The 229,855-nt window shown below is 60.2% G+C and carries 218 protein-coding genes and 3 pseudogenes (1 of these 221 cut by a window edge); 113 read left to right on the top strand and 108 right to left on the bottom strand.

Annotated features, from left to right (window positions below; genetic code table 11):
* Positions 1–726, top strand: partial view of a branched-chain amino acid aminotransferase gene (locus tag AD663_RS10225; RefSeq protein ID WP_003180442.1) — the 3' portion only. The gene continues 294 nt to the left of window position 1, outside the view; 726 of the gene's 1,020 nt are visible here — the last part of the coding sequence; its start codon lies beyond the left edge, outside the window; the stop codon is at positions 724–726.
* A 57-nt stretch (positions 727–783) separates the two neighbouring features.
* Here AD663_RS10225 and AD663_RS10220 read toward each other — a convergent pair whose 3' ends face one another.
* From AD663_RS10220 to AD663_RS10145, 16 genes are all read right to left on the bottom strand, one after another.
* Positions 784–1,062 (bottom strand): hypothetical protein, encoded by a 279-nt coding sequence (locus AD663_RS10220; RefSeq protein ID WP_003180440.1) that lies wholly within the window; start codon positions 1,060–1,062, stop codon positions 784–786.
* Positions 1,063–1,157: 95 nt separating this feature from the next.
* Positions 1,158–3,269, bottom strand: a complete 2,112-nt coding sequence (locus tag AD663_RS10215; RefSeq protein WP_003180438.1) for a PAS domain-containing sensor histidine kinase — start codon at positions 3,267–3,269, stop codon at positions 1,158–1,160.
* A gap of 174 nt (positions 3,270–3,443) precedes the next feature.
* Positions 3,444–6,521: an error-prone DNA polymerase gene (locus tag AD663_RS10210; RefSeq protein WP_053213661.1), complete on the bottom strand. Its 3,078-nt coding sequence runs from the start codon at positions 6,519–6,521 to the stop codon at positions 3,444–3,446.
* Entirely contained in the window at positions 6,518–7,939 is a 1,422-nt protein-coding gene (locus tag AD663_RS10205; protein WP_003180434.1) for a DNA polymerase Y family protein, read from the bottom strand. The genes AD663_RS10210 and AD663_RS10205 overlap by 4 nt, the downstream gene beginning before the upstream one ends.
* A 7-nt stretch (positions 7,940–7,946) precedes the next feature.
* Entirely contained in the window at positions 7,947–8,579 is a 633-nt protein-coding gene (imuA, locus tag AD663_RS10200; protein ID WP_053213660.1) for a translesion DNA synthesis-associated protein ImuA, read from the bottom strand.
* Entirely contained in the window at positions 8,579–9,196 is a 618-nt protein-coding gene (gene lexA / locus AD663_RS10195; protein ID WP_033045973.1) for a transcriptional repressor LexA, read from the bottom strand. Before lexA ends, imuA begins: the two co-directional genes overlap by 1 nt.
* Before the next feature lie 231 nt (positions 9,197–9,427).
* Positions 9,428–10,729 (bottom strand): IS4 family transposase, encoded by a 1,302-nt coding sequence (locus AD663_RS10190; RefSeq protein WP_083455125.1) that lies wholly within the window; start codon positions 10,727–10,729, stop codon positions 9,428–9,430.
* Between the two features lie 434 nt (positions 10,730–11,163).
* A complete protein-coding gene (locus tag AD663_RS10185; protein WP_003180428.1) occupies positions 11,164–11,442 on the bottom strand; it encodes a gamma-butyrobetaine hydroxylase-like domain-containing protein in 279 nt (92 codons plus the stop codon).
* Complete coding sequence (locus AD663_RS10180) at positions 11,439–12,401, bottom strand: HEAT repeat domain-containing protein (protein ID WP_053213658.1); 963 nt, start codon at positions 12,399–12,401, stop codon at positions 11,439–11,441. Before AD663_RS10180 ends, AD663_RS10185 begins: the two co-directional genes overlap by 4 nt.
* Positions 12,398–13,246, bottom strand: a complete 849-nt coding sequence (locus AD663_RS10175) for an ABC transporter ATP-binding protein (RefSeq protein WP_003180423.1) — start codon at positions 13,244–13,246, stop codon at positions 12,398–12,400. The genes AD663_RS10180 and AD663_RS10175 overlap by 4 nt, the downstream gene beginning before the upstream one ends.
* The gene (locus tag AD663_RS10170) at positions 13,246–14,028 is read right to left on the bottom strand and encodes an ABC transporter permease (RefSeq protein WP_003180421.1); all 783 of its coding nucleotides are present in this window, start codon (positions 14,026–14,028) and stop codon (positions 13,246–13,248) included. The genes AD663_RS10175 and AD663_RS10170 overlap by 1 nt, the downstream gene beginning before the upstream one ends.
* Before the next feature lie 129 nt (positions 14,029–14,157).
* Positions 14,158–15,564 carry an ABC transporter substrate-binding protein gene (locus AD663_RS10165; protein WP_053213657.1) on the bottom strand — a complete coding sequence of 469 codons (1,407 nt, stop codon included), beginning with the start codon at positions 15,562–15,564 and terminating at the stop codon, positions 14,158–14,160.
* Between the two features lie 238 nt (positions 15,565–15,802).
* Positions 15,803–16,048, bottom strand: a complete 246-nt coding sequence (locus AD663_RS10160) for a ferredoxin family protein (RefSeq protein ID WP_053213656.1) — start codon at positions 16,046–16,048, stop codon at positions 15,803–15,805.
* A 24-nt stretch (positions 16,049–16,072) separates the two neighbouring features.
* Positions 16,073–17,818, bottom strand: coding sequence for a fumarate reductase/succinate dehydrogenase flavoprotein subunit (locus AD663_RS10155; RefSeq protein WP_053213655.1), 1,746 nt, complete (start codon positions 17,816–17,818; stop codon positions 16,073–16,075).
* Positions 17,815–18,567 (bottom strand): GntR family transcriptional regulator, encoded by a 753-nt coding sequence (locus AD663_RS10150; protein WP_003180411.1) that lies wholly within the window; start codon positions 18,565–18,567, stop codon positions 17,815–17,817. Before AD663_RS10150 ends, AD663_RS10155 begins: the two co-directional genes overlap by 4 nt.
* 84 nt (positions 18,568–18,651) lie before the next feature.
* Complete coding sequence (locus AD663_RS10145) at positions 18,652–19,695, bottom strand: AraC family transcriptional regulator (protein WP_003180409.1); 1,044 nt, start codon at positions 19,693–19,695, stop codon at positions 18,652–18,654.
* Between the two features lie 205 nt (positions 19,696–19,900).
* Here AD663_RS10145 and AD663_RS10140 point away from each other — a divergent pair, with 205 nt between their 5' ends.
* Complete coding sequence (locus AD663_RS10140) at positions 19,901–20,845, top strand: transporter (protein ID WP_003180407.1); 945 nt, start codon at positions 19,901–19,903, stop codon at positions 20,843–20,845.
* A 53-nt stretch (positions 20,846–20,898) separates the two neighbouring features.
* Here AD663_RS10140 and AD663_RS10135 read toward each other — a convergent pair whose 3' ends face one another.
* The 4 genes from AD663_RS10135 to AD663_RS10120 all read right to left on the bottom strand — a co-directional run bounded on the left by AD663_RS10135 (position 20,899) and on the right by AD663_RS10120 (position 24,999).
* Positions 20,899–22,182 (bottom strand): DSD1 family PLP-dependent enzyme, encoded by a 1,284-nt coding sequence (locus AD663_RS10135; RefSeq protein WP_053213654.1) that lies wholly within the window; start codon positions 22,180–22,182, stop codon positions 20,899–20,901.
* Positions 22,182–23,531 carry a D-arabinono-1,4-lactone oxidase gene (locus AD663_RS10130; RefSeq protein ID WP_172680596.1) on the bottom strand — a complete coding sequence of 450 codons (1,350 nt, stop codon included), beginning with the start codon at positions 23,529–23,531 and terminating at the stop codon, positions 22,182–22,184. Before AD663_RS10130 ends, AD663_RS10135 begins: the two co-directional genes overlap by 1 nt.
* 62 nt (positions 23,532–23,593) lie before the next feature.
* On the bottom strand, positions 23,594–23,965 hold the full coding sequence (locus AD663_RS10125) for a cytochrome c5 family protein (RefSeq protein ID WP_053213652.1): 372 nt from the start codon (positions 23,963–23,965) through the stop codon (positions 23,594–23,596).
* A gap of 149 nt (positions 23,966–24,114) precedes the next feature.
* A complete protein-coding gene (locus AD663_RS10120) occupies positions 24,115–24,999 on the bottom strand; it encodes a LysR family transcriptional regulator (RefSeq protein ID WP_003180400.1) in 885 nt (294 codons plus the stop codon).
* Between the two features lie 128 nt (positions 25,000–25,127).
* Between AD663_RS10120 and AD663_RS10115 the strand changes: the two genes are divergently transcribed.
* Together AD663_RS10115 and AD663_RS10110 are read left to right on the top strand one after the other, a co-directional pair.
* The gene (locus tag AD663_RS10115; RefSeq protein WP_053213651.1) at positions 25,128–26,771 is read left to right on the top strand and encodes a GMC family oxidoreductase; all 1,644 of its coding nucleotides are present in this window, start codon (positions 25,128–25,130) and stop codon (positions 26,769–26,771) included.
* 207 nt (positions 26,772–26,978) lie between these two features.
* Entirely contained in the window at positions 26,979–28,601 is a 1,623-nt protein-coding gene (locus AD663_RS10110; protein ID WP_003180397.1) for an MFS transporter, read from the top strand.
* Positions 28,602–28,741: 140 nt separating this feature from the next.
* Here AD663_RS10110 and AD663_RS10105 read toward each other — a convergent pair whose 3' ends face one another.
* Entirely contained in the window at positions 28,742–29,149 is a 408-nt protein-coding gene (locus AD663_RS10105) for a response regulator (RefSeq protein WP_003180394.1), read from the bottom strand.
* A 242-nt stretch (positions 29,150–29,391) separates the two neighbouring features.
* Here AD663_RS10105 and AD663_RS10100 point away from each other — a divergent pair, with 242 nt between their 5' ends.
* Both AD663_RS10100 and AD663_RS10095 read left to right on the top strand, forming a co-directional pair.
* A complete protein-coding gene (locus AD663_RS10100) occupies positions 29,392–31,338 on the top strand; it encodes a DNA topoisomerase III (protein ID WP_053213650.1) in 1,947 nt (648 codons plus the stop codon).
* A 547-nt stretch (positions 31,339–31,885) separates the two neighbouring features.
* Positions 31,886–32,215 (top strand): hypothetical protein, encoded by a 330-nt coding sequence (locus AD663_RS10095; protein WP_053213649.1) that lies wholly within the window; start codon positions 31,886–31,888, stop codon positions 32,213–32,215.
* Between the two features lie 58 nt (positions 32,216–32,273).
* Here AD663_RS10095 and glsB read toward each other — a convergent pair whose 3' ends face one another.
* Positions 32,274–33,182 carry a glutaminase B gene (gene glsB / locus AD663_RS10090; RefSeq protein ID WP_003180388.1) on the bottom strand — a complete coding sequence of 303 codons (909 nt, stop codon included), beginning with the start codon at positions 33,180–33,182 and terminating at the stop codon, positions 32,274–32,276.
* A 136-nt stretch (positions 33,183–33,318) separates the two neighbouring features.
* Here glsB and AD663_RS10085 point away from each other — a divergent pair, with 136 nt between their 5' ends.
* Positions 33,319–33,513 carry a hypothetical protein gene (locus tag AD663_RS10085; protein ID WP_003180386.1) on the top strand — a complete coding sequence of 65 codons (195 nt, stop codon included), beginning with the start codon at positions 33,319–33,321 and terminating at the stop codon, positions 33,511–33,513.
* Positions 33,514–33,523: 10 nt separating this feature from the next.
* On the opposite strand, the gene AD663_RS10080 is transcribed toward AD663_RS10085, so the two are convergent.
* The 11 genes from AD663_RS10080 to AD663_RS10030 all read right to left on the bottom strand — a co-directional run bounded on the left by AD663_RS10080 (position 33,524) and on the right by AD663_RS10030 (position 42,351).
* Entirely contained in the window at positions 33,524–34,543 is a 1,020-nt protein-coding gene (locus AD663_RS10080) for a hypothetical protein (RefSeq protein WP_053213648.1), read from the bottom strand.
* 157 nt (positions 34,544–34,700) lie between these two features.
* Positions 34,701–36,107, bottom strand: a complete 1,407-nt coding sequence (locus tag AD663_RS10075; protein ID WP_053213647.1) for a saccharopine dehydrogenase C-terminal domain-containing protein — start codon at positions 36,105–36,107, stop codon at positions 34,701–34,703.
* Positions 36,108–36,198: 91 nt separating this feature from the next.
* A complete protein-coding gene (locus tag AD663_RS10070; RefSeq protein ID WP_003180380.1) occupies positions 36,199–37,008 on the bottom strand; it encodes a DUF3618 domain-containing protein in 810 nt (269 codons plus the stop codon).
* On the bottom strand, positions 37,005–37,436 hold the full coding sequence (locus AD663_RS10065) for a phage holin family protein (protein ID WP_003180379.1): 432 nt from the start codon (positions 37,434–37,436) through the stop codon (positions 37,005–37,007). The genes AD663_RS10070 and AD663_RS10065 overlap by 4 nt, the downstream gene beginning before the upstream one ends.
* Complete coding sequence (locus AD663_RS10060; RefSeq protein ID WP_053213646.1) at positions 37,436–38,089, bottom strand: hypothetical protein; 654 nt, start codon at positions 38,087–38,089, stop codon at positions 37,436–37,438. The genes AD663_RS10065 and AD663_RS10060 overlap by 1 nt, the downstream gene beginning before the upstream one ends.
* 215 nt (positions 38,090–38,304) lie before the next feature.
* On the bottom strand, positions 38,305–39,234 hold the full coding sequence (locus tag AD663_RS10055) for a ZIP family metal transporter (RefSeq protein ID WP_003180375.1): 930 nt from the start codon (positions 39,232–39,234) through the stop codon (positions 38,305–38,307).
* A 102-nt stretch (positions 39,235–39,336) separates the two neighbouring features.
* A complete protein-coding gene (locus AD663_RS10050) occupies positions 39,337–40,218 on the bottom strand; it encodes a manganese catalase family protein (RefSeq protein WP_003180373.1) in 882 nt (293 codons plus the stop codon).
* A 248-nt stretch (positions 40,219–40,466) separates the two neighbouring features.
* Positions 40,467–40,844: a general stress protein gene (locus AD663_RS10045; RefSeq protein WP_033045972.1), complete on the bottom strand. Its 378-nt coding sequence runs from the start codon at positions 40,842–40,844 to the stop codon at positions 40,467–40,469.
* A 391-nt stretch (positions 40,845–41,235) separates the two neighbouring features.
* Positions 41,236–41,484, bottom strand: coding sequence for a metallothionein (locus AD663_RS10040; RefSeq protein WP_003180368.1), 249 nt, complete (start codon positions 41,482–41,484; stop codon positions 41,236–41,238).
* Between the two features lie 30 nt (positions 41,485–41,514).
* Positions 41,515–41,784 (bottom strand): hypothetical protein, encoded by a 270-nt coding sequence (locus tag AD663_RS10035; protein WP_003180366.1) that lies wholly within the window; start codon positions 41,782–41,784, stop codon positions 41,515–41,517.
* A 57-nt stretch (positions 41,785–41,841) separates the two neighbouring features.
* Positions 41,842–42,351, bottom strand: a complete 510-nt coding sequence (locus tag AD663_RS10030; protein WP_003180364.1) for a ferritin-like domain-containing protein — start codon at positions 42,349–42,351, stop codon at positions 41,842–41,844.
* A gap of 194 nt (positions 42,352–42,545) precedes the next feature.
* Here AD663_RS10030 and AD663_RS10025 point away from each other — a divergent pair, with 194 nt between their 5' ends.
* Positions 42,546–43,385: an NAD-dependent protein deacetylase gene (locus AD663_RS10025; protein WP_053213645.1), complete on the top strand. Its 840-nt coding sequence runs from the start codon at positions 42,546–42,548 to the stop codon at positions 43,383–43,385.
* Positions 43,386–43,501: 116 nt separating this feature from the next.
* Here the strand turns inward: AD663_RS10025 and AD663_RS10020 are convergent, their stop codons facing one another.
* Positions 43,502–44,404, bottom strand: coding sequence for a LysR family transcriptional regulator (locus AD663_RS10020; protein WP_053213644.1), 903 nt, complete (start codon positions 44,402–44,404; stop codon positions 43,502–43,504).
* Between the two features lie 166 nt (positions 44,405–44,570).
* Here AD663_RS10020 and AD663_RS10015 point away from each other — a divergent pair, with 166 nt between their 5' ends.
* The 3 genes from AD663_RS10015 to AD663_RS10005 are packed head-to-tail and all read left to right on the top strand — an operon-like array spanning position 44,571 to position 47,163.
* Positions 44,571–45,269: a CoA transferase subunit A gene (locus AD663_RS10015; RefSeq protein ID WP_003180356.1), complete on the top strand. Its 699-nt coding sequence runs from the start codon at positions 44,571–44,573 to the stop codon at positions 45,267–45,269.
* Positions 45,270–45,304: 35 nt separating this feature from the next.
* The gene (locus AD663_RS10010) at positions 45,305–45,970 is read left to right on the top strand and encodes a CoA transferase subunit B (RefSeq protein ID WP_003180355.1); all 666 of its coding nucleotides are present in this window, start codon (positions 45,305–45,307) and stop codon (positions 45,968–45,970) included.
* An 11-nt stretch (positions 45,971–45,981) separates the two neighbouring features.
* The gene (locus tag AD663_RS10005; protein WP_053213643.1) at positions 45,982–47,163 is read left to right on the top strand and encodes an acetyl-CoA C-acetyltransferase; all 1,182 of its coding nucleotides are present in this window, start codon (positions 45,982–45,984) and stop codon (positions 47,161–47,163) included.
* Positions 47,164–47,312: 149 nt separating this feature from the next.
* Here AD663_RS10005 and AD663_RS10000 read toward each other — a convergent pair whose 3' ends face one another.
* Both AD663_RS10000 and AD663_RS09995 read right to left on the bottom strand, forming a co-directional pair.
* On the bottom strand, positions 47,313–47,981 hold the full coding sequence (locus AD663_RS10000) for an HAD family hydrolase (protein ID WP_003180348.1): 669 nt from the start codon (positions 47,979–47,981) through the stop codon (positions 47,313–47,315).
* A 1,083-nt stretch (positions 47,982–49,064) separates the two neighbouring features.
* Positions 49,065–50,411, bottom strand: a complete 1,347-nt coding sequence (locus AD663_RS09995; RefSeq protein WP_053213642.1) for an MATE family efflux transporter — start codon at positions 50,409–50,411, stop codon at positions 49,065–49,067.
* A 557-nt stretch (positions 50,412–50,968) separates the two neighbouring features.
* Between AD663_RS09995 and AD663_RS09990 the strand changes: the two are divergent.
* From AD663_RS09990 to AD663_RS09925, 14 genes and pseudogenes are all read left to right on the top strand, one after another.
* A pseudogene (locus AD663_RS09990) lies at positions 50,969–51,913 on the top strand (methyl-accepting chemotaxis protein); the annotation flags it as partial.
* An 11-nt stretch (positions 51,914–51,924) separates the two neighbouring features.
* Positions 51,925–52,293, top strand: coding sequence for a response regulator (locus AD663_RS09985; RefSeq protein ID WP_003180343.1), 369 nt, complete (start codon positions 51,925–51,927; stop codon positions 52,291–52,293).
* Positions 52,294–52,308: 15 nt separating this feature from the next.
* Positions 52,309–52,593, top strand: coding sequence for a lipid asymmetry maintenance protein MlaB (locus AD663_RS09980; RefSeq protein ID WP_003180340.1), 285 nt, complete (start codon positions 52,309–52,311; stop codon positions 52,591–52,593).
* A 30-nt stretch (positions 52,594–52,623) separates the two neighbouring features.
* Positions 52,624–54,723, top strand: a complete 2,100-nt coding sequence (locus AD663_RS09975) for a chemotaxis protein CheA (RefSeq protein ID WP_003180339.1) — start codon at positions 52,624–52,626, stop codon at positions 54,721–54,723.
* A 33-nt stretch (positions 54,724–54,756) separates the two neighbouring features.
* A complete protein-coding gene (locus tag AD663_RS09970) occupies positions 54,757–56,415 on the top strand; it encodes a methyl-accepting chemotaxis protein (RefSeq protein ID WP_003180336.1) in 1,659 nt (552 codons plus the stop codon).
* Between the two features lie 39 nt (positions 56,416–56,454).
* Complete coding sequence (locus AD663_RS09965; RefSeq protein WP_003180335.1) at positions 56,455–56,991, top strand: chemotaxis protein CheW; 537 nt, start codon at positions 56,455–56,457, stop codon at positions 56,989–56,991.
* On the top strand, positions 56,988–57,824 hold the full coding sequence (locus AD663_RS09960) for a protein-glutamate O-methyltransferase CheR (RefSeq protein ID WP_003180334.1): 837 nt from the start codon (positions 56,988–56,990) through the stop codon (positions 57,822–57,824). Before AD663_RS09965 ends, AD663_RS09960 begins: the two co-directional genes overlap by 4 nt.
* Entirely contained in the window at positions 57,821–58,318 is a 498-nt protein-coding gene (gene cheD, locus AD663_RS09955; RefSeq protein WP_003180333.1) for a chemoreceptor glutamine deamidase CheD, read from the top strand. The genes AD663_RS09960 and cheD overlap by 4 nt, the downstream gene beginning before the upstream one ends.
* 2 nt (positions 58,319–58,320) lie before the next feature.
* The gene (locus AD663_RS09950; protein ID WP_003180332.1) at positions 58,321–59,397 is read left to right on the top strand and encodes a chemotaxis response regulator protein-glutamate methylesterase; all 1,077 of its coding nucleotides are present in this window, start codon (positions 58,321–58,323) and stop codon (positions 59,395–59,397) included.
* Between the two features lie 445 nt (positions 59,398–59,842).
* Positions 59,843–61,588, top strand: a complete 1,746-nt coding sequence (locus AD663_RS09945) for an ABC transporter permease subunit (protein ID WP_083455123.1) — start codon at positions 59,843–59,845, stop codon at positions 61,586–61,588.
* Positions 61,589–61,598: 10 nt separating this feature from the next.
* Complete coding sequence (locus AD663_RS09940) at positions 61,599–62,903, top strand: AAA-associated domain-containing protein (protein ID WP_053213641.1); 1,305 nt, start codon at positions 61,599–61,601, stop codon at positions 62,901–62,903.
* 73 nt (positions 62,904–62,976) lie between these two features.
* A complete protein-coding gene (locus tag AD663_RS09935) occupies positions 62,977–64,029 on the top strand; it encodes a sensor histidine kinase (protein ID WP_053213640.1) in 1,053 nt (350 codons plus the stop codon).
* A complete protein-coding gene (locus AD663_RS09930) occupies positions 64,022–64,663 on the top strand; it encodes a response regulator transcription factor (RefSeq protein WP_003180326.1) in 642 nt (213 codons plus the stop codon). The genes AD663_RS09935 and AD663_RS09930 overlap by 8 nt, the downstream gene beginning before the upstream one ends.
* Positions 64,664–64,743: 80 nt before the next feature.
* On the top strand, positions 64,744–65,286 hold the full coding sequence (locus AD663_RS09925; protein ID WP_003180325.1) for a hypothetical protein: 543 nt from the start codon (positions 64,744–64,746) through the stop codon (positions 65,284–65,286).
* A gap of 17 nt (positions 65,287–65,303) precedes the next feature.
* Here AD663_RS09925 and AD663_RS09920 read toward each other — a convergent pair whose 3' ends face one another.
* Positions 65,304–66,227 (bottom strand): DMT family transporter, encoded by a 924-nt coding sequence (locus tag AD663_RS09920; RefSeq protein ID WP_003180324.1) that lies wholly within the window; start codon positions 66,225–66,227, stop codon positions 65,304–65,306.
* A 105-nt stretch (positions 66,228–66,332) separates the two neighbouring features.
* Here AD663_RS09920 and AD663_RS09915 point away from each other — a divergent pair, with 105 nt between their 5' ends.
* Both AD663_RS09915 and arsN2 read left to right on the top strand, forming a co-directional pair.
* Complete coding sequence (locus AD663_RS09915; protein ID WP_053213639.1) at positions 66,333–67,199, top strand: LysR family transcriptional regulator; 867 nt, start codon at positions 66,333–66,335, stop codon at positions 67,197–67,199.
* Positions 67,200–67,402: 203 nt separating this feature from the next.
* Positions 67,403–67,846, top strand: a complete 444-nt coding sequence (arsN2, locus tag AD663_RS09910; protein WP_003180322.1) for an arsenic resistance N-acetyltransferase ArsN2 — start codon at positions 67,403–67,405, stop codon at positions 67,844–67,846.
* Here arsN2 and arsH read toward each other — a convergent pair.
* The 3 genes from arsH to AD663_RS09895 form a co-directional block, all read right to left on the bottom strand.
* A complete protein-coding gene (gene arsH / locus AD663_RS09905) occupies positions 67,843–68,577 on the bottom strand; it encodes an arsenical resistance protein ArsH (RefSeq protein ID WP_003180321.1) in 735 nt (244 codons plus the stop codon). The two genes, arsN2 and arsH, sit on opposite strands and share 4 nt — an antisense overlap.
* Positions 68,577–69,047: an arsenate reductase ArsC gene (locus AD663_RS09900; protein WP_003180320.1), complete on the bottom strand. Its 471-nt coding sequence runs from the start codon at positions 69,045–69,047 to the stop codon at positions 68,577–68,579. Before AD663_RS09900 ends, arsH begins: the two co-directional genes overlap by 1 nt.
* Before the next feature lie 196 nt (positions 69,048–69,243).
* Positions 69,244–70,296, bottom strand: coding sequence for a LacI family DNA-binding transcriptional regulator (locus AD663_RS09895; RefSeq protein WP_053213638.1), 1,053 nt, complete (start codon positions 70,294–70,296; stop codon positions 69,244–69,246).
* A gap of 137 nt (positions 70,297–70,433) precedes the next feature.
* Between AD663_RS09895 and AD663_RS09890 the strand changes: the two genes are divergently transcribed.
* The 3 genes from AD663_RS09890 to AD663_RS09880 all read left to right on the top strand — a co-directional run bounded on the left by AD663_RS09890 (position 70,434) and on the right by AD663_RS09880 (position 73,509).
* Complete coding sequence (locus AD663_RS09890; protein ID WP_053213637.1) at positions 70,434–71,357, top strand: TIM barrel protein; 924 nt, start codon at positions 70,434–70,436, stop codon at positions 71,355–71,357.
* Between the two features lie 18 nt (positions 71,358–71,375).
* Complete coding sequence (locus AD663_RS09885) at positions 71,376–72,545, top strand: Gfo/Idh/MocA family protein (RefSeq protein WP_053213636.1); 1,170 nt, start codon at positions 71,376–71,378, stop codon at positions 72,543–72,545.
* Between the two features lie 61 nt (positions 72,546–72,606).
* Entirely contained in the window at positions 72,607–73,509 is a 903-nt protein-coding gene (locus AD663_RS09880) for a sugar phosphate isomerase/epimerase family protein (RefSeq protein WP_053213635.1), read from the top strand.
* Between the two features lie 275 nt (positions 73,510–73,784).
* On the opposite strand, the gene AD663_RS09875 is transcribed toward AD663_RS09880, so the two are convergent.
* Positions 73,785–74,654 carry an NmrA/HSCARG family protein gene (locus AD663_RS09875; RefSeq protein ID WP_053213634.1) on the bottom strand — a complete coding sequence of 290 codons (870 nt, stop codon included), beginning with the start codon at positions 74,652–74,654 and terminating at the stop codon, positions 73,785–73,787.
* Between the two features lie 171 nt (positions 74,655–74,825).
* On the opposite strand from AD663_RS09875, the gene AD663_RS09870 reads away from it, so the two are divergent.
* A complete protein-coding gene (locus AD663_RS09870; RefSeq protein ID WP_053213633.1) occupies positions 74,826–75,701 on the top strand; it encodes a LysR family transcriptional regulator in 876 nt (291 codons plus the stop codon).
* A 44-nt stretch (positions 75,702–75,745) separates the two neighbouring features.
* Here AD663_RS09870 and AD663_RS09865 read toward each other — a convergent pair whose 3' ends face one another.
* Positions 75,746–76,432, bottom strand: coding sequence for a hydrolase (locus AD663_RS09865; protein ID WP_053213632.1), 687 nt, complete (start codon positions 76,430–76,432; stop codon positions 75,746–75,748).
* Positions 76,433–76,704: 272 nt separating this feature from the next.
* On the opposite strand from AD663_RS09865, the gene AD663_RS09860 reads away from it, so the two are divergent.
* On the top strand, positions 76,705–77,166 hold the full coding sequence (locus tag AD663_RS09860) for a RidA family protein (protein WP_003180304.1): 462 nt from the start codon (positions 76,705–76,707) through the stop codon (positions 77,164–77,166).
* Here the strand turns inward: AD663_RS09860 and AD663_RS09855 are convergent.
* Entirely contained in the window at positions 77,163–78,164 is a 1,002-nt protein-coding gene (locus AD663_RS09855) for a LysR family transcriptional regulator (RefSeq protein ID WP_003180301.1), read from the bottom strand. The genes AD663_RS09860 and AD663_RS09855 overlap by 4 nt on opposite strands.
* A gap of 492 nt (positions 78,165–78,656) precedes the next feature.
* Here AD663_RS09855 and AD663_RS09850 point away from each other — a divergent pair, with 492 nt between their 5' ends.
* Positions 78,657–78,929 (top strand): hypothetical protein, encoded by a 273-nt coding sequence (locus tag AD663_RS09850; protein WP_003180299.1) that lies wholly within the window; start codon positions 78,657–78,659, stop codon positions 78,927–78,929.
* Between the two features lie 635 nt (positions 78,930–79,564).
* Here AD663_RS09850 and AD663_RS09845 read toward each other — a convergent pair.
* The 9 genes from AD663_RS09845 to AD663_RS09805 form a co-directional block, all read right to left on the bottom strand.
* A complete protein-coding gene (locus tag AD663_RS09845; protein WP_172680594.1) occupies positions 79,565–80,914 on the bottom strand; it encodes a KamA family radical SAM protein in 1,350 nt (449 codons plus the stop codon).
* Between the two features lie 225 nt (positions 80,915–81,139).
* Positions 81,140–82,246 (bottom strand): pyridoxal phosphate-dependent aminotransferase, encoded by a 1,107-nt coding sequence (locus AD663_RS09840; protein ID WP_160167766.1) that lies wholly within the window; start codon positions 82,244–82,246, stop codon positions 81,140–81,142.
* 39 nt (positions 82,247–82,285) lie between these two features.
* On the bottom strand, positions 82,286–83,074 hold the full coding sequence (locus AD663_RS29065) for an aspartyl/asparaginyl beta-hydroxylase domain-containing protein (protein ID WP_160167765.1): 789 nt from the start codon (positions 83,072–83,074) through the stop codon (positions 82,286–82,288).
* A 437-nt stretch (positions 83,075–83,511) separates the two neighbouring features.
* Complete coding sequence (locus tag AD663_RS09830) at positions 83,512–84,912, bottom strand: MATE family efflux transporter (protein ID WP_003180292.1); 1,401 nt, start codon at positions 84,910–84,912, stop codon at positions 83,512–83,514.
* A complete protein-coding gene (locus AD663_RS28895) occupies positions 84,890–85,702 on the bottom strand; it encodes a hypothetical protein (RefSeq protein ID WP_003180290.1) in 813 nt (270 codons plus the stop codon). The genes AD663_RS09830 and AD663_RS28895 overlap by 23 nt, the downstream gene beginning before the upstream one ends.
* Before the next feature lie 104 nt (positions 85,703–85,806).
* Positions 85,807–86,919: an arginine 2,3-aminomutase gene (gene blsG, locus AD663_RS09820; protein ID WP_003180288.1), complete on the bottom strand. Its 1,113-nt coding sequence runs from the start codon at positions 86,917–86,919 to the stop codon at positions 85,807–85,809.
* Between the two features lie 4 nt (positions 86,920–86,923).
* The gene (locus AD663_RS09815; RefSeq protein WP_003180286.1) at positions 86,924–88,486 is read right to left on the bottom strand and encodes an asparagine synthetase B; all 1,563 of its coding nucleotides are present in this window, start codon (positions 88,484–88,486) and stop codon (positions 86,924–86,926) included.
* Positions 88,487–89,878, bottom strand: coding sequence for an acetyl-CoA carboxylase biotin carboxylase subunit family protein (locus tag AD663_RS09810; RefSeq protein ID WP_003180284.1), 1,392 nt, complete (start codon positions 89,876–89,878; stop codon positions 88,487–88,489).
* Between the two features lie 356 nt (positions 89,879–90,234).
* Positions 90,235–90,996: a hypothetical protein gene (locus AD663_RS09805; RefSeq protein ID WP_033045969.1), complete on the bottom strand. Its 762-nt coding sequence runs from the start codon at positions 90,994–90,996 to the stop codon at positions 90,235–90,237.
* Positions 90,997–91,337: 341 nt separating this feature from the next.
* Between AD663_RS09805 and AD663_RS28300 the strand changes: the two are divergent.
* From AD663_RS28300 to AD663_RS09785, 3 genes and pseudogenes are all read left to right on the top strand, one after another.
* Positions 91,338–92,182, top strand: a pseudogene (locus tag AD663_RS28300) (IS3 family transposase); the annotation flags it as partial.
* Positions 92,183–92,628: 446 nt separating this feature from the next.
* Positions 92,629–92,868: pseudogene (locus AD663_RS28295) on the top strand (helix-turn-helix domain-containing protein); the annotation flags it as partial.
* 617 nt (positions 92,869–93,485) lie between these two features.
* The gene (locus tag AD663_RS09785) at positions 93,486–94,124 is read left to right on the top strand and encodes a hypothetical protein (RefSeq protein WP_003180273.1); all 639 of its coding nucleotides are present in this window, start codon (positions 93,486–93,488) and stop codon (positions 94,122–94,124) included.
* A 44-nt stretch (positions 94,125–94,168) separates the two neighbouring features.
* Here the strand turns inward: AD663_RS09785 and AD663_RS09780 are convergent, their stop codons facing one another.
* From AD663_RS09780 to AD663_RS09765, 4 genes are all read right to left on the bottom strand, one after another.
* Positions 94,169–94,918, bottom strand: a complete 750-nt coding sequence (locus tag AD663_RS09780; RefSeq protein WP_053213629.1) for a gamma-glutamyl-gamma-aminobutyrate hydrolase family protein — start codon at positions 94,916–94,918, stop codon at positions 94,169–94,171.
* A gap of 66 nt (positions 94,919–94,984) precedes the next feature.
* Positions 94,985–95,635 carry an NADPH-dependent F420 reductase gene (locus tag AD663_RS09775; RefSeq protein ID WP_003180269.1) on the bottom strand — a complete coding sequence of 217 codons (651 nt, stop codon included), beginning with the start codon at positions 95,633–95,635 and terminating at the stop codon, positions 94,985–94,987.
* A 138-nt stretch (positions 95,636–95,773) separates the two neighbouring features.
* Complete coding sequence (locus AD663_RS09770; protein WP_003180267.1) at positions 95,774–96,736, bottom strand: SDR family NAD(P)-dependent oxidoreductase; 963 nt, start codon at positions 96,734–96,736, stop codon at positions 95,774–95,776.
* Positions 96,737–96,807: 71 nt separating this feature from the next.
* A complete protein-coding gene (locus AD663_RS09765; RefSeq protein WP_003180265.1) occupies positions 96,808–97,566 on the bottom strand; it encodes an SDR family NAD(P)-dependent oxidoreductase in 759 nt (252 codons plus the stop codon).
* Positions 97,567–97,718: 152 nt separating this feature from the next.
* On the opposite strand from AD663_RS09765, the gene AD663_RS09760 reads away from it, so the two are divergent.
* Both AD663_RS09760 and AD663_RS09755 read left to right on the top strand, forming a co-directional pair.
* Positions 97,719–98,342, top strand: a complete 624-nt coding sequence (locus AD663_RS09760; RefSeq protein ID WP_003180264.1) for a TetR/AcrR family transcriptional regulator — start codon at positions 97,719–97,721, stop codon at positions 98,340–98,342.
* 298 nt (positions 98,343–98,640) lie between these two features.
* A complete protein-coding gene (locus AD663_RS09755; RefSeq protein WP_003180261.1) occupies positions 98,641–100,626 on the top strand; it encodes a M10 family metallopeptidase C-terminal domain-containing protein in 1,986 nt (661 codons plus the stop codon).
* 583 nt (positions 100,627–101,209) lie between these two features.
* Here the strand turns inward: AD663_RS09755 and AD663_RS09750 are convergent.
* The 4 genes from AD663_RS09750 to AD663_RS09735 form a co-directional block, all read right to left on the bottom strand.
* The gene (locus AD663_RS09750; protein ID WP_003180259.1) at positions 101,210–101,515 is read right to left on the bottom strand and encodes an NIPSNAP family protein; all 306 of its coding nucleotides are present in this window, start codon (positions 101,513–101,515) and stop codon (positions 101,210–101,212) included.
* 4 nt (positions 101,516–101,519) lie between these two features.
* Entirely contained in the window at positions 101,520–102,152 is a 633-nt protein-coding gene (locus AD663_RS09745) for a hypothetical protein (RefSeq protein ID WP_003180257.1), read from the bottom strand.
* A 67-nt stretch (positions 102,153–102,219) separates the two neighbouring features.
* Positions 102,220–102,960 (bottom strand): NAD(P)-dependent oxidoreductase, encoded by a 741-nt coding sequence (locus AD663_RS09740; protein WP_003180255.1) that lies wholly within the window; start codon positions 102,958–102,960, stop codon positions 102,220–102,222.
* An 87-nt stretch (positions 102,961–103,047) separates the two neighbouring features.
* On the bottom strand, positions 103,048–103,833 hold the full coding sequence (locus AD663_RS09735) for an SDR family NAD(P)-dependent oxidoreductase (protein ID WP_003180253.1): 786 nt from the start codon (positions 103,831–103,833) through the stop codon (positions 103,048–103,050).
* Positions 103,834–104,117: 284 nt separating this feature from the next.
* Here AD663_RS09735 and AD663_RS09730 point away from each other — a divergent pair, with 284 nt between their 5' ends.
* The 3 genes from AD663_RS09730 (at position 104,118) to AD663_RS09720 (ending at position 106,297) form a co-directional block, all read left to right on the top strand.
* Entirely contained in the window at positions 104,118–104,795 is a 678-nt protein-coding gene (locus AD663_RS09730; RefSeq protein ID WP_003180251.1) for a phytanoyl-CoA dioxygenase family protein, read from the top strand.
* A 100-nt stretch (positions 104,796–104,895) separates the two neighbouring features.
* Positions 104,896–105,261: a hypothetical protein gene (locus AD663_RS09725; RefSeq protein ID WP_003180248.1), complete on the top strand. Its 366-nt coding sequence runs from the start codon at positions 104,896–104,898 to the stop codon at positions 105,259–105,261.
* Between the two features lie 55 nt (positions 105,262–105,316).
* The gene (locus AD663_RS09720) at positions 105,317–106,297 is read left to right on the top strand and encodes a hypothetical protein (protein ID WP_053213628.1); all 981 of its coding nucleotides are present in this window, start codon (positions 105,317–105,319) and stop codon (positions 106,295–106,297) included.
* 53 nt (positions 106,298–106,350) lie between these two features.
* Here AD663_RS09720 and AD663_RS09715 read toward each other — a convergent pair whose 3' ends face one another.
* Positions 106,351–106,791, bottom strand: a complete 441-nt coding sequence (locus AD663_RS09715) for a GNAT family N-acetyltransferase (RefSeq protein WP_003180244.1) — start codon at positions 106,789–106,791, stop codon at positions 106,351–106,353.
* Positions 106,792–106,836: 45 nt separating this feature from the next.
* Between AD663_RS09715 and AD663_RS09710 the strand changes: the two genes are divergently transcribed.
* Positions 106,837–107,637, top strand: coding sequence for a hypothetical protein (locus tag AD663_RS09710; protein WP_003180241.1), 801 nt, complete (start codon positions 106,837–106,839; stop codon positions 107,635–107,637).
* Between the two features lie 947 nt (positions 107,638–108,584).
* A complete protein-coding gene (locus AD663_RS09705; protein ID WP_003180240.1) occupies positions 108,585–109,538 on the top strand; it encodes an alpha/beta fold hydrolase in 954 nt (317 codons plus the stop codon).
* Positions 109,539–109,669: 131 nt separating this feature from the next.
* Here the strand turns inward: AD663_RS09705 and AD663_RS09700 are convergent, their stop codons facing one another.
* From AD663_RS09700 to gabT, 3 genes are all read right to left on the bottom strand, one after another.
* A complete protein-coding gene (locus tag AD663_RS09700; protein ID WP_003180238.1) occupies positions 109,670–110,158 on the bottom strand; it encodes an Lrp/AsnC family transcriptional regulator in 489 nt (162 codons plus the stop codon).
* Positions 110,159–110,203: 45 nt separating this feature from the next.
* On the bottom strand, positions 110,204–110,860 hold the full coding sequence (locus AD663_RS09695; protein ID WP_053213627.1) for a 2-haloalkanoic acid dehalogenase: 657 nt from the start codon (positions 110,858–110,860) through the stop codon (positions 110,204–110,206).
* Positions 110,861–110,937: 77 nt separating this feature from the next.
* Entirely contained in the window at positions 110,938–112,230 is a 1,293-nt protein-coding gene (gene gabT, locus AD663_RS09690; protein WP_053213626.1) for a 4-aminobutyrate--2-oxoglutarate transaminase, read from the bottom strand.
* A gap of 285 nt (positions 112,231–112,515) precedes the next feature.
* Between gabT and AD663_RS09685 the strand changes: the two genes are divergently transcribed.
* The 3 genes from AD663_RS09685 (at position 112,516) to AD663_RS09675 (ending at position 115,294) form a co-directional block, all read left to right on the top strand.
* The gene (locus AD663_RS09685) at positions 112,516–113,442 is read left to right on the top strand and encodes a glyoxylate/hydroxypyruvate reductase A (protein WP_003180233.1); all 927 of its coding nucleotides are present in this window, start codon (positions 112,516–112,518) and stop codon (positions 113,440–113,442) included.
* A gap of 245 nt (positions 113,443–113,687) precedes the next feature.
* Positions 113,688–114,545 carry a GNAT family N-acetyltransferase gene (locus AD663_RS09680; protein ID WP_053213625.1) on the top strand — a complete coding sequence of 286 codons (858 nt, stop codon included), beginning with the start codon at positions 113,688–113,690 and terminating at the stop codon, positions 114,543–114,545.
* A 41-nt stretch (positions 114,546–114,586) separates the two neighbouring features.
* Positions 114,587–115,294 (top strand): cupin domain-containing protein, encoded by a 708-nt coding sequence (locus AD663_RS09675; RefSeq protein WP_053213624.1) that lies wholly within the window; start codon positions 114,587–114,589, stop codon positions 115,292–115,294.
* A gap of 295 nt (positions 115,295–115,589) precedes the next feature.
* Here the strand turns inward: AD663_RS09675 and AD663_RS09670 are convergent, their stop codons facing one another.
* The 12 genes from AD663_RS09670 to AD663_RS09615 all read right to left on the bottom strand — a co-directional run bounded on the left by AD663_RS09670 (position 115,590) and on the right by AD663_RS09615 (position 129,814).
* Positions 115,590–116,669, bottom strand: a complete 1,080-nt coding sequence (locus AD663_RS09670) for a tartrate dehydrogenase (RefSeq protein ID WP_053213623.1) — start codon at positions 116,667–116,669, stop codon at positions 115,590–115,592.
* Positions 116,670–116,709: 40 nt separating this feature from the next.
* On the bottom strand, positions 116,710–118,167 hold the full coding sequence (locus tag AD663_RS09665; protein WP_003180225.1) for an NAD-dependent succinate-semialdehyde dehydrogenase: 1,458 nt from the start codon (positions 118,165–118,167) through the stop codon (positions 116,710–116,712).
* Between the two features lie 253 nt (positions 118,168–118,420).
* Positions 118,421–119,578, bottom strand: coding sequence for an acetylornithine deacetylase (gene argE / locus AD663_RS09660; RefSeq protein ID WP_053213622.1), 1,158 nt, complete (start codon positions 119,576–119,578; stop codon positions 118,421–118,423).
* Positions 119,575–120,729: an FAD-binding oxidoreductase gene (locus AD663_RS09655; protein WP_053213621.1), complete on the bottom strand. Its 1,155-nt coding sequence runs from the start codon at positions 120,727–120,729 to the stop codon at positions 119,575–119,577. Before AD663_RS09655 ends, argE begins: the two co-directional genes overlap by 4 nt.
* The gene (locus AD663_RS09650) at positions 120,726–122,102 is read right to left on the bottom strand and encodes an NAD(P)/FAD-dependent oxidoreductase (protein ID WP_053213620.1); all 1,377 of its coding nucleotides are present in this window, start codon (positions 122,100–122,102) and stop codon (positions 120,726–120,728) included. The genes AD663_RS09655 and AD663_RS09650 overlap by 4 nt, the downstream gene beginning before the upstream one ends.
* Positions 122,084–122,392: a (2Fe-2S)-binding protein gene (locus AD663_RS09645; RefSeq protein ID WP_003180217.1), complete on the bottom strand. Its 309-nt coding sequence runs from the start codon at positions 122,390–122,392 to the stop codon at positions 122,084–122,086. Before AD663_RS09645 ends, AD663_RS09650 begins: the two co-directional genes overlap by 19 nt.
* The gene (locus tag AD663_RS09640) at positions 122,389–124,233 is read right to left on the bottom strand and encodes an ABC transporter ATP-binding protein (protein ID WP_003180215.1); all 1,845 of its coding nucleotides are present in this window, start codon (positions 124,231–124,233) and stop codon (positions 122,389–122,391) included. The genes AD663_RS09645 and AD663_RS09640 overlap by 4 nt, the downstream gene beginning before the upstream one ends.
* 1 nt (position 124,234) lies before the next feature.
* Positions 124,235–125,110, bottom strand: a complete 876-nt coding sequence (locus tag AD663_RS09635; protein ID WP_003180212.1) for an ABC transporter permease — start codon at positions 125,108–125,110, stop codon at positions 124,235–124,237.
* Positions 125,107–126,063: an ABC transporter permease gene (locus AD663_RS09630; protein ID WP_053213619.1), complete on the bottom strand. Its 957-nt coding sequence runs from the start codon at positions 126,061–126,063 to the stop codon at positions 125,107–125,109. Before AD663_RS09630 ends, AD663_RS09635 begins: the two co-directional genes overlap by 4 nt.
* A gap of 43 nt (positions 126,064–126,106) precedes the next feature.
* A complete protein-coding gene (locus AD663_RS09625; protein WP_053213618.1) occupies positions 126,107–127,750 on the bottom strand; it encodes an ABC transporter substrate-binding protein in 1,644 nt (547 codons plus the stop codon).
* An 86-nt stretch (positions 127,751–127,836) separates the two neighbouring features.
* A complete protein-coding gene (locus AD663_RS09620) occupies positions 127,837–129,111 on the bottom strand; it encodes an FAD-binding oxidoreductase (RefSeq protein ID WP_003180206.1) in 1,275 nt (424 codons plus the stop codon).
* A 34-nt stretch (positions 129,112–129,145) separates the two neighbouring features.
* Positions 129,146–129,814, bottom strand: coding sequence for a haloacid dehalogenase type II (locus AD663_RS09615; protein ID WP_003180204.1), 669 nt, complete (start codon positions 129,812–129,814; stop codon positions 129,146–129,148).
* A 525-nt stretch (positions 129,815–130,339) separates the two neighbouring features.
* Between AD663_RS09615 and AD663_RS09610 the strand changes: the two genes are divergently transcribed.
* Entirely contained in the window at positions 130,340–131,800 is a 1,461-nt protein-coding gene (locus AD663_RS09610) for an aldehyde dehydrogenase family protein (protein ID WP_053213617.1), read from the top strand.
* A gap of 3 nt (positions 131,801–131,803) precedes the next feature.
* On the opposite strand, the gene AD663_RS09605 is transcribed toward AD663_RS09610, so the two are convergent.
* Together AD663_RS09605 and AD663_RS09600 are read right to left on the bottom strand one after the other, a co-directional pair.
* The gene (locus AD663_RS09605) at positions 131,804–132,196 is read right to left on the bottom strand and encodes a GFA family protein (RefSeq protein ID WP_003180201.1); all 393 of its coding nucleotides are present in this window, start codon (positions 132,194–132,196) and stop codon (positions 131,804–131,806) included.
* A 114-nt stretch (positions 132,197–132,310) separates the two neighbouring features.
* Positions 132,311–133,240 (bottom strand): LysR family transcriptional regulator, encoded by a 930-nt coding sequence (locus AD663_RS09600; protein WP_003180199.1) that lies wholly within the window; start codon positions 133,238–133,240, stop codon positions 132,311–132,313.
* A gap of 125 nt (positions 133,241–133,365) precedes the next feature.
* Between AD663_RS09600 and AD663_RS09595 the strand changes: the two genes are divergently transcribed.
* Positions 133,366–133,767: a RidA family protein gene (locus tag AD663_RS09595; protein WP_003180195.1), complete on the top strand. Its 402-nt coding sequence runs from the start codon at positions 133,366–133,368 to the stop codon at positions 133,765–133,767.
* Positions 133,768–134,007: 240 nt separating this feature from the next.
* On the opposite strand, the gene AD663_RS09590 is transcribed toward AD663_RS09595, so the two are convergent.
* The 4 genes from AD663_RS09590 to AD663_RS09575 form a co-directional block, all read right to left on the bottom strand.
* The gene (locus AD663_RS09590; RefSeq protein WP_003180194.1) at positions 134,008–134,487 is read right to left on the bottom strand and encodes a VOC family protein; all 480 of its coding nucleotides are present in this window, start codon (positions 134,485–134,487) and stop codon (positions 134,008–134,010) included.
* A gap of 67 nt (positions 134,488–134,554) precedes the next feature.
* Positions 134,555–135,856: an Nramp family divalent metal transporter gene (locus AD663_RS09585; RefSeq protein WP_003180192.1), complete on the bottom strand. Its 1,302-nt coding sequence runs from the start codon at positions 135,854–135,856 to the stop codon at positions 134,555–134,557.
* 133 nt (positions 135,857–135,989) lie between these two features.
* Positions 135,990–136,244: a hypothetical protein gene (locus AD663_RS09580; protein WP_003180190.1), complete on the bottom strand. Its 255-nt coding sequence runs from the start codon at positions 136,242–136,244 to the stop codon at positions 135,990–135,992.
* Positions 136,237–137,019: a VacJ family lipoprotein gene (locus tag AD663_RS09575; RefSeq protein ID WP_003180188.1), complete on the bottom strand. Its 783-nt coding sequence runs from the start codon at positions 137,017–137,019 to the stop codon at positions 136,237–136,239. The genes AD663_RS09580 and AD663_RS09575 overlap by 8 nt, the downstream gene beginning before the upstream one ends.
* A gap of 340 nt (positions 137,020–137,359) precedes the next feature.
* On the opposite strand from AD663_RS09575, the gene AD663_RS09570 reads away from it, so the two are divergent.
* The 4 genes from AD663_RS09570 (at position 137,360) to kefC (ending at position 141,940) form a co-directional block, all read left to right on the top strand.
* Positions 137,360–138,070: a response regulator gene (locus AD663_RS09570; RefSeq protein ID WP_003180186.1), complete on the top strand. Its 711-nt coding sequence runs from the start codon at positions 137,360–137,362 to the stop codon at positions 138,068–138,070.
* A complete protein-coding gene (locus tag AD663_RS09565) occupies positions 138,067–139,413 on the top strand; it encodes an ATP-binding protein (protein WP_003180185.1) in 1,347 nt (448 codons plus the stop codon). Before AD663_RS09570 ends, AD663_RS09565 begins: the two co-directional genes overlap by 4 nt.
* 177 nt (positions 139,414–139,590) lie before the next feature.
* A complete protein-coding gene (gene kefF / locus AD663_RS09560; RefSeq protein WP_003180183.1) occupies positions 139,591–140,112 on the top strand; it encodes a glutathione-regulated potassium-efflux system oxidoreductase KefF in 522 nt (173 codons plus the stop codon).
* Between the two features lies 1 nt (position 140,113).
* The gene (gene kefC / locus AD663_RS09555) at positions 140,114–141,940 is read left to right on the top strand and encodes a glutathione-regulated potassium-efflux system protein KefC (protein ID WP_053213616.1); all 1,827 of its coding nucleotides are present in this window, start codon (positions 140,114–140,116) and stop codon (positions 141,938–141,940) included.
* Between the two features lie 157 nt (positions 141,941–142,097).
* On the opposite strand, the gene AD663_RS09550 is transcribed toward kefC, so the two are convergent.
* Positions 142,098–142,961: an aldo/keto reductase family oxidoreductase gene (locus AD663_RS09550; protein ID WP_053213615.1), complete on the bottom strand. Its 864-nt coding sequence runs from the start codon at positions 142,959–142,961 to the stop codon at positions 142,098–142,100.
* A 100-nt stretch (positions 142,962–143,061) separates the two neighbouring features.
* Between AD663_RS09550 and AD663_RS09545 the strand changes: the two genes are divergently transcribed.
* The 7 genes from AD663_RS09545 (at position 143,062) to AD663_RS09510 (ending at position 150,254) form a co-directional block, all read left to right on the top strand.
* Positions 143,062–143,991: a LysR family transcriptional regulator gene (locus AD663_RS09545; RefSeq protein ID WP_003180178.1), complete on the top strand. Its 930-nt coding sequence runs from the start codon at positions 143,062–143,064 to the stop codon at positions 143,989–143,991.
* A gap of 176 nt (positions 143,992–144,167) precedes the next feature.
* A complete protein-coding gene (locus tag AD663_RS09540) occupies positions 144,168–144,851 on the top strand; it encodes an SOS response-associated peptidase family protein (RefSeq protein ID WP_053213614.1) in 684 nt (227 codons plus the stop codon).
* 17 nt (positions 144,852–144,868) lie between these two features.
* On the top strand, positions 144,869–145,747 hold the full coding sequence (locus tag AD663_RS09535) for an NmrA family NAD(P)-binding protein (RefSeq protein ID WP_053213613.1): 879 nt from the start codon (positions 144,869–144,871) through the stop codon (positions 145,745–145,747).
* Between the two features lie 74 nt (positions 145,748–145,821).
* Positions 145,822–146,202 carry a RidA family protein gene (locus AD663_RS09530; RefSeq protein WP_003180173.1) on the top strand — a complete coding sequence of 127 codons (381 nt, stop codon included), beginning with the start codon at positions 145,822–145,824 and terminating at the stop codon, positions 146,200–146,202.
* A 554-nt stretch (positions 146,203–146,756) separates the two neighbouring features.
* Entirely contained in the window at positions 146,757–147,125 is a 369-nt protein-coding gene (locus tag AD663_RS09520; protein WP_053213611.1) for a DUF6124 family protein, read from the top strand.
* Between the two features lie 529 nt (positions 147,126–147,654).
* The gene (locus AD663_RS09515) at positions 147,655–148,206 is read left to right on the top strand and encodes a thioesterase family protein (RefSeq protein WP_053213610.1); all 552 of its coding nucleotides are present in this window, start codon (positions 147,655–147,657) and stop codon (positions 148,204–148,206) included.
* A gap of 284 nt (positions 148,207–148,490) precedes the next feature.
* Positions 148,491–150,254 (top strand): L-lactate permease, encoded by a 1,764-nt coding sequence (locus tag AD663_RS09510; RefSeq protein ID WP_053213609.1) that lies wholly within the window; start codon positions 148,491–148,493, stop codon positions 150,252–150,254.
* 135 nt (positions 150,255–150,389) lie between these two features.
* On the opposite strand, the gene AD663_RS09505 is transcribed toward AD663_RS09510, so the two are convergent.
* Complete coding sequence (locus tag AD663_RS09505) at positions 150,390–150,725, bottom strand: hypothetical protein (protein ID WP_003180164.1); 336 nt, start codon at positions 150,723–150,725, stop codon at positions 150,390–150,392.
* Between the two features lie 247 nt (positions 150,726–150,972).
* On the opposite strand from AD663_RS09505, the gene AD663_RS09500 reads away from it, so the two are divergent.
* A complete protein-coding gene (locus tag AD663_RS09500; protein ID WP_003180162.1) occupies positions 150,973–151,629 on the top strand; it encodes a polysaccharide lyase family 7 protein in 657 nt (218 codons plus the stop codon).
* Between the two features lie 18 nt (positions 151,630–151,647).
* Here AD663_RS09500 and AD663_RS09495 read toward each other — a convergent pair whose 3' ends face one another.
* The 3 genes from AD663_RS09495 to AD663_RS09485 all read right to left on the bottom strand — a co-directional run bounded on the left by AD663_RS09495 (position 151,648) and on the right by AD663_RS09485 (position 155,204).
* The gene (locus AD663_RS09495; RefSeq protein ID WP_033045968.1) at positions 151,648–152,880 is read right to left on the bottom strand and encodes a nucleoside permease; all 1,233 of its coding nucleotides are present in this window, start codon (positions 152,878–152,880) and stop codon (positions 151,648–151,650) included.
* Positions 152,881–152,943: 63 nt separating this feature from the next.
* A complete protein-coding gene (locus tag AD663_RS09490) occupies positions 152,944–154,020 on the bottom strand; it encodes a sugar phosphate isomerase/epimerase (protein ID WP_053213608.1) in 1,077 nt (358 codons plus the stop codon).
* Between the two features lie 17 nt (positions 154,021–154,037).
* Positions 154,038–155,204, bottom strand: coding sequence for a Gfo/Idh/MocA family protein (locus AD663_RS09485; RefSeq protein ID WP_053213607.1), 1,167 nt, complete (start codon positions 155,202–155,204; stop codon positions 154,038–154,040).
* Positions 155,205–155,370: 166 nt separating this feature from the next.
* On the opposite strand from AD663_RS09485, the gene AD663_RS09480 reads away from it, so the two are divergent.
* Positions 155,371–156,372: a LacI family DNA-binding transcriptional regulator gene (locus AD663_RS09480; protein ID WP_003180154.1), complete on the top strand. Its 1,002-nt coding sequence runs from the start codon at positions 155,371–155,373 to the stop codon at positions 156,370–156,372.
* 56 nt (positions 156,373–156,428) lie between these two features.
* Here the strand turns inward: AD663_RS09480 and AD663_RS09475 are convergent, their stop codons facing one another.
* Positions 156,429–157,520: an SMP-30/gluconolactonase/LRE family protein gene (locus tag AD663_RS09475; RefSeq protein ID WP_003180152.1), complete on the bottom strand. Its 1,092-nt coding sequence runs from the start codon at positions 157,518–157,520 to the stop codon at positions 156,429–156,431.
* 96 nt (positions 157,521–157,616) lie between these two features.
* Entirely contained in the window at positions 157,617–158,747 is a 1,131-nt protein-coding gene (locus AD663_RS09470; RefSeq protein WP_003180150.1) for a sensor histidine kinase, read from the bottom strand.
* Positions 158,748–158,966: 219 nt separating this feature from the next.
* Between AD663_RS09470 and AD663_RS09465 the strand changes: the two genes are divergently transcribed.
* Both AD663_RS09465 and AD663_RS09460 read left to right on the top strand, forming a co-directional pair.
* Positions 158,967–159,932 carry a DMT family transporter gene (locus AD663_RS09465; RefSeq protein ID WP_033045967.1) on the top strand — a complete coding sequence of 322 codons (966 nt, stop codon included), beginning with the start codon at positions 158,967–158,969 and terminating at the stop codon, positions 159,930–159,932.
* A gap of 386 nt (positions 159,933–160,318) precedes the next feature.
* Positions 160,319–161,179, top strand: coding sequence for a CAP domain-containing protein (locus AD663_RS09460; RefSeq protein ID WP_053213606.1), 861 nt, complete (start codon positions 160,319–160,321; stop codon positions 161,177–161,179).
* Between the two features lie 149 nt (positions 161,180–161,328).
* On the opposite strand, the gene AD663_RS09455 is transcribed toward AD663_RS09460, so the two are convergent.
* Both AD663_RS09455 and ggt read right to left on the bottom strand, forming a co-directional pair.
* Positions 161,329–161,862, bottom strand: a complete 534-nt coding sequence (locus AD663_RS09455) for a cysteine hydrolase family protein (protein WP_003180144.1) — start codon at positions 161,860–161,862, stop codon at positions 161,329–161,331.
* Positions 161,863–161,899: 37 nt separating this feature from the next.
* A complete protein-coding gene (ggt, locus tag AD663_RS09450) occupies positions 161,900–163,627 on the bottom strand; it encodes a gamma-glutamyltransferase (protein ID WP_053213605.1) in 1,728 nt (575 codons plus the stop codon).
* Between the two features lie 163 nt (positions 163,628–163,790).
* Here ggt and AD663_RS09445 point away from each other — a divergent pair, with 163 nt between their 5' ends.
* Positions 163,791–164,225, top strand: coding sequence for a GNAT family N-acetyltransferase (locus AD663_RS09445; protein WP_053213604.1), 435 nt, complete (start codon positions 163,791–163,793; stop codon positions 164,223–164,225).
* Between the two features lie 190 nt (positions 164,226–164,415).
* On the opposite strand, the gene AD663_RS09440 is transcribed toward AD663_RS09445, so the two are convergent.
* Positions 164,416–164,766: a hypothetical protein gene (locus AD663_RS09440; protein WP_003180138.1), complete on the bottom strand. Its 351-nt coding sequence runs from the start codon at positions 164,764–164,766 to the stop codon at positions 164,416–164,418.
* Between the two features lie 142 nt (positions 164,767–164,908).
* Between AD663_RS09440 and AD663_RS09435 the strand changes: the two genes are divergently transcribed.
* From AD663_RS09435 to AD663_RS09400, 8 genes are all read left to right on the top strand, one after another.
* On the top strand, positions 164,909–165,169 hold the full coding sequence (locus AD663_RS09435; RefSeq protein ID WP_003180137.1) for a hypothetical protein: 261 nt from the start codon (positions 164,909–164,911) through the stop codon (positions 165,167–165,169).
* A 2-nt stretch (positions 165,170–165,171) separates the two neighbouring features.
* Positions 165,172–165,501: a DUF6388 family protein gene (locus tag AD663_RS09430; protein WP_053213603.1), complete on the top strand. Its 330-nt coding sequence runs from the start codon at positions 165,172–165,174 to the stop codon at positions 165,499–165,501.
* Positions 165,502–165,600: 99 nt separating this feature from the next.
* A complete protein-coding gene (tusD, locus tag AD663_RS09425; RefSeq protein WP_003180133.1) occupies positions 165,601–165,993 on the top strand; it encodes a sulfurtransferase complex subunit TusD in 393 nt (130 codons plus the stop codon).
* On the top strand, positions 165,993–166,355 hold the full coding sequence (gene tusC / locus AD663_RS09420) for a sulfurtransferase complex subunit TusC (RefSeq protein ID WP_053213602.1): 363 nt from the start codon (positions 165,993–165,995) through the stop codon (positions 166,353–166,355). Before tusD ends, tusC begins: the two co-directional genes overlap by 1 nt.
* Positions 166,355–166,648: a sulfurtransferase complex subunit TusB gene (gene tusB, locus AD663_RS09415; RefSeq protein WP_053213601.1), complete on the top strand. Its 294-nt coding sequence runs from the start codon at positions 166,355–166,357 to the stop codon at positions 166,646–166,648. The genes tusC and tusB overlap by 1 nt, the downstream gene beginning before the upstream one ends.
* Positions 166,645–166,980, top strand: a complete 336-nt coding sequence (locus tag AD663_RS09410; RefSeq protein ID WP_003180126.1) for a TusE/DsrC/DsvC family sulfur relay protein — start codon at positions 166,645–166,647, stop codon at positions 166,978–166,980. The genes tusB and AD663_RS09410 overlap by 4 nt, the downstream gene beginning before the upstream one ends.
* On the top strand, positions 166,977–167,978 hold the full coding sequence (locus tag AD663_RS09405; RefSeq protein WP_053213600.1) for a glycosyl transferase family protein: 1,002 nt from the start codon (positions 166,977–166,979) through the stop codon (positions 167,976–167,978). The genes AD663_RS09410 and AD663_RS09405 overlap by 4 nt, the downstream gene beginning before the upstream one ends.
* Before the next feature lie 88 nt (positions 167,979–168,066).
* On the top strand, positions 168,067–169,071 hold the full coding sequence (locus tag AD663_RS09400; protein WP_003180121.1) for a glutathione S-transferase family protein: 1,005 nt from the start codon (positions 168,067–168,069) through the stop codon (positions 169,069–169,071).
* Between the two features lie 123 nt (positions 169,072–169,194).
* Here the strand turns inward: AD663_RS09400 and cysG are convergent, their stop codons facing one another.
* The 6 genes from cysG to AD663_RS09370 all read right to left on the bottom strand — a co-directional run bounded on the left by cysG (position 169,195) and on the right by AD663_RS09370 (position 176,804).
* Positions 169,195–170,589, bottom strand: coding sequence for a siroheme synthase CysG (gene cysG / locus AD663_RS09395; RefSeq protein WP_003180114.1), 1,395 nt, complete (start codon positions 170,587–170,589; stop codon positions 169,195–169,197).
* The gene (serS, locus tag AD663_RS09390; protein WP_003180110.1) at positions 170,590–171,870 is read right to left on the bottom strand and encodes a serine--tRNA ligase; all 1,281 of its coding nucleotides are present in this window, start codon (positions 171,868–171,870) and stop codon (positions 170,590–170,592) included. It lies immediately after the preceding gene.
* A 15-nt stretch (positions 171,871–171,885) separates the two neighbouring features.
* Positions 171,886–172,260: a fluoride efflux transporter CrcB gene (gene crcB / locus AD663_RS09385; RefSeq protein WP_003180108.1), complete on the bottom strand. Its 375-nt coding sequence runs from the start codon at positions 172,258–172,260 to the stop codon at positions 171,886–171,888.
* The gene (locus AD663_RS09380; protein ID WP_003180107.1) at positions 172,257–173,582 is read right to left on the bottom strand and encodes a replication-associated recombination protein A; all 1,326 of its coding nucleotides are present in this window, start codon (positions 173,580–173,582) and stop codon (positions 172,257–172,259) included. The genes crcB and AD663_RS09380 overlap by 4 nt, the downstream gene beginning before the upstream one ends.
* A gap of 135 nt (positions 173,583–173,717) precedes the next feature.
* Positions 173,718–174,341, bottom strand: a complete 624-nt coding sequence (gene lolA / locus AD663_RS09375) for an outer membrane lipoprotein chaperone LolA (protein WP_003180104.1) — start codon at positions 174,339–174,341, stop codon at positions 173,718–173,720.
* A 57-nt stretch (positions 174,342–174,398) separates the two neighbouring features.
* Entirely contained in the window at positions 174,399–176,804 is a 2,406-nt protein-coding gene (locus AD663_RS09370) for a DNA translocase FtsK (RefSeq protein WP_003180100.1), read from the bottom strand.
* 318 nt (positions 176,805–177,122) lie between these two features.
* On the opposite strand from AD663_RS09370, the gene trxB reads away from it, so the two are divergent.
* The 4 genes from trxB (at position 177,123) to infA (ending at position 179,918) form a co-directional block, all read left to right on the top strand.
* Positions 177,123–178,082 (top strand): thioredoxin-disulfide reductase, encoded by a 960-nt coding sequence (gene trxB, locus AD663_RS09365; protein WP_003180098.1) that lies wholly within the window; start codon positions 177,123–177,125, stop codon positions 178,080–178,082.
* Between the two features lie 72 nt (positions 178,083–178,154).
* A complete protein-coding gene (gene aat, locus AD663_RS09360) occupies positions 178,155–178,835 on the top strand; it encodes a leucyl/phenylalanyl-tRNA--protein transferase (RefSeq protein WP_003180096.1) in 681 nt (226 codons plus the stop codon).
* 56 nt (positions 178,836–178,891) lie between these two features.
* A complete protein-coding gene (locus AD663_RS09355; RefSeq protein WP_003180093.1) occupies positions 178,892–179,599 on the top strand; it encodes an arginyltransferase in 708 nt (235 codons plus the stop codon).
* 100 nt (positions 179,600–179,699) lie between these two features.
* Positions 179,700–179,918: a translation initiation factor IF-1 gene (gene infA / locus AD663_RS09350; protein ID WP_002553999.1), complete on the top strand. Its 219-nt coding sequence runs from the start codon at positions 179,700–179,702 to the stop codon at positions 179,916–179,918.
* A gap of 236 nt (positions 179,919–180,154) precedes the next feature.
* On the opposite strand, the gene clpA is transcribed toward infA, so the two are convergent.
* Both clpA and clpS read right to left on the bottom strand, forming a co-directional pair.
* A complete protein-coding gene (clpA, locus tag AD663_RS09345; RefSeq protein ID WP_003180090.1) occupies positions 180,155–182,425 on the bottom strand; it encodes an ATP-dependent Clp protease ATP-binding subunit ClpA in 2,271 nt (756 codons plus the stop codon).
* A 29-nt stretch (positions 182,426–182,454) separates the two neighbouring features.
* Positions 182,455–182,817, bottom strand: coding sequence for an ATP-dependent Clp protease adapter ClpS (gene clpS, locus AD663_RS09340; RefSeq protein WP_003180089.1), 363 nt, complete (start codon positions 182,815–182,817; stop codon positions 182,455–182,457).
* A gap of 226 nt (positions 182,818–183,043) precedes the next feature.
* Between clpS and cspD the strand changes: the two genes are divergently transcribed.
* Positions 183,044–183,313, top strand: coding sequence for a cold shock domain-containing protein CspD (gene cspD / locus AD663_RS09335; RefSeq protein WP_003180087.1), 270 nt, complete (start codon positions 183,044–183,046; stop codon positions 183,311–183,313).
* A 78-nt stretch (positions 183,314–183,391) separates the two neighbouring features.
* Here cspD and icd read toward each other — a convergent pair whose 3' ends face one another.
* Positions 183,392–184,648, bottom strand: coding sequence for an NADP-dependent isocitrate dehydrogenase (gene icd, locus AD663_RS09330; protein ID WP_003180085.1), 1,257 nt, complete (start codon positions 184,646–184,648; stop codon positions 183,392–183,394).
* Positions 184,649–185,130: 482 nt separating this feature from the next.
* Between icd and AD663_RS09325 the strand changes: the two genes are divergently transcribed.
* From AD663_RS09325 to nuoN, 23 genes are all read left to right on the top strand, one after another.
* Positions 185,131–187,356, top strand: a complete 2,226-nt coding sequence (locus AD663_RS09325) for an NADP-dependent isocitrate dehydrogenase (RefSeq protein WP_003180083.1) — start codon at positions 185,131–185,133, stop codon at positions 187,354–187,356.
* Between the two features lie 481 nt (positions 187,357–187,837).
* Entirely contained in the window at positions 187,838–188,716 is an 879-nt protein-coding gene (locus AD663_RS09320) for a hypothetical protein (RefSeq protein ID WP_033045966.1), read from the top strand.
* A gap of 199 nt (positions 188,717–188,915) precedes the next feature.
* Positions 188,916–189,362 carry an NUDIX hydrolase gene (locus AD663_RS09315; RefSeq protein WP_003180081.1) on the top strand — a complete coding sequence of 149 codons (447 nt, stop codon included), beginning with the start codon at positions 188,916–188,918 and terminating at the stop codon, positions 189,360–189,362.
* 58 nt (positions 189,363–189,420) lie between these two features.
* Positions 189,421–190,545, top strand: a complete 1,125-nt coding sequence (mnmA, locus tag AD663_RS09310; protein WP_003180079.1) for a tRNA 2-thiouridine(34) synthase MnmA — start codon at positions 189,421–189,423, stop codon at positions 190,543–190,545.
* Positions 190,542–191,165: a high frequency lysogenization protein HflD gene (hflD, locus tag AD663_RS09305; RefSeq protein ID WP_003180077.1), complete on the top strand. Its 624-nt coding sequence runs from the start codon at positions 190,542–190,544 to the stop codon at positions 191,163–191,165. The genes mnmA and hflD overlap by 4 nt, the downstream gene beginning before the upstream one ends.
* 188 nt (positions 191,166–191,353) lie before the next feature.
* A complete protein-coding gene (gene purB, locus AD663_RS09300) occupies positions 191,354–192,724 on the top strand; it encodes an adenylosuccinate lyase (protein WP_003180075.1) in 1,371 nt (456 codons plus the stop codon).
* 85 nt (positions 192,725–192,809) lie between these two features.
* Entirely contained in the window at positions 192,810–193,976 is a 1,167-nt protein-coding gene (locus AD663_RS09295) for a cupin domain-containing protein (protein ID WP_003180074.1), read from the top strand.
* Positions 193,969–194,394 (top strand): GNAT family N-acetyltransferase, encoded by a 426-nt coding sequence (locus tag AD663_RS09290; protein WP_003180072.1) that lies wholly within the window; start codon positions 193,969–193,971, stop codon positions 194,392–194,394. Before AD663_RS09295 ends, AD663_RS09290 begins: the two co-directional genes overlap by 8 nt.
* Positions 194,395–194,646: 252 nt before the next feature.
* The gene (locus AD663_RS09285) at positions 194,647–195,408 is read left to right on the top strand and encodes a secretin N-terminal domain-containing protein (protein WP_053213599.1); all 762 of its coding nucleotides are present in this window, start codon (positions 194,647–194,649) and stop codon (positions 195,406–195,408) included.
* A 492-nt stretch (positions 195,409–195,900) separates the two neighbouring features.
* Positions 195,901–197,226 (top strand): isocitrate lyase, encoded by a 1,326-nt coding sequence (gene aceA / locus AD663_RS09280; RefSeq protein WP_053213598.1) that lies wholly within the window; start codon positions 195,901–195,903, stop codon positions 197,224–197,226.
* Positions 197,227–198,062: 836 nt separating this feature from the next.
* Positions 198,063–198,476 carry an NADH-quinone oxidoreductase subunit A gene (locus AD663_RS09275; protein WP_003180067.1) on the top strand — a complete coding sequence of 138 codons (414 nt, stop codon included), beginning with the start codon at positions 198,063–198,065 and terminating at the stop codon, positions 198,474–198,476.
* A 10-nt stretch (positions 198,477–198,486) separates the two neighbouring features.
* A complete protein-coding gene (locus AD663_RS09270) occupies positions 198,487–199,161 on the top strand; it encodes an NADH-quinone oxidoreductase subunit B family protein (protein WP_003180065.1) in 675 nt (224 codons plus the stop codon).
* 73 nt (positions 199,162–199,234) lie between these two features.
* Positions 199,235–201,019, top strand: coding sequence for an NADH-quinone oxidoreductase subunit C/D (gene nuoC, locus AD663_RS09265; protein ID WP_053213597.1), 1,785 nt, complete (start codon positions 199,235–199,237; stop codon positions 201,017–201,019).
* 2 nt (positions 201,020–201,021) lie between these two features.
* Positions 201,022–201,519, top strand: coding sequence for an NADH-quinone oxidoreductase subunit NuoE (nuoE, locus tag AD663_RS09260; protein WP_024779316.1), 498 nt, complete (start codon positions 201,022–201,024; stop codon positions 201,517–201,519).
* Positions 201,516–202,874: an NADH-quinone oxidoreductase subunit NuoF gene (gene nuoF / locus AD663_RS09255; protein ID WP_003180058.1), complete on the top strand. Its 1,359-nt coding sequence runs from the start codon at positions 201,516–201,518 to the stop codon at positions 202,872–202,874. Before nuoE ends, nuoF begins: the two co-directional genes overlap by 4 nt.
* A gap of 142 nt (positions 202,875–203,016) precedes the next feature.
* Positions 203,017–205,731, top strand: a complete 2,715-nt coding sequence (nuoG, locus tag AD663_RS09250; protein ID WP_053213596.1) for an NADH-quinone oxidoreductase subunit NuoG — start codon at positions 203,017–203,019, stop codon at positions 205,729–205,731.
* A complete protein-coding gene (gene nuoH / locus AD663_RS09245) occupies positions 205,728–206,735 on the top strand; it encodes an NADH-quinone oxidoreductase subunit NuoH (RefSeq protein WP_003180054.1) in 1,008 nt (335 codons plus the stop codon). Before nuoG ends, nuoH begins: the two co-directional genes overlap by 4 nt.
* Before the next feature lie 11 nt (positions 206,736–206,746).
* A complete protein-coding gene (gene nuoI, locus AD663_RS09240; RefSeq protein WP_003180051.1) occupies positions 206,747–207,295 on the top strand; it encodes an NADH-quinone oxidoreductase subunit NuoI in 549 nt (182 codons plus the stop codon).
* A 9-nt stretch (positions 207,296–207,304) separates the two neighbouring features.
* A complete protein-coding gene (gene nuoJ, locus AD663_RS09235) occupies positions 207,305–207,805 on the top strand; it encodes an NADH-quinone oxidoreductase subunit J (protein ID WP_003180049.1) in 501 nt (166 codons plus the stop codon).
* A 4-nt stretch (positions 207,806–207,809) separates the two neighbouring features.
* A complete protein-coding gene (gene nuoK / locus AD663_RS09230; RefSeq protein WP_003180046.1) occupies positions 207,810–208,118 on the top strand; it encodes an NADH-quinone oxidoreductase subunit NuoK in 309 nt (102 codons plus the stop codon).
* Entirely contained in the window at positions 208,115–209,968 is a 1,854-nt protein-coding gene (gene nuoL / locus AD663_RS09225) for an NADH-quinone oxidoreductase subunit L (protein ID WP_003180044.1), read from the top strand. The genes nuoK and nuoL overlap by 4 nt, the downstream gene beginning before the upstream one ends.
* A 39-nt stretch (positions 209,969–210,007) precedes the next feature.
* Positions 210,008–211,540, top strand: a complete 1,533-nt coding sequence (nuoM, locus tag AD663_RS09220) for an NADH-quinone oxidoreductase subunit M (RefSeq protein ID WP_003180042.1) — start codon at positions 210,008–210,010, stop codon at positions 211,538–211,540.
* A 7-nt stretch (positions 211,541–211,547) separates the two neighbouring features.
* A complete protein-coding gene (gene nuoN, locus AD663_RS09215; protein WP_003180040.1) occupies positions 211,548–213,011 on the top strand; it encodes an NADH-quinone oxidoreductase subunit NuoN in 1,464 nt (487 codons plus the stop codon).
* Between the two features lie 454 nt (positions 213,012–213,465).
* On the opposite strand, the gene otnI is transcribed toward nuoN, so the two are convergent.
* Positions 213,466–214,248 carry a 2-oxo-tetronate isomerase gene (gene otnI / locus AD663_RS09210; RefSeq protein ID WP_053213595.1) on the bottom strand — a complete coding sequence of 261 codons (783 nt, stop codon included), beginning with the start codon at positions 214,246–214,248 and terminating at the stop codon, positions 213,466–213,468.
* Between the two features lie 159 nt (positions 214,249–214,407).
* On the opposite strand from otnI, the gene AD663_RS09205 reads away from it, so the two are divergent.
* The gene (locus AD663_RS09205; protein WP_003180036.1) at positions 214,408–215,517 is read left to right on the top strand and encodes an NAD(P)/FAD-dependent oxidoreductase; all 1,110 of its coding nucleotides are present in this window, start codon (positions 214,408–214,410) and stop codon (positions 215,515–215,517) included.
* Between the two features lie 220 nt (positions 215,518–215,737).
* A complete protein-coding gene (locus tag AD663_RS09200; protein ID WP_003180035.1) occupies positions 215,738–216,214 on the top strand; it encodes a hemerythrin domain-containing protein in 477 nt (158 codons plus the stop codon).
* Between the two features lie 54 nt (positions 216,215–216,268).
* Here AD663_RS09200 and AD663_RS09195 read toward each other — a convergent pair whose 3' ends face one another.
* The 3 genes from AD663_RS09195 to galU all read right to left on the bottom strand — a co-directional run bounded on the left by AD663_RS09195 (position 216,269) and on the right by galU (position 220,128).
* The gene (locus AD663_RS09195) at positions 216,269–217,147 is read right to left on the bottom strand and encodes a LysR family transcriptional regulator (RefSeq protein ID WP_003180027.1); all 879 of its coding nucleotides are present in this window, start codon (positions 217,145–217,147) and stop codon (positions 216,269–216,271) included.
* Positions 217,148–217,485: 338 nt separating this feature from the next.
* Positions 217,486–218,778, bottom strand: coding sequence for a group II intron reverse transcriptase/maturase (ltrA, locus tag AD663_RS09190; RefSeq protein WP_053213594.1), 1,293 nt, complete (start codon positions 218,776–218,778; stop codon positions 217,486–217,488).
* A gap of 510 nt (positions 218,779–219,288) precedes the next feature.
* On the bottom strand, positions 219,289–220,128 hold the full coding sequence (gene galU, locus AD663_RS09185; protein ID WP_003182953.1) for a UTP--glucose-1-phosphate uridylyltransferase GalU: 840 nt from the start codon (positions 220,126–220,128) through the stop codon (positions 219,289–219,291).
* Positions 220,129–220,363: 235 nt separating this feature from the next.
* Here galU and AD663_RS09180 point away from each other — a divergent pair, with 235 nt between their 5' ends.
* A complete protein-coding gene (locus AD663_RS09180) occupies positions 220,364–220,579 on the top strand; it encodes a hypothetical protein (protein ID WP_003182955.1) in 216 nt (71 codons plus the stop codon).
* A gap of 115 nt (positions 220,580–220,694) precedes the next feature.
* Positions 220,695–220,976, top strand: coding sequence for a hypothetical protein (locus AD663_RS09175; protein WP_003182957.1), 282 nt, complete (start codon positions 220,695–220,697; stop codon positions 220,974–220,976).
* Positions 220,977–220,983: 7 nt separating this feature from the next.
* On the opposite strand, the gene AD663_RS09170 is transcribed toward AD663_RS09175, so the two are convergent.
* Entirely contained in the window at positions 220,984–221,214 is a 231-nt protein-coding gene (locus tag AD663_RS09170; RefSeq protein WP_003182959.1) for a hypothetical protein, read from the bottom strand.
* Between the two features lie 108 nt (positions 221,215–221,322).
* Positions 221,323–221,673 carry a hypothetical protein gene (locus AD663_RS09165; RefSeq protein WP_003182960.1) on the bottom strand — a complete coding sequence of 117 codons (351 nt, stop codon included), beginning with the start codon at positions 221,671–221,673 and terminating at the stop codon, positions 221,323–221,325.
* A gap of 198 nt (positions 221,674–221,871) precedes the next feature.
* Here AD663_RS09165 and AD663_RS09160 point away from each other — a divergent pair, with 198 nt between their 5' ends.
* The 5 genes from AD663_RS09160 (at position 221,872) to ada (ending at position 225,170) form a co-directional block, all read left to right on the top strand.
* Positions 221,872–222,174, top strand: coding sequence for a DUF1883 domain-containing protein (locus tag AD663_RS09160; protein WP_003182962.1), 303 nt, complete (start codon positions 221,872–221,874; stop codon positions 222,172–222,174).
* Positions 222,175–222,206: 32 nt separating this feature from the next.
* Positions 222,207–222,377, top strand: a complete 171-nt coding sequence (locus AD663_RS29060; RefSeq protein WP_003182963.1) for a hypothetical protein — start codon at positions 222,207–222,209, stop codon at positions 222,375–222,377.
* A gap of 241 nt (positions 222,378–222,618) precedes the next feature.
* On the top strand, positions 222,619–223,341 hold the full coding sequence (locus AD663_RS09155) for a 2OG-Fe(II) oxygenase (RefSeq protein WP_053213664.1): 723 nt from the start codon (positions 222,619–222,621) through the stop codon (positions 223,339–223,341).
* On the top strand, positions 223,328–224,008 hold the full coding sequence (alkB, locus tag AD663_RS09150) for a DNA oxidative demethylase AlkB (RefSeq protein ID WP_033046123.1): 681 nt from the start codon (positions 223,328–223,330) through the stop codon (positions 224,006–224,008). The genes AD663_RS09155 and alkB overlap by 14 nt, the downstream gene beginning before the upstream one ends.
* Positions 224,009–224,096: 88 nt before the next feature.
* Entirely contained in the window at positions 224,097–225,170 is a 1,074-nt protein-coding gene (gene ada, locus AD663_RS09145; RefSeq protein WP_003182967.1) for a bifunctional DNA-binding transcriptional regulator/O6-methylguanine-DNA methyltransferase Ada, read from the top strand.
* Here ada and AD663_RS09140 read toward each other — a convergent pair.
* Entirely contained in the window at positions 225,134–225,622 is a 489-nt protein-coding gene (locus AD663_RS09140) for a GyrI-like domain-containing protein (protein WP_053213593.1), read from the bottom strand. The genes ada and AD663_RS09140 overlap by 37 nt on opposite strands.
* 148 nt (positions 225,623–225,770) lie before the next feature.
* Here AD663_RS09140 and AD663_RS09135 point away from each other — a divergent pair, with 148 nt between their 5' ends.
* The 4 genes from AD663_RS09135 (at position 225,771) to modC (ending at position 229,438) form a co-directional block, all read left to right on the top strand.
* Positions 225,771–226,835 (top strand): nitronate monooxygenase family protein, encoded by a 1,065-nt coding sequence (locus tag AD663_RS09135; protein WP_053213592.1) that lies wholly within the window; start codon positions 225,771–225,773, stop codon positions 226,833–226,835.
* A gap of 86 nt (positions 226,836–226,921) precedes the next feature.
* The gene (gene modA, locus AD663_RS09130; protein WP_053213591.1) at positions 226,922–227,674 is read left to right on the top strand and encodes a molybdate ABC transporter substrate-binding protein; all 753 of its coding nucleotides are present in this window, start codon (positions 226,922–226,924) and stop codon (positions 227,672–227,674) included.
* Entirely contained in the window at positions 227,675–228,355 is a 681-nt protein-coding gene (gene modB / locus AD663_RS09125) for a molybdate ABC transporter permease subunit (protein ID WP_003182975.1), read from the top strand.
* A 3-nt stretch (positions 228,356–228,358) separates the two neighbouring features.
* Positions 228,359–229,438, top strand: a complete 1,080-nt coding sequence (gene modC, locus AD663_RS09120) for a molybdenum ABC transporter ATP-binding protein (RefSeq protein WP_033046124.1) — start codon at positions 228,359–228,361, stop codon at positions 229,436–229,438.
* Positions 229,439–229,855: the final 417 nt, after the last annotated feature.

Here is a 229,855-nt window from a genome sequence, read left to right as displayed (position 1 = left end):
CAGTTCGTCGAAGCCTGCAAGCAAGTGGTCCGCGCCAACGAGCGCTTCATCCCGCCTTACGGCACCGGCGGCGCGCTGTACCTGCGTCCGTTCGTGATCGGCGTGGGTGACAACATCGGCGTGCGCACCGCGCCGGAGTTCATCTTCTCGATCTTCTGCATCCCGGTCGGCGCCTACTTCAAGGGCGGCCTGACCCCGCATAACTTCCTGATTTCCAGCTTCGACCGTGCCGCCCCACAAGGCACCGGCGCGGCCAAGGTCGGTGGCAACTACGCCGCCAGCCTGATGCCCGGCTCCCAGGCCAAGAAAGCCAGCTTCGCCGACTGCATCTACCTCGATCCGCTGACCCATTCGAAAATCGAAGAAGTCGGCTCGGCGAACTTCTTCGGCATCACCCACGACAACAAATTCGTCACCCCCAACTCCCCTTCGGTCCTGCCGGGCATCACCCGCCTGTCGCTGATCGAACTGGCCAAATCGCGCCTGGGCCTGGAAGTGATCGAAGGCGACGTGCTTATCGACAAGCTGTCGGACTTCAAGGAAGCCGGTGCCTGCGGTACCGCTGCGGTCATCACTCCGATTGGCGGCATCAGCTACAAGGACAAGCTGCACGTGTTCCACAGCGAAACCGAAGTCGGCCCGATCACCCAGAAGCTCTACAAGGAGCTGACCGGCGTGCAGACCGGCGACGTGGAAGCGCCGGCGGGTTGGATCGTCAAGGTGTGATCCACGCCTGAGCGTGTCAAAAAAAAGCCCGGCTGTGAAGTCGGGCTTTTTCGTTGGCTAGCCACCATCGGTATCAATATCGGCATCAGTGTTGTCATCGGATTTCGGCCGGTCCGGGTCAGGCTTGAAGCCGGGGCTGAAGGTGTTGTCATTGTCCTGATGGTGTTTTTTCTGATCGACCTCCGGGGTCGCGCTCTGGGCCTGGCCTCCCTCGGTGGGGCTGACGGGGGTATTGGGTGAGCCGGCCGGAACCTGTGGGTCGATGGCCGGATCGTTGCGCGGGGACGACGTTTGCGTCTGTCCTTGTTGCTGCGTGGTTGCAGGTTCGTCGTTCATAGGCACCTCGTTCATGACAGGGCCGCATGTGAATCGGCCATAGCCATTCGAAGGGGACACAATGGCTTCGGTTCCATTTGTTTAGGTCGCCGCGATCAACTGCCCAGGACGCTGCGCACCATTCGGGTCAGGGCATCCGGACCGTAGGGCTTGCTCAGCAAATGAGTGTCGGGGCTCAACTGGTGGTTCCGGGAAATGATGTCGCGGGTGTGCCCTGAGGTGAACAATACCGGGACCGGCGGGTTCTGCACCTTGGCCCAGGCGGCCAGGTCGGAACTCTTGATCAGGCCGGGCATGACCACGTCGGTGAAGATCAGGTCCACCGAGGCGCCTTCAAGCAGCAGCTTCATCGCCGCATCGGCATTGACGGCGGTCAGGGTCCGATATCCGGCCTGCTCCAGCAATTCCACCGACGCGCTGCGCACCTCGTCATTGTCTTCCACCACCAGGATCGTCTCTTGCCCCCCAGGCTCGAGCGAGTCGTGTGGTACCTGTTCTGTGGTTTCAGGTTGCAAGCTGCGGGGAAAATACATCTGCGCCCGGGTTCCCTCGCCCAGGGTGCTGGCAATCTCGATATGACCGCCGCTCTGCTTGACGAACCCGAACACCATGCTCAAGCCAAGCCCAGTGCCCTGGCCGTCGGTCTTGGTGGTGAAGAATGGCTCGAACACTTGGTTCAAGACGTCCGGCGGCATGCCTGCGCCGCGATCGATTACCGACAATCGCACGTAGTCGCCCGCCGGGATGCCTTTGCCGGCACAGGCGGCCTCATCGAGCGCGATGTTCTCGCCGATCATGTCGATGTTGCCCTCGCCGCCCATGGCATCGCGGGCATTGATCGCCAGGTTCAGCAGGGCGTTTTCCAGCTGATTGCGATCGACGTGGATGCACCAGGGTTCCTCAGGCAAAGTCACGTCAATCCGGATGGTTTCGCCCAGGGCCCGCTGTAACAACTCACCCATGCCATCGTAAATGCGCCGCGGGTTGTAGATCGCCGGAGACAACGGCTGGCGCCGGGCAAAAGCCAGCAGTTGCGATGACAATCTAGCGCCCCGCTCCACGGCTTCGATGGAAGCGCTTACCCGTCGCTGCACGTTAGCGTTGTCCGACTCATGGCGGGCCAGCAGGTGCAGGTTGCCGGCGATGACTTGCAGCAGGTTGTTGAAGTCGTGGGCCACGCCGCCGGTCAGGCCACCAATGGCTTCGAGTTTTTGCGACTGGCGCAACTGTTCTTCTGCCGTCAACCGCGCCTGCACTTCTTCGGCGACGCGCTGCTCCAGATCCCGCGTGAACTTGAGCAGCGAGGCTTCGGCGGTCTTGCGCTCGTTGATGTCGATCAGCACGCCCGGGAAACGCAGGGGCCTGCCGGTCGCGTCGAATTCGCATCGACCGCTGGCCTGCACCCACAGGTAATCACCATCGGAGCGACGCACCCGATACTCGACGCTGTAAGGCGTGCCCGTGCGCAACGTCAGTTCGGTCTTCTGGCTAACCTCCTCAAGGTCGTCCGGATGAATGCTCTGGCGTGCGATCTCGATGGGTAAAGCGTCCAGCGGGCAACTGGGCGGGTAGTTGAAAGTACGGGCGAAACGCTCGTCGCCAGACAGCGTGTCGGCTTGGACATCCCAGACGAAAGACCCCAGCAGCGGCCCGGCCGAAAGCGCCAGCTGGATGCGCTCATTGACCGCGCGGTAACTGCGCTCGGCCTGCTGCCGCGCCCGCTCGGTCAATACATGTTCGGTGGTTTCCACTACGATCGCCAACACGCCCGCCGGGGTTTGGTCATCGTCCGGTACCGGGCTGTAGTAAAGGTCCATCCAGACATTTTCCGGCTTGCCATCACGCAGCAGGACCAGTTCTTTACTGCGATAGGACAAGGTGCCGCCGGCCAGGCAGACGTCGAGCACGTGGCGATTGAATTCGGCGACTTCCGGCCAGCCCAGCTCCACCGCTCGCCCCAGCAGATAGGGATGACGGCCACCGGCGAACTCGGCGTAGGCATCGTTATAGATCATGAAGCCCTGGCGGCCCCATAACATCACCATCGGCAAGGGCGAAGCCAACAACACCTGCACGGCGCTGCGCAGGCTGGCGGTCCAATGCTCGATAGGGCCCAGTTCGGTCTGGCTCCAATCGAACGCCCGGATACGCCCGGCCATTTCTGCACCCCACCCGGAGCACCCGTGATTCTGGGATAGAAACTGCATGGCTAGATTCTGAACCTCAAATACCTGCTGGGAGTTGACACATCACAAGTCCCTTGCGCCCAGAGCTTCGAGCGCGGGGTTGGCGTTTGGTTTCATGGCGGTCGATCCGGGCACTGTCCCAGCAAGGGATTCTTCCCTGCCCAGGTCCAAAAGTCCGCAGCACAACAACAGGCTTCAACGGAAATCGCGGCTATGCACCTGGATACCCGCCAGCAACTCCGTCAGGTCGCTCAAGCGTCCGGCGATCAGATGGCGGACCTCGCCGACGCTTTCCCAGCGTCCGTCGACCCGCAGCAATTGCGAGCCCACCAGGATCTTTCGCTGACGTTCGGCCAGGTCGCGCCAAACCACCACGTTGAGGTTGCCGAATTCATCTTCCAGGGTGACGAAGGTCACGCCGCTGGCTGTGCCTGGGCGCTGGCGTCCGGTGACCAGCCCGGCGACGCTGACGTTGCGGCCATGTTCCACAGCCTGCAATTCCCTTGAGCTGCGGCAGCGTCGCGCGCGCAGCTCGGGACGCAGCAAGGCCAGCGGATGAGGCCCCAATGTCGTGCCAAGCGTGGCGTAATCGGCAAACAGGTTCTCCCCTACCGTCGGTGTCGGCAGCTCCACGGGCGGTTCTTCCTGGCTAGGCAATCCGGCGAACAGGCCCAGCTGCTTCTGCACCCCGGCCACTTCCCAGCGCGCACGATGGCGATCACCGGCCAGGCCGCGCAGGGCTCCAGCATCGGCCAGTTGCGCCTGCGCCCGGGCATCGAGTTGCGCGCGTTCGCCCAGGTCGGCCACGTCACAGAATGCCCGCTGCCGACGGGCTGTTTCGATACGGCGGGCATCCTCTTGGCGAAAGCCCTTGACCAGGCGCAGCCCCATTCGGATCGCCGGCTGCTGGCCTTCCATGGGTTCAAGGCTGCAATCCCAGTCACTGGCGCGCACGTCCACCGGGCGGATCTGCAGTTGATGCCGGCGGGCATCCTGGAGAATCTGGTCCGGGCTGTAGAACCCCATCGGCCAGCTGTTGATCAGGGCACAGGCGAATGCCGCCGGTTCGTGGCATTTAAGCCAGCTGCTGGCGTAGGTCAGCAAGGCGAAACTGGCAGCGTGAGACTCGGGAAAGCCGTAATTGCCGAAGCCCTTGATCTGTTCGAAGATCTGCGCGGCGAATTCGGGGGTGTAGCCGTTTTTCTTCATCCCCGCTGCCAGGCGTTCTCGATGGGGCTCCAACCCGCCATGGCGTTTCCAGGCGGCCATGGAGCGGCGCAGTTGGTCGGCTTCACCGGGAGTGTAATCGGCGGCGACGATGGCGATCTGCATGACTTGTTCCTGGAACAACGGAATGCCCAAGGTGCGTCCCAGGACCTCTTTCAATTCCGGCGAAGGAAAAGTGATGGCCTCCTCGCCATTTCGTCGACGCAAGTAGGGATGCACCATCCCACCCTGAATCGGGCCTGGCCGCACGATCGCCACTTCGATCACCAGGTCGTAATAATCCTTGGGCTTGAGCCGGGGCAACATCGCCATCTGCGCCCGGGACTCGATCTGGAAGACGCCGATGGTGTCGGCGCGACTGATCATCTGGAATGTGGCCTGATCGTCCTTGGCCAGCGACGCCAGGGTATGGCGCTCGCCCCGGTATTGCGCGATCAGGTCGAAACAACGACGAATCGCGCTGAGCATGCCCAGGGCCAGAATGTCCACCTTGAGCAGGCCGACCGCGTCCAGATCGTCCTTGTCCCACTGGATGATGGTGCGCTCGGCCATCGCCGCGTTTTCCACCGGTACCAAGGTGTCCAGGGGTTGTTCGGATATCACGAAGCCGCCAGGGTGCTGGGACAAGTGCCGAGGGAAGCCGATCAGTTGCCCAGTCAGGCCCAGCACCCGACGCAACACCGGGCTGTCCGGGTCGAAGCCTCCCTCACGCAAGCGGTCTACCGGCGGAGCTTCATCGCTCCAGCGTCCACAGCAATCGGCCAGCGCATTGACCTGGTCCGGCGGCAGGCCCAGGGCCTTGGCGACGTCGCGCACCGCCCCGGCGCCGTGGTAGCTGCTGACCACCGCCGTGAGCGCCGCACGATGACGGCCGTAGCGCTGGAACACGTACTGCAAGACTTCTTCACGACGCTCATGTTCGAAATCGACATCGATGTCCGGCGGCTCGTTGCGCTCCCGGGACAGGAATCGTTCGAACAGCATCTTGGTATGACTGGGGTCGATTTCGGTGATGCCCAAGGCGTAGCACACCGCCGAATTAGCCGCCGAACCGCGCCCCTGGCAGAGAATATGCCGCTCGCGAGCGAAGCTGACGATGTCCTGCACGGTGAGGAAATAACTGTCGTAGCCCAGCTCGGCGATCAATTTCAACTCAGTGTCGATCTGTGTGCGGACCTTGTCTTCCACCCCCGCTTCCCACCGCCTACGCATTCCGCGCTCAGTCAATTCCCGCAGCCAGGACGTCGAGTCATGGCCTTCCGGCACCAGCTCGCGGGGGTATTGATAGCGCAGTTGGCTGAGATCGAAGGTGCAACGCCGGGCGATGTCCAGCGTCTCGTCGAGCAAGGCGCGGGGGTAGAGATCGGCCAGATCCTTGCGGCTGCGCAAATGGCGTTCGCCGTTGGGGTGCAGGCGTTGCCCGGCCTCGGCGACCGTGACGTGGTGCCGGATGGCGGTCATGGTGTCCTGCAAGGCACGACGACCGCGCACGTGCATGTGCACATCACCACTGGCCACGGCAGGAAGATTCAGGCGTTCAGCCAGGGCCAGCAAATCCGCCAACCGACGGCGGTCGTCCTGCCCGCAATGCAACTGGACCGCCAGCCACAGGCGCCCGGCGAAGATCGACTGGAGCCAATGGCCCTGCACCTCGCCATCCTTGTCATCAGGCACCCACAGCGCCAGTAATCCTGGCAGGGGCTCATCGAAATCCTCGCGCACAATGCGATAGCGGCCCTTCTCGCTGCGGCGCCGGGCACGGGTGATCAACCGGCACAAGGCTTGATAGCCTTCCAGGTTTTCCACCAGCAACACCAGTTTCGGACCGTTTTCGACCTGGATCTCGCTGCCGACGATCAGGTGCAGGTCCAGTTCCTTGGCCGCCTGCCAGGCCCGGACGATCCCGGCCAGGGTGCATTCGTCGGTAATCGCCAGGGCCTGATAGCCCTGCTCCTTGGCCCGACGGCAGAGTTCCAGGGCACTGGAGGCGCCGCGCTGGAAGCTGAAGTTCGACAAGCAATGCAGCTCGGCATACTCAACGCTCATGCGAACCACCCTTGCAGCCACAGCGGCCCGTCTTCGCCCACCGTGCGATAGGCCCAGCCACGTTGCCCAGTGCGGGTTTCGATCAGGTAATAATCGCGACGCACATCGGCGCCATCCCACCAGCCGGTCTCGATGCGCTCCGGGCCCATGAAGATATGCGCCTGGCCTGGCGGCAATGCCTGGGGTTCGTCGAGCAGCCAGCCGGGACGCTGTACGCCCTCGCGCACCGGACAGACTTGGGGGCGAAGCTGAGGGATCATTTGCCAAGCGCATTCAGGCCGATGATCGTCACGAAACCCCAGCCCCTGCACCGCTTCGTCCCCCAGCCGGGCCCGCAACCGTTCGCGCAGTTGTTCCCAGGGCAAGGATTGTTGGGGACGTTCGTCGAACAGTTCCAGGCGCTGGGGCACGAAACTCGGCAGGTCTTCGGCACACAAGCGAAAGCCGCGCACCGGGGCTTCGACCTGGACTTGCTCCAATCGGCCGCGGGCCAGTTCGAAGAGCATCGAAGGATCCCGCTCCGCGCTGAGCAGGCCGACCTTGATCAGCGTATCCGGCAAGCCGGCGTGCTCCAGATGCAAGTCAAAACGCTGCACGCCGCTGTCGCGGCCGCATAGAAAGGCCGCCAGGTCACCGGTCAATCGCCGCAACGGGAACAGCAGCGCCTGGTGGGACTGGACGTCGTAGTTGAGTTCGATGCGCACATCGAAACGGTCCGGCGGTAAATAGAACGACAGCGCCAGGGTGCGGCTGCCCACCAGCGCATCGAGGTGCTTGAGTACCTGGGCTTCGAAGCGTCGTGCCAAGGTGTTTCGGGGCAAGGCCTGGACTTGGTCCAGGCGGCGCAGGCCCATGCGCGACAAAGCCAGGGCGGCGTCGGGTTCCAGGCCGATGCGGTCCACCGGCATCTGTCCCAGGCACGCCTGCAAGGCCTCGCTGTCGGGCACCACCAAGGCGTCATAGGCATTGGCCAACACCCGCGCCGCCACCGGGTTCGGTGCGGCGACGATGCGGTGCCGAAATCCCAGTTCAGTCAGCTCGGCCCGCAACCGCGCTTCGAACACCGGCCAGGGCCCGAACAGGCCCAGGCTCGACTCGATCTCGAACAGCACCGTGCGCGGATAATGCACGCTGACCTGGGAGCTGAAACGGTAGGCCCAGGCCGCCAGGAATTGTTGCCAGTGCTCGATCTGCGTCGCGTCGTATTCGGCCGTGGCGAACCCCTTGCTCAGGGCCTGGGCAGCCGTCATGGTCTGGCCGGGACGCAAGCCCAGGGCCCTTGCCTGCGCATTCACCGCTTGCAATACCCGACGCTGGGCCGGGCCGGTCAGCAGCGCCAGGGGTTCGTCTGGATCGGGGCGCTGGCGCAGCGCGGCGTCCAGCGCCAATTGCGGGAAGAGAATACAGACCCAGCGCATCGCAACCTCAATGCCCTGTCTGTGTGATGAGCGAGGCAAAGGCAATCGGCGCCGAACGGGCCAGCCCGCCCCGGCACTTGAGCACGCGCAATTGCGCCGGTCGCGTATCGATGGCGATGCGCAGGGCCGCCGGCGACGGGTTGATGGCCTCCTGGATCGAGCGCCAGGCGAACGCCAGGGTCTGGCCGGTTTCAGCCGCCACTTGCAGCCGGCGCATGGCCCGGTCATCGGCCTGACGGGGCCAGCACAGCACCACACCGCAACTGCCCGAACGCAGGCATTGCTCGGTGGCCCACAGGGCATCGCGCTCATCGGCGTGGATCACTGACAACTGACGCAAATCGATGCCGGCGTTCTGCCAGGCCTGGGGATAGGGCACGAACGGCGGTGCCACCAGCACGATCCGCTCCCCTGCTGCCGACAGTCGCGCCAGGGTCGGCCATACCAATTGCAACTCGCCCACGCCCGGCGCGGCGATGAGCAACTCCGTCAGGGCCGCTTCCGGCCAGCCGCCGCTGGGCAGCGCCGCGTCCAGTGCAGCATGACCGGTGGGTTGCGGGCTGGCGGCCGGCGGCGCAGGCCGGCCCTTCCAGACCTGACCGCCGTTGAACAGCGTGTCCAATGCAACGACAGCGCCCATCAGCCTTGCCTCAACAAGCCACAGAACACGCCTTCAATGGCCAGGTCCTGGTCGGCTTCGACGATGATCGGCTGGTAGGCCGGGTTGCGCGGCAGCAGACGCACCCGCTCGCCGATGCGTTCGAAGCGCTTGATGGTGACTTCGCCGTCCAGGCGCGCCACGACAATCTGGCCGTTGGAGGCTTGCGGTGTGCGCTGCACGCCCACCAGGTCCCCGTCGAGAATGCCATCTTCGATCATCGAGTCGCCTTGCACGCGCAACAGGTAATCCGGCGCCCTGGTGAACATCGCCGGGTCCAGCATCAGGCGGCTGTGGACCTCGGCATCGGCGCTGATCGGCCGTCCGGCGGCCACTCGCCCCAGCACCGGCACGTCCAGAAGCTCGGGACGCGGCGGTTGGTTCAGCAAGCGGATACCCCGGGCCTGGTGCGGGTTGACCTCGATGAAACCGGCTTCGGTGAGTGCCAGCACGTGTTTGCGCGCCACGCTACGGGAGGCGAAACCGAACGCCTCGCTGATTTCAGCGAGGCTGGGAGACTGGCCCTGCTCGGCGATGCGTTCGCGGATGAAGGTCAGGATGGCGGTGCGGCGGGGGGTGAGAGTCGTCATGGAGTACATTTGTACTCTTTCGGGGTTTCTCTGACAAGCGCCGCCAGTCAGTTCGACAGGTCGCCTGGATTGCCGCCATCGCGAGCAAGCTCGCTTCCACATTTCTTCCTGTGCTCACAAATTCACGTGTTCGCTTGCTCGCCATGGAGGGCTGGCATCTGGCTAGGTTATTTAGGACTGAGTACATATCCATTTTTGCGGTAACGGCAACTTAGGGTTTCGCCCTTACGGCCAGCCCTTTCAAGGTCTTTTGATTTTAGCTGCCTTGAGCACCCGATCCGTTGACACGTGGGCATTCGCGGCTTTGCCTTCCAGCCACTCCTTTGACTTGGGCACTTTCGGGCCTCGTTTGCTCTTGGCGACCGCTTTGGGCTGGATATTTCGAGCGAGTGCAAGCAGGTACTGAGTCAGTCCTGCAGCGGGGATCGGGATGCATAGATATTCTGGCAAGGCTATTTGCATCCCCTCGTAACCGCTGCGTACCTGTACCGTTAGGTGATAAATCGATGCTTCCCAATCGTCGGGCAGGGTCTGGCGATGAGCCTGCTCGACGCTGCGTTTGAGCACGGCCAGAACGTTGTAAGCCAACACGGCCGACGCAAATCCCAGCAGGGCTGCTTTAGGGTTGCCCAAGGTTTCGATTTCACTGTCCAACACCGCTTCCAGGCGCTGGAACATCCCTTCGATGCTCCAGCGACGGCGGTACAAATCGGCGATTTGCTCAGCACTGATAGAGTCGGGCAAGTTGCTCCAGAACAGCAGCGTGGTATCGCCGGATTCGGTGGGTTTTTGCAGGTTCAGTTCGACTCGTCGCCACTGGCGTCCACCTTTTACTTCGATGATTTGCTCGCGCACGCTGCCTGCCGCGACCGCGACAGGCACCTGCCAGACGCTTTCCTTAAGCAGGCGTGGATGTTTGCTCTGTTCGCGAATGATGAACGAGGCCCCGGTATCTTCGCAGGCCTCCATGACCGGGAGCGTGCAGTAGAGTCGGTCAGCCATCCACAGTTGTCCCGTACAGGCCTTTTCCAGCAAGGGCAGCACGCTGACGCGCTCGCTGGCATAGGCATCTTCACAAGGCTGAAGATCAACGACCTGATCCAGGTCGGGGTCGTAAACCACAACGGAAAAACCAGGCCGGGCGGCGCCGCGTTCACGGCGCAAAGCGCCCAGACGCTTTTCGCTGGAAGGCAGGTGGTTACCGTCAACGACCCGTAGTTGCCAGCCAGGCAAAATGGCTGAGTGCCCCAGTTCTTTTACCGTCGGTGCCAAACGCTCTGCGCTGCCGGTGACTAGGGCGCGCAGTAGCGCAGGCTCTGTGCGGCTGACCTTGTCATATAGCGCCGCCAAGCTGACAGGAAGGTCTTCCATCTGCCGCGCGGCGGCATGCAGCGAGGGTCGCAAGCCCAATGAAACAAGGGACATCAGTTCAACGATGGTTGAAAACAAAAGCTCACGTGGGTACTGCCGCTGACGGTGTTCTTCGAACACCTGATCGACCCATTCAGCAGGAACAGCCTGCTCCAATATCACTCTGGTCATGACACTGGCCGGTGCTTTTTTCTCAAACCGTGCTAGAACCTCTGCCCACATCGCTTTCGTCCACCCTGACTGGAGTTTTGCGGGATTTTATCAAAGACCTTGAAAGGGCTGGCCCTTACGGCGACTCACTTTTTTTCAGACGCCAAAAAAAGTAAGCAAAAAAGGCTTGCCCCACCACTAGGCACCTCGCCTAGGCTCGGTGTGCCCTCTCTCCGGCATTGCTCCGTGGGCCCGCCGCGAAGGGTCATCCATGACCCAGCGCGGCTATCCCGGCATCCATGCCGGGATGCCCACTGCGCAATGCCTGCGTTCGGCCAGCGTGGTCAACGGGGCCCCCAGGTCAAAAGCCGGCGAGGCGGCCTTATAGCCGGCCTGTCTCTCCGGCCGTACCCCGATTCAATTATGAGAGCGAGCTTGCTCGCGATAACGGTGTGTCAGTTTTCAAGCTCCGCCAGGTACGCCCATGGATAAATCCCGCGCTCGTGCCCGTCACTGAAGACCAATTGCACTCCATATCCCTGGGCATTGACCTCAACCACTCGGATCCGTGGGTCGACCTGGACCGTCAGCCCTTTCAGGCGAAACGCCCGGCATTGTGAGCATGGGCAGTGGCGGCGCAGTGCCGCGTGGTCCAGGTGTTGTTCGCGGCCGTCGGGCCAGTCGAGCTTCAATTGCCCTTTGCCCTTGGAATTGCCAATCGCCAGGGGATTCATTGCAGTTGGCCCAAGGCAATGCGCACGGCTTTGCGCACTTCGGGGTCGCCGTCGTCCTGGGCTGCCTGCAAGGCCGGGATCGCGTTGCGATCAGCCAACTCGCCCAAGGCCAGGGCCGCTTCTTTGCGCAAGTTGCTGATGCGATGGTCCAGGGTTTCGATCAGGGCCGGCAACGCCGGGGCGTAGCGCAAGCGGCCGAGGCTGCGGGTGGCACGCAGGCGCACTTGCCAATAATCGTCGCCCAGCGCGTCGATCAGCGCCGGGCCGGCATCGGCGTGGCCGACCTTGCCCAAGGTCGTGGCGGCTTCTTCGCGCACCGCCCAGGCCGGGTCCTGCAACGCCTGGCGCAGGGCCGGCAAGACTTGCGCATCCGAGGCCAGGCCGAGGGCGCCGGTGGCGGCGCGGCGCACGTCGCTGTCCGGGTCGTCACTGGCAAGCCGGGCCAGGGCCGGCAAGGCGTCGAGGTGCTTGAGCCAGCCCAGTACGCCGACCGCTTCGCGGCGTACGCTGGCATCGCCATCGGCCAGGGCGGCGATGGCTGCCGGCGCGGCGTCGGCCAGACGCAACTCGCGCAAAGCCCTGAACGCCGCGACGCGCACACTGACATCCCCATGGACGGCCCAAGGCAGGATCACCCTCCCCGCCGCTTCGCTCTTGAGCAGGCTCAGGCTCTGGGCGGCGGCGGCCTGCACGGTCGCGCACGGATCGGTCAGGGCCTGGCACAGCGCCGCGACCACCGGGGCGTCTTCCCAGGCTTCCAATAATCGCGCGGCTTCGGCCCGCACTTCGGCGCTGGGGTCCTGGGCCAGGCGATCGACCAACCACAGCAGGCCTTCGGGCTCTTCAAGGTCGGCCAGTTCGATCAGGGCGATGCGGCGCACGCCCGGGTCCTCGTCGGTGAGACGCGGTTGCAGGGTGAGGATGTCGTCGTTGTCGGTGTCTTCGAATAGAGAGGTCATAGGGCAAATCGCGGCAAGGAGGTTTCAGAGGGAAGCCCGAGAGGATTGAGGCGCGGCAGTTGCCGGCCTTCTTCATGGCGCAGCAGCTCGAGGCAGTGGCGCTTCAAACGGGCGAATTCAGGGCGGGTGACCAGCTCGGTCGTGCGTGGTCGGGGGAAATCCAGGCGCAGGTCCTCGATGATTCGTCCGGGGCGCGGGCTCATCACCAGCAAGCGATCGGCCAGGAACAGCGCCTCATCGATATCGTGGGTCACGAACACCACGGTGGTGCGGATGCGCGTCCAGATATCCAGCAGCAGTTCCTGCATGTTCAACCGGGTCAACGCATCCAGCGCGCCGAAGGGTTCATCCATCAACAACAGCCGTGGCCGATTGACCAACACCCGGGCGATTTCCACCCGTTGCTGCATGCCCCCCGAGAGCTGATCCGGCCAGTGCCCGGCAAACCCTTCAAGGCCCACCAGGGCAAGGATTTCATCGGCGGCCCGGTGCCGCTCGGCCTTGCCCAGGCCACGCATCTTCAGGCCGAAGGCGACGTTGTCGCGCACGCTACGCCAGGGAAACAACGTGTGTTGCTGGAACACCATGCCCCGCTGGGGCGAAGGTCCGGACACTGGCAGGCCGTCGACATTCAGGGCGCCGGTGCGCGGTTGCAGATGCCCGGCCAGGGCGCCGAGCAACGTGGACTTCCCGCAGCCGGACGGCCCCAGGACGCAGACGAACTGGCCCGCCTCGATCTGGCAATCGAGGCCCTGGACGGCTTCGAAGGCTTGGGTACCTTGGCCGAGAACAATGGACAACTGACGGATATCGATCCGCCCCTCCGACGTTTGCATTGCACTCATCAGGCTTTTCCTCGCGGTCGATGCCAAGGCGTGGCCAGCCCGCCCAGGCGTTTGATCAACAAACTGCTGCCCATGCCCAGCACGCCGATCAGCAGCATGCCGACGACGATGTCGGGGTAGTTCTGTACGGTGTAGGACGCCCAGGTGTAGTAGCCGATGCCGTATTGGCCGGCGATCATTTCTGCCGTCACCAGACAGAACCACGACGTGCCCATGCCGATGGCCAGGCCGGTAATGATGCTCGGCGCGGCACCCGGCAGGATCACTTCCAGCAGGATCGCCCGGCGTCCGGCACCGAGGCTTTTCGCCGAGGCGATCAGCCGTCGGTCCACGCCTTCGACGCCGTGCACGGTATTGAGCAGGATCGGAAACAACGCCCCGGTAAAGGTGATGAACACCATCGACAGTTCCGAGGAGGGAAACATCAGGATCGCCAGGGGAATCCAGGCCACTGCTGGGATCGGTCGCAGGACTTCCAACGGCGGCAACAGCAAATCTTCGGCCCATTTCGAACGACCAATGGCGACGCCCAGCGCCACGCCAAGTACCAGCGCCGCGCCATAGCCGGCAAACACTCGCCCCAGACTGCTGCCCAAGTGCCGAGCGAGATTGCCGGACTCCCCCAGGCCGAGCGCAGCCTGGATCACCGCCAGCGGCGTCGGTACGTTGGCGAAGGTCACCAGGCCGAGGTCCCAGTGGCCGTTGGCGGCGAGCTGCCAGAACAGCAGGCAAAGCAGCAATGAAGCGGCTCGCAGGAGCCAGCGTTTGGATGTTGAGAACACTGATTTATCCTCTGGTGTGGAGTCCCTGTGGGAGCGGGCTTGCTCGCGAAAGCGGTGGGTCAGCCTGCAAAGATGTCGAATGTGCTGACGCCTTCGCGAGCAAGCCCGCTCCCACAGGTTATTTGCAAGTCAGCGGGCGGCGACCGCCTGGGTGGTGGCCTCGGTAAAGTCCAAGACCTTGCCGCCCTGGGCGCTAGCAAACTGCTGGGCCTGGCCCTTGAGCAGGAACGCGCTGAGCTGGCCCTTGGCATCACTGGCGAACCACGCTTGTTCGGCCAACAGCTTGATCCCGCTGTCGCTGGCCTGGGCATAGACAGCGCGGATGCCCTTGCCTTCCTGCTTGAGGCTGGCCAGCGCGGCGAAGGCTGATTGGGCCGAGGCGTAATGGCGCACCTTCGGTTCACCGCGCACCCAGATCTCGGCCACACGGCTGAAATCGCTGATGGCTTTGCCAGTCAGGGCGTCGGCCGTGTTGAGGGGCGTCTGGGCGTAGTTGCCCAGTTGCGCCGCGTAATCCAGGTTCGACGCCTTGAAGGCGGCGCGGATGTACTGGTCATCGATGAAGGTGTTGAGATCCAGGCCACGATCAGCCTTTTTCAGCAGCTTGAGGGTGTCGATGGCGGTGCCGACGGCTTGGCGATATTCCGGCTTCCAGGTCAGGTCTCGGGTCTGCACGCCCAGCGGTCCGTGGAACAGGTAATTGACCTCGGCATCCACTCCGGTGACCTTGGCGATCAGCTCGCTGTACTTCTCAGGTTCGGCGGCCAGCAATTGATTGGCCTCGATAGACGCGCGCAGGTACGCCACGACGATCTCCGGGTACTTTTTCGCATAGGCCTGGTCCACCAGCGCGCCATGGAACGTCGGCGTGCTGGCCTGGGCACCGTCGTAGATCTTGCGGGCGAAGCCCCGGCTGGGGAACAGTTCGGCGAACGGCACGAAGTCGGCGTGGGCATCGATCTTGCCCGCCTGCAACGCCGAGCCGGCCACCTCCGGCGGCTGGGCAATGATGTTCACGTCCTTGAGCGGGTCCCAGCCCTGGGCCGCGACGGCGCGCAACAACATGCCGTGGGCGGTGGACGCAAACGGCACGGAAATGGTCTTGCCCTTGAGCTCGGCCAGCGACTGCACGCCCGACGCACTGGGCACTACGATGCCGTTGCCGCTGCCCTGGGTGCTGCCCGACAGTACGCTGATGAACAGGCTGTGCTTGCCGGCGGTTTCAAACGCCACGCCGTTGAACGCCCCGGGGAAATCGGCCATGGCGCCAAAGTCGAGTTTGCCGGCGACCATCTCGTTGGTCAGCGGCGCACCGCTGGTGAAGTTCTTCCATTGGACGTCGTACTGGGCGTCCTTGTAGGCGCCGTCGTGGGGCAAATATTTGTCCAACAGGCCCAGCTCACGGATCAGCAACCCGCCGGCGGCGCAGTTGATGGTGGTGTCCTGGGTGCCGATGGCGATACGGATGGTTTCTGCCTGGGCAGGCAGGGTCAATGAAGCCAGTACCAGACCGGCCAGTGCTGCACGCAATAACATGGGTGTGTCCCCTCGAATCATTTATTGGATATTCGTCTCCGCCGTGATCAGGGCACGGTGGGAAACGAGGGGTGTTCTGAATAGAGCGTCCGGGTGCGGCCGGATGGCTTTTTGGGTGTCAGGACTGGCCGCATTCGCGGGCAAGCCCGGCTCCCACAGGTTTATCGGTGTACATAAGATTTGCGACTGGCTTCGATCCCTTGTGGGAGCGGGCTTGCTCGCGAATGCGGTGTCGCGGTCAGCGCAACAGGTACGGAATCTCGACTTTTACCGCCCCGGTCGGGCAGTCCTTTTCACAGGGCATGCAATACCAGCATTCATCGAACGCCATGTAGGCCTTCTGGGTGGCCGGGTTGATCGCCAGCAGGTCCATGGGGCAGATGTCGACGCAGACGGTGCAGCCTTTGTGGGCGATGCATTTGTCCTCGTCCACGGTGACGGGGGCATTGGAGCGGAAAAAAATTTCCTGGGGTTGATAGGCCATGGGCGGTCTCTCTGGGTGGAAGGCTCACGCCGCGTCGGCACCGACCCGCAGCCGGTCGTAGGCCTGCAGTTCGTCGGCATCGAGGGCGATGATGTAGGGCTCGACAGCTTTCTTGAACGAGGTCATCACGCCGTCGTCGCCCTTCTTCAGGTGGCAATGGCAGAACCAGTCGCTGTCGTTGCGTTGTGGGTGATCGACCCGATAGTGGTACAGGCCCCAACGGCTTTCAGCGCGGAACAGCGAGGCCCGCGCGGCCATTTCGGCGCAATCGCGAATCATGCTGACCTCCATGGCGCGCATCAATTCGTGAGCGTTGTGGGCCTTGATCTGGTCCAGGTCGCGCTGGATATCGCTGAAGCGTTGCAGGCCGATCTGCATTTTCTTGGTGACCTTCGGCGGTTGCAGGTAATCGTTGACGAAGCGCCGCAGCTTGTATTCCACCTGGGCTGGCGGCAGGCCGTGCTCGCGGTCCAACGGCGCATAGACCCGGGCCTTTTCCCGTTCGATCTGCCCGGCATCCAGCGTTGAAAAATCTTTCCCGGCCACGAAGTCCGCGGCATTGTTGCCGGCGAACCAGCCGTAGGTGAACGCCCCGAGCATGTAGTTGTGCGGTACCGCTGCCATGTCGCCGGCCGAGTAAAGCCCCTTGACCGATGTCTCGGCCCGCTCGTTGACCCACACGCCCGATGCCGAATGACCGCTGCAAAAACCGATTTCGGAGATGTGCATTTCCACCATTTGCGTGCGGTAGTCGGTGCCACGGTTGGCGTGGAATTGGCCGCGACTGGGCCGCTCGTTGCTGTGCAGGATCTCTTCGATGTTCTGGATGGTTTCTTCGGCCAGGTGATCGAGCTTGAGAAAGACCGGACCATTGCCGCCTTCGAGTTCCTGATGGAACTCCCACATCATCTGCCCGCTCCAGTAGTCGCACTCGATGAAGCGTTCACCTTTGTTGTTGGCGGTATAGCCGCCCAGTGGTCCGGTGACATAGGCGCATGCCGGGCCGTTGTAATCCTTGATCAACGGATTGATCTGGAAGCACTCCAGGTTCGCCAGTTCGGCACCAGCGTGGTAGGCCATGGCATAGCCGTCGCCGGCGTTGGTCGGGTTTTCGTAAGTGCCCATCAGGTAGCCAGAGGCCGGCAAGCCCAGGCGCCCCGCCGCGCCGCAGCAGAGGATGACAGCCTTGGCCTTGATCACATGAAAGTCGGCGGTGCGGCAATCGAAGCCCATCACGCCGTTCACTGCGCCTTCGTCGTCGGTCAGCAAGCGGGTGCAGACCAGTCGATTGGTGATGCTCACCCGTGCCCGCTTCAACTGGCGGTACAGGACTTTCTTGATGTCATGCCCTTCCGGCATCGGCAGCACGTAGGCGCCCATGTGGTGAACTTTCTTCACCGCGTAGTCGCCGGTTTCGTCCTTCTCGAACTTCACGCCCCACCGGTCCAACTGCTCGATCGTCTCGAAGCTATGGGTCGCATAGGCGTACACCGTCGCCTGGTTGACGATGCCGTCATTGGCGATAGTGATTTCCTTGGTGTACTGCTCGGCCGTGGAATGGCCGGGGATGATCGCGTTGTTCAAGCCGTCCATGCCCATGCTGATTGCGCCGCTGCGCTTGACGTTGGCCTTGTCCACCAGCAGCACGCGCAAGTCGCGGTTGCGCTCCTTGGCCTTGATTGCCGCCATGGGCCCGGCGGTGCCGCCACCGATGACCACAATGTCGTATTCCTGTTCGAGGGTACTTCGAGTCGTGGAGCTGTGGGTCATGCCTGCGTCCCCTTTTGTCGGTCGATCCGCAAGCGGTACTGGAAGGCATCGCCGCGGTAATAGAGGTGTTCGAAGTCCAACGGCTGGCCGTCGGCATCATGGGTCAAGCGCTCGATGCGCATGATGGGCGAACCGGCTTCGACCTCCAGCGCCTGGGTCAGGTCGCTGTCGGCCAGCACCGCATCGATGGCCAGGTCCGCGTGCCCCAAGGTCAAGGCGCAGTCGTTTTCCAGGATCAGGAAAATGTCACGGGTCACCAGGTCAGCTTTTTCCAGTCGCTCACCGAGGGCCTTGGGCAGGTAGGTGACCTCCAGGGAAATCGGTTCTCGGTTGATCAGCCGCACCCGCTTGATCTGCGCCACCGTGTCCCCTTCGGTGATCTTCAAGCGCTCGGCCACCAGCTTGTCGGCAGCGATGAACTTGAAACTGTGCAGGCGGTTGATCACCTCGAAGCCACGGCCGGTCATGGACTCCGCCAGGCCCTGGAGCGTGCTGACGTTCTGGAAGGTCTTGGGCTTGGCCACGAACGTGCCCTTGCCGTGGATCTTGAAGATCAACCCTTCTTTTTGCAGATCCCCCAGGGCCTGGCGCACAGTGATGCGGCTGACGCGAAACAGCGCGCCAAGCTCGCTTTCGGAGGGCATCTGGCTGCCCTGGGGGTACTGGCCGTCGAGAATGCGCGAGCGCAACACGTCGCGTAGCTGGGTGTGCAGCGGCACGCTGCTGAGGGAAAGAACGTTGTCGGACATGGACCCTTTCACTTGTCATAACGAGTTATGACGTGATCTTAGGGAAACGGCCCGGGGCTTGAGAAATACCGTTTGGACATAACCTTAGAGCTGAGCCTCAGTGCCCTCGCTGCGAAAGGCGCTGGGGCTCTTTCCGGTCCAGCGCCGGAATGCCCGGCGGAAACTGCGCACGTCGCTGTAGCCGACTTCCTCGGTGATGCGCTCGATGGACAGTTCGGGATTGGCCAGCAGGTTCAGGGTCCGGCTGCGGCGTACTTGTTCGAGCAAGGCTTCGAAGGTCAGGCTGTGTTCGGTCAGGCGCCGGCGCAGGGTGCGGCTGCTCATGTTGAGATCGCCGGCGATTTTTTCGATGTGGCTGCCACGGGTCAGGTCCCGGGCGATCGCCCGCTCCACGGCCTGGATCAGATCGATCTTCTGGTGGACCTCGGTGGCCTCCTGCTCCAGCAACGCCAATGCCTGGCGCAAAGCCAGCGGGTGGTGATTGGGCAAGCGCACGCCCAGCCAGTGCGCGTCAATCAGCATGCGGTTGTGCCGGCAACCAAAACGCACATCCGGTCCCAATATCCGCAGGTATTCCTGGGCATAGGACGGCGCGGCGTGCATGAACTCCACGGCCTGGGGCTTGAAGTCGGGCCCGGCCAGCGCGCGGCCATAAACCATGAGGCTGGCGAAAAACTCCTCCACCGCAAATATCTGGATCTCGGCAAAAGGCAGGCGGCAGGTCGCCTCGACCATGATTCGGTCAGTGGTTTCTCCGACGCTGGTCACCGCAATGCCGCCGGTGGTGTGCTGGTAACGCACGCCCAAGGCGAAGGCATCGCGCAGGGTCTCGCATAACGACACAACGTGGCCCAGCAGGCCCAGGGTGCCGAGCACGTTACGGTCGCCGACCCACAACCCCAGTCCCTGATCGGGCAACAGCCTGAGCGCCCGCTGTATCATGGCCACCGCCTGGCGGTAGGAAATGCGCTGGGCAGGATCCTGCAAATCGTCGAGGCCAAACCCCACGCCACGACACAAGCTGGCGGCATCGAAGCCCTTGTCCGTCACCACCTCGGCCAGGGTTTGCAGCAGAAACGGCGACACCAGCGCCAGTTCATAGGTGGGATCGACGACTTTCATCGGCATGGGCGGGTTCCGGAGCACGTTAGGAGGCGTTTTTGTAACCGGTTGTTTCATCAACGTTAGCATGGCCCGGCAGATCAGGGGGTACAAAAATCTGGCCGCGCAAGTCCCCTGCGTGGCCGCCATTACCCTGCCCCGGCAGCGGCGAACGGCTTATTTGTATGGCTCGGACTTTCGGTGCCTCTCCAACAATAATAATGAGCCCTCCATGAACCCGATCCGCAGCAGATATGTCTTGCAACTGACCCTCGCCCTGGCCAGCGCCGGTACCCTGCCCGCATTGGCTAGCGAATCGGGGGTCGACAACATCGGCCCCGGCACCGATGGCTTTTTTGTGTTGCCGCTGGAAGTCGACAGCCTTCCGGACCACATGGTCGCGTTCAACCTCTACTACAACCATTACAAAGCCCGGAAATTCAATATCAGCTCGTTGGGCGGTGAACTGCCGGACGTGGAAATCGAATCCACGGCAGTGGTCCCACGTATCGATTACCTCAGCCCGTTGCGGGTGGCCGGCGGGCGGGCGGGGATCTACATCGCCCAACCCTGGATCAAGCAGGAAGTCTCGGTGTTCGGCCTGCACGACACCCGCGAGGGCATGGGCGATACCACCATTTCGCCCATTGTGCTCTGGGACATGGGCAAGAACCTGACCCTGGCCGCAGCAGTGGAAATCACCGTGCCAACCGGCGAATACAGCACCGATCGATTGGCCAACACGAGCAATAATTTCTATACCTACAAGCCGCTGTTTTCCTTCACCTGGTTGCCCTCGGAAGACACCGAGGTGTCGATGAAAACCACCTACAGTTTCAACCGCAAGAACAAGGACACCGACTACCGTTCTGGGCAGATTTTCCACTTCGACTATTCCGCCAGCTATCGCGTGACCGACAACCTGAGGCTGGGGCTAAACGGCTATTACCTCAAGCAGACCACCGACGACAAACAGTACGGCCGCACCGTGCAATTCGCCGGGCAGGATGTGGACGACGGCGTGCGCGGCCAGGTCTTCGCCATCGGCCCGGCGTTGCACCTGACCTTCCTCAAGTACGCCAGCGCCGAAATCCGCTGGGCCAAGGAATTCGCCGTGGAAAACCGCACCGAGGGCGAGATGCTGTGGGCCAAGATCAGTATTCCGTTTGCGTTCTAGAAATGTTTCACAGGCATTCGTTTCACCGCAGGTTTTGTCTTGGCAGGACTGAATCAGCTATAAACCGGCCAGCTCTCGACAATCCTGCCGCCCCGCACCGCCAGCAGGTCGCCAAATTGCAGCAGCACCGACTCGGTCTGGGTCGGTCGCAGGAACACCTGGTCTTCCACCGCCAGCCCCACCGCTTCGGAACCGTTGACCATTTCCTGGTTGGAGCTGCGGCCGTAAAGACCGTTGCTCTTCAAGCCGCGCGGTGATTCGAAGTCGGCCATCCAGTTGCCGCCATAGATGAAGAACGTGGCGCGTTGGTTCACATCCCACCAGGAAAAAATCCGCGACCGCTCATCCAGCGCCGGGATGTTCACCGCGCCGGTGCTTTTCAGCACTGGGGTGGCGATAAAGGCCGCCGGCACGTGCTCGCTCAATGACGGCAGGTCATAGTGGCTGGGCTTGAGCATGGCCGTGCCCACCGACACTTCGGTGCTGAGATTTTCCCGTTCATGCAGGCGATAGCTGGGGCTGCCGGCGGTGTTGAAGGTCAGGCTCGGATGCCATAAATCGGGGTAGCGCAAACGGACGAAGTCCACCCTGGTTTTGTAGATCGCCATGACCCGGGCCAGCAGCGTCTCGGGACTGGCCAGCAGTTCGGGCACGCCCATGCCCACGAACGGGTCGTAGCCCATGAACCCGGCGAATTCCAGCTGCGCCGGATGGGCGCGGATCTGCTTGAGCATCGCGTCCAGCGCCGCGTCGTCGGCCACGCCACCGCGATGCAGGCCGACATCCAACTCAATATTGACTCGCAAACGCGTCCCCAGGCTCTGGGCCAGCGCCCGGTATTGCTCAAGCCGTTCGGGCGTGTCCAGCAGCCACTGCAATTGCCGCGACGGATCGAACGGCCCCTTGTGGCGTTGATAGAACAACTCGGCAGAGCGCACCGGCAAGGGCTTGCCCAACAGGATATCGGCCTCGGGAAACTGCACCGCGTCGTGATTGAGAAACGGCTGGTGGAACGACATCAACCGTCGGGTCTCGGCCCGCTGGGCGATGTAGTGCAGCAGCCCGGGCGACGGCAATGATTTTTCCACCAGGCGCAGTTGCTTGCCGGTGCGCCGGACCGAGGCCGTCACCACGTCGATGTTGTGGTCCAGACGATCCAGGTCCACCACCATCACCGGACGCATGGGGCCGTTGGCCTTGAGTTCGCGGTTCAACTGGCGGAAATAATCGCTGTACGGCCCTCCCAGGTCATCAGGCCGAAACCAGGCGCCGGCGCCAGCAAGCAAGACCCCCGCGCCCAGCGTACCCCTCAGGAAACCACGACGATTGAAGCCCATCAGCTCACCCCCAGAATCGATGAAAGATGCCCGTTGAGGAACTTGCCCGCAGGGTCCAATGCCTGGCGCACCTGGGTAAATTCAGCCCAGCGCGGATAGAGCGTCTGTAGCGCCTTGGCGTTGAGGGAATGCAACTTTCCCCAATGTGGACGGCCCTGGTATTTCCAGAAAATCGGCTCGATGGCCGCGAAGAAATTGTGATGATCCATCTGATAGTGCTGGTGCACGGAGATCGAGCAACTGTCCCGGCCTTCAAACATGCTCAGGGCAATATCGTCGGCCTTCACATAGCGGTATTCGATGGGAAACCAGGTGCGCAGATCCTTGTCGCGAATCAACGCGAGGATCTCACGCAGGCACGCGGGCCCCCATTCGGCTGGCACCGAATATTCCATCTCGTTGAAGCGCACGGTGCGGGAGTTGGCGTAGATGTCATGGGAATCACCGACCCGATCATCGAAACTGGCCAGCAGCCGCAAGCTGTTGAGCAGTGCTCGGCGGGCGGCGGGAAAATCGCTGCCGTACTTGTCGAGATTCTCGATCAAGCTGACGAATTCGTTGCCGCCCTCCTCTTCGGGGCTGATCGGCGGCGTGGCCGGATCCGTGGTTTCGTTCAGGGCTATCGACAGCGCATAGTCGGAATGGGTAACGACCTGCATCTCCCAGTGCTGATTGTCACGGGTGTTGCTTTCGACGTCCTCGAGCAGCTCTTCGGTTTTGGCCACCCATTGGCGTTCACGCAGCCGATAAGCCGGACGGTTCTGCAAGCGGACGCGCGTCACCAGGCCCAGCGCGCCGAGGGACACCCGACCGGCCAGGAATACTTCGGGGTGGCGCTTGGCATCGCAATCGAGCACCTCGCCACTGGCCGTTACCAACTGCAGGCCGACCACTTGCGAGGCATACGAGCCGAACGCCTTGCCGGTACCGTGGGTCGAGGTGGCGATGGCGCCGGCCAGGGTCTGGTAATCCACGTCGGCCATGTTCGGCAGCGCCTGGCCGATGGCCTTGAGCGCCGGGCCCATGCGCGACATGGGCGTGCCGCCGCCGAACTCGGCCTGCAGGCTGGCCGCGTCGTGGTCCAGCAGGCCGCTGAAAAAACTCAGCGACAGCAACGTCCCGTCAGTGGGCACCAACGCGCTGAAGGAATGCCCGGAACCCACCGGACGAATCCGCCCCTCGGCCCGCATCACCACTTGCACCAGTTCGTCGAGATCCTTGGGTGCCAGGCGAGCGGCTGGCAAGCAACTCTGTGCCCCCGACCAGTTGCGCCAGGGAATCAGTCGCGGCGCGCGCATCAACTCGGCCAGGGCGCCCTGGCTGCCCAGCGCGGTAAAAGCTGCGAGCATGCCGGCCCCTTGCAGCAGCCGGCGCCGTGAGAAATCCATCGTCATGCTGTAGTCCCCGCTGGTCACTGGATCGGTTGGCCGGACATGAAGGCGATCAGCGCCACGAACTGCTCCTCGGAACAGTGCATGCACAGCCCCATCGGAGGCATGCCGTTGTAGCCATTGATTGCGTGGTCCAACAGGGTGTCGGCGCCCTGGGCCACGCGCGGCGCCCAGGCATTTGTATCGCCGGTCAACGGCGCCCCGGCGCCGGGGTTGGCGTGGCAGAGCTTGCAACTGCTGTCGTAGACCTGGGCCAACGCTGCGTCCGCGGGCATGGCCGTGAATACCGTGGCCGCGGGAGGCTTGGCTTCCTCGCCGCAACCAGCGAGCAGCGAACCGAGCAGCACAAAGGTGGCGCAGTGAAGCAGGATGGAAGACGTGGTTGCCGACATAAAGCCCTCTTGGCAGCGCGATGGTTGCGCCTTTTTTGTTGTGGGTCTGGCAGTTCCCACACTAAGGCACGTCAGGGCATCGGCTTGAGGGCATTGGGGGCCATAAAAGGGGGCTTGGGCGGCCAGGCCTTGTACCCAATTTACCGAGATCAGGGGATCAGCAGCCCCTGCTCCCGCTCACACAACTGCACCACGTAATCCCACAGCACCCGCAACCGTACGGATTTATGCAGTTCGCGGCGGGTGCTGATCCAATAGCTGCGGCGGATGGTTTCGTCTGGCAACAAAGGCACCAGCGCCGGATCGCCGCTGGCCATGAAGCAAGGCAATACGGCGATCCCCAAACCTGAGCGCGCGGCTTGTTGCTGGGCGATGACGCTGGTGCTGTGGAACACCACCCGGGGGTTGCGGCAAAAGCTGTTGAGGAACATCAGTTCCTGGCTGAACAGCAGGTCATCGACGTAGCCGATCCAGGCGTGACGGGCCAGGTCTTCCCGGTTCCGCAAGGGTGGCGAGCGGTCCAGGTAGGCCTGGCTGGTGTACAGCGCCAGGCTGTAGTCGGTGAGCTTGCGGGTCACCAGCAGGTCGGCCGACGGGCGTTCGAGGTGAATGCTGATTTCCGCCTCACGGTTGAGGATACTGACAAAGCGTGGCACCGCCACCAGCTCCACTTCCAACCCCGGATAACGCTGGAACAGCCCATCCATGCGGCTGGCGAGGAACATGATGCCCAGCCCTTCGGTCACCCCCAGGCGGATCTTGCCCAGGGGCGCGCTGGACTGGGTGATGTCCTCCTGGGCCAGCAATGCCACGTTTTCCATGGCCTCGGCGTGCTTGAGCAACGCCTCGCCGGCAGGGGTCAATTCATAGCCTTGGGCATGCTGGACGAACAGCGCCGTACCCAGGCTTTTCTCGATGGCTTCGATGTGCCTGGCCACCGTAGCGTGAGTGGTGTTCAGCCGCCGCGCCGCCGTTAGCAGACGGCCGCTGCGTTGCAGCTCCAGGAAATAGCGCAGGTCATTCCAGTCAAACATGGGCCATCCTTGCATTCCTCTTGGGCGGGACTGTTTATAAACGCACAGCGGCTGCGCAAAAACTAACATTCTTTTAACGAAAACTAACAACTAGGATGGACCCACAAGAACAATAAATGAGGTCGCGAATGCAACCTGTCGTCGATGAATACGATTACGTGATCGTGGGTGCCGGCCCGGCCGGGTGCCTGCTGGCCAACCGGCTTTCGGCCAACCCACAGCATCGAGTGCTGCTGCTCGAAGCCGGCGGGCGCGATAACTATCCGTGGATTCATATCCCGGTCGGCTACCTGTTCTGCATCGGCAACCCGCGCACCGACTGGTGCTTCAAGACCGAGGCGCAACCCGGCCTGCAAGGGCGCGCCCTGAGCTACCCTCGCGGCAAGGTGTTGGGCGGTTGCTCGTCCATCAACGGCATGATCTACATGCGCGGCCAGGCCGCGGACTACGATGGCTGGGCCGCCGAAGGCAACCCCGGCTGGGCCTGGAATGACGTGCTGCCACTGTTCCGGCAGAGCGAGAACCACTTCGCCGGAGACTCCGAACTCCATGGTGCCGCCGGCGAATGGCGGGTCGAACGCCAGCGCCTGTCATGGCCGATCCTCGATGCGTTCCGTACCGCCGCCGAACAGAGCGGTCTTCCCAACGTCGACGATTTCAACGGCGGTGACAATGAAGGCTGCGGCTACTTCCAGGTCAACCAGAAGGCCGGCGTGCGCTGGAACGCGGCCAAGGCCTTTCTCAAACCGATTCGCAACCGCGCCAACCTGACCGTATTGACCGACGTCGAAGTGGATCGCGTGCTGTTGCGTGACGACCGGGCCCACGCCGTCAGCGCTCGCTGGCAAGGCAAAGGCATGACCTTCAAGGCCCGCAAGGAAATCGTCCTGTGCGCTGGCGCCGTTGGCTCGCCGACAATCCTGCAGCGCTCCGGGATTGGCCCGCGCAACCTGCTCCAGCGCCTGGGTATCGGCGTGGTTCATGAGCTGCCCGGCGTCGGCGGCAACCTGCAGGATCACTTGCAACTGCGGTTGATCTATCAATTGGAAAACGCCCGGACCCTGAACCAGATCGCCGGCACCTTGTGGGGCAAGATGGGCATGGGCCTGCGCTACTTGTACGACCGCAGCGGCCCATTGTCGATGGCGCCAAGCCAACTCGGTGCGTTCGCCCGCTCGGGCCCGGAACAGACCCGCGCCAACCTGGAGTACCACGTCCAACCATTGTCCCTGGAGCGTTTTGGCGAACCACTGCACAGCTTTCCAGCGTTCACCGCATCGGTGTGCGACCTGCGTCCGCAAAGTCGAGGCCGGGTAGACATCCGCTCCGCCGATCCGCACGAAGCACCACTGATCCAACCCAACTACCTGAGCCACCCCGAAGACTTGCGGGTCGCCGCCGACGCCATCCGCCTGACCCGGCGCATCGTCGCGGCCCCGGCCCTGGGCAGCTTCAACCCAGTGGAATACCTGCCGGGCCCCAGCCTGCAGACCGAAGAGGAACTGCACCAGGCCGCCGCCCGCATCGGCACGACGATTTTCCACCCGGTCGGCACCTGCCGCATGGGCCAGGACCGCGACGCGGTGGTGGATGCGCAATTGCGCGTCCATGGCATCAGGGGCCTGCGCATCGCCGACGCCTCGATCATGCCGCGCATCACCTCGGGCAACACTTGCTCGCCGACATTGATGATTGCCGAGAAAGCGGCGCAGATGATCCTCAACCCAGCCACGAGGAACACCAGCATCGAAAAAGTACCTGCCGCGGTCTGAAGAACAAGTCAGCCTCCTGTGGGAGCGGGCTTGCTCGCGAATGCAATCATACGGCCACCTTTTATGGTGGATGACACACCGCCTTCGCGAGCAAGCCCGCTCCCACAGGGAAAAAACGTGTCGATTCAAGGAACGCATCAAAGCAGAAGACGCCCTACCGGCGTCGGCAGTGGAACAACAAAAACAATCACTGTGAGGGATAGTGCTATGTCTGAACACGTTCAGCCCCTGGAAGCCACGCGTAGCGCAGGCACCAGCCAGGAAACCCAGAAAGTCATCTTCGCCTCCTCCCTGGGGACGGTGTTCGAGTGGTACGACTTTTTTCTCTACGGCGCTCTGGCGGCGGTCATCAGCAAACAGTTCTTTGCCGGGGTCAATGACACCACGGCGTTTATCTTCGCCCTGATGGCATTCGCCGCCGGCTTCATCGTGCGACCGTTCGGTGCACTGGTGTTCGGACGGTTGGGCGACATGATCGGGCGCAAATACACGTTCCTGGCCACCATCGTGTTGATGGGCCTGGCGACGTTCTGCGTCGGCCTGCTGCCCAACTACGCCAGCATCGGCATCGCCGCGCCGATCATCCTCGTGCTGCTGCGCATGCTCCAGGGCCTGGCCCTGGGCGGTGAGTATGGCGGTGCCGCCACTTATGTCGCCGAACATGCCCCGATAGGCAAGCGCGGCTTTCATACCAGCTGGATTCAATCCACGGCCACCCTCGGGTTATTGCTCTCGCTGCTGGTGGTGCTGGGCTGCCGCTACTTCACCGGCGATCAATTCGAAGTCTGGGGCTGGCGCATTCCGTTCCTGCTGTCGATCCTGCTCCTGGGCATCTCCACCTGGATCCGCCTGAGCCTGCATGAATCGCCGTCCTTCGTGAAAATGAAAGAAGAAGGCAAGTGCTGCAAGGCACCGATCCGCGAGTCCTTCGGCAAATGGGAAAACCTGAAAGTGGTGTTGATCGCCCTGTTCAGCATCAACGCAGGCCAAGCGGTGACGTTCTACGCTGCGCAGTTCTATGTGCTGTTTTTCCTGACCCAGTTCCTGAAGATGGACCCGGCCCTGGCCAACAGTTTGCTGATCGTCAGCGTGGTGATCGGCGCACCGTTTTTCATCTTCTTTGGCTGGCTCTCGGACAAGGTCGGACGCAAACCCGTGCTGATGATCGGCCTGCTGCTGGCGACGGCGCTCTACTTTCCGATCTTCAAGACCCTGGCCCACTATGCCAACCCGGCCATCGACCTGGCGAGCCGTCAGGCGCCTATCACTGTGGTTGCCGACCCGGCCACCTGCACCTTCCAGTTCGACCCGGTGGGCAAGGCACGTTTCGACAGCCCTTGCGACAAGGTCAAGACGTTCCTGGTCAAGCAAGGCCTGCCCTACAGCAGCGTCGCAGCCCCGACCGGCAGCACAGTGCAGGTCAGCGTCGGTGACGTGAAACTCGAAGGCTATGACGAAGCGGCCCTGCGCGGCGCCGTGACCCTGGCCGGCTATCCGCAGAAGGCCGACGCCCAGCAGATCAATCGGCCGATGATCGTCGCCTTGATCGTGGCGCTGATCATCATTTCGGCCATGTGCTACGGCCCACTGGCAGCGCTCATGGTTGAACTGTTCCCGACGCGGATCCGCTACACCTCCATGTCCCTGCCCTACCACATCGGCAACGGCTGGTTCGGCGGTTTCCTGCCCACCGTGTCGTTCGCTCTGGTGGTCTACACCGGCGATATTTTCTATGGGCTTTGGTACCCGGTGGTGATTACCGGCGTGAGCCTCGTAGTGGGCATGTTCTGCCTGCGGGAAACGCGGAATGTGGACTTGGATAAGAACTGAGGGTAATTAACCCTGCGGAACCTGATCCTCCCGTGGCGAGGGAGCTTGCTCCCGCTGGACTGCGAAGCAGGCCCCTCTGGCGGTCGCAGCGCAACCGAGCGGGAGCGAGCTCCCTCGCCACAGGCTGTCTGCCAAGTCTCTCAATGAACCGAGTGATCCTTCACCGTGCTCTCCACCAGATCCAGCATCTGCCCCAACGCCCAAGGCTTGGCGATGAACGAAGCGTGATGCTTGATCCCGGCGCTTTCCGGCGTTTCGAAACCGGACATGATCAATAAGGGTATCTGCGGCCAGCGGTCGCCGGTCAGGTTGGCCAGGTCCGCACCATTTATCAGGCCCGGCATGGTGATATCGGTCAGCAACAGGTCGACGTAATCGGCGCTTTCTTCGAGAAACGTCAGCGCCGCATCTGCGCTTTCCCGTGGCTCGACGACAAATCCCTCGTCTTCCAGGATTTCACAGAGGAATTCCAGGATCGTTGGATCATCTTCAACGACGAGGATCAAACGTGTGGTCGCCTGTCCGTTGCCGTTTGGCATCGAATTCATTAAGTGACTCTCCTTGGCCCCATTAACTTCTCTTGCGGTTTGTACCGCTCTGCAAGTTATGAGCGATCCCCTTGCGAGAAATTCATTCTGCTTGCCTACGGATCGCCTGAATGCGGCCCCGGAGATATCCGCCGCAACGCAGGGCAACGTTTTCATCTGTATATCCATACAGATAAAACTTGCTCCGGCGCGCAACCATGACCATGCTAGGCCCCAAGAAAACCGCTGAGAGAAACGGCGCTATGCAGCTGTACCTGTGTGAAAAACCGTCCCAGGCCAAGGACATCGCAGCCGTGCTCGGCGCCACGCGTCGTGGCGATGGTTGCTGGCTGGGCCCGAACGTCACGGTTACCTGGTGCATCGGCCATCTGCTGGAAACCGCGCCGCCCGACGCCTACGACCCGCGCTACAAGCGCTGGGTGCTGGCTGACCTGCCTATCGTGCCGGCGCAATGGAAAATGACCGTCAAGCCAAAAACCGCCAGCCAATACAAGGCGGTCAAGCGTTTGCTGGGGGAAGCGAAGGCATTGGTGATCGCCACCGACGCCGACCGTGAAGGCGAAATGATCGCCCGGGAACTGGTGGAGCATTGCCGCTATCGCGGGCCGATCCAGCGACTCTGGTTGTCGGCACTGGACGAAGCGTCGATCCGCAAGGCCCTGGCCGCCCTCAAGCCGGGGGCGGAGACGTTCAACCTCTATCACTCCGCCCTGGGTCGCTCCCGGGCCGACTGGCTGATCGGCATGAACATGAGTCGCCTGTTCACCTTGCTGGGGCGCCAGTCCGGTTATCAGGGCGTGTTGCCGGTTGGCCGGGTGCAGACGCCCACGTTGCGGCTGGTGGTGGATCGCGACCGCAGCATTGCCGACTTCGTGCCGGTCGCCTACTGGGCCATCGACGTGCAACTGAGCCATGACGGCACGGCGTTCATGGCCCAGTGGCGCGCCGACCCGGATGCCTGCGACGACCAGGAACGCTGCCTGAACCAGGCCCTCGCCCGGGACGCTGCCCAGGCCATGGGCAACGCTGCCACCGCCCGGGCGTTGAAAGTGCGCACCGAGCGCCTGCGCGAAGCGGCGCCACTGCCGTTCGACCTGGGCACGCTGCAGGAGGTCTGCTCGAAGAAGCTCGGCCTCGGCGCCCAGGAGACGCTGGACATTGCCCAGTCGCTCTACGAAACCTACAAGTTGATCACCTATCCACGCAGCGATTGCGGTTTCCTGCCGTTGAGCCAGCACAGCGAAGCCCCGGCCATCCTCGCCGCCCTCGCCCAGGCTGACCCAAGCCTTGCACCGCTGCGCGAACATTTGCAGCCGCAGCGCAAATCCCGGGCCTGGAACGACGCCAAGGTCAGTGCCCACCACGGCATCATTCCCACCGCTGCCGCGAAGAACCTCGACAAACTCGCGGGCAAGCAGCGCGCCGTGTATACGCTGATTCGTGCGCGCTACCTGGCGCAATTCCTGCCCAATCATGAATACGACCGGACCCAGGCCGACTTCGACTGTGCCGGCCAGGCGCTGCGTGCCGTGGGCAAGCAGATCGTCGAGCCGGGCTGGAAACGCGCATTGCCCGAAGCGTTGGCGCCGACAAAAGGCCGCGAGGCGCCCGTGCCGCAAACCCTTCCGGCGCTGACCGAGGGGCGTGATTGTGCCGTGGACGAGGTGAAACCCAAGGACCTGTGGACCCAGCCCCCGAAACCCTTCACCGAAGGCGACCTGATCAAGGCAATGAAGAACGTCGCCAAGTTGGTGGACGATCCGCTGCTCAAGCAAAAGCTCAAGGACACCACCGGCATCGGCACCGAAGCGACCCGGGCCTCGATTATCCAGGGGCTGCTCGACCGGGGTTACCTGGTGAAAAACGGCAAGGCGTTGTCAGCCACCCCGGCGGCCTTCAGCCTGATCGATGCCGTGCCCCGCGCCATCGCCGACCCGGGCACCACCGCCATTTGGGAACAGGCGCTGGACATGGTGCAAAGCGGTGAAATGAGCCTGGAAGAATTCGTGACCCGGCAAGCGGCCTGGATGAGCAAGCACATCGCCCGCTGCCAAGGCATGAGCCTGACCATCAGCGGCCCCGCCAGCCCCGCCGGTCGCGGCGCTACACCGTGGAAGAACAAACGCAAACCGGCCAAGCGCAAGGCTGCCGGTACACCGCGTAAAGCAAGCAAGGCCAAGGCGACCTGAGCAAAATCAGTCCTAGCATGAACGCCATATCAATGGGGCTTGACCGGAATCCTCATACCCAAACCATTTTGTCCGACAATATGTAGTGACCAAAAATAATCACTACAAAACCGTTGACGCCTCCGGTTTGCCCTTGCATGATGAAGACGTCTCCCCGATCGGGAGTACAGGCAACTGTTTGAGCAAGCTCGTCTGACCGCCGAGCTGTTTTTTTGGATAAGGGACTGCCCACAAGGCAGATTGAAGGTGCTGACCTGGCCTGACCGTCCGGTAACAAGGACGAGAAACGCTGGCGATCAATCCTCATGACGCACGTGGTCGACCCCTCGAGAGTTGACACTGGTAGAAGATTCTTCGCTGTTTCTCTTCGTTGTAGCGCATTTGCGTAGCAGCCCTTCGATAACACTACACAACCGATGCATGACCCTGTCTAAGTTCGACAGACGAACGCTGACGGCCTGGTTTCGGTAGCAGGCAGGCACTTACCGAGAAGCGAAGTTTTTGCGAACCACCAGACAGATCAACCAAATGGTCAAGGGGCTTACACATGAATCTGAATAATCAACCATCTATTGATGAACTGGCTCGCATGTTCGCAGCACACAAGGACACCCTCGACAGCCATATCCTGTGGATCAGCAAGACTGGCCAGGTGCATATGGACTGCTTGTCGCCGTACACCCAGGAAGAAGAGTTCGAAAGGAACACGCAAGCCCTGTGTGCCCGGCTGAAGATGTACCGTCGCGGCCAAGGCTACGTTGGCAAGAAGGCCGCCGCGGACAAGGACTTCATGGGACGCGTCCTGCAAACGCTGACCCAGGCGTGGGAGTCGATGCAGGCCACCTCGCCAGTGCGGGTCATCGACCGCCTCTGCTGATTCCACTTGAATAAAAAGGGCCCGTTCCTCAACAGGAACGGGCCCTTTTTCGTGGAATCTAGAACACCGACCAGCCGATCCGCTGGCTGAGCAGTTCCAGCGCCGCCATGCCGGCCAGGGAGTTGCCGGCCACGTTGAGCTCCGGCGACCAGACGCACACCGTGAAGCGCCCCGGCACCACGGCGACAATCCCGCCGCCCACGCCGCTCTTGCCGGGCAGGCCCACGCGATAGGCAAAATTGCCCGCCTCGTCATAGAGCCCGCTGGTGGCCATGATGGAGTTGACCTGCTGGGTCTGGCGGGCGCTCAGGATTTGTTCGCCACTGTGCTTGCAGAATCCGTCGTTGGCCAGGAAGCAGAACGCCCGGGCCAGGTCGATGCAGCTCATCCTCAGGGCACAATGGCTGAAATAGCTGCGCAGTACCGCTTCGACGTCGTTATGAAAGTTGCCGAACGACTGCATCAGGTAAGCCATCGCAGCGTTGCGGGCGCGGTGCTGGTATTCCGACTCGGCGACCTTGCCGTCCACCATCACCTGGGGATTACCCGACAGGCGGCGTACGAAATCGCGCATCGACAACGCCGGAGCGGCGAAACGCGACTGGTTGATGTCGCAAATCACCAACGCGCCGGCGTTGATGAACGGGTTGCGTGGTCGCCCCCGCTCGAATTCCAGCTGTACCAGGGAATTGAAGGGCTGGCCAGACGGCTCATGACCCAGACGCTCCCAAATCGCTTCGCCGGAATGCCCGATGGCCTGCACCAGGCTGAACACTTTGGAAATACTCTGCACCGAAAACGCCGTATCGGCGTCGCCTGCGCAATACATCTCGCCGTCGTTGCCGTACACGGCAATGCCCAGCTGATTGGGCGCCACGGTGCCCAGGGCAGGAATGTAATCGGCCACCTTGCCCTGACCTATCAGGGGGCGAACCGCATCGAGGATCTCATTCAACAGTGCTTGCATATGCGCAGGGGTCCAGTCATTCCCCGTTCGAGTGCGGGGATACAGACGCTAGACGCTGATGGACGGGATCAGAGCACACTGAGTCTTTAAATCGAGCGGGCTATAGTGAAAAGGATCAAACCGCAGGAGGAACACCATGCGTCAAATCGTGCAAAAAGAACCCTGGTGGGCCTCGCCGCCCAGGCCGGGACAGGATGAAAGTGAGCTGGAATGGGGATGGCTGGTGGTCTACAGCGAAGGCGAGCCGCGTTTTGAATTCGTCAGGGAACGCCCTACCGACGAACAGATCCGCCGCCGCAAGGGCTGCCGCGTCACCCTCGGGTCGGAATGAGCCAGCACCGTCACGGCTCGATCTGTGGCAACACCACTGCCCGATTCGCCAGCTCCGTTTCCACCAGGTTGCCCTCGATTTCCTCGTCCAGGTAGTACACCGGCGCCATCACCCCGCTGAGGGGATGCTTGAGCGATTTGAACCAGGCCTCGTCGAACGCGGCGCTCAGGCTTTTGCGGATCTGTGCCTCCATTTCCGGGCGCTCGCCTTCGTGGATGATCGCGCGAACGCCTGCCACGCCCACAGAAATCAGCGCTCCCGCCGCCTTCCCGGCCACGGCCGCCGCTGCACCTGCCGCCCCTCGCGTGGCGAACTGCCCTTCGATCTTCTCGCTGGTGCGCTGGGCCACTGTGGCAATCACCGCGTCCGATGGCCCCGAACCGGTGGCGGCGGCCTTGTTGACGTGGTCAATCAGCGCGGCGTACGCCGGCAACGTGTTCAATGGTTCGGTATGGACCACCTCGTACAACGAAGCATTGCGCGTCGCCGGCGGACCCAGGTTGATGGCCGGAATGGCGTGCAGGCGCCGATTGATCCATTCAATGGGGATTCGATGCCGCTGGGCGATGACCTGGACCTGCTGATTGACCAGGCGCACGTAATAATCCGTCGCACTGGCCCTGATTGCCTCGGGGTCGATCTCCACCGCCACGGGCTCCAGCACCTGGTCGCGATATTGCTCCTGGAGGTAAACCGCCAGTCGCCGGGCCGAAGAGTCCTCCGCGCCCTTGGCACTGGCGGAATACCAGCCGACCTTCATCGCCAGCCACTCCTGCGTCCAGTAGCTGCTGAACCAGGGAATGAACTCAGCCTCGGTGCGCTCGTACACCAGCACCCGCCAATGCTCCATCGAACCGCGAGCATAGACGCCGGTCTGCTCCAGGGCGCTTTTCGAAGCGGCGATGATCTGCCGGTCGACCTGTCGCCAGGTGTCCTGGGAAACCGCCACCGTCGCTGCCTGTTGACCGCGCTGTGGCGTGGCGCACCCCGCCAGAACGAGCAAGACAGCCAACATCAGCGAACGCAGCACAATCGCGCCACCCCGGATTCATGTCACCCCTTGGTTGAGTATAGGCCGCGAAAAACCGCAACCGGCCTAAACACAAAACCCTGTGGGAGCAAGCTCGCTCACACAAGGGGCTTCATCGCTGGGTGCCTTCGTGTCAGCCGGTAATACCGCGACGCCTTCAGAACAGGGTGAAATGCTCGAATTGCCAGGCATCTGCCGCACCGTCCCGGGATGGCTCATGCAAGGCCCCCACCGGCGTCCAATCGGTTTGCTGGCCTATCAAGGTGCCAAGGTAAGGCCTGGCCACTTCCAGCACCCGTTCGTAATCCATCTGCTCCGGTTCGACGATGCCGCGATCCGGATGCTCCACCGCCCACACGATTCCCGACAACACCCCCGCCGCCACCTGCAGGCTGGTGGCGTTGTTGAATGGCACCAGGGCCCGGGCCTCGTCGATGCTCAGCACCGATCCATACCAAAAGGCATTCAGGCCATGGCCCATCAACAACACACCCAGCGCATCGATGCCGCCACTGTCGATTTCGTCGTTGAGGATGCGTTGCTGGCCTTGGGGCTGCCAGCCGCGGCCGATCAGTTCGTGAATCGATAGCAGCGCGTCGTTGCACGGATGGTAGGCGTAGTGCAGCGTGGGTCGATAGATCAGCTTCTGCCGCTCTTTCACCGTCAGCAGATCGGCGGTCGAAGCCGTTTCATGATGGGTGATCATCAGTCCCAGGCACGGTCCGCCTATTGGCGTCCACGTCTTGATCCGCACGCTGGCGCTTGGGCGTTCCAGATAGATGGCGTTGCGTGTGCCGAAGCGATGCCGCTGGGCAGACGATGGCCAACGGCGTTCGTGAGTGCCCCAGCCCAGTTCCGCTGGTTGGCTCCCCTCGCTGATGAACCCTTCCACCGACCAGGTGTTGACGAACTCATCGTCCTGCTTGAGGCGCAGGGAACGCTGGGTATCACGCTCGGCAAAATGAATCACCTTGATGCCTGTCTGCATGCACAGGCGGGCCCAATCCACGCCTGCGCGCTGTTGTGGCAACGGATGATCCAGTTGCATCGCCAGTTCCACCAGGCCGGCCTTGAGCAGGTGCGTTATCAGGCCTGGATTTGCCCCGTGGGCCACGACGGCGGTGGGGCCTCTGCCGAGTTTTTTGCGCAGGTCCAGGACTTGGTAGCGCAACGCGTAATTGGTGCGGCGCGACAAGCTCAGTTGTGGGTCGCTGTAGCCGCCCGCCCAAGGTTCCACGCACGTGTCGAGGTACAGCGCGCCCTTGTCGCAGGCATACGCCATCAACGCCAGCGAGCTGACCTCCACCGAGAGGTTGACGATGAAATCTCCAGGCTTGACGAAGCGGTCCAGGATTTTGGCAAAGGTAGGCTCGGTCAATGCCTTGCGCACGAAGCGAATGCCCCGATCCTTGAACCAGATCTGCTGTTCGATCACCGGTGCGATCACGGTGATCTGCCTGACCGGGATGTGATCCTGGCCCAACAGTAATGGCAAGGTGGCCCGGGCGATGGAGCCAAAGCCGATGACAATCAGATGGCCGGTGAACGGTATTCGCTGTGCCATGTGTTCTCTCCTTGGAGAGACGGATTGATCACGCTGTAAAACCGACCGGCGCAGGTGTTGGTCACACTGCGCCGGCCCGTCGGGCCCTCGCCTATGAGGTGCCGAGCCCCTCCGACAGGTCAGTGCCGGAGCGCGCCTGGCCATTGGGTGCCGTGGGCGCCGTGTCATCACGGTGGCTGGTGGTCCGGCTCACCGTATCGCGCGCCGCCTCGTACCCCTCACGCGCCGTCCGTTTGGCTTTGTCAGCCATGCCGGCACTGGTCTTGCCCATCACCCGCTGCTCCGTGGACGTGCTGGGCAGTGCGGCGCCGAGCATGGCGCCCAGGGCGATCCCGGCAGCCGCCATCATCAAGGGTTGCTCCTTGAGCAGACGGCTCAATTGCGCGCCCGACTCTTGGGAGTAATGGGACATGCGCTCGCGCCTTTCGTGAGCGCTGTGCCGGGCATGACGAGCCCCTGCCCCCAGGTCATCGGCCAAGTGCGATGCCTTGTCCTTGAGATGGTGAAAACCTTCTCGCAACGAATCGCTGGTGCTGTGCAGATGTTCCTTGGCGCTGTCCAGGCCACCTGAAAGCCCCTCGCTCCAACCGCTGGACGCCTGGTCCGGACCGACACGGTAGCCGACGCGTGGGGGATGGTTCTGGCCCAGCATCAACCAGCAAAGGCCCACGGTAGTGAGCACCGTGGGCACCGGGTTGTTGCGCACGCTGGTGCCCAGGTTGCTGAAGAAAGCCGCGCCGTTACCCTGCATCAGGCTCATGGCCTGATCGAGCATCTGCCCCGGCGTGAACTTGCTGCCCAGGGCATCGACGATATGGCTAATGTGATCCCGTTGCTCGTCGATTTCACGCTCGATGGTTTCCGGGCTCTTCTGGGATTCGGTTTTGAATTCATCCTTCATGAGGCTTTCCTCCGCAGGGCTTCCTGGTCTTTGTTCAACGCATCGAGGGTTCGGTCAGGCTTGAAGTGCGAGGGTTCGAATTGTTTTTTGCCCGACTGCACCATGACGAACCCGATGATCATCGTCACCGCGCCGACGATCAGCGCCGCCAGCCAGGGTTGCATCATGGTGCTCAAGCCGTAGACCACCGCCATCAACAGGATGACAAAACCCGCCAATAGAACGATCGCTCCGCCCGCGACACCGGCGACGCCCGCCTTGAGGGTATTGACGCTTGCCTGGATCTCGGCCTTGGCCAGCGCCAGTTCCTTGGTAAACAGCGAAGGGACTTCGCGGCTCAACTGCTTCAACAGCCCCGCCACCGACGCATCGTTGTCGGTCACGGAAGTTGCGGCGGGACGCTGGAAATCAGGGTCTTGTCGGTTCATTACAACGCTCCTTTGCTATTGGCCGAACCGGGCAACGAGCCGGTGGCGGCGTCACTGGGATGGTCCTGGACATTGGGTGACGTGGGGGTAATGCCGGTGGCAAGCCCACTGGCGGTACCGGCGCCTGGGCCGATGGGATCGGGAATGGGGTCGAACGGCCGGTCCGCGGCGAAACCACCCTGGGGTGGTGTCGAATGCCCTTGCGCAGGGTCTTCACCATCGCTGGCAACCGGCGAACTGCCGGCCTTGAGGAACCGCGACAAGCCGAAGCCTACCGCCACGCTGCCTGCCAGGAACAGCGCTGGGTTGTCCCGGGCCAGGCGCGAACCTTCGTGCAGCAGCTGTTCGGCGCTCTTGTTGCGCAAGGTGCTGGCCAGGCCTGTCATGCGATCGGCCATGTCCGCCAGGTAATGCGACAGGCCAAGGGTGTCGTTGTCTTCGAGCTCCGACATCGCCGATTTGGCGCCACGGGCCAGTGCGTCGATCTGATCCGCCGCCGTGTCGCGGTACTGACTAAATTGCGCGTCGGCTTTTTCGCGGGCGCTGCCAATGGCCTCGTTCACATCTTCCTTGATAGCGTCCACGTGTTCTTCGGGTCGCGCCTGGTTCGATGTACCGCTTTGCCGTTCGGGGTTGTTGTCCGGGATAGTCATGTCTGTCCATCGCCTCCGTGATGAAAACTCAATAACGAGCAACCACCGCAGTGATGCCCAATACGTGTCTCTCAGAACAGATGACGGAGGGTGACAGGGGGGAGTTCAAACGAGTTTTGCGGTGGGACGCTGTGCGGTATCGAGCGCCGCTTGGGCACGCAAAAGCCTGCCCGAGGGGCGCATATAAGCAGGTTCCGAAACGGTCGAGGCCTTCCTCAACCCAACGCCGTATCGAGGAACATCATGACGGCAAACCCCATCATCAGCCCCAGCGTGGCCGGGGTTTCGTGGCCGTTGCGGTGGGTCTCGGGAATCACTTCGTGGGACACCACGAAGATCATCGCCCCCGCCGCCAGCCCCAGGCTGATGGGGTACGCGACGGCCACGCCCGACGACATGCCCAGGCCGATCACCGAGCCCAGCGGTTCCATCAGGCCCGAGCCCACCGCAATCAGCGCGGCACGCAAGGTGCTGATGCCGGTGACCCGCAACGCCATGGCAATGGCGAGGCCTTCGGGAATGTCCTGGATGGCAATGGCGGTGGTCAGGGGCAAGCCCACCTTGAAATCGCCGTCGGCGAAACTCACACCGATGGCCATGCCCTCCGGCAGGTTGTGCAAGGTGATCGCAAGCACGAACAACCAGACGCGATTGATGCGCTCGGCCTGGGGGCCTCGTCGGCCGCTCAGCTCATGTTCGTGCGGCACGAAACGGTCGAGGCCGATCATCAGGGCCACGCCCAACCCCAGGCCGACCACCACGACAAACGCGGCGAGCAGTTGGTTACCACAGATGATCTGCGCCGCTTCGATGCCTGGCAGGATCAGCGAGAAGGAACTGGCGGCCAGCATCATCCCGGCGGCGAAACCCAGCATGATGTCCTGGGTCCGCGACGAGATATCCCGCAACACCACTGCCATGACCGCACCCAGGGCAGTGGCGACGAAACCGGACGTGCCGCCCAGGATCGCGTAGCCCAAGTTGTGCCGGTCAGCACCGACCAATGCGTTGTAGCCGCTATACAGCAGCAGCGCCGCGACCACTGCCAAGCCCAGCCAGAAGCTCACCCCCAGCAACAGATTGTTTTGCACGGGGCCCAGCCAGGTGCGCCAGGGCGAGCGGATTCGGGAGGTGGGCTGGTCCATCGAATGTCCTTACTGTCTAACCATGGCTTATCCGATCGTTACCATGAAAATGGGAACGACCCGACGAAAATTCAGGCGAGGAGTCGCCCCCCTCGCCTTTCTTTACAGTTTGTCAATTTGCATCCCCGAACCCAAGTCGGCGCCCGTGGTGGGATCGCTTTCAGGGTTGGACATCGTCCGCGCCTTCATGTCCATCAGCAACGCTTCATCTGCTTCACTCAACTGTACGCTGGCCATTCCGTCGCCGCCATCCACCGCAGGGGTTGGGTTCTCGACGAACTCCCAATCGTCGCCCTGGTTCCACGGACCGCGAACGGTCGGCTCGCCCTGGGACATATTGAAGTACACATGGGTGAACTCCGGCATGCCTGGCAATTTACCTTGAGGGAAATTCGGCTGGATCGCATGCAAAGCTTTTTCAAAGGACAGTTGGTGGGCGATTTCGCGGGTCATCAGAAAGCCCAGTGCCTCCTTGACGCCTGGATCATCGGTCACGTTCATCAGCCGCTCATACACGATTTTCGCCCGAGCCTCGGCGGCGATGTTTGAGCGCATGTCCGCTGTGGGTTCACCGATGGTGTCGATGTACGCGGCGGTCCAGGGCACACCGGCCGAGTTAGTCAGCGGCGAACCGGCACCGTACAAAACGCTGGTGATGTGCGAGTCGTTTCCGGCCCCATTGATGTCCCGGTACAGCTGGCCTTCCTGCTCGACGCCCTCGGCCATCTTGCCCTTGGCGCCTTTGTTCAGCATGACGATGATCGAACCGATCACCTCCAAGTGGCTGAGCTCTTCGGTGGCAATGTCCATCAGTAAATCCTTGCGGCCTGGATCGTCCTCGGACAGCGCCTGCGTAAAGTAACGTGACGCCGCCGCCAATTCACCTTGGGCGCCCCCGAATTGTTCGAGCAACAGGTTGGCAAGCCCAGGATTGGGTTCAGCGACACGCACGGTGTATTGCAGTCGTTTATTATGTAGAAACATGATTGAACTCCTCGATCAGCAATAAGACACGCGGACACTGCCAACGACAGGCCCACAAGACTCTGAAGAAGTTATACGGTTGATAATTTGGTTTTTATTCAACAAACAAGACGAACGGCAAACTGCAATTAAGTCGCCGTCTATATCGCCGCGTCATTGAATACGCAACAAGCGAAAACCTGTTGTGTTTGAAAAGGAATACAGTACAGGTCCCGCGCTATTAACGCGGGACCTGCAGCCTCGGGACGTTACGACTTGCGACCGCCACCGTGGCTGTTTTCACCACCTTTCTTGCCTGCTTCGGAGGCCTTTTCCCGGTCATTGGCGAAATTGCCACCCGACGCCTGGCCGCCCTTCTTGCCAGCTTCCGAGGCGCGTTCAGGGTCATTGGCAAAGTTGCCGCCCGAGGCTTGGCCGCCTTTGCGGCCGGCTTCTGCGGCACGTTCCGGGTCGTTGGCAAAATTACCACCCGAGACGTGACCGCCCTTGCGTCCTGCTTCGGCTGCGCGTTCTGGATCGTTGGCGAAGTTGCCGCCCGAAGCCTGGCCGCCTTTCTTGCCCGCTTCCGATGCTTTCTCACGATCGTTAGCGAAATTGCCAGGGTTGTTATTGCCTGTGTTAGCCATTTCATTCACCTCGTTAGTTGCTGTTAGCGAACCGCATTGGCTCGTCTTATTGAGAAAACCTGTCCCGCCCAAGGTTTGAAAAAAGGCGCGCATACCACGACGAACGGTCGTAACGATGAAGTTCACTTTCAAATGCACTAGTTGGATCTATTACAACCCGCTATCGCCCAAGCGGCGCGCCATTAATTATTTGAACAGTGCGTGTCTTTCCACGCCGTCCGCCAAAGACCGGATGGCGCCGGCACCCCTTTGCACCGGTCTCGTCACCCTGGCCTCGCGCCGTTCCAGGAAGCCAAAACTCGCGGGCTGCCGGTGTTGTCTTGCACCACCGCACTGACCGGCTTGCGGTGTCCGGGCACGCTGCTGCCAATGCCCGGATTCAAGCGAAAAATCAGGGAGAAATCGGGTCACTGGCTGGAAAGGTTTCTTCCAGGGCCTCGTCCAGTTGATTGTTGGTAATGTCCCGCCCACCGACCTTGCCGCTGCGCTCACAATGGCAATCCGGCGCCGGACAGGGCTCGCCGTTGGGGTGCTGCTCGGCACAGGCCTGGCTGCAATAGGCTTCGCCGTCGTGATTGAATACGCGCTCCGGATCTACCTTGCAGTGGCAATCCGGGCAGCCGCAACGTAACTCGTTCATGCTCGTCCTCCTGCGTTGTCCGGTGTCTCTTCAAGACCCCACCAGTAATTGAACTTCCAGATTCGCCGCCGCGACGCCATGGTTTTCGACATAAACATCGGCGGCCCAGCCCTTGGTCAGGTTGCGGTAGACCTGTGTGCCGAGCGCTGTCCCGCAGTCCCACTCCATGACGTCCCCGACGCTGATGTCATTGACCGAACGCAATTCGAAAACGGTATGGCCGCCCGCATCTGCCACGAGCACGCCGACCAGGCCGCTCTGGCGATTGATGGCGCGTACTTCACCGGTGGTTTTATTCATGCCTCTCCTCGTGAAGGCTGCTGGCCGGCTACAGGCGTAACCGGCCACACGGGCCCTTTAGCGCTTGGCTTCGGTATGCGGGTTGGCGGAACGTTCCAGGAAGGCCTGGGTGATTTCCGGCAAGTGTTCGCGCAACCAATCAGCCATGGCGATTTCCTGCGGCAGGATCTGTTCGCAGGCCCGTTGCGTTTCCACGTCACCGGCCACTTTGGCGGCCTCGATCAGCACCGTATAAGAAGCGATTTCCAGGTTCTCGAACACGTAGCCGCTCATCGCGCCCTTGACCACTTCGTCGGTCATCATCATGCCGCCCATGGCTTGGCCGAAAGCCATGAGTTTTCCGGCCATGTCCTTGATCATCGAGGTGCTGCCACCCAAGCGCTGGATGCACTGGTCCACCAGCTTCTGCTGCCCGAGTGTTTCCTCGATATGCTGCTCGATCCGGGCCTTGAGTACGGGGTAGTGCTCCAGGCGTTCGGCCTGGGCCTTGAGCATTTTCTCCGCTTGCTGCTCCATGGCATGGGCGTCGTTGAGCCAGTCCAAGAGGTTCTCTTTAGGCGTTGCCATTTCGTTCTCCTTGCGAGAGGTCGCCACCGCACCGCAGCGCGACAATGATGGAAATACCGCACATAAAAATGGATATCGCGGCGCTGAGGAAAGTTTGGCGGAACCACCTTCCAGGGCGACGAAAGGCGCCGCCATCGTTTCACTGGTCGATGGGAATGCTAACCTCAACGGCTCCAGGCCAACGGAGACATGCCATGCCCGACGACCTTCACTTCGAACCGCTCGATCGGCTGCTGGAGCATATGGCCGGGCGCCGATTCCTGGTGCTCACCGGCGCCGGCATCAGCACCCCCTCGGGCATTCCCGACTACCGCGACAGTGAGGGCGTGCGTCGGGGGCGCCAGCCGATGATGTACCAGGAATTCCTCGCCCAGACCGAGTCCCGTCGACGCTATTGGGCGCGGGCGATGCTGGGCTGGCCACGGGTGAGGCAGGCCCGGCCAAACGTGGCCCATGAAGCCTTGGCCGAGTTGCAGGCACAGCAGCGCATCAGCGGGTTGATTACCCAGAATGTCGACACGCTGCACGACCAGGCCGGCAGCCAGGACGTCATTGAACTCCACGGCAGCCTGCACCGCGTGCTGTGCCTGGATTGCGAGCAGCGCAGCGAGCGGCAGCAGATCCAGTTGTTGATGGAAGCGCAGAATCCTTACCTGGCCGGTGTCGACGCCGTGCAGGCGCCCGACGGCGACACCCTGCTGGACTCGGCGTTCGAGGCGCGCTTCCAGGTACCCCGCTGCCCCCATTGCGACGGTGAGCGCTTGAAACCCGACGTGGTGTTCTTTGGTGAAAATGTCGCTCCCGCCACTGCGACCCGCGCCACTGAAGCCGTCCGGCAAGCAGATGGCCTGCTGGTGGTGGGCTCGTCGCTGATGGCTTATTCGGCGTTTCGGCTCTGCAAGGCGATCAAGGACCAGGGCAAGCCACTGTTGGCGATCAACCGGGGCAAGACCCGGGCCGACGAGTTGCTGGACTTGAAACTGGAAGAGCCTTGCGAGTGGTTGTTGCCGTTGCTGACACAGCACCCGTTTTAGCAACGCCCGGACCCTTTGTGGGAGCGGGCTTGCTCGCGAAGACGATGGAAGATTCAATACTGCTGTCGACTGATACACCGCTTTCGCGAGCAAGCCCGCTCCCACAGTGGCCGGGGTCAACTCGCGGCCAGCTGCGCACCCAACTCCTGCCCCTTGATCGTATCGAACAACGCCTGCGCGGCCGCCGACAATTCATACCCGGGCTTGGTCAGCACGCCAATGGCCCGTTCGATCACCGGGTCGCTCAAGGTGATGCAACGCGCGCCCAGCTCATGCATTTGCCCGACACACAGCGCCGGCACCGCGCTCACGCCCAGCCCACTGGCGACCATTCGCCCGACCGTCGCCAACTGGTGGCTTTCGAATTCCACCGGCAGTTTCATGCCCCGTGCCTGCAAATGCTCTTCCAGCATCACCCGGACGGTGGACGGCCGTTGCAGGGTGATGAACGGCTGCTCCAGCAAGGCCTGCCATTTGATCTCGCTGACCCGGGCCAACGGTGAATCCAGCGGCACCACCGCGACGAAGCGATCCAGATACAGCGGGGTGAAGGCCAGTGAAGAACTCTGCATCGGCTCGAACGCTACGCCCAACTCGACATGCCGGTCACGCACCATCTCCAGCACCTGCTCGTTGATCACGTCGTTCACCGTGACGTTGACATTCGGATAGCGGGCGCGGAAGGTCTTGAGGATGGGTGGCAGCAGGTTGCCGGCGAACGAAGGCATCGCCGCCAACGTCACGCGACCACGCTGCAAGGTGAAGCGCTGGCGCATTTCATCCTCGGCGTTGTCCCAATCGGCAATCAGTCGGCGGGCCAGCGGCAGCAAGGATTCGCCTTCGGGTGTCAGCGCCACGTTGCGGGTGTTGCGGCTGAACAAGCGCCCGCCCAGGCCTTCTTCCAGCGCCTTGATCGTCAAGCTCAGGGCCGACTGGGACAAATGCAGTCGCTCGCACGCGACGGCAAAGCTCAGGCTCTGGGCCACGGCGAGGAAGGCACGGATTTGCTTGAGGGTCATGGTCGCTGTGCTCCCAGCGGCAAGCGGTAAATTTTGAGCGGCAAGTGGCTGTCACTCATTAATGAGATTAATCAATCAATCCAACCTAAAAATCAACTTAACAAATATATGACTTGGCGCAACACTGCATTTCATTGCGACCCCATCAAGAATAAAAGAGGTGTCTATGGCAGGTTTCGACAAACGCGTGAGTTCTTATGAAGAAGCGCTCGAAGGCTTGAAGGACGGCATGACCGTCATCGCCGGCGGCTTCGGCCTTTGCGGCATCCCGGAAAACCTGATCGCCGAGATCAAGCGCAAGGGCATCCGCGACCTCACCGTGGTGTCCAACAACTGCGGCGTCGACGGTTTCGGCCTCGGCGTGTTGCTGGAAGACCGGCAGATTCGCAAGGTGGTGGCCTCCTATGTCGGTGAAAACGCCCTCTTCGAGAAGCAACTGCTCAGCGGCGAAATCGAAGTCGTGCTCACCCCCCAAGGCACCCTCGCTGAAAAAATGCGCGCCGGTGGCGCAGGCATCCCGGCATTCTTCACCGCCACGGGCGTCGGCACGCCGGTGGCCGAGGGCAAGGAAGTGCGTGAATTCCATGGCCGCCAGTACCTGATGGAAGAATCCATCACCGGCGACTTCGCCATCGTCAAGGGCTGGAAAGCCGACCATTTCGGCAACGTGGTCTACCGCCATACCGCGCAAAACTTCAATCCGCTGGCCGCTACGGCGGGCAAGATCACCGTGGTGGAAGTCGAAGAAATCGTCGAACCCGGCGAGCTGGACCCGACGCAGATCCACACCCCCGGCATCTACGTCGACCGGGTCATTTGCGGCACGTTCGAAAAGCGCATCGAACAGCGCACCGTGCGTAAGTGATCCCCTGCCCCCGGCCCGAATGAAGGAATAACACCATGGCACTTTCCCGCGAACAAATGGCTCAACGCGTCGCCCGCGAAATGCAGGACGGCTATTACGTGAACCTGGGCATCGGCATTCCGACCCTGGTCGCCAACTACATCCCCGAAGGCATGGAAGTTATGCTGCAATCGGAGAACGGCTTGCTCGGCATGGGCGCGTTCCCCACCGAAGCCGAAGTCGACGCCGACATGATCAACGCCGGCAAGCAGACCGTCACCGCGCGCATCGGCGCCTCGATCTTCTCTTCGGCCGAATCGTTTGCCATGATCCGCGGCGGCCACATCGACCTGACCGTGCTCGGCGCGTTCGAAGTGGACGTCGAAGGCAACATTGCCTCGTGGATGATCCCCGGCAAACTGGTCAAAGGCATGGGCGGCGCGATGGACCTGGTGGCCGGCGCCGAGAACATCATCGTCACCATGACCCATGCGTCCAAGGACGGCGAGTCGAAACTGCTGCCCCGCTGCAGCCTGCCGCTGACCGGTGCCGGTTGCATCAAGCGCGTGCTGACCGACCTTGCGTACCTGGAAATCCAGGACGGCGCCTTCATCCTGAAAGAACGGGCCCCGGGCGTCAGCGTCGAGGAAATCGTCGCCAAGACCGCTGGCAAGTTGATCGTGCCGGACCACGTCCCTGAAATGCAGTTCGCTGCCCAGTGAGGAGAGATTCGATGCAAGAAGTCGTGATTGTCGCCGCCACCCGTACCGCCATCGGCAGTTTCCAGGGTGCGCTGGCTTCCATTCCCGCCCCGGAACTCGGTGCAGCGGTGATTCGTCGCCTGCTGGAACAGACCGGCCTTGCCGGCGAGCAAGTCGACGAAGTGATTCTTGGCCAGGTGCTGACCGCAGGCTCCGGGCAAAACCCGGCACGCCAGGCGTCGATCCTGGCGGGCCTGCCGCACGCAGTGCCAGCGCTGACCCTGAACAAGGTCTGCGGTTCGGGCCTCAAGGCCCTGCACCTCGGCGCCCAGGCGATTCGCTGTGGCGATGCTGACGTCATCATTGCCGGTGGCATGGAAAACATGAGTCTGGCGCCCTACGTGCTGCCGGCCGCCCGCACCGGCCTGCGCATGGGCCACGCGAAGGTGATCGACAGCATGATCACCGACGGCCTGTGGGATGCCTTCAACGATTACCACATGGGCATCACCGCCGAGAACCTGGTGGACAAGTACGGCATCAGCCGCGAAGAACAGGATGCCTTTGCCGCCTCGTCCCAGCAGAAAGCCGTCGCCGCCATCGAGGGCGGTCGGTTCGCCGACGAGATCACGCCGATCCTGATTCCCCAGCGCAAAGGCGATCCCGTCGCCTTCGCCACTGACGAACAGCCACGCGCCGGCACCACCGCCGAATCCCTGGGCAAGCTCAAACCGGCGTTCAAGAAGGACGGCAGCGTCACTGCCGGCAATGCTTCGTCGCTCAACGACGGTGCTGCCGCCGTTGTGCTGATGAGCGCCGAAAAAGCCAAGGCCCTGGGCCTGCCGGTGCTGGCCAAGATCAGCGCCTATGCCAATGCTGGCGTCGATCCGGCGATCATGGGCATCGGCCCGGTCTCGGCGACCCGGCGTTGCCTGGACAAGGCCGGCTGGTCATTGGATCAACTGGACCTGATCGAAGCCAACGAAGCCTTCGCCGCCCAGTCCCTGGCCGTGACCCGGGAGCTGCAATGGGACATGGCCAAGGTCAACGTCAACGGCGGCGCCATCGCCCTGGGGCACCCTATTGGCGCGTCGGGCTGTCGCGTACTGGTGTCGTTGCTGCATGAAATGATCAAGCGCGATGCCAAGAAAGGCCTCGCGACCTTGTGCATTGGCGGCGGTCAAGGCGTCGCACTGGCGCTGGAACGGGCCTAGTCGCAGAGGGTTCTACGGTGGCGGTGCGGCCCCACGAATGTCCGCACCGCCACTGGCAACACCACCGGCGCAACCTCGGTTTCGCCGGTTTTTTTTGCCGGGCGCCTGGCGTGCGTTTGTCACGGGCAGCCTCGTGAAGCGCGTAGGGGTTATCGAGCCATGCCCAGGCGCATCAGTCCACCTTCGACCATGTCCACCGCCAGGCCTCGGTAATCCTCGATCAGCGGATGGATGCTGGCCAGCGGATGGGTATGTGTCGCCGTCACCACGATCACGTCCGCTTCCGCCGCCTCGCCAGCCTGGATGCCCGCGTGAGCGTCTTCGAAGACCAGGCATGTTTGCGGTGGCACTTGCAACCGCTCGGCGGCCAGGCGATAGCACGCGGGATCAGGCTTGCCTTCGCTGACATCTTCGGCGGTGATCATCACGTGCGGACGCGCAATGCCGGCCGCTTCCATACGGCGCAAGGCCAATGCCAAGGGAGCCGAGGTGACGATTGCCCAGCGATCCGGCGGCAGGCTTTTCAGGAACTGTGAGGCGCCGGGCACCTGCACCACACCTTCGACGTCTTCGATTTCCTCCCGGGTAATCTGCTCGGCCTCGGCCCTGGCATCGACGCCCGGCAAGCGCTGGCGGGCGATGGTGTCGATGGCCCGCACGCCATGGATCGTCGGCAGGAACGTCGCCACATCCACGCCGTGGCGCAGGGCCCAGCGAGTCCAGATCCGCTCGGCAGCGGCGATGGAATTGAGCAATGTGCCGTCCATGTCGAAGAGGAAGGCGCGGTAACCAGTGTCGGAGGGGATTGTGGCAGGCATCGGATCCTCGTGAAGGCGTGGCGAATGACGGCCACTGTATCACCGCCATGCGCCTCCACGGGTTTGCATGCCAGCCACCATACCTCGGCATACTCAGATCTCATGTGGGACCGAGCTTGCTCGCGAATGCGCTGGGTCAGCTTGAAGTGATGGTGGATGTGCCGCCGTCTTCGCGGGCAAGCCCGCTCCCACAGGGTCCGGTGCCTTACGCAAATGCCGCGTATACCCGCGATCCACTGTGGGAGTGAGCTTGCTCGCGAATGCGCTGGGTCAGCTTGAAGTGATGGTGAATGTGCCGCCGTCTTCGCGGGCAAGCCCGCTCCCACAGGGTCCGGTGCCTTGCGCAAATGCCGCGTATACCCGCGATCCACTGTGGGAGTGAGCTTGCTCGCGAATGCGCTGGGTCAGCTTGAAGTGATGGTGAATGTGCCGCCGTCTTCGCGGGCAAGCCCGCTCCCACAGGGTCCGGTGCCTTACGCAAATGCCGCGTATACCCGCGATCCACTGTGGGAGTGAGCTTGCTCGCGAATGCGCTGGGTCAGCTTGAAGTGATGGTGAATGTGCCGCCGTCTTCGCGGGCAAGCCCGCTCCCACAGGGTCCGGTGCCTTACGCAAATGCCGCGTATACCCGCGATCCACTGTGGGAGTGAGCTTGCTCGCGAATGCGCTGGGTCAGCTTGAAGTGATGGTGGATGTGCCGCCGTCTTCGCGGGCAAGCCCGCTCCCACAGGGTCCAGTGCCTTACTCAAATGCCGCGTATACCCGCGATCCACTGTGGGAGTGAGCTTGCTCGCGAATGCGCTGGGTCAGCTTGAAGTGATGGTGGATGTGCTGCCGTCTTCGCGGGCAAGCCCGCTCCCACAGGGTCCGGTGCCTTGCGCAAATGCCGTGTACACCCGCGATCCACTGTGGGAGCGAGCTTGCTCGCGAATGCGGTGGGTCAGCTTGAAGTGATGGTGGATGTGCTGCCGTCTTCGCGGGCAAGCCCGCTCCCACAGGGTCCGGTGCCTTGCGCAAATGCCGCGTACACCCACAGGTTTTTATGCCAGGCCCAAAATACCCCGGCTACTTAACATGGGTCATCTACACCAGTCGCTCGATCGCCTGGTGCTGCCAGACCCGTTTGTAATACAGGGTCTGCAACAACAGCATGCTCAGGTACGCCACGGGAAACGCCATCCACACCCCTTGCAGACCGAAATGCGCATCCAGCAGGTACGCCGCCGGCACTTCCACAGCGACAATGCAAAAGATCGAGATCGCCACCGGCACCAGCACTGTGCCGCTGGCGCGCATGATGCCGCCGACGATTGCCTGGAAGCCGAACACCAGCAGGCTCCAGAGCATGATATGCAGCAGGTGTTCGGCCTGGACCCGCGCCACCGGGTCGGTGATGAATAGCCCCAACAGCCAGTGAGACAACAAGTACCCCAGCACCACCAGCCCACCCGTGAGCCAGACATTGATCAGCAGCCCCGTACGCAGAATCGGCCCCAGGCGCTCCAGGCGTCCGGCACCAATTGCCTGGGCGCCGAGGATCGAGGCGGTGATGGCGATCGACAGCGCCGGAAATTGCACGTAATTGACGATCTGCGTCACCGCGCCATAGGCCGCCGTGGCTTGGGAGCCGTGGCGGTTGACCAGTGCCAGGATCACCAGCTCCGACAGGGAGATCACCACCATCTGCAACCCCGTGGGCAGGCCGATGCGCAGCACCTTGCCGAGGATGACCCGGTCCAGGCGCATCGCTGCGAACAGGGCGCGGTCCGGCGCCAAGGCATGCTCGCGACGGTTCAAGCGCCACGCGAGCAAGAGCATGGCCGACGAAGTCCCCACCAACCCTGCGAATGCCGCGCTCTGGATGCCCATTTGCGGCAACCCCAGCCAGCCACGAATCAACGCAGGCGTGAGCATCAATCCGATGCTGGTGGACACCAGCAACGCGAGCAGCGGCGACAGCGTATCGCTCACGCCGCGCAACAATTGGGTAAACACCACGAACACCAAGAGGATCGGCAAGATCCACATCATGACCCGGGCATACGAAACGGCGTCCTCCAGCACATCGGCCGGCGTGCCCAGCCCTTGCAACGCCTGGCGCGCAAAGACGCTGCCGAGCACCGCCGCCACCAGCCCGATGATCGCCCCCAGCAACAGTGTCGAACCGGCAACAGCCTTCACCGTACCGGTTTCCCCCGCGCCATAGGCCTGCCCGATCAACACCCCGGCTCCCGCGCCCAGCCCGATCACCAGGGCGAGGAAGAAAAACACGATGGGAAACATCCCCGACACCGCCGCCAGCGCCTGGGTACCGAGCATTTGGCCGATATAGATGCTGTTGAACGTACCGGACATGGACTGCAGGAAGTTGGACAGGACCATGGGTGTCAGGAACAGGAGGTAGGTTTTCCAAAGAGGCTGGGTGGGCATGTGGGCTCTGATGGCAGGTTCAAAATTCGGCTGCCGTTAATCTAGCTCAAACCCTCCCTGTGGCGAGTGATTTAATCCCTTCGCCACGCATTTGCTCATCCGATTTCATTTTCTTGGACTAGTCTCGACAATTTACCAGTGGCATCATAGGATAATGGCACATGGCCAGCGACAAGCCGCTGGCGCCGGGGAACTGACAGCCGGTCATAAAGTCCGGGTAGCTACAGCAGATAACTTGGCATTAGCAAATAACTCTTCAGCAATACCTGTTCAGGGACCGAACCATGACGCCGTATTCCCCCGGTCATTCTTTTACCGCAAAAACCTCGCCACTCCTTTGGCACCCCGTAGCTGTGGCGATTGTCGCCAGCATTGGCACGCTGACGCTGAACGGCACGAGCGGGCAAAACATCGGTTTGAGTGTGCTGCTGGTGATCCTTGGTTTAGCTGTCGGCGTTATCGGCGCGCGGTCTCAAGGCCGCCAACTTGAAGGTATCATTGCAGCGACCGATGCCCAGCACGCTCTGCAAGCCGCCAACAGCATTCAGCAACAAGCCAGTGCTCAGCTCAACGAAGTGATCCTCGGCGCCATGCCGATCTGGGCCAAGCAAGTGGAGAGCTCACGCCAGCAGACTGAAACCGCGATCGTCTCGCTGACCAGCCGTTTCACTGGTATTTCCTCTCGCCTTGAAGAGACGGTGCAAGCCTCGCAACTGGCCGCTGGAGAGTTGGCGGGCAGCAGCAGCGGCGGAGCCGTTCAAGTGCTGGCGCAAAGCGAAGGCGAACTGGTGAAGGTCATCGACTCCTTGAAGTCCACCCAAGCCAGCCGCGACGAAACCCTGGCCCAAGTGCGCAACCTCACCGCCTACACCGGCGAATTGCGGACCATGGCTGCCGATGTCGCAGCGATTGCCGCGCAGACCAACCTGTTGGCCCTTAACGCCGCCATCGAAGCCGCCCGGGCGGGCGAAGCGGGGCGCGGTTTCGCGGTGGTGGCCGATGCGGTGCGCGCGCTGTCGAGCAAGTCCAGCGAGACTGGCCAACAGATGTCAGCCAAGGTCGACGTCATCAACACCTCTATCACCCAGTTGGTCCAGGCCGCCTCCAGCGGCGCCGACCAGGACAGCCAATCAGTGGTCGTGTCCGAGGGCAGCATCCAGCGCGTGCTCGAACGTTTCAAGAGCGTCACCGGGCGCTTGGCCGACTCGGCCGACCTGCTGCAGCGGGAAAGCTTCGGCATTCGCGACGAACTCACCGAAGTGCTGGTCAGTCTTCAATTCCAGGATCGGGTCAGCCAGATCCTCAGCCATGTGCGCGACAACATCGAAGACCTGCATGTGCATGTGCAGCAGGCCAGCCAGTCGCCCGAACAGGCGCCCTCCATCGACGCCCGCCAATGGCTGGCGCGCATGGAAACCACCTACGCCACCGACGAGCAACGCCGTAATCACCACGGCAGCTCGGCCGCGCAACAGGATTCACAGGAAATAACCTTCTTTTAGGAGCGCCATTCATGGCTAAAAATGTATTGGTTGTCGACGACTCCGCGAGCGTTCGGCAGGTCGTCGGCATCGCGTTGAAAAGTGCCGGCTATGACGTGATCGAGGCCAGCGATGGCAAGGACGCCTTGGGCAAGCTCAACGGCCAGAAAGTGCACCTGATCATCAGTGACGTGAACATGCCGAACATGGACGGCATCACCTTCGTCAAGGAGGTCAAGAAACTGGCCAGCTACAAGTTCACGCCGATCATCATGCTGACCACCGAATCCCAGGAATCGAAGAAGCAGGAAGGCCAGGCCGCAGGCGCCAAGGCCTGGGTGGTCAAGCCATTCCAACCGGCGCAGATGCTGGCGGCGGTATCCAAGCTGATTCTTCCTTGATGGCCGGAGGCTTCAATGCCACTGCTGTACGAAACAAACGGCGACATGGCCCAAGTGCAGATCGACGGTGAACTGACGATCTACACCGCTGCCGATCTGTCCGCGCAATGGCTGCCACGACTGGGCGCGACGCCACATATGGCGCTGGATCTGTCGCAGGTCACCGAGATGGATGGCGCCGGCTTGCAATTGCTGCTGATGATTCAGCGCGAGGCCCCCAAGGCCGGCACCCAACTGACAGTGACCGGCCAAAGCAAAGCCGTTACGGAAACACTCGCTCTGTGCAACCTGGTTGCCTAGAGACACGTCGGATACGACAAGGATATGAGCGTGAGCATCAATCTCGATCAGGCACAACAAACCTTCATCGTCGAGGCACGGGAACAGCTGCAAGCGATGGAGGAATCGCTGCTGCAACTGGAAACCGACCCGAGCGACGATGACGCCATCGGCGCGATCTTCCGGGCGGCCCATACGATCAAGGGCTCGGCCGGGCTGTTTGGCCTGGAACCGATCGTCAGCTTCACCCACATCGTCGAAGACGTGCTCGATCGCCTGCGCGAAGGCAGCGTTGCGGTGGACCCGGGCCTGATCGCGGTACTGCTCAAGTCCGGCGACCACATGCTTGAGCTGATCGACGTCGTCGCCAATAAAGGCGCGACGTTGCAGCCCCCTGCCCTGGCCCGGGAAAAAGAGCTGTGCCAGATTCTCCAGGAATACCAGGCGCCCCCAGCCGCAACCGAACCAGAACCGGTGCAGGAAACCGAAACGGACGCACCCGGCGAAGCGAGCCTTTGGCACATTTCCCTGCGTTTTGGCCTGGACGTGTTCCGCAACGGCATGGACCCGTTGTCGTTCCTGCGTTATCTGCAGACGCTGGGTGAGATCGTCCGCATCGACACCAACACCGAAGCGATGCCGACCATCGACGCTTGGGACGCCGAGTCCTGCTACCTGGGCTTCGACATCGAGTTTCGCTCGAATGCCAGCCATGGGGCGATCAACGAGGTCTTCGATTTTGTCCGCGAGGATTGCGTGATCGACATCGTTGCCGCACAAGACGCCGAGCCCCAAGCGAGCACCGACCTGGTCGCGACGGCGCAGGCACAGGCTGACGAAAGCACCGCCCTGGTCACCACCGGCGAACTGTTGCCGGACCAGCGCAAGACCCCTCGCCTGCCGGCCCAGGTCACGTCTGACAAACAGGCAGTGGCCAGCGAAGGCAAAGCCAGGGACGGAGCGTATGTACGGGTCAACGCCGACAAGCTCGACGAACTGATCAATCTGGTCGGCGAACTGGTGATCGCCAGCGCCGGTGCCAGCTTGCTCGCACGCACCTGCCAGAACGACCCACTGCAAGAAGCGGCCTCGTCGGTGTCCGGCCTGGTGGAGGAAATCCTCGATGGCGCCCTGCGCCTGCGCATGATCCCCATTGGTGAAACCTTCAACCGCTTCCGTCGGGTGGTGCGCGATGTCAGCCAGGAATTGGGCAAGGACATCGACCTGATCATCAGCGGTGCGGAAACCGAGCTGGACAAAACCGTGGTGGAAAAAATCGGCGACCCGCTCATGCATTTGCTGCGCAACGCCATGGACCACGGCATCGAAACCGCCGAGGCGCGGCTGGCGGCAGGCAAACCGGCCAAGGGACACCTGCACCTCAATGCCTACCACGACTCGGGCAGTATCGTGCTGGAAATCGCCGATGACGGCGCCGGCCTCAATCGCGACCGCATTGTCGAAAAAGCCCAGGAACGCGGGCTGATCGCACCGGGTGCGAACCTGACCGACCAGGAGATCTACAACCTGATCTTCGAAGCCGGTTTTTCTACCGCCCAGGCCGTCACCAACCTTTCTGGCCGTGGCGTGGGCATGGACGTGGTCAAGCGCAATATCACGCTGCTGCGCGGCACCGTCGACCTGGACAGCCAACCGGGCAAAGGGACCGTGGTGCGCATCCGCTTGCCCCTGACCTTGGCCATCATCAATGGGTTCTTGGTCGGCATCGGCCAATCCACCTATGTGATTCCACTGGACATGGTCCAGGAGTGCATCGAACTGAGCGAAGACGATGGCGTCGCCAGCCGCGAACAAGGCTACCTCGACTTGCGCGGCGAAGTGCTGCCGCTGGTGTACCTGCGCGATCACTTCCACCACGAAGGCCCGGCTTCGCGCCGGCAAAACGTGGTGGTAGTGCGCTACGCCGAACTCAAGGCCGGCCTGGTCGTCGATGACCTGCTCGGTGAATTCCAAACCGTAATCAAGCCCTTGGGCAAGCTGTTCGGCGCACTGCGCGGCATCAGCGGCTCGACCATCTTGGGCAGCGGCGCCGTGGCATTGATCCTCGACGTGCCGGCACTGCTGACCCAAATCGCACAGATAGAAAACCGCTACACCTCAAACCCATCACAACACGCCACTGCTCGCTGACGCTTTAGCAACTCCATGGAGAGGTATTCCCCAATGAAATGGTTCTACGATCTTAGAATCGCCACCAAACTGATCACCTCGTTCCTGGTGGTGCTGGCGCTCACTGCCGTCATGGGCGTGTTCTCGATCATCCAGCTGGGCCAGGTGAACGGCACCACTGTTGAAATTCGCGAAAACTGGATGCCTTCCATGCGTGCGGCGTCGGGCATGCGTTTCTTCGGGGCGAGCTATCGCCTGAAAGAAAACCGCCACATCGCCGCCGACTCAGACCAGGAGCGCAGCACGCTCGAACAGGAAGCCGCAGAGGCCAGGAAAGCCTTCGAAACACGTCTGGACACCTATGAAAAACTGCTCTCCAACGCAGAAGATCGCCAGTTGTTCGAAGCTGCCCGAAAGGACTGGGTCGCTTACCTGGCGATCAGTAAGGACCTGCTTGCGCTGTCCCGGCAGAACCTGACCGAGCAGGCCCATGCGCTACTCAAGGGCGAGTCCAAGCGTCAATTCGATCTGGTGACCGCCGACTTGCAGAAGCTGGTAGAGCTCAACGATACCGGGGCCGCCGCGGCCAGCGAGCGCGGCGCAACGCTGTTCGAAAACGCGCGCCTGTCGATCATCGCCGCGCTGGTGGTCGCGCTGTTGGTGGGGCTGGCCCTGGCACTGTTCATCTCGCGAATTATTTCGCGCCCATTGAAACAAGCCGCCGCCGTGGCCGAGCAACTGGCCGAAGGCAACCTGAACGCGAAGATCGAAGCCGGCTCCAAGGATGAAACCGGCATGGTGCTCAACGCCATGCAAAACATGGTGGGCAAGCTGTCGCACATCATCGGTGAAGTGCGTAACGCGGCGGATAACCTGGCCAGCGCCTCCGAAGAAGTCAGCGCCACCGCACAATCGATGAGCCAGGCCACCAGCGAACAAGCTGCCAGTGTCGAGGAAACCAGCGCGTCCATCGAGCAGATGAGCGCCAGCATCAACCAGAACACCGAGAACGCCAAGGTCACCGATGGCATGGCGAGCAAGGCGGCCAAGGAAGCCACCGACGGCGGCGAATCGGTGCAGCAGACCGTGGTGGCGATGAAGAAAATCGCCCAGCGCATCAGCATCATCGACGACATCGCCTACCAGACCAACCTGCTGGCGCTCAACGCGGCCATCGAAGCGGCCCGCGCCGGAGAACATGGCAAAGGCTTCGCGGTGGTCGCCGCCGAGGTGCGCAAACTGGCCGAACGCAGCCAGGTGGCGGCCCAGGAAATTGGCGAACTGTCCTCCAGCAGTGTCGACATGGCCGAAAAGGCCGGACATCTGCTCAATGAGATGGTCCCATCGATCAACAAGACTTCGGACCTGGTGCAGGAAATCAGTGCCGCTTCCGAGGAACAGGCCGCCGGTGTGGCGCAGATCAACACGGCGATGACCCAGCTCAACCAGGTGACCCAGCAAAACGCCTCCAGCAGCGAGGAGCTCGCCGCCACCGCCGAGGAGATGAGCAGCCAGGCCGAACAGCTGCAGCAGGCCATGAGCTTCTTCACCCTGGACTCGCCGTCGAAATCCGCCGTTCAGGTTTCCAGGGCGGATAACACGCCCGGTCCGTCCAGCCGCAAAACGGCCCGGGCACCTGCACCGGTGATGCCCAAGGCGTTCGCCTACAACATGGCTAGCGCGCCGGACGAGTCGGAATTCACCCGGTTCTGATAGCCCGGTTCCACAGGCTTGCTTAAAGGAGAAAAGGCAATGGGCGCCATCGCGACCACACGTCAAACGGCCAGCGCGGTCGAGGAAGAAGCGCAGTACCTGACGTTCATGCTCGGCACGGAGATGTTTGCCATCGGCATCCTGTGCATCAAGGAAATCATCGAATACGGCAACCTAACCGTCGTGCCGATGATGCCGGCCTTCGTGCGCGGGGTCATCAATCTGCGCGGCGCGGTGGTGCCGGTGGTGGATTTGTCGGCCCGTTTTGGCCGGCCAAATTCCGCCATCAGCCGCCGCAGTTGCGTGGTAATCATCGAAGCCGCCAGCGTTGACGGACAGGCCCAGGACATTGGCCTGCTGGTGGATACGGTGTCGGCAGTGCTGGAAATTCCGGCTTCGCAGATTGAGCCGCCACCAAGTTTCGGAGCGAAGATCCGCGCCGATTTCATCAGCGGCATGGCCAAGGTCGACGGCAAGTTCGTCATTGTCCTGGAGGTGGATCGCGTGCTGTCCATCGACGAGATGTCCGAACTCGCCCAGGCCAGCCCCGCCGCGCTGGAAGCGCCCGGATCATGAGCACAGACATTTGCAGGGAACGCACGGTGAACTCAATGGCCCTCACCGACCGGGAGTTCAACCAGTTTCAATCCTGGCTGTACCAGGCCGCCGGTATCAACCTGTCGCCGGCCAAGAAAGCCCTGGTGGCCGGGCGCCTGTTCAAGCGCCTCAAGCACTATGAGCTGGACAGCTACGGCGATTATTTCAAGCTGATCATGAACGGCCAGCGCACCGATGAGTTGCAGGTGGCGCTGGACCTGCTCACCACTAACGAGACCTATTTTTTCCGCGAGCCCAAGCACTTCGATTTTTTGCGCGAACATGTGCTGCCCCACGCGACGCCGGGCAAGACCTTTCGCCTGTGGAGCGCGGCCAGTTCGTCTGGAGAGGAGCCCTACAGCCTTGCCATGACCCTGGCCGAAAGCCTCGGCACTACGCCTTGGGAAGTCATCGGCTCGGACATCAGCACCCAGGTCCTGGCCAAGGCCCGTTCCGGGCATTATCCGATGGAACGCGCCCGCAACCTGCCCCATCAGTTGCTGGTGAAATATTGCCTCAAGGGCACCGGAAGCCAACAAGGCACACTCTTGATCGACCGGGCGCTGCGCAACCGGGTCAACTTCATCCAGGTCAACCTCAACGAAACCCTGCCTGAGTTGGGCGAGTTCGATGTGATTTTCCTGCGCAACGTGATGATCTATTTCGACCAGCCGACCAAAAGCAAAGTGGTCGCCCGGCTGATCCCGCGGCTCAAGTCCGGCGGGTATTTCATCGTCAGCCATTCGGAAAGCCTCAACGGGGTGTCCGATGCGTTGAAACTGGTCGCCCCGTCGATCTACCGCAAGCCATGAACGCCGCGATAAAAGAAGTGCCCGAGGCGTATCTGAAGCCGGGGGAGTTTCGCTTCGCGACCTCCCCGACCCGCATGCGCACGATTCTCGGTTCCTGCGTCGCAATCACTCTCTGGCACCCGCAGCGCAGGATTGGCGGCATGTGCCATTTCATGTTGCCCAGCCGGGTGCGCTGTTCCACCGCATTGAACGGTTTGTACGCCGACGAGGCCATCGAACTGTTCATCCGCCAGGCACACGCCCACGACACCGAGCCCGAGGACTACCAGCTCAAGTTGTTCGGCGGCGGTGAGATGTTCCCTGAGCTGCAGCGCCATGTGCCCTTCGGCGACGTGGCGCGCTTGAACGTCAACGCGGCGCTGGAAATGGCCGCTCTCTATCACCTGGACCTGATCGCCCATGACATGGGCAGCACTGGCCACCGGACTATTGTTTTCGACCTTTGCACTGGCGATGTATGGGTCAGGCATCAACCGATAAGGACTCGCCATTAACCATGCCAGGGAAAAAGATAAACGTATTGCTGGTGGACGACTCCGCCGTGGTCCGCCAAGTATTGCTGGCGATCCTCAGTGACACGCCGGACATCCATGTCATCGGCGCAGCCTCCGACCCGATCTTCGCGATGGATAAATTGGCGAAGGAATGGCCCGATGTCATCGTGCTGGACGTGGAGATGCCGCGCATGGATGGCATCACCTTCCTGAAAAAAATCATGAGCGAGCGTCCGACGCCGGTGGTGATCTGTTCGTCCCTGACGCCCAAGGGCGCGGAAACCACCTTGCAGGCGATGGCCGCCGGGGCGGTGGAAATCATCACCAAGCCAACCACCGGGCTGAAGAATTTCTTATTGGAATCGGCACCGGAACTGGTCTCGGCAATCCGGGCGGCGGCCCAGGTCAACGTCCGCAACCTCGGCAAGCGCCCCGCCCCGCCGCCGCTGATGCCAGCCACCAAACTGACTGCCGACGCGATGCTGCCGGCCGCCAACGGCCACGCCATGGCGCAAACCACCGAGCGCATCGTCGCCCTGGGCACATCCACCGGCGGCACCCAGGCCTTGGAAGCGGTACTCACCGCCCTGCCACGGGTATGCCCAGGCATCGTCATCGTCCAGCACATGCCGGAAAAATTCACCGCATCGTTCGCTGCGCGCCTCAACAGCCTCTGCCAGATCGAAGTGCGCGAGGCCCGCAACAACGATCGCATCCACCCGGGCCTGGCGCTCATCGCACCGGGCGGCAAACACATGATGGTGACCCGCAGCGGCGCGTTTTATCACGTGCAAGTGGTGGACGGCCCCTTGGTCAATCGCCATCGCCCTTCGGTGGATGTGTTGTTTCGCTCAGTCGCCAAATTCGCCGGCCGCAACGCCACCGGCATCATCATGACCGGCATGGGCGACGACGGCGCCCGCGGCCTGAAGGAAATGCTCGACGCCGGCGGCAGCACCGTGGCCCAGGACGAAGCCAGCTGCGTGGTCTTCGGCATGCCCAAGGAAGCCATCAAACTCAACGCGGCCCAACGGGTCATGGGGTTGCAAGACATTGCCCAGGTGATTTTGCACAAATAACCAGCACATCCTTCCCTCAAACCAACCCAATCCCCCGTGCCTATGTGGGTGAGATCGTCGCCAGCACGCCAATCAGCAGGGTCAGGGCCAAAAAACCACCTAGAAAAATCGCCATCTTCGCCATAAGCACTCCTGGGACAAAAAATTGCAGTACACGGGTCGTCTGCCAGGCGAACCGCGTGTTTATTCTGGGCTGGAGATGGCGTTCATTACAGATGCACCTGGCGCAGGAAAATACGGATCAGACAAATACCTCGTGTCCGACGCAACGGATATACCAACGTATATTTTCATGTGCCAACGCAGCGTGGCCATCAACCGGAACACCGCTTAACCTTGCCCGGCATCCAACGCCGCAGACCAGATGCGCTTCGAATCAATGAATCCCGATGGCCGCCGGCGAGGTCGCAGTCCTGGTTTTTGAACAGGTAGACAGAGGTGACCCATGCGTCCTTCATTCCCGACACCGGCATTGGCTCGCGTAAAGGACAGGACAGTCCCCATCCATTGCGGCTGGGCCGATATCGTGCTGTTGAGCCTGCTGGTGTGCCTGGCTACGTTCATATTCCATGGCCTGGATCAGATGAGCCAGCCGCTCGCCGCCCTTGAGGCATCGCCTCTGTCGCTTGATCTGGCCCACCTGCCGGAATATACGCTGCGCACCACATTGCGGATGTTCATCGCCCTGTTCGCATCGTTTTTTTTCTCTCTGGTCGTCGCGACGCTGGCTGCAAAAAGCCGCAAGGCAGCCATCGTGATCCTGCCCGCGCTGGATATTCTCCAGTCCGTGCCGGTACTGGGATTTCTCACCTTCACCGTTGTGTTTTTCATGGCTTTGTTCCCCGGCAAGGAAACCGGCGTGGAATGCGCGGCCATCTTCGCCATTTTCACCAGCCAGGTCTGGAACATGACCTTCAGCGTCTATCAATCGCTGCGCACCGTGCCCCACGATCTCTATGAAGTCAGCCGGCAGTTCGCGTTTTCGCCATGGCAGCGCTTCGTCAGGCTCGAGTTGCCTTTCGCCACGCCGGGCCTGGTGTGGAACATGATGATGTCGATGTCGGGCGGCTGGTTCTTCGTGGTCGCCGCCGAGGCCATCACGGTGGGCGACACCACCGTGAGCCTGCCGGGCATCGGTTCATGGCTGGCCCTGGCGATCGAACGCAAGGACATCGCCGCCATCGCGTGGGCCGTGCTGGCCATGGCTGGGGTGATCGTCATTTATGACCTGTTGTTTTTCCGGCCAATCGTCGCCTGGGCGGACAAATTCCGCTTCGAACAAACCGCCTCCCAGAAACGCCCACGGTCCAGGGTCTATGACCTGCTGCGCTCAGCTCGGCTGGTGCCCTTGGCATTACTCGCGCTGGACAACCTCAAGGCCGCGTTATTCCTGGAGAAACTCCCCCGATTACCGTCAATCCGCTTCAAGACCAACGCCCGCATCAGTCGTGCAGCCGACGTGGCCTGGATCGCCCTGGTCGTCGCCGCGTGCATGGCCGGCATCCTGCAATTGTCGCGTTTCATCGGCAGCACTTTGGGCCTGGAAGAGGTAGCCAGCACGTTGGGGCTGGGCCTTGCCACTTTGCTGCGAGTCGCCGTGCTGACGGTCCTTGCCAGCGTGCTGTGGGTGCCCATCGGCGTCTGGATCGGTTTGAACCCGCGTTGGGCCGAGCGCTTGCAGCCCGTTGCGCAGCTGCTGGCAGCCTTCCCCGCCAACGTCCTGTTCCCGTTTGCGGTGATCGCCATCGTGGCGCTGAAGCTCGACCCCGATATCTGGTTGTCGCCACTGATGGTGCTGGGCACCCAGTGGTACATCCTGTTCAACGTCATCGCCGGCGCCAGCGCACTGCCCACCGATCTGCGCGAAGCCGCACGCTGTTTCCACGTGCGCGGTTGGCAATGGTGGCGCCAGGTCGCGCTGCCGGGCGTATTCCCCTACTACGTCACCGGCGCTCTCACAGCAGCCGGCGGCTCGTGGAACGCCAGCATCGTCGCCGAGGCGGTTTCCTGGGGAAATGACCATCTGTACGCGTCCGGCCTGGGCTCCTATATCGCCCAGGCCACCTCGGCCGGGGATCTGCAACGCGTGGCACTGGGCGTCTCGGTCATGTCGATTTTCGTGGTGGGCTTCAACCGGCTGCTGTGGCGCCCGCTTTACAGGTTTGCCGAACGCCGGCTTCGAATAGATTGAGGGTGATCCGATGCAAGTAATCGATAAACGTTGCCTGGTGGATGTTCAGCAACTTGGGCATGTCTATGGCACCGCAGGGGTCGCCGAGCGCGTGGTGCTGGACGATGTCTGCATGCGCTTGAACGAAGGGGAAATCGTCGGTCTGCTGGGACGCTCCGGTTCCGGCAAGTCGACCTTGCTGCGCTCCATCGCCGGCCTGATTTCGCCCACGACCGGGGCGGTTGAGTTTCCGGCCGACGCCCAAGGGGTTTCGAGTTCAGTGCGCATGGTCTTCCAAAGCTTCGCCCTGTTCCCCTGGCTGACCGTGTTGAAGAACGTCGAAATTGGCCTCGAAGCCTTGAATGTGGCGGCCCCCGAGCGACGGCGCCGGGCCTTGGCTGCCATCGACATGATCGGCCTCGACGGCTTCGAGAGCGCGTTCCCGAAGGAATTGTCGGGCGGCATGCGCCAGCGCGTCGGCCTGGCAAGGGCACTGGTCGTCGCTCCAGATATCATCTTGATGGACGAGCCGTTTTCAGCGCTGGACGTCTTGACCGCCGAAACGCTGCGCACCGATCTGCTGGAGTTGTGGTGCGAAGGACGGATGCCGATCAAATCCATGTTGATGGTCACCCACAACATTGAAGAAGCCGTGTTGATGTGCGACCGGATCCTGATTTTTTCCTCCAATCCCGGGCGGGTCATGAAGGAAATCGCCGTTGAGCTCAATCAACCACGCCATCGCTCGGACCCGGCCTTCCAGGCCCTGGTCGAACATATCTACGTGCAGATGGCCGGCGGAGCGCAAGAAGGGGCGCCGCGCCAGGGCATGTTTGCAGGCAGCGGCAAGGGCATGGTCCTGCCGTCGATCTCCACCAATGCCCTGGCGGGGCTGATCGAGGCGGTGCAGGACCAGCCGTTCGCTGGCCAGGCGGATTTGCGCGAGCTCGCGACGGCATTGCGATTTTCCGCCAGCGACCTCTTGCCTGTCGCCGAAGTGCTGCAACTCATGCGCCTGGCCGACATGCAGGACGGCCACATAACGCTGCTGCCCGCCGGGCAACGCTACGCGCACTCAACGGTTGACGAGCGCAAGCAATTGTTTGCCCAGCATCTGCTCAGGTACGTTCCGTTGGTAAGCCACGTTCGCAAGGTGCTCGACGACCGTCCGACACGCACGGCACCGGCCAGGCGCTTTCGCGATCAATTGGAGGACTTCATGTCCGAACACGACGCGGCCAATACGCTGGACTGTGTCATCCAGTGGGGCCGTTATGCCGAGCTGTTCGCCTACGACGAAGTGGCCGACCAGTTCAGCCTGGACAATCCTTCCTGAGGCGATTCACCTGCCCCGGTATAGACTGCTTGGATCGAGGGCCTGGCGTTGGAGCGATGCGGATGAAGATTCGATGAGGAGCACCCCGTTGGCGCTCCGTGTAGCGCTTTTGCTGGGGCTTGCCCTTGGCATCGCCGCGATAGACACCGTTACCGATCTGGAAATCGCGGTGGGGGTGTTCCAGATCGTGGTGGTGCTGATCGCCGTGAGGATCCTGCCCGCACGGGCGGTGGCCGGCGTCTCGGCCATCTGCATGCTCTTGACGATCCTGAGCTATCGATTCACGCGTTTCGGCGACACCGAAGCCGGGCTGATCAACGTGTTGATCAGCCTCGCGGCCATCGCTGGAACGACTTATCTGGCACTGCGTCTGTCGACCGCCATCCGCACCGTGCATCAAACCCGCGCGCACCTGGCCCACATCACCCGGATCAACATGCTGGGCGAGCTCGCCGCTTCCATTGCCCACGAAGTCAACCAGCCACTGGCTGCGGTGGCCACCAGCGGCGGAGCCTGCCTGCGCTGGATGGCCACCGAACCACCGAACCTGCCCAAGGCCCGCCAAGCGGTGGAGCGGATCGTTGCCGACACCCACCGCGCCAGCGAAATCATCGCCCGATTGCGCGGCATGGCCAAGCATCAGGCCCCCACCAAGCAATGGCTGAACGTGGCTGACACGGTCAATGCCGCACTGCGATTGCTGGCGGGGGAACTGAACGAGCAGGACATCACATTGCACGTTCAGGTCGAGGACGGGTTGCCGCCGGTGCTGGCGGATGAAGTGCAGATCCAGCAGGTGCTGCTCAACCTGGCGATGAACTCGGTCGACGCCATGCGCCAGGTCGATATCGAGCGCCGCGTACTGACGGTGCAAGTCGCGCTCGAATCACCTGATCGATTGCTGTTTTCAGTGTCGGACCAGGGCGGCGGTTTGTCCGCCGGCGACCGTGAGCGGGTGTTCGATGCTTTCTACAGCACCAAACAGGACGGCATGGGCATGGGCCTGGCGATCAGCCGCTCCATCATCGAAGCCCACGACGGGCGTATCTGGGCCTCAAGCGATACGCGATCCGGCTCGACCTTCCACTTCACCCTGCCGGCCGTTACACGGGAGCCCGATGAATAAAACCGAGGTTCAGAGCCCTGCCGAAGCGATGATCTACATCGTCGACGATGACAGCTCGGTGCGCGCATCGCTGCAAGACCTCCTGGCTTCTGTGGGCCTGGCGAGCATGGCGTTCGGTTCGGCCCGCGAGTTCATGGACGCTACGCGCCCGGACGCCCCCGCGTGCCTGATCCTTGATGTGCGCATGCCGGGCCTCAGCGGCCTGGATTTCCAGCAGAAAATGACCCACCTGGACATCCAGATTCCCGTTGTATTCATCACTGCCCATGGCGACATTCCCATGTCGGTCAAAGCCATGAAGGCCGGGGCACTGGAGTTCTTGACCAAGCCGTTCCGCGAACAGGACCTGCTCGATGCCATCGGCCAGGGCCTGAACCATGACCGGGAAAGACGCAAGGCGGCGGCGCTGATGGACGAATTGAAATGCCGTCATGACGCGCTCACTGACGGCGAGCGCGAGGTGATGGCCCTGGTCGTCTCGGGCCTGTTGAACAAACAGGTTGCCGCCCAGCTGGGTTTGAGCGAGGTGACCGTGAAAGTGCGGCGCGGGTCGCTGATGCGCAAGATGAATGCCGATTCGCTGGCGGCGCTGGTCAAGATGTCGGAAAAACTCAAGGATGCCGGCGGCTCATAGCAAGTGGTCGCCGATCACGGCTATGATGCCGTTCGCCCTGCTGATGGGCGATATTGCAGGCCACCCTCAAGGATCCAGGTATGACCTTTCTGCCGTCACGCTCCACCCTATTCGTCTCCAGCCTCCTGCTCAGCTCGCTGTGCCTGGCCGAAGGTGAGCCAACGGACGGCAGCCTCATCAAGGATTCCACCAAGGCCGCCGTCTCGACGTTCATCACCGCCGGCAAGAACCTGCTGGGCGGCGTCAGTGAAGGCGTGCTCGACGGCCGCGAGTCGGTCCAGGGCACCGATGGCGCCGCGATCATTTCCTCCAACGAGCAACTGAAAGACCACGTCGCCATTGAAGTACTGAAGCTGGAGCCGGTTGACGACACCTTCAGCGTCACCCTCGGCTTCAAGAACAGCACCGACACGCAACTGCGCCTGATCAACCTCGGCCAGACGGGCGCCCTGCTCGCCATCGACCAGGCGGGTTACGCCAACCGGCTGGCAGGGTTTGAAAACCCTGATGAAATCACCATCCCGCCGAAGACGGCAGTGCGGCAGAAGTTCGTGTTCGAAGGGTTGAACGAGAAAATCAATACTGTGCGCGTCTGGGGGCAGGATTATCAGGTCAAGAAATAAAGCTGGGCCTCACAGAATCAGCCGGCTTTTGTCCTGCTCGCCGGTTCAAGATTCAACGCAAGCACGCTCATCAACACCACCACTGCCCCAACCATGACCATCCTCGACGGACGTTCCTCAAGGACCCATGAGGCCATCACCATCGCGGTGGGCGGTATCAGGTAAAGCGCCAGGGACGCCCGGCTCACGTTGCTGTGTGCCAGCACATAAGCCCAGGCTAGGTACGCCAGCGCGCTGGGAAAAATGCCCAGGATCAGCACCGCCAGGGCCACCGAAACCGAAGCCTCCCGCGCCGCGCCCAACAGCCCCGGCGCGAAGACCAACAACAGGATCGTGCCCGACCAGACGGTGTAGCAAACCATGGTCAACCCGTCGTAGCGATGGGAGTGGTGCTTGTGCAAAGCGAAATACACGCTCCAGGACAGCGCCGCCAACAGGATCAACATCCCATGGATATCCACCTCACCCAAGCCCCGATCCCCCGCGACGACCACGCCAGCGCCCAGCAAACCACACAGTACGCAGGCCCATTGCCAACCGCCGACTCTGTCCTTGAAGACAAAATGCGCCAGCAGCGTGCTGAACAAAGGCGTGGACTGGGCCAGCACACTGGCCGCACCGGCACTGACGCCCCGCTGGCCGTAATTGAGGGCGATGTGGTGCAGGCTCACGGCGAACAGGCCCAAGATAGCCAGCATCGGCAGGTCCTTGGGACGCGGGCGGGAAATGCCCTTCACCATTGCAACGAAGGCCATGAACACCGAGGCGATGAGGAACCGCATCAACGCCAGTTGACCGGGTTCATAAGCCTGCAAGCCGATGCGAATACCAATCGGCGAATAGGCCCAGCAAAGAATCACGAACAACGTCACCAGAATAATCTTTACCTTGAACCTACTGGGGTTGCTCAAGCGTTCCAGCGTCTCACAGCGGTTATCCATTCGGGCTCCGGCGCGTTGACCCTCTGTCGATGCCCGAAGTATCGAAACCACCCATCATCAATACAAGTGACTTAAACTCAGCCAACCATTCACTTTGGATGAGCCATGGAACTGTCCCAACTGCGCATGCTCAAGACCGTCTGCGACACCGGCAGCATCGCCCGTGCCGCCGAAGTGCTGCATTGCGTGCCTTCCAACATCACCGCACGGCTCAAATCCCTGGAACGGGAACTCGGCGCACCATTGTTTTTCCGCGAAGGTCGCGGTTTGCGGGTGAGCCCTGCGGGTGAGGTGCTTCTGGGATACGCGACGAAAATCCTCGGCCTGACGGAAGAAGCCCGCCGTGCGGTAAGCCCGGCCGGCACGCCGAACGGGCCACTGCGCATCGGCGCCATCGAATCCAGCGCCACGGGGCGCCTGCCCCAGCTGCTGGCCAAATACCACGCGCAGTACCCGCAAGTGACATTGGAACTGAGCACCGGAACGTGGGCACAGTTACTGGACGATACCCAGCATCACCGGCTCGATGGCGTGATCGTAGCGGTGGACGTGGAACGCCCCGGACTCAAGCGCGCCGTGATGTACCACGAAGAGCTGGTGCTCATCGCCTCCGAATCCCACGGCCCCTTGCGCAACGCGGCAGACCTGCAAGGCAAGGCGATCTTCATGTGGCCCACGGGCTGCCCATACCGCTTGGCATTGGAACAGTGGTTATTACGCCATGACCAAGCCCAACCGATCATCAGCATCGCCAGCTATGGCGCCATAGTCGGCTGCGTCAGTGCTGGTGCAGGCGTTTCGCTGGTGCCCCGTGGGATCTATGAGCAATACCGTCAGGGAGCTGGCTGGAAAGGCTACGACTTCCCTGGGCTGACGGGCATAGACAACTTATTCTATTGGCATGAAAACGCTGGCCGGCACCCCGCCAGAGAGGCATTTCTAGCGATGTTGCAGGCCCAATTCGAAGGATAGTTGCACCCCGTGGCGAGGGAGCTTGCTCCCGCTGGACTGCGAAGCAGTCCCAAGCTGGCACTCGCTGGAAAATGCCACACCGCTAAAGCAATGATCCTCAACGCACCAGGACACGGAGTCTGCCTTGGAACTACCACCACAATTCATCCTCCACGAAACCAGCCATTGGACTGTCAACCATCACTTGGCTTAAGGGATTTTTCATGTCTATCGCTCAACACTTGAAAGTTTCACCACTGGGCAACCTCGACTCGCTAATGGAGTCGCTCCGGGCCGAAGGATTACCCTATGCCGATCTCCACGAGCCTGAGCGCCATTTCTTTGCGTTTCATCAGGACGATCAACCGGTGGGCTATGTCGGTGTGGAGGGTTCCACTGCTGATCGCCTGTTGCGTTCGTTTTTGATATTCCCCTCCCATCGAGGCGGAGGCCTCGGCTCAGAAGCGCTCAAATCAGTGGAAGCGCTACTGGTGGGTCACGGGGTCAAGTCGTTGCACCTCTTGACCAATACTGCCGCTCCATTCTTCGAGCGTCACGGTTTTGAACATCGTGACCGGGCTGCTGCGCCTTCTGCCATTCAGGGCACTCTTGAGTTCCGCAGCCTGTGTCCCGCCACGGCGAGTTACATGACCAAGCGCATCGCTTAAATGGACCTTTGATTGACTCGCTTGGAAAGCGCTTCAGCGCTTTCCTTGCGTTCGGAGTAACGATCCACCAAATAGTCTTCCCTGCCCCGCACCAATAACGTGAACTTCATCAGCTCCTCCATGACATCGACAACCCGGTCGTAATAGGACGAAGGTTTCATGCGCCCGGCTTCGTCGAACTCAAGAAACGCTTTTGGCACGGATGACTGATTGGGTATCGTGACCATGCGCATCCAGCGCCCAAGCACACGAAGCTGGTTGACCGTGTTGAATGATTGCGAGCCGCCACAAACTTGCATCACCGCCAAGGTTTTGCCTTGGGAAGGACGAACCGCTCCAAGCGCCAGGGGAATCCAATCGATCTGCGCCTTGAACACTGCCGACATGGCGCCATGGCGTTCCGGCGAGCACCAGACCTGCCCCTCTGACCACATCACCAAGTCACGCAGTTCCTGCACCTTGGGATGATCGATAGGCGCGTCATCTGGCAGCGGCAGTCCACTAGGATCGAAGATCGCCGTTTCGGCACCCATGAGCTCCAGGAGGCGCGCAGCCTCTCGCGTCAGCAACTGGCTGAAGGAGCGTTCACGGGTGGATCCATACAGCAAAAGTATGCGGGGTTTATGCGCCGGCACTTCTCGCCCGGAAAGCTTCTCGAGGGTCGGGACATCCAGCAGGGCCCGATCGAGGTTTGGAAAATCATTAAGCTCGTCGCTATTGGACTCGTTCATCACATGTCTCCTATCCGGTCCAACGCCTGCTTGAGTTCAATCGCGCTCAGGGAGCTTGGATCGAGCGTAAAAAACGCGGCGAATCGTTGGCGGATCTTGGCGACCGTAGCGTCAAATGCCGCTTGTATTTCCTCGTCGCTACCGTCCACTTCGGAGGGATCGGATAAGCCCCAGTGAGTCTTTATTGCAGATCCGAAGTACACAGGGCACGGTTCGCCTCCGGCCTTGTCACAGACCGTAATCACGATGTCCGGTGGGTTATCGGTGAAACTTTCGGAGCCTTTGCTGTAGAGCACCGAAGTGTCCACGCCAAGGGATTGCAAGGTGCTGATCGCCCGTGGATTGAGGCGCCCGCTCGGGAAGCTTCCCGAACTTATCGCCGTCATTTCCTTGGGCGCCACATGGTTGAACAAACCTTCAGAAAGCACGCTCCGGCAACTGTTGGCCGTACACATGAACAGGACTCGCATGGAGAGTACTCCAGCCGCTTTTTTGCGGGCATCAAGATCGGATTTCAGTAACAGGCTGCTTCGCGGACAGATCGTCCTTCCATGTCCTGCAGGTGAGCGGCGTTGGTATATGTGTATCCGCCTATCCAGCGCAAGCATAAATTCAATGAATAGGGTTACGCCAACAAGCGCGATTGCGGCCCAACATCGCGTGCCGTCAGTCGACACTCTCGCTGACCGATATCTGTATAGGCAACATCACCCTCGCGACAAGGTTTGGGTCCGAGACCGCTGCAACCAGGGTTTGCACCGCCTGTTCCGCCACTTCTACCACCGGGTGAGAGAGCACAGCCTGCACCAGGTCGGTTTTCAGCGCGTCCCGGGTCAGGGGCGTCAAGTCATGACACACCACCACCGGCAGCCTGATCGCCTGTTGCTTGAGCTCCCGCAAAGCACGCAGCACCCCGGCGACGCCGCCGCCCGCCACGTACAGGGCTGAGAGATCCGGCTCACCGCTCAGTAAGTCCAGCGCATTGCCATAAGCAAAATCATCATCCTCAAGCGTCAGGCGCGAAGCGAGCAATTCCCAATCGCTGGAGTGCTTCGACAGATAACTGCGAAAGCTCAGCTCGCACAGCTCCTGGCATTGGAAACGCTGGCTGCTGACCATCACCGCTGCCGAACCGGGCGCCCTGACCAATCGACTGACAAACCACCCTGCCGTGCGACCCATCAGCCGACTATCAACACCAACGTACGAGCCGTCGGCGGGCCCTGCCAGTTCGGAAATCAGGGCAACCACCGGAACGCCGGCACCTCGCAAGCGGCCGATGGCGTCACGCACCAACGGATGATCGACCGCGACCATGCCGATACCGTCGACTTGATTCCCCAGCGCCAGCACGCGCTGAGCCACCGTTGCCGGGTCAAGATCGTCCAGATAACCGATTACCACACGGATGCGCGCCCGCGTGAACGTCGTCGCGGCGTTCGACAATGCTTGAGCAAGCCCCTGATAAAACGCCACCCCGCTCTTTTGCAGCAAAAAGCCCAAGCGCACCGTCGGCTTGTCGTTGAGCACCCGTTGCTCGATCACGCCTTTGGCATGAAAACCCAAGCGCGCCGCAGCCGTTGCGATGCGATGCGCCGTGTCCGTGCGCACGTCTGCTCGCAGGTTCAGCACGCGATCCACCGTGGAGAGGCTCACACCCGCTTCGCGAGCGACATCAGCCATGGTTGGACGGAGTTTTCGGCGTGGCGCTTTTAACATGTTTTGACATTCCTTTTTTTGATAATGAAGGGTTTTGACACAGTTAGCCATCCCCCCGTAGCCGTGATCCTTACGACTGAAATAGCATCGAGGCAGCGCTAAACACTCATCCATAACAACAAAGCCGGAGTGCGTTCATGCCGATTCATATCTCCACAGCGCCCTGCTGCTGGGGCGTCGACGATGTCGACAATCCTGACCTGCCGCCCTGGCGCAACGTGCTCGGCGAAGCCGCAGAGGCTGGGTATCAAGGTATCGAGTTGGGCCCCTATGGTTACTTGCCGCTTGACGCCGACGTCGTCAACGCTGCCCTTGCCGATAACTGTCTGCGCGTTGTCGCGGGAACAATTTTCGATGATTTGACGACACCCGCGAAGCTGCCTTCCTTGCTCCGCCAAGCACACGATATCTGCGCACTGCTCAAGCAATTGCCCGCTATTGAAAAGGAACCCGGTCAGCGCTTCGCCGGCCCCTACCTGGTGATCATTGATTGGGGCCATGAGCATCGCGACTACGCAGCGGGCCACTCGGAACAGGCGCAACGCCTCGATGATGCGGCGTGGCAAACGATGATGGCGCACATACGCGCCATCTGTGACATCGCTTGGAATGATTACGGCATTCGCCCCGTGATTCACCCCCACGCAGGCGGTCATATCGAGTTTGCGGACGAACTGGCGCGGCTGGTCGAGGATATCCCGGACGAAGTCGCCGGGCTGTGCCTGGACACCGGCCATCTCTATTACGCCGGTATGGACCCCGCGGCCTCGTTACAGGCTTATGCCCATCGACTCGATTACATCCATTTCAAAGACATCGACCAAGCCGTGTTCGACCAGGTCATGAATGAACGCATCACGTTCTTCGACGCCTGTGGCAAAGGTGTGATGTGCCCGATCGGGCGAGGCGTGATCGATTACCCCCACTTGTATCGCCTGGTTCGAAGCCTGGATTACCAGGGTTACATCACCGTCGAACAAGAACGCGACCCTCGCAACGCCAACGGCAGCCTGGACGATGTCAGGTCCAGTCGCACCTACCTTGCAGACATCGGATTCTGACCGACAGGAAACAAACCTATGATCAACGGCAGCAAACGTATCCCGCGACCGATCCGCTGGGCCATGGTGGGCGGCGGAAGCCAGAGCCAGATCGGCTACATCCACCGTTGCGCAGCACTGCGTGACAACACATTCGTCCTGGTGGCGGGCGCGTTCGACATCGACCCTGCGCGTGGCAGCGAATTTGGCGAACAGCTGGGGGTCGACCGTGAGCGCTGCTACGCCGATTACCTGAGCATGTTCGAACAGGAAGCCCTGCGTGCGGACGGCATCCAAGCGGTATCCATCGCCACGCCCAACGGCACGCATTACACCATTACCAAGGCGGCGCTGGAGGCCGGGTTGCATGTGGTGTGTGAAAAGCCATTGTGTTTCACCATCGAGCAGGCCGAAACCCTGCGTGAGCTGGCCAAGCAAAAGAACCGCATCGTCGGTGTGACCTACGGTTATGCAGGCCATCAACTGATCGAACAGGCACGCGAAATGATCGCTGCCGGTGAGTTGGGTGACATCCGCATGGTGCATATGCAGTTTGCCCACGGCTTTCATAGTGCTCCGGTGGAAGCGCAGAACCCGGCTACGCAATGGCGCGTCGATCCGCGGCAGGCTGGGCCCAGCTACGTATTGGGCGATCTCGGCACGCACCCGCTGTACTTGTCTGAGGTGATGCTGCCTGACCTTAAGATCAAACGGCTGATGTGCAGCCGGCAAAGTTTCGTCGCCAGTCGTGCGCCGCTGGAAGATAACGCTTACACGCTGATGGAATACGACGGCGGCGTGATGGGTATGGTGTGGTCGAGTGCCGTCAATGCAGGTTCGATGCACGGTCAGAAAATCCGCGTCATCGGTTCTCGCGCGAGCATCGAATGGTGGGATGAACGCCCCAACCAGCTGAGTTTCGAAGTCCAAGGCCAACCCGCGCAGATTCTGGAGCGCGGCATGGGTTACTTGCACCCGAATGCGTTGGTCGATGATCGCATCGGCGGTGGCCATCCCGAAGGCCTGTTCGAAGCGTGGGCAAATCTCTATTACCGGTTTGCCTTGGCCATGAACGCTTCCGATCGAGAGGATGGCCAAGCCCTGGCAGCGATACGTTATCCGGGCATAGACGCAGGCGTCGAAGGCGTGCGCTGGGTCGAGCGCTGTGTGCAATCGGCCAATAACGATGCCGCCTGGGTGGCCTATTGAGGCCCTGCCCTGCTCATTACTCAAGCTTTGCCGCGAATCGAACAGCCAACGGAGAACAACAATGAAAATCGCCCTCGATCCTTACATGCACCGCCACTTGAGCCTGCCAGAGCTGTGCCGCAAGACGGCCGAACTCGGCTTCGAATACATCGAGCTATCGCCCAGGGATGACTTTTTGCCTTGGTGGGTTCGTCCACGGGCCCATAAAGAACGCATCAGCGAATTCAAGAAGGCGCTGCGCGATCACAATGTGCAGCTCGCCTCATTACTGCCCATGTACCGCTGGGCCAGCCCCCATGAGGACGAACGCCGCGCCGCGGTGAATTACTGGAAAGAAGCGATTCAGATTGCCGTGGAGATGGGCTGCACCACGATGAATTCGGAGTTCGGCCGTGGCCCATCGCCTGATCGCGGACACAAGGTGAGCTGCTGTGGCGGCGCCCACAGCCACGAATCCAGCGAAGCTGCCTGGTGGCGCTCGATGGAAGAACTCGTGCCGGTCCTTGAAAAAGAAGGCGTGACGCTCAACGTTGAACCTCACCCTGAAGATTGGTGCGAGACGCTGCACCCAGCCTTGGACATGCTCAAAACCATCGGCTCGGACAACGTGAAATTCTTGTACTGCACGCCGCACACCTTCTACTTCGGTGATGACATGGCGCAAATGATCGCCGACGCGGGCTCGATGATCACCCACGTCCACATCGCCGACACCTATAACCACAAGGCTTCGTCGGGCCTGCGCTACATCGTCAATCCGCCAGGCGCGAAAGTGACGGTGCATCAGCACATGGACATGCATCAGGGCGAAATCGACTGGGACCTGTTTTTCCAATCCCTCGCCAAGACCGGTTTCGATGGCATCGTCACCGCGTGCGTATTCGGATGGGAGGAACGGGCTGACGACTCCGGACGGTTCATGCGCAAGGAGATCCAGCGCTACGTCGACAGGTACTTCAAGTAGCAGGATCTAGACGGAGCGATGGGGCGGTACTGGATGAGTCCGCCCCCTTCTCCTTAGCAAGTTAGGGCCGCTGCGCGACCCAGCGGGAGCAAGCTCCCTCGCCACGGGAGTTGTGCTTGGCGCAAATTATGGGGCCTCTCCACCCCTATCAGCCGCCAATAAACTTCCTGGCTGCGGCGGATGCTTTTGTGGCGAGGGCGCTTGCTCCCGCGGGGCTGCGAAGCGGCCCCCCCAAAGACCGCTCGATCAGCCTGATGTACCGGACCGCCAGGTTTTCAACCCTCGGCAACAGCCTCGCGCACGAAGTCTTCATAGCTGCGCAGCGGGTGTCCGATAAGGGTCTGGAGCCGTTCCACTGCCCCTTGCGCCGCTTGCATGCCGAACGTCTGGATCCCCGACATCATCAAGCGCATGTCATAGGCCAGCCAAGTCGGGCCGTACGAAGCCAGTTGCCCCTCGAACGCGGCGACGTCATCACCAGCGTAGGCGATCTCGCGCCCCAGGGCTGCGCTCCAGGTCTTCGCCACCGAGGCACCGGTCAGCGCGTGCGGCCCAACCAGCTCCAGCGTCACACGCTCCAGCGCGGATGGGGCCTTGTCGCGGCGCAGCAACTCGGCAACGGCGACGTCGGCGATGTCACGCGCATCGATCATCGAGACGCCAGCCGAGCCGATGGGCATCGGGTACACCGAGTAGTTCTGAATCGTCTGCTGGACCATGCGATCGTTTTGCATGAAGTAAGCCGGGCGCAGGATGGTCACAGGCATGTCGAGGCTCTCGATCATGCGCTCGACCGTATGCTTGCCGGTGAAGTGCGGGACATTGGTGAACTTGTCGGCATGAATCACCGACAGGTAGACGATGCGCTCGATGCCCGCCTCGCGAGCGAGGTTCAGCGCGATGAGGGCTTGGGTGACCTCGTCCGGCGTCACTGCATTGAGCAGGAACAGCGTACGCACCGACGACAGCGCAGCGCGCAGCGAGGCCACATCGGTCAAGTCGCCGACCACTTCGGTGACGCCCGCCGGGAAGGCCCGCTTACCGGCCTGGCGGACCAGGGCCTTGACCTTGGCGCCTGCATCAGCAAGGCCTTGGGTGACGAGTGAACCAATAGTGCCCGTGGCGCCAATAACGAGAATGCTCATGTTTGAAACTCCTGCATCGAATAAATGGGATGGATCAACGTGGAAGTCCGCAACGGCCTTGCCAGTGCGTGAGATGGCATACCGAGCTGCGATGCCGAGACAATATTCCGTTGCACTTACAAAACGAAGACCACAAAATCCAGACACCTCGTTTCAAAAACGGAACACCCCATGAACCTCAACGCCCTGATCGATTTCATCCTCGTCGCCACCAATGAGGGGCTGGGAAAGGCCAGCCGTGCGAGCGGCATTTCCAAGGCCACCCTGTCGCGCCGCATTGCCGATCTCGAAGAACAACTGGGCGTGAGGCTGATCGAACGCAGCGCGCGCGGTTTGAAACTCACCGAAGCCGGCGAGCTGTTGATGTCTCGAACGGAGGGCCCGCTGAGCGAGGTCACCGAAGCCATGACGGCGGCCCGCGAAGGCGTTTCGACGCCGCGTGGTCGCTTGCGAGTCGCGGCGCCGGTGCTGTTTTCCCAACTCGCGATGGGCCGTATCGGCGCCGAATTTTGCGCGGCCTACCCGCAAGTTGAAATTGAAGTGGTGGCGGAAGATCGCCTGGTGGATCTCGTCGAGGAACAGTTCGACATCGCCATTCGCATCAGCCCCAGCCCGGACAGCAATCTGGTCGGCCGGTGCTTCGCCAAGGATCGACTGGTCGTCGTCGCTGCGCCTGAAATAGCCAAGCCGATGCCCGGCGCAATCAGACCGGTTGCCAGCATCGTGACGTCGAGTTTCCAGCCCACCCAATGGAGCCTCGATGGCGGGCAGCTGGTCTTGGAGCCGGTCCCGAAAATGCGATTCTCTTCACTGCTGATGGTCCGCGATGCGGCTATCGCCGGCGGCGGTGTTGCCCTCATTCCACAGTCGATTGCCTGGAACCATCTTGCCCGTGGCGAACTGGTTCAGTGGGGCACGGTGTCAGGCATCGAGCCAGCGCTTTGGGTTTTGCACACGTCCAGGCGCCTTGCTGCGCCGAAGGTTCGCGCGTTTGTCGACTTCATTTGCGCTAAATATCCGGACATGTCGCTGGTTCTGAGGGGATAGGCTCATTCGCCCAGAGCCCCTGCAGAATGTGGCTGTTCCTGAACTCAGATAGGTGCCGCAATCGGCGCCAGGGTCGGACCGTGTTCAACGCGCTCAGGCGCCTTGTGCACCATGGTGTAGGCGTAGTCGACACCCATGCCATAGGCGCCGGAGTGTTCCTTGACCAGGTTCATGACCGCATCGTAGGTATCGCGATTCTTCCAGTCACGCTGCCACTCCAGAAGCACCTGCTGCCAGGTGACCGGCACCACGCCGGCCTGGATCATGCGCTGCATGGCGTAGTCGTGGGCATCCTTCGTGGTGCCACCTGAAGCATCGGCGACCATGTAGATCTCGTACCCGGCATCGTGCATCGCGCTGAGTGCGAAGGTGGTGTTGCACACCTCGGTCCACAGGCCCGAGACGATGATCTTGTTGCGGCCGTTCTTCTTCAGCGCATCGCGTACCTTCTGGTCGTCCCAGGAGTTCATCGAGGTGCGCTCCAGCAGCGGAGCATCAGGGATTACGGCGAGCAGCTCGGGGTACGTGTGGCCGGAGAAGCTTTCGGTTTCCACCGTGGTGATGGTGGTCGGCACGTTGAAGATCTTGGCCGCCTTGGCGAGACCCACAGTGTTGTTCTTCAGCGTTTGCCGGTCGATGCTCTGTACGCCAAAGGCCATTTGCGGCTGTTGGTCGATGAAGATCACTTGGCTGTTCAGAGGTGTCAGCACTTCGTTTTTTGGATTGTTCATTGTGGTTCCCTTTAAATGAGTGATGGTTGGTGTGCGGATCGCGACGGCGACATCAGTTTCGTTTTCGTCATGGAGGCCGCAGCGCTTTACACAAGGGGCTGCGGCCCGGACTGGAAACAAGTTAACCGATAGCCAGCATCTTTTGGGGCGCATTAATGCGCTTTCATGGGCGCAAAAATGCGCTCTTTTGCACGCTTCCCCAGTGCTAGCCTTTGCCTTCCAACCACACGAATTGCCGTTTCGAGCGATCCGTCACGCACCAGGAGAATGCAATGGCAGCCTCACAACCGTTCAATAACAAAACCGCTTACTGGGGTGTTCCATGGGAACAGAGCTATGGCTATCCGCAGGCAAGGCAAGTGGGAAACGAGATTTATGTATCCGGCCAGTTCAGCCACGATGAAGACGGCAACCTGGTAGCCCCAGCGCCGCTGGACAGCGAGGGCAAACCCAGCGATTTCTCCTCGATGGGCGAACAGATGCGCACGTCCTACGACAACATCTCCAAGTTGCTGGCGCTCTATGGCGCAACACTTCAAGACGTCGTTGAAGAAACGCTTTATGTATTGGATATGGACGCGGCCTTTGCCGTGGTGGGCAATATTCGCAAGGCCGCCTATGACGCTGAACGCCCCCAGTGCGCCAGCAACATCATCGGCGTGTCGAGACTGGCCCAGCGTTCGCAGCTGATTGAAATCGTCTGCAAGGCAGTGATCGGTGCACGAGCCGACTAAGCCACACTCCCGGTTTCGATTAGCGCGGCCGGGAGCGCTCGCTGCCCTTCGATCAAGGATTTCTGGTCCGCGACGGCCGCTGCGCAAAACGTCATGAACGCTTTGACTCGCCATGACTTGCGGATGTCCTGGTGGGTCAGCAACCAAAGCTCGTCCTGAAGCTCTGGCATCACCGGCCCCACGCGCATCAACCCCGGCGTGATATCGCCCACCATGCACGGCAGAAACCCAACACCCAGTCCCGCCGCGATTGCCACACTCGCTGCGGCGACCGAATCGGTGCGATACGAAATGCAGCTGGCATCGACTCGGCTGTCGACGTAGCTCGTTGCCTTGAGACCGCTCAACGCTGCGGAGTAAGACACCCACGCCTGACCTTGCGCGAAAGGGTCGCAAGTCGATGCACTTTTGCTGCTGCCATAGGGCGCCCAAGCGATGGTCGCCAGTTTGCGCCCCACCAGGCTTTCCGCTGGTTTGCTGGTCGCTCTCACCGCGATGTCTGATTCGTCCCGGGCCAGGCTCAATGTCTGGTTGCCCACCAGAACCTCTATCGCTATCCCTTCGTTAAGGGTCTTGAAGTCGGCGATGATGGGAGTGAGAAAGTACAGCAGCAACGAGTCGCTGGTCGTGATGCGAAGTTTCCCGAGCAGCCCCTGGCCCGAGCGCGAAACACGCCGCGCGACGCTGACGATATCGAGCTCGACGCGCTCCGCCAGCGCCCGCAACTCCGCACCTTCCGCCGTGAGCATGTACCCAGAGCGACGGTGATCAAACAGAGCCACCCCGAGCGTTTTCTCAACCTGAGCCACTCGACGCGATACGGTGGACACGTTGATGCCCAGCTTCTTGGCCGTGGCGGCGCGATTGCCGCATTCACTCAGGGATTTGATGATGCGCAAATCGTCCCAGGACAGCTGGTTCACAGCTTCGCTCAGATCCCACTTGACGCCACCCTGCACAGCCGGGCCTGTTGAAGCACTTTTAGGTGACGATTTCACGCCGCTGCATCCAGTTGAAGTGTTGGGGGATCATACGAAAAAAGCGTCGGGAGGACCAAGGTGATGCTCAACACGGGAGGTGGGTCGTTAGCGCGGCCAAGGCAAAGGCCTGTTGCCTTTTGCGGAAGCCAGCCCGATCAGAATGTTCCTACGCAAGCTGAAACCGTCGGTTCGTTTCCATGGCGAAGTCTCTCGATTCCTACGAAACACTCGGAAGCCGTCACCTAGTCCGCGTTGGGTGTTCGAACCTATAGTCGTTCCCGTCGCTCGGAAGGGTGACCAGGTTTGGCGACCTGGGAATTGGGTGCAAAAGTACTGCTTTTTTTGCGGAGGCTTGGCACACTTGCACGGCTGCCTGTTATGGCAGTTGTGCGTGGGAGACCTTGGGGTCTGCCGGTTCCAATCCCGGTTCGCCAACCTGCGTACAACTGCCACCCGATTGTTTGGCGACGATTGGGTTATTCGAGTCCTCGTTAGATTGGAGTTTCAAACATGGAAAGATACGTCCCCATCACCGGCATCGACTGCACCCCCGCTTCCCTCCTCATCGATACCCAAGCCCCGCTTGACGTCCTGCACGCAACCGCTGATTACCGCATTCGCGTGGTGACGCAGGTATTGGAAAACATCGCGTTTCGCTCCGAGACCGCCAGCGACACGGTGGTGCTTTCGGATTTCGCACAGCTGTTGGTGATTCCGTTGCGCGATGGATGTGATTTGCTGGAGGTGATTGGTCGGCGGCTTCAGGCGCAGGTTGAGGGCTGATGGAGTGACGGGCGCCTGAAAGCGCCCGTTTTTGCTTGTTTGGTAGAGCGGAGTTCCGCAGGCCAATTGCACTGCATGTGCTGAGTCTTACCCAGCATCTACGCGTGATTTTCGCCCCCAGTTTTGAGGCCGTGGCTTAATAAACTGGCGTCTGCGGGCGTTCACTATGGACTGCTTTCGGCCGATTCTGTTGAAAAAGTCGGCCATGGTTGCCACGGCAGAAAAGTACGCGCCTGAGGTTGAAATCTTAACTTTGGGCAGAGGCTTCCAAGCTCAGATTTCACGTAGCAGCGTGCAAAAAAGGCGTTTTCACCGTCCAATATTCAGGCCATTTGGGCGAACCGACTTTTTCAACAGAATCGGCCAGAAGCAGCCATTCGAACGCTTCGCCCAAAAAGGGGCGAATCTTGGCAATTCCCCTCTGCGAGTCTCCCGGTTCCCTTAAAGCCCTGAAACAGGTCTTTTTTGATTCGATACAGGTCTATTAGGGGCTGCAGCATACTAAATGCACAGTTGATCTCGCTTCCTTCGGTTATGAAACGCGGATCCATGAAAACTGGGCACAGGGTATTGAGTGAGAGCACATTTTCTCAGCCTGGTAGTTTGATCATCAGCGGCAAGGCTGGAAAAACGGGTTAAGAAACTTCCTCCTCGAAAAAGAAGGCAGTCTCCCCGAAAGCCGGTTTTAGTTGATCGAACCACGTAGCATCGGGATCAAATCGTGCGAAGAATGGTCTTTGCACCCAATCCGGGTTTCGTGCTTGGATAAAGCGTAAAACAAACACCTTTTCTCCTCTAATTTCAGCTACACCGCAGACCTCAACTTTCCCCGGATCTGCGCTCATCGAAGGTCCTCTGGCGGTCCTAGCAATACCTGAGACTTGTTTGACAGCGTCTCGGTAAATTTCCCACGAACGTATAAGAGGCACTTCAAAATACCGGCGAGCCCCGGTATCACGTTCGATAAACATATAGTAAGGAATAATACCTAGTTCAACTTGCGTCTGCCAGAGTCGCGCCCAGACATCAGCAGAGTCATTAATATGAGCCAGCAACGGGCCCTGACTACGTATTTGAGCACCTGTTTTTCGAACACGACGAATAGCCTCTCGAGCAATTGCAGGCTCAAGTTCCGCCCAATGATTATAATGAGCCATTAAAGCTAAGTGTTTCCCATGCATGCTAATCTTCCTAAATAGATCAAGAAGTTCACCTGCGTCGCTATCAGTCACAAACCGCTGAGGCCAGAAAGAAAGCGCTTTCGTACCAATTCGGATAGTGTGGATGTGCTCGAACTCAGGAGTCAAAAGAGGTTCTAGATAAGCACGTAGATTGCTTGTCTTCATAACCAGCGGATCTCCACCAGTGATTAAAACATCAGTCACTTGAGGGTTGGCCCGCAGGTAATCCAACAGCTGGGTGTTTTCCTTAGCAGCAATTTTGAGCGATTGGTCTCCAGTGAACTGGGCCCAACGGAAACAAAAAGTACAGTAGCTATGGCAAATCTGACCAGCGCTTGGGAAAAAAAGCACAGTTTCACGATATTTGTGCTGGACACCAGTTACCGTCACGCCAGACAGTGAAGGGATGTTACGCTCAAGCTGTCCCGCTGGATGAGGGTTCAGTCTAGCTCTAACCTGTTTTATCGCAACCTCACACGTTGAACGTTCGGAACTCCTTAAAAGTAAAGATGACACTAGATCAAAAGACTCTTTATCCAGCATATCCTTCTGGGGGAAGGTAAGTTGGTATATAGGGTCGTTGGGAATATTGTCCCAATCGATCAAATTCTTTATAACATATTCATTGACCCGAAATGGCAAGACGCTTGCCACAACCTTCATCTCCCAAATAGTCTGGCTGTCTAATTTAGCAAGCTGAGAAATGTCGTCAATTTGTTTCAAGGTATAAACCTTGAAACGTTCAACCTCTGATTTGTTTGTGAAGTCATCAACACTCACCGCTAGATTTTCTATAGAATGCATAATTAGTAGCCAATAAGATTCTTTAATGGAATATAGGAAATGATAAAATATGGAACTGTCTTGACCTAAAATTAATGCGTGATCACATATAATATCTGATGACGCAATGGCATCTTAGGCATATAAACTTAACCAAACCTCAACAAGGTTAGCGTGGGCTAACCAAGAAAGCGCAACCTCCAATTGACAAATTTTTCCACACTATTAACACTTGCCGCATGAAAATCAGCGACGGTGGACAAAATCTACAATTCTCCCACAAGCCTCTTTAATTTCAACTTCATTAACGGAAGCAATTGATATTCGGATATGGTCCTTCATACCGTAAGAAGAGCCCGGCGTGGTAGAAACAGATTTTACGTTTAGGAGATCGTCTACAAATTGAGCGTCCGAATCCCAAGTAGCACCCAATACGCGGGAAATATTAGGAAATAGGAAAAATCCACCCTGCGGCATTACAATATCAAACGTAGTGCTTAACAATTGATGGCAGTAATAGGCTCGGCGTTGCAACTCATCAACACGCGTTTTAAGAATATTTTTAGGCAAAGCTGTTGCTGCCAGGGCACCGTGCTGAGCAAATGTACAAGCATTATCCGTCATAACGCCCTGAAGCGTGGAGCAGCGATTGATAATATTTCTATCCGCGAACATATAGCCTATTCTAAAACCAGACATGGAGAACAGTTTTGAAAACGTACGTGTAACCACCAGCAGGCTAGTATCCACCATAAGATCCAGAGGACTAACATGTTCACCGCTACCAAAAACGATGCCTTCGTAGGCTTCGTCGGAAATTAGTAAAAATCCAAACTCTTGAGATAAGAGCACCAACTCTAGAATTTCTTGTCGACTTAGAACCGAGCCAGTGGGGTTGTGCGGCGAGTTAACGATCAACGCCCTAGTTTTGCTAGTGACCAACTTACGAATTTCAGCTATGTCGATACGCTTAGTGCCCATTTCATAATCGACGGCAATGCCCTCGTTAAGCTCTATGTAAGATCTATAAGCGGGCCAGCATGGGTTCGGAATAAGAACCTCGTCACCTTTGGCTAATATGCATTTCATCAACATAAACAAAGCCTGACTCGAGCCATTAGAGACTAAAATCTCGGCTGGGTCGTACAACTTACTATGCATGTGAAAACACTTCTCGATCAAAGAGCTTTTTAAAGACTCTATGCCGGTAAGATCACAATAGCCAGTATGTCCATTCGTTAAGGCGTTAATCGTTGCGCGAGAAATTTCCTGCGGAACTTTAAGATTGAACTCACCATCGTGCATCTGAATTAAGTCGCCCACTTGAGGACTTTTACTTAAGACCTGCGACAACTTCTGACTCGGGCTTAACATAATTTTAACCAACTGTAATTATTTTAGATGTCGCAGCATCTGCCGCGAGTAGACTTCAGTGAAAAAAGCTTTTGCCGACGGTCCCAGATCCTGGGGCCAGAAATCAAACATTAGATTTACACGAGTACATTTACTATAGTTCCAAGACTCATGTTGAAAAGTCGTATCAATGATTACTATGTCACCAGTTCTCCAACTAACGATCTCTTCCCCGACTCTCAGCCCAGACAAACCATCGTCAGAACAAACTATAGGTAGATGTAACGTCAGCATAGGATAAACATAATCTAGATGCGGTTCGATATGACCGCCAGGCTCTAGGCTTGAAAGCACAACCTCTCTGATAGTCGCACCTGGCACAATATCCTCAACAAAGCGAATAGTATTTGGTACAAGGTCAGCGTATACAACAACTTTTTGACCACCTTTATAAAGTGGAATTGATTTCCACAAAGGGTCGCCATGAAAGGGATATTTTTCTTGCGTGTTCTTATATTTATCATAGAGCTGGATTAATTCCTGCGTCATCTCGGCGAGTAGAGTATCAACGCCTGAGAGAAAGCTGAAATCGTCTTTAGACCAAAGAGGCTTTCTTGGTCCAAACAACGACTTAAACCCATTGATATTTATATTCGTAGCATAAGGTACAGGCGAAACATGCTTAGATAGGCCGCTGGATAGGCGGTTGGATAGGCGGCTAGGTAATGATGATTTACTCTCATAACATTCCAATTCTATTAGATCAAGGACACACTCACGTGTTTTATCATCGATATCGCCAAGTTCATCTAATACATCGCGCCACAATGTGACGACCGGCTCCCGCCACTTTAGAGCAGACCTGCAGGCAATCACTACAGTCGCATATAGCCGGATTATGAGGTAAATGAGTAATACCTGGCTCGCTCCTAAAAGTCCAAATCCCAATAATTCGGTTCTGTAATATAGACCCGCCACTAAAGTAAAAATAGAGAGAGGAACAAACCAACACAAGCAGCTACTATAGCGTCGCACGGCAGAGTAAGGTACGACGATATTAAGGATATCGAATTGGGAACGAATAATCGGCCAGGAGCTGACGGAATATAGAAGAAAAAATAGCAAACAGCAGTAGGAAACAGAATATATCGACAAGAGATCGATCGGAACAGCCAGAATAAGAGATACATATAACAATAAGCAAGCTATCACGGATATACTGTGTTTCAGTATATAATTTATGCCTCGAATGCCGTATAGGTTTCTCATGTCGCAACCTGCGCCGAAGGCTCGTATTGAATCCATCTAAATAAAAGTAGAGAGAACAGCGCTAAAAGTCCGAGCGCTAAGCCACACCATATACCAGCTGCTCCTAGGTCAGTATAAAATGCAAGTAATAGAGCTAGCGGCAGCCCCACTAGCCAAAAACAAATGATTGAGAGCAGCATCGGAATAACAGTCTTTTTCAGACCCCTAAATATACCGAGCAGGACCATTTGACTACCATCAAAGAAATGGAAGATTCCTAAGATGCTGACAAAGAGGCTAGATAGCATGATGAGTTCGTCATTTACACCGTCATCGCGAGCAACAAATAACTGAACGATATCATTAGAAAAAATAATCAGAATAGAAGATGTCACAGTGAGCACTATCCAGCTGAGCCATAGAGCACTCCATCCTGTGTCACTAGTCCGCCGCGAATACAAACCTAAAGGTGAGCAAAGGCTTATTCTTGTGGTAGATGCTTGCGAAATACCATTAGGTATTGTAAATACAACTTGAAGAACTTGCATTGCGATACCATGAGCAGCCAATGCAACGACTCCAAATTTACCCACTACAATTGTAAGGATGAAGAAAAACAGCGTGTCGTTTGCTTGAGTTAAAGAGACCGGAATACCGTTTTTTAAAATAGGCAACATCAACCGCCATCTCACTACCATTAATTTTATGCAGTGCCGACGCTCCCTAAACTGCGGATTCATTAAACCGAATGTGATCAGCAACATACAAAGCAGAACGTTTGTTAGAGTCGTGGCTATACCTGCACCGAACAAACCCAAGGGGGGTATCCACAAAAACCCAAATATTAGAATCAGGTGCGCAACGAAGTTAAAGACCGACGCTATAATAATTGCGATAACTGCATATCGCGCGGACCCCATTATAGATAAAACATTTCTGAGGTGTACAAATAAAATCGCTGGTCCAATGCTCCACATCAGGCTACTCATATATCTCTGGGCCTCGAGAGACAAAAGAATATCCTGGCCGAAAAAAACTAATATTTCTTTCGTAAAATAGAGTATTGATAAGCATATTAAAAACGCAGCTGCTATGAGCTGAACGCAACTGGTTGATACAGATATATATTGTTCCTCTTTTTCCTTAGAGCCCAACGCATCAGTTATAAATGGGATTGTAGAGACTAGCAATCCGGAAAATAATAAGAACAGGAGATAGTAGAGGCCCTGTGCCAAAGTCGACGCAGCTAACGCCTCTGTACTAATCCATCCAGCCATTATTACGTCCGTAGTAGCAATAATCACATGCGCGATATTGCCAAATACGAAGGCAAGCGAGAGCCGGAAACTCTCGCGCATCTCAGATGTATATCTACGGGAAAGCCTCACGGCACGATTATATATCAGTGATGATGTCAAGACTGTACTCCCGATCTAGGTGCTTAGATATATCCTTGGAAATCTGTACTCTTTTTAGCCATCGATCCGTTCCATCGTACCTTGGTGTAAATTCCGGCCTGCCGTGAGCGCACTTGTAGTTGTTGATAAATAAAACCTGCGCTTCATTCATTGATAAGTTAAAGGTGGCTGACTCAACCAGCGCGATAAAATCCTTAAACACTAGTTCTTCACACTGAGACATTTTACTGTAGTCAACGTAGACCGGATCATAAATGAAGCTGTAACCTTCGGCTGGAGACTCTTGCAATACCGCCGTCTCTAGAGCTTTCGGCTTATATTCGATCGTGGATGGTCGGTCGGAAAGAATTGTATAACGATTCTCAGTTAACCTATGTTTGAGTGTTGCATCAATAGTTGAGAAGTCTGGGCAAGACAGCAAGTTAGGGATTTTATCGTCGTTTCTTACGCATAAAAATCCTAGCACATCTGCCCTATAGGCTAGAGCGGGGTCTTCCGTATGAAGTTCTAAATGCACAGAACCACTCCCCAACTGCTTATTTCTATCTTTGAATATGGGGAATATTTCTTGAATAAGATTACCGTTCTGCAGGTCGCTATAACCGAAGACATCACCAACATGCCTTGAAAGCTGAAGAAACAAATCATCGTAGTTTGAATGACAGTCGTCTTTCCAGTGTTTCGGCGTTGGACGCTGTTCATTGGCTTTAGGGAGGTCTAATACTATTATGTCGGACGAATAACTAAAGTCCTCTTTAAATTGAGCTACAACAGCTTCTGGCTTTAACATCGAGTAGTCTAATTTTGTAAGTATCATATCAACACCGAAGAAATGGTAAGTTAGGTAGCTTCAAAGCCACGAGGTGTAGTGAACCACTCACGCGTCAATTTAGCTCAAGAGATCTCAAGCGTTTTATGATCATAACCGAGCACAAACTTCTTTGAGCCTAGTTTATAAAAGTACTGGTTATTCAGAGGAATCTTTCCAAGCTTGGTGGTGTAAACATACTGTGGGACACTGAAACCAGTTTCATAACCGTGCAACTGTTCCATAATCTCAAGCCCTTTTTCAATCGACGTCCTAAAGTGCGACACGCCTTGAACATTGTCCGCGTGATAAAGATAATAAGGTCTTACCCTGCCTTTCACTAACATCCGGTTCAGCGTTCTAAGAGTTTCAACGTCGTCATTAACTCCACGCAACAGCACTGTCTGGTTTTGCACCGGTATCCCGTGGGAAAGGAGTTTATCTACCGCGCTTAAGGCCTCAGGAGTCACTTCTACGGGATGATTGAAATGAGTGCTAAACCAGATCGATCTGAATTCAGACAACATCTTACAAAAATCATCTGTTATCCGCTGCGGGAGAAAAACCGGATATCGTGAGCCAATTCGTACAAAATCGACGTGGGGGATTGCATTGAGCCTAGATATAATACTATGCAGAAGCTTATCTGAAAGAATTAGCGGGTCGCCTCCGGTGAGTAATACGTCGCTGATATTTTTGTTATTCGCGATGTACTCTATGTCTTGATCATATGAAGCGGGAAGTTCTTTGTTGTAATAAGTACCTGACTTATCAGTTGTATGAAATTTTCTAGTACAATGCCTACAGTAAACTGGACATGTATCCGAAACTAGGAATATGACCCGGTTTGGATATTTATGTACGACGCGCCTGGTTTTCATGTAAGCCATATCACCAACCGGATCTACTTCTTCCTGCTGATTGCTCTCTTCAACTTCTTTTGGGTGGGGTATGCTTTGCAGCCTAATCGGACAATTCTCATTGGTCTCATCCATCAGTGATGCATAATAGGGAGTAATCATCCACTTATACTGGCTCTCTGTTTGCTCAATCCCCCTCAACTCCGTTTCACTGAGATTCACCCAGGTTTCCAGCTGAGACTTGGTGCGGATGGCATTCTTCATCTGGAACTTGTAGTCACCCCATTGGTCGGAAGAAAGTAAATCCTGTTTACTCAGAGTGTCCTTTGCAATAATCATTTTATTATCCTTGGATGGCAGGGTGACTGATAAGATTTTTGTCAATATCTGCAGTTTTTGAGGTCGTCCATCCGCCGCTATGATAGTCGAGACCTTGTATCTTATATCGACTATTTGGAAGCCCAAAGCCGAACTCTTGGAATATCAAAGCAGCATTATTAACTGCATCATCTTCTAGCGGAAATGGCTTGTAATCCAGGCTCTGATTCATGGATTGAAGTACGTCAAATATGAGTCCGCCTATACCTGACCCTTCTGACATTCTCATTTTTGGTCGCCGAGTGATATAATCTGGTAATTCGAGAGAGAAGGCGTCTCTAAGCAAAGCTTTCGTAAAATCATCTCTTACATGAAATTCCATTGGTAACGAGATTATAAAATCGAAAAGATCTTTATCAAGAAACGGCACACGGCATTCCACCGTATTGAACATGCTCATTCTATCCACACGTTGTAGATCAGTTCGATACAAGTTCCTAACCTTATGTAATTGAAGTGCACGACGGTCACTGACCCCTTGAAAGAAGTCATAACCAGCAAATAGCTCGTCACTTCCATCTCCAGATAAAGCTATACGTATGCCGTCTTCTTTCATCCGGGAGAAAGCAGCATTTATAGTTAATGCGTCAGTTATATCCACAGGCTCAAACTGCTCAGACACGTATATGTGTGTTCTAATAGATTGCATGAGGTCTGCGCGATCAACATCACAAACAACTATTTTTATGCCGAGTTCTTTGCATAGTCTCTGAGCGAATACTACGTCAGATGAGCCAGGCACGCCTACCGTGTACGCGGTGACGTTATTATGATATAGGTTAGCAAGATAAAGAATAATCGCGCTGTCTAGCCCGCCAGAGAAAACTACTCCAACCGGAAGATCCGTATTAACTTGGCGTTTTACCGAAAGGTGCAGTAACTCGTTGCATTTAGCTACCGCGGACTTGCAATCAAATTTCAGCTCTATGCTTTCGCTAATTAAATAATATGCTTTTTGTTGACCATCCTCCCAATAATATCCGGGGAGAATTTCTTGTGTCTTGTTGCTCAGCCCAATCAGTGCTTTCAGTTCCGATGCGAAATAGAGGACGGATCCCACTTGAGCCCAGTATAGAGGCTTTACGCCCAACCGATCCCTCGCAGCAAAAACAGTGTTGTCTTCCGGTGAGTAGATAATAAAGGCGAATATTCCATTGAACCGGCTCAGACAAGACCTTCCCCAGTGAATATAGGCTCTAAGAACCAGCTCAGTATCTGAGCAGCCTAAAAACTCCACTCGTTGCGATAATAAAATCAATCGCAATTCATCGAGATTATAAATCTCGCCATTAAATATAATTGCGTGGCCAGAAATTTTATCTATGAACGGTTGATTATTTTCTTCTCTCTCCACGATAGGCAAGCGATTGGTACCAATGGCAGCATTAGAAAATATAAAACGCTCTCCAAATCTTTCAGCCGCGCCTCTATGAGAGATTCTCCCCAACATTTCTAATAAAGTAGCCTCAATGTCGCGCCGTCCATCAGAACTAGTAGACGTTTCAAATATTGCAGCTATCCCACACATCTAGCACTCCCCCATTAATTTGTCTTCGCTATATTCAGATACTTCGATTTCAATATTTTTCTCATACTTTTTATGGAAGTTAAGTATCTCATCTATGGACGTTGCCCTCACCCACAACTTAGCGATATAAGCTTCTTCGTTCTCTACATCGAAGAATCCATCTTTGTGCCCGTTAGTAGTAGGCAGTACCTGCGATAAAATCTCACATGCAGAATCAATTTCTGGGAGTTTTATAGCTTTGATGTAGCCTGAGCGATTTGGATAGAATAGGAGCATCGCGTATACGGCGTCCTCAGGCAAGATCGGAAGGTCATCCCCCAAATAATGCCCTATGGTCACTGGCTTATTTGTTAGGTAATTTACGTTTAAAGAATACGCATCACATGAGCACAAATCCTTAAGAGCTTCGTCCACGAAGAACCCACCCAGCCTAGGATTTACCTCAATTACCTGGGGGCCGCCTGGGGATAATTTGAACTCAACGTGTAAAAATCCGTTCTTTATCTTCAGCGCTTTTATAGAATCGCTAATAGCTGATACTATTATCGAAATTTGGTCGTTGGAAAAGCTTTGGGGCGGTGTGACTATGACCTTTTCTAATACCGTATTAGAAGTATTGCTTGTTATCATCTTTTCGAAGATTAGCATCGGGTGAATGCTACCGTCGATAACTAAGCACTCTAAAGAACCTTCAGGCCCCTCGATGAATTCTTCAATTAAAACGGAAACACCCGGAGTATATAGAACTGGGCCTTCCTCTGAAGAGCTAAGCCATTTTTTAGTTCCTGAGAAAGAACATGCTCCAGGTACGTCAGGAAATCTTTGTATGAAGTGATTGTATGCCTTTTCAAGACCCTTCCGGTCATCACATATCGAGACAAACGCCGAGCCGCCTCCATATACTGGCTTCATCACAACGGGAAATATAAGCTCATCAATAGTTTCGAAATCCCCATTGAATAGCCGGAATTTTACTGGCTTAACACCTTTTATATTGCTAAGTTGTGAACGCATTAGGTGCTTATTATTGCAGTTTTCTAGCGGCTCGGCGCTGTAATATTTGAGCCCGCATTTAATAGCGACCTCTTCAACTGCATAGTTGGCGTCCCCACGCGGTGTGACATGCGCCGGGTAACAAAACAGTCCTTTCACGTTGTATATGCGACTTAAACGTTCTATTGCGCAGAGTACTTCGCTAGTTTCAATACTATCAACCAAGACAACTTCGTCACTTTCATCGCTGGACTCCCTGATATTTTTGCTATCTTTTGCGATGATTGTTATGCATCTGATGCCCTCTTTTGCCGCGGCTTGAAAGTGAAGTTTTCTATATAAATATAATGAGGTTGATAGATAATCGTTGTCGATAAAGATTAGTATTTCGGGCTTCATGTGTAGCTCCATGATAATTGGCGTCGTTGTGTAATAAGATAGTGAGCTAACGTATGCACCGTATGCCACCCGGGTATCGGTATAGATCTTTTTGGAATTGCACTAGAAGGTTAATCTCAGCGAGATAATAAATATCTCTACTGGTTCGATCTACTGAAGTTAAATGAGCTATATGGGCAGCTGATCTCGCTCAGAAAAGGCATGACCCAGGACGTTCAGCTTGCGCTCACTCGGGTAGTTCAGCATGACAATCTATTCCCTTAGATTCTTCGCTATGCGCGTTGATTCAACTATTGTGTGAGTTGAATCTCCAGCCCTTCTTGGCCATGGTAGTCATGAAACATTTGCATAATTATTTAGTGCATTAGCTGCGGCTTTATTTTCGGCTCGCATATTTCCCAGATCCCGGGGTGGTCTTTCAGCTCGCTGAAGAAGTTATGTCGGTGATCGAAGACTTCCACCGGAAGGACGATCAGCCAAGGACACGCGTCTTTGGGTGCTTTCAGGCCCGCCGCGTGAGCGATCAGAGGACAGTAAACGATGTGGACGCGCTCTTTTTCAGGCAGGGCATGTTCCTTTGCGAGTTTGTCGAATTGAGTAACCGTCCCCAGTATGTCATCGACAGAAACGAGGCGCCGGACAACTCTTGAAAGTTCACTAAGCGCATCGGACCGGCAGGTCAAGAATCTGGGTATTCCGGCGTACCGTTTGTACTGGCGAATGATTACACCGCCGCTTTTGCCCGCGTCGAACGCGCGACTGCCGTCCACACCAACAATCCGAATCGGAAAGTCGCTGTCGTCGAGTTGCAGCACTTCGAGGAAGTTCTCAATGTCGAGCCGAGGAAAATGGTCAATTTTCCGCAGGTACGTCGGTAATAGGCAGTTGAGCAGATGGTCGATAGAGCTCTCGATGATTATCGCCTGCGAGCGATAGATCAGGCGGTTCAGCATGCATGCCGCCAAGTAGTGCTCTTCATCAGTACGAAAATTTACGATCCAGCGGTCGAGTCTAATTTTGCCGATGCCGGTGATGGCTCTTTTCTCGAGAAGGACGCAAAAACGGTCCAGGACATCCTCAAGCAGGCCATGGTTTACTTCTGGGTCATGAAAAGCCATAGACAATCCTGTGCTATGTAATCATTGCTTTTTCGCGGCCGTGTTCCCTGGCCGGTGCACTCAGACTGTGCAATAGAATTAGACTACATGCGAAACACACAGGCACGCAATACTCCGTTTACATTTTGAAACAAGCCTCCACAGTGCTAGTGTTGCGGTGTATCCCCAGCCTCCCCGACCGGTCCAGCTTATGAGACTGATCATGAAAGGCAAGCGTAAGGCCAAATGTAGGAATTGAAAATAACTGCCACATTTCGGTAACAACCACCCTCTTCTCTAATGATTGTAGTGGTCTAATGAAGCCGGACATCCATTTAGGTGAGAATGCTCGCCAGATCGAGGTGTCTGACCAAACAACGCCGTTCCTTCTTGAATCCAAGCGCGAGGCTGGCGACCTTGTGCTTAAACAAAACTACAGCTACATCGAAGCCAGCCGTTCACTCGGCATTGGTGAGTCGGCATTGCGCCGCTGGGTTGACCAGATTCAGAAAGAACATACAGGCGTCACCCCGCAGAGCAAGGCACTGACTCCGGAACAGCAAAAAATTCAGGAGCTGGAAGCCCGGATTGCTCGGCTTGAGCGAGAGAAATCGATACTAAAAGAGGCTACCGCGCTCTTGATGTCGGAAGATCCCGAGCGTTCGCGCTGATTGACCAGTTGAGCGCACATGAGCCGGTTGATTGACTGTGCAAGGTGTCTGACGTCACTCGCTCGTGCTACTACGCCCAGCGCCCGCGGCGCCGCACGCCCGATGTAGAACGGCTTCGATTGCGTAGTCGCGTCAGTGAGCTGTTCCCGCAAAGTCGCAGCTCTGCGGGCAGTCGCAGAATCCTGTCGCTGATGCGTGAAGACGGTGAGCAACTCGGTCGGTTCAAAGTGCGTAGCTTGATGCGCGAGCTTGATTTAGTCAGTAAACAACCCGTCTCCCATGCCTACAAACGAGCAGCAGTAGAAAAACTGGATATCCCGAACACATTGAACCGCGAGTTCGACGTTCCAGCGCCTAATCAAGCCTGGTGCGGCGATATCACCAACATTTGGGCGCAAGGAAAGTGGCATTACCTAGCTGTCGTCCTGGATCTTTGTACTCGTCGGATCGTGTGCTGAGCGCTGTCGGAAAAGCCAGACGCTGAGCTGGTGATCAAAGCGCTGGATATGGCTTATGAGCAGTGTGGCAGGCCTTCGGATCATCCTAGAAGCGGGGTGTGCGGACCAGCTGCCTGAGCCTTTAATCGGACGCTTCTACCTGGATCTGCAACCTCTGCATCAACTGGACATTGATATCGGAACGGCAGTGATGGAAGTGGCCGAGGGTAGGACACCAGCGCAGGTGCAAAGCGGCATCGACGCTCGACTGGCAGCCTTCAAACTACGCGAGCGCGCCCTCAAATATTTCCAAGCGCGACCGGTCGAGGTTTGGGGTAATGGTCGAAACCATGAAGTGGCCGTCTATAGAGAAGGCACCTCTCCAAGTCTGCTTCAGCCCGCGCCGTGGATGTGGGAAAGCAACGAATGGAACTACATGCTGAACGATGATTGCCCAACGTTTTGCCCCACCAAAGGACGCTGGCATTGGGAGCTTTCCTCCTCGTCCAGCGAAATGCGCCCATTGGCGACTGCGGTTTTATCGGTTTCATCGCCACTTCAAGGCAGTTACCAATCTGAGCCCTTCGCAGTTCCAGAAGCGGGTACGGCTGCTGCAGACCAGGACGCTGATGGTGGCCAATGCGAAGAGTGTCATGGCTGCGGTCTTTGAGGTTGGCTACGAAAGCGCAACTCAGTTCAGTCGAGATTACGCACGATTATTTGGACTTCCTCCTGCAAAAGATGCCGGTAGGATCCTCGGAAATATCAGCGCCGTAAGGCCCTAACCATCTCGCGGTTTAAAAATGAAACGAAGATATTCATGACCGGCAGCTATTGGCCGATTCTGTTGAAAAAGTCGGTTCGCCCAAATGGCCTGAATATTGGACGGTGAAAACGCCTTTTTTGCACGCTGCTACGTGAAATCTGAGCTTGGAAGCCTCTGCCCAAAGTTAAGATTTCAACCTCAGGCGCGTACTTTTCTGCCGTGGCAACCATGGCCGACTTTTTCAACAGAATCGGCCGAAAGCGGCCGGTCCCTAACCGACCGAAGTCGACATCGGCAAGAATCAACGCCTGGTCACTGGACGCACTGATCAAGGTGTTGTCAGTTACCAAAAATGCGTGAGCCTGAAGGGGATCGCAAAGCTGTGACAGAAGCGGCTTACCGCGACTTGAACATCACATTCGCCGAGCCGCCGGAAGACGAGCCCGTGCAATTGATCGGAGTCGCTAACGCCTGGGTGTAAAACCCGCACGTTCACCTTGGAACGGGGTCGCCAGCACATAATGGCATTAAGCCACAAACCAAGCTTCCCCAATCCCCGCGCAACCATTAAGCTCTGCTGCCCCAACGTCCGTCCAAGGGCCGGGGAAAAGGACAACCGAACAGCCAGGAGCAACCATGTCAACTTTCAAAGCCATCGCCGCCGCTATCGCCCTCGCCTCACTCGTGGGGTGCGCGACCAGCCGTTCCGAGGTCGATATCATTGGCCCCGCGCCGCAAGCCAGCACCGCCGGCCAAGGGCAGCAGGTGTACATCAGCGCAGTGGATGAGCGGGTGTTCCAGGTCGATCCCCGCAGCGCCGATATTCCTTCCTTGAAGAACGATGCGGAAGTGAACGATACCAGCGTCACCCAACGGGCCGTCGGCCGCAAACGCAACGGTTATGGCAAAGGGCTGGGCGACGTAGTGCTGCCATCGGGTCGAACCGTGTCGCAACTGGTGGGCAATGCGGTGGCGACAGCCTATCAGCAGGCCGGTTACCAAGTGGTGAGCACACCCACGCCAAGCGCCGCCAATGTGAACGTGCACATCGTCGAATACTGGTCGTGGTTCTCTCCAGGCGCGTTCAGCGTGGCGGTGAACAACAAGGCCCACCTGAAAATCGAAACCCCAGGCGCAGCGCCACTGGAAGTCATTTCCGGCGCACGCGACAGCATGCAACTGGCCACCGACAGCGATTGGAAGAAGATCAACGAACAGGGTCTCAGCGCCATCGTGACCGAGACGGGCAAGCAGTTGGGCAAGCCTAAGCCATAAGGCTCACGCCACTCACCGTGCCGTGGCGGATGCAGTCGCAGCCATCATCGCGACTGCTCCGCCCGCTTGCGACACGCCTCACCAAAAGCCTGGAATATCGCTCGATAATCCGGATTTTCCATCACCTGCCATTCCGGATGCCACTGCACGCCCAAGGCAAACGCCTGGCTGCCTTCCACCGAAAGCCCTTCCACCAACCCATCTTCGGCCACTGCCTCGACCCGCAGGCCCTGCCCCACTCGCGCAATGCCTTGGCCGTGGACAGAATTGACTTCGATCTTCTGCGCCAATCCCAACCGCGTAAGCACCCCACCCGGCTGGACGGTCAAGGCATGAGTGCGGGCGTATTGATCTTCAACGGGTTCGTTGCCCGTAGGTTCGTGCTCGGCGCCTGGTCCATCGAGCTGTTGATCGAGCGTGCCGCCGAAGGCGACGTTCATTTCCTGAAAGCCGCGGCAGATACCCAGCACCGGAACGCCCGCTTCGACCGCCGCGCGCCAGAGCGGCAGCGCCAATTGATCGCGGGCCTCGTCGTGCTCGGTGTCTGGGGGGCTGGGTGGGCCGCCGTAGCAACGGGGGTCGACGTTGGAGGGAGAACCGGTGAAAAGCAGCCCGTCCAGCCCGGCAAGGATGTGGACCGGGTCAAGCAGCGCGGGAAACACCGGCAGGATGACCGGCAATGCTTCGGCCGCGGTGGCGACAGCCTGGGCATATTTGTCGTTGCTGAGCTGGACGGTGTGCGGACCGATTTTGCCTGAGCAGGCAATGACTCCGATCATGGGCAGACGCGACATTTGACCCCCGATTTTTTATGGCAGGCGTTTATGGATCGGATTGTGGCGCGGGCTCGGTTGTTCCATTTAGCTGTTGCGCAGGGGCCGCCCGCTCTCAATATTGGCCGACAGTTGCGCGTAGGTCTGGCGCTCTTGCCGCCAGGCTGGCTGCCCTGGTGCAGTGCGCCAAGATTCGCTCAAAGGGCTGTTGTCGACGGTATCGAAACCGAACTGGTCATATAGGCGCCTCACACACTCTACGGCTTCAGGAAAGTTGCTTGAGGCTGCTAAAGCCAAGCGGTCCGGAGAATCGGCAGCCTGCCCCCACAGGTTGATTCTTGGCGCTTGGATGTGCGTGAAGGCCTTGACCACTTTGGAAGTAGGCAGCTGTTCCTGTCGCAGCTCATGAACGGTCTTCACGCCCTCGTCGACGATGGGAAACTGGCCGTCCCTCCAAGCCATATAATTATTCGTGTCGATGACAATTTTCCCTGCAAGCGCTTGCGTCGGCATGTCATTGATCATCTTCAACGCAACGGCTATGACTACAAAATCTCCTGCCTGCGCCGCGCCGATAGCCGTTGAAGCACGTGCTAACGGGCCAAGTTGGTCGACCAACGCCTTTAGTGTCTCTGGGCCCCGGGAGTTGGCGATGACGACTTGGTAGCCGTTCGCAATGGCCGCACGTGCGATGTTGCTGCCCACCTCGCCTGCCCCAATGATGCCGATGGTTGTCATGAGCAAATCTATCTCCGGTGCCAACTACCACTGGAGCTGAGTGATGCCAATCTACATCCTCAAGCTCCGCCATCTTAAAAGCGGTCCGTCACGATTCGGATAACCCCGGGTAGGTCGTGAAGGAGCGCTCACCCTTCCTTACATCTGTATCAACGCCTCGCTTTTATCCCAAAGCTTTTTACCCATCTGCGCATCCAGGGCATACGACCGAACGCCCTCTGCAAACGGAACAGGCGAGTCATTTACCGGGGCTACCGCGCAATCCTCCAGATACCGCCCTCCGATTTCGTCAGCATCGGCCACAACGGCTGCCCAGACTGATGTGGACGCTGCTTGCGCGATACTTTTAAGCTCCGCCGGCGGCAGATTTGCCTGTGAACGTGCATTGCCAACGAAATCGAATAAAGCCTGTAGCTCCTCCGGCGAAAAATGCCGAGGGAGATCAGTCAGGCTGTTACCGGGCATCACCGAGGCCGAACGGATGCCACGGTCTCGATGGCGTCTATCGAACTCGGCAGCAAAAAGAGAGACTGCGGTCTTCGAGCGTCCATAGGCGACAAATGCGTCATAGGCCTGCTGTTCAAAATTAAGGTCTTGGAGGTCAACATCGGCGACTCGGTGGGCCTGTGACGACAGCAAGATAACCCGACCGTTGTCGGCGATTAACGAGTCCAATTGCCGGATCAACGCGAAGTGCCCGAGATAATTGGTCGCGAACTGAACCTCAAAGCCATCGACCGAAAGGCCAAACGGGGTAGCCATCACACCAGCGTTGGCAATGATTGCGTCAAACCGTTTTCCAGTCTTGACCAACCGATCTGCAGCGGCCTTTACACTTCCCAGCGAGGCGAGATCAAGTTCGATCAACTCCAGATCACCCTGTCCCGGCGCGCCTGCATCGCGAATCAAAGCGGTGGCTGACTCGGCGCGATCAAGCGCCCTGGCTGTTCCCACCACACTGGCACCATGGGCGACGAGCGAGCGTGCCGTTTCCAGCCCGATTCCTGATGAGATTCCAGTGACGAGGTATTGCTTGCCGCTAAGATCCACGCCGGCAAGCACATCGTCAGCGGTTGTTTTTGCGTCGAATTTCTTTGTCATGGTGGAGTTCCGTAAAGCTCATTGGAAGATACGTTGCGCTTTGCCCGAAAGACGGCGCCCCGTTGCTGGGTTCAGATGCTCAAACCGCCGGCAATGTCGATCACACCCCCGGTGATGTACGCCCCGTTTGGGCCGGCCAAGAAACACACCAAGGCGGCGACCTCTTCAAGCGAGGCAATCCGGCGAATGGCGTGCAAGTCCAACAGCGCGTCGGGAGCCCCCTCTCCGAGCACTTCAGCCGCCATGTCGGTGGGCATCACGCCGGGCTGGACCACGTTGGAGGTAATGTTGCGAGGGCCCAGATCACGCGCCACGCCCTTGGCGTACCCGGCGATGGCCGCTTTGGTGCCTGCGTAATCGGCAGCACCGGCGAACGGAACGTGGCCACCTAACAGAGAACCGATGAAGATGATCCGTCCACCGTCAGTCAGCAACGGTGCCGCCGCGCGTGTAGTTGCTATGGTTCCCATGACATTGATCTGCCACTGACGATCCAGATTCACAGTATCGAGATCCGGAGCGTCAACGGTCTTGCCCTGTACAGCGATCGCTGCGTTGTTGACCAAGATGTCCAGGCGCCCGAAATGAGCAATTACGGCGTCGACCATCGGTTTGGCCGAGGCCATGTCCGCCTGATCACTCTTGATAGCCAGCGCGCGTACGCCTTTAGCTTGTAACTGCCTGACGACCTCTGCTGCTTTTTCAGCAGACGCCACATAGCTGATTGCAACATCAGCACCCAGTTCGGCCAGTGCCATGGCCGTGGTTGCGCCTAGCCCTCGCGAACCGCCTGTAATAAGTGCCACCTTACCGATCAACGAACGATGCATGAGCGACCACCTTTTGCTGTGAAGAAACACTACCGGGGCGGCGTACATTTTCCATACTGCCCATTACGATAACGATCGTTAGTTAATTTGAGTTTACACAGGCTGTCAACGTATTTAATATCGGTCGTTATGAAAAAAGCCGAGGCCAACTGATGGGGCGACATCGCGAATTCGATCTTGATGCGGTGCTGGATGCCGCCCTTTCCGTCTTCTGGCGCAAAGGGTACGAAGGCGCGTCGTATACCGACCTTACGCAAGCAACGGGCGTTGAACGTCCTGGTCTCTACTCGGCCTTTGGCAACAAGCAGGCCCTGTTTCTGCGGGCGCTCGATCATTACTACACGCACTACCTGGATTTCTTTCAGGCAGCGATGGATCTCCCGACTTCACGGGATGTGGTCGAACACATACTGCGCAGAACGGTGGAGTTGAATACGCGGTTTCCGGATCACCTAGGGTGCTTGGGCATTCATGGAGTCCTGGCTGGCTCCGACGATGCTGAGCCCGTTCGTCAGGCCCTGATAGATGCACGAGCCAACGGTGAAGCGTCATTACGCGAGCGCTTCGAACGCGCGAAGCTTGAAGCCGACTTGCCACAAACAGCCAATAGCGCTGCGCTGGCCGTCTACTTGCTGGCGGTGCTCCACGGCATGGCTGTCCAGGCCAAGGCCGGTTTTAGCAGCGATGTCTTGGAGTTGGTCGTTGACCAGACTTTGGCAACATGGCCTTCCAATGACGGCGTCGCCAAGGTGCGTAAGTCTTCAGAAAAGCAATGAGGCGTTCGGCTGGATTGGCTCGGGCGTGGCGTAAAAATTCTTCGACCCAATGGAAACCTGATTCTCGCAGTCGTATCAGCTAGTTAGCTGTTAAATAAGTGCCATTCGGGACGGATTTATTTCCAGCAAATAAATCTGTCCCCTTTTCACGTATTCCTCTGCGCAGGCGCCGGAAACTGGTCGCATCCCCAGCAGAGCAAGAAGCCCATCCAACAACCTCCCGTCGTCTCGTCACTGGAAACCCCACTGCCCCGTGTCTATTGTTTTTGGCGACAAAATCGCCATTGGAGGCATAGACATGAGCCAGCGTATTTCAACCGCCGCTTCAGCTGTTCGGCATACAGGCATGGTAGCCACGACACTGTGGGGCTCAGACAACGTCGCCGGTATCGCGGTCGATCCGGACGGCACTGTCTGGCTTGGCGCTTACAGTCGGCTGGGACTAGGGGGCGAAGAGGATTCGGGTTTCACCGGCAGTCTGGTCCGGTTCAATGCCGACGGTAGCCTGGACCGCAACTTCAGTGGAGACGGTAAATCCTTGCTCCCTGTGGCGCTCGATATCGAGGACGGCGGTAATGGCGCGGTGCAGCCGGGAGGGGGCTATCTGGTGGCGCAGTATGTGAAGGTAGGCGACGCCTGGGTGTCTGGCGTCAGTCGTACCTTGGCTGATGGCAGCCTCGATACCAGTTTTGGGAACGACGGCACCGCGCTGGTGCCCTTCTACTGGAATGACTCTTTAGGCCAGCAAGCATCGTTCTCTGTCCAACGCGACGGCAGCTTTTTCGCAAGTGCTGCGTATCCCTCTGGGGAGATCTACATTGCCCGCTTCGACGCGACGGGGACCTTGATCTCATCTTTCGCAGAGGCTGGGGTCCTGCACCTACCTGAGTCCATCGGCATTCAACCCAGCGGCACGATCGACGTTTCGTTGCAGGGAGACGGCAAGGTATTGGTCACGGGGCGAGACACCCTGACCCGCCTCAACCCGGACGGCACGCTGGATACCAGCTTTGCGAATGGGGGCAGCCTGGCCCTGAAGGTTCACGCCGACGCCCTCGTGATACAGGACGATGGCAAGATCCTGCTGGCCGGTGCCTCGGGCGGAGTTGCGGTCGTCATCCGACTCAACGACGACGGCTCGCTCGACACCGGTTTCGGTGATCAGGGTGAGGCACGTTGGGGCTCGGAAAGCGCGCCTTTCGCCGTAGCCGATATGATCGTGCTGGCCGACGGCAAGCTATTGATCGGCGGAAGCCAAGGCACCCGCGCGGATGGCTATCTGGCCGCCTTGGTTCAGTTGAACGCCGACGGTAGCCTGGACCACAGCTTCGGCAATCCCGACGACGGCTATTACCATCTCGACGGTGGCCGCGAGGACGACTTTTTGCTAGGTACCGCCTCGTTCGACGATGCGATCGTTGGCGGGGCCGGTGACGATCTGCTCGATGGCCAGCAAGGTCGCGATCTGCTGACGGGCGGCGCCGGGGCCGATACGTTCCGGTATCAGTCAGTCACCGACAGTTACCGGACTGCCACCGAAGCTCATAGCGACCGAATCACCGACTTCGACCCCAGCACTGATACGATCGATCTCTCCTCCCTGGGCTTCCTCGGGTTGGGCAACGGACATGACGGCACGCTTGCGATACGAGTCGATGAAAGCGGGACGAGGACCTACCTCAAGAGTTTCGATGCCAACGCGGATGGGGAGCGCTTCGAATTGGTCTTCGACGGTGACTTGAGCCAAACCCTGAATGAAACCAACATCCTGTTCCAGCAAGCCAGGTTGATGGGCACCGTTGGGACTGATCGTTTACAAGGCAATGCTCGAGGCGAAACCATCGAAGGGTTTGAGGGCGATGATCGCCTTTATGGAGCGCTGGGCAATGATGTATTGGCTGGCGGAGCGGACCGGGACGTATTGGTGGGTGGCGGTAATAACGATGTGTTCCGCTTTGACGAACTGAGCGACAGCTACCGCACCGCCACCGAAAACCATACTGATCGCTTGATTGACTATACGGCCGGGGAAGACGCCATCGATTTGTCTGCCTTGGACTTTACCCGGCTGGGGAATGGTTACAACGGCACGTTGGACGTGGTTGTCAACGAAGCCAAGAACCTGACCTACTTGAAGAGTTACGAAGCCGACGCATCTGGGGCTCGATTCGAGCTGAGCTTGGTAGGGGATCACTCCGGTTACCGTGACTTGAACATCATCTTCGCCGAGCCGCCGGAAGACGAGGTGGTGCAATTGATTGGAGTCGCTAACGACTGGGTGTAGGACGTACTTCCGGTTATTCCTTGCCTTGGGCCGTACCCGAGGCATTGGGGTAGGCAGCCCAGTGGTAAATAGACAGTGTCCTGCTAGCCTCCTTACATAGCCTGCGTGCCGTCCTTGTCGCGCGCCCCTTGATAAGTCTCGTTCTAGAGCGACGAAAATGCGAGATGGCGTATTTAGCTAACGACAGAGGAAAAGGCCATGAAATACCGCTGTCCTGGCTGTGGTTACATCGCAGACTCCTTGCCGCCCAACCCATAGATGTCCTGCATGTGACAAATTTTCCCATGGGTGGCTGAGTTATGACTGGGAAAGCTTTGCTTTAACGAAACGTCGTCATATCGCCTATAACCTGCTGATCATCGGCGCAGTGCTAATCAACTTTCTTACAACGATCACCTCGAAATCAGCCGACGCACGCATGTGGCTGTTCAACTTATTAATTATTCCAGCGGTGTTCAGCTTGTTTTATTGCCGAGAGCGGCTTGGAACAAAATCAACCTATGAGGGGCATAGCGGCAGGTCTATGCGTCCCTGGTTTATCGGTGGCTGGGGTTGACGAGTGGATAACAAATCGCCTCTCCAGTCATTCAAGCAAAGGGCGCATAAAGCTTCTTTCGTAGCTCAAGATAAATTTCAACTCAGTCGCCTCTTCCACTAAACGTACACATTCCTGATCTTGTGCTGCCGCCTGCCTATATCGCTCGTAATCGGCGAGGTTGGCAAAACTGAATAAGCAATACGCAATATTGTTGGCCCCTTCGGCGGGCAGGAAATAGCCGTGATGCTGACCGCCCAAGCGGGTCACCAGTCTGATCCATTGGCGGGAGTAGCGTTCGAACGCATCGACCTGATAGGGGTCGATGACATATTTGACGTGGCAGGTAATCATGGGATCAATCCTTTGAATTCGGGCGGTTGAAAAGTACATTACACCGGGCGCACCACTCTTCAGCTGCGCTCCGGTTCATTGGAAAACGCAGGAGAGGATGACTTGTATCGGCAACCGTCAGGACCAGCGTGAATTTTATGAATTTACGGTAAAGCGCGTCAGCTGGAACGCTCATGCCTGCCCCATCGACTACTCGAATAACGCCGCCCGTCACCCTGGTATCAATCTGTTTCCACTCATACTGCCAGCCTGTTACCCACGAAAAGTCTCGAATTTGATAGTCGCCAGTGGCGCTTTGGCACTGAGCGAGTTTCTTGTTGGAAAGGTCAAAGACGAAAAAGACCGGGCCTGGATAGCCGAGCCGCTGAGTATGGTCAAGGCTCAGTCCTTCCTTTAGGTTGATGGATGTAACAAGCGCTTTTGATCGTCGCTTGCGCCGTATCAGGTGCCATATGGCGACACAAAAAATCGAAACGGAAGCCAGGAAAAGTTGGCGGCCTTCGACGGTAAGCTCTTGGGGCCAATACGTTATGAAGCCCCACAAGAATGCCATCGTCACAAGTCCCGACAACCAAGCGGCGGGAATCACCATACTGTTGGCGAGGCCAGCTCCGAGCGTCCTCAAAGAGCTTTTCATAACCGTATCCAATGTCGTTTATGGGAAAGCTCGCAGGTTATCTCGGATTGGGAGGCTCTAAATGCATTCAATCTGACCGCACGCGTCCTTCCAAAATCTCAAACCCATCATCAGTGGGGGCGTACCCAACAATTTTTCTGCTTTTATCAATCGAGAGGCGCTTATACCTGTTATCTGAGACCCCGTGGATAACATGGAATCCGCTTAGCTCGGCGTCAACGCAACTTTCAAGCAGTGCGACAACATCCCTAAAGCTGATAAAAGCAGCTACGTCCCTGGGGCTGTGGCTTTCACCTTGTTGAAATTCAGCGACATTGGCAATACGGACGGCGATGGTTGTCATGTGACCATCGTTTGCATACATCGAAGCCAGAGCCTCGCCAAACGCTTTGCTGACCCCGTAAAGGTTGCCTGGTTTAGGTGGCATACATTCCTGTATCTGCACATCCGTTGGGTATCCTTCGATAACCTGGGCACTGCTTGCAAATATGAAACGCTTGCAACCTTGTGCCTTTGCGGCGAATAACATGTTGTAAGTGCCCACGATATTCACTGGGAGCAGCGAGGCCATGAAATCGGCGTCCGGGTTAGGGTCAGCCGCTAGATGAATCACGGTGTGTATGCCTTCGCAAGCCTCAAGGCAACTGCCTGGATCCCTGATATCGAGAGAGACACGCTGTGCAGCGTCAGGAAGTGTTGTTACGTCTATATCGGCTAAACGCAAATCCGACTTGTCGTCTTGCGCTGCCCAAAAAGCGCTGCCGATCTTGCCAGCAGCACCTGTAACCAGGATTTTTCGTGTTCTCATTTCAGCATGTCCCTATGATAAAAACCTGACGCCAGCCTCCCAGCCTTGTGGCCGGTTTACAACCTTCGATAAGAACAAACGTCAATTTCAGGCTTGGGGGGATTTATTCTCGACCAGACAGTTTCCACCATCCACGACGATGACTTCACCGGTGATGTAACTGGATTCTGGAGACGCCAGGAACGCAACCGCCGCTGCCACTTCACGGGGGCTGCCTGCCCGACCCATTGGGGTGAAGCGCCCAGCCTCGGCTTCAATGGGTGAGGTTGAGCCGGTCGTAATCCAGCCGGGAGCGACGCTGTTTACGGTAATTCCTTGCTTAGCCACTTCAAGTGCAAGCCCCATGCTCATGCCAACCATCGCGGCCTTGGCGGCGCTATAAGCGGCTTCGCCCGGATTGCTGCACCGGGTGCCTGTGGTGGAACTGATGTGGACGATTCGCCCATAATTTCGCGCCTGCATACCGGGCAGAACGGCTCGGGTTAGAAGAAAAGCCGTAGTCAGGTTTCTAGCCAGTGAAAGATTCCACTCGTGCAGATCCATCGCTGCCAGTTCCGAGAAAGACTCTGGGCTTCCTTGCATGGACATCCCCGCATTGTTCACCAGAATATCCACCTGCCCCCAGACCGACTCTGCCCACTTGCCGAATTCGCGCACCTGAGTTTCATCGGTGAGGTCAGTTGGGCGGCCTTCAACTTCAAACCCTTCGGCGCGTAGCTCGCTGACTCGATCAGCGATGCGGTTACTGCTGGCCGTGACGATCAGCCTCGCCCCAGATGCACCTAGCCTGCGAGCAATTGCCATACCAATCCCAACTTCACTTCCGGCACCACTGATAAGTGCCACGTGTCCTCTCAACCCAGTATTCAACATGGTGTTCCCCACGTACTTGATGTGTAGGAGAGTGGAAGTCAGGCCAACCGAGACAACTGCCCAAACACCCTCACATTTAACAGCATTCAAGCGATCGAGCCTGGCCATACCGTTTCCCCAGTAGACCTTAGCTTAACCACCGAGCAGCAATCATATTCAGCCATGACTTGACGCCTGTTCGGTCCATTAGAGCCCTCATGAATTGGGCGCCCCATCTGCCTGGTGGCCTTCCTTTGGTTTGAACACTAACCTTCCCAACACCCACACAAGGAAGTTGAGGAATCATGACTGGCCGCGAGCAACTCCATCGAGATGGCTACGCCCTGCTCCGTGGCGCGATCCCAGCCGAGTGGTTGGACGATCTTCGGGCCATGTTCGATGCCGGCGTAAGGCCGTCGGATCAATGGCCCGTGCCGCGTGGCATGGACTGGCGTCATTCGATGCTGGACGACGATGCGCGAGTTCAAGCGGTGTGCCGTCTGCCTCAGGTGCTGGCGGTGGCAGGAGAATTGATCGCCGAGCGGTTTTTCCTCTCACAGGTGGAGGGCCGCGAGCCTCTTGCCGGTGGCGGCCACCAGCAACTGCACCGCGACTTATCGGCGCAACGGCCAGGCGACATCGCGATTGCCCTGGCTTTTTTCGACGATTATGGCCCTGGAAACGGCGCGACCCGTCTCGTTCCCGGCAGCCATCGCCCCGAAGCGGGAGCCGCGCCATTGGACTTCAATGACGAGTCACGGACCGTACAACTTGCAGGCTGTGCCGGTGACATCCTGGTGTTCGATGTCGATTTGGTCCATGCGGGTAGCCTGAATACGATGGGCGCTCGCCGACGCTCCATTCTGATCAGCTATTTTTCGGAGTCGTTGTACGCGTCGCATTTGGAAACCGTGAGCTTGAGAAATATTCGCATGGACACGAGCGAGCGGTTCGAGCCTTTGGGTTTTGATTTTGGGGGTTAGCATTCCTTGGGTGGTCTGTCTGTCATGACCGTGCCATCAGGCTTGGAAAAATGGTTTAAGGTGCGCAGCTACGCAATGGACTATTCAAAGGACGCAACGGATGGAAACGGCTTTGTCTCAACTTGGGGAACGCTTGAATAATCGCCGATTCACTGTAGCGAACAATACCCAGGGGCTATCGGGTGCCGGCACGGTCTTTCATTACTTCGTCAACGAAGAGGCCATTACTGGCAACTACCAAGGCGGGCGGATTCGTATAGGAACCCAGATTGGTCGTGTGACTGGCCCAGATACCATCGACCTTCTTTATCAATGCTTGACCACTGACGGTGAGATCCTTGCCGGTTGGTCGCGCGGTACGGTGGGCGCTGACCCAGCAGGCCGCACCACGCTCCACTTCGTCTGGGGTTGGTTGTCCGGCGCGGAGGGCGGTGGCGAATCTGATTATGTCGAGCTTGTGGAATAGTTTCTTATCGGAGGAAAAAGTTGAGCGCCCCCATTGAGCGCCTTTGGAGATTCGAATGTTGACAGGACATCGGTTCGAACGCACTGCGCAGGGTGATCTGCATATTCACTCGCGCAACTTGGTGCAGAGCACATTCGTGCTGCTGGCAGGCGCGCTTGCCTTCATCATGCCGCTGGCGTTCGTCGTGTTTGTGTTCGCCGATGGGCTCTCGCTGTTTGCTGATATTCATCCGCTGTCGGCACTGCTGATCGTGCTCGGCCTGCTGTTGATTCCTGCGCTTGGTCTGCTGCTGGTGGTCTGCACCGGTATGCGCGAGACGTTGGTGTTGTCACGGATGGACGGCGAAGGCAAACGCCTCACCCGAAACTTTTTTGGACGCCGCGAGCGCGTGCAATCGGTGTTTAGAATCGATGCTGCCAAATACCTCGAACTGCGCCGCCGTCCTCAGGCTGAGCAAGCCTACACCCAACTGTGGCTGATGCTGCGCGATGGCACCGCCCACCGCCTGACGACCGATAACGTTCCGGTAGTGCCGGGAAGTGAACGCACTGACGTGTGGCTGCGTGAGTTGGCCGACTACCTGAACGTGGCGGTGCCGACTGAGGTCGTTGATGATTCGGCGGCTGTTGTGAAGGCTGCCTATAGGCCTGCCCCGTCCCCAGACAGCGGTAAAGTGGTGAGGGAAGCCAGGCAGCGGCGTCAAAAAGGAGCCACGCCCGAACCTGAACCCACCGAGAAACTCGGCATTCCCACCCGCGCCTTGCTCACGCTGATGGGCACCTGCATGGCGGTGCTTGAGCTGACCCACCTCGTCGCATTGGTGCCTGCTCTGTTTACTGGACGGCTGCGCGTAAGCGGCTTTCGAACGCGCCCGACGACTTTTTACTGGGCCGAGCAACCGCTCAGCTTTTCATTCAACTTTCTGGTGGGCGTAGCCGAGGTGCTGATCATCGGATTCATTGCCTGGGGTTGCCTGCGCACGGCGATCCAAGGCCGGATGAAATTGGCCGCTGTTGGCCATCGCGCAGACTCCTGACAGTGGTCATCAAGACAGGTTTTACCTGCCTTAGGGTCGTTAATAGCGTGGCTTTACTCGGCCTCGGAAAATCCATACCGCTTTACAAACCGACGCTCGTCAACGGCGAAACCTTGCCGCACGTAAAATGCGTGGGCCTCTGTTCGGTGGTCACCGCTGGTTACCTCAACCCGAGTGCAGAGTTGCTTTGTAAAAAACGCATCGGCAGCGGCAACTAGCATCGCCCCTACTCCTTGTCCCCGGTAGTTTTCGTCAATGACTAGCGAGGTAATACGTCCGAGTCTACCTGGCTGATGAAACAGCTCCAGCACGTGTAAGCTTATGACGCCGACAACATTTACACCGTCTTGCGCCAGCAGCACGGTATCGCAAGTACTGGCTCCTAAGATCTCAAGCTTATCTCGGATAAGCCGTGGCGAGGCTTGGTAGCCTAGCTGCCCCAGGAGTTTAGACACCGATTCTGCATCGGTTAGTAAGGCGTTTCGAATTTTCATATTGTCCTCAACAAAGTGAAACCCTCACGTAACGGCCCAACCCACATGAACCCAATCGACCCACTGCCATTCCAACGCATCACCGCCGCCCACGGCAAGCCCGAAGGCGCTACCTATTTCGATGCTGAAGAAAGCATCACTCATGACATCTTCCCTGACCGCATCGTCTTCCAGACCAACTACCTGGACTACCGCAGCTACCAGGTCGATCTCGCCGAAGGTGTTATTCGTGTGCGCAAGACGCAGCTGGATAACTACAAGCGCGGGCATCAGGCGCAGGTGGTCGAGGATGAGATGGATGAAGAAGATTGGGAGGAACTGGACAGCGTATGGCTGCGTTTGAGCCAAGACCTGGACACCCAGGGCCAAGGGCCGCAGCCGGACTTGGCCGATACGCTGGCGGATCTGTTCTATGAACTGTTCGACGAAGAGCAAGCGCAGGCGCTTGTCCAGAACATGCCGGCGCCTGTCGCGCAGTGGGATTGGGCGTGGACTCAGGTGCAGTCGGCGCTTGCCCAGGCCAATCGGCTGGCTGAGTTCGAATGGAAGGAATGGTCTTCCTACGGGGTAAGCGCCGTCAATGCCCTCGCACCGCTACGGCAGTTGGGCCTTGAAATTTCCGAGCCTGATGCCAAGACCATCGATGCCGTCAACCGCGCCAACGATTGGGAGCGAGCGCTGCTTCAGTATTTCAACGGGCAGTTGGAGGCCCATGATTTGAAGTTGTTGGCCATCGGCACGCATTTCGATGAGTACCAGGCCTTCGCTTGCTTGCCCATGAACGGTTTGAGCCTGGTGAATGCGCTGGAGATCATGGGTCGGTTGAGGATCGTCTACAAATATTGAGTAGTCGCTTGCAACCGTCGCAGCAGTACTTGGATTTATCACGCGTTGGGGCCAGTGCCTTCTTTCGGTTAAATCAAAGAGTACGTTTTTTTGTGGCGAGGGAGCTTGCTCCCGCTGGGGCGCGAAGCGGCCCTCAAGCCAGCCGCCTCGGTCATTCAGATACACCGCATGCCCTGTGTGGGGCTGCTGCGCAGCCCAGCGGGAGCAAGCTCCCTCGCCACGGGAATATGTACTTCTCAAGCGAGCAGCATCCTGTAGGAGCGGGCTTGCTCGCGAAGGCGGCAGTCCATCCAACGACGATGCAAGCTGACCCACCGCTATCGCGAGCGAGCTCGCTCCCACATGAGGTTTCAGGTCAGTTACACCGTGGCGAGGGAGCTTGCTCCCGCTGGGGCGCGAAGCGGCCCTCAAGCCAGCCGCCTCGGTCATTCAGATACACCGCATGCCCTGTGTGGGGCTGCTGCGCAGCCCAGCGGGAGCAAGCTCCCTCGCCACGGGAATATGTACTTCTCAAGCGAGCAGCATCCTGTAGGAGCGGGCTTGCTCGCGAAGGCGGCAGTCCATCCAACGACGATGCAAGCTGAGCCACCGCTATCGCGAGCGAGCTCGCTCCCACATGAGGTTCAGGTCAATTACACCGTGGCGAGGGAGCTTGCTCCCGCTGGGGCGCGAAGCGGCCCTCAAGTCAGCCGACTCGGTCATTCAGATGCACCGCATACCCTGTGTGGGGCTGCTGCGCAGCCCAGCGGGAGCAAGCTCCCTCGCCACGGGAAAGTGCTGACCCGTATCGTTTGGTGCGCAGCAAAGCGAAGCCCAGCTATCGGATTTTCGTATAGTCGCTATCGATATCACTCAGTTCTCGTCATCGCCCTCTCTCTCTAATCTGCCCGCCAACGCGATCGATGAAGGTCGCCGCAGATCAAACCGACCTTATGGAGAGAGAAACGATGAACACACTCAACCGCACCCTGGCCATTGCTGCACTGGCGTTCGCCACCCTCAGCGCCGAAGCCGCGACACCTGTCCAGGCTGGTACGACCGTGTCCGCGGTCGGGAGCGTGGTCCAGTCCGCCAGCTACATCACCACTAAGGATGGCGTGCAGCTTTACTACAAGGACTGGGGCCCACGGAACGGTCAGGTGGTGACGTTCAGCCACGGCTGGCCGCTGGACTCCGATAGCTGGGACGCGCAGATGATGTTCCTCGCCTCCAAGGGTTATCGCGTGATTGCCCACGACCGTCGCGGCCATGGCCGTTCCAGCCAGCCGTGGGAAGGCAACGACATGGACCACTACGCTGACGACCTGGCAGCGGTCATCGAAACGTTGGATCTCAAGGACGTGACCCTGGTGGGGTTCTCCACCGGCGGCGGTGAAGTCGCTCGCTACATCGGTCGCCACGGCACCGCTCGGGTGAAGAAAGCCGTGCTGGTGTCCTCCGTGCCGCCGCTGATGCTCAAGACCGATACAAACCCCGGTGGCTTGCCTATCGCAGTGTTCGACGGCCTGCGCAAGGCGTCCCTGGAGAATCGCTCGCAGCTTTACCTGGACATCGCCTCGGGCCCGTTCTACGGCTACAACCGCAAGGGTGCCAAGCCTTCCCAGGCGCAAATCCAATCGTTCTGGATGCAGGGCATGCTCGGCGGCAGCAAAAATACCTATGACTCCATCGCGGCATTCTCGGCCACCGATTTCCGCGGCGACCTGAAGAAGTTCGACGTGCCGACGCTGGTGATCCATGGCGATGACGACCAGATCGTGCCCATCGACGCTTCAGGCCGGGCCTCGGCGGCGCTGATCAAGGGTGCCCGACTGATCGTCTACGCAGGTGCACCTCACGGCCTGATCGAGACGCATAAAGACCGCCTCAATCAGGATCTGCTGACATTCCTCAAGGAATAGGCCCTGCGTACATCCATTTGTGGGAGCGGGCTTGCTCGCGAAAGCGTCGGCGCATTCAACATCAATGCAAACAGGCCCGACGCCTTCGCGAGCAAGCCCGCTCCCACACTGGTTTGGGGGTGGCTATCGATTTAGTGGCGCAACAGCTTACGCAACGGAATCTCGTCCTTGCGCACCGGCGATTTGATCACGATGTAGCTGAAGTACTTGGAGATGCCGATGTTCTTGTCCAGCAGGCTCTCCATCACCTCCTGGTAATCCTGGATGCTGCGGGTCATGAAGCGCACCAGGTAATCGTAGCCCCCGCTGATCAGGTGACATTCGAGCACCTCATCCACCAGACGGATGTTGGATTCGAATTTCGCGAAGTCTTCGCGCTTGTGGTCGCTCAAGGTGACTTCAGTGAAAACCGTCACTGAATCGGTAATCTTGGCCAGGTTCAGATGGGCCTTGTAGCTGGAAATATACCCCAGCGATTCCAGCCGTTTGACCCGTTGCAAGCATGGGCTGGCCGACAGGCCTACCGCATCGGCCAGGCTGACGTTGGTCATGCGGCCGTCTTTTTGAAGCTCTACCAAAATGCTGATGTCGATTCGGTCCAGTTTCGCTAAACCTTCCATCGCATACCTCTTGCCTGCCGTTCGTAGGACAATCTTCTAACAAAATCAGCGCCGTAAGGACAGCTGATGCTGAGCCACCAGGTCGGCCATGCTGTTGATGCAGTAGTCCGCCGCGCACGGCTGGGGAGGCTGCTCAGGGTTACGGCAGATCAGGCACACAGCCCCTGCTTCGCGTCGACGGGCACCAGGGCGGGTGACTTGGAGAATCGCTTCGGCACCAAGATCGTTGGCGGCCAGCCAATCGTGATCCTGCAAAGGATCGATGGCCAGAGAAATAAAATCGTCCGGTTCGATGCCCAGGCGTTCACACAAGGCACCGCGGTCTTCTGCATCACGATCACCGTGCACTAGCAAGCGATAGAACTTGCGCAAGTAGAGCATTGCGCCCGGTGCATCCTCGAACAACGACCAACTCGCCGCGGACCGGGCGAAGCTCATGCCCTCCTCCCAGCTCGCCTTGAGCTTCCAGCGTTCGGCCAATTGGCGATGGGCGAAACACAGCAGACCGCTAAAGCCCAGCTCGCCAAAACGTGGATACAAAGCCTGCAGCACCTCGTCGAATTCGGCCAACACCTGGGCCTTGTCCGATGGTTGGCCATAACTCTCCAGCAACGGCTGCAACGCCGTCCAGATGCCGGCGTCGCGATCCACCACGACTTCATCGCAGTCGATCAGCAACGCTCGATAGTCAGTCAGACTCATGGGTAAAGCCCTCCGATGATGTTCCATCACTCCACGCTCCTTGATTTGCCGGGCAAGCGCCCTGAATGCGAGACGTGTCAGCCCAAGACGCGTGCCAGGGCAGCGTCGAGAATCCGCAATGCTTCGTCAATCTGCGCGTCGCTCGTCACCAGCGGTGCGAGGAAGCGCAGGACGTTGCGATACACCCCGCACTTGATCACCAACAGCCCGCCCGCCCGTGCTTCATCGATCAGGCGTTGGTTCAAGTCCGCGTCCGGCGTGCGCGCCTCATCGTCCTTGATCAGCTCGATGGCCAGCATGAAACCACTGCCGCGCACATCGCCAATCTGCGGGTAGCGGGTTTGCAGGCGCAACAGACCTTCGCGCAGACGCTCACCCAACGCCAAGCCACGGGCCAGCAACTGTTCTTGTTCGTAGGCCTCGATCACCGCCAGCGCCGCCGCGCAAGACAGCGCGTTGCCGCCGTAAGTACCGCCCAGGCCACCGGGCAACGGTGCGTCCATAATCGCGGCCTTGCCGACCACGCCGGACAGCGGCAAGCCACCGGCCAGGCTCTTGGCGACCGTGACCAGGTCCGGCTGGATGCCGGCATGCTGGAAGCCGAACCATCTACCGGTGCGACCAAAACCGGTCTGGATTTCGTCGAGGATCAACACGATGCCGTGTTTTTCGGTCAACGCGCGCAAGCCCTGGAGAAACTCGACCGGCGCCGAGAGAAAACCGCCATCGCCCTGCACCGGTTCGATGATGATTGCCGCGACGCGCTCAGGGGCCACTTGGGTCGCCAACAGCTCATCCAACGCCCCCAGCGCCATCTCGCTGGTGACACCGCGATAGGCATTTGGATACGGCGTATGGAACACCTCTGGCGCAAACGGTCCGAAATTCTGTTTGTACGGTTGGCTCATCCCGGTCAGCGTGGTGCCGAGCAAGGTCCGGCCATGGAAGCCGCCACGAAAAGCGATCACGGCCGAACGGTTGGTGTGGGCACGGGCGATCTTCACGGCATTTTCCACCGCTTCGGCGCCGGAGGTGAAAAACGCCGCTTTATAGGCCTGCTGGCCGCCAATCATTTCGCACAGGCGCTGGGCCAGATCCAGATAGGGTTTGTAGGCGACCACTTGGAAGCAGGCGTGGGAGACTTTTTGCAATTGGGCCTGCACGGCCGCGACAACCTTGGGGTGATTGTGGCCGATGTTCAAGACACCGATGCCGCCGACGAAGTCCAGGTAGCGCTTGCCGTCCACATCCCACAGTTCCGAGCCCTGGGCCCGGTCGATCACCAGCGGATGCGCGGTAACCAGGCCACGTGGCACGAATTGATCACGCTGACGGAGCAGACTAGGGGTTTCTTCGACTTTACTGTTCATGGCATTTCCCATCGTGAGCCTCGCACCCAGGAAGCGGTTGCGGTGTGTTCACAGGTTAAGCGTTCGACGCGATTGTCTAAGCCGAACTTGGTCATTGAGAAATTCGGATCGACTGTTTACACCCCGGCAAACAGCAGAATCCTCCAGCGACATCGCAGCCCATGTAATCTGCCGGAAACGGTGCCCTACAACGCAGCGTGATGCTTCCATGCGGGCCCTTTCGACAGATCCTGCTCTGGCGTTGAGGCATGCTAGTTATCCCTCCTTTCCGGCGAGAAACGATCCATGGCCCTGCTCTATAAAGCTGACCCGGTACGCGGTGAACTCTGGCGACGGTTGTTCGCCGAACACGCTCCGGATATCGAATGGCGTGCCTGGCCGGACATCGGCGATCCGCGGGATATCCGCTACTTGGCGGCTTGGCAGGCGCCGGACGACGTGCAAACGTTATTGCCAAACCTGGAGGTGCTGTTCGCCTTGTCCGCCGGGGTCGATCAGCTGGACCTCGACCGCTTGCCAGCAACGCTGCCGGTGGTGCGCCTGCTCGATCCGGGCATCAGCCAGGGCATGTGCGAATACGCCAGTTTTGCCGTACTCAGCTTGCATCGGGACATGCTGCGCTATCGCCAACAGCAGGCAGAACGCCGCTGGCAGGCACACCGCCTGGTGCCCGCAGCGCAGCGCCGGGTGGGCGTCATGGGCCTCGGTTTGCAGGCACAACAGATACTCGCCACGTTGAAGGCATTCGGCTTCGCCCTGTCGGGTTGGGCACGCAGCGCGCATGACATCGCCGGCGTGGAGTGTTTTGCCGGGAGCGACCAACTGCCAGCGTTTCTCGGTCAATGCGACATCGTCGTCTGCGTCCTGCCCCTGACCGAACAAACCCGAGGTATTCTCAACCGCCAGTTGTTCCAACACCTGCCCAGAGGCGCGGCCCTGGTCAACATGGGTCGGGGTGGACATTTGGTAGAAACGGATCTGTTGGAAGCGCTCGCCGATGGCCAACTGAGCGCGGCGGTGCTCGACGTGCTGGAACAGGAGCCGGCGTCACCGGACCACCCTTTCTGGAACCACCCGCAGATCCTGCTGACGCCGCACATCGCGGCAATGACCCAACCTGAAAGTGCGTTCGGCGTGTTGCTGGACAATATCCGTCGGCATCAACGGGGCGAATCGATGCTGGGGCTGGTTGACCGTGAAAGAAACTATTGACCGTCAAGGGCTGTTGCGCACAGGCCTTAACGCCCTTCGGATCTGGCATCCGCGTTGAAACCCACCCCGATATTTACTGCTGGCCCGACCATGGATTTGAGCAAGAAATGTGGTCGACGCAGCCGCTGCTTAGTGAACCTGCCGAATCCACCCGAGGCCCTTGCCAGGCCCCTTGGCAGGTGAGATACAAAGGCTTTCAGCGGATTAAAACCGTCCGATCAGTACCTTCTCAATGGTGATCTGCCATGTCCACTTCGCAACGCCCCACCTACTTCTATCGTTCCATGACGGCCGCCGATGTCCCTGCGGCGCATGCCTTGTCCGTGCAGTTGAAATGGCCTCATCGCCTGGAAGACTGGGCGATGCTGCAGCGCGTCGCCCAGGGTTTTGTCGTCGAGGATCGAGGCCGTTTGATCGGCACCGCGTTCACCTGCCCGCAGGGGAGCCACGCCACCATTGGTTTGGTCATCGTCGATGATGAATACCAGGGCCAGGGCATCGGTCGCAAACTGATGGAGCTGGCTATCGAGGCGTGCGGTTCAAGAACCCCCATCCTCAATGCGACGCTGGCCGGTGCTCCGCTTTATGCGAGCCAGGGGTTCGTCGACTTTGGGCACGTCCAGCAGCATCAAGGACAAGCGCAGGCACCGGCCCCGCAGGCATTGGCCGTCGGCGAGCGCTGCCGTTCGCTGAGCGAAGCCGATCAGCCCGAGCTGGTCAGCCTGGCCAATGCCGCCAGTGGGCTGGACCGCGAAGCCGTATTGAACGACCTGTTCCAAGTGGTTGAAGAGGCCGTGGGCGTGGAACGGGACGGTCGCTTGTGCGCCTTCGCCTTGCTACGCCCTTTTGGCCGTGGTCGCTGCATTGGTCCGGTCGTCGCTCAAGACCTGGAGCAGGCCCGGCACTTGATCGCAGTGCTGCTGGCCAAGGTGCCGGATGCTTTTGTCCGCATCGACATTCCCTCAAACAGCGGCTTGGCACCTTGGTTGGAAGAGGCCGGGCTCAAGCACGTCGACACGGTCGCCCAGATGGCACGGGGCACACCCCCAGAGGCTACCGGCGTGGTGCGGCAGTTCGTGCTGGTGACCCAGGCCATTGGCTGAAAAAACCGTCCTCATCAACGTTGCCCTGGAGAATCATTTTCATGCTCGAACCGACCGCAGTGCTGTTGGCACACGCCGACGGCCGTCTCGCTTCAACCTCTTTCACATCAGGCTCGCTGGGCGCCGATGATCCGTTTGACCGACTCATCGCCTATGCCGGGGCGGATGGCATGGCTGCCGGTGTGGTCCGGGCGAGTGGCCGGTTCAGCGTCGACGACTACCCCTTCAATGAAACCATCGTGGTGCATGCGGGCGCGGTCACCCTCAGGAGTCAGGCGCAAACGCTGCAGCTCAAGCCGGGTGAGAGCGCGGTGATCGGTCTGGGGACAGCCCTTGAGGTCGAGGCGCAAGCGGAGTCTCTGTGGGCATTCTGTGCTGATGTCCCGGTAGTTGACGCGCGTCATCCCGGGCTAACGGCGCTCCCCGCCCACACCCATCTCTCGCCCTCCGCGGCGCCGGATGATGAGATTCTGATCAGCCCGCCGCCCCAATGTCGCTCGCACAATCTGTTTGTCGAAGAAGCGACCAACCTGCGTATCGGCGTCTGGGATTCGACGCCCTACACCCGCCGGTCACGCCCGCACAAACTGCATGAACTGATGCACGTGCTCGAAGGCAGCATCACTCTGCAGACAGCCGATGGCAGCGACCTGACGGTCAACACCGGCGATACCGTGTTCGTGCCCCTGAATGCACCGTGTGCCTGGCATAGCAGCGTCTATGTGCGAAAGGTCTACGTCGTCAAATAGCCTGGACTCATGCTGGTCCTGTGGCGAGGGAGCTTGCTCCCGCTCGGCTGCGAAGCAGTCGTAAACCGGCGGCCGCGGTGTGTCTGATGCTCCGCATTTGGCATGTTTGGGGCCGCTTCGCGGCCCAGCGGGAGCAAGCTCCCTCGCCACGGGTTTGTCGATTGCCTTAAGTGAACAGCATTACGCCGCCATCGCGAGCAAGCTCGCTCCCACAGGGATCGGTGGTGAATATCAACTTTTCTATAGCCCAAAAAAAGCCCGCAGTGTGCGCGGGCAAAAGGGTGTCGCAGGTCTTTCAAAGCGCGGCGGCGATGGCTTTGCCGACATCCTGGGTCGAGCCCTCGCCGCCCAGGTCGGGGGTGATCGGGCCTTTGGCGATAACCTGTTCAATGGCCTGGAGAATCCCGTCATGGGCTGCGCGATAACGTTCGTCGCCGTTGCCCAGGAAGTCGAGCATCAACGCGCCGGACCAGATCATCGCGATCGGGTTGGCGATGTTCTTTCCATAGATATCCGGCGCTGAGCCGTGCACCGGCTCGAACAGCGATGGGAAGCGCCGTTGCGGATCGAGGTTGGCCGACGGTGCGATGCCGATGGTGCCGGCGCAGGCAGGTCCCAGGTCGGAGAGGATGTCGCCGAACAGGTTGGACGCCACCACCACATCGAAGCGGTCCGGCTGCAACACGAACCGAGCACAGAGAATGTCGATGTGTTGTTTGTCCCACTTCACGTCCGGGTACTGCTCGGCCATCAATGCCGTGCGCTCGTCCCAGTACGGCATGCTGATGGAGATGCCGTTGGACTTGGTCGCCGCGGTCAGGCGTTTGTGCGGTCGGGTCTGGGCCAGGTCGAAGGCGAACTTGAGGATGCGATCGACACCGCGCCGGGTGAACACCGACTCCTGCAGCACGAACTCATGCTCGGTGCCTTCGAACATCTTGCCGCCGACGGACGAGTATTCGCCCTCGGTGTTTTCGCGGATCACCACGAAGTCGATGTCCCCCGCTTCGCGCCCGGCCAAGGGGCACGGTACACCGGGGAACAACCGCACCGGTCGAATGTTCACGTACTGGTCGAAGTCGCGCCGGAACTTGAGCAGCGAACCCCAGAGGGAAATATGGTCCGGCACTTTATCCGGCCAGCCCACGGCGCCGAAGTAGATCGCGTCGAAGCCCTTGAGTTGCTCGAACCAATCGCTGGGCATCATCTGCCCGTGCTCCAGGTAATAGTCGCAATGGGCCCAATCGAGCACTTCGATGCTCAAGTCCAGTTGCCACTTTTTTGCAGCCTGCTCCAGTACCCGCAGTCCTTCCGGCAGGACTTCCTTGCCGATGCCATCGCCGGCGATGGCGGCAATTCGAAATGCTTTGCTCATCAATCATGGCTCCCAGGTGTCTGTCCAAACGACGGCCGCATTACAGCCCACCGATGTGGAAGGCTTTGACTTCAAGGTATTCATCCAGGCCGTATTTGCTGCCCTCGCGCCCCAGGCCCGATTGCTTGATGCCACCGAAGGGCGCGACTTCCATGGAAATGATCCCGGTATTGAGGCCGATCATGCCGAACTCCAGCGCCTCGCCGAAGCGCCATGAACGGCGCAGATCCTGGGTAAAGAAATAAGCCCCCAGGCCATACGGCGTAGCGTTAGCCAGGGCCAATGCCTCCTCTTCGGTGCTAAAGCGCATCAACGGCGCGACGGGGCCGAAGGTTTCTTCGTTGGCCAATAACATCCCGGCGTGGGCTTCGCCAAGCACCGTCGGCTGGACGAATTGACTGTCGCCGCCAGGCACTGCGCCACAGAGCAGGCGCGCGCCCTGGCTCAACGCGTCGTCGATGTGCCGGGCGACTTTGTTTACGGCGGCCAGGTTGATCAGCGGGCCGATCATGACGTCAGCCTCCAGGCCGTTGCCGACCTTGAGCTTGCCCACCTCTTCCACCAGCCGCTCGGCGAAACGCTCATAGATACCGTCCTGCACCAGGATGCGGTTGGCGCAGACGCACGTCTGGCCCGCGTTGCGAAATTTGCTGAGCATGATTCCAGTAACGGCCTGCTCCAGGTCGGCGTCGTCAAACACAATGAACGGTGCGTTGCCGCCCAGTTCCAGGCTCAAGCGCTTGATGTGCTCGGCGCTCTGGCGCATCAACAACCGACCGACCGCCGTGGAGCCGGTGAACGAAATCTTGCGCACCGTTGGATTGCCGGTCAGCTCTTCGCCGATGCCGGCGGGCAAACCGGTGACGACGTTGAATACCCCGGCTGGAATCCCGACCCGCTCGGCCAGCACGGCCAGGGCCAGGGCCGACAACGGAGTCAGGTCCGACGGCTTGACGATCACCGGGCAGCCTGCGGCCAAGGCCGGTGCACATTTGCGAGTGATCATCGCGTTGGGGAAATTCCATGGCGTGATCGCGGCGCAGACGCCGACCGGTTGCTTGAGCGTGAGCAGGCGACGGTCGCCGCTGGGCGCGGGGATGGTCTCGCCATAAACCCGGCGTGCTTCCTCGGCAAACCATTTGACGAAACCGGCCCCGTAGCGGATTTCACCTTTGGCTTCGTTGAGCGGTTTGCCCTGCTCGCAGGTCATGATCAGCGCGAGGTCGTCGAGGTTGTCGATCATGGCTTGGTACCAGCGCTCCAGCAGCGCCGCACGCTCCGCCGCCGGGCGCGCGCGCCACGCCGGCCAGGCGCGCTCGGCGGCCTCGATGGCGCGACGGGTTTCTACGCCTTGCATGGCCGGCACCCGGGCGAGCACTTGGCCGCTGGCGGGGTCGATGACGTCAAGGGTGGCGGCGTTGTCGGCGCCCATCCACTGCCCATCGATGTAGGCCAGTTCTGCCAACAGGCTGGGGTCTTTCAATTGGTTCTTGAGCATGGTCGTGTCCTGTTCCGAGGTATTTCCAGTCTAGGGAGATGCCACGAAGCAGGATGCTGAAAGCGGGTCTTGGGCAGCGTTGGATGCTGAAGTTTTGCGCTGCGGCGGCAGGCTATACCGAGGTGCCAGCCTCACCACTGATCCCCATGTGGGAGCGGGCTTGCTCGCGAAGGCGGCGTGCCAGTCGACTCATTGTTAACTGACACATTGCCTTCGCGAGCAAGCCCGCTCCCACATTTGTCTTGTGTATGGCTTAGAGTTTCAACGCCCCCAACAACCCATCCAAAAACCGTTCCCCCGCGTCCATCTGGCTGATCTCGATGAACTCGTCCGGCTTGTGTGCCTGTTCGATGGAGCCTGGGCCGCAGACCACCACCGGCACGTCCAGGCGTTGCTTGAACAAACCGCCCTCGGTGCCAAAGGACACCTTGGCGGTACCCGTGCCGGGGGCGGCGAAGTTTTTCAGGAATCGCACGGCCTCGACGCTCGGATGCGTATCCAGGCCGGGATAGACGTTCAGGGTTTCGATTTCGATGTCCGCCACGCTGGAGAGTTGCCGGGCCTCGCGCACGATCACTTCGGCACGTTCGCGCAATTGCTCCAGGAATTGATCCAGGTTATCGGCCGGCAGGTTGCGCACTTCGAAATCCAGGGTGCACAGGTTGGGCACGATGTTCAGCGCCTTGCCGCCGACAATCTGCCCCACATGCACGGTACTGTAGGGCACGTCGTAGTCGCTGTCCTGGGCGCCCTGGGCTTGCAGTTGCTGCTGGCTCTGGCGCAGCGCCGCGATGAAATCACAGGCCACGTGAATGGCATTGACCGAACGCGGCGCCAGGGACGAATGCGCTTCCAGGCCACGACAATAGGTGCGGTAGGAACCCTTGCCCTTGTGTCCGAGAACGAACTGCATGTTGGTCGGCTCGCCGATCACACACAGGAATGGCCGCACTGGCGCCAGGTGCAGCACGTCGAGCAAGCGACGCACCCCCACGCAGCCAATCTCTTCGTCATGGGAAAGCGCCAGTTGCAGCGGCCGGTTCAACGAATGGTCGGCGGCGTCGAGCATGGCGTCGATGGCCAGCGCGATAAAGCCTTTCATGTCACAGCTGCCGCGCCCATACACCCGCCCGTCCCGCACGGTCGCCTGGAACGCCGGGACGGTCCAGGCCTGCCCCGCCGCGGGCACCACGTCGGTGTGGCCGGACAGCAAGATTCCGGGCAACTCACGCGGACCGGTGCTGGCGAACAGGTTGGCCTTCTTGCCGCTTTCATCCTTGACGATCAACGACTCGATGCCCTTGCCCAAGAGCAGCTCGCGCACGTACTCGATCAGGGCCAGGTTCGATTCAGAAGAGACCGTCTCAAACGCCAGCAGGCGCTGGAAAATGGCTAAAACCCGGGGCTTCATGAGGCCTTGCTCCTTTGCTCGGCTGAAAGGGCGAACCGGCGGATGGAAAACGGCTCGATCGAGGTTCGAGTACTGCCGGTGCTGATCAGTTCGGCCATGACGTCGCCGACGCCTGGGCCGAGCTGGAAACCGTGACCGCAAAACCCGAACGCATAGTACAAGCCATCGACATTGCCACTGGGGCCCATCACCGGCAGCGAATCGGGCATGTAGCCTTCGATGCCGCTCCACACGCGGATGATGTTCAAGTTGCCGACGCCCGGCAGCAGCCGACGCATCTGCTCCAACTGGTTGAGAATGCTGCGCGGCTCGACATAGGCCCGGCGGTTGAGCATGTCCGGCTTGCTGCGATAGCCGCCGCCAATGACGATGTTGCCCCGGGGAATCTGGCGGAAATAAATCACTTCCTCAGGGATCTTGGTGTACACCCCGATCACCGTCGGCAAGGCATACGGCACCGGTTCGGTGACGGCCATTTGCGGACCGTGGGTGTCCAGCGGCACCGGCTCGCCGAATTGCGCCGAGAGTTTCTGGCCCCAGGCGCCGGCGGTAATCAGTAATTGCGTGCCGTTGAACTGGCGGCCGTCGGTAGTGGTAACACTAAAACCGTCACCGCCCTTCTGTACCTCGGCCACTTCGGTGCGTTCTTCGATTTGCGCACCGAGGCGCCGCGCCGCCCGGGCAAATGCCGGGGCCGCCAGGCGCGGATTGGCGTGACCGTCATGGGGCGCGTAGGAGCCGCCCTTCACATCCGGGCCGAGAAACGGAAAGCGCTTGTGCAGCTCGTCGCCACGAAAGATCTTCAGGTCCAGTTGCTCCGCCTCGGGAGCGTCTGCGTAGGCTTGCAGCTCGGCGATCTCGTCATCGCGATAACACGCGCGCATGTGCCCGCTGGCGATGAACTCCAGGTCGTCGTCGATCAGCTCCGGCAAGCGCTTCCATAGCGCCCAGGAACGGTTCGCCAGTTCCAGTTGCCCAAGAAAGCGCCCCTGGCGCCGAACGTTGCCGAAGTTGACGCCGCTGGCGTACTGACCGATCTGGTCACGCTCAAGCAAGATCACCGATTGCCCACGTTGGCGCAGGAAAAACGCCGCCGCCGAGCCCATCAGGCCGCCGCCGACGATCACTACGTCGGCCTTGTGTATCGTCATGGCGCCACCTCCCGGGTGAGCATGGAAAGCGGTTTGACCGGTGCCTGGCCGCGCTGGCGGCCGACTTCCCGGACATCGACCCCGGCCGCCGCCGCGATCACTTCGGCCCCGGCCTGGGAGCAATAACGGCCCTGGCAGCGGCCCATGCCGACCCGGCTGAAGGCCTTGGCGCGGTTGACTTCGCAGGCGCCCTTTTCACTGACGGTGCGCCGCAGTTCGCCAGCGCTGATCATTTCGCAGCGGCAGACGATGGCCTCGTCCGGCAATGCCTTGGCTTGCGCCGCCGGCCAGGGAAACGCCTGGGCCAGGCCGAGGCGAAACGCATCCATCACCTTGAGCGCCTGACGCTGTTCAGCCACTTGCACGGCGTCCACCGGTTGCTGCAGATCGCCCAACAGCGCCATGGCAACCAGGCGCCCGGCATGCTCGGCGGCGTCGGCGCCACGGATCTTCGACCCGTCGCCAGCCGCGTAGACGCCATTGACCGACGTGCGACCTTGCTCATCCGTGTCCAGCAACCACTGGCCAGACGCCTCGTCAAAGCGCAGGCGACAACCCGCCAGGTCGGCCAATTGGGTTTCCGGCCGCAAGTGATAACCCAGCGCCACGGCGTCGCAATCCACCGTCAAGGTCTTTGCGCTGGCGGTGCGGACCCGCACGCCGCTGACACCCGTGGTGGCCTCACCAAGCACTTGCAGCGGCGAAATCCCCAAGTGCACCGGGACCTTGGCCCGATACAGCTGCGCCAGCAGCTTCATGCCGGTGAACAGCAACCCCGGGCGCGCCATGAGTTGGGGCAAGGCCTGGATGCGCTTGGCCAGCGGCGAGGTGTCGAGCACCGCCGCGACATTGGCGCCCGCCTTGAGGTATTGGCTGGCAACCAGGTACAGCAACGGCCCGCTGCCCATGAACACCACGCGATGGCCGATGGAAACGGCCTGGGCCTTCAAGGCGATTTGCGCCCCGCCGAGGCTGTAGGTGCCGCCCAGCTGCCAGCCTTCAATCGGCATCAAGCGATCGGTTGCGCCGGTGCACAGGATCAGCGCGTCGTAATCCACCACCGAATGCTGGCCCTGGCTGACGCAGCACAGCTGGCCCGGCGTCAAGTTCCACACCAGGGTGTCCGGACGGTAATCGATCTGGGGGCGCAGGCGGTCGAAGGTTTCGTGCAGGTCCTGGGCCTTGCGCGCTTCGGTGCCGTAGAGCGTCACGTAGCTGCGGGTGAACCCTTCGGGTTGGCGTCGGTAGATCTGTCCGCCATCGCGACGATTCTCGTCAATGACGATCGGCTTGAAACCGGCGGCCACCAAGGTCTCGGCGCTACGAACGCCCGCCGGCCCAGCGCCAACAATGACTATCCGCGCAGTGGCCATATCGCCTCCGGTTGTTGGGTGATGATGTCCAGTCCCTCACGCACTTCGTTGGAGCAGGCGCGCAGGCGTTCGCCGCTGCGGGTCCAGACCCAGCAATCCTGGCAGGCACCCATCAGGCAAAAACCGGCCCGGCTGCCCGGATCGAATTCCGACTGGCGCAACGCCGGGCCATGGGTCAGCAACGCGACCATCAAGGTGTCGCCCTGCAACGCCTCGATGGGCATGCCGTCCACCTTCAACTTGACGATGGGCCGGCCCTGTTCGGCCAACCTCACGAAACGACCGTTCATGCATAGGCTCCCACGATCATGCTGTTTGAATTCTGCTGGCTCTTGAGCAACTCGCCGCCGTCGTGATGACAGAGGATCTCACTGCCGCCGTCGATGAATTGCCGGGGCGGCGCGGTGTGGTTACACACGCCGTCGACCCGCACCGGGCAGCGATTGAGAAAGGTGCACAGGCCTGGCACATCGGCGCGCGGGCCCAACGCCGGCAGCGTGCCGCAGGTCGTGGCGCCGCAACTTTCCAGCCAGCCCTGACGCAACTCCGGCACCGAATGAATCAGCAGCTCGGTGTACGGATGAAACGGCGCCTGGGCGAACGACTTTCGCGTGCCCTCTTGGATCTTGTGGCCGCTGTACATCACCACGATGTCGTCACACAGCGCTCGCACCGTCGAGATGTCGTGACTGATGAACAGATAGGAAACCCCCAATTGCTGGCGCAGGTCGCGCAGCAGTTCGAGAATCGCCGCGCCCACCACCGTGTCGAGGGCCGAGGTCACCTCATCGCAGAGGATCAAGTCCGGTTTGGCCGCCAGCGCCCTGGCCAGGTTGACCCGCTGTTTCTGACCGCCGGAGAGTTCGCTGGGGCGGCGCTCGGCCATGTCCCGTGGCAGGCGCACCAAGTCGAGCAGTTCGCCGATCCGCTCGCGCAGCGCTGCGCCCTTGAGCCCGAAATACATCTTCAGTGGCCGGCTGAGAATGGTGCTGATGCTGTGCATCGGATTAAGCGCTGTGTCGGCGTTCTGGAAGACCATCTGGATGCGCCGGAACTGCTCACCCGTGCGTTCGGACAGGCTGCCGCCCAGTGGCTGGCCATCGAACGTCAGCCCACCGAGTGCGGGGGTCAAAAGCCCCGCCACCACCCGTGCCAGGGTCGACTTACCCGAGCCGGACTCACCGATCACACCGATGGCCTGGCCCCGGCGCACCGTCAGGTCGATATCCTCGAGCACACGGATCGCCGGCATGCCGTGCTGGTTCTTGTTGCCGTAGCCGGCGGTCAAACCGCTGATGGTCAGCAACGGCGTGTCTTCGGCCACACCGCAGGGCGGACGAATCGTCGTGTCCGGCCGCGCTGCCGCCAGCAGGCTGCGGGTGTAGGCATGGGCCGGGTTTTTGAGCAGTGGTTCGGTGGCGCTCTGTTCGAAAATCTGCCCGCCATTGAGTACCACGATCTGGTCGGCCATTTGCGCAACGACGGCCAGGTCGTGGGACACATAGACCGCCGTGGCCCCGCGCTCGCGAACCACACGCTTGAAGGCGCGCAGCACGTCGATCTGGGTGGTCACGTCCAGCGCCGTGGTCGGTTCATCGAGCACCACCAACAGCGGATCGCTGATCAGGGCCATGGCCGCCATTACCCGCTGCAGTTGCCCGCCGGAGACTTGGTGCGGATAACGCTGGCCGATGCGATCAGGGTCAGGCAACGACAGGTCGCGGAACAGCTCGATGGCCTTGGCTTCGAGGACGGCCCGAGTGCCCAGGCCATGAATCAACGCGCCTTCCACCACCTGGTCGATGAGTTTCTTCGCCGGGTTGAACGCCGCTGCCGCGCTCTGCGCAATGTACGACACACGGTTGCCACGCAGGCCTTGCAGCTGGCTTTCACCCAGCGCCAGCATGTCATGCTCGCCAATGCGCACCACGCCGCCGGCCAGGCGACAACCGCGCCGGGCATACCCCAACAGCGCCAAGGCGATGGTGGTCTTGCCGGAGCCAGACTCGCCGATCAGCGCCAGCACTTCGCCCTTTTCCAGGGAGAAACTCACGCCCTTGACGATCTCAACTTCGCCGCGCTCGCCACCGGCGACCACACGCAGGTTTTCGACTCGGATCAATTCGCTCATATCAATGGCCTCCCGTACGTCGATTGCGCCGTGACGACAGGCGATCGATAAACAGATTGACGCCGATGGTCAGGGTGCCGATGGCCAACGCCGGTATCACGATGGCCGGCGCGCCCTGGTTGAGGCCGCCGATGTTTTCCCGCACCAGCGAGCCCAGGTCGGCATCCGGCGGTTGCACGCCCAGGCCGAGAAAGCTCATGCCGCTGAGCAGCAGGACGATGAAGCCGAAGCGCAAGCCAAGGTCCGTCAGCACCGGATTGAGAATGTTCGGCAGGATCTCGACACAGGCGATGTACAACCGACGCTCGCCACGGGTACGGGCCACTTGCACATATTCCAGGGCCTCGATGTTCACCGCCATGCTGCGGGCGATACGGAACGCGCCCGGCATGAAACTGAGTACCGCGGTGCAGATCAGCAAGGTCACCGATGAGCCGAAGGCCGAGACCATGATCAGCGCGAGCATTTTGCTCGGGATGGAAATGAACGCGTCCATCAGGCGGCTGATCAGTTCGTCCAGCCATTTGGGCGAGACCACCGACAGCAACGCGCAACTGGTGCCCAGCCCACTGGCCAGGACCGCTGCCACCAACGCCAGGCCAACCGTAAAACGCGCACCGACCAGGATGCGGCTGAGCATGTCGCGGCCCAGGTAATCGGTGCCCAACGGGTACGTGGCGCTGAGGCTGTCAAAGACATTGTCGGAAACCACTTCGCCTACCGGGTGCGGCGCCAGCCAGGGACCAAAGATGGCGATCAGCAGCCAGATCACACACATCGCGGCGCCAATCAGGCCGAGCCAGGGCGCTTTGTGAGCGACCTTGCCCACCGCCAGTTCGGGCGCCGCAGGCGGCGATTTCACCATGAGATTGTTCATTGGTTTCTCAGCCTCGGATTGGAAAGGATCGCGCACAGATCGGCGATCAGTACCAACATCAGGTACGCCGTGCAAAACAGCATGGTGCAGGCCTGGACCAGCGCCATGTCGCGGTTCGTCACGGCATCGACCATCAAGCTGGCGATACCGGGATAGTTGAAAATCGTCTCGACGATCACCACGCCACCCAACAGGTAGGACAGGCTCAAGGCGATGGCATTGGCAATCGGTCCGATGGCGTTGGGCAAGGCATGGCGCAGGACCACCCGCACCGAACTGACGCCCTTGAGGCGGGCCATTTCCACGTAGGGACTGTCGAGCTGATCGATGACCGCCGCCCGGGTCATGCGCGCCATTTGTGCGACGATGACGCAACACAACGTCATCACCGGCAACGCGTAGGTGCGCATGAACTGCAGCGGTGAGGTGATTTCGCTGGAATACGACAGCGCCGACAGCCAGCCCAGGTTCACCGCGAAAATCAGCACCGCCAGGGTGGCGACCAGAAACTCTGGCACCGCCACCATCGCCAGTGTCCAAAAGCTCAGGAAGCCATCGATGCGCCCGCCTCGGCCCATGGCCGAACCGATGCCCAGTACCAGCGCCACCGGCACCGACACCAGCGCCGTCGCGGCCGCCAGCATCAGGGTGTTGGGCACCCGTCCGGCCATCAGCTCAGTGACCGGCACGGCGTTGGAGACCGACAGTCCCATGTCGCCGCTGAGCAGGCTCGTCAACCAGTGCAGGTAACGCAATACACCCGGCTGATCGAGCCCCATTTTCACCCGCAGGGCGGCCACTTGTTCTGGCGTGGCGAACTGTCCGAGTGACTGTTGCGCCGCGTCTCCCGGCAACACCGCCGTGATGGCGAACACCACCATCGATACGATCAACAGCGTCACGATCGCGGCACCCAGGCGCCGGCCGATCAGCCACAGTGTATTGCTATTCATCACCCTACCCCTTGTGCCGTGTCACGCAGCCAAACATTGCTTATCAAGCGTCCAGCCAGATTTGCTCGGCAAACATGTAGCCCATGAAACCACCCAGCGGATTGGTGCCGTAGCCTTTGACGCGCTGGTCGACGCCATCGATATTGCTGATGAATACGGGAACGCCGATACCACTGTGCTCATGCACCAAAGCCTGCATGTCGCCATACATCTTGCCGCGCTTGACCTCATCGGTTTCACCCCGGGCCTGGATCAGCAGTTGGTCGAACTGCGGATTTTTCCAGCCCGATTCATTCCAGGGCGCAGTCGACTGGAAAAATTGCGAGAAGATCATGTCGGCGTTCGGCCGAGGGTTGATGTTGCCGAAGCTCAGCGGGTGCTTGGCCCAGTGATTGGACCAGTAGCCATCGCTCGGCAAGCGGTTGACGTTGAGCTTGAGCCCAGCCTCCTTGGCCGATTGCTGCAACAGCACGGCAACGTCGACCGAGCCGGTGGCCGCCGGCGAGCACATCAGTGGCATGCTGATGCTGTCCATACCGGCTTTTTTCAGCAGGAAGCGCGCCTTTTCCGGATCGTAGGCCCGTTGCGGCAGGTCGGCGTTGTAGAACCGCGCGCCGGGGGCGATGGGATGGTCGTTGCCGACCCTGGCGAAGCCACGGAAGATCGCCGACTTGACCTGTTCGCGGTCCAGCAGCAATTTCATGGCCTCGGTGAATTCCGGGCTTTGGCCGGGCATCTGGTCCTGGCGAATGATCAGGTCGGTGTAGTTACCCGACGGTGAATCGACAACCCGGTGGTTGGTGCTGTCTTTGATGCGTGTGGTCGAGCGCGGGTTGACTTCGTTGATGATCTGCACGTCACCCGACAGCAACGCGTTGACCCGTGACGGTTCGTCGGCGATGCCGATGAATTCGATCTCGTCGAGGTAAGGCAACCCCGGTTTCCAGTAATTGGCGTTGCGCGCACCAACCGAGCGAACCCCTGGCTTGAACTCCTTGACCTTGAACGGCCCGGTGCCGATGCCCTGGCTGAAGTCGCTGGTGCCTTCGGGCACGATCAGCAGGTGAGAGATGGCGAGGATAGAAGGCAGCTCGGCGTTCGGACCACTGAGGCGTATCTGCACCTCGTGGGTGCCGTTGGCCTTGACCTCGGCAAACTGCTCCGCCAGAGGCAAGACCTTGGATCCAGTGATCGGGTCCTTGTGTCGCAACAGGGAAAACACCACGTCGGCGGCGGTCAAGCCTTTGCCGTTGTGGAAGACCACTTCCTTGCGCAGGGTAATCACCCAGAGCGTGGCGTCGGTGGTGTCGATGCGTGCGGCCAGTTCCAGTTGCGGCACCATGTGGCTGTCGAAACGGGTCAGGCCGTTGTAGAACATGTAGTGACGCACGTAGTCCGTAGACGATGAGCCTTTGGCCGGGTCCAGGGTGTCGGCGGTGGAACTGGAGATACCGGCGACGCGGATACGCCCGCCGGGCTTGCCTTTGCCGGGACTGACTTCCTCATCGGCAAACAGTTTGCCGGCAGCGCCAAACAGGCTGCCGGCGCCCGCCACCGCCACACCCGCCACCCCCAGCATCTGCAATGCATGGCGGCGCGACATGCCGCGATTGAGCCCTTCGAAAACACGCAGGCTTTCTGTGCCGGTAATCAACTGGCCGTCGATGCTGTTCTTATTGTCAGTCATGTCAGTTCTACCTTCCGCAAGTGATTAGGGCTCGGTTGCGCACGGTTTACGCAACGTGGTTGAAACACAAAACAACGCCATATGAATCAGTGTAGGTAGTCCTGCAGGCGGTAATACGCGCCTACCAGCGGCAGGAACCAAGGCTTGCCGAAGTGCCCGGGAATGGCCGGCCAATCGAGTTCGCGCCACGGGTTGGCCTCGACTCTGCCGGCCATGACTTCGGCCATGACCTGGCCCATGTGCACCGACATCTGCACGCCATGGCCGCTGTAGCCCATGGAGTGAAAAACCCCGTCATGCTGGCCGGCCCGAGGCAGCCGATCGGAGGTCATGTCCACCAACCCGCCCCAGCAGTAGTCGATCCGGGTGTTCGCCAGCTGCGGGAACATTTGCACCATGGCGGCTTGCAGAACCTTGCCGCTCTTGGCATCGGAGACGCTGTCAGACATGGCAAACCGCGCTCGACCGCCAAACAGCAGACGGTTGTCCGGGGTCAGCCGAAAGTAATTGCCGATCATGCGACTGGTGACATAGGAGCGGCGGGCCGGCAGCAAGCTGTCGATCAACGCCTGAGGCAGCACTTCGGTCGCCACCACGAAGCTGCCCACCGGCACGATCCTGCGCCGATACCAGCCCAAGCCACCCTGCTGGCAGGTGCCGGTCGCCAGCAAAATCTGCGTGGCATGTAGCGTTCCCTTGCTGGTGTTGACTTGGTAGCCGCCGCCGCTGGCCTTCCAGTCCTTCACCGCCACACCCTGGAAGATCGATGCGCCGTGACGCGCCGCGGCTTCCGCCAGGCCGACCCCGAATCGCCCGATGTGCATCTGTACGCCATTGCGCTGGAGCAAACCGCCGTGGAACTGGGCCGAGTTGACTTCCTCCCGCGTTTCTTGGGCGGACAACAACTCGACGTCGGCGTCGACCTCCTTGCGGATCAGTTCGCAGGTGCGCGCCAGTCCTTCGTAGTGCATCGGTTTGGCGGCCAACTTGAGCTTGCCGTTGCGCGTCAGGTCGCAGGCGATGTGCTCCTGCTCCACCAGCGCAACAACGCTGTGCACGGCGCTTTCATAAGCCTGGTAATAGGCGCGCGCTTTTTCGGCGCCGAGGCTGGCGCTTAATGCCGCGTAATCCTGAGCGACGCCGGTGCTGCAATGCCCACCATTGCGCCCCGAGGCTTCGCCAATCACCCGGCCCGCTTCGAGCACCGCCACGCTGGCGCCCTTCAAGGCCAGGGCCCGGGCCGCTGCCAGGCCGGTGAACCCGCCACCGACGATGGCGACATCAACCTGCCCGGGCAACCCGCCGAGCTGAGCACCGGTAAATGCCGGTGCGGTATCGAGCCAATAGGACTCACTGCCCATGTCTAACCCCTTGCCTTGAAAAGTGCGCCGAGACTCAGAGCCCGACCAGGCCGGCCAACCCGCCGATGTCCGGGATCTGGTGGTAGCCAAAAATGGCGTTGGCCGGTTGTTCATGCCCACGGGCGACGAAGGCTTTGTGCTTGATCTTCATGTCATGGGCCGACATTAGGTCGTAGCGGAAACTCGACGAGACGTGCAGCACGTCTTCCGGCCCGCAGCCGAGGTTATCGAGCATGTATTCGAAGGCCGCCAGGCGCGGCTTGTAGGCCTGGGCCTGTTGGGCGGTGAAGACTTTATGGAAAGGCGCACCGAGCTTGTCGACGTTGGACATGATCTGCTCGTCCATCGCGTTGGAGAAAATCACCAGGGGGATCTTGTCGGCGATTTTCGACAGGCCGGCCGGCACGTCGGCGTGGGGGCCCCACGTTGGAACGGCGTCATAATACAGCTGGCCTTCGCCGCGGTATTCCACGCCCCAACGCTTGCAGACCCGCGCCAAGGACGTCTTGATGACTTCATCATAGGGCCGCCAGTCACCCATCACCTGATCCAGGCGATAAGCGGAGAAGTCCTTGACGAACTGGTCCATCTGCTCGGCCGGGACACGGTCGGCGAACAGCTCGCGCGTCATGTTGCCCATCTGGAAATTGGTCAACGTGCCGTAGCAGTCGAAGGTGATGTACTTGGGTCGAAGAAAGCTCATGAGTGCGGTCCTGAATTGTTGTTAAAGGCATGACGATGCAAACATTGACGCCGTTCGTGAGGCCTCAGTGCAACGCTGCATCACGTTTTCATTACAACACCATGAGACCGTGGAAAAACCGTTAAAAATATAGGCCGCTTGGTACAAACCACCGTTTTGCGGGGTTCGCTCAGCAGACTTTGCGGGATGCTCCAGGCGTGGGCGTTGCGCCCATGTTCCTGCGGGTTTGCGGGCAGTTATGGTGCGTAAAACAGGCTCGCCGGGGCGGGTTCGCGGCAGAATCTACGCCTGGGCGTGGGGCCGCCTCGGCATCTTCGTTGGAGGGGTGGGCGTCATCGCGAGCAGGCTCGCGATGGCGATGGCGATGGCTCGCAGCGCTAACGCTACGTTTGCGAAGTTACCCCGGTCGAGACAGCAGATTATTCTTTGCCGGGCTCAACAACGGCACATGTCATCGAGGCTGCTTTGTTAGCTTATTGAGAACACACGGCGGCTGCGCCATAACTGCTCCAGGGAGCCCGTTGGATGACCACCTCTTCTTCTAACCGCCACAGTGTCGACCCGCAAACGCTACGACAGCTTTATATCGATGGCGCCTGGTCAGCCCCAGTCCATCCGGCCACGCTGTCGGTGGTCAACCCGGCGACCGAGGAAATTGTCGCTGAGGTGGCCAGTGGCTCCGCCGAAGACGTCGATCGGGCGGTAGCCGCCGCGCGTGCCGCATTTGCCGGCTGGTCCGCGACACCGGTAGACGCTCGGGTAGTGATACTTGGAAAAATCCACGAGCTGATCCTTGAGCGCAAGGAAGCATTGGCCCAGGCGCTCTCGCTGGAGATGGGCGCGGCGATCAGTTTTGCCCGGGCCATGCAGGTGCCGTTGGCGGCCGAACACGTGCGGGTGGCCCGTGACGTGCTTGCTAACTATCGTTTCCAGAACGTCGAAAATGGCACGGCCATTCAACGCGAACCCATCGGCGTCTGCGGTCTCATCACGCCATGGAACTGGCCGCTCTATCAAATCACCGCCAAAGTCGCCCCGGCGATTGCCGCCGGTTGCACGGTGGTGTTGAAACCGAGCGAACTGTCGCCGCTGAGCGCGCTGCTTTTCGCTCAACTGGTGCATGACGCGGGCCTTCCGGCAGGTGTGTTCAACCTGGTCAACGGCAGCGGTGCCGAGGTCGGCGCAGCCATGGCGGCGCATCCCGATATCGACATGATCTCCATCACCGGCTCGAACCGTGCCGGTGCTCTCGTGGCCCAGGCCGCCGCTCCCACGGTAAAGCGTGTCACCCAGGAACTGGGTGGCAAGTCGCCGAACCTGTTGCTGCCGGACGCCGACTTCGCCGCCGCTGTGCCGCCAGGGGTGATGTCGGCGTTTCGCAATGTCGGCCAATCGTGCAGCGCACCGACGCGAATGATCGTGCCCCGCAACCGCTTGGCACAAGTCGAAGCCTTGGCCGCCGAGACCGCTAACGCGATCATCGTCGGTGATCCGCAATCGCAAGCAACGGTCCTGGGCCCCATCGCCAACGAGGCCCAGTTCAATCGGGTGCAAACCATGATCGAAGCAGGCCTGAGCGAAGGCGCAAAACTGGTGTGCGGCGGACCAGGGCGCGCGCCGGGCTTCGACAGAGGTTTCTACACCCGCCCGACGGTTTTCTCGCAGGTGGACAGCAGCATGCGCATCGCCCAGGAAGAAATCTTCGGGCCGGTGCTGTGCATCATCCCCTATGACACGGTGGATGAAGCCGTCGCCATCGCCAACGATACGGTCTATGGGCTGGGTGCTCATGTCCAGGGGCAGGACCTTGAACTGGCGCGCAGCGTTGCCTTGCGCATCCGCTCCGGGCAAGTGCTTTTGAATTACCCGGCGTGGAACCCCATGGCGCCGTTCGGTGGCTACAAGCGCTCGGGGAACGGACGTGAATACGGTATCCACGGCTTTGAGGAATACCTGGAAATCAAGGCGATTGTCGGGTTTGGTTGATCGCTAGTCCTCGGATCGATCCTTGCCCTCACGGTCCCGTATGTAATGGTGCGCGAGCGGGAACGGCGGCAGCCAGGCTTCGCGGCGCACGGTCCAGCTTTCATAGGTCGGCATCAATTGGTCGGGAGCGTCCAGGGAGCCCAGGTTCACTTCGATCTCGTCGCCGCTGCGGGCGAAAACCGACGAGCCGCAGCGAGGGCAAAAAAAACGCCCGGCATAGTCCCGGGTCTCGCCCAGGATCGTCACCGCGTCCTGGGCAAACACGGCCGCAGCGTAGAACAGCGCTCCGTGATGCTTGCGGCAATCGAGACAGTGACAAAGGCCAACCCGGTAAGGGCGCCCCGAGGCTTCGATACGGACGTTGCCGCACAGGCAACCGCCGGTGAATCGGTTCATGGTGTAGTTCCTCTGCGAACCAGTGCTCGGAATTTTCTTTTGATGCCCCTGCCCGTCTTTGGTTTAGCGCATTAACCCACCATCGGCACCGCGATTAGCAATATCGCGGTCCCATCATTCGGCTCTTTCCTTGCTGACTACCGGCGCATGTTCTGCCATCAGCTCTGCAACCCATGCGATGAACACCCGCAACTTGGCGCTGATGTGGCGGTTCGGTGGATAGGCGATGTAGAGCGGCATCGGGTCGAGGCGCCAATCATGGAACAGGCGCACCAGTTCACCTCGAGCTTCGTGGTGCCTGGACATGTATTCAGGCAGCCAGAGCACGCCCAGCCCCGCCAAACCGGCCGCAAGGTAGGCATTGCCATCGTCGATAGCCAGCACGTAGCGTCCCTTGATATGCAGATGCTCGCTGTGATTGTGCATGGCGTAAGGCACCGCTTTGCCGGTGCGAGCCCAGAGAAAACCGACGATGTGATGCGGCGAATCCTCAAGCTCCAATGGATGTCCAGGCGTGCCCATGCGCGCCAGGTAGTTCGGCGCCGCAAAGACGCCCAAGGTCAGGTCGCCGACGCGCCGGGCGATGAGCGTCTGGTCCGTCAGCTCACCGCCGCGCACCACGCAATCAACGTTCTCATCGATGATGTCGACGATGCGGTCGCTGACGCCCATGTCGATCTGGATGTCAGGGTATCGCGCATGGAACGCCGGCAGGGCCGGAATCAGGATCATCGCGGCCAGCGGGCTCGGCACGTCCACCCGCAGCCGGCCTCGGGGCAACGCTTGGGCGCCGGACAGGCTGGTCTCGGCATCGTCCATATCGGCGAGCAGGCGGATGACGCGCTCGTAATAGACGGCGCCATCGGCGGTGACGTTGACTTTGCGCGTGGTGCGGTTGAGCAGCTTGACCCGCAGCCGTGCCTCCAATTGCTGGACCAACTGGGTCACGGTGGTCTTGCTCATGTGCAGGGTTTCGGCCGCCTTGGTGAAGCTGCCCGCCTCTACCACTCGGACGAATGCCTGCATCGCATCGAAACGGTCCATTAGTGCCCCGGCTCAGATTGTTTGGGATTTACAAACAGTGAACGCCAAGGTTGCTCGTTTATCGCCCGGATACAAGCCCCTAGAGTCGACATTGTGATTTGAATTCCTTAACGATGGAGGCATCTATGACACAGCGTGACGTGGTTTTTCCGGCCGGGCGCCAGGCGCTTTACGAACGTAATCGCTATTCCCCGGCGATCCGTTCCAATGGTTTTTTATTTGTGTCGGGACAGGTCGGCAGTACCGAAGACGGCTCGCCGAAGCCTGGACTGGAGGATCAGGTACGGCAAGCGTTCAACAACCTGGAGGCGATCCTCGCCGCGGCCGATTGCAGTTTTGACGATGTGGTGGATGTCACCGTGTTCATGGTCGACCCGCAGTCGACCTTCGAGACCGTCTGGAAAGTGGTGCCCGAGTTCTGGGGCAGCGCGCCACACCCGACCCTCACCGCCGTGGGTGTGACTTGGCTGTATGGGTTCCAGTTTGAAATCAAGGTGATTGCCAGGTTGCCTGGAACTGTCGGTTGATCCGGATCGGTATTGGATGGACTGGCGTCATCGCGAGCAGGCCCCACAGGGTTTGCGGGTATGCCCCGAATCCGGAGCCCACTGCAACTCCCCTGTGGGAGCGAGCCTGCTCGCGAAGACGTCGGCACATTCAGCACCCATGCAAGCTGGACCGCCGCTTTCGCGAGCAAGCCCGCTCCCACCACTTTCGGATGTGCCCCGAATCTGGAGCCCGCTGCAAATCTACCGTGGGAGCGCAGGCTAGCCTTTCACCGCCGCCTCAATGGCCGCGATGTCAATCTTGGTCATTGTCATCATGGCCTCAAAGGCGCGCTTGGCAACGGCTTTATCGGAGCTGGTGACCGCATCCACCAGAACGCGCGGGGAAATCTGCCACGACAGCCCCCACCGGTCCTTGCACCAACCGCAAGCACTGGCCTGGCCACCGTTGTCGATGATCGCATTCCATAACCGGTCCGTTTCGGCCTGGTCGTCGGTTGCCACCTGAAACGAAAACGCTTCGCTGTGCTTGAACGCCGAGCCACCGTTCAAGCCGATGCAAGGAATGCCCATCACCGTGAAATCCACCGTCAGCACATCGCCCTGCTTGCCCGATGGAAAATCCCCGGGGGCGTGGTAGACCGCGTGTACCGCGCTGTCCGGGAACGTGTCGGCGTAGAACCTTGCAGCGTCCAGCGCCGTGCCGTCGTACCAGAGACAAATCCTGTTCTTGTTGTTCATCCGGATTCTCCTAGAGAGGGACTGGACGGTGAAGTCTAGCAGCCCCTCTTTCGGATGAAGGCCAATCTCAGGTGAACAGGTCGACGCCCAACTGGAACGCAACCCAGAGCGCCAGGCCCGTGGCAAAGACCAGTGCGATGTTCTCGAACAGGTTGTTGCGGTATTCCTTGCCCAGAAGCGATTTCTGGTTGGACATGATCAACAGGCCCAGGGAGATGACCGGCAAGCCAACGATGTTCAGCGCGTTGACGCCGATGGTCAGCGTGACGAAGTCAGGCATGCCGGGCAGCGACCAGATCAATGGCGTCACGAGGATGAACAGCATGAACCATTTGTGCGCCGGGTCTCGGTGGAATTCTTTACCGTAGCGCTCCCGACGTTCTGGCTTGACGTGCTGGAAGGCATCGGTGATGAGCATCGGAAATGCCGTGGTCTTGCCGGAAACGCTGGCGAACAGCGTGGCGAACACGCCGATGAAGAACACGTACCAACCGATCGGGCCGAAGTACATTTCCAGGGCTTTGCCCAGGTCGCCGAGGGTGTTCACCTCAATGCCATTGGGCCGCAGGATTTCCGCGCCGACGATCCAGATGGCCAGGTTGATGATGATCCCGACGAACACCGCAAACAGCAGGTCGTTACGCTGGATGCGCTTGTGCTGCGGCCCGACCCAGCCCTTCTGACGCATGACATAGGGGTGAACGAAGTTGGCGATGGAACCGGCCACCGCACCGATCACCGAGACCGCCACCAGCAGCGCGCCGTGCACGCCTTCATCGGGCGGGATGCTGAAGCCAATGGTGCCTTTGACGATCCCGACTACATCAGGGCCGGACATCACCGCCAAGGCCAGGAACGCCAGGGTCATGATCGCCAGCAGCGCTTTCATCACGCCTTCGATCATCGAATAGATATTGCGACCGACCAGCATCCACACCGCCAACACCACCGCCACCGAACAGAGCAGCGGGTAATCGGTCTTCAGCAACATGGCCAAGGCCTCACCGGCGCCCTTGATCATGTAGGCATTCATCAGGTGTCCCATGAGCAGCGCATACACCAGCAGGAACCAGGCGAAGAAGGGATTGAGCTGGGCGTAGCCCTGCAGGATGGTCATGCCCTGGTTATTGCAGAGCTGGAAACGCGCGATGATGTTGACGATCAGGTAGCGAAGCAAAAGCGATACCGCCAACACCCACATCATGGCGTAGCCGTAGTTCGAGCCGGCCACGGAAGAGGTGATCAGGTCGCCTGCGCCGAGCCAGGACAATACAGCGATGATGCCGGGACCAAGAAGCTTCAACAGGCGCACGAAACGGCTTTGCGCTGGGGCCGCAGCCTGATCCTCAACGGAAGGAATGCTCGTCATGGATGGAATCTCCGTTATTTTTTTTGTGAGAAACGGCCACAGTCGAACATATTTCATACGACATCGTACAACCATAATTACCCTGCAATTATGTGAAAATGTTTCATGTCTTTTACCTCATGAAGCCTCCAATTCAGCCCTGGCACAGCGATTCAGCGCCGCCCCGCTCCCCGTTGTGGACCATCCAGCGAATCATGCTCGCCAGGGGCACTCGATAATGCTCGACCGTGCACTCGCCCAGTTGCTCCTGGCGGTACAACTCCAAGTAGCGACTGAGCAAGACATGCCGACCATCCTCCGCCAGCCGCAGCTCAAGCTCCCGGCAATGCAGCGAGCCCTGGCCGATGATTTTGACTCGCCGATGCAACACCAGCACATCGCTATTCATTGGCGGTTTTTCCATCCGGGCACTCGGCGTTGACCGCCGAACCCAATTTGCCCTGGGCGACAAGATCGGCGCGCCGTTGTGCTGTCGCGTCTCGCAGTGCCGAGTAGTAGTCCGGCCGGGTCTGCAACTCATCCGTCAGCGGCAACGCCTCGGCGCGGCCGTCGACTATCCCGCCTACGGTATTGACCGTGCCCAGCGTCTCGACGGTATCGCTGTTGTCGCCGAACGGGTCGACGGCAAAACTCACCACCTTGCCCGTCGCATCCCGCAGGTTGCTGCTGCCCAGCAGCGGCAGCTCAACGATCGGGCCGGAGGCGATGTTCCAGACGCCGAAGGTCTGGCCAAAATCAGCCTTGTGCCGCTCGATGCCCAGCTTGCCCGACACATCGATCAAACCAACGATGCCGACGGTGGTGTTGATCGCAAAACGCCCCAGGGTATTGACCGAGCGTTGAGCGTTGCCTTGCAGCAGGTCATTGATGAACACCTTGGGTTCGCCGAAGTTGGCGACGAAATTATGGACGCCGGCCTGCACGAACTCCGGGAGCTTGAGATAACCACGGGCAACGGGGGCCAAGACATAGTCGTCCACAGTCCGGTTGAAGGCGAAAATACCGCGGTTGACCGGTTCTGCGGGATCGTGGACGGTGTAGGTCGCGCTTTCGCAAGCCCCCGCCGTAGCAGGTGGCGTGCTGGTGCAGGCGCTGGTGAGGGCAGCCAGGACAACCACAACGGCGGGTCGAACAAACATCGAAGCAGGCTTGGGAATCGGCATACGGGATTATCTCAGCGAGGAGTGAGGTGTTGCCTATGCCGGTTAAAAGCCGAACACCGAACCCCGTGGCGAGGGAGCTTGCTCCCGCTTGAGTGCGAAGCGCTCATCGCTTTTTTAGGGCGGCTCCACGACCCAGCGCGAGCGAGCTCCCTCGCCACGGGGTTGGTGTAGGGCTGGTTTTTAACTGACTGGCATCGAGGCCATCCTGCCGCTGCTTTTTTGCCCGAAGATTTCCAGAACATTGCCCATCCGCAACTTTATTTCCGCATTGAAATATATGACTCAGGCCATGGATTGCCCCTAGTATCGCCTCCTGTATTCATCATCCTGCGTGCCCGCCGTGAGCCATTTACTACTGGTCGACGATGACCTCGAAGTCCTCGCCCTCTTGCGCAAATTCCTTGAACAACACGGCTATAGCGTGGAAGTGGCGGCCGACGGTGCCGCGCTGTGGCAGGCGGTCGAGCGGCGGATGCCGGAGCTGATCATCCTCGACGTCATGTTGCCCGGGGACAATGGCTTGCTGCTCTGCCAGCGCCTGCGGGCCGAACATCGGGTCGGCATCATCATGCTCACCGCCATGGGCGAGTTGAGCGACCGTGTCGTCGGCCTGGAAATGGGCGCGGACGATTACCTGACCAAGCCCTTCGACGCGCGGGAGCTGCTGGCCCGGGTGCGCGCCGTGCTCAGGCGCACCGGCGAGGCCAGGGGCTCGCTGATTGACACTTCGCGGCCGATCCTGGAATTCGAAAACTGGCAACTGGACGTCACCCGTCGTGAACTGCGCTCGCCGGAAAGAGTCATGATCCCGCTGTCCACCGGCGAGTTCGAACTGCTGCTGGTATTTGCCGAGCATCCGCGCCGTGTGCTGAGCCGCCAGCAGTTGCTGGATCTGGCACGCGGGGAAACCTTCGACGCTTTCGACCGCAGCATCGACGTCCAGGTCAGCCGCCTGCGGCGCAAGCTGGAAACCGATGTCACCGGCGCGTCGATGATCCGCACCGTGCGCAACAGCGGCTATCTGTTCAGCCCCCACGTGGTGAAACGATGAAATGGCCACGCCCGGGCCCGCCTCGCCCGCGGGACACGGTGGCGCGCTGGATCGCTCTGACCACACTGGTCGCCATGCTGACCTTGTTGGCCCTCAATGAGCTGTTCAGCCTGCTGGCCGGTGCTTGGGCGCGCCCTCCCCTGATGGAAACCGGCCTGATGGATAAGGCCGCCGCCATTACGCGCATCGTTGATTCCGTCGCACCGTCCCAAAGGCCGGGCGTCGCCATGGCCGCCAGCGACCGGGGTTTCAACGCGCAATGGTTGCGGCACTACGAAGATGCCCGGTTGCCGGTGATCGACGACCCGGAGTTCAACGAAGGTTCGGCCTTCCTGCGCCAGCAACTGGGCCGGCCGGACGCCAGGATAGAAGTCTACGAGCCGGGCGACTGGCCGGACAGTCAACCCGGTGGTCAGTACGCTGCGATCATTGAATTGAGCGACCATTCGTGGCTGATGTTCTCGGTGCCATCGCGCAGCTGGGGGTTAGAAGAATGGTTACGCAACCTGATCATCATCGCCCTGATTCTGCTGTCGACGTTGAGCGTCGCCCTGATCGCTACGCGGCACCTGGCCGCGCCCCTGGAGCACTTCGCCGAAGGCGCCAGGCGCTTTGGCGTCGATCACCAGGCGCCACCCATTCCAGTCATCGGGCCCCACGAAATCCGCCAGGCGATCCTCGCCTTCAATGCCATGCAGGCCCAGCTCAAACACTACCTGCAGGACCGCACGCAGATGCTCGCCGCTATTTCCCACGACTTACGGGCGCCATTGACCCGCATGCGCCTGCGCGGGGAATTCATCGAAGACGCCGAGCAACAGTCCAGGTTGTTCAGGGACGTGGATGAAATGCAGGCGATGGTCAATTCGGCCCTGGAGTTCTTCCGCGACGATGCGCGCCTGGAAACCGCCACCGCCTTCGACCTGGCCGAGTTGCTGCACACCATTGTCGACGATCTCAAGGATGCCGGCATCGAGGTTTCCTTCGACGGCGCCCATCGCCTTGTCTATGTGGGTCGGCCCATCGGCATCAAGCGAGCGCTGATCAACCTGATCGACAACGCCATAAAATATGGGCACGAACCGGCCATCCGGCTGGAGGTCGACGCCCACCGAGTGGTCATTCGCATCCTGGACCGAGGCCCAGGCATCGCCCCTGAATACGCTGAGCGGGTATTCACGCCGTTCTTTCGCATCGAAGGCTCTCGCAACAAGCACACCGGCGGCGTCGGGCTGGGCCTGTCGGCGGCGCGGGCGACAGTGCTGGAGCATGGCGGCACGCTGATCCTGAGGAATCGACGGGGTGGCGGATTGGAGGCCAGGGTCTCGCTGCCGCTTGACTGAAGTGCCCGATGTACCGATCCGCTCTAAACATTCAGCGCCTTCCTCGGTAGGATGTCCGGCTTTTCCGGCCTGGACCCTGTTCCGGGAAGGCGCTCTTGTTTGTATCGCTCGACCCAATGCCATCGTTCGCGCTCACGACAGACAGGAATCGACGGAGCCAAACCAAGGAATTCACCGATGATTCTTATCATTTATGCGCACCCCTACCCCGACAAATCGCGGGTCAACCAGCAGATGCTCAAGCGAGTGTCGACCAACCCGGACGTGGTCATACGTTCGCTCTACGCGCTTTACCCCAACTTCGATATCGACGTCGAGGCGGAACAGCGAGCGGTGGAACAAGCAGAGCTTATCGTCCTCCAGCACCCAATGTACTGGTACAGCGCACCGCCCCTGCTGAAACTGTGGATCGATAAGGTGTTCACCCACGGCTGGGCCTACGGTAAAGACGCCGTTGCCCTCAAAGGCAAGCGCTTGCTGTGGACCGTCACCACCGGTGGCGATCACGCGCATTTTGCAATCGGCGACTACCCCGATTTTTCGGCGCTGGCCCAACCTCTTCACGCCACGGCCATTTACTGTGGCATGCGCTGGCTGGAGCCGGTGGTCGTGCATGGCGCCTATGCCGCCGACCCTGACGCCCAACACGCACAAATCGAACACTATGGCGCTCGCCTAGCCGCCTGGAAGGAAGATTGAAATGGAGACGCACAGCCTGATTGAACTGCTCATTTACCTGGGCTCGGCGACGTTGATCGTGCCGATCGCCGTCCGGTTGGGCCTGGGCCCGGTGTTGGGTTACCTGCTGGCCGGGTGCATCATCGGCCCGTGGGGGCTGAAGCTGATTACCGATGTAAAAGCGATCCTGGAGTTCGCTGAAATCGGCGTGGTGCTGATGCTGTTCATCATCGGCCTCGAGCTCGACCCCAAACGGCTCTGGGCCCTGCGCAAGATGGTGTTCGGTGGCGGTGCCCAGCAGATGCTCGCCTGTGGCGCTGCCATTGGCTTGTTCTGCACGGCCCTGGGCCTGAACTGGACGGCAGCGCTGCTGGTCGGCCTGACCCTGAGCCTGTCCTCCACGGCCATCGCCATGCAGGCCATGAACGAACGCAACCTGACCGCCACCGCCGTCGGCCGCAGCAGCTTCGCCGTGCTGCTGTTCCAGGACATCGCGGCCATTCCGCTGGTGGCGATGATTCCGTTGTTGTCGGCCCACGGCGACACGCCTTCGGGCACGGCGCTGTTGCTATCGATTGGCAAAATCGTCGCCGCCATCGCCATCGTCGTACTGTTGGGACGCTACGTGACGCGACCGCTGCTGCGCTTCGCAGCGCGGTCAGGCTTGCGGGAGATTTTCAGTGCCGTGGCGCTTTTCCTGGTGTTCGGCTTTGGCTTTCTGCTGGAAGAAGCCGGTTTATCGATGGCCATGGGCGCGTTCCTCGCCGGGGTCCTGCTCGCCAGCTCTGAATACCGCCATGCGCTGGAAAGCGACATTGAACCGTTCAAAGGCCTGTTGTTGGGTCTGTTCTTCATCGGTGTCGGCATGTCGATCGATTTCGGCACCCTGATCAACGCACCGCTGAAAGTCATCACCCTGACCCTGGGTTTCATCCTGATCAAGCTGCTGGTGATCAAGATGGCGGGCCGGTTCCTCAACGTCCCCGCCGCCCAGCGCTCCTGGCAGGCGGTGTTACTGGGCCAGGGCAGCGAATTCGCCTTCGTGGTGTTCGGCGCGGCGACCGTGGCCGGCATCTTGACCGATCAATGGGGCAAGAGCCTGACCCTGGCGGTGGCCCTGTCCATGTGCCTGACGCCCTTGCTGATCGTGTTGCTGGAGCGCTTCGAGTCCGTCGCCAAGAAAAACAAACGCGAATCCGACCTCGTCGACCAGCAGAATCCACGAGTGATCATCGCAGGGTTCGGGCGTTTCGGGCAGATCGCCGGACGTCTGTTGATGTCTTGCGGCGTCGAGGTGGTGGTATTGGATCACGACCCCGACAACATCGAGACGCTGCGTAAATTCGGTGTGAAAGTCTTTTATGGCGATGCCACGCGCCTCGACTTGCTGCACGCAGCCGGCGCGGCCCAAGCGGTGGTGCTGATCAATGCGATCGACGATCGAGAAGACAACCTGACGCTGACCCGCCTGGCCCAGGAGCACTTCCCCGCGTTGCAGTTGATCGTGCGGGCGCGGGACATGGGGCACCTCATCATCCTTCGGCAGATGGGCGTGGAGGCGGCTGAGCGGGAAACCTTCGAGAGTGCGCTGTCATTGGGTCGCAGTGCGCTGGAGCACATGGGCGTCGGGGCTTACGAAGCGCGCGAGCGGGCGGATCAGTTCCGCCGACTGAACCTCAAGATGCTGGAGGAAATCGTCGCCCAGCCGGAAGACGACCTCAAGTTCCGCCACGATGCCTTTCGGCGTGCCAATGCGCTGCTCACGGACATGTTCAACGAAGACCGTGCCCGCCCCGTCGACAACTGGCAGGAACACCATCGCAACGAAACGGAAAAGACGACTGGTTGACCGGCGTCACACACGCCCGAATTTACACCGGTACGCCACCGGCGTAAGCCCTTTCAGTGCCTTGAACATCCGCTGCAAATTGGAGCGCCGCGCTGGCCAACGTCGCAGGCCGGTTGTTGATACCGGAAGATGGCGAGACGTTGGCTTTCCTGGCGGCCTAGACCAGTGCGTCCAGCTCGGCGAGCATCGGTGCGGGGATGCTCAGCTCACTCGCGGTGAGATTCTCCCGCAGGTGCGCCAAGGACGATGTGCCGGGAATCAGCAGGATATTCGGCGCACGTTGCAGCAGCCACGCCAGGGCCACGCACAGCGGTGACGCCTCCAGGCGCGCCGCCACGCTGGAAAGGGTCTCCGATTGCAGCGGTGTAAAGCCGCCCAGGGGGAAGAACGGCACATAGGCGATACCCTGCTGGCCCAGGTCAGCGATGAGTTGTTCGTCGTCGCGATGGGTCAGGTTGTAGTGGTTCTGCACACAGACCACCTGGGCAATGCCCTGGGCCTGCTTGACCTGCGCTGCCGTGACGTTGCTCAGGCCCAGGTGGCGGATAAGGCCCTGGCGCTGCAACTCGGCCAGCGTTGTGAACGATTGCTCGATGGAATCTTCCGTGGGCGAATGCAGATCGCCCCATACCCGCAGGTTGACGACCTCCAATACCTCCACGCCCAGGTTGCGCAGATTGTCGTGGACCGCACGGGTCAACTCGGCTGGGCTGTGGGCCGGGTTCCAGGACGCGTCGGCGCCACGAACGGCGCCGACCTTGGTGACGATGACCAGGTCCTGGGCGTAAGGGTGCAGCGCTTCGCGGATCAGCTGATTGGTGACATGGGGCCCGTAGAAATCGGCGGTGTCAATGTGGTTGACCCCGCTCGCCAATGCTTCGCGCAGCACGGCGACGGCGGCCGCCGGATCTTTCGGCGGTCCGAAGACCTGGGGCCCCGCCAACTGCATCGCGCCGTAACCCATGCGATTGACCGTGCGGTCGCCCAGTAAAAAAGTGCCTGCCTTGCCTGCAATGTTCATGTCGTGCCCCTTGGATCAATATGATTGAGCCGACTATAGGCGTTGACCATTCCCTTGATAATCAGGTGCAATCAGCACGGGCTGTACGACGGAGAGAACAATGGCGACGGATATACAAGACTTGCTGGCCTTCGTGGCGGTGGTCAATGCGGGCGGCTTTCGTGAAGGCGCACGGCTAAGCGGCAAATCCGCTTCCAGCCTCAGCGATGCCGTAAGGCGCATGGAAAGCCGTCTGGGCGTGCGCCTGCTCAACCGCACCACGCGCAGCGTCGTGCCGACCGAGGCCGGTGCGCGGTTGATGGAGCGCATCGTGCCGGCGCTCGGCGAAGTCGAATCGGCGCTGGACGTGGTCAACGATTTCCGCGACCGCCCCTCAGGCACCCTCAGGCTGAACGTGCCGGTCAGTGCCGCCCGCCTGGTGCTGCCTTCGATCATCACGCCGTTTCTCAAGAGCCATCCAGATATTCGCCTGGAAGTGGTCGCCGAGGAGAGCTTCGTCGACATGCTCGCGGCTGGGTGCGACGCCGGTATTCGTTACGATGAACGCCTTGAGCAGGACATGATCGCCATCCCCATTGGTCCAAGATTCCAGCGCTTTGCAACAGCCGCCTCGCCCGCTTATCTGGACGCCAGGGGCCGGCCCGAGCATCCGCGGGATCTGCTCCAACACGCGTGCCTGCGCGGCAAATTCCCCAGCGGCGCGTTGCCGCTCTGGGACTATGAGCGCAACGGTGAGACGGTAAGTGTCGACCCCAGCGGCCCGTTGATCGTGCGGATCGGCGGCGCGGTGGACCTGTCGGTGCAAGCGGCGGTGGATGGGTTGGGCATCGTCTACCTGTTCGAGGACTGGCTACGCCCCTACTTGGACAGCGGCGTCCTGGAGCCGGTACTCGAACCCTGGTGGCAGCGCTTTACCGGACCGTTCCTCTACTACCCCGGCCGCCGCTACCTGCCCTCGCCGTTGAGGGCTTTTGTGGATTTCATCAATGCACAACAGCGTGGAAACGAGCCTGCTCGCGAAAGGCGATAGTGCATTCACCCCATTGCCCACTCGTCCCCCCGCCGCAAGGATTTTCGAACCAAGCCATTCGCCACGGCTCGGACCTACATGACACCGCTGAAAGCCCCGATGACGCGCTTCGACCGTCGCGGCCTGAACGGCGGGTACATCAAGAATGCTTTGCGTTTCACTGCCGGGAGTTCGTTATGTGTGACCGTCTTGTTCAGCACGTTTCTTCAAAAGACTCCTTGGCGTATTTCGCCCAGCGAGACACGCCCGGCAGTCGTTGCGGTGCAAGCGTGACGCCCTTGGACCTGTACGTGACAACACCGTCCAGGGTCCAGGACCGCCAGAGCCTGATCGAGCCAAACATGCAGGTCAGCGCCATTCGCCGTCGCGGTGGGCACTTGGAGTGCATCAAGGTTCGCTGGGGTTGGTCGCCGATCTGGTCGGTCGGAACGATGCCGCCGCTGACCCATCTGCCTTTGCATCTGGTGATGCGTTCCAAGGTCTTCGACCCCATCAAGCACGAAGGCCGCGTACTGGTCGCCGTGGAGGGTTGGTATGAGTCGCAAGCTCCCGCCTCGCCCGCTCAGGCGCAACGCCTCACCTACACGACCGCCCGGCAGTCGGCCCCGATCTTCCTGGCCGCCCTGGCCCAGGCCAGCGAGACCCCGTTTGGCTGTGACGGCCTGGCCCTGGTGACGTATGGCGACATCGCCAACCAGCGGCAGCGGGTACTGGCCTTCAGTGCCGAAGATGCGCTTGACTGGCTGGAACCCGCGCTGGGATGGGAACAGGCACAACAGCTGGCCGCACGCCTGAACGGCGCGCAACCGCACCTTGAGCCGGCAATGACACCCCACCGTCCGGCCCAGGGCGGACTTTGACTTTGGGAGATAAAGCCATGTACGTGATCATGGGCGCCACAGGCCACGTTGGCTCGGCCACGGCCCGAGCCTTGCTGGCGCCAGGGCATGCCGTGATTATCATGACCCGCAACGCCACCCACGCGACCGAATGGCGCGCCAGGGGCGCTCAAATCGTCGAAGCGGACGCCGAAAACGTCGAGTCGCTGCGCGCCGTCTTTCGGCTCGGGCGCAGGGCGTTCATTCTCAATCCGCCGGCTGCTCCCAGTACCGATACCGATGCGGTGGAACGGCGCACGGTCGCCAACATCCTGGCCGCACTCGACGGATCGGGCCTTGAGAAAATCGTCGTGCAATCCACCGCCGGCGCCCAACCCGGCGAGCGTATCGGCGATCTCAGCGTCTTGTGGGAATTGGAGGAAGGGCTGCGCAAGCAGTCGATCCCGGCGGCGATCAATCGCGGGGCTTACTACATGAGTAACTGGGACAGCCTGCTCGATACCGTGCGCGAGACCGGCAAGCTGCCCACGCTGTTTCCAGCCGACCTGGCCTTCCCCATGGTTGCGCCCCGGGACCTGGGCGAAGTGGCGGCCGCGCGGTTGCTATCGTCGGTTGATGACGTTGGCGTGCGTAACGTGCAGGGGCCTCACCTGTACTCACCCAACGATGTGGCGCAGGCTTTTTCCCAGGCGCTCGGCCGACCGGTCGAGGTACAGGTGATACCCAGGGACCAATGGGAAAGCACCTTCCGGGGCCTCGGTTTCAGCCCTGCTGCGGCGCAATCCTATGCGCGCATGAGCGCCGTCAGCCTCGACAGTGGCTTCGACGTGGGCGACGACGTCGTGCACGGCACCCTGACGCTTGAGGCCTACATCCAGGCGCTGGCGCAAAACAACGGGCTGGGAGCGCACGAGTAAAGGAATGCAGGAACGACGCAGCAATGGACGGTAAACTGCGGCGGTCCTTTTTCTTTTCCAGCACGAGGCTTTGCATGAGCAACCCAGACATCACGTTTATTCCAGATCCGGATGCGGACTCCATTTCCTCCGACGTCGCCGGTTTCGGCGGCCTGCTGGTTTCCACGCAAATCCCCACCCACGCCGACGGCAGCCTGGAATTGGGTGACATCACGCTTCAGAGCGAATGCACGCTGCAAGCCCTCAAGACCGCCCTGGAGGGCGCCGGCAGTTCCATGGATCGCGTGCTGCACTTGACCATTTACCTCACTGACATGGCGGATCGTGCGGCATTCAATGAAGTCTACAAGCGCTTCTTCGCCAAACCGTGGCCGGTTCGCGCCGCCGTGGGCGTGGCGGCGCTGGCAGTCGAGGGAATGCGGGTGGAAGTGACGGCGATGGCGGCGAAAGGCTGACATTCTCTGCACATCGCCGCTCCAATTGTGGGAACGAGCTTGCTCGCGATGGCGGCCTTACAGGCAGCCCGCAAAATTGAGCCAACATCAATCCCCGTGGCGAGGGAGCTTGCTCCCGCTGGACTGCGCAGCAGGCCCAAGCTCTTTGTACCAGCACAATTCTTGGGGCCGCTGCGCGACCCAGCGGGGATAAATCCCCTCGCCACAGGGGCTGTGTTTATCCAGATGTAGGATTGCTCTGATTCCGGCTACGTTGTCTTGCGTCATTACCTACCACTACGCCAGAATCCGCCGGCTTGTGCGCCATGGGGCTGGGCTCTATCGTTTCCGGGTCGCTGAGAATCAGCGATCGGGTTTGGTAGCCCGGCTTTGACTTGTCGCATAGCCCCTCTAACAGAGGCCCTTTGGTATCTGTTTTTTATGGCGGTCATGCGCAGGGCGTCCTCGGACGCGCCGGTTCTCCAAGTCACCGGTCTACCAACCCGCGTATGGCCGCCACCCTTCGTTTGGTAGCGAGGGTGATGGCTCTCCTTTTAAGATTTGGAGATTCATCTATGTTCAAAGTAACGCCCAACCCACCGGACACCGATCCGACTTCACCGCGCAAAAAAACCAACACCCAGAAACTCGACGAAGCTGCCGAGCGCGCCCTTGACTACTACCTCAAGCCCAAACCTAACAAGTGCGAAGCGGATCCCCTTCACGGGCAGCTATTTACGGTCGTCAAGGACATCGACACCGAAAGCCTGCTCGCCAACCTCAGCGAAACCCTGGCCTCGGCCAATGTCATGGTCAGTGACCTGGCCTTTGAGCTTGAAGGTTCACGACGCCACTTTGCCTTGGGCATCCAGCAACTGATCGAACTGAGCGGACTGCTGGCGAACCGCGCACTAGACAACGTCGAAGCTCACCCGTCGCCATAATGCATCGCTCTTGTGGCGAGGGAATTTATCCCCGCTGGACTGCGTGGCAGGCCCGATATCTTTGTTCCGGCACAGATTTTGGGGCGGCTTCGCCACCCAGCGGGAGCAAGCTCCCTCGCCACAGGTGTGTGTGTATTCAGATATAGGGTTGCTCTGACTCAGCTCTTTTTGGCATCTGTCATGGCGATCATACGCAGGACACCCCCAACCCAATTGTGGGAGCTTGCTCGCGATGACGGCCTTACAGGCAGCCCCCGAAATTGAGCCAAACATCAATCCCCGTGGCGAGGGAGCTTGCTCCCGCTGGACTGCGCAGCAGGCCCAAGCGCTATGTTTCGGCATAAGACTCTTGGGGCGGCTGCGCCACCCAGCGGGAGCAAGCTCCCTCGCCACATCAGCCTGTGCACGGACCCAACATCCCAAACATGCCTCAAATGCGCGATTGCCGTGAAAATCGTCATTTACGCACCTAGCCCGCACCCGGCGCCGGGGACTAAAGTGCGCCGTTTTCCCCTCCCATGGCGCATTTATGAATCTCTGGTTCCGACTTCTGCTAATGCTGTTTCGTCGTCCCTGGCGCAAAACCACGGCGCCCCTGGACACCACTGTGGTGCGCATGCGCGTCTGGCCGCTGGACCTGGACCTCAACCGCCACGTCACCAACGGGCGTTATTTCACTCTGGCCGATGTGGGCCGCATGGATTACGTGCTGCGCAGCGGCGCTTATAAAGTGGCGTTGCGCAACCGCGCGGTGCCGATTGTGGGAGACGTCTGGGGCAAGTTTCGCCGGGAGTTGAAGCTGTTCGAGGCCTTCGAGGTGCACACCCGAATGCTCGGCTGGGACGACAAGTGGACCTTCATGGAGCACCGCTTCATGAGCCAGGGGCGCATGGTCGGGGTGGTGATCATGCGCGGCCTGTTCCGCTCGGCCAAAGGCACGATTGCGCCGGGTGAGTTCATTCGTGAATTAGGGTTGGCCGAACAGTCCCCGGCGATGCCCGATTGGCTTACCGACTGGTCGCAAAGCTGCGACGGCTTGAGCCGTGAGCTTCGCCAGGAAGAAAGCGAGCGCACGCATTAGCCGGCACACCACTTCCCTCTGTGGTGAGGGGATTTATCCCCGATGGAGTGCGCAGCAGGCCCAGGCTTTTTCTACCGACACAAGATTCTTGGGGCGGCTTCGCCACCCATCGGGGATAAATCCCCTCGCCACATCGCTCGCAGGCGCCAGTCCGGTCCAGCGGGAGCAAGCTCCCTCGCCACGGGGCATTACCTGATCCACATGGCCGCGCCAATCCCCGCCTATACTTTTCTGCCAATCCCCCCGGGGCCTGCACTTCCAACAATAAAAAGCAGAGGTGGAACATGGTCTGGCAACAAGTCTACGATCCCTTCGGTAATGCGGTGCTGTCGACGTTTCTGGCGGCGGTCCCGGTGGTGGTGATGCTGGCGTCTCTGGCGTTCTTTCATATCAAGGCACACCTGGCGGCGTTGCTGGCCCTGGCCTCGGCCTTGCTGATCGCGATTTTCGCCTTCGGCATGCCCGCCGGCATGGCCGGGTCGGCGGCGCTGTATGGCGCAGCCAACGGTTTGCTGCCCATTGGCTGGATTGTGCTCAACATCATTTTCCTGCACCGGCTGACGACCGAGAACGGTTCGTTCAAAGTGCTGCAGGATTCCCTGGCGCGCATCACCGACGACCGGCGCCTGCAATTGCTATTGATCGCCTTCTGTTTCGGTGCGTTCTTCGAGGGCGCGGCGGGTTTCGGCACGCCGGTAGCGGTGACCGGGGCGATCCTGATCGGGCTGGGTTTCTCGCCGCTGGCGGCCTCGGGCCTGGCCTTGATCGCCAACACCGCGCCCGTGGCGTTCGGCGCCCTCGGTACGCCGATCATCACCCTCGCCAAGGTCACCGGGCTGGATGAAATGGAGCTGTCGATGATGGTCGGCCGGCAGTTGCCATTTTTCTCGGTGATCGTGCCGTTCTGGTTGATCTGGGCCTTTGCCGGTTGGCGCAAGATGCTGGAGATCTGGCCGGCGATCCTGGTGGCCGGCGTCAGCTTTGCCATCCCGCAATTCCTCGTCTCCAACTACCACGGCCCGATGCTGGTGGATGTGATCGCCGCGCTGATTTCCATGGCCTGTCTCACCGGCTTCCTCAAGGTCTGGAAACCAGCCACGGTGCACACCTCCGCCGCGCTGTCGGGGCGCCACGATGACTCGAAGATCGACGCCAGCGAGGCGCAGGAACCGGTGGCCAGCGGTGCCTTCGCCGGCGATGCTAAACCTGCGGTGCTGCGGGCCTGGATGCCGTGGATCATCCTCACCGTGTTCGTGTTCGCCTGGGGCACCCAAGGCTTCAAGAACCTGTTCGACACCCGTCCGGCGCTAGACCCACAAACCCAATCGGCCAAGCTTGATCCCCAAGGCAAGCCGATGCGCGAGGCGAATTCGATCTTCTCACCCCTGCTGACCTTCACCACCCTGCACCAGCAGATCGAAAAGGTCCCGCCGGTGGTGCCTCAGCCTAAAACCGAAGAGGCGATTTACAAGTTCAATTGGTTCACCGCGACCGGCAGCGGCATCTTCCTGGCGGCCGTTCTCGGCGGTTTGCTGATGGGTTATTCGATCCCGCAACTGCTGCGCCAGTACCTGCGAACACTCTGGGTGGTGCGCTACTCGCTGATCACCATCGTGGCGATGCTGGCGTTGGGGTTTCTCACGCGTTATTCGGGACTGGACGCCACCATGGGCCTGGCCTTTGCCGCGACGGGCATTTTCTATCCGATGTTCGGCACTCTTCTGGGCTGGCTCGGGGTGGCGCTGACCGGATCGGACACGGCGTCGAACGTGCTGTTCGGTGGCTTGCAACGGGTCACGGCGGAACAGTTGGGAATCAGTCCGGTGCTGATGGCGGCGGCGAACAGTTCCGGCGGGGTCATGGGCAAGATGGTCGATGCCCAGTCGATCGTGGTCGCTTCAACCGCGACACGCTGGTACGGCCACGAAGGGGAAATCCTGCGCTACGTGTTTTTCCACTCGGTGGTGCTGGCGATTCTGGTGGGCGGGCTGGTGACGTTGCAGGCGTATGTGGCGCCGTTCAGTCATATGGTGGTGGGAGGACGTTAGCCAGGATTGGCTGTGGTGGCGAGGGAGCTTGCTCCCGCTCGATTGCGCGGCAATCGCATAAAAAGGGCTGCTACGCAGCCCAGCGGGAGCAAGCTCCCTCGCCACAGGTAAGCTTACTTACCTGTACGGCACTGCTTACTGAACGTTCTTCAGCTTGATCACATCACCGGACACCGAGGTGGTGTAACCGCTCAGGACCCAGGCCCAGAACCAGTTTTCCTGGACTTGGGTGTTGATCATGGCGTCACCGCCCTTGGCCTGGATCGCTGCGGTCTGGGCGCGCACGAAACGGCTGTTCTGACGGATCGGGATCAAGCCGAACAGCATCAGGCCGGTGGCCGACGCTTCGCTGTGGCCGACAACGGTGTATTGGCTGCTGTCGTATTGCTGGGTTTTCATCGGGGCGCCAGTGCAACCCGCCAGGGCCAGGCCCAACAGTGTGGCGGCAACGACTTTACTGAAGTGATTCATTTGAGGCTCCATGGATAAACGCCCGGGATCCATCTCTCGGGCGGCGCGTACTCTAACCGATCAGCAACAAAAAGACACAACGTCATCTCGCCCATTCAAGGGCCCTAGAGGCTCATCGCAGAGCCATCCGTCAGTTGGGCCTCCAGCGAAACAGACTCCCGTCGATAGCATGAAACTACGCCACGGAAGGCAATTTCCTTGTCTTGAAGGCCGCCAGATAACGGCCGGTCCCGTTGGAGGTTTCATCATGATTGACGTCACTGTCTGGAGCGTTACCCTGCCGGTGCAAACGCCCGCGCAGGTCGTGGCGACCAAAGCCATGCCGAGTTTGAATAACAAATATTTCGACAATAACGGCCAAAGGATCGTTTTTTGGGCACCTGTCACCGGCTCCCATACCGGTAACAGCGACTACCCGCGTTCCGAACTGCGGGAAACCAGCAAAGACGGAAAACATCGCAACTGGCGCTACAACAGCGGCACCAACACGCTCAAGGGCGAATTGTCGGTGAACCAGGTGCCTTCGGAAGGCCGCGTGGTCGTGGCGCAGATCCACGCCAAGGATGCACCGACGCCCTTGTTGAAGCTGGTGTACCGCTACGAAAAGGGCATCGGCAATATCGACGTGGAATACCGGGTCAAACCCAAGGACAAGAAAAGCCCGGTGATCTATACCGTGCCCAAGGTGCCGTTGAATAAATCCTTCTCGTACACATTGCAAATGGACAAGCAAGGCCAGCTCTCGGTGCTGATCGGCAACAGTGGCAAACAGGTGATGCTGGACAAGTCCTGGCAGGGCTACGACTTCTATTTCAAGGCCGGCGTCTACACTTTGGATAACAAGGGCTACTCCAATGAAGGCGGGAAAGTCACCTACACCAAACTGAGCGCCAGTCACAAATGACTGACGCCCAGCCCTGCTTCAGGCCTTTGACGGCACGACGAGCGCCTGCTGGCCACGGAAGGTAAAAAGGAAACAGACCAACACCACTAACGCGAAACCGGCCGGGAACAGCCAGATGCTCTGCCAGTCATGCCCACCTGCCGCGACAAAGTGATCGGTCACCTGCCCCGCCACCCAGAAGCCGATCAGCATCCCCAAGCCATAAGTCGCCAGCGTAATCAGCCCCTGGGCCGAGCTGCGCAAATGCTTCGGCGCCTGGGCGTCGGTGTAGATCTGCCCGGAAACAAAAAAGAAGTCGTAGCAGATGCCATGCAGGGCAATGCCGGTGAACAGCATGAACGCCAGGTCGCCGTTATTGCCGTAGGCAAATAACACGTAGCGCAACGCCCACGCCAACATGCCCACCAACAGCGCCCGCTTGATACCGAAGCGCTGGATGAACAGCGGCAACAGCAGCATGAACAGCACTTCGGAGACTTGTCCGATGGCCATCTTCGCTGTCGGGTTGGTCATGCCGGTTTCAGCCAGGAACGGATTGGCATTCTGGTAATAGAACGCCAAGGGAATGCAGATCAGGATCGAGGCGATAAAGAACACCAGGTAGCTGCGGTCCTTCAACAGCCCCAAGGCATCCAGCCCCAGCAATTGCTTGATACCTCCAGCGTTCGCCTGGTCCTTGAGCGGGGCCGTGCCTGGCAGCGTGATGCTGTAGAGACCCAAGACCAGCGAGGCGATGGCCGCCATGAGGAAGGTATTGCGCAAACCGCCGGTGGAGATCGCCTCGCGTGAGTCCCAGGCAAACACAAAGCTGATGACCACGCCGGCGACGATCCAGCCAACGGTGCCCCACACCCGGATGCGGGAGAACTCCAGCGCCGGGTCGCGCATCTGCCGGAATGCCACCGAATTGACCAGGGCCAGCGTTGGCATGTAGACCACCATGTACGCCAGCACATACGGGTAGAACACGCCGAAATCAGGCGCCGAGTACAGCTGGAACAGCAACACCGCGCCCAGCAAGTGCAGGACCGCGAGGATGCGCTCGGCGTTGAAGTAGCGGTCGGCGATCAAGCCGATCACGAATGGCGCGATGATCGCCCCCCACGACTGGGTGGCAAACGCCATCCCGACCTGCCCGCCGCTGGCTCCCAGGGTGCTGGAAAGAAAAGTACCGAGGGTGACGAACCAGCCACCCCAGATGAAGAATTGCAGGAACATCATCACGCTCAAGCGCGCATACATTGGGCTCATGGCCGTCACCGTTTTTATTTGTTGTTCTTGTTAAAACCAAATGCTGCTTATGTGTCGGGCCGGTTATCTCGACAGACCCAACAACCGGCGATTGGAGTCTTCATCCGCCGTCACCCCGGCAAAATCGTCGAACGCCTTGCGGGTCTTGTTGATCATGTGCCGCTGGATGAACGCGGCGCCTTGCGCGGCGCCTTGCTGCGAATCCTTCAGGCAGCATTCCCATTCCAAGACCGCCCAACCGCTGAAGTCGTATTGCGTCAGCTTGCTGAAAATCGATTTGAAATCGATCTGGCCATCGCCCAGGGAGCGGAACCGGCCAGGGCGATCGACCCAGCCCTGGTATCCGCCGTACACCCCGGAACGGGCATCCGGGCGGAACTCGGCGTCCTTGACGTGAAACATGCGGATGCGCTCGTGGTAGCGGTCGATGAAGCCCAGGTAATCCATCTGTTGCAGCAGCAAATGGCTGGGATCGTAGAGAATCGCCGCCCGCGGATGATGGTCGACGGCTTCCAGGAAACGTTCGAACGAGGCGCCGTCGTGCAGGTCTTCGCCGGGGTGGATTTCGTAGCACAGGTCCACGCCAGCCGCATCGAAGGCATTCAGAATCGGCAACCAGCGACGGGCCAGTTCGGCAAATCCTTGCTCAACGAGACCGTTGGGGCGTTGCGGCCACGGGTACATGTACGGCCACAGCAGCGCACCGGAAAACGTCGCGTGTGCCTTGAGGCCCAAGCGTTGGCTGGCGCGGGCGGCGAGTTTCAATTGCTCGATCGCCCACTCGGTCCGCGCCTCGGGCTGGCCACGCACATGCGCCGGGGCAAAGTCGTCGAACAGCGCGTCGAACGCCGGGTGCACCGCCACCAACTGGCCTTGCAGGTGCGTCGACAGCTCACTGATCTCAACGCCGAATTGCGCGCAAGTAGCCTTGAGTCCGTCGCAATAATCCTGGCTCTCGGCGGCCCGGGCCAGGTCGATGTACTGCGTGCCCGACGTTGGCAATTGCACCGCTTTGTAGCCTTGCGAGGCGGCCCACTGGGCGATGTTGGCCAGGGTGTCGAACGGCGCTTCGGCGGACATGAACTGCGCCAGGAAAATACCCGGGCCGCGCAGGCCCGTCGGGGTTTGAGGGCTGGACATTACAAGGCTCTCCGGATTCATGCGGTGCAGACCAGTTCGGTCCATTTGGCGTTGCCGCGGTGGTTGGCGATGGCGGCTTCGATGAACGCCATGCCCCGCAGGCCGATGTCGATGCCGGGTACCCCCGGGACTTCGTGGCCGTGGACATCGCCGCGAATGGCGCGGGCGAAATCGCCGTAGAGATTGGCCATCGCCTCCAAATACCCTTCCGGATGCCCCGCCGGCAGGCGCATGCGCTGGGTCGCGGCCTCGCACAGCCACGGCTGGCCGACTCCGGATCGCAGGATGCGCATGGGCTGGTCGAGGGCGCGGTGGATCAAGCTCGCCGGTTCTTCCTGGCGCCATTCCAGCGCGCCCTTGTCGCCATAGACGCGGATTTTCAGCGGGTTCTCTTCGCCGGCGCAGACCTGGCTGGCGATCAACACGCCACTGGCCCCGTCGCTCATTTGGAACAGTACCGACACATCATCATCCAGCTGTCGCCCCGGAAGATGGGTGCCCAACGCGGCGCAGATCCGCTCGATGGGTTGGCCGGCAACAAATTCGGCCAGGGAAAACGCATGGGTGCCAATGTCACCGATGCAGCCGCCCAGCCCCGACTGGTGCGGGTCGTCGCGCCAGCCAGCCTGTTTGTTGCCTTGGCCAGCGACGTCCTGGCTCAGCCAGCCTTGCGGGTATTCCACCAGCACTTTGCGCACCGCACCGATCACGCCCGAGCGCACCATGGCCCGGGCCTGCCAGACCATGGCGTAACCGAGGTACGTGTGGGCCAAGCCATAGAGCCGGTCGCTGCTGTGAACCACTTCCTTCAAGGCGAGCAGTTCACGCAGGCTCATCGCCGCAGGTTTTTCGCTGAATACATGGAAACCGGCCTTCAACGCCTGGCTGGCTATCGGGGCGTGCAGATGATTGGGCGTGACGATGACCAGCAGCTCCATGCGCTGGTCCGCCGGCAACGCCGCTTCGGTGTCCAGCAGGTGCTGCCAGTCGCTGTAGCAGCGGGACGCGGGCAGGCCCAGGGTCGCGGCGGTTCGCTGATTGTTCTGGACGTCGCGGCTGAACGCGCCGCACACCAGCTCGAAACCGCCGTCCAGCCCGGCCGCCTGGCGGTGGGCCTGGCCGATGAAAGCGCCCTCGCCACCGCCGACGAAGCCCATTCTTATTTTCGGTGCTACAGGATTCATCGCGTTTCTCTTCTCGTCAGGATGACGATGTAACCGGTTACATCATGGCGGAAATCTAGGCTCAGTTTTCCGGCGTGTCAAACCCAAAGGGTTCACGCCTGGACATTTGTAACGCGCCCAACCTGCGGTAAGCTCCCCAGCCGTACCCCTGTTTGCTGAGGTGATTTTGTCCAACATTCGTGAAGTGGCCCGGCTCGCGGGGGTTTCGGTGGCCACGGTGTCCAGAACGCTGAAGTCGCCCGAACGGGTGCTTCCCGAGACGCGGGACAAGGTCAATGCGGCGGTGGAACAGGCCGGTTATCGACCCAACCTGATGGCGGTGCAGTTTCGCTCCCGCCGGACCGGCAACCTGGTGATTCTGGTGCCGGCCATCGCCAACACGTTTTTCGCCCGGGTCATCAGTGGCGCGCAGCAGGCCGCGCAGGCGGCGGGTTATCGATTGCTGCTATGCGACACCCAGGGCCGGGAGCAGATCGAGCGCGAGTTCGCTGCCCTGGTCTACGCCCATCAGGCCGACGGAGTGATCCAGCTGCGCGCCAGCGATCCTTTCCAATCGCTCCCCCCGGGTGTCGATTCCCTGCCGCTGGTCAATGCTTGTGAAGTGGTCAAAGACGCGCCCTTCCCGACCATCAGCCTCGACAACCAAGCCGCCGCCCAAGCCATGACCGAGCACCTGATCGGCCTTGGTCACCGGCGCATCGGTATCATCAAGGGGCCCCGCAGCAGCCCGCTGACCCTGGACCGTGTCGCCGGTTATCAGCAAGCCCTGGAGCAGGCCGGCATTGCGCTCGACCCGGGTTTGATCTGCCATGGCGATTTCACGTTGAAGGCCGGGTACGAGGGCGCCGGCGCCATGCTGGAACTGGCCGACCGCCCCAGCGCGCTGTTCTGTGAAAACGATGAAATGGCCATCGGTGCGCTCAAGCGCATCAAGCAGATGGGCCTGCGGGTGCCCGAGGATATTTCCCTGGTAGGTTTTGATGACATCCCCTTCGCCGCGTATTGCGACCCGCCCCTGACCACCATTTCGCAACCTGCCGAAGCGTTTGGCCAAATAGCGGTGCAGATGCTGATTGCGCTGATCGAGAAGAAGCCGATTGCCGAGCGGCATGTGTTGCTGCCGTTTGAGTTGACGGTGCGGGGCAGTACGGCGCTGCCGGGCCGTTAACAGTAACCGCACCTGTGGCAAGGGAAATGGCTCCCTTGCCACAGCGATACCTGCACTCAGGCGAACGTCGCCCCGCGGGTATTGACGAACAGCGAATACAGCGAGTGGCTGCTGGCCATGAACAGCCGGTTGCCTTCCCTGCCGCCGAAACAGATGTTCGGGCAACGCTCCGGCAGGGAAATGTGCCCGATGGCCTTGCCTTCCGGATTGAACACCCGCACGCCGTCGAGTTTTTCCAGGTCGGCCTTGGGGTCGCCGTTGCCGCCCCAGCCGCACCAGAGATTGCCGCTTTCATCGCACTTGATGCCGTCGAGGGCGGCGTAGTCCAGGCCTTCGATGTGCTTGCGCCGTTCGCCCAGGGTGCCGTCGTCCTTGACTGTGATCGCCCAGACCAGGCGGTTGGGCTTGGCGCGACCTTCAACCACGTAGAGGATTTTCTCGTCCGGGGAGAAACACAGCCCGTTCGGCCCCGCCAGGTCGTCGATTACCCGGGTGACTTTGCCGGTTTCACCATCGATGCGGTACACCGCGTGGGGTTGGGTAGGCGCGATCTTGTGCCCTTCATAGTTGTTGCCGGTCTGGAACGGTGGGTCGGTGAACCAGACCGAACCGTCCCGCTTGCAGACGATGTCGTTGGGTGAGTTAAACGGCTTGCCCTCGAAACTGTCCGCCAGCACGGTCAGGGTGCCGTTGTGTTCGGTGCGGGTGATGCGCCGGCCTTCGCTCGTAGTGGTAGAGCCTTCACACACCAGCAATCGCCCCTGGCGATCGCGGCACATGCCGTTGGAGAAGTTGGAATTCTCACGGTAGACCGACAGGCTGCCCGTCACTTCATCCCAGCGCACGATGCGGTTGTTGGGAATATCACTGACCAACAAGTATCGACCGTCGCCTATCCACACCGGCCCTTCCGCCCAGCGCAGGCCGGTGGCGAGCTTCTCCACGCTGGCGTTGAAAATGCGCAAGTCCATGAAGCTGGGGTCGAGGATATTGACCAGCGGGTCCGGGTAACGCTGGCTCAGAGGCTCGGCTTGAGCGAGCCCTGGCAAGTTGCCCAAGGTGGCGGCAGCGGCCGAGACCACCAGCGATTTTTTCAGGAATACCCGGCGGCCCTGATCGGCGGCGGTTGCAGTTTGCGAAGCATCCATCGTGCGTCTCCGTTAATTATTATTGGACGGGACGACAGTTTTACTACGTGATAAGACATCGTACAAGTATGAACCCCAGCCCACCGAAACCATCGATCAGTCAGAGTGCAGCGGGATACGAACGGTGAACGTGGTGCCCGTTCGCGCCTTGGAGTGAACCTCGATGGTGCCTTGGTGAGCCGAGACGATCGCCGAGGCGATGTGCAAGCCAAGCCCTAACCCGGCCGCAGGACCGTATTGCATCTCACCGCTGCGCAGATGTCGGATCATCGGGTTGAAGATGCTCGCAATCGCATCTTTCTCGATAGGCTGGCCCTGGTTGTTGATCGCAATGACCGCCATATCTTCTTCGGTGCTCAACGAAACCGTGACCGGCGTGCCCTCGGTGCCATGCTGGACGGCATTGCCGATCAGGTTAGCGAACACCTGCTCCATGCGCGCCGGGTCAAAGCGTCCTTCCAGCGGACCGGTGGTTTCAAAGAGGATCGTGTTTTCCGGGTGATAGGCCCGCGCCTCCTCCACCATCCCTTCGCAAGCCGCCACCAGGTCGCCCTTGAAACGCTGCACCGGAATGCCCGCTCCCAATTGGGTCCGGGTGAAATCCAGCAAGTCGCCGACGATTTTATTGGCGCGCTTGACGCTGGTGTAGATGCGCGATGTGATCTTGGTGGCTTTGGCGGGCAGGTCTCCGGCCCGCAGCAGCACCTCGGAACTCAACAGGATCGCCCCCAATGGGCTTCGCAGGTCATGTCCGAGGATGCCAAGAAAGATGTTGCGCGACGCATCGACCGCCCCCGAGTAGCTGACGACAGACTCCGCCAAAGCTTGGTCCACGGCCTCGTTGAACCGAATCACGTCGCTCATGACCTGATCGTGATCCAGTCGTGTGTGGGGCATCCAGAGCATAAGCACACTGGTACGCAGCGCCCGATACTCCGAGACCATTTGCTCCACCGTAAAACCCGAAGACTGACGAATGATCGCATGGGTTTCGGCAGCGGTTTCGGCTTCAACCGGCGGGGCCTCGCCGTGGGACTTGGCGATCTGTTCCCTGCGCGTTTGCGGCGTGCGCAGGTCAGTGGCGATGGTGTGCAGCATCTGCATGGCATGGTCGCGCAGGGCTGCCGAATCCATGCCATGGGAAGCGGGGGTAATGGTTTTGGCGAAGTCTTCCCACGCCTGCAGAATCGGCTCGATATTGTCGAGGATGAAGTCGGCCAGGCGCATGGATAGCTCCGCAAAAGGGGAAATGATGTAAACAACACAACGGTTCGATTGTTGTACAGCAAAGCGTGGGGTTGCGTGCGATGTCTTGCGAAGGCGTCGCCGTGCCGACAAAGCCGTCATGTGGATCTTGGCCTTGTCTCTAGCCACTCCATAGGGTAAAAAACCATGTTGTACGACAACCTATAACTAAAAAATAATTCGACCCTTCGAGACGCTGCCATGACTCGCTCTACCGCTGCACCTGCCTCCCCCACTCCTTTACCACGCCACCTCGCAGTACTCGTCCTGCTGTGCATGGGCTGCGCCTTCGCCGGCAACCATGTCGCCGCGCGGGCGGCGTTCGACGACGGTGCCGGTGTATTGCTGGCCATCCTGCTGCGCTCGGGCGGGACGCTGCTGGTGCTGGCGGCGATGGTGCTGTGGCAACGCCAAAGCCTGCGCTTGCCGCCCGGCGCCTGGCGCTGGCAATTGACCCTGGGGCTGTTGATCGGTGCGCAGAGCCTCTGCCTGTATTCAGCCGTGGCGCGGGTGCCAGTGGCGTTAGCGCTGTTGGTGGGCAATGTCTTTCCGATTCTGCTCGCGCTGCTGACATGGGCCTTGGGCGGGCCACGGCCGACCGCGCGCACCGCCGCGTTGATGGGCATGATCCTGGTGGGGCTGGTGTTCGTGCTGGAGGTGCCAGCCCGGCTATCGTCCGAGCAAAGTGTCGGCCCGCAATGGTTGCTTGGGGTCGGCCTGGCCTTCTGTGCCGCGTGCGTCTTCGCCTGCGCGCTGTGGATCACCGACCACAAGCTGTCCCAGGTGCGCGGCTCGGTGCGCAGCCTGTTGACCATTTTCATTGTCTTCAGCAGCGTCAACCTCGCCGGCCTGACCGGTGCCCTGCCCGGCGGTTTCGACCTTCCCGCCACCAGCACCGGCTGGTTCGCCCTGGCGACGTTGGTGGTGCTCTATGGCACCGGGTTTATCGTGCTGTTCATTTCCGTGCCCCGCCTGGACATGCCGCGCAATGCCCCGGTAATGAACATCGAACCGCTGGCGACCCTGTTGATCGGCTGGCTGGTGCTGGACCAGATGCTCAATCCCGGCCAGGTACTGGGTGGCGCGATTGTGGTGGCGGGCATTGTGTTGCTGACGTATCGCAAGGTTGAGCGGGTCAAGGCGCCGGTGGCTGGCGCTGCACGTTAGATCAGGCTGAACACTGTTGTGGCGAGGGGATTTATCCCCGATGGCTGCGAAGCAGCCCTGAAACCAGCCGCCCCCGTACATCAGACTGATGACGGTTTAGCCTTTTGGGGGCTGCTTCGCAGCCCATCGGGGATAAATCCCCTCGCCACAATAGCTCCCGTTGCCACAATAACTCCCTTGCCACAATGGCTCTCGTTGCCGCATGACTCCCTCTCCACTAGAGGCTTGGCAGGCCCAAAGATAAGTCTCCACCCGCCCGAAACTTGTTCTCAAACCCACAGTCCTACCCCAGCCGTGAAAGCCTTGCGAACTGCAGCGAGGCATTTTCCGATGGATCGGCGTCAAGCCTGACGCTACCGCAATTCCCCTCTTGAGCCGTTCACTCCATGCGCCACCCCGTTCGCTCTTGCCGTTTCGTTTCGCTGTGCCTGCTCTCCCTGTTGCCATTATTCACCAGCCCTGCCCATGCCCGCGGCGAGCGGCAATTGGTGGACGCCATCAACGACTACCGCAGCCAACCGCACCGTTGCGAATGGCGTACGGTGCGCGCCGCACCGCCGTTGGGGTTACGGTCGAGCCTGGCCTTGCCGATCGGCTTCGACGGTGGCCTGCGGGAAACGCTTAAAGACGTGGGCTATCAAGCCCGTACTGTGCGCAGTATTCGCCTGACCGACGCACGGGACGCCGAAGAAGCCTTCGAGATGCTGGCGGACGAGCATTGCGCGGCGCTGCTGGACAACCAGTACGCCGACATCGGCGTCAATCGGGTCGGTGACGAGTGGCGCGTGGTGCTGGCGCAGCCCATGGCCGTTGGCTCGATGAGCAGCGGTGCTTCGTCGGACAAGACGTTGCTGGCCCAGGTCAACGCCGCCAGGGCACAGCCTCGCCTGTGCGGGCGCCAACGCTTCGCCGCCGCCCGACCGCTGAGCTGGAACGCAGCCTTGGGGACAGCCGCCCAAGGGCACAGTCGCGCGATGGCCCGAGGCAACTATTTCGCCCACCGCGACCCGGACGGTCGCTCGGTCGCCGACCGCGCCAAGAGCGCCGGTTTCCGTGGACGCAAATTCGGCGAGAACATCGCCGCCGGCCAAGGCTCGCCAAGCCAGGCGATGCACGATTGGCTGGCCAGCCCCGGCCATTGCGCCAACCTGATGAACCCGATGTTCACCCAAATGGGCGCCGCTTCCGCCAGCGACTCAAGCCGTGGGGCCGGGATCTACTGGACGATGGTGTTTGGCGCGCCTTGAAAAGCCGACCGCGATGATGAGCCATATGATGATGTGGCGAGGGAGCTTGCTCCCGCTGGGTTGCGAAGCGACCCCAAGCTTTTGCGACCGCTACGCGGTCGAGCGGGAGCAAGCTCCCTCGCCACGGTTTTATCGTGCCGATGAGTTGGCTAAAAGCGCACCTCCGCCGCCGCCAGCACATCGATTCGCGACACCGCACTGCTCAAACGTCCCAGCCTGTCGTTGTGGTTGGCAATGATCTGCTGCGCCGCCATGCTGCCGTTGTCCACGGTGGAATGGGCATCGGCAACCAAAACCACTTCATACCCCAAGGCATGGGCCTGGCGCACGGTGGCGTTGACGCAATAATCGGTTTGCAACCCGCAGATCACCAGACGGTCAATCCCACGGGCCTGCAACAGCGACAACAGATCGGTCTGGTAGAACGCATCCGGCGTGGTCTTGCGCACGCGCAAGTCATCCGGCACGGTCAGCAGGCTGTCCGCCAATTGCCAACCGGCCGAACCATGGGCCAGCGAGCCTTCCAACTCTTCGTGCTGGACCAGGATCACCGTCAAACCGACAGCCCGGGCCTTGGCGCCCAGATCGTTGATGGTCTGGATGATGCGCTGGCTGTCGAAGCATTCTTCCTCGCCGCTGCACAGCGCATGCTGGACATCGATGATCAACAAAGCGGTGTTCATGACGCTCCCTCTTCAACGGTGTTGGACCCAGCCACCTTCAATAACCCAGCGACAAACCGGTACTGCGGCGTGGATCGTTGGACCCATAGAAACGGTTCTTGCCCACGGGCTTGCCACCCAACGATGGGGCACCTACCAAAATCGCGGCAATGTGGTTGGGGTCCTGCGGGCCGGCAAACTTGTGGCCCCAGCTCTCCAAGAGTTTCTGGGTGTCCGGGCTGGCCGCGAAGGTTTCCAGGTTGGTTTCCTCGGGCATCCATTGCTGGTGGAAACGCGGCGCATCGACGGCTTCCTGGAGGTTCATGCCGTAGTCGATCACGTTGAGGATGGTCAGCAAGGTCGCGGTGATGATCCGACTGCCGCCCGGCGTACCCACCACCATCACCGTCTTGCCATCCTTGGTGACGATGGTCGGGCTCATCGACGACAGCGGCGCCTTGCCCGGGGCGATGGCGTTGGCTTCGCCCTGCACCAGGCCGTACATGTTGGGCACGCCGACCTTGGCGGTGAAGTCATCCATTTCATCGTTGAGGATGACCCCGGTCTTGCTCGCCATCACACCGGCACCGAACCAGTCGTTGAGGGTGTAGGTGACCGAAACGGCGTTGCCCCATTTATCGACGATTGAATAATGGGTGGTGTTGCTGCCCTCGTGGGGCGCCACGCCGGGTTTGATCTTCTGCGAATCACCGGCCTTTTGCGGCTCGATGGCAGCGCGCAGTTGGGCGGCGTAGTGCTTGTCCAGCAGGTGATCGATGGGGTTCTTCACAAAATCCGGGTCACCCAGGTAGCTGTTGCGGTCCACATAGGCGTGGCGCATGGCTTCGATCTGGTAGTGCATGCCCTGGGCCGAATGGAAACCCAGGTCTTTCATCGGATAACCGTCGAGGATGTTCATGATCTGGCACAGCACCACGCCGCCGGAGCTGGGCGGTGGCGCCGAGATGATGTGATAGCCGCGGTAGTCGCATTCCACCGGCGCCAGTTCACGGGTCTTGTATTTGTCCAGGTCAGCCTGGGTGATGATGCCTTTGTTGGCCTGGCTGGAGGTCACCAGGGCGTCGGCCACCCAGCCCTTGTAGAAACCGTCGGCGCCCTTGGCGGAGATTTCCCGCAGGGTCTTGGCGAGGTCTTTTTGCACCAGCTTCTGGCCGACCTGCATGGGCTCGCCGTTGTGCAGGAAAATCGCGCCGGAGTCGCGCATGTCCTTTTTGAAGACGTCGGTGGCGGTTTCCAGCAGATCGACGTCACCCTGCTCCAGGGCGAAGCCTTCTTCGGCGAACTTGATGGCCGGGGCGATCAGTTCGGCCCGGGGCTTGCTGCCGTACTTCTGCAACGCCAATTCCATGCCGGACACCGTGCCGGGCACGCCCACGGCCAGGTGTCCGCGAGTGCTCAGGTCGGGAACGACATTACCGTCCTTGTCCAGGTACATGTTGGCCGTGGCGGCCAGGGGCGCTTTTTCACGGAAATCGAGAAAGGTCTTGCGACCGTCAGCCAGTTGCAGGGTCATGAACCCGCCGCCACCCAGGTTGCCTGCCGCCGGATAGACCACCGCCAGGGCATACCCCACCGCCACGGCCGCATCCACGGCATTGCCGCCATTCTTGAGGACATCGACACCCACATGGGTCGCCAAATGCTGGGCCGTGACCACCATGCCGTTCTCGGCGGCAACCGGCGCCTGGGAGGCGGCTTGGGCGTAAAGGCAACTGAACGTCAGGGAGGTGGCGACGAGGGTCCGGGTGAACAATTCGAACTTCATGAGTCGGTCTCTTCTTGTTTTAAAGGTCGGGATCGCTTCAAAAGCACTAGGCAGTATGGCTCGGTTTGCGCAATGTGCCTGTTCGCGGTCGGCCCGGTTTCGTCAGGGTCGCCTTTGCGATAGGCTCGTGCGGTTGATTTTTCCCCCCATAAGGACAGCACCGATGACGCTGCGAATCGAACGCACGGACGCCCCCACCCCGCAAGACCGCGAGGCCATCCTCGTCCCGCTGCGCGCCTACAACTCCAGCAAGACCGGCGCAACGGTGCCGGAACCGATCGCCTGGCTGGTGCGCGACGAGCACAGCAACGAAGTGGTCGGTGGGCTTTACGGGCGAGTGTTTTTCCGTTGGTTCTATATCGAGTTGTTGGTCGTGCCGGAGCAGGCCCGTGGCCAAGGCACGGGTTCGGCATTGATGCAGATGGCCGAAGAATTGGCCAGGGAGAAAAACTGCGTGGGCATCTGGCTGGACACCTTCGATTTCCAGGCGCCAGCGTTCTACAAGAAGCACGGCTTCACGGAGATCGGCCAGATCGACGACTACCCGCCTGGCCACCAGCACTTCTTTCTCCAGAAGCGCCTGGATACCCCCGATTGAAATCAGACCCTGTGGGAGCGGGCTTGCTCGCGAAAGCGGCTTATCATTCAACATCACTGTCGACTGACCCAACGCCTTCGCGAGCAAGCCCGCTCCCACAGGGGATGTGCGGTGAACGCAAACTTAGCGCCCCCCTGAAAAACTGTGGGAGCGAGCCTGCTCGCGCTCGCCGGCACCTCGGTCTATCGACTCAGAGGCACGTCGCCAACGCCGCCAACCGGCGCTTGGCCACGAAGTCGTCATGCTTGGCGTAGTAATTCAACGCCGTGCCGGTAGCGCTGGCTTCGAGGTCGACGAACGATTCGGCTGAACGCGTGTACACCGTCGAGCCCCCCTTCTTGCCCGGTTGCAGGTAGGCACCGGCATCGACGCCGAATACGGCTTCGTCCTGCCAGGAAAACTGCACGCATTGGGCCACGACCTGCTCGGGCTTGTCCGACGTCAGGGTCTTGTAAGGGGCTTGAGTCCGGGCCTCGTTCATCGCCGAACCCGCGCAGCCGGCCAGCAACGTTGCAGCCAGGGCCACCGTCAACATTCGCATTGCGTTCACTCATTGAGAAAAAAACGGACTGTAGCACTGCGGCCCAAGCCTTCGTGCTGCTTTACTGAAATTTACCCGCGACAGCGCGCAACGATTCGCGCAATCTGTCGCGCCACTTCCAACTGCCATCGCGGACCGCCCCATGACGCCCAACGCCGAGTTCTACAAACCCACCCCCGAATACGCTGACAAACTGATCAGCCAGATCGGCCAGACACCGTCCTGGATCGCCAAGCGAATCGGTGTGACCGACAAACGTATCCGCTACATCCTCGACGGCGAACGCACCGTCAAGGGCGAGACCACGCCGATCCAGATGACCTACACCGAGCAATTCGCCCTCGAATGCCTGGCGGCAGCAGCCAAGGCCAGCAAGAAGCAGTCTTCGTCACTCAAGGAGTAACCATGGCAGCAACCGAACAGCAACACGAGCGGGCCCTGGAGAAATTTCTCGATGAGCGCCTCGAACTGCGCCTCGAACTGGACAACCTCAACCCACTGCTGGCCCAGGCCAAGGGCGAGACCGCTGCGCAGTACCGCGCCGAACGGTTGCATGAAGCATTCGAAGCCGAAGCCGAGCGCCTCGGCCTGTTCGCCTGGGAACTGACCCTGCAACTGACCGCCGCCTCACCCGAGGACTACCAGGCCCAGCGCCTGGAAGTGCATAAGGAAGTGGCGGAGATGGCGGGGATGGAGTGGGCGGAATATTGCGAGTTGCATGGGCTGAAGGCCTAGCACTGCCCCCCTGTGGTCAGGGCCCTGCCCTGCCCTTGCCAATCGCCCCACTGCCCATAAAGCTTTATCATGGCCGCAGTTTTGCTGATCGGGTCTGCCATGAAGTTCGCCATTGCGCTGTTTTCCGCCGCCCATGCGCCCTCCTCGCGCCGGGCCTTGCTGTTTGCCCAGGCCGCACTGGCGGGTGGGCATGACATCGTGCGGCTGTTTTTCTATCAGGACGGCGTCTATAACGCTTGCGACAGCGTCGTCACGCCCCAGGACGAACAGGACCTGCCCAAACAGTGGCGCACGTTCGTCAGCGACAACCAGCTCGACGGCGTGGTGTGCATCGCAGCGGCGTTGCGCCGTGGTGTGTTGAACGACGAGGAAGCCCAGCGCTACCAGCGTTCGGCAATCAGCGTCCAAGCGCCTTGGGCCTTGTCCGGCCTCGGCCAGTTGCACGACGCGATCCAGGACGCCGACCGCTTGATCTGTTTTGGAGGCGCGTGATGGCCCAATCTTTATTGTTGATCAGCCGCCAGGCTCCATGGTCCGGCCCCGGTGCCCGGGAAGCGCTGGACATCGTTCTGGCCGGCGGTGCCTTCGACTTGCCTATTGGCCTGCTGTTTCTCGATGACGGCGTGTTCCAATTGACCAGCGGCCAGAACGCCAAGGCCGTCCAGCAAAAGGACCTGAGCGCGAATTTGCAGGCGTTGCCGATGTTTGGCGTCGACGACCTGTTTGTCTGCGCCGACAGCGCCGAAGCGCGCGGCGTTGCTACCGATGCGCTGGCGCTGGGCGACATGAAAGTACTGACCGCGGCGGACATCGCCACGCTCATCGACCGTTATGACCAGGTGATCACTCTCTGATGTCGACTTTGCATGTGTTGTCTCACTCACCTTTCGGCGATAACCGCTTGGCCAGTTGCCTGCGGGTAATGGGCGCGCAGGACGCGCTGTTGCTCTGTGGCGATGCGACGTATGCCTTGCAACCGGGCAGCGCACCGTTTGCAACGCTGCAGGCTGCCGGCCTGAACCTGTTCGTACTGGCCGAGGACCTCCAGGCCCGCGCCCTGGACACGCCCGACTGGGCCGAAGCCATCAACTATTCAGGTTTCGTCGAGCTGTCGATCGAACACGACAAGGTCAACACCTGGCTATGAACACGCTGAACCTGGGCGAGCGCACCATCGCGCTGGACAAGGACGGCTACCTGGCCGACCTGGACGACTGGTCGACTGAAGTCGCCACGGCCCTGGCCGCCGCCGAAGACATCGAATTGAGCCCCGAGCATTGGGAAATCCTCGAACTGCTGCGCGGCTTCTATCGCGAATTCCAGCTTTCCCCGGCGACCCGGCCGCTGATCAAGTACACCGCGCTGAAACTGGGCGCGGACAAGGGCAACAGCCTGCATCTGAACCGATTGTTCAAAGGCACTCCCGCCAAACTCGCCGCCAAGCTGGCGGGCCTGCCCAAACCGACGAATTGCTTATGACCGACTTCCCAGCACTGACCCTTGAAACCCCCACCGAACACCCCTTCGCCCAGTTCGTGCGTGCCCTTGGCAAAGGCAAGCGCGGCGCCCGCAACCTGACCCGCGAAGAAGCCCGTGAGGCCATGGGCATGGTGCTCGATGAAAAGGTTGAAGACACCCAGCTCGGCGCCTTCTTGATGCTGCTGCGGCATAAGGAAGAGAGCGCCGAGGAAATGGCCGGCTTTACCGAAGCCCTGCGCGAGCGCCTGGTGGTACCGGCGCTGGCGGTGGACCTCGACTGGCCGACCTACGCCGGCAAGAAACGTCATTTGCCGTGGTACCTGCTGGCGGCCAAGTGCCTTGGGCAGAACGGCGTACGGATCTTCATGCATGGCGGTGGCGCCCACACGGCGGGCCGGCTCTACACCGAACAACTGTTGACGTTCTTGCAAATCCCGTTGTGCCGCGACTGGCAACAGGTCGGCAGCGCGCTGGACCATGGCGGCCTGGCCTTCATGCCGCTGGTGGATTGGGCGCCGCAGATGCAGCGCATGATCGACCTGCGCAACACCCTGGGCCTGCGTTCGCCGATCCATTCCCTGGCGCGGATCCTCAATCCGTTGGCCGCTCGCTGCGGCTTGCAGAGCATTTTTCATCCGGGCTACCAGGCAGTACACCGCGACGCCAGCGGCTTGTTGGGCGACACCGCTATCGTGATCAAGGGCGACGGCGGCGAGATCGAGATCAACCCGGACGCCGACAGCCATTTGTACGGCACCACGGGTGGCGCAAGCTGGGATGAAGAATGGCCGCGATTGGCCGAGCAGCGCCACGTCAAACCGGAAAGCCTCGACCCTGAACACCTCAAGGCCATCTGGCGCGGTGACGTGGAAGACAGCTACCCGCAACTGGCGCTGATCGCCACCATGGCCCTGGCCTTGCGTGGCCTGGACCTAAGCCGCGACGAAGCCTTCGATAAGGCCCGGCAATATTGGGCCGCCCGGGACCGTTCGATATAACCGATCATTAGCGCCTAACCTTTGCGCTTTTTGTTCGAACCTATCGGAATAGACTCGCCTCCAATGAATATTGAGCGAGGACATCCTGATGGGTTTGTTAGTCGAAGGCCGCTGGCAGGATCAGTGGTATGAAAGCAAGGACGGCACGTTCCAGCGCGAGCAGGCGCAGCGCCGTCACTGGGTCACTGCCGATGGCAGCGCCGGCCCCTCGGGCGACAGCGGTTTTGCCGCCGAAGCCGGGCGCTATCATTTGTATGTGTCCCTGGCCTGCCCCTGGGCCCACCGCACGCTGATCTTTCGCAAGCTCAAAGGCCTGGAAGACCTGATCGATGTCTCGGTGGTCAGCTACCTGATGCTGGAAAACGGCTGGACCTTCGACAAGGCCCACGGCTCCACCGGTGACAAACTCGACGACCTGAGCTTCCTCCATCAACGCTACACCGCCGACACACCGGACTACACCGGGCGCGTCACCGTGCCGGCGCTGTGGGACAACCGCCAGCAGCGCATCGTGAACAATGAGTCGGCGGAAATCATCCGCATGTTCAACAGCGCCTTCAATGGCTTGACCGGCAATCATCTGGACCTGTACCCCGAACACTTGCGCAGCGAGATCGATGCGCTCAATGAGCGGATCTACCCGTCGGTGAACAACGGGGTCTACCGCGCTGGCTTCGCCACGGCCCAAGCCGCCTACGAAGAAGCGTTCGACGGGTTATTCGCCGAACTGGACCGGCTGGAGGCTTTGCTGGATACCCGACGCTACCTCGCCGGCGAATACCTGACCGAAGCCGATATTCGGTTGTTTACCACGATGATCCGCTTCGATGCGGTGTACTTCGGTCACTTCAAATGCAACCTGCGCCGTATCGCCGATTACCCGAACCTGTCGAACTGGCTGCGGGAGCTGTACCAGTGGCCGGGGATTGCCGAGACCGTGGACTTCAAGCACATCCAAGGGCATTACTACGGCAGCCACAAGACCATCAACCCCAACGGGATCGTGCCCAAGGGGCCGGAGCAGGACTTCACCGTTGCCCATGATCGGGAGCGGTTGGAGGGGAAAGGGATTTGGCTTGGGGCCCGGGATTGATCCGGGACCTTTGTTGCAGTTGAGGGCCTCTTCGCGAGCAAGCTCGCTCCCACACTGGATCTCTACAGTGGCCACAAAACCTGTGGGAGCGGGCTTGCTCGCGAAGGGCGCGACACGGTCTCCCTAGATCTGCCCCTGAGCCCCTTCGAACCACGCCAGTTTCTCGCGCAGTTGCACCACTTCCCCGACGATGACCAGGGTCGGCGCATGAACCTCATGCTCGGCCACCAAACGCGGCAAGTCCGCCAGGGTGCCGGTGAAGACCCGCTGGTTGGACGTGGTGCCCTGCTGGATCAATGCCGCTGGCGTGTCCGCCGCGCGGCCGTGTTTGATCAGCTCGTCGCAGATCACCGGCAGCCCCACCAACCCCATGTAGAACACCAGGGTCTGGGCCGGTGACACCAGGTCCGCCCACGGCAAGTCGCTGGTGCCGTCCTTGAGATGGCCGGTGATGAACCGCACCGATTGGGCATGATCGCGATGGGTCAGCGGGATCCCGGCATAGGCCGCGCAACCACTGGCCGCCGTGATGCCTGGGACAACCTGGAACGGGATGCCATGGGCCGCCAATTCCTCGATTTCCTCACCGCCACGACCGAAGATGAATGGGTCACCGCCCTTCAATCGCACCACACGCTTGCCTTGTCGGGCCAGGTCCACCAGTTGCTGGTTGATCTGGTCCTGGGGCACGGCGTGTTCAGAGCGGCGCTTGCCGACGTAGATCCGTTCGGCATCACGCCGGCACAGTTCGAGGATCGCCGGCGCCACCAGGCGGTCGTACAGCACCACGTCGGCCTGCTGCATCAGGCGCAAGGCGCGGAAAGTCAGCAGGTCCGGATCGCCCGGCCCGGCACCGACCAGGTAAACCTCACCTGGCGCGCTCGGCGCCTGACCATCGATTTTCTCCCGCAACAGGCGCTCGGCCTCGGCACCCTGCCCGGCCAGTTGGCGGTCGGCGATGGGGCCCTGGAACACTTCTTCCCAGAATGCCCGGCGTTGCTGCACATCGGGGAACAGGCCTTTGACCTGGCTGCGAAAACGCGCCGCCAGCCCAGCCAGTTGCCCATAAGTCGAAGGAATCCAGGTTTCCAGCTTGGCCCGGATCAGCCGCGCCAGCACCGGCGCATCGCCGCCGCTGGACACCGCGATCACCAGCGGCGAACGGTCGACAATCGCCGGGAAAATCACGCTGCACAAGGCAGGCGCGTCCACCACATTGACCGGCACGCAGCGCCGATGAGCATCGGCGGACACCCGGGCATTGAGCGGTTCGTCGTCAGTGGCGGCAATGATCAGCCCGCAACCGTCCAGGTCTGATTCCTGGTAACCGCGCAGGACACACTCGCCACCGCTGCCACCGACCAGCTCCCGCAGCTGCGGTTCGATCTCGGGTGCAACCACTCGCAGCAAAGCGCCGGCATCGGCCAGCAGGCGAGATTTGCGCAAGGCAATCTCACCGCCGCCAACCACCAGCACGCGGCTGCCGCGCAGGTTGTGGAACAGTGGCAAGTAATCCATTTAACCGATGACCTCGATGCCGCCCATGTACGGTTTCAGCACGTCGGGCACACGGATCGAACCGTCGGCCTGCTGATAGTTTTCCAGCACCGCCACCAGGGTGCGACCCACCGCCAGGCCGGAGCCGTTGAGGGTGTGGACCAGTTCCGGCTTGCCGGTTTCCGGGTTGCGGAAACGCGCCTGCATGCGCCGGGCCTGGAAATCGCCACAGTTGGAGCACGAGGATATTTCGCGGTACTTGTCCTGGCTCGGAATCCAGACTTCCAGGTCGTAGGTCTTGACCGCGCTGAAGCCCATATCACCGGTGCACAGGGCCAGGGTGCGGTAAGGCAGCTCCAGCAGCTGCAGGACCTTCTCGGCGTTGGCGGTCAGGCCTTCCAGCGCTTCCATGGACTTCGAAGGCTCGACGATCTGCACCATCTCGACCTTGTCGAACTGGTGCTGGCGGATCATGCCCCGGGTGTCACGGCCCGACGCCCCGGCTTCACTGCGAAAGCACGGCGTATGGGCAACGAACTTGATCGGCAGTTGCTTGGCGTCGACGATTTCGCCGGCCACGATGTTGGTCAGCGAGACTTCGGCAGTCGGAATCAGGTACAGGTCGGCTTCGCCGTCGCGGCTGATCTTGAACAGGTCTTCCTCGAACTTCGGCAACTGGCCGGTGCCTTGCAGCGCCGGCGCCTGGACCAGGTACGGGGTGTAGGCTTCTTCGTAGCCGTGCTCGGTGACGTGCAGGTTGATCATGAACTGCGCCAGGGCGCGATGCAGGCGCGCAATCGGCCCGCGCAACAAGGCGAAACGGGCGCCCGACAGCTTCGCGGCGGTTTCGAAATCCAGCCAGCCGAACTTCTCGCCCAGGGCGACGTGGTCCTGTACGGCAAAATCGAAGGCTTTCGGCGTGCCCCAGCGGCGCACTTCGACGTTGCCGTCTTCGTCTTCACCGATCGGCACCGATTCGTGAGGCAGGTTCGGGATGCCCAGCAGGATCGAATCCAGCTCGGTCTGGATCGCGTCCAGTTCAACCTTGCCGGCGCTCAATTCGCCCGCCATGCGCTCGACGTCCGCCATCAACGGAGCAATGTCTTCGCCGCGCTGCTTGGCCTGACCGATGGATTTGGAGCGCGCGTTACGTTCAGCCTGCAGGGCTTCGGTGCGGGTCTGGACGGTCTTGCGCTGTTCTTCCAGCGCTTCGATACGCGCAACGTCCAGGGCATAGCCACGGGATGCCAGGCGGTCCGCTACGTCCTGAAGGTTGCTACGTAACAGTTTGGAATCGAGCATGTCGGTCTCTCGTTATCAAAGTTTGGTCAGGGACAGGCCGGCCCAGGTAGCAAGCAGCCCGCCGAATACGCTGATGGCCGCATAGCCCAGGGCCAGCGGCACCTGCCCGCTTTCCAGCAGACGCACCGTATCCAGTGAAAAGGATGAAAAAGTCGTCAGGCCGCCGAGAAAGCCGACCATCAGCCCGGCGCGCACTTCAATGGGCACTTCCGGGCGAATCAAAAACAGACCGTATAGAACGCCGATCAGCAGACAGCCCACGATATTAACGGCCAGCGTCGCGGTATAGAAGTGGCGGGGCCAATTTGCATTGATCCAGTTGCCAGCCGCAAAGCGCAATAACGTGCCGGCAATACCGCCGGCGGACACCGCAACGATCAAGGGGATCAAGGCTTTCTCCGCTGCCGTGGACTCAAGCGGTCCAGTTGCGCCAGGTGGTTGAGTTTCTCGCCGATCTTCAGCTCCAGGCCACGGGGCACCGGCTGATAGAACCGTTGGGGCTCGAGCTCATCGGGAAAATAGTCTTCACCGGCGGCATAGGCGTCCGGCTCATCGTGGGCATAACGGTACTCGTCGCCATAACCCAATTGCTTCATGAGCTTGGTCGGCGCGTTGCGCAGGTGCAACGGCACTTCGAGGGAGCCATGCTCGGTGGCGCTGCGCATCGCGGCCTTGAAGCCCATGTACACCGCGTTGCTTTTTGGCGCACAGGCCAGGTAAGTGATGGCCTGAGCCACGGCGAGCTCACCTTCCGGGCTGCCGAGGCGTTCCTGCACGTCCCAGGCCGCCAGGCACAGGCTCAGGGCGCGCGGGTCGGCATTGCCGATGTCTTCGCTGGCCATGCGCACCACGCGCCGCGCCAGGTACAGCGGATCGCAACCGCCATCGATCATGCGCGCAAACCAGTACAAGGCACCGTCGGGGTTGGAGCCGCGCACGGATTTGTGCAGCGCCGAGATCTGGTCGTAGAACGCCTCGCCGCCCTTGTCAAAGCGCCGGCGGGTATCCCCGAGCAGGCTCTGCAACAGCTCGACGCCGATTTCGCTGTCGTCTTCGGCCAGGTCCGAGGCGTTCTCCAGCAGGTTGAGCAAGCGCCGGCCGTCACCATCGGCGGCGGAAAACAGAATCTGGAACCCTTCGTCGCTGAGGCTCAGCTGACGCTTTCCCAAGCCGCGCTCTTCGGTCAGCGCCCGATGCACCAGCTTGCGCATCGCCGCCTCGTCGAGGCTTTTGAGCACATAGACCCGCGCCCGGGACAGCAAGGCGTTGTTGAGTTCGAACGATGGGTTTTCGGTGGTCGCACCGATGAAAATCAGCGTACCGTCTTCCACGTAGGGCAGGAACGCGTCCTGCTGGGACTTGTTGAAGCGGTGCACTTCGTCGACGAACAGGATGGTGCGCTTGCCGTACTGCCCGGCCTGCTGCTTGGCGACTTCCACTGCCTGGCGGATTTCCTTGACCCCGGCCAGCACCGCCGAAACCGTTTCGAAATGGGCGTCCGAGACTTCTGCAAGCAATCGCGCCAGGGTGGTCTTGCCCACGCCCGGCGGGCCCCAGAAGATCATCGAATGCAGTGCGCCCTGCTCCAAGGCTTCGCGCAGAGGCTTGCCGCGAGCGAGCACATGCTCTTGGCCGACGTACTCATCCAGGTTGGTCGCGCGCAGACGGGCGGCCAGTGGCTGGGCAATCGGGGCGCTTCGAAACAGGTCCATCACTGCTTATGCAACCTCAACTTGACCCTTGTCGGAGCGGGCTTGCTCGCGAATGCGGTATTGCATTGAACGTCAGTGTTGACTGATCCGCCGCCTTCGCGAGCAAGCCCGCTCCCACAGGGGTGGGCTGTGTATTTATTCCTGGATCACATCGGCACCCTTGGGGATGTCGAACTTGAACTTGGACGCGGCGATCGGCTCGTTGGCCTTGACCCCGGTGAACAGGATGTTGGTGCGCTGGCCGACGCTGTCGATCAGTTGCATGTCATTGACCAGGCCGTTGCGGAACGACAGGCGCAGGTTGTCGAACAGGCTGTCCTTGGTCTTGGGCTTGAGGGTGAAATCAATCACGCCGCCCGCTTCCTTGGCGCTGATGTCGAAGCTCTGGCTGATCTTGGAAATATCACCGGACAGCAGCAATGCCGGGGTCTGGGTCAGGCGCTGGTCGAGGGTCTTGATGGTGACCTGCTCCAGGTCCGGGTCCCACAGGGAGACTTTCTTGCCATCGGACACCATCAGTTGTTCGGCCGGTGCGTCGGTGTGCCAGTAGAACAAACCCGGACGCTGCAAGGCCATGTCGCCGGCGGTTTCCTGCAACTGGGTGCCGCTGCCATCGAGGGTCAGTTGGGAGAAGCGTGCGGTCAGGGTCTGGGAGCGCTCCAGCAACTGGGTCAGGCGAGCCACGTCCTTTTCATCAGCGTGGGCCGACAAGGTGGTCAGGGCCAGTACGGGCAACAGCAACATGCGAATCAGGCGCATGGGAGTCCTCATGAAGTCGTGGGGGTCGGGCGGCTTGTCACCAGGCCGCCCAGGTCGTTAGTCGCGCATCGGGCCCGGCGCCAGTACTTCGCGCGAGCCGTTGGTGTTCATGGCCGTCACGACCCCGGCCATTTCCATGGCCTCGATCATGCGTGCGGCGCGGTTGTAGCCGATCTTCAGCTTGCGCTGAACGGCGGAAATCGAGGCCCGGCGGCTTTCCAGGACGAACTGCACCGCTTCGTCATAAAGCGCATCGGTTTCGGCATCGTCATCACCGCCGCCACTGCTGCCCTCGAATCCGCTGCCGGCTTCTTCGACGCCGTTGAGGATATCGTCGTTGTATTCCGGCGCACCGCGCAGCTTCCAGGCTTCCACCACGCGGTGCACTTCGTCGTCGGAAACGAACGCGCCGTGGACGCGGATCGGCAGGCTGGTGCCCGGCGGCATATAGAGCATGTCACCGTGGCCCAGCAGTTGCTCGGCGCCGCCCTGGTCGATGATGGTCCGCGAGTCGATCTTGCTCGACACCTGGAACGCCATGCGGGTCGGAATGTTGGCCTTGATCAAGCCGGTGATCACGTCCACCGACGGCCGCTGTGTCGCGAGAATCAAGTGGATACCCGCCGCACGGGCCTTCTGGGCGATACGGGCGATCAGTTCCTCGACCTTCTTGCCGACGATCATCATCATGTCGGCGAATTCGTCCACCACCACGACGATGGTCGGCAGCTTATGCAGCAGCGGCGCTTCGTCGTGGATGTTTTCGCGGTGGTACAGCGGGTCGCTCAATGGCGTACCGGCCTCTTCGGCCTCCTTGACCTTGGCGTTGAAGCCCGAGAGGTTACGCACGCCCATCTTCGCCATCAGCTTGTAGCGGCGCTCCATCTCGGCAACGCTCCAGCGCAAGGCGTTGGCGGCGTCCTTCATGTCGGTGACCACCGGGCACAGCAGGTGCGGAATGCCTTCGTAGATCGACAACTCAAGCATTTTCGGGTCGATCATGATCAGCTTGGCGTCTTCCGGGCCAGACTTGAACAGGATCGACAGGATCATCGCGTTCACGCCCACCGACTTACCGGAACCGGTGGTACCGGCCACCAGCAGGTGCGGCATTTTCGCCAGGTCGGTGATGACCGGCTTGCCGCCGATGTCGTGGCCCAGGGCCAAGGTGACCGGCGACTTGTGGTTGTCGTACTCAGGCGTCGACAGCACTTCGGAAAAGCGCACGATCTGCCGGTCTTCGTTGGGGATCTCGATGCCCACGGTGGTCTTGCCGGGAATCACTTCCACCACCCGCACGCTGGTCACCGCGAGGGAGCGCGCCAGGTCCTTGGCCAGGTTGGCGATACGACTGACCTTCACGCCCGCGGCCGGCTGGATTTCATAACGGGTGATGACCGGGCCCGGATGGATCGAATCCACCGAGACTTCGACGCCGAATTCCTTGAGCTTGATCTCCAGCAAATGGCCGACGGCCGCCAGGGATTCGGGGGAATAATTGAGCTGTTTCTTTTCCGCAGGGTCCAGGATCGAGATCGGCGGCAAGGTGCCTTCCACCGCGCTGTCGACGAACAACGGCGCCTGCTTCTCTTTCTGCACGCGCTTGCTCTGCTCCGGCGCCTTGGCCGGGGCCATGGTGATGACCGGCGGCACCTGTTTCTCGCGGTCGGACATGTGCTTGCTCAGCGCCTGCTCACGCTCGATCAGGCGTTCCTTGACCTTGGCCTGCTCGCGTTTGTCCGGCACCGTCGGGGCCACTACGTCGTGGACCCGGTCGTCGACTTCACGCAGTTGCGCCACCAATTGCTTGCGCTCGGTGCGCGCCGCCCACCATCGGTTCATCGCGCCCTGGATCAGTTCAATGAGGTCGAGGGTGATCTTGCCGGTGACGTCCATGACCTTGAACCAGGACAGGTCGGTGAACACCGTCAGGCCGAACAGGAACAAAGCGATGAACAGCAGTGTACTGCCCTGGATGTTCAGGGCATTTTTCGCCAGGTCGCCAAGGCTTTCGCCCAACGCCCCGCCCGCCCCGGCCGGCAGACCGGTTGGCGCGTGAAAATGAATATGGGCCAGCGCGGCCCCCGACAGTACCAGGAAGACCAGGCCGATCAGGCGCCAGGAGAACAGCCAGCCGCTCCATTGCCACGGCTCGTGGCGCTGGCGGAAGATCTGGTAGGCCTTGATCGCCAGCAGCAGCGGAAAGATATAGGCGAAATAGCCCAGCACCATGAACAGGATGTCGGCGCTGTAGGAGCCGGCCGGGCCGCCAAAGTTCTGCACGTCGTCGATCTTGCTGTTGTGGCTCCAGCCCGGATCGTCCTTGCCGTAGGTCAGCAAGGCCATCATCAGGAACAGGCACAAGGCACCGATGGCGATCAATGCACCTTCCTTGAGCCGGTAGTGCAACTGCTGGCGCCAGAGCGGAACGACTGTTTTGGGTGCTGCGGTGGATTTCTTCAAAACGCTTCTTTTCCTGCGCCAACGGCGCGTCCATCTGTTGAATGACTATAAAAAACTGCCCATGACGAGCAGGTAAAAAAGTGAATGTGCACAACCGGTACTACTTTTACCACTGTGACGTGCATCCAGAAAACCGCAGGCGTTGCCAAAGATTTTGATCTTTTGCCCGTCCTGCGTTCAAAACTCAAGCATTGTACGGGTTTGCCGGGCCCAAGGCATCGCCCGCACGCTGGGTGACAGCCTAGCCAGAAACGGGTTGCACGGGCGCCAATTTGAGCATGCATTCTCTTTTGTGACAAAGGCTTATGAGGTGTTTTTATGAGCGAAGCGAAGCATTCACGCCTGATCATTCTCGGTTCCGGCCCTGCGGGGTACAGCGCGGCTGTCTATGCCGCCCGCGCCAACCTCAAACCCGTTGTCATTACCGGCCTGCAGGCCGGTGGCCAGCTCACCACCACGGTGGAAGTCGATAATTGGCCCGGCGATGTCGAAGGCCTGACCGGCCCGGTGCTCATGGAGCGCATGCAGCGGCACGCCGAGCGTTTCGACACGCAGATCGTCTACGACCATATCCACACCGCCAAGTTGCAGCAGCGCCCGTTCGAACTGACCGGGGACAGCGGCACCTACACCTGCGACGCACTGATCATCGCCACCGGCGCCTCGGCCCAATACCTGGGCCTGCCGTCGGAGGAGACCTTCGCCGGCAAAGGCGTTTCCGCCTGTGCGACCTGCGATGGTTTCTTCTATCGCAACCAGGTAGTGGCCGTGGTCGGCGGCGGTAACACCGCCGTCGAGGAAGCCCTGTATTTGTCGAACATCGCCAGGGAGGTGCACCTGATCCACCGTCGCGACAAGCTGCGCTCGGAGAAGATATTGCAGGACAAGCTCTTCGAGAAGGCCACCAATGGCAACATCAAGCTGCACTGGAACCAGAACCTGGATGAGGTGCTGGGCGATGCCAGTGGCGTGACGGCCGCGCGCCTGCGCCATAGCGAGACTGGCGAAACCAGCACGTTGTCCCTGGCCGGGGTGTTCATTGCCATCGGCCACAAACCCAACACCGAGCTGTTCCAGGGCCAACTGAAGATGCGCGACGGTTATCTGCTGGTGCGCGGCGGCAGCGAGGGCAACGTCACCGCGACCGACATAGAGGGCGTATTCGCGGCCGGCGATGTGGCCGATCACGTGTATCGACAGGCCATTACCTCCGCCGGCGCCGGCTGCATGGCCGCGCTCGACGCCGAAAAGTATCTCGATGACATCCCGGCCGTTTGACGGTTAACCTCTAGGCGGGCTTTCGCTTGCGAGCTGAGCCTGCCGCCCTCCCCTTCTGCAAGCCGGATAACGATGCTGACCTGGTTACAACGCAATACTTTCGATTTTCCACCACTGGCAAAAGCCATGCGCGACCCCAACGGTTTGCTGGCCGCCGGCGGCGATCTGTCCGCCGACAGGCTGATCCAAGCCTATCGCCACGGCTGCTTCCCATGGTTTTCCGAAGGCCAACCCATCTTGTGGTGGTCGCCCGACCCGCGCACGGTCTTGTTTCCCGACGAATTGCATGTATCGCGCAGCCTGGGCAAACTGCTGCGCAAGCAGCGCTATGACGTGACGTTCGATCAGGATTTTGCCGCCGTCATCAAGGCCTGCGCAGCACCGCGAGACTATGCCGAAGGCACCTGGATCACCGAGGCCATGCAAACCGCCTATCTGGAACTGCACCGCCGTGGCTTCGCTCATTCGGTGGAAGTCTGGGACCAGGGAACGCTGGTCGGGGGCCTGTACGGCCTGGCCATGGGGCAGCTGTTTTTTGGCGAGTCCATGTTCAGCCGAGCCGACAATGCGTCGAAATTCGGCTTCGCAATCCTGGTCCAACACCTCAAGGCAGCCGGTTTTGTGCTGATCGATTGCCAGATGCCCACCGAACACTTGCTCAGCCTGGGCGCCCGGTCGATCCCGCGCACGACGTTCGCCGATTACCTCAAGGCGCACCTGGACCAGCCCAACCATGCAACCTGGGTTTGCTGAGCGACATCCGCACTCCTGGCTTACAATTAGATTTAAAGCTTATCCGAGGGTTGATCATGACCGAGTTGGCGCGTTTGAAGTTTTATGCCACTCAACCCCACTCTTGCAGCTACCTGCCAGAGGAGCAGGCCACGACGCTGTTCCTCGACCCTAGCCAGCCCATGGACGTGCATGTCTACGCAGACCTGTCGGAAATGGGCTTTCGTCGCAGTGGCGATCATCTCTACCGGCCTCATTGCCAGCATTGCAATGCGTGCGTTCCGGCACGTATTCCCGTGGCCGAGTTCATGCCCAATCGCCAGCAGAAGCGTATTTTCAAGCGCAACGCCGATGTCCAGGTCCGACCGGCCAAGCCGCAGTTCAGCGAGGAATACTTCGATCTTTATCAACGCTACATCGAGCAACGTCATGCCGACGGCGACATGTACCCGCCCAGCCGTGACCAGTTCTCGACGTTTCTGGTACGCGACCTGCCATTTTCCCGCTTTTATGAGTTCCGCCTCCAGGGACGGCTGCTGGCCATTGCCGTCACGGACCTGCTGCCCAATGGGCTTTCGGCGGTGTATACCTTCTACGAGCCGGAGGAGGAACGGCGCAGCCTGGGGCGTTTCGCGATCCTTTGGCAAATCAACGAATGCCGGCGCCTGGGGCTCGAAGCGGTCTACCTGGGCTACTGGATCAAGAACTGCAAAAAAATGAACTACAAGACGCAATATCGGCCCATTGAACTGCTGATTAACCAGCGCTGGGTTGTCCTTAGTTAGAACCCCTTGGCTTAAACCCCCTTTTTCGGGCACAATGCACGCCGCTTTTGCCTGGCGCAGTTGCACCGGGCCATTCACTGGATACCGAGGGCTTTACTGCATGTCGAAAGAAGACAGCTTCGAAATGGAAGGCACTGTCGTCGACACCCTGCCCAACACCATGTTTCGTGTGGAGTTGGAAAATGGGCACGTCGTAACCGCGCATATCTCCGGCAAGATGCGCAAGAACTACATTCGTATTCTTACCGGCGACAAAGTGCGCGTCGAGCTGACGCCCTATGACTTGAGCAAAGGGCGTATCACTTACCGCGCTCGCTAACAGGTCAATACAAAACGCCCGGCTGATGTCGGGCGTTTTTGTTTGTCCGCGATTTGCCTTCCACCCTGCGGCCTCGTGTGGGAGCGGGCTTGCTCGCGAATGCGGCTGCACATTCAGCATCATTGCACGCTGATCCACCGCATTCGCGAGCAAGCCCGCTCCCAAAGGACTCTACGGGGGGTAAAGACAGCAAAAAGGCGCCTTTCGGCGCCTTTTGCTTTTGTTACAGGTAACGATCAGGCCATTTCGGCCGTGGTTTCGAAGTCGAAGGTCAGCTCGCCATCCTTGATGTCGATGTGAACCACACCGCCATGCTCGGCCAGTTCGCCAAAGAGGATTTCCTCGGCCAGCGGACGCTTGATCTTGTCCTGGATCAGGCGAGCCATTGGTCGTGCCCCCATCGTCACATCGTAACCACCCTCTGCCAGCCAGCTGCGGGCCGCGTCGGTGACTTCCAGCAATACACGCTTGTCTTCCAGTTGCGCCTGAAGTTCGGTAAGGAACTTGTCCACCACGCTCTTGATGACTTCATGGCTGAGGCGACCGAACTGGATAATGGTATCCAGGCGATTGCGGAACTCAGGCGTGAAGCTCTTCTTGATCACTTCCATCGCATCGGACGAGTGGTCCTGATGGGTGAAACCGATCGAAGCGCGAGCGGCGGTTTCGGCACCGGCGTTCGTGGTCATGATGACAATCACGTTGCGGAAATCCGCTTTGCGCCCGTTGTTATCGGTCAGCGTACCGTGGTCCATGACCTGCAGGAGCAGGTTGAAAACTTCCGGATGCGCCTTCTCGATTTCGTCGAGCAACAATACGCAGTGAGGCTGCTTGGTGATGGCTTCGGTCAGCAGGCCGCCCTGGTCGAAACCGACATAGCCCGGCGGTGCACCGATCAGACGCGATACGGTGTGGCGCTCCATGTACTCGGACATGTCGAAGCGAACCAGCTCGATCCCCATCGCCTTGGCCAACTGCCGTGCCGCCTCGGTCTTGCCGACACCGGTGGGCCCTGCGAACAGGAAAGAACCGACAGGCTTGTCCGGCGACTTGAGGCCGGCGCGGGACAGCTTGATGGCGGTCGACAGCGAGTCGATGGCCGCATCCTGGCCAAACACCGTCAGCTTCAGGTCACGCTCCAGGTTACGCAGCAGCTCCTTATCGGAACTGGTGACGTGCTTAGGCGGAATCCGTGCGATTTTCGCCACGATATCCTCGACCTGAGGCACTTCGATGCGCTTGACGCGCTTCTCCATTGGTTGCAAGCGCTGATAGGCACCCGCCTCGTCGATGACGTCGATGGCCTTGTCGGGCATGTGCCGGTCATTGATGTAGCGCGAGGCCAGCTCGGCCGCCGCGCGCAGGGCTTCATCGCTGTATTCGATGTTGTGGTGCAACTCGAACCGCCCTTTCAGGCCGCGCAGGATACCGATGGTGTCTTCCACCGAAGGCTCCGACACATCGACCTTCTGGAAGCGTCGGGCCAAGGCACGATCCTTCTCGAAGATGCCGCGAAATTCCTGGAACGTGGTGGAACCGATGCAGCGGATATCACCCGACGACAGCAGTGGCTTGAGCAGGTTGGAAGCATCCATGACCCCACCCGACGCAGCCCCGGCACCGATAATGGTGTGGATTTCGTCGATGAACAGGATCGCCTGTGGACGTTTTTTCAATTCGCCGAGCAACGCCTTGAAGCGCTTCTCGAAATCGCCGCGGTATTTGGTACCGGCCAGCAAGGCACCCAGGTCGAGGGAATACACCACGCTATTGGCCAGCAGGTCCGGCACCTGATTGTCGACGATGCGCTTGGCCAGGCCTTCGGCAATCGCGGTCTTGCCCACGCCTGCCTCGCCCACCAGCAACGGGTTGTTCTTGCGACGCCGGGCCAGGATCTGGGCAACACGCTCGACTTCCGCCTCGCGCCCGACCAGCGGATCGATACGACCCTGGCGCGCCAGTTCGTTCAGGTTGCTGGCATAGGCATCCAACGGATTGCCTGAAGAAGAAGACTCACCGCCCTCGTCATCCTGCATATCCTGCTCACCCTCTGAGTGATCGCCGTGCCCTGGAACCTTGGAGATACCGTGGGCGATGTAATTGACGACATCGATGCGCGCAACGCTCTGCTGCTTGAGCAGGAAAACCGCCTGGCTTTCCTGTTCGCTGAAAATGGCAACCAGTACGTTGGCCCCGGTGACCTCACGCTTGCCCGAGCTCTGCACATGAAAGACAGCACGTTGCAGGACACGCTGGAAGCCCAGGGTTGGCTGGGTTTCGCGATCCTCGTCATGAACGGGAATCAATGGCGTGGTGGAGTCGATGAACTCCTGCAAATCATGCTTGAGTTTATCGAGGTTCGCGCCGCAGGCACGCAAAACGGTGGCGGCAGCCTCGTTATCCAATAGGGCCAGCAGCAGGTGCTCGACGGTCATGAATTCATGACGCTTCGAACGAGCCTCCTTGAAGGCAAGATTGAGGGTGACTTCGAGCTCGCGGTTTAACATAGCTTCACCTCATACCCAAGTGGTCGGCGTTAACCGTCCTTCTCGATTTCACAGAGTAGCGGATGCTGGCTTTCCCGGGCGTACTGGTTGACCTGCATGGCCTTTGTCTCGGCGATGTCGCGGGTAAACACTCCACATACTGCCCGTCCCTCTGTATGGACGGCCAGCATGACCTTGGTCGCCAGCTCGCGATTCAGGTTAAAAAACACCTCGAGCACTTCGACGACGAAATCCATCGGTGTGTAGTCATCGTTGAACAAAACCACCTTGTACATCGGTGGCGCCTGTAATGCGGGCTTTGCTTCCTGAACAGCAATGCCTGCGGAATCGTCGTCGTGTAGATCCGGGCGATCCTGATTGAATGTTAGTCGAATCTGGCTGACTGCATGCATGGAAAGAAAGGTTCGTTTAGTTGGCGAATACAGTGATGGGGGCGCTTTCGGGTGATTTCAACCACGACCACCTGGCCGCCTTGACTATCGGGAAAACGGTGTTACAACCAATAGAGCCCATCGTGGGTTAAAAAGGTCCGTGGAATCTATCCTGTATTCAAGATTAGCCTGCGGATGGACTGGATGATACTCCAGTGATGGAGTGCGTTGCAGAGGGATATGGTTTATGTCGGTCGTCAAGATGAATGGCAAGGTGAAATGGTTCAACAACGCCAAGGGCTACGGTTTCATTATCGCAGCCGGCAGGGATGATGAAGACCTTTTCGCCCATTACTCGGCAATCAACATGGATGGCTACAAGACGCTGAAGGCTGGACAACCGGTGACGTTCGACGTCATCCAGGGCCCCAAAGGCCTGCACGCGATCAACATCAGCAGCGTGACCGCCGAAGCAACGCCTGCCCCTGCCAGCGCCAGGGTCACCGAACCCCATTGACCGGCCGTCGCAGCCCGGACAAATGAAAATGCCCGGCTCGATCACTCGAGCCGGGCATTGTGTCGAGCGTCGATCCGCTTACATGTGCGAGATCATCGCATCGCCGAAGCCCGAGGACGAAACCAGTTTGGCACCGTCCATCAGGCGTTCGAAGTCATAGGTCACGGTCTTGGCCGAAATCGCGCCGTTGGTGCCCTTGATGATCAGGTCGGCCGCTTCGGTCCAGCCCATGTGACGCAGCATCATCTCCGCCGAGAGGATCAGCGATCCCGGGTTGACCTGGTCCTTGCCGGCATACTTGGGCGCGGTACCGTGGGTGGCTTCGAACATCGCCACGGTGTCGGACAGGTTCGCACCCGGCGCAATACCGATCCCCCCCACTTCCGCCGCCAGGGCGTCGGAAAGGTAGTCGCCGTTGAGGTTCAGGGTGGCGATCACATCATATTCGGCTGGACGCAGCAGGATCTGCTGGAGCATGGCGTCGGCAATGGCATCCTTGACGATGACGTTCTTGCCGGTCTTGGGGTTCTTGAACTGCATCCAAGGTCCGCCGTCGAGCAGGGTCGCGCCGAATTCCTCGGCCGCCACTTCATAGGCCCATTCCTTGAAGGCACCTTCGGTGAACTTCATGATGTTGCCTTTGTGCACGATGGTCAGCGAATCGCGATCGTTGTCGACGACATACTGCAAGGCCTTGCGCGCCAGGCGCTTGGTGCCCTGCTTGGAAACCGGCTTGACGCCGATGCCGCAGTCCTGGTCGAAACGGATCTTGGTGACGCCCATTTCTTCTTTAAGGAACTTGATGACCTTGGTCGCTTCAGGCGAACCGGCCTTCCACTCGATACCGGCATAGATGTCTTCGGAGTTCTCGCGAAAGATGGTCATGTCCACGTCGCCAGGCTTCTTGACCGGGCTCGGAACGCCTTCGAACCAACGCACCGGACGCAGGCACACGTACAGGTCCAGTTGCTGGCGCAGGGCCACGTTCAGCGAACGGATACCGCCACCGACAGGGGTGGTCAGCGGGCCCTTGATGGAAACCACGTAGTCCTTGACCGCGTCCAGGGTTTCCTGGGGCAACCAGGTGTCCTGGTCGTAGACCTGGGTGGCTTTTTCACCGGCGTAGACTTCCATCCAGGAAATCTTGCGCTTGCCGCCATAGGCCTTCTGCACCGCAGCGTCCACAACCTTGATCATGACCGGACTGATATCGACGCCAATGCCGTCGCCTTCGATGAAGGGGATGATCGGGTTGTCGGGAACATTAAGAGAATGGTCTGCGTTGACGGTGATTTTGTCACCGACGGCTGGAACCTGAATCTTTTGATACCCCATGCTGAACTCCATTGCTTGGATTGAACATCTGGCTTGCGTTCGAGCGTACCCCACTTGAATCGGCACGCAAACCCTACGTTAGGCTCATCGAGACCAAAGCCGTGCAGTTCGCTGCGTATAAGCCTGAAAACCAAGGGGAAAGTGCCAATCATGAGCATAGTTTGCCTCCCCTGGCCTGCGACGTTTAGACCAATGGACGTGTACGAAGGTCTATGAACCATCGGCAGATTGCCAGCTACCTATGTATAATGCCGCCGCTGACCACAGGGTCACGACGGCTGACTGCTCTACGACAAGACTCTCAGCCCGTTAAAAGCCGGTCCGTTACCGCGGCCCGACCGCTTGACGCTCGACTGATGCACCCAACATCACCGCGAAGAAACCTCGACATTCGGCTCACGGATGACTTTGAACGAACGCGCTTACCCGGCGCCCCTCGAGTTTCTGCGCATGCTTTAGCAAAGAAGAGAGTTAATCCGAATATGCCCACCCGCTCGAAGATCATCTATACCTTCACCGACGAAGCGCCCGCCCTCGCCACCTATTCACTGCTGCCGATCGTCGAAGCCTTTACCGCTTCGGCCGATATCGCCGTGGAAACCCGCGATATCTCCCTCGCAGGGCGCATCCTGGCCAGCTTCCCCGAGCAACTGGGTGACAAAGCCGTAGCCGACCACCTCGCCGAACTGGGCGACCTGGCCGTTACGCCTGAAGCCAACATCATCAAGCTGCCGAACATCAGCGCCTCGGTGCCGCAACTGCAGGCCGCGATCAAGGAATTGCAGGCCCAGGGCTACGCACTGCCGGACTACCCGGAAACCGTGACCAGCGACGCCGAAAAAGACGCTCGCGCCCGCTACGACAAGATCAAGGGCAGCGCCGTGAACCCGGTCCTGCGCGAAGGCAACTCCGACCGCCGCGCGCCACTGTCGGTCAAGAACTACGCCCGCAAGCACCCGCACAAGATGGGCGCCTGGGCAGCCGACTCCAAGTCCCACGTGGCCCACATGAGCACCGGCGACTTCTACGGCAGCGAAAAAGCCGCCCTGATCGACGCCGCCGGCAGCGTGAAAATCGAGCTGATCGCCCAGGACGGCACTGCCACTGTCCTGAAGGAAAAGACCACCGTACAAGCCGGTGAGATCCTCGACTGCGCCGTGCTGAGCAAAAAGGCCCTGCGCGACTTCATCGCCGCTGAAATCGAAGACGCCAAGCAAAAAGGCGTGCTGCTGTCGGTTCACCTCAAGGCGACCATGATGAAGGTCTCCGACCCGATCATGTTCGGCCAGATCGTTGCCGAGTTCTATAAAGACGCCCTGGCCAAGCACGCCCAAGTGCTGGAGCAGATCGGCTTCAACCTGAACAACGGCATCGGCGACCTGTACGCCCGCATCAAGGCCCTGCCGGCCGAGCAGCAGGCGCAGATCGAAGCCGATATCCAGGCAGTCTACGCGGCGCGTCCATCCCTGGCGATGGTCAACTCCGACAAAGGCATCACCAACCTGCACGTGCCGAGCGACGTTATCGTCGACGCCTCGATGCCGGCCATGATCCGTGACTCCGGCAAGATGTGGGGCACCGATGGCCAGTTGCACGACACCAAGGCTGTGATCCCGGATCGCTGCTACGCCACCATCTACCAGGCGGTGATCGAAGACTGCAAGCAACACGGCGCCTTCGACCCAACCACCATGGGCAGCGTGCCGAACGTCGGCCTGATGGCGAAGAAAGCCGAAGAATACGGCTCCCACGACAAGACCTTCCAGATCAAGGCCGACGGCGTTGTACGGGTTTCGGACAGCACCGGCCGCACCCTGCTGGAGCAGAACGTCGAGGCTGGCGACATCTTCCGCATGTGCCAGACCAAAGACGCGCCGATCCAGGATTGGGTCAAGCTGGCCGTCAACCGTGCCCGCGCCAGCAGCACTCCGGCAATCTTCTGGCTGGACCCAATGCGCGCCCATGACGGCGTAGTGATCGAAAAGGTCCAGACTTACCTGAAGGACCACGACACCGCTGGCCTGGAAATTCGCATCATGTCGCCGGTCGACGCGATGAAGTACACCCTGGCCCGCACTCGCGAAGGCAAGGACACCATTTCGGTGACCGGCAACGTGTTGCGCGACTACCTGACCGACCTGTTCCCGATCATGGAACTGGGCACCAGCGCCAAGATGCTGTCCATCGTGCCGCTGATGAACGGCGGCGGCCTGTTCGAAACCGGCGCTGGCGGCTCGGCACCCAAGCACGTCCAACAGTTGCTGGAAGAAAACTTCCTGCGCTGGGATTCCCTGGGCGAGTTCCTGGCCCTGGCCGCATCCCTGGAACACCTGGGCGTGACGTACAACAATCCTAAAGCGTTGGTACTGGCCAAGACCCTGGACCAAGCCACTGGCGAATTCCTGGATCGCAACAAGTCGCCTTCGCGCAAGGTCGGCGGTATTGACAACCGCGGCAGCCATTTCTACCTGACCCTGTTCTGGGCCCAGGCACTGGCCGCCCAAAACGACGACGCTGCCCTCAAGGCCCAGTTCGCGACCCTGGCCAAGACGCTGACCGACAACGAAGAGAAAATCGTTGCCGAACTCAACGCCGTCCAAGGCAAACCAGTGGACATCGGCGGTTACTACTTCGCCAACCCAGAGCTGACCAGCAAGGCCATGCGCCCAAGCAGCACCTTCAACGCGGCGATTGCTGCGCTGGTGTAAGGGCGTAAGGCGGGTTTCGTAGGCTGCTCATGCTGGCCTGTGTGACCCAGCCCTTTTTGGCCTGACGAGAAAATGCCCGTATCGCAAGATACGGGCATTTTTTATGTGCGGCATCTTAAGTCCGGACCAAGAAACCTGCTTGACAGAATCAAGACAAAACCTAGGCTTAACGACATCGTTCTAAGTACGCCCTCTTCACTGAAGGCGCATGAAGTAAACCATGAGCGTTGGAAGCCACGGCGTGCCCCGAACATGCCTCTTCAACGCTTGCTGGATGCGAGATGTCTCGGCAAGAGAACGAGAGAGAGTCAGATCAGGCGTCATTCTGATTGCCTGCAGGTGTATCGACCTCAAGTGAGCGAAACCGGATTGCTTACATCGGCTACGTAGCGATAGCAGTCCTTCCTAGATAGTTTGAGTTTTCAGCGAAAAACACGCACTTAAAACTCACTACCTGACTCATAGACTGAGGAAATACACCGTGAAAAAGACTGCGCAAGTCATTATGAACGCTCAAATACCCTTCACCATTGGGAATTTAGACCTCCAACCACTGCGAGGCTCTCCCACCCTATTCAGGAGAGAGGGCCTTGATGAGCCTTTTGAATACCCTAAAATAGAGGAATTTCCCGACCATTACGCCCTACGCTGCTCTACAGACATCCGCCCCAATCGCCATGGACAGATATATAACTACATCCCCACCACACAACAACTAACCTTTACAAGCCCAGACACCACCTACACATTCAATTTAAACAAATTCGGAAATCAAGTTATCTATTCAACCAACTCACCCGGCGCAAGCGTCAGGGCTCCCTCTATTGTCTTCGAGGACTTTCCAGGGTTAATTCAACTTGAAATGCACAGACCCGGTAAAAAATTCGACCAACAGTCAGACAAGGTCGAATGGCTCGCGATCCAAATCAACGACCAGGCCGTCAAACATCCTTCAACCAGCCCCGTGCTTCCTGCCCCGAAAAAAAAGGCCCTACAAGTCGTTATCAACCCCACGGACAGATTTTCTTTTCTAGGTAACGTCACGCTCTATCTTTCAGGCTGCGACGTATACCAAGAATACCCACCAGGAGAAATACAAAAAATTAACAAGCTCGTTGGGACGATGTCTACCGACTTCTACCTGACACCGGACAAAAGCTATCCACCTGGCGTAACGACCCTGACGATAGAAGATGGGTTTTCGGACGCAACTGCCATCATCGAATTTGACCACGACACTTCAAAAAAACAGGTAACCATTACAATCAGATCATTTGCAGGCACAGGCAAACTTTGTGACCTACGAGACTTTCCTTACCTCGACAAATACTATCCGAATGCGATATGCATCGCTCTGTAGGAATAGCCATACCTTGCTTAGCGCCCAGAAGGGCAATTGAACTCAACATTCAGGTCACTGACAGGAGGACTCAATCACCTGCATGGGAGTTTGCTCGGGACGGCGATTCATCATTCGTTTAATATCGAGTAACCCGTTGCTATTGCGAGCAAGCTCTGCCCACAGCGGCCTGCATTCCAATTTCAAGATAAGGACTCCCATGAACTGGCAACCCCACATCACCGTCGCCACCATCGTCGAAGACAACGGCCGCTTCCTCATGGTGGAAGAGTCCAAGGGCGGACGCGCGGTGCTCAACCAGCCTGCCGGCCACCTGGACCCTGACGAAACACTGATCGAAGCGGCCGTGCGCGAAACCCTGGAAGAAACCGGCTGGGACGTCGAACCCACGGACGTGGTGGGCATCTACCTGTACACCGCCCCCAGTAATGGCGTCACCTACCAGCGCGTGTGTTTTGCCGCCAAGGCCTTGAACCATCGCCCCGACTATCAACTGGACGACGGCATTCTCGGCGCCAAGTGGCTAAGTCACGACGAACTGCTCGGACAGCGCGATCATTGGCGCAGCGAGCTGATCATCCGCTGCATCGACGATTACCTGGCCGGCCATCGCCACAGCCTGGCGCTGATCCGTCCTTCTCTTTAGCCTTGCGCGCCCGGGCCTGATAGAATCGCGTCCTTTTTCAAGACACTCATAAATTCCCATGCGTGATCCAGCCCCTTCTGACACATCCAAGAAGCGCGTCATTGTCGGCATGTCCGGCGGCGTGGACTCTTCCGTTTCCGCCCTTCTGCTGATCGAGCAGGGTTATGAGGTGGAAGGCCTGTTCATGAAGAACTGGGAAGAAGACGACGGAACCGAATACTGCACCGCCATGGACGACCTCGCGGACGCCCAGGCCGTGTGCGACAAGATCGGCATCAAACTGCACACCGCCAACTTCGCCGCCGAGTACTGGGACAACGTGTTCGAGCACTTCCTGGCCGAATACAAGGCCGGTCGCACGCCGAACCCTGACATCCTCTGCAACCGCGAGATCAAGTTCAAGGCGTTCCTCGACTACGCCATGATGCTGGGTGCCGACCTGATCGCCACCGGCCACTACGTGCGCCGCCGTGACATCGATGGGCGCACCGAGCTGCTCAAGGGCCTGGACCCGAACAAGGACCAGAGCTACTTCCTGCATGCCGTCGGCGGCGAACAGATCGCCAAGACCCTGTTCCCGGTAGGCGAGCTGGAAAAGCCTGAAGTGCGTGCGATTGCCGAAAAACACGAGCTCGCCACCGCCAAGAAGAAAGACTCCACCGGCATCTGCTTCATTGGCGAGCGCCGCTTCAGCGACTTCCTCAAGCAATACCTGCCGGCCCAGCCAGGCGAGATCAAGACCACCGAAGGCGAGGTCATCGGCCGCCACCATGGCCTGATGTACCACACCATCGGCCAGCGCCAGGGCCTGGGCATCGGCGGGCTGAAGGACGCCGGTGAAGAGCCGTGGTACGTGCTGATCAAGGACCTGGAGCACAACGAGCTGATCGTCGGCCAAGGCAACGACCATCCTTGGTTGTTTTCCCGCGCCCTGCTCGCCTCCGACATCTATTGGGTCAACCCGGTCGATCTGAGCGAACCGCGTCGCCTGACGGCCAAGGTCCGCTATCGCCAGAGCGACCAGCCATGCACGCTGGAAAAAACCGCCACGGGCTATCGCGCTACGTTCGACGACCCGCAACGGGCGGTCACGCCCGGCCAGTCCGTCGTGTTCTATGACGGCGAAATCTGCCTGGGCGGCGGCGTGATCGAAGTCGCCGAGCCCTGGAGCAGCAAGGCATGACGCCTATCCAGGAACAGCTGACGGCATTGGGCGGTGTGTTTCTCGCCGCCGTGCTGGTGGACAGGATTGCCAAGACCGGCCAGGCCACCGAAGCGGGCGTGGGCTGCATGCTCGGCAGCCTGCTGGTTCGCGACCCCAAGGACACCCTGGAGGTATACGGCGGCGATGACCTAAACCTGCGCGAGGGTTACCGCGCGCTGGTCGGCGCCTTGGAGCGCGATCCCAGCGCCCTGCAACGCGAACCGCTGCGCTACGCCCTGTCGATGCTGGGCCTGGAGCGCCAGTTGGCCAAGCGCGACGACCTGCTGGACACCATCGGCAAACGCTTGCCGCAGATCCAGTCCCAGGTCGAGCACTTCGGCCCGTCTCACGAAAACGTCATTGCCGCCTGCGGCGCGCTGTACCAGGACACCCTGAGCACCTTGCGCCAACGCATCCAGGTGCATGGCGACATGCGCAACCTGCAGCAGCCGAGCAATGCCTCGAAAATTCGCGCGCTGTTGCTGGCCGGGATTCGCTCGGCACGCCTGTGGCGGCAACTGGGTGGTCATCGCTGGCAACTGGTGATCAGCCGGCGCAAATTGCTCAAGGAGCTTTACCCGTTGATGCGCAGCGAATAAATCGCCTCGACCGGTTTTTTTGTGGATTTTTGAGGGCTGTTTTGCAGCCCAGCGGGAGCAAGCTCCCTCGCCACATGACAGCTTTATCTCGTTACGCGTAATACGCCGGTCAGTTGGCGACGGACCGGCGATGGATTTCATGTATGATACGCGCCCCATTTCGTTGCCCGACTGTCCGAGAACACCCCATGCAGCTCTCTTCGCTCACTGCGGTTTCCCCTGTTGACGGCCGCTACGCCGGCAAAACCCAGGCCCTGCGCCCGATTTTCAGCGAGTACGGCCTGATCCGTGCCCGCGTCCTGGTTGAAGTGCGCTGGCTCCAGCGCCTGGCCGCCCACCCTGGTATCAGCGAAGTGCCGGCGTTTTCCGCCGAAGCCAACGCGGTACTGAACACCCTGGCGGACAATTTTGCGCTGGAGCACGCCGAGCGTGTGAAAGAGATCGAGCGCACCACAAACCACGACGTCAAGGCCATCGAATACCTGCTCAAGGAGCAGGCGGCCAAGCTGCCGGAACTGGCCAACGTCAGCGAGTTCATCCACTTTGCCTGCACCAGCGAGGACATCAACAACCTGTCCCACGCGCTGATGCTGCGCGAAGGCCGTGATGAGGTGATGCTGCCGCTGATGCGCCAGACCGCGCAGGCCATCCGTGAACTGGCGATCCGCTTCGCCGACGTCCCGATGCTGTCGCGCACCCACGGCCAGCCGGCTTCGCCGACCACCCTGGGCAAGGAACTGGCGAACGTGGTCTACCGCCTGGAGCGCCAGATCGCCCAAGTCGCCGCCGTGCCACTGTTGGGCAAGATCAACGGCGCAGTGGGCAACTACAACGCCCACCTGTCGGCCTACCCGGACATCGACTGGGAAGCCAACGCCCGCGCCTTCATCGAAGACGAGCTGGGCCTGAGCTTCAACCCGTACACCACTCAGATCGAACCCCACGACTACATTGCCGAGCTGTTCGATGCGATCGCGCGCTTCAACACCATCCTGATCGACTTCGACCGCGACATCTGGGGCTACATTTCCCTGGGTTACTTCAAGCAGCGCACCATCGCCGGCGAAATCGGTTCGTCGACCATGCCGCACAAGGTCAACCCGATCGACTTCGAAAACTCCGAAGGCAACCTGGGCATCGCCAACGCATTGTTCCAGCACCTGGCGAGCAAACTGCCGATCTCCCGCTGGCAGCGCGACTTGACCGACTCCACCGTGCTGCGCAACCTGGGCGTCGGTTTTGCCCACAGCGTCATTGCCTACGAAGCCAGCCTCAAGGGCATCAGCAAGCTGGAACTGAACGAGCAGAAAATCGCCGCCGACCTGGACGCCTGCTGGGAAGTCCTGGCTGAGCCGATCCAGACCGTGATGCGTCGCTACAACATCGAAAACCCGTATGAAAAGCTGAAAGAACTGACCCGTGGCAAGGGCATCAGCCCTGAAGCGTTGCAGACTTTCATCGATGGCCTGGACATGCCGGCCCAAGCCCGCGAAGAGCTGAAGAAGCTTACGCCGGCCAGCTACATCGGCAACGCAGCGGCACAAGCCAAGCGCATCTGATCCACGGCTTTTACCTTTGAGACGCCCGGCCGCGCCGGGCGTTTTTATTCGCGTCTGAAAAGTATATTTTTTCAATAGGTTACACATGAATCCTGACATTCCACTGCAACTTCTGGGCGGCATCACGGCACGGGAGTTCCTGCGCGACTACTGGCAGAAAAAACCATTGCTGATCCGTCAGGCGATTCCTGACTTCGAAAGCCCGATCGACGCCGATGAACTGGCTGGCCTGGCCCTGGAAGAAGAAGTCGAGTCGCGCCTGGTGATCGAACACGGCGAACGCCCTTGGGAATTGCGTCGCGGCCCGTTCGCCGAAGACGAATTCAGCAAGCTGCCGGAGCGCGAGTGGACACTGCTGGTGCAGGCTGTCGATCAATTCGTGCCGGAAGTCAGCGAACTGCTGGAGCACTTCCGCTTCCTGCCGAGCTGGCGCATCGACGATGTGATGATCAGCTTCGCCGCCCCGGGTGGCAGCGTGGGTCCGCATTTCGATAACTACGACGTGTTCCTGCTGCAGGGCCATGGCAAGCGCAACTGGAAAATCGGCCAGATGTGCAACTCCGAAAGCCCGCTGCTGGAGCACGCCGACCTGCGCATCCTCGCCGACTTCGAGGCCACCGACGAGTGGACCCTGGAACCGGGCGACATGCTCTACCTGCCGCCGCGCCTGGCCCATTGCGGCGTGGCCGTGGATGACTGCATGACTTACTCGGTGGGCTTCCGCGCACCGAGCGCCGCCGAAGTGCTGACCCACTTCACCGACTTCCTCAGCCAGTTCCTGCCGGACGAAGAACGCTACACCGACGCCGACGCCCGCCCGGTCGCCGACCCGCACCAGATCCAGCACGACGCCCTCGACCGCCTCAAGGGTTTGCTGGCCGAGCACATGAGCGACGAGCGCTTGCTGCTGACCTGGTTCGGCCAGTTCATGACCGAACCGCGCTACCCGGAACTGGTAGTGGGCCCAGAGCTGGAAGAAGACGATCTGCTGGCCGGCCTGGAGCAAGGCGCGGTGATCATCCGCAACCCGAGTGCCCGCCTGGCCTGGTCGGAAGTCGATGATGACCTGCTGCTGTTCGCCAGCGGCCAGAGCCGCTACCTGCCGGGCAAGCTGCGCGAGCTGTTGAAAATGATCTGCGCCGCCGACGCCCTGCACATCGAGAACCTCGGCCCATGGCTGGCCGATGAAGACGGTCGCGGCCTGATCTGCGAGCTGGTCAAGCAAGGCAGCCTGGGGTTCGCCGATGAATAAAATCCACGTTCGTGTCGCAGACTGGCAAAAGGATAACGCCGAGATCCGGCGCATTCGTGAGACCGTGTTCATTGCCGAACAGTCCGTCCCGCCCGAGCTGGAATGGGATGCCGACGACCAGGGGGCCGTGCACTTCCTGGCGTTCGAGGGTGACTTTCCCATCGGCACCGCGCGCCTGCTGACCGATGGCCATGTCGGTCGCGTCTCGGTCCTCAAGGACTGGCGCGGGCTGAAGGTGGGCGACGCGCTGATGCACGCCGTGATTACCGAAGCCGAGAAACGCGGGCTCAAGCAGCAGATGCTCAGCGCCCAGGTGCATGCCACGCCGTTCTATGAGCGGCTGGGCTTTGCGGTGGTCAGCGAGGAATTCCTGGAAGCCGGGATTCCTCACGTGGACATGGTGCGGCATTCGGCCTGACACCCGCTGGAAGCAGCAACGCAATATCCTGTGGCGAGGGAGCTTGCTCCCGCTGGGCTGCGTAGCGGCCCTTCTATTTTGGGGCCGCTTCGCGACCCAACGGGAGCAAGCTCCCTCGCCACAACTGCGCAGCACACCAGAACGCCCCGCCATCCTTCGATGCCGGGGCGTTTTGCCGTCTACCATTCAACTTGCCCCAACCGGGGCCGACAAACTGGCAATATCAAGCCTTTGTCTCGCGGAGAAATGGACATGTCCTTACGCACCCTGCTGACCACCCTGCTGCTCGGCTGCAGCCTGGCGGTCATGGCCGACACGCAAGTCGTGCCACTGAACTACCGCACCAGCGCAGACCTGCTGCCGGTGGCGCAGAACTTCATCGGCAAGGACGGCCAGGTCAGCGCCTACGGCAACCAACTGATCGTCAATGCCGAGCCCGGCAAGATCGAAGAGCTGAGGCAGTTCCTCGCCCAACTGGACACCGCCCCCAAGCGCTTGTTGATCACCGTCGACACCAACGAAAACAACCTGCAAGGCGACCAGGGCTACTCGATCAACGGCGCCGCCCCCAGCCAGACCCGCATCATCAACCGCAGCACCGTCAGCCGTGAGGGCGGCGTGCAGCAGGTACAAGCCAGTGAAGGCCAGCCCGCACTGATCCAGGTCGGCCAAAGCGTGCCATTCACCAGCAATCAGACTGACAACTACGGCCGCATGCAAAGCCAGACTGAATACCGCAACGTCACCCAGGGTTTCTATGTCACCGCCAGCGTCACCGGCGAGACCGTTCATCTGAGCATCAGTACCAACCGTGACCGCATGAGCCAGGAACGTCCCGATGTAGTGAACATTCAGAGTACCGACACAACGGTCAGCGGGCGCCTGGGAGAATGGATCACCCTGGCCGGCGTGAATCGGCAGAACCAGGCCGACAAACAGGGTCTGACCCGCAGCTACTCGACCCAAGGCCGGGACGACATGATTTTACGGGTCAAGGTCGATACCCTGAACTGAAGCACCAAAAACTGACTGATGAGTCGTATTAGACCAAAGATGTAGTGCTATAAAAAAAGCACTACAAAACGTTTGACGAGGCAAAAAACCGAAGGCATGATGGCCTCGCTCCCGCTAATCAGGGGCCCTGGCAAGGGCCTTCGGGTCGACGCTTGCAACTACCCTGCGAGCCGATTCGTGTCTGTACCGCCCACAAGGTGTGTTTGACGAGGTTGCGACTGGAACGAAGTTGTCCCGAGGGACGGAAGCGTAACTAGGTAACCCGGCATCACTCTGAGTTCGTATGAAGGCCCACGACGCCCGAATGCGCCCGCAGTTCGCCTCTACCTGCTCACTTTCCCCTCGAGCCCATCGTTCATCCCGTCGCCTCCTCGCCTCAACCGACTTGTGCGCCCGGCCCCCTGGCCAGCGAGCCGCCTTACCCGCCTTTGATGGCAGTCGGCAGGAGCAAGGAATTTTCCACCCCAGACCTATGCGACGAGGTTTATCTCCATGGCACTGACACGCGAACAGCAAATTGCAGCCCTTGAAAAAGACTGGGCTGAAAACCCGCGCTGGAAAGGCGTGAAGCGCAACTATTCCGCTGCTGACGTCGTCCGTCTGCGTGGCTCGGTTCAACCTGAGCACACCCTTGCGAAACTGGGCGCCGAGAAGCTGTGGAACCTGGTGACCCAGGGCGCCAAGCCATCCTTCCGCCCCGAGAAAGATTTCGTCAACTGCATGGGCGCCCTGACCGGCGGCCAGGCCGTGCAACAAGTCAAGGCGGGTATCCAGGCGATCTACCTGTCGGGCTGGCAAGTGGCTGCGGACAACAACTCCGCCGAATCGATGTACCCCGACCAATCGCTGTACCCGGTGGATTCGGTTCCAACCGTGGTCAAGCGCATCAACAACTCGTTCCGTCGTGCCGACCAGATCCAGTGGAAAGCCGGCAAGAACCCGGGCGACGAAGGCTACATCGACTACTTCGCGCCGATCGTGGCTGACGCTGAAGCCGGTTTCGGCGGCGTGTTGAACGCCTACGAGCTGATGAAAAGCATGATCGAAGCAGGCGCCGCCGGCGTTCACTTCGAAGACCAGCTGGCTTCGGTGAAGAAGTGCGGCCACATGGGCGGCAAGGTACTGGTTCCAACCCAGGAAGCCGTGCAAAAACTGACCGCTGCCCGTCTGGCCGCCGACGTTGCCGGTGTACCGACCATCATCCTGGCCCGTACCGACGCCAACGCCGCTGACCTGCTGACCTCCGACTGCGACCCGTACGACCAGCCATTCGTGACGGGCACCCGCACCCAGGAAGGCTTCTACAAGGTGCGCGCCGGTCTCGACCAGGCCATCGCCCGCGGCCTGGCCTACGCGCCGTACGCCGACCTGATCTGGTGCGAAACCGCCAAGCCGGACCTGGACGAAGCCCGTCGCTTCGCCGAAGCGATCAAGAAGGAATACCCGGACCAACTGCTGTCGTACAACTGCTCGCCTTCCTTCAACTGGAAGAAAAACCTGGACGACGCGACCATCGCCAAGTTCCAGCGCGAACTGTCCGCCATGGGCTACAAGCACCAGTTCATCACCCTGGCCGGCATCCACAACATGTGGCACAGCATGTTCAACCTGGCGCACGACTACGCTCGCAACGACATGACCGCCTACGTGAAGCTGCAAGAGCAGGAATTCGCCGACGCCGCCAAGGGTTACACCTTCGTGGCTCACCAGCAGGAAGTGGGCACCGGCTACTTCGACGACATGACCACCGTAATCCAGGGCGGCACCTCGTCGGTGACTGCACTGACCGGTTCGACCGAAGAAGAACAGTTCCACTGATCCACGACGCAAACGGCCCTTGCGGACCGAATAAAAGCTAACCGCAAAGCCGACGATCTGACGCCCCGACTGGTTCGGGGCTTTTTTTCGCCTACGCTTTGACAGACAACACACCCCTCTGTGGGAGCTAATGCTGGTCATTTAAGAAAGATGATGGACCTGTGGCCAGAGATTGCTCCCGCTCGGCTGCGAAGCAGTCGTAAACCGGCGGGTGCGGCGTGTCTGATGCTCCGCATCTGGCAGGTTTTGGGGCCGCTTCGCGGCCCAGCGGGAGCAAGCTCCCTCGCCACGGGTTTTGTCGATTGCCTTAAGTGCACAGCATTACCCTGTGGGAGCGGGCTTGCTCGCGAAAACGGTGTGTCAGCTGACAGATGCGTTTCTGACCCGCCCTCTTCGCGAGCAAGCCCGCTCCCACAAGGATCAGCAAACTGATAAAAAAATTGATCGAACGCAGTATCGGGCAGTCAGAAAAAGAGTAAAACGGCCGGCGCCGACGAGTTCAGTAGCGGCCATGTAAGACAAGTTCTCAGTCATTACTTGAAGGTTCCAGGCGAAAGCCCACCCAAACAATAATAATTATCATTTGAAAGGCGTGGCCATTGTTACATTCGAAGCGAAATATTATTGATGAATCCACCGCCAATGCCCGCCAGGCCGGGGTCGCGGGGCTCCGGAGGTGTGCTATGTCCTTATTCCAATAAATAATTTCGCTATAGGAATTTTACTTGCCCGGTGTTTAGCCATAAAATCACCGCGATTGATTGCTGCGACATATCGTCACTGCGTTATTTCTTTTCAAGCTCAGAGACCTTTGCTCTCTGTTAAGGATTTCCAGCATGCCCGAAGCGACAGGACTCATGGCCCACAACTGGGGCTTTGCCATTTTCCTTCTGGGCGTCGTCGGCCTGTGTGCCTTCATGCTCGGTGTGTCGAGCCTCCTTGGGTCACGAGCCTGGGGCCGCAGCAAAAACGAACCGTTCGAGTCCGGCATGCTACCTACCGGTGGCGCCCGCTTGCGGCTCTCAGCCAAATTCTATCTGGTCGCGATGCTCTTCGTGATCTTCGATATCGAAGCCCTCTTTCTCTTTGCATGGTCTGTGTCCGTCCGCGAAAGCGGCTGGACCGGATTCGTCGAAGCTCTCGTTTTCATAGCAATTCTGTTGGCAGGTCTTGTCTACCTTTACCGGGTGGGGGCACTTGATTGGGCTCCGGAAGCTCGGCGCAAGCGGCAAGCGAAGCTGAAACAATGAGGCTTTGGCAATGCAATACAATCTCACCAGGATCGACCCCGATGCTCCTAACGAGCAGTATCCGATCGGCGAGCGGGAAACCGTCGCTGATCCGTTAGAAGATCAAGTCCACAAAAACATCTTCATGGGCAAGCTCGAAGACGTGCTGAACAGCACGGTCAACTGGGGTCGCAAGAACTCCCTGTGGCCGTACAACTTCGGCCTTTCGTGCTGCTACGTGGAAATGACCACCGCCTTCACGGCGCCCCACGACATCGCGCGCTTTGGCGCCGAAGTGATCCGGGCATCGCCACGCCAGGCGGACTTCATGGTTATCGCCGGTACCTGCTTCATCAAGATGGCGCCGATCATCCAGCGTCTCTACGAGCAAATGCTCGAGCCGAAGTGGGTTATCTCCATGGGTTCGTGCGCCAACTCCGGTGGCATGTACGACATCTACTCCGTCGTTCAAGGGGTGGACAAGTTCCTGCCCGTGGACGTCTACGTGCCCGGCTGCCCGCCTCGCCCTGAAGCGTTCCTGCAAGGCTTGATGCTGTTGCAAGAGTCGATTGGCCAGGAGCGTCGCCCACTGTCCTGGGTCGTTGGTGATCAAGGCGTCTATCGCGCCGAGATGCCATCGCAAAAGGAACAGCGCCGCGAACAGCGTATCGCAGTCACCAACCTGCGCAGCCCCGACGAAGTCTGATCCAGCTCTGTTCCTTCCATAGAAACGAGAACCTGGCTTCATTCTTTACGTTGACCGAAAGCGATAAATAACCATGACTACAGGCAGTGCTCTGTACATCCCGCCTTACAAGGCAGACGACCAGGATGTGGTCGTCGAACTGAACAACCGTTTTGGCCCCGAGGCGTTCACCGCCCAGCCGACCCGCACCGGCATGCCGGTGCTTTGGGTTGCCCGCGCCAAACTCGTCGAAGTCCTGACCTTCCTGCGCAACCTGCCCAAGCCGTACGTCATGCTCTATGACCTGCACGGCGTGGACGAGCGCCTGCGCACCAAGCGCCAAGGGCTGCCCGACGGCGTCGACTTCACCGTGTTCTATCACCTGCTGTCGATCGAGCGTAATAGTGACGTAATGATCAAGGTCGCTTTATCCGAGAGCGACCTGAGCATGCCGACCGTGACCGGTATCTGGCCGAACGCCAACTGGTACGAACGCGAAGTGTGGGACATGTTCGGGATCGACTTCCCCGGCCACCCGCACCTGACCCGCATCATGATGCCGCCGACCTGGGAAGGTCACCCGCTGCGCAAGGACTTCCCGGCCCGTGCCACCGAATTCGACCCGTTCAGCCTGACCCTGGCCAAGCAACAGCTCGAGGAAGAATCTGCACGTTTCAAGCCTGAAGACTGGGGCATGAAGCGTTCGGGCGCGAACGAGGACTACATGTTCCTCAACCTGGGCCCGAACCACCCTTCTGCCCACGGTGCGTTCCGCATCATCCTGCAGCTCGATGGCGAAGAGATTGTCGATTGCGTCCCGGACATCGGCTACCACCACCGTGGTGCCGAGAAGATGGGCGAGCGCCAGTCCTGGCACAGCTACATCCCTTATACCGACCGCATCGATTACCTCGGCGGGGTGATGAACAACCTGCCATACGTGCTTTCGGTCGAGAAACTGGCCGGGATCAAGGTGCCGGAGAAGGTCGACGTCATCCGCATCATGATGGCCGAGTTCTTCCGTATCACCAGCCACCTGTTGTTCCTGGGCACCTACATCCAGGACGTGGGCGCCATGACCCCGGTGTTCTTCACCTTCACCGACCGCCAGAAGGCCTACACGGTGATCGAAGCCATCACCGGTTTCCGCCTGCACCCGGCCTGGTACCGCATCGGTGGCGTTGCCCACGACCTGCCCCGTGGTTGGGAGAAACTGGTCAAGGACTTCGTCGAGTGGATGCCCAAGCGCTTGGACGAATACACCAAGGCCGCCTTGCAGAACAGCATCCTCAAGGGTCGTACCGTCGGGGTCGCCGCCTACAACACCAAGGAAGCCCTGGAATGGGGTGTCACCGGTGCCGGCCTGCGTTCCACCGGTTGCGACTTCGACCTGCGCAAGGCACGCCCTTACTCCGGTTATGAAAACTTCGAATTCGAAGTCCCGCTGGCGGTCAATGGCGATGCCTACGACCGCTGCATGGTTCGCGTCGAGGAAATGCGCCAGAGCATCAAAATCATCGACCAATGCCTGCGCAACATGCCGGAAGGCCCGTACAAGGCGGATCACCCGCTGACCACGCCGCCGCCCAAAGAGCGCACGCTGCAACACATCGAGACCTTGATCACGCACTTCCTGCAAGTTTCGTGGGGCCCGGTCATGCCGGCCAACGAATCCTTCCAGATGATCGAAGCGACCAAGGGCATCAATAGTTATTACCTGACGAGCGACGGCGGCACCATGAGCTACCGCACCCGGATTCGCACCCCAAGCTACCCGCACCTGCAGCAGATCCCTTCGGTGATCAAAGGCAGCATGGTCGCGGACTTGATCGCGTACCTGGGTAGTATCGATTTCGTTATGGCCGACGTGGACCGCTAAGCATGAACAGCACGCTTATCCAGACAGACCGTTTCGCCCTGAGCGAAACCGAGCGCTCGGCCATCGAGCACGAGCTGCATCACTACGAAGACCCGCGCGCGGCGTCGATCGAAGCCCTGAAGATCGTTCAGAAGGAACGTGGCTGGGTGCCCGATGGCGCGCTCTACGCCATCGGCGAGATCCTCGGCATCCCGGCCAGCGACGTAGAAGGCGTCGCCACCTTCTACAGCCAGATTTTCCGCCAGCCTGTGGGCCGACACATCATTCGCGTCTGCGACAGCATGGTCTGCTACATCGGCGGCCACGAATCGGTGGTCAGCGAAATCCAGAGCAAGCTGGGCATCGGCCTGGGCCAGACCACTGCCGACGGCCGCTTCACGCTGCTGCCGGTGTGCTGCCTGGGCAACTGCGACAAGGCACCGGCGCTGATGATCGACGACGACACCTTCGGTGACGTTGCACCCGCTGGCGTCGCCAAACTGCTGGAGGGCTACGTATGACCCTGACTTCCTTCGGGCCCGCCAACCGCATCCAGCGCTCGGCCGAAACCCATCCCCTGACCTGGCGTCTGCGTGACGACGGCGAAGCGGTGTGGCTGGACGAATACCAGGCCAAGAACGGTTACGCCGCCGCGCGCAAAGCGTTCATCGACATGGCCCAGGACGACATCGTCCAGACCGTGAAAGACTCCGGCCTTAAAGGCCGTGGCGGCGCGGGCTTCCCCACTGGCGTGAAGTGGGGCCTGATGCCCAAGGACGAATCCATCAACATCCGCTACCTGCTGTGCAACGCGGATGAAATGGAACCCAACACCTGGAAAGACCGCATGCTGATGGAGCAACTGCCCCATCTGCTGATCGAAGGCATGCTGATCAGTGCCCGTGCGCTGAAGACCTACCGGGGCTACATCTTCCTGCGTGGCGAATACACCACCGCCGCCAAGCACCTGAACCGTGCCGTGGAAGAAGCCAAGGCCGCCGGCCTGTTGGGCAAGAACATCCTGGGCAGCGGCTTCGATTTCGAACTGTTCGTCCACACCGGCGCCGGACGCTACATCTGCGGTGAAGAAACCGCGCTGATCAACTCCCTCGAAGGCCGCCGCGCCAATCCGCGCTCCAAGCCGCCCTTCCCTGCGGCCGTGGGCGTGTGGGGCAAACCGACCTGCGTGAACAACGTCGAGACCCTGTGCAACGTGCCGGCGATCATTGCCGACGGCGTCGACTGGTACAAATCCCTGGCCCGCGACGGCAGCGAAGACATGGGCACCAAGCTCATGGGCTTCTCCGGCAAGGTCAAGAATCCTGGCCTGTGGGAGCTGCCGTTCGGCATCACCGGTCGTGAGCTGTTCGAAGACTATGCCGGTGGCATGCGCGACGGCTACACGCTCAAGTGCTGGCAGCCTGGCGGCGCCGGTACCGGTTTCCTCCTGCCGGAGCACCTGGACGCACAAATGTATGCCGGCGGCATCGCCAAGGTGGGCACCCGCATGGGCACCGGCCTGGCGATGGCGGTGGACGATAGCGTCAACATGGTGTCCCTGCTGCGCAACATGGAAGAGTTCTTCTCCCGTGAGTCGTGCGGTTTCTGCACCCCTTGCCGCGATGGCCTGCCCTGGAGCGTCAAGCTGCTGCGGGCCATTGAAAACGGCGAAGGCCAGGCCGGGGACATCGAGACCCTGCTGGGCCTGGTGGGCTTCCTCGGTCCAGGCAAGACCTTCTGTGCTCACGCACCGGGTGCCGTGGAACCGCTGGGCAGCGCGATCAAATATTTCCGCCCTGAATTCGAGGCCGGCATCGCGCCAACGCGCGCCGGGGATCTCAATCAGGTGGTCACGCCGACCATGGTCGGCGCGTAACGACGCTTAACAAGGCGAAGGGTCCGTGCCCTTCGCCTTTCGTCCGATGACGCCTTTTCACCGAGGCTGTTTGGATTCGGACGAATAACAAGATTCCATTAGCCACGCCCGCTGACACCGGGCCAACGAAGAACTTTGAACCATGGCCACTATCCACGTAGACGGCAAAGAGCTCGAAGTCGATGGCGCAGACAACCTGTTACAGGCATGTCTGTCGCTGGGCCTCGACATTCCTTATTTCTGCTGGCACCCCGCCCTTGGCAGCGTTGGCGCTTGCCGCCAGTGCGCGGTCAAGCAGTACACCGACGAAAATGACAAGCGTGGTCGGATCGTCATGTCCTGCATGACCCCCGCCACCGACGGCAGCTGGATCTCCATCGACGACGAAGAAGCGAAAGTGTTTCGCGCCAGCGTCGTCGAATGGCTGATGACCAACCACCCCCACGACTGCCCGGTCTGTGAGGAAGGTGGTCACTGCCACCTGCAAGACATGACGGTGATGACCGGCCATAACGAGCGCCGTTATCGCTTCACCAAGCGCACCCACCAGAACCAGGACCTCGGCCCGTTCATCTCCCACGAGATGAACCGCTGCATCGCCTGCTACCGTTGCGTGCGTTTCTACAAGGACTACGCCGGCGGCACCGACCTGGGCGTGTTCGGTGCCCACGACAACGTGTACTTCGGTCGCGTTGAAGACGGCACCCTGGAAAGCGAGTTTTCCGGCAACCTCACCGAGGTCTGCCCGACCGGTGTGTTCACCGACAAGACCCACTCCGAGCGCTACAACCGCAAGTGGGACATGCAGTTCTCGCCGAGCATCTGCCATGGCTGCTCCAGCGGTTGCAACATCTCCCCGGGTGAGCGCTACGGTGAACTGCGTCGCATCGAAAACCGCTTCAACGGTTCGGTGAACCAGTACTTCCTGTGTGACCGTGGCCGTTTTGGCTATGGCTACGTCAACCGCACCGATCGTCCACGCCAACCGTTGCTGGCCAACGGCGCCAAGCTGAGCCTGGACGAAGCGCTGGACAAGGCTGCCGAGCTGCTGCGCGGCCGCAACATCGTCGGCATCGGTTCGCCACGGGCCAGCCTGGAAAGCAACTACGCCCTGCGTGAACTGGTCGGCGCCGAGCACTTCTACAGTGGCATCGAAGCCGGCGAGCTGGAACGCATCCGCCTGGTGCTGCAAGTGCTCAAGGACAGCCCACTGCCCGTACCGACGATGCGCGACATCGAAGACCACGACGCCGTGTTCGTCCTTGGCGAAGACCTGACCCAGACCGCCGCCCGCATGGCCCTGGCCCTGCGCCAGTCCGTCAAGGGCAAGGCCGAAGACATGGCCGATGCCATGCGCGTCCAGCCGTGGCTCGACGCCGCCGTGAAGAACATTGGCCAGCACGCGCTGAATCCGCTGTTCATCGCCAGCCTCGCCGAAACCAAGCTCGACGATGTGGCCGAAGAATGCGTCCACGCCGCTCCTGACGACCTGGCGCGCATCGGTTTCGCCGTGGCTCACGCCCTGGACGCCAGCGCCCCGGCCGTCGAAGGCCTGGACAGCGAAGCAGCCGCCCTCGCCCAACGCATTGCCGACGCCCTGCTGGCGGCCAAGCGCCCATTGATCATCGCCGGCACCTCCCTGGGTTCCAAGGCGCTGATCGAAGCCGCCGCCAACATCGCCAAGGCCTTGAAGCTGCGCGAGAAGAACGGTTCCATCAGCTTGATCGTGCCGGAAGCCAACAGCCTCGGCCTGGCCATGCTTGGTGGCGAATCGGTGGACGCCGCCCTGCAAGCGGTGATCGACGGCAGTGCCGACGCCCTCGTGGTGCTGGAAAACGACCTGTACACCCGCACCGACAAAGCCCGTGTGGACGCCGCCCTGAACGCCGCGAAAGTGGTGATCGTCGCCGACCACCAGAAAACCGCCACCACCGACCGCGCCCACCTGGTGCTGCCGGCGGCGAGCTTCGCCGAAGGCGACGGTACGCTGGTCAGCCAGGAAGGTCGCGCCCAGCGCTTCTTCCAAGTGTTCGATCCGACTTACCTGGACGCCAGCATCCTGGTCCACGAGGGCTGGCGCTGGCTGCACGCCCTGCGCGCCACCCTGCTGAACCAGCCGATCGACTGGACGCAACTGGACCACGTCACCGCCGCCGTCGCTTCGAGCAGCCTGCAACTGGCTCGCATCGTCGATGCGGCGCCATCAGCCTCGTTCCGCATCAAGGGTCTGAAACTGGCGCGCGAACCGCTGCGCTACTCCGGTCGCACCGCGATGCGCGCCGACATCAGCGTCCACGAACCCCGTACCTCCCAGGACAAGGACACCGCGTTCTCGTTCTCCATGGAAGGTTACTCGGGCTCCGCCGAACCGCGCTCGCAAGTGCCGTTCGCCTGGTCGCCGGGCTGGAACTCGCCGCAGGCCTGGAACAAGTTCCAGGACGAAGTCGGTGGTCACCTGCGTGCTGGCGACCCGGGCACGCGCCTGATCGAAAGCCAGGGTGATGGCCTGAGCTGGTTCGCCAGCGTCCCACGCGCCTTCAACCCGGCACCGGGCACTTGGCAAGTCGTGCCGTTCCATCACCTGTTCGGCAGCGAAGAGAACTCTTCCAAGGCCGCACCGGTGCAAGAACGCATCCCGGCCGCCTACGTGTCGCTGGCCAAGTCCGAAGCCGACCGCCTGGGCGTCAACGATGGTGCCTTGCTGAGCCTGAACGTGGCCGGCCAGACCTTGCGCTTGCCGCTGCGCATCAATGAAGAACTGGGCGCCGGCCTGGTGGCCCTGCCGGCTGGCCTGGCGGGCATCCCACCGGCGATTTTCGGCAAAACCGTCGACGGTCTGCAGGAGGCAGCGCAATGAGCTGGTTCACCCCTGAAGTGATCGATGTGATCCTGACGGTCCTCAAGGCCATCGTGATCCTGCTGGCCGTGGTGGTCGCAGGCGCACTGTTGAGCTTCGTCGAACGTCGCCTGCTGGGCTGGTGGCAGGACCGCTACGGTCCGAACCGCGTCGGCCCGTTCGGCATGTTCCAAATCGCCGCCGACATGATCAAGATGTTCTTCAAGGAAGACTGGACGCCACCGTTTGCCGACAAGGTGATCTTCACCCTGGCACCGGTCGTGGCCATGAGCGCCTTGCTGATCGCCTTCGCGATCATCCCGATCACCCCGACCTGGGGTGTGGCGGACCTGAACATCGGCCTGTTGTTCTTCTTCGCCATGGCCGGCCTGTCGGTGTATGCGGTGCTGTTCGCCGGCTGGTCGAGCAACAACAAGTTCGCCCTGCTGGGCAGCCTGCGGGCTTCGGCCCAGACCGTGTCCTACGAAGTGTTCATGGGCCTGGCGCTCATGGGCATCGTGATCCAGGCCGGGTCGTTCAACATGCGCGACATCGTCGAGTACCAGGCCCAGAACCTGTGGTTCATCATTCCGCAGTTCTTCGGTTTCTGTACGTTCTTCATCGCTGGCGTGGCCGTGACTCACCGTCACCCCTTCGACCAGCCGGAAGCGGAGCAGGAACTGGCCGACGGTTACCACATTGAATATGCCGGCATGAAATGGGGCATGTTCTTCGTCGGCGAGTACATCGGCATCATCCTGATCTCGGCGCTGCTGGTCACGCTGTTCTTCGGTGGCTGGCACGGTCCGTTCGGCATCCTGCCGCAACTGTCCTTCGTCTGGTTCGCCCTGAAGACCGCGTTCTTCATCATGCTGTTCGTCCTGCTGCGCGCCTCTATCCCGCGCCCGCGCTACGACCAGGTGATGGACTTCAGCTGGAAATTCTGCCTGCCGCTGACCCTGATCAACATGCTGGTGACCGCTGCGATCGTTTTGATGAACGCGCCTGCGGCCGCGGTTCAGTGAGGATTTGACCCATGTTCAAATATATTGGCGACATCGTTAAGGGTACCGGTACCCAACTGCGAAGCCTGGTCATGATCTTCGGTCATGGCTTTCGCAAGCGCGACACCCTGCAGTACCCGGAAGAGCCGGTCTACCTGGCACCGCGTTACCGCGGCCGCATCGTCCTGACCCGCGACCCCGACGGCGAAGAACGCTGCGTAGCCTGCAACCTGTGTGCCGTGGCTTGCCCGGTGGGTTGCATCTCGCTGCAGAAAGCTGAAACCGAAGACGGTCGCTGGTACCCGGACTTCTTCCGCATCAACTTCTCGCGCTGCATTTTCTGCGGCCTCTGCGAGGAAGCGTGCCCGACCACCGCGATCCAGCTCACGCCGGATTTCGAAATGGCCGAGTTCAAACGTCAGGACCTGGTGTACGAGAAAGAAGATCTGCTGATTTCCGGTCCCGGTAAAAACCCTGATTACAACTTCTATCGTGTTGCAGGTATGGCCATTGCCGGTAAGCCAAAAGGCGCCGCGCAGAACGAAGCCGAACCGATCAACGTGAAGAGCTTGCTGCCTTAAGGAAGAAAGATGGAATTCGCTTTCTATTTCGCATCGGGTATCGCGGTGGTGTCCACGCTTCGTGTGGTCACCAACACCAACCCCGTGCACGCCCTGCTCTACCTGATCATTTCGCTGATCGCCGTGGCCATGACCTTCTTCGCCCTCGGCGCGCCGTTTGCCGGTGCCCTGGAAGTGATCGCCTACGCCGGCGCCATCATGGTGCTGTTCGTGTTCGTGGTGATGATGCTCAACCTCGGCCCGGCCGCGGTCCAGCAGGAACGTTCATGGCTCAAGCCTGGCATCTGGGCCGGACCGGTGATCTTGTCCGCCCTGCTGCTGGGTGAACTGCTGTATGTGCTGTTCGCTCACCAGAGCGGCCAGGCCATCGGCCACACCACCGTAGGCGCCAAGGCCGTGGGCATCAGCCTGTTCGGTCCGTACCTGCTGGTGGTCGAACTCGCCTCGATGCTGCTGCTTGCCGCAGCCGTCACGGCGTTCCATTTGGGCCGTAACGAGGCGAAGGAGTAATCACATGCCTGCTATCCCTCTCGAGCATGGTCTGGCGGTTGCCGGCATCCTGTTCTGTCTCGGTCTGGTCGGCCTGATGGTCCGCCGCAACATTCTGTTCGTGCTGATGAGCCTGGAGGTCATGATGAATGCCTCCGCCCTGGCCTTCATCGTCGCGGGCGCTCGCTGGGCGCAGCCGGATGGACAGATCATGTTCATCCTGGTGATCAGCCTGGCAGCCGCCGAGGCCAGTATCGGCCTGGCGATCCTGTTGCAGCTGTACCGCCGCTTCCACACTCTCGATATCGACGCTGCCAGCGAGATGCGCGGATGAACTTTCTCTTTTTGACTTTCGTATTTCCCCTCATCGGTTTCCTGCTGCTGTCGTTCTCCCGTGGACGCTGGTCGGAAAACCTTTCGGCGCTGGTTGGCGTGGGTTCCATCGGCCTGTCTGCCCTCGTCACGGCCTACGTGATCTGGCAATTCAACGTCGCTGCGCCTGAAGGCGGTGTGTTCGTGCAGGTGCTGTGGCGGTGGATGGCGGTGGAAGGCTTCACGCCCAACTTCGCCCTTTACCTGGACGGCCTGTCGGTGACCATGCTCGGCGTGGTGGTCGGCGTGGGTTTCCTGATCCACCTGTTCGCCTCCTGGTACATGCGCGGTGAAGCCGGTTACTCGCGCTTCTTCGCCTACACCAACCTGTTCATCGCCAGCATGCTGTTCCTGGTGCTCGGCGATAACTTGTTGTTCCTGTACTTCGGGTGGGAAGGCGTGGGCCTGTGCTCATACCTGCTGATCGGTTTCTACTACAGCAACCGCAACAACGGTAACGCAGCGCTCAAGGCGTTCATCGTGACCCGGATCGGCGACGTGTTCATGGCCATCGGCCTGTTCATCCTGTTCCAGCAACTGGGCACGCTGAATATCCAGGAACTGCTGGTCAAGGCGCCGGAGCACTTCAAGGTCGGCGACTTCTGGATCGTATTGGCTACCCTGATGCTGCTCGGTGGTGCTGTCGGTAAATCGGCGCAACTGCCACTGCAAACCTGGCTCGCGGACGCGATGGCCGGCCCTACCCCGGTCTCGGCACTGATCCACGCCGCGACCATGGTGACCGCCGGTGTCTACCTGATCGCCCGTACCCACGGCCTGTTCGCCCTGGCGCCGGATATCCTGCACCTGGTGGGCATCGTGGGTGGCGTGACCTTGGTACTGGCCGGCTTTGCCGCCCTGGTCCAGACCGACATCAAGCGTATCCTCGCCTACTCGACCATGAGCCAGATCGGCTACATGTTCCTGGCCCTGGGCGTGGGTGCCTGGGAAGGCGCGATCTTCCACCTGATGACCCACGCCTTCTTCAAGGCCCTGCTGTTCCTTGCCTCCGGTGCGGTGATCGTTGCCTGCCACCACGAGCAGAACATCTTCAAGATGGGCGGCCTGTGGAAGAAACTGCCGTTGGCCTACGCCAGCTTCATCGTTGGCGGCGCGGCCCTCGCGGCCCTGCCACTGGTCACTGCCGGTTTCTACTCCAAGGACGAGATCCTCTGGGAAGCGTTCGCCAGCGGTAACCAAGGCCTGCTGTACGCCGGCCTGGTGGGTGCGTTCATGACCTCGCTGTACACCTTCCGCCTGATCTTCATCGCGTTCCATGGTGAAGCCAAGACCGAAGCCCACGCCGGCCATGGCATTGCCCATTGGCTGCCGCTGTCGGTGCTGATCGTGCTGTCGACGTTCGTCGGCGCCATGATCACCCCACCGCTGGCCGATGTGCTGCCGCAAAGCGTCGGCCATGCCGGTGGCGAAGCCAAGCACAGCCTGGAAATCGCCTCGGGTGCCATTGCCCTGGCGGGTATCCTGCTGGCGGCCCTGCTGTTCCTGGGCAAGCGCCGTTTCGTCACGGCCATCGCCAACAGCGGCATCGGGCGGTTCCTGTCGGCCTGGTGGTTCGCCGCCTGGGGCTTCGATTGGATCTACGACAAACTGTTCGTCAAGCCATACCTTGCGATCAGCCACATTCTGCGCAAAGACCCGCTCGACCAGACCATTGGCCTGATCCCGCGCATGGCCAAGGGCGGCCACACTGCCCTGAGCCGTACCGAGACCGGTCAACTGCGTTGGTATGCGGCTTCCATGGCGGCTGGCGCCGTGCTGGTTATCGGCGCCATCGTGCTGGTAGCGGTCTGATATGAACCTTGCGAACTTGCGAAAGGAAACGAGCCCGTCATGATTCTGCCCTGGCTAATCCTGATCCCCTTCATCGGCGGCCTGCTGTGCTGGATCGCGGAGCGTTCCAGCTCCACGCTCCCGCGCTGGATTGCGCTGCTGACCATGTCCCTGGAACTCGCGCTCGGCCTCTGGCTGTGGGCGACCGGCGACTATTCATTTGCTCCGGCCCCTGGCGCCGATCCGACCTGGGCGCTTGAGTTCAAGCACGTCTGGATCGCGCGCTTCGGCATCAGCGTTCACCTGGCCCTCGACGGCCTGTCGCTGTTGATGATCCTGCTGACTGGTCTGCTGGGTATCCTCTCGGTACTCTGCTCCTGGAAAGAGATCCAGCGTCACGTCGGCTTCTTCCACCTGAACCTGATGTGGATCCTGGGCGGCGTCATCGGCGTGTTCCTGGCGCTGGACCTGTTCATGTTCTTCTTCTTCTGGGAAATGATGCTGGTGCCGATGTACTTCCTCATCGCGCTCTGGGGTCACAGTTCTTCGGACGGCAAGAAAACCCGGATCTACGCGGCGACCAAGTTCTTCATCTTCACCCAGGCTTCCGGCCTGATCATGTTGGTGGCGATCCTTGGGCTGGTGCTGGTCAACTTCAACAACACCGGCGTGATTACGTTCAATTACGCCGACCTGTTGAAAGTGCAGATGTCCAAGACCACCGAGTACGTGCTGATGCTCGGCTTCTTCATCGCCTTCGCGGTGAAGCTGCCGGTGGTGCCGTTCCACTCCTGGTTGCCGGATGCCCACGCCCAGGCGCCGACCGCCGGTTCCGTGGACCTGGCCGGTATCCTGTTGAAGACGGCCGCCTACGGCCTGCTGCGCTTTGCCCTGCCGCTGTTCCCCAATGCCTCGGCCGAGTTCGCGCCGATTGCCATGACCCTGGGCCTGATCGGGATTTTCTACGGTGCGTTCCTGGCGTTCGCCCAGACCGACATCAAGCGCCTGATCGCGTTTTCCAGCGTCTCGCACATGGGTTTCGTGCTGATCGGGATCTACTCCGGCAGCCAGCTGGCCTTGCAAGGCGCGGTGATCCAGATGCTGGCTCACGGTCTGTCGGCGGCGGCGCTGTTTATCCTCAGCGGCCAATTGTACGAACGCCTGCACACCCGGGACATGCGTGAGATGGGTGGCCTGTGGTCGCGCATCGCTTACCTGCCGGCCATCAGCCTGTTCTTCGCGGCCGCTTCCCTGGGCCTGCCGGGTACCGGCAACTTCGTCGGCGAGTTCCTGATCCTGATCGGCTCGTTCGTCAGCGCCCCATGGATCACTGCCATCGCTACTTCTGGCCTGGTGTTCGGTTCGGTCTACTCGCTGATCATGATCCACCGTGCCTACTTCGGCCCGTCCAAGTCGGACGAAGTGTTGCGTGGCATGGATGGTCGCGAACTGATCATGGTGCTCGGCCTTGCGGTGCTGCTGGTTTACCTCGGCGTTTCCCCGCAGCCGTTCCTCGACACTTCTGCCGCCACGATGCATGGCGTGCAGCAGTGGCTTGGCACCGCCTTCTCTCAACTCGCTTCGGCCCGGTAAGAGCGCTATGGAATTCACGATTCAACACTTTATCGCGCTTGCACCGCTGTTGATCACCAGCGCCACGATCATCGTGGTGATGCTGGCGATCGCCTGGCGGCGCAATCACTCACAGACCTTCCTGCTGTCGGTGGCGGGGCTGAACCTGGCCCTGTTGTCGATCCTGCCGGCCTTGAAAGTCGCACCGCTGGCAGTCACCCCACTGATACAGATCGACAGCTTCGCCTGCCTGTACATGGCGCTGATCCTGGTCGCCACCCTGGCCTGTGTCACCCTCGCCCACGCCTACCTCGGCGATGGCGGTTCGGGTTACCCGGGTAACCGCGAAGAACTGTACCTGCTGATCCTGATGGCCGCCGCCGGTGGCCTGGTCCTGGTCAGCGCGCAGCACCTGGCCAGCCTGTTCATCGGCCTGGAACTGCTGTCGGTACCGGTCTACGGCCTGGTGGCCTACGCCTTCTTCAACAAGCGCTCCCTGGAAGCCGGCATCAAGTACATGGTGCTGTCGGCCGCCGGTTCCGCGTTCCTGTTGTTCGGTATGGCCCTGCTCTACGCCGAAGCCGGCACCCTGAGCTTCGTCGGTATCGGCCAGGCCCTGGCGACCACCGGCCTGCCTAGCCCAATCGCCCAACTGGGCCTGGGCATGATGCTGATCGGCCTGGCGTTCAAGCTGTCGCTGGTGCCCTTCCATCTCTGGACCCCGGACGTCTACGAAGGCGCCCCGGCGCCGGTGGCGGCGTTCCTGGCTACGGCATCGAAAGTGGCGGTGTTCGCGGTGATGGTGCGTCTGTTCCAGATCTCGCCAGTGGCCAGCAGCGGTGTGCTGAGCAACGTACTGACCATCATCGCCATTGCGTCGATCCTGTTCGGCAACCTGCTGGCGCTGACCCAGAGCAACCTCAAGCGTCTGCTGGGTTACTCGTCCATCGCCCACTTCGGTTACCTGCTGATCGCCCTGATCGCCAGCAAGGGCCTGGCCGTGGAAGCCATCGGCGTGTACCTGGTCACCTACGTGATCACCAGCCTCGGCGCCTTCGGCGTGATCACCCTGATGTCCTCGCCGTACAACGGCCGCGACGCCGACGCCCTGTACGAATACCGCGGCCTGTTCTGGCGCCGTCCGTACCTGACCGCCGTGCTGACCGTGATGATGCTGTCCCTGGCCGGCATCCCGCTGACCGCCGGCTTCATCGGCAAGTTCTACATCATCGCCACCGGCGTCGAGGCTCACCAATGGTGGCTGGTCGGCTCCCTGGTGCTGGGCAGCGCCATCGGCGTGTTCTACTACCTGCGCGTGATGGTCACCCTCTACCTGATGGAACCGAACCTGCGTCGCCACGATGCCGAGCTGCACTGGGAACAGAAGGCAGGCGGCGTGATGCTGCTGGCCATCGCCGTACTGGCGTTCTTCCTCGGTGTGTATCCGCAGCCGTTGCTGACGTTGGTTCAACAGTCGGGGTTGGCGGGTTGATCGTGTAGCGGTAGATTGCAGAAAACATAAACGGCACCTTCGGTGCCGTTTTTGCGTTTGAGGGATGATGGATTCTTCAGAACCCGTGACCGGCCTCTCTTGCTCCAAGTCATGAACGCATCGGTGTGTAATAGCCATCCGCAGCCGCATCAGCCGTCCATGCCAATAGCTGCTCTTCGGTATAGGCGCCGATGCATGGACAACGCCCTCGCACCGGCCGCCGCTGATGGCATCCGCAAGCAGGGTATCGAACTGCTGCTGCCGTGAGGGCTGCATAGCCGACCCACCGCTATCGCGAGCAGGCTCGCTTCCACAGGGGATTTGTGTCATGCCCGGATATTTCGCTACCGATGATCCACTGTGGGAGCGAGCCTGCTCGCGATGACGGTCGCACATTCAAAATCAATCCAAGCAGACCCACCGCTTTCGCGAGCAAGCCCGCTCCCACAAAAACTCAGCGTGCGTTCCAGTCGCGCAACCATTTCAGCCCAACCGAAGTATCCCCCCGAGGGCGATACTCGCAGCCGACCCAGCCGTCATACCCCAACTCATCCATCAACTCGAACAAAAACGGATAGTTAATTTCCCCTGAATCCGGCTCATGACGATCCGGCACGCCGGCAATCTGAATGTGGCCGATACCGCTGAAATCGCGACGCAGCTTGCTCGCCAGGTCACCCTCGACAATCTGACAGTGATAGCAATCGAACTGAACCTTGAGGTTCGCCGCGCCCACCTCCCGGCAAACAGCGTGAGCCTGATCCTGGCGGTTCAGAAAAAACCCAGGCATGTCCCGGGTATTGATCGGCTCCAGCAGCACAGTGACCCCAACCTTTGCCGCCTGGGCAGTGGCATAGGCAAGGTTCTCCAAATACACACCATGATGCCGTGCGCGCTCGACTTCGGACGCAAGCAGACCGGCCATCACGTGGATCTTCGAATTGCCCAGCACGGCGGCATATTCAAGGGCGCGGTCAAACCCGTCGCGGAACTCCGACTCGCGCCCCGGCAGCGTAGCGATGCCCCGCTCTCCCGCCGCCCAATCCCCTGGCGGCGCGTTGAACAGGGCCTGTACCAGGCCGTTGTCCGCCAGCCGTTGCTTGAGTTCCTGGGGGCCGTATTCGTACGGGAACAAATATTCAACAGCGTCGAAACCATCGGCCGCTGCGGCCGCAAAACGGTCCAAGAAGCAGTGTTGCGGATAAAGCATGCTGAGGTTGGCAGCAAAACGAGGCATATCAGTACTCTCCTTGGACAAAGGGCAGATCAACAGATTGATACCAAAGCCCAGCGTACCGAGCAGCGTGGATTCTATCCAGACGGCATGACGTCCAAATATCCCAGCAAGGCTATCCTTGAGATCGGCCAACTTACCGGCCCGGGAGGAGATAAAAGGTTGAACGTCGATTTTGAATGCGTGGTGGTAGGCGCGGGCGTCGTTGGGCTCGCCGTGGCCCGGGAGATGGCCCGCGCTGGCCGGGAGGTGCTGCTGATCGAAGCGGGCGCCGCCATCGGCACGGGCATCAGCTCGCGCAATTCCGAAGTCATCCATGCCGGCATTTATTACCCACCGGGCAGCCTCAAGGCGCAGCTGTGCGTCGAAGGACGGCGCAGGTTGTACGATTATTGTGAACGCCACGGCGTCGAGACCCGCCGCCTCGGCAAGTTGATCGTCGCCACGAGCGCGGCGCAGGTAGCCGGGCTCCAGGCGCTGCTGGAACGGGGCCTGACGAATGGCGTGGACGACCTGCGGTTGCTCGATCAGGCAGAGGCGCTGGACAAGGAGCCCGCCCTGGCGTGTGTCGCCGCGTTGTATTCGCCGTCCACCGGTATCGTCGATTCACACGCCTTGATGCTGGCGTTGCAGGGCGATGCCGAAGCGGCCGGTGCGCAGGTCGCGTTCCACACGCCATTGTTGGAGGCCCAGGCTACCGCCGATGGTTTCACGCTGACATTGGGCGGCACGGCGCAGATGCGTTTGTCCTGCCGCCAACTGATCAACGCCGCCGGTCTCCAGGCGCCCGCCCTCGCCCGTCGCATTGACGGCCTGGCGCCGCAATCGGTACCCGATGCCTATCTGTGCAAGGGCAACTATTTCAGCCTGGCCGAGCGTGCGCCGTTCCGGCATCTGGTCTACCCCGCGCCGGAAACCGCTGGCCTGGGCATCCACATGACCCTGGACCTGGCCGGCCAGGCCCGGTTCGGTCCGGATATCGAATGGGTTACCCGGGAGGATTACCAAGTGGACCCCGCCCGCGCCGCCGCCTTCTACCCAGCGATTCGCAATTACTGGCCGGGCCTGCCGGACCAGAGCCTGCAACCAGCCTACAGCGGCATCCGCCCGAAGATCGGCGGGCCCGACGAGCCCTCGCGCGACTTTCGCATCGACAGCCAGGCCGAGCATGGGGTGCCAGGATTGATCAACCTGTTCGGCATCGAATCGCCAGGGCTGACCGCCTGCCTGGCGATTGCCGTGCGGGTACGGGAATTGATCGAAAGCACTTAGCACGACCTCGCACGCGGGACGCCCGGGCAGCGCAAAGTGCAAGGGCGTTTCTTGCACCGTCATGCAGGCTGCACGATGAAGGAAAATCCAGCTAACTCCAACACACTGTTTTTAAAAGCATTTATCTAGAGCCCCGGCTGGCACGGCTGATGCAATTTACCTCCTACGCGGCGTCGGCGCTTGAAGCCTGCCCGCATCCGTGAATTGCCAGGAGCTGCACATGAACGCCATCGATCTGTTGAAAGCCGACCATGAACGCGTCAAAGCCATTCTGGCTCAATTGAGCGAGTCCACTGACCGCGCCGTCAAAAAGCGCACCGAGCTGTTGGCCAAGCTCGAAATGGAAGTGACCATCCATACCCGCCTGGAAGAGGAAATCCTCTACCCCGCCTTCAAACAGGAAGGCGGTAAGGAAGAGGCTGAAATGTATTACGAAGCCAAGGAAGAACACCGCACCGTCGATTCACTGGTGTTGCCCGACCTGAAAGCCACTGACCCGTCCCAGCCTGAATTCGCCGGCCGGGTGAAAGTGGTCAAGGAGCTGCTGGAGCACCACATCGAAGAAGAAGAAAAGGAAATGTTCCCGCAAGCCAAGAAAGTGCTGGGCAAGGCAAAACTGGATGCCTTGGGTGAACAAATGGAAACCCTGAAAGCGCAGTACAAAAAAGAACTGAGCAGCGCCAACCTCGCCGCCTGATCCGGTGCTGTCAACGCTTCAGCCGTCAGATGGCGGCTGAAGGCGTTCGGGCATTTAACGCATCTGTTCGCGTAAGAACTCCACCAACGCCTGCACCGGGCGTGAGCTTTGCCGATGTTGCGGGTACACCGCCGATAGCGCCAACGGCTCGGTCTCGAACCCCTCCAATACCTTGATCAACCGCCCCTCTTTCAAGGCATTGCCGACGATGAATGTCGGCAGGTAGGTGACGCCCATGCCGGCAATGGCGGCGTCCCTGAGCAAATCGCCGTTATTGGCGCGCATGCGACCTGCGACCTCCAGGGTCACCGGTTTGCCGGCCCCACCGAAACGCCATTGGACCTGACGGCTGTGACCATAGGGCAGGCAGTCGTGCTGGCGCAGGTCTTCAGGCCGCGCAGGTTTGCCACGTTGTGCCAGGTAGGCCGGGCTGGCGCAGTACACCCGTTCGATGGTCGCGATGCGCCGGGCGATCAGCGTCGAGTCTTCCAGCACGCCGATGCGCAGCGCCAGGTCATAGCCTTCCCCAAGCAGGTCCACCGAGCGGTCGCTCAGGTCCACCTCTACGCTGACGTCGGGATAGCGCTGCAAAAAAGCTGGCAAGAGGCTACCCAGGTGCGCCACCGCGAAGGACAGCGGCGCGCTGAGGCGAATGGTCCCGCGGGGCTCGCTGGTCTGGCCGCTGATGCCCTGCTCCACCTGTTCGACATCGCTGAGCAGGCGTAGCGCCGCCTCGTAATAGCGCTGCCCCAAGGGCGTGACATCCAGCCGCCGCGTCGAGCGATTGAGCAGGCGCACCCCCAGTCGCTGCTCAAGTTCCATGAGCTTGCGGCTGACGAACTGCTTGGACAACCCCAGCTTGTCCGCCGCAGCGGTGAAGCTGCCCGATTCCATGACTTGGACAAAGATGCGCATTTCTTCGAAGGGGTTCATTGTCATTCCATGGGTGGGGCTTTATTTAGACATCCAGGCCGAATACAAAACCTGTAGCGAGGGGATTTAGCGAAACGTCGCACCGCCCCGCTGGGCTGCGCAGCAGACCCAATCACTGAATCAAGTGGCCATTCTGACACACCGGGTTGGCAGGCTTTAGGGCTGCTTCGCAGCCCAGCGGGGCGGTGCGACGTTTCGCTAAATCCCCTCGCCACGGGTTCAGGAATAGATCCCCACAGGTCATTTGCCAATCGGCATAGGGGGCGGCCTTCATAGGCCGCTCCCCTGCCACACCACCCGGCATGCGGGTCCGCACCGGGCGGTTCGAGAGATTGAGGTTATGAGAGTCGCACCAGACCCAGCCTGTCGAACCATGCCACATCCAGCACTCGGTTAAGCTCAAAGCGGCTATTACGCCACCAACTACGTGAGTTAGCCGCCACTTTCCGTGCGGTTTGGGCGCTGGCCCCCAAGGCCCGCAGTTCGCGATAGATCGTCGGTCCACGCCGCCATTGCTTAAGCTGGATCGCTCGCAGTCGGTGTCGTATCCATTCGTCCAGCTCTCGCCAGACCTTCGGTGTTTGCGATAACCCAAAGTAAGTTTTCCAGCCCAAGAGATAAGGCCGTAAGTTCTCGACAACGTGTCGCATACTGCGACCGCCTGAGCGACGGGTGAGTTCGCGTATCCGCTGTTTGAACCGCTTGCGTGCTTTGACCGCCACTGCTCTTTTGACGCCTTGTGGAGATGCCCAGAAGGCGTATCCCAGAAACTTGCGACCAAATGCACTCGCTACCGCACTCTTGCTCTCGTTGACGCTCAAGTTCAGCTTTTCATACAAGCGCTTTAGCAAAGCCATCACCCGCTGCCCGGCCCTGCGGCTGCGAACATACACATTCGCATCATCGGCATAGCGCACGAAGCAATGGCCCCGGCGTTCAAGCTCCCGATCCACTTCGTCCAGCAGCACATTTGCCAGCAACGGCGACAGCGGGCCGCCTTGCGGCGCCCCGCAGCGGCTTTTCTCGACCACGCCATTGATCAGCGTTCCCGCATCCAGATACGCCCGAATCAGACGGATAACCGCCCGATCCGCAATCCGCTTGCTTAAACGATCAATCAAAATATCGTGGTCGACCCGATCGAAGAACTTCTCCAGATCAACATCCACCACCACTTTGCGTCCTGAAGACACATAGCGCTGAGCCGCTAAGACGGCCTCCTGCGCACTGCGCCCCGGGCGAAAGCCGTAGCTGTGTTCACTGAAAGTTGGATCGAGCAGTGGCTGCAAAACTTGCAGCAGTGCTTGTTGGATCAGCCGGTCAGTGACCGTTGGAATGCCCAACTCGCGTTCGCCGCCGTCAGGTTTGGGAATTACCACACGCTTTACCGGACTGGGCCGGTAGGCTCCTGAAATAAGCTGTTCACAAATCGTCGGCCATTGGCTCAGCAAATGCTTGGCAGTCTGTTCAATGTCCAAACCATCCACACCTGCTGCACCTTTGTTGGCCTTGACTCGCTTCCACGCCTGTTTCAGGTTCTCTCTCGCAAAGGCCCGTTCCAGCAGCCCTTGCCCTGCGTTGTCGGATTCATCTTGCGGGCGATTGACCTCGTCGCTGACGGGGCTTCTCACGGCTTCACCGCTCGCGTCCTCACATCCGCCCCGCGTTTGGCAGGCATCTGACTTCCGGTCGTTCACATCAACATGGCCTATAACGCTTTCTCTCGTTCAGCCCTTCGTCAAAAAAAAAAAAGACTACTACGGCCTCTGCTGACTTCTCGCTCCGGCTGGCGCCGTCGCCCTTTCAGGCACAAGGCGAGATCTCCCCAGGTAAGAACGCAATCCTTCCCCGCACAACCGCCGGATTTACGCAGCCTGATCCTTGACCACAAGAGCTTCGCGATCTTTTGCTCGCTCGCCCTGATCGGCTTCGCCTTGTATCCGGTTCTTGTCCATCGGCTCGCGGTTTCGATTCACGCTTCCTCCCCACACTCGGTCGCCCTCATGCAGTTGCGCTTCACTTCGTTCGCTGTGGTCAGCTTACGGCGGGACTTTCACCCACAAGATTGCGCCCATGCTGGGCGCACGACAAAAAAACGCCCCGAACCAGTCGGGGCGTTTTTCAAGGCGCGGAGCAGGCTATCAGTAAGCCTTGCCGGTCTTGTAGAAGTTCTCGAAGCAGAAGTTGGTCGCGTCGATGTAACCCTCGGCGCCACCGCAGTCGAAACGCTTGCCTTTGAACTTGTAGGCCATTACGCAGCCGTTCTGGGCCTGTTTCATCAGGGCGTCGGTGATCTGGATCTCGCCGCCCTTGCCTGGCTCGGTCTGTTCGATCAGGTCGAAAATATCCGGAGTCAGGATGTAGCGACCGATGATCGCCAGGTTCGACGGTGCATCTTCAGGCTTTGGTTTCTCGACCATGCTGTGGACGCGGTAGATGTCGTCGCGGATCATTTCGCCGGCGATGACACCGTACTTGTTGGTTTCCTGCGGATCGACTTCCTGGATCGCCACGATGGAGCAACGGAACTGCTTGTACAGCTTGACCATCTGGGTCAGTACGCCGTCGCCTTCCAGGTTGACGCACAAGTCGTCCGCCAGGACCACGGCGAACGGTTCGTCACCGATCAGCGGGCGACCGGTCAGGATCGCGTGGCCCAGGCCTTTCATTTCGGTCTGGCGGGTGTAGGAGAACGAGCACTCATCCAGCAGTTTGCGGATGCCTACCAGGTATTTTTCCTTGTCGGTGCCCTTGATCTGGTTTTCCAGCTCGTAGCTGATGTCGAAATGGTCTTCCAGGGCGCGTTTGCCGCGGCCGGTGACGATGGAGATTTCCGTCAGGCCTGCATCGAGGGCTTCTTCGACGCCGTACTGGATCAGTGGCTTGTTCACCACCGGCAGCATTTCTTTGGGCATGGCTTTAGTCGCTGGCAGGAAGCGAGTACCGTAACCGGCTGCAGGGAACAAGCATTTCTTGATCATATAAGTCCTTGAAAAGGCGGTATGTACGAGTTTCGGCGCAGTCTAATCAGGCGACGGGCACCTTACAATGCCCGCACTGGCCAACCGGTGCCATCATAGAGAAATAAAAAACGGCGGATAGTTCAATCGCCTTTCGCTTGGATGGTTCGAGCGGTCCCACTCTACGCTCATAGGCGCTGTTTGCGTGCATTTGACGTATCATGACGCCCTTGAATCTCGCCAACGAGGCAGTTAGATGTCGGTAACAAAAAACGCAAACGGTTATTCGGTCAGCCAGGACAAGGCCGGCCAATGGTGGATTATCAACTACCATGGCGAACAAGTGGCCGGCCCCCTGCCGAGCAAGGCGATGGCGGTAGAAGTGGCCGCGGTGTTCCAGGATGACCGCTCGGCCCCGGCGGAGAAAGAACGCGAAAAGCCCCCCGCGCGCAGCCCACGCCGCAAGAAATAACCCGACCAGCCTCCGGTAGATGCCGCCAAGGTATTGAACGAGGCTTGTTTAGCTGTACCGGACTGGCCATTCGCTATAATCTCGCGCCAGCCCCTCCCTTCTCGATGACGATCCCATGAAAACACTTCTGGCGCTGTTTACAGTCCTGGCCCTGGCGGGCTGTGCCTCGGCCGAAAAAACCTACCTGAACAACGGTGAACAAGGCCTCGCCATCGATTGCTCCGGCGAAGCCAACTCATGGGCTACGTGCTATGAAAAGGCCGATGCATCCTGCGCTGGCACCGGCTACCGCATCGTCGGTACCGACGGCACGCCGCAGGCCAAGGAAAGCGAGAAAACCCTGGGGGTCGATGTCGGCAACTACACCAGTCGCAGTGTCGTGGTGGTGTGCAAGTAAGCGTTTGCTAGATGTGGATCTCGGCGAACTTGATGCCCAGCCCGCGCAGGGTCTCGACCAGGTCATCGAGATGAACGAAAGACTCCACTTCGTCCTGGTCGTCCACCAGGAAAAAACTGCGTCCGGCGCTTTTCTTGAAGAAGGCAATCCATTCACCCGGGCTCGCCGGGTTCTGAATCACGTGTGTGGCAAAGATCAGGCCCTCTGCGTGGCGCTCACGCACCTGCTCGCGTTTCATCGACTGACTCCATAAATGACAATGCCGCCCACGTAGGCCGTGGCGGCATGTTTGTCGAGGGCGCCAGTTTAGCCGATGCCCGGCCCGCTCGTCAGGTCGTGTCGGCGGTCAGCCGGAAATGCAGGCGTTGGCCGCCTCCTGCACATCGCCCGGCCGCACCGGTACGTTGGACATGGCTTCGTGCAGCTTGATGCTGCTGCCGCTGGAGCGTTCGTCGATGTCGAACACCGCCGCCGGCAGGCTCGACAATTTGCCGGGGACAATCAAGCGGACGCCGTTCTTGTGCGGCTCCATTTGCAACGGACCGCGGCTACTGGCCAGCTTGCCGGCCACGCACTTGGCATATTCGTGAGGGTTCTTTCCAGAGATGACGCTCATGGTGGGCGGCGTCTGGTTGATGTCCGATACTGAGGCACATCCACTCAAGGCCAATGCCAATACCCACACGCTGCGCTTCATATGATTCCTCCGATAAAGACCCTCCGACACTGCGCACGCTGTTTTTCTCCAGCGCGCACCGTCTTTTTTTGCGCTTCCTGCGATAAATGAACAAAGCCTGGGACGCGGGCCGGATATTAACCCTTGAGGCTGATAAACTGCACATCATTCTCCTTGCTATCGTTTGATTTTGTAGAAAAAGCCCTTCTGGAGGCGCCCATGAAATTCATTCACCAGCGCGAGCACCTGAACGAAGACGACATCGTCGTCATCGAATGCTCGCAAATGTGCAACATCCGCTTGATGAACGACGCCAACTTTCGCAGCTTCAAGAATGGCGGCCGTCACACCTACCACGGTGGCGCGTTCGATACCTTTCCAGCCCGGATTACCGCGCCGAGCACCGGTTTCTGGAATATCACCATCGACACCGTCAACCGCCGTGCGATCAGCGTCACGCGCAAGCCGACCCTGACCCACAAGATCAAGATCATCCGGCGCTCCAGCTCGAAACTGAGCTGAGCTTCGCCCACAACTTCCAGACAGGCACTACCGTGGACCAGACGACCAAATACGTCATCAAGTACAAACTCAACGGCGAACGCCGCTTCGAGTTCGCGCAATTGAAAACCGGCACCCAGGAAGAAGCCCTGGCAGCGTTGCACGCGCTGCATGGCCAGACCGATGATGAGATCAGTGAAGTGAGTGTCAGCAAAGCACTGTGACAGCCTCTGCCGCTGGGCTTTGGGTGGCGAGGGAGCTTGCTCCCGCTCGGCTGCGCAGCAGTCGTAAAACCTGGTGATGCGGTCTGCATGGAAGATCGAGGGGGGCGGCTTCGCCACCCAGCGGGAGCAAGCTCCCTCGCCACGGGGTTCGGTGTACGGGAACGCAAGATCCGGAGTGCCAGCTGTCCCAGCACTCCCCAGACTGACCAATCCTTTTCCACCCAGGTTTGCGCTCATGTCCATGACCCTGCAATCCCCCTCGCGAATCCAACGAATAGACGATCTTGACCGGCCAGCCCTGGAGCAAAGCCTAGAGCAGGACGGCAGCGCGATCATTCGCAACCTGCTCTCGGCGACCCAATGCCAGCGCCTTAGCGCGCTCTATGCCGAGCCGGGACTTTTTCGCTCAAAGGTAATCATGGCTCGCCACGGTTTCGGGCGCGGTGAGTATCAGTATTTTCGTTACCCGCTGCCCGACCTCATCCAGCGACTGCGTCAGTCGTTGTACCCGGTGCTGGTGCCGTTGGCGAATCGCTGGAATGCCAGCATGGGCCTTGCGGTGCGATACCCAAGCGAGCACGCCGATCTCCTTCAGCGCTGTCATGCCGCCGGGCAGACGCGCCCGACGCCACTGTTGCTGCAATACGGCCCACAGGACTACAACTGCTTGCACCAGGACCTGTACGGCGAGCAGGTGTTCCCGCTGCAAGTGGCGATCCTGCTGTCGGAACCTGGCCGGGACTTCAGCGGTGGCGAGTTCGTCCTGACCGAGCAACGCCCGCGCATGCAATCGCGGCCTCAGGTCATCGATCTGAAACAGGGCGATGCGGTGGTGTTCGCCGTGCATCAGCGGCCCGTCAAAGGCGTTCGCGGTTATTATCGAGTGAACATGCGTCATGGCGTCAGCCGCGTGCACGACGGCAGGCGCCACACCTTGGGAATTATTTTTCATGATGCGCAATAACGACCATCCAATCACTCTGGACCTGTTCGCCGACGAGACGCCGACGACGCCTGGCCAGGTCGAACGGATCGGCGAGCAATCGTTCGTGTTGCGCGGATTCGCCCTGCCCTGGCTCGACCGTTTGCTGCCGGCGCTGGAAAGCGTCCTGCTGGCCGCACCGTTCCGGCAGATGGTCACGCCCGGTGGTTTCACCATGTCGGTCGCCTTGAGCAGCTGCGGTGCGCTGGGCTGGACCACCGACCGCAGTGGCTATCGTTATACCGCCCAAGACCCGCAGACTGGCCGCCCCTGGCCCGACATGCCGGCGGTGTTCCGCGAGCTGGCCCAGGCCGCCGCACGGCAGGCGCAGTTCGAACACTTCGAGCCCGATTCCTGCCTGATCAATCGTTATGTGCCTGGCGCACGGATGTCGTTGCATCAGGACAAGAACGAACGCGAACTCACCGCGCCCATCGTCTCGATGTCCCTGGGCTTGCCGGCAACGTTCCAGTTCGGCGGGTTCGAGCGCAGCGACAAAAGCCAGCGCGTCCCGTTATTCCACGGCGACATCGTGGTCTGGGGCGGCGTCGACCGGTTGCGTTATCACGGCGTGCTGCCGCTCAAGCCAGGGGAACACCCGCGCCTGGGCGCCCAGCGAATCAACCTGACGTTTCGCACTGCCGGGTGAAGGTGCAGAATTCAACCGCAAGACCCGGAGTGTCGTCACGTTCCTGGCTCGCTACGGTAGGCAAAACGGGCCAATGGATACAACGACCATGAACAGCATCTCAAAAGATACCGCTCCTGAGCTGGACCCCCGCTGGGCCGCCGTGCTCGCTCGGGATCCGCGCGCCGACGGGCAATTTGTCTATGGCGTGAAAACCACCGGCATTTATTGCCGCCCCAGCAGCCTGTCGCGCCTGCCCAACCCGCGTAATGTCGAATTCTTCGACACCCCGGAGCAGGCCCAGGCGGCCGGCTATCGTCCGAGCAAACGCTTGGCCCGGGACCAGACCCAGATCGCCGCCCAGCAAGCGGCCCGGGTCGCGGCGGCCTGTCGGCAGATCGAGGCGGCCGAAGAACTTCCAGGCCTCAATGAACTGGCAGATAGCGCGGGCCTGAGTCCCTTTCACTTTCACCGAGTCTTCAAGGCCGTCACTGGCCTGACGCCCAAGGCCTACGCCGACGCCCACCGTTCGCGCAAAGTACGCGAACGCCTGGCCGATGGCGGCAGCATCACCGAAGCGCTGTATGACGCCGGGTTCAATTCCAACAGCCGCTTTTATGAAGCCGCCGACAAGGTCCTGGGCATGAAGCCTACGGACTACCGCGCCGCCGGACAGAACATCGATATTCGTTTCGCCGTCGGCCAGTGTTCCCTCGGAGCGATCCTGGTGGCGCAAAGCGAGCGCGGCGTCTGCGCGATTTTGCTGGGAGACGACCCGGACGCGCTGGTGCGAGACCTGCAAGACAAGTTCCGTCGCGCCAACCTGATCGGTGCCGATCGCGAGTTCGAACAGTTGATCGCCCAAGTGGTGGGTTTCATCGAAGCGCCGGCCCTGGGCCTGGACCTGCCCTTGGACTTGCGCGGCACAGCCTTCCAGGAGCGCGTCTGGCAGGCGCTGCGGGAGATTCCACCGGGCAGCACCGCCAGCTATGCCGAAATCGCCCAGCGCATCGGCCTGCCCAAGGCGGTGCGCGCCGTGGCCCAGGCCTGTGGCGCCAACAGCCTGGCGGTGGCGATACCCTGTCACCGCGTGGTGCGCAGCGACGGTAACCTGTCTGGCTACCGTTGGGGCGTGGAGCGCAAGCGTCAGTTACTGGCGCTGGAACGTTCGTCGCAAGACTGAACGCCAATATAGATCGCCACCGAATCGGGGCTGCCATAGACCTCGAAATCGGTGGTGAAACGGCGCAAGGTCTGCGGGTTATCGGCGAAGTATGCCCAGATCAGGCCCCAGGTCTGGATCACGCAGTCGGGCATCGGCCCCTTTGCGCAGAACACCAGGTAATCCCCGCCTTCGATGTCCACGGCGGGGAAACCGGCGCTCGTCGCATCCACCTGCACGCCGGCCGTGACGTTGAAGTAGCCGGTGGCATCGGACTCGTAATTGGAATACACCCCGTAGACGAACGACTCCGACTGCCGGGCCGGGATCGTGTCGAACAGCCCTTCGTTGAAGAACTGCTGCCACATCGGGCCGATCCTGGCCGTGTCGGGTTCTTGCTCATCTACGTTACGGGTGTGCACCTGCAAACCGGCCACGGTGAAAGGCTCGACTGTCTTGAGCTTGACGTCCATGAAAGCATCTCCTTGATGAATGATGCCCGCATGGTAACCCGCCCGACACCGGGATCAAGTTGCGCCGCCGATTGAAAAACTCGACTGGCCCTCGCTGGGCCACACCTGTTAAAAACACGGTTTCCTTCTGCCGTCGGAGACCCCGCACATGAGCCAGTGGCCAGACACTCGCATTCTCGACCTGCTCGGTATCGAGCTGCCCATCATCCAGGGGCCGCTGGCCGGAGTGACCGGGCCGTCGATGGTCGTCGCGACCTGCAACGCCGGCGGGCTGGGTTCGATGCCGGCGGCGATGCTGGACGTCGGACAACTGCGCCAGGCGCTGACAAGCATTCGCGAACAGACCGACAAGCCGTTCAACGTCAATTTTTTCAGCCACCAGGCGCCAACGTTCGACGAGCAGCGAGCCGAGGCCTGGAAGCAACGGCTCAAGCCTTACTACGAAGAACTTGGTGCCGATTTCGACGCGCCGACACCGGTGTCCAATCGCACGCCATTCGATGACGCTGCCTGCCGCGTGCTGGAAGAAATGCGTCCCAAAGTAGTCAGTTTCCACTTCGGCCTGCCAGAAAAATCCCTGCTGGACCGGGTAAAAGCCACCGGCGCGAAAATCCTGTCTTCGGCCACCACCGTCGAGGAAGCCGTCTGGCTGGAACAGCACGGTTGCGACGCAATCATTGCCATGGGTTATGAAGCGGGTGGCCATCGCGGGATGTTCCTCAGCGAGGACCTGAATACCCAGGTGGGTCTGTTCGCCTTGCTGCCTCAAGTCGTGGATGCCGTCAAAGTGCCGGTGATCGCCACGGGCGGCATCGGCGATGCCCGCGGAATCGTCGCGGCCTTCGCCTTGGGCGCTTCTGCCGTGCAACTGGGCAGCGCCTATCTGTTCACGCCCGAGGCCAAGATCAGCGCCTCCCATCACCACGCGCTGCGCACGGCCAAGGAAAGCCAGACCGCTGTCACCAACCTGTTCACCGGTCGCCCGGCCCGGGGCATCGTCAACCGAGTGATGCGCGAAGTAGGCCCCATGAGCCCGATGGCACCGGCCTTCCCTCTGGCGGGTGGAGCGTTGATGCCGCTGCGCGCCAAGGATGAAGCGGACTTCAGCAATCTTTGGGCGGGTCAGGCGTTTCCCCTGGGACGCGAGTTGTCGAGCGCCGAACTGACCCGGCGGTTGGCAGAGGAGGCGCTCGCGCAACTGGGACGTCGTTGATCCCGGGCAAAATGCCGCGTTCCGTTTGTCAGCCATTCGCTATATATTCCGGTATATAGCGAATCTGACCCTACGGAGCCTCACCCATGCACCTCACCCGCTTCGCGCCGTTGCTGCTGAGCATGCTGTTTTCCGTTGGCGCCGTCCAGGCCGATGAGGTGCAGGTGGCGGTGGCTTCCAACTTCACCGCACCGATCCAGGCCATCGCCGCCAGTTTCGAAAAAGACACCGGGCATAAACTGGTGGTGGCTTACGGCGCGACCGGGCAGTTCTATACGCAGATCAAGAATGGCGCGCCGTTCGAAGTCTTCCTCGCCGCCGACGACGCCACGCCGGCCAGGCTCGAAAGCGAGGGCGACGTCGTCAACGGTTCGCGCTTCACCTACGCCATCGGTACATTGGCGCTGTGGTCGGCCAAGGCAGGGTATGTCGACAGCCAAGGCCAGGTGCTCAAGGACAATGCCTTCGAGCATCTGTCCATCGCCAACCCGAAAGCGGCGCCCTACGGCCTGGCCGCGACCCAGGTGCTGGACAAGCTGGGGTTGACCGGACAGGTCAGCCGCAAGATCGTCGAAGGCCAGAACATCACCCAGGCGTACCAGTTCGTCTCCACCGGCAACGCCGAACTCGGCTTCGTCGCCTTGTCGCAGATCTACAAGGACGGCAAGGTCACCAGCGGTTCGGCGTGGATCATCCCCGCTGAGTTGCACGACCCGATCAAGCAGGACGCCGTGATCCTCAACAAGGGCCGGGACAACGCCGCCGCCGTGGCGCTGATGGATTACCTCAAGGGCCCGAAAGCCGCCGCCATCATCCAAGCCTACGGTTATCAACGCTAAATGCCTTTGACCCATGCCGATTTCGCCGCCATCTGGCTGACCCTGAAACTGGCGTCGCTTACCACGGCAATTCTATTGCTGATCGGCACGCCCATCGCCTTGTGGCTGTCGCGCACCCGTTCCTGGCTGCGCGGGCCGGTGGGGGCCCTGGTGGCGTTGCCGTTGGTGCTGCCGCCCACGGTGATCGGCTTCTACTTGCTGCTGGCAATGGGACCTAACGGTTGGCTTGGCCAGTTCACCCAGGCGCTCGGGCTGGGCATCCTCACCTTCAGTTTTACCGGGCTGGTGATCGGCTCGGTGATCTATTCCATGCCATTCGTGGTGCAGCCCCTGCAGAATGCGTTCGCCGCCATTGGCAGCCGCCCCTTGGAAGTCGCCGCCACCCTGCGGGCCGGGCCCTGGGATACATTTTTCAGCGTGATGCTGCCCTTGGCCCGACCGGGTTTTATCACCGCGGCGATTCTGGGGTTCGCCCACACCGTTGGCGAATTCGGCGTGGTTCTGATGATCGGCGGGAACATCCCCGAGAAGACCCGGGTGGTGTCGGTGCAGATCTACGACCATGTCGAAGCCTTGGAATATGCCCAGGCTCACTGGCTGGCTGCGGCGATGTTGGTGTTTTCATTTTTTGTGCTACTGGCGCTGTATTCCAGCCGCCGAACCCGTGCCGGTTGGAGCTGACCGATGATCCAAGCGCGCTTTCAACTCGACCGTGGTGATTTTTCCCTGGACCTGGACGTGCAACTGCCAGGCCGGGGCGTGACCGCGCTGTATGGTCAGTCCGGCTCCGGCAAGACCACTTGCCTGCGCTGCATGGCGGGGCTGGAGCGGCCGAGTCAGGGTTTCATCGAGGTCAACGGCGAAGTCTGGCAGGACACTGACCGCGGCGTGTTCGTGCCGCCTCATCAGAGGGCCCTGGGCTATGTGTTCCAGGAGGCGAGTCTGTTCGCTCATTTGTCGGTGCGGGCCAACCTGGCGTTCGGCCTCAAGCGCATCGCCCCGGCGCAACGGCGAGTGGGCATGGAACAGGCGAGCGAACTGCTGGGCGTCGGTCATCTGCTCGATCGGCATCCGCAGCATTTGTCTGGCGGCGAACGCCAACGGATAGGCATCGCCCGGGCCTTGCTGACCAGCCCTCGCCTGCTGTTGATGGACGAGCCGTTGGCGTCCCTCGATACCCGACGCAAAAACGAAATCCTGCCCTATCTGCAACGGCTCCACGACGAGTTGGATATCCCGGTGCTGTACGTCAGCCATTCCCAGGATGAAGTGGCGCGCCTGGCCGATCACATCGTGCTGCTCGACGATGGCCGCGCGCTGGCCAGCGGGCCTATCGGCGAAACCCTGGCCCGGCTCGACCTGCCGCTGGCCCTGGGGGACGACGCGGGGGTGGTGATCCAGGGCAGGGTCAGCGGCTATGACCCGGCCTACCAGCTCCTGACACTGACCCTGCCTGAGAGCCAATTGAACATGCGTGTAGCCCACACCCCCTTGGCCGTTGGACAAGCGCTGCGCTTCAAGGTCCAGGCTCGGGACGTCAGCCTCAGCCTGGCGAACGATGCCCAGACCAGCATTCTCAATCGCCTGCCCGTCACGGTGATCAGCGAACTGGCCGCCGACAACGCCGCCCATGTGCTCATTCGCCTGGAAGCCGCCGGCACGCCATTACTGGCGCGCATCACCCGTTATTCCCGCGATCAGTTGGGCCTGTACCCGGGGCAATGCCTGTGGGCGCAGATCAAGGCAGTGGCGGTGTTGGCGTAGGGCTGGGCCTGCGCGGTGCCCCTTGTGGGAGCGAGCTTGCTCGCGATGACGGCGGCACCTCCAACATTGATGCAAGCTGATTCACCGCATTCGCGAGCAAGCTCGCTCCCACAGTAGATCGCGGGTGTACGCGGCATTTGCATACGGCATTGAACCCTGTGGGAGCGGGCTTGCCCGCGAAGACGGCGGCACCTCCAACATTGATGCAAGCTGATTCACCGCATTCGCGAGCAAGCTCGCTCCCACAGTAGATCGCGGGTGTACGCGGCATTTGCATACGGCACTGAACCCTGTGGGAGCGGGTTTACCCGCGAAGACGGCGGCACCTCCAACATTGATGCAAGCTGATTCACCGCATTCGCGAGCAAGCCCGCTCCCACAGTAGATCGCGGGTGTACGCAGCATTTGCGTAAGGCA

This window comes from Pseudomonas sp. Q12-87 (genome assembly GCF_001269755.1).
GTDB lineage: Bacteria > Pseudomonadota > Gammaproteobacteria > Pseudomonadales > Pseudomonadaceae > Aquipseudomonas > Aquipseudomonas fluorescens_S.
The sequence above is the reverse complement of the archived record's forward strand: the minus strand, read 5'-3'. Positions and strand labels throughout refer to the sequence as shown.

Coding starts and splice junctions, on each gene's coding strand:
- glsB (WP_003180388.1), bottom strand. CDS start 33,182: ATGCAAGCACTGTTGAATGAGATCCTCGATGCGGTTCGCCCCCTGATA.
- AD663_RS09680 (WP_053213625.1), top strand. CDS start 113,688: ATGTCCACTTCGCAACGCCCCACCTACTTCTATCGTTCCATGACGGCC.
- AD663_RS09620 (WP_003180206.1), bottom strand. CDS start 129,111: ATGGGCAGTGAGTCCTATTGGCTCGATACCGCACCGGCATTTACCGGT.
- AD663_RS09495 (WP_033045968.1), bottom strand. CDS start 152,880: ATGAGCCCAATGTATGCGCGCTTGAGCGTGATGATGTTCCTGCAATTC.
- AD663_RS09900 (WP_003180320.1), bottom strand. CDS start 69,047: ATGCGAGTCCTGTTCATGTGTACGGCCAACAGTTGCCGGAGCGTGCTT.
- AD663_RS09285 (WP_053213599.1), top strand. CDS start 194,647: ATGTCCTTACGCACCCTGCTGACCACCCTGCTGCTCGGCTGCAGCCTG.
- argE (WP_053213622.1), bottom strand. CDS start 119,578: ATGAAGCCCCGGGTTTTAGCCATTTTCCAGCGCCTGCTGGCGTTTGAG.
- AD663_RS09465 (WP_033045967.1), top strand. CDS start 158,967: ATGACTCGCTCTACCGCTGCACCTGCCTCCCCCACTCCTTTACCACGC.
- AD663_RS09435 (WP_003180137.1), top strand. CDS start 164,909: ATGACGCCCAACGCCGAGTTCTACAAACCCACCCCCGAATACGCTGAC.
- tusB (WP_053213601.1), top strand. CDS start 166,355: ATGTCGACTTTGCATGTGTTGTCTCACTCACCTTTCGGCGATAACCGC.
- imuA (WP_053213660.1), bottom strand. CDS start 8,579: ATGGGCGCTGTCGTTGCATTGGACACGCTGTTCAACGGCGGTCAGGTC.
- AD663_RS10160 (WP_053213656.1), bottom strand. CDS start 16,048: ATGGCCTATCAACCCCAGGAAATTTTTTTCCGCTCCAATGCCCCCGTC.
- AD663_RS09880 (WP_053213635.1), top strand. CDS start 72,607: ATGAAAATCGCCCTCGATCCTTACATGCACCGCCACTTGAGCCTGCCA.
- AD663_RS09935 (WP_053213640.1), top strand. CDS start 62,977: ATGAGGAGCACCCCGTTGGCGCTCCGTGTAGCGCTTTTGCTGGGGCTT.
- AD663_RS10025 (WP_053213645.1), top strand. CDS start 42,546: ATGCCCGACGACCTTCACTTCGAACCGCTCGATCGGCTGCTGGAGCAT.
- kefC (WP_053213616.1), top strand. CDS start 140,114: ATGGAGACGCACAGCCTGATTGAACTGCTCATTTACCTGGGCTCGGCG.
- AD663_RS28895 (WP_003180290.1), bottom strand. CDS start 85,702: ATGTTAAAGCCAGAAGCTGTTGTAGCTCAATTTAAAGAGGACTTTAGT.
- AD663_RS09585 (WP_003180192.1), bottom strand. CDS start 135,856: ATGACGAGCATTCCTTCCGTTGAGGATCAGGCTGCGGCCCCAGCGCAA.
- AD663_RS09720 (WP_053213628.1), top strand. CDS start 105,317: ATGTTGACAGGACATCGGTTCGAACGCACTGCGCAGGGTGATCTGCAT.
- galU (WP_003182953.1), bottom strand. CDS start 220,128: ATGATCAAGAAATGCTTGTTCCCTGCAGCCGGTTACGGTACTCGCTTC.
- nuoE (WP_024779316.1), top strand. CDS start 201,022: ATGAACAGCACGCTTATCCAGACAGACCGTTTCGCCCTGAGCGAAACC.
- AD663_RS09430 (WP_053213603.1), top strand. CDS start 165,172: ATGGCAGCAACCGAACAGCAACACGAGCGGGCCCTGGAGAAATTTCTC.
- AD663_RS09805 (WP_033045969.1), bottom strand. CDS start 90,996: ATGGCTTTTCATGACCCAGAAGTAAACCATGGCCTGCTTGAGGATGTC.
- AD663_RS09775 (WP_003180269.1), bottom strand. CDS start 95,635: ATGACAACCATCGGCATCATTGGGGCAGGCGAGGTGGGCAGCAACATC.
- AD663_RS09470 (WP_003180150.1), bottom strand. CDS start 158,747: ATGCGCCTGGCCGACTTCATCCTCGACAATATCGAGCCGATTCTGCAG.
- AD663_RS09810 (WP_003180284.1), bottom strand. CDS start 89,878: ATGAAGCCCGAAATACTAATCTTTATCGACAACGATTATCTATCAACC.
- AD663_RS10125 (WP_053213652.1), bottom strand. CDS start 23,965: ATGTCGGCAACCACGTCTTCCATCCTGCTTCACTGCGCCACCTTTGTG.
- AD663_RS09995 (WP_053213642.1), bottom strand. CDS start 50,411: ATGCCCACCCAGCCTCTTTGGAAAACCTACCTCCTGTTCCTGACACCC.
- cheD (WP_003180333.1), top strand. CDS start 57,821: ATGAACGCCGCGATAAAAGAAGTGCCCGAGGCGTATCTGAAGCCGGGG.
- AD663_RS09530 (WP_003180173.1), top strand. CDS start 145,822: ATGAGCAACCCAGACATCACGTTTATTCCAGATCCGGATGCGGACTCC.
- cspD (WP_003180087.1), top strand. CDS start 183,044: ATGTCGGTCGTCAAGATGAATGGCAAGGTGAAATGGTTCAACAACGCC.
- nuoC (WP_053213597.1), top strand. CDS start 199,235: ATGACTACAGGCAGTGCTCTGTACATCCCGCCTTACAAGGCAGACGAC.
- AD663_RS09845 (WP_172680594.1), bottom strand. CDS start 80,914: ATGCATTCTATAGAAAATCTAGCGGTGAGTGTTGATGACTTCACAAAC.
- AD663_RS09965 (WP_003180335.1), top strand. CDS start 56,455: ATGGGCGCCATCGCGACCACACGTCAAACGGCCAGCGCGGTCGAGGAA.
- AD663_RS09175 (WP_003182957.1), top strand. CDS start 220,695: ATGAAAACACTTCTGGCGCTGTTTACAGTCCTGGCCCTGGCGGGCTGT.
- AD663_RS09160 (WP_003182962.1), top strand. CDS start 221,872: ATGAAATTCATTCACCAGCGCGAGCACCTGAACGAAGACGACATCGTC.
- AD663_RS09655 (WP_053213621.1), bottom strand. CDS start 120,729: ATGACGATACACAAGGCCGACGTAGTGATCGTCGGCGGCGGCCTGATG.
- AD663_RS09315 (WP_003180081.1), top strand. CDS start 188,916: ATGAACTGGCAACCCCACATCACCGTCGCCACCATCGTCGAAGACAAC.
- AD663_RS09940 (WP_053213641.1), top strand. CDS start 61,599: ATGCAAGTAATCGATAAACGTTGCCTGGTGGATGTTCAGCAACTTGGG.
- AD663_RS09985 (WP_003180343.1), top strand. CDS start 51,925: ATGGCTAAAAATGTATTGGTTGTCGACGACTCCGCGAGCGTTCGGCAG.
- otnI (WP_053213595.1), bottom strand. CDS start 214,248: ATGCCTCGTTTTGCTGCCAACCTCAGCATGCTTTATCCGCAACACTGC.
- ggt (WP_053213605.1), bottom strand. CDS start 163,627: ATGAAGTTCGAATTGTTCACCCGGACCCTCGTCGCCACCTCCCTGACG.
- nuoL (WP_003180044.1), top strand. CDS start 208,115: ATGAACTTTCTCTTTTTGACTTTCGTATTTCCCCTCATCGGTTTCCTG.
- AD663_RS09715 (WP_003180244.1), bottom strand. CDS start 106,791: ATGAAAATTCGAAACGCCTTACTAACCGATGCAGAATCGGTGTCTAAA.
- infA (WP_002553999.1), top strand. CDS start 179,700: ATGTCGAAAGAAGACAGCTTCGAAATGGAAGGCACTGTCGTCGACACC.
- AD663_RS09745 (WP_003180257.1), bottom strand. CDS start 102,152: ATGAAAAGCTCTTTGAGGACGCTCGGAGCTGGCCTCGCCAACAGTATG.
- AD663_RS09545 (WP_003180178.1), top strand. CDS start 143,062: ATGGCGACGGATATACAAGACTTGCTGGCCTTCGTGGCGGTGGTCAAT.
- AD663_RS09725 (WP_003180248.1), top strand. CDS start 104,896: ATGGAAACGGCTTTGTCTCAACTTGGGGAACGCTTGAATAATCGCCGA.
- AD663_RS09980 (WP_003180340.1), top strand. CDS start 52,309: ATGCCACTGCTGTACGAAACAAACGGCGACATGGCCCAAGTGCAGATC.
- AD663_RS09635 (WP_003180212.1), bottom strand. CDS start 125,110: ATGAACAATCTCATGGTGAAATCGCCGCCTGCGGCGCCCGAACTGGCG.
- AD663_RS09870 (WP_053213633.1), top strand. CDS start 74,826: ATGAACCTCAACGCCCTGATCGATTTCATCCTCGTCGCCACCAATGAG.
- ada (WP_003182967.1), top strand. CDS start 224,097: ATGAACAGCATCTCAAAAGATACCGCTCCTGAGCTGGACCCCCGCTGG.
- cysG (WP_003180114.1), bottom strand. CDS start 170,589: ATGGATTACTTGCCACTGTTCCACAACCTGCGCGGCAGCCGCGTGCTG.
- AD663_RS10045 (WP_033045972.1), bottom strand. CDS start 40,844: ATGGCTAACACAGGCAATAACAACCCTGGCAATTTCGCTAACGATCGT.
- AD663_RS09290 (WP_003180072.1), top strand. CDS start 193,969: ATGAATAAAATCCACGTTCGTGTCGCAGACTGGCAAAAGGATAACGCC.
- AD663_RS09710 (WP_003180241.1), top strand. CDS start 106,837: ATGAACCCAATCGACCCACTGCCATTCCAACGCATCACCGCCGCCCAC.
- AD663_RS10155 (WP_053213655.1), bottom strand. CDS start 17,818: ATGACCCACAGCTCCACGACTCGAAGTACCCTCGAACAGGAATACGAC.
- AD663_RS09195 (WP_003180027.1), bottom strand. CDS start 217,147: ATGAACCCCTTCGAAGAAATGCGCATCTTTGTCCAAGTCATGGAATCG.
- AD663_RS09580 (WP_003180190.1), bottom strand. CDS start 136,244: ATGAATAGCGATGTGCTGGTGTTGCATCGGCGAGTCAAAATCATCGGC.
- AD663_RS09490 (WP_053213608.1), bottom strand. CDS start 154,020: ATGTCCAGCCCTCAAACCCCGACGGGCCTGCGCGGCCCGGGTATTTTC.
- serS (WP_003180110.1), bottom strand. CDS start 171,870: ATGCTCGATTCCAAACTGTTACGTAGCAACCTTCAGGACGTAGCGGAC.
- nuoJ (WP_003180049.1), top strand. CDS start 207,305: ATGGAATTCGCTTTCTATTTCGCATCGGGTATCGCGGTGGTGTCCACG.
- AD663_RS09875 (WP_053213634.1), bottom strand. CDS start 74,654: ATGAGCATTCTCGTTATTGGCGCCACGGGCACTATTGGTTCACTCGTC.
- AD663_RS09410 (WP_003180126.1), top strand. CDS start 166,645: ATGAACACGCTGAACCTGGGCGAGCGCACCATCGCGCTGGACAAGGAC.
- AD663_RS09445 (WP_053213604.1), top strand. CDS start 163,791: ATGACGCTGCGAATCGAACGCACGGACGCCCCCACCCCGCAAGACCGC.
- AD663_RS10070 (WP_003180380.1), bottom strand. CDS start 37,008: ATGAAGGATGAATTCAAAACCGAATCCCAGAAGAGCCCGGAAACCATC.
- AD663_RS09520 (WP_053213611.1), top strand. CDS start 146,757: ATGTTCAAAGTAACGCCCAACCCACCGGACACCGATCCGACTTCACCG.
- AD663_RS09590 (WP_003180194.1), bottom strand. CDS start 134,487: ATGAACAACAAGAACAGGATTTGTCTCTGGTACGACGGCACGGCGCTG.
- kefF (WP_003180183.1), top strand. CDS start 139,591: ATGATTCTTATCATTTATGCGCACCCCTACCCCGACAAATCGCGGGTC.
- arsH (WP_003180321.1), bottom strand. CDS start 68,577: ATGAACGAGTCCAATAGCGACGAGCTTAATGATTTTCCAAACCTCGAT.
- AD663_RS09510 (WP_053213609.1), top strand. CDS start 148,491: ATGGTCTGGCAACAAGTCTACGATCCCTTCGGTAATGCGGTGCTGTCG.
- purB (WP_003180075.1), top strand. CDS start 191,354: ATGCAGCTCTCTTCGCTCACTGCGGTTTCCCCTGTTGACGGCCGCTAC.
- tusC (WP_053213602.1), top strand. CDS start 165,993: ATGGCCCAATCTTTATTGTTGATCAGCCGCCAGGCTCCATGGTCCGGC.
- AD663_RS09925 (WP_003180325.1), top strand. CDS start 64,744: ATGACCTTTCTGCCGTCACGCTCCACCCTATTCGTCTCCAGCCTCCTG.
- AD663_RS10100 (WP_053213650.1), top strand. CDS start 29,392: ATGCAGCTGTACCTGTGTGAAAAACCGTCCCAGGCCAAGGACATCGCA.
- AD663_RS10085 (WP_003180386.1), top strand. CDS start 33,319: ATGCGTCAAATCGTGCAAAAAGAACCCTGGTGGGCCTCGCCGCCCAGG.
- AD663_RS10010 (WP_003180355.1), top strand. CDS start 45,305: ATGGCACTTTCCCGCGAACAAATGGCTCAACGCGTCGCCCGCGAAATG.
- AD663_RS10205 (WP_003180434.1), bottom strand. CDS start 7,939: ATGCGCTGGGTCTGTATTCTCTTCCCGCAATTGGCGCTGGACGCCGCG.
- AD663_RS09275 (WP_003180067.1), top strand. CDS start 198,063: ATGCCCGAAGCGACAGGACTCATGGCCCACAACTGGGGCTTTGCCATT.
- AD663_RS09550 (WP_053213615.1), bottom strand. CDS start 142,961: ATGAACATTGCAGGCAAGGCAGGCACTTTTTTACTGGGCGACCGCACG.
- blsG (WP_003180288.1), bottom strand. CDS start 86,919: ATGATTATTGCAAAGGACACTCTGAGTAAACAGGATTTACTTTCTTCC.
- AD663_RS10110 (WP_003180397.1), top strand. CDS start 26,979: ATGTCTGAACACGTTCAGCCCCTGGAAGCCACGCGTAGCGCAGGCACC.
- AD663_RS09380 (WP_003180107.1), bottom strand. CDS start 173,582: ATGGACCTGTTTCGAAGCGCCCCGATTGCCCAGCCACTGGCCGCCCGT.
- AD663_RS09915 (WP_053213639.1), top strand. CDS start 66,333: ATGGAACTGTCCCAACTGCGCATGCTCAAGACCGTCTGCGACACCGGC.
- AD663_RS09740 (WP_003180255.1), bottom strand. CDS start 102,960: ATGAGAACACGAAAAATCCTGGTTACAGGTGCTGCTGGCAAGATCGGC.
- icd (WP_003180085.1), bottom strand. CDS start 184,648: ATGGGGTATCAAAAGATTCAGGTTCCAGCCGTCGGTGACAAAATCACC.
- AD663_RS09605 (WP_003180201.1), bottom strand. CDS start 132,196: ATGAACCGATTCACCGGCGGTTGCCTGTGCGGCAACGTCCGTATCGAA.
- clpS (WP_003180089.1), bottom strand. CDS start 182,817: ATGCATGCAGTCAGCCAGATTCGACTAACATTCAATCAGGATCGCCCG.
- AD663_RS09865 (WP_053213632.1), bottom strand. CDS start 76,432: ATGAACAATCCAAAAAACGAAGTGCTGACACCTCTGAACAGCCAAGTG.
- AD663_RS10215 (WP_003180438.1), bottom strand. CDS start 3,269: ATGCAGTTTCTATCCCAGAATCACGGGTGCTCCGGGTGGGGTGCAGAA.
- AD663_RS09180 (WP_003182955.1), top strand. CDS start 220,364: ATGTCGGTAACAAAAAACGCAAACGGTTATTCGGTCAGCCAGGACAAG.
- AD663_RS10050 (WP_003180373.1), bottom strand. CDS start 40,218: ATGTTTCTACATAATAAACGACTGCAATACACCGTGCGTGTCGCTGAA.
- AD663_RS10015 (WP_003180356.1), top strand. CDS start 44,571: ATGGCAGGTTTCGACAAACGCGTGAGTTCTTATGAAGAAGCGCTCGAA.
- AD663_RS10180 (WP_053213658.1), bottom strand. CDS start 12,401: ATGACCTCTCTATTCGAAGACACCGACAACGACGACATCCTCACCCTG.
- AD663_RS10165 (WP_053213657.1), bottom strand. CDS start 15,564: ATGTTATTGCGTGCAGCACTGGCCGGTCTGGTACTGGCTTCATTGACC.
- AD663_RS09600 (WP_003180199.1), bottom strand. CDS start 133,240: ATGGACCGTTTCGATGCGATGCAGGCATTCGTCCGAGTGGTAGAGGCG.
- AD663_RS09650 (WP_053213620.1), bottom strand. CDS start 122,102: ATGGCCACTGCGCGGATAGTCATTGTTGGCGCTGGGCCGGCGGGCGTT.
- AD663_RS10020 (WP_053213644.1), bottom strand. CDS start 44,404: ATGACCCTCAAGCAAATCCGTGCCTTCCTCGCCGTGGCCCAGAGCCTG.
- AD663_RS10035 (WP_003180366.1), bottom strand. CDS start 41,784: ATGAATAAAACCACCGGTGAAGTACGCGCCATCAATCGCCAGAGCGGC.
- AD663_RS09135 (WP_053213592.1), top strand. CDS start 225,771: ATGAGCCAGTGGCCAGACACTCGCATTCTCGACCTGCTCGGTATCGAG.
- AD663_RS10175 (WP_003180423.1), bottom strand. CDS start 13,246: ATGAGTGCAATGCAAACGTCGGAGGGGCGGATCGATATCCGTCAGTTG.
- AD663_RS10095 (WP_053213649.1), top strand. CDS start 31,886: ATGAATCTGAATAATCAACCATCTATTGATGAACTGGCTCGCATGTTC.
- AD663_RS09945 (WP_083455123.1), top strand. CDS start 59,843: ATGCGTCCTTCATTCCCGACACCGGCATTGGCTCGCGTAAAGGACAGG.
- AD663_RS09665 (WP_003180225.1), bottom strand. CDS start 118,167: ATGCTCAAGAACCAATTGAAAGACCCCAGCCTGTTGGCAGAACTGGCC.
- AD663_RS09815 (WP_003180286.1), bottom strand. CDS start 88,486: ATGTGTGGGATAGCTGCAATATTTGAAACGTCTACTAGTTCTGATGGA.
- AD663_RS09575 (WP_003180188.1), bottom strand. CDS start 137,019: ATGCCGATTCCCAAGCCTGCTTCGATGTTTGTTCGACCCGCCGTTGTG.
- AD663_RS10030 (WP_003180364.1), bottom strand. CDS start 42,351: ATGGCAACGCCTAAAGAGAACCTCTTGGACTGGCTCAACGACGCCCAT.
- AD663_RS09540 (WP_053213614.1), top strand. CDS start 144,168: ATGTGTGACCGTCTTGTTCAGCACGTTTCTTCAAAAGACTCCTTGGCG.
- AD663_RS09670 (WP_053213623.1), bottom strand. CDS start 116,669: ATGAGCAAAGCATTTCGAATTGCCGCCATCGCCGGCGATGGCATCGGC.
- AD663_RS09695 (WP_053213627.1), bottom strand. CDS start 110,860: ATGAGTCTGACTGACTATCGAGCGTTGCTGATCGACTGCGATGAAGTC.
- AD663_RS10135 (WP_053213654.1), bottom strand. CDS start 22,182: ATGGGCTTCAATCGTCGTGGTTTCCTGAGGGGTACGCTGGGCGCGGGG.
- tusD (WP_003180133.1), top strand. CDS start 165,601: ATGAAGTTCGCCATTGCGCTGTTTTCCGCCGCCCATGCGCCCTCCTCG.
- AD663_RS09950 (WP_003180332.1), top strand. CDS start 58,321: ATGCCAGGGAAAAAGATAAACGTATTGCTGGTGGACGACTCCGCCGTG.
- AD663_RS10185 (WP_003180428.1), bottom strand. CDS start 11,442: ATGAATCCCCTGGCGATTGGCAATTCCAAGGGCAAAGGGCAATTGAAG.
- AD663_RS09755 (WP_003180261.1), top strand. CDS start 98,641: ATGAGCCAGCGTATTTCAACCGCCGCTTCAGCTGTTCGGCATACAGGC.
- AD663_RS09890 (WP_053213637.1), top strand. CDS start 70,434: ATGCCGATTCATATCTCCACAGCGCCCTGCTGCTGGGGCGTCGACGAT.
- AD663_RS09970 (WP_003180336.1), top strand. CDS start 54,757: ATGAAATGGTTCTACGATCTTAGAATCGCCACCAAACTGATCACCTCG.
- hflD (WP_003180077.1), top strand. CDS start 190,542: ATGACGCCTATCCAGGAACAGCTGACGGCATTGGGCGGTGTGTTTCTC.
- AD663_RS10220 (WP_003180440.1), bottom strand. CDS start 1,062: ATGAACGACGAACCTGCAACCACGCAGCAACAAGGACAGACGCAAACG.
- AD663_RS09860 (WP_003180304.1), top strand. CDS start 76,705: ATGGCAGCCTCACAACCGTTCAATAACAAAACCGCTTACTGGGGTGTT.
- AD663_RS09625 (WP_053213618.1), bottom strand. CDS start 127,750: ATGACTGACAATAAGAACAGCATCGACGGCCAGTTGATTACCGGCACA.
- AD663_RS09960 (WP_003180334.1), top strand. CDS start 56,988: ATGAGCACAGACATTTGCAGGGAACGCACGGTGAACTCAATGGCCCTC.
- AD663_RS09610 (WP_053213617.1), top strand. CDS start 130,340: ATGACCACCTCTTCTTCTAACCGCCACAGTGTCGACCCGCAAACGCTA.
- mnmA (WP_003180079.1), top strand. CDS start 189,421: ATGCGTGATCCAGCCCCTTCTGACACATCCAAGAAGCGCGTCATTGTC.
- nuoH (WP_003180054.1), top strand. CDS start 205,728: ATGAGCTGGTTCACCCCTGAAGTGATCGATGTGATCCTGACGGTCCTC.
- AD663_RS09615 (WP_003180204.1), bottom strand. CDS start 129,814: ATGAGCTTTCTTCGACCCAAGTACATCACCTTCGACTGCTACGGCACG.
- AD663_RS09325 (WP_003180083.1), top strand. CDS start 185,131: ATGCCCACCCGCTCGAAGATCATCTATACCTTCACCGACGAAGCGCCC.
- alkB (WP_033046123.1), top strand. CDS start 223,328: ATGATGCGCAATAACGACCATCCAATCACTCTGGACCTGTTCGCCGAC.
- nuoF (WP_003180058.1), top strand. CDS start 201,516: ATGACCCTGACTTCCTTCGGGCCCGCCAACCGCATCCAGCGCTCGGCC.
- AD663_RS09565 (WP_003180185.1), top strand. CDS start 138,067: ATGAAATGGCCACGCCCGGGCCCGCCTCGCCCGCGGGACACGGTGGCG.
- AD663_RS10060 (WP_053213646.1), bottom strand. CDS start 38,089: ATGACTATCCCGGACAACAACCCCGAACGGCAAAGCGGTACATCGAAC.
- nuoK (WP_003180046.1), top strand. CDS start 207,810: ATGCCTGCTATCCCTCTCGAGCATGGTCTGGCGGTTGCCGGCATCCTG.
- AD663_RS09850 (WP_003180299.1), top strand. CDS start 78,657: ATGGAAAGATACGTCCCCATCACCGGCATCGACTGCACCCCCGCTTCC.
- AD663_RS09895 (WP_053213638.1), bottom strand. CDS start 70,296: ATGTTAAAAGCGCCACGCCGAAAACTCCGTCCAACCATGGCTGATGTC.
- AD663_RS09920 (WP_003180324.1), bottom strand. CDS start 66,227: ATGGATAACCGCTGTGAGACGCTGGAACGCTTGAGCAACCCCAGTAGG.
- AD663_RS09705 (WP_003180240.1), top strand. CDS start 108,585: ATGAACACACTCAACCGCACCCTGGCCATTGCTGCACTGGCGTTCGCC.
- AD663_RS09645 (WP_003180217.1), bottom strand. CDS start 122,392: ATGAACGGTCGTTTCGTGAGGTTGGCCGAACAGGGCCGGCCCATCGTC.
- AD663_RS10005 (WP_053213643.1), top strand. CDS start 45,982: ATGCAAGAAGTCGTGATTGTCGCCGCCACCCGTACCGCCATCGGCAGT.
- AD663_RS10145 (WP_003180409.1), bottom strand. CDS start 19,695: ATGCCGATGAAAGTCGTCGATCCCACCTATGAACTGGCGCTGGTGTCG.
- AD663_RS09640 (WP_003180215.1), bottom strand. CDS start 124,233: ATGAGCGAATTGATCCGAGTCGAAAACCTGCGTGTGGTCGCCGGTGGC.
- AD663_RS09630 (WP_053213619.1), bottom strand. CDS start 126,063: ATGAATAGCAATACACTGTGGCTGATCGGCCGGCGCCTGGGTGCCGCG.
- gabT (WP_053213626.1), bottom strand. CDS start 112,230: ATGAACAGTAAAGTCGAAGAAACCCCTAGTCTGCTCCGTCAGCGTGAT.
- AD663_RS09595 (WP_003180195.1), top strand. CDS start 133,366: ATGACACAGCGTGACGTGGTTTTTCCGGCCGGGCGCCAGGCGCTTTAC.
- AD663_RS10105 (WP_003180394.1), bottom strand. CDS start 29,149: ATGAATTCGATGCCAAACGGCAACGGACAGGCGACCACACGTTTGATC.
- modA (WP_053213591.1), top strand. CDS start 226,922: ATGCACCTCACCCGCTTCGCGCCGTTGCTGCTGAGCATGCTGTTTTCC.
- AD663_RS09505 (WP_003180164.1), bottom strand. CDS start 150,725: ATGAATCACTTCAGTAAAGTCGTTGCCGCCACACTGTTGGGCCTGGCC.
- AD663_RS10210 (WP_053213661.1), bottom strand. CDS start 6,521: ATGAGCGTTGAGTATGCCGAGCTGCATTGCTTGTCGAACTTCAGCTTC.
- AD663_RS10190 (WP_083455125.1), bottom strand. CDS start 10,729: ATGACCAGAGTGATATTGGAGCAGGCTGTTCCTGCTGAATGGGTCGAT.
- AD663_RS09355 (WP_003180093.1), top strand. CDS start 178,892: ATGACCGAGTTGGCGCGTTTGAAGTTTTATGCCACTCAACCCCACTCT.
- AD663_RS09750 (WP_003180259.1), bottom strand. CDS start 101,515: ATGATTACCTGCCACGTCAAATATGTCATCGACCCCTATCAGGTCGAT.
- AD663_RS09730 (WP_003180251.1), top strand. CDS start 104,118: ATGACTGGCCGCGAGCAACTCCATCGAGATGGCTACGCCCTGCTCCGT.
- modC (WP_033046124.1), top strand. CDS start 228,359: ATGATCCAAGCGCGCTTTCAACTCGACCGTGGTGATTTTTCCCTGGAC.
- AD663_RS09200 (WP_003180035.1), top strand. CDS start 215,738: ATGAACGCCATCGATCTGTTGAAAGCCGACCATGAACGCGTCAAAGCC.
- modB (WP_003182975.1), top strand. CDS start 227,675: ATGCCTTTGACCCATGCCGATTTCGCCGCCATCTGGCTGACCCTGAAA.
- AD663_RS10130 (WP_172680596.1), bottom strand. CDS start 23,531: ATGCTCGCAGCTTTTACCGCGCTGGGCAGCCAGGGCGCCCTGGCCGAG.
- AD663_RS09170 (WP_003182959.1), bottom strand. CDS start 221,214: ATGAAACGCGAGCAGGTGCGTGAGCGCCACGCAGAGGGCCTGATCTTT.
- AD663_RS09780 (WP_053213629.1), bottom strand. CDS start 94,918: ATGTCGCGTCTGCCCATGATCGGAGTCATTGCCTGCTCAGGCAAAATC.
- AD663_RS09405 (WP_053213600.1), top strand. CDS start 166,977: ATGACCGACTTCCCAGCACTGACCCTTGAAACCCCCACCGAACACCCC.
- AD663_RS09475 (WP_003180152.1), bottom strand. CDS start 157,520: ATGGATGCTTCGCAAACTGCAACCGCCGCCGATCAGGGCCGCCGGGTA.
- AD663_RS09735 (WP_003180253.1), bottom strand. CDS start 103,833: ATGTTGAATACTGGGTTGAGAGGACACGTGGCACTTATCAGTGGTGCC.
- AD663_RS09295 (WP_003180074.1), top strand. CDS start 192,810: ATGAATCCTGACATTCCACTGCAACTTCTGGGCGGCATCACGGCACGG.
- AD663_RS10065 (WP_003180379.1), bottom strand. CDS start 37,436: ATGAACCGACAAGACCCTGATTTCCAGCGTCCCGCCGCAACTTCCGTG.
- AD663_RS09515 (WP_053213610.1), top strand. CDS start 147,655: ATGAATCTCTGGTTCCGACTTCTGCTAATGCTGTTTCGTCGTCCCTGG.
- AD663_RS09885 (WP_053213636.1), top strand. CDS start 71,376: ATGATCAACGGCAGCAAACGTATCCCGCGACCGATCCGCTGGGCCATG.
- nuoN (WP_003180040.1), top strand. CDS start 211,548: ATGGAATTCACGATTCAACACTTTATCGCGCTTGCACCGCTGTTGATC.
- AD663_RS09400 (WP_003180121.1), top strand. CDS start 168,067: ATGGGTTTGTTAGTCGAAGGCCGCTGGCAGGATCAGTGGTATGAAAGC.
- aceA (WP_053213598.1), top strand. CDS start 195,901: ATGGCACTGACACGCGAACAGCAAATTGCAGCCCTTGAAAAAGACTGG.
- lolA (WP_003180104.1), bottom strand. CDS start 174,341: ATGCGCCTGATTCGCATGTTGCTGTTGCCCGTACTGGCCCTGACCACC.
- AD663_RS10075 (WP_053213647.1), bottom strand. CDS start 36,107: ATGGCACAGCGAATACCGTTCACCGGCCATCTGATTGTCATCGGCTTT.
- lexA (WP_033045973.1), bottom strand. CDS start 9,196: ATGTACTCCATGACGACTCTCACCCCCCGCCGCACCGCCATCCTGACC.
- nuoG (WP_053213596.1), top strand. CDS start 203,017: ATGGCCACTATCCACGTAGACGGCAAAGAGCTCGAAGTCGATGGCGCA.
- AD663_RS10115 (WP_053213651.1), top strand. CDS start 25,128: ATGCAACCTGTCGTCGATGAATACGATTACGTGATCGTGGGTGCCGGC.
- AD663_RS10140 (WP_003180407.1), top strand. CDS start 19,901: ATGAACCCGATCCGCAGCAGATATGTCTTGCAACTGACCCTCGCCCTG.
- AD663_RS09460 (WP_053213606.1), top strand. CDS start 160,319: ATGCGCCACCCCGTTCGCTCTTGCCGTTTCGTTTCGCTGTGCCTGCTC.
- AD663_RS10150 (WP_003180411.1), bottom strand. CDS start 18,567: ATGTCCGACAACGTTCTTTCCCTCAGCAGCGTGCCGCTGCACACCCAG.
- arsN2 (WP_003180322.1), top strand. CDS start 67,403: ATGTCTATCGCTCAACACTTGAAAGTTTCACCACTGGGCAACCTCGAC.
- AD663_RS09500 (WP_003180162.1), top strand. CDS start 150,973: ATGATTGACGTCACTGTCTGGAGCGTTACCCTGCCGGTGCAAACGCCC.
- AD663_RS09785 (WP_003180273.1), top strand. CDS start 93,486: ATGTCAACTTTCAAAGCCATCGCCGCCGCTATCGCCCTCGCCTCACTC.
- clpA (WP_003180090.1), bottom strand. CDS start 182,425: ATGTTAAACCGCGAGCTCGAAGTCACCCTCAATCTTGCCTTCAAGGAG.
- AD663_RS09700 (WP_003180238.1), bottom strand. CDS start 110,158: ATGGAAGGTTTAGCGAAACTGGACCGAATCGACATCAGCATTTTGGTA.
- AD663_RS09765 (WP_003180265.1), bottom strand. CDS start 97,566: ATGCATCGTTCGTTGATCGGTAAGGTGGCACTTATTACAGGCGGTTCG.
- AD663_RS09770 (WP_003180267.1), bottom strand. CDS start 96,736: ATGACAAAGAAATTCGACGCAAAAACAACCGCTGACGATGTGCTTGCC.
- AD663_RS09685 (WP_003180233.1), top strand. CDS start 112,516: ATGGCCCTGCTCTATAAAGCTGACCCGGTACGCGGTGAACTCTGGCGA.
- AD663_RS09930 (WP_003180326.1), top strand. CDS start 64,022: ATGAATAAAACCGAGGTTCAGAGCCCTGCCGAAGCGATGATCTACATC.
- trxB (WP_003180098.1), top strand. CDS start 177,123: ATGAGCGAAGCGAAGCATTCACGCCTGATCATTCTCGGTTCCGGCCCT.
- AD663_RS09455 (WP_003180144.1), bottom strand. CDS start 161,862: ATGAACACCGCTTTGTTGATCATCGATGTCCAGCATGCGCTGTGCAGC.
- nuoI (WP_003180051.1), top strand. CDS start 206,747: ATGTTCAAATATATTGGCGACATCGTTAAGGGTACCGGTACCCAACTG.
- AD663_RS10000 (WP_003180348.1), bottom strand. CDS start 47,981: ATGCCTGCCACAATCCCCTCCGACACTGGTTACCGCGCCTTCCTCTTC.
- AD663_RS09760 (WP_003180264.1), top strand. CDS start 97,719: ATGGGGCGACATCGCGAATTCGATCTTGATGCGGTGCTGGATGCCGCC.
- AD663_RS09485 (WP_053213607.1), bottom strand. CDS start 155,204: ATGAATCCTGTAGCACCGAAAATAAGAATGGGCTTCGTCGGCGGTGGC.
- AD663_RS09675 (WP_053213624.1), top strand. CDS start 114,587: ATGCTCGAACCGACCGCAGTGCTGTTGGCACACGCCGACGGCCGTCTC.
- AD663_RS09155 (WP_053213664.1), top strand. CDS start 222,619: ATGACCCTGCAATCCCCCTCGCGAATCCAACGAATAGACGATCTTGAC.
- AD663_RS09140 (WP_053213593.1), bottom strand. CDS start 225,622: ATGGACGTCAAGCTCAAGACAGTCGAGCCTTTCACCGTGGCCGGTTTG.
- AD663_RS10040 (WP_003180368.1), bottom strand. CDS start 41,484: ATGAACGAGTTACGTTGCGGCTGCCCGGATTGCCACTGCAAGGTAGAT.
- AD663_RS10055 (WP_003180375.1), bottom strand. CDS start 39,234: ATGGACCAGCCCACCTCCCGAATCCGCTCGCCCTGGCGCACCTGGCTG.
- aat (WP_003180096.1), top strand. CDS start 178,155: ATGCTGACCTGGTTACAACGCAATACTTTCGATTTTCCACCACTGGCA.
- AD663_RS09440 (WP_003180138.1), bottom strand. CDS start 164,766: ATGCGAATGTTGACGGTGGCCCTGGCTGCAACGTTGCTGGCCGGCTGC.
- AD663_RS09270 (WP_003180065.1), top strand. CDS start 198,487: ATGCAATACAATCTCACCAGGATCGACCCCGATGCTCCTAACGAGCAG.
- nuoM (WP_003180042.1), top strand. CDS start 210,008: ATGATTCTGCCCTGGCTAATCCTGATCCCCTTCATCGGCGGCCTGCTG.
- AD663_RS09535 (WP_053213613.1), top strand. CDS start 144,869: ATGTACGTGATCATGGGCGCCACAGGCCACGTTGGCTCGGCCACGGCC.
- AD663_RS09165 (WP_003182960.1), bottom strand. CDS start 221,673: ATGAAGCGCAGCGTGTGGGTATTGGCATTGGCCTTGAGTGGATGTGCC.
- AD663_RS10120 (WP_003180400.1), bottom strand. CDS start 24,999: ATGTTTGACTGGAATGACCTGCGCTATTTCCTGGAGCTGCAACGCAGC.